Source organism: Acuticoccus sp. MNP-M23 (assembly GCF_031195445.1).
GTDB lineage: Bacteria > Pseudomonadota > Alphaproteobacteria > Rhizobiales > Amorphaceae > Acuticoccus.
Genome location: NZ_CP133480.1, coordinates 456389 through 687074, shown reverse-complemented (window position 1 = coordinate 687074; position 230686 = coordinate 456389). Strand labels below are relative to the sequence as shown.

The following is a 230686-nucleotide window of genomic DNA, read 5'->3' as shown; positions in this document are numbered from 1 at the left end:
CCGCCGGAGCCGGCCAGTGAGGAATCCAGCACCGCAACGCCCGCCTTGATGGCCGCATAGGCGTTGGCGATGCCTGTGTTGCGCGTGTTGTGAAGGTGCAGGCGCAGCGGCACGTCCGGAAAGCGTGTTCGAACGGCGCTGACGCGCGCTTCGATGTCGGTCGGGGCCGCCACCCCAATGGTGTCTGCCAGCGCCAGCTCGTGGGGGCTGTGCGCCATCACGGCGTCCACCACATGGAGCAGCCTGTCGATGGGCACCTCACCCTCGAACGGGCAGCCGAACGCTGCGCCCACGGTCACCGATGTCGCCACGGTTCCGCGTGCCTCGGCTGCAATATTTTCCCAGACGCCGATGGTGTCGGCGGTGCTGGCACCCTGGTTGCGCTGGTTGAAGGTATCGCTCGCCACCACCACGAAATTGACCTCGTCGAGCGGTGTGCGGATGGCCCGCTCGAAGCCGCGCTGGTTGAGGACGAGGCCGATATAGCGCGCTGCCCCACGGGGGAGACGGTCCAGCAGCTCTTCGGCGCCAGCCATCTGCGGGACCCGTTTGGGATTGACGAAGCTCACCGCCTCGATGCGCCGGGCACCCGCCGCGATGGCCTTCTCGATCAACGCGACTTTTGTATCCATCGACAGGATTTTCGGCTGATTTTGAATCCCGTCACGCGGGGAGACCTCCACGATCTCTACGCTTTTGATTTCCTGCTCAACCATGGGTGCGCCTTGGTTTTCCAATTTGGATACATTATCGTCGGTTCAGCACAATATGGCGGAGATGATGCGGCTTGCCAACGTGCCATGCGCACTTGCAGCAGGCCGCTCAAAATTGCCGGTTCACCTTCAGGAGCGAAAATGGCGGTGTCGACGGACGATCGCCCGGTCAACGACCGGCAGGGACCACTCACAGACCTTCGTGTCATCGAAATGGGGCAGCTTCTGGCCGGTCCCTTCTGCGGCCAGCTCCTGGCCGACTTCGGCGCCGAAGTGATCAAGTTCGAGCAGCCGGGTGTGGGCGATCCCCTGCGCGAGTGGGGCCGCGAGAAGCCGCACGGCAAGTCGCTCTGGTGGCCGGTGGTCGCGCGCAACAAGAAGTCGGTGACGCTTAACCTGCGCGAACCCGAGGGGCAGGCGATCGTCAAGGAGCTGGTTGCGCAGAGCGACATCGTGATCGAGAATTTCCGCCCCGGCACCATGGAGCGGTGGAATCTCGGCTACGAAGAGCTGTCCGAGATCAACCCGCGCATCGTGATGGTTCGCGTTACCGGCTTCGGTCAGACCGGGCCTTACGCCAAGCGCGCCGGCTTTGGCGCCATCGGTGAGGCGATGGGGGGCCTTCGCTATGTGGTGGGCGACCCGTCGACGCCGCCCTCGCGCATGGGCATTTCCATCGGCGACGAGCTTGCCGCAATCCATGCAGCGCTTGGTGCGGTGATGGCGATCCATGCCCGCGAGCGTACGGGCCGCGGCCAGGTGGTGGACAGCGCCATCTACGAGGCGGTGCTCAACATGATGGAAAGCCTCATCACCGAATATCACCGGGCCGACTATGTGCGCGAGCGGACCGGCGCGGTGCTGCCCAACATTGCCCCGTCCAACGTCTACCCGACGGCAGACGGCAAGCTGATGCTGATTGCCGCCAACCAGGACAATGTGTTCAAGCGGCTGGCCGCCGCCATGGGCAAGCCGGAACTCGCAACCGACCCGAAATTCGCCACCCACACCGCCAGAGGCGAGGTGCAGGCCGAGCTGGACAACATGGTCTCCGACTGGACGAGCACCCTCAAGCTGGACGATCTGGAAGAGGTGCTGGCCGAAGCCGGCGTGCCCGCAGGCCTCATCTACACAGCACCCGAGATGATGGCCGACCGCCATTTCCAGGCGCGAGAGGCTATCGTGGAAGTGCCGGCGCCGGTGTTCGGCTCGCTGAAAATGCAGAACGTGGCACCGCGCCTGTCCGAAACGCCGGGCCACATCCGCCACGCGGGTCCCGACCTTGGCGAGCACAACGACGCCGTGCTCAAGGACATTCTGGGCATGGCCGACGACAAGCTGGCGGACCTCAAGTCCCGCGGCATCATCTGAGGTCGCGCGCCCGGCTTGCGGCCGGGCGCGCAGCTTCTATCGGCGGGCGCGCTGGCCAAACAGCATCGCCTGCTGGTCCTTGTTGGTGGCAAGCTGCATCTTCTCGCGCTCTTCGCGGCCGACGGCCATGCCGCGCTCCACGGCAGGGCGGGCGGCCATGGCGGCCATCCAGCGCTTCACGTTGGGAAACTCGTCGATGTCCATCTTCTGGTTTTCCCAGCCGGTGGACCAGCCGTATGCGGCCATGTCGGCGATGGAGTAGTCGTCCACAATGAACTCGCGGTTGTCGAGCCTTGTGTCGAGCACGCCGTAGAGGCGGTGCGTTTCGTTGATATAGCGCTCCTTGGCGTAAGGGACGTCCTCCGGAGCGTATTTGTTGAAGTGGTGGTTCTGGCCGAGCATCGGGCCGAAGCCGCCCATCTGCCACATCAGCCACTCATCGACCGCAATGCGGGCGCGCTCATCCTTGCCGTAGAACTTGCCGGTCTTGCGGGCGAGATATTGCAGGATTGCCCCGCTCTCGAAAACGGAGATCTCGCGCCCGTCCGGCCCATCCGGATCAATGATCGCGGGCATCCGGTTGTTGGGGGAGATGGCCAGAAAGTCCGGCTTGAACTGGTCGCCGGCGCCGATGTTGACCATGTGGACCTCATAGGGAAGCCCAAGCTCCTCCAGCATGATCGAAACTTTCCAGCCGTTCGGTGTCGGCCAGTAGTACAGCGCAATGGGGGTGTCGCTCATCGGTCCATGCTCCTTCGGATCTGAAGCGGGAGATAGACCGATGGCGCTCATTCTTCAATCGCGTGCTATGTCACCTTTTTTGCGCGTCACGCCGGTGCAGCCGGTTTCAGTACGCGCAGACCTCGAAAGCCGTGGCGTCGGAGATCCAGCAGGCCCGGTCCGAACTGGAGCGGTAGAACGGGCCGGGCAGGGGGATGTTGCCGTTGCCATAGTCGGAAAAGCCGTCAGCCTCGTCCCGCCCGGTGATGGAGATGGTGTAGGTCGGCCGCAGGGGGGCGGAGACGGTGAAGCTGCCGTCACCGCCAAACTGCTTGAAGTCGCACGCATAGTCGCCTTCGTCGGTGCTGTAGCAGCGCGCCGGCTTGGCCTCGACGGGGACGACCGCGAGGCTGAAGGCGCCGGCGGCGAGTGCAGCCAGAAGCATGGTGTGGCGTGTCATCGGTGCTCCATTCATGTCGGCGCTGTGCTCCAGCGGACTGTTTCGGGGTTTTGAAGACCAGCAGCTTTTTACCGGCAAGACCAGCTGGCAGATCGGCGGATCAGTCGCTCAATCCGGCAAGGGCCATAGCCTTGTCGATGATGGCAGCGGTGGGCGCACTCACCGGAACGAGGGGCTCACGCAGCTCGTTGGCGATCTTGCCGAGGCGCGACAGGGCATATTTCGGCCCGGCCGGGTTGGGCTCCACAAACATCGCGTCGTGCAGCGGCATCAGCACATCCTGCATGGCGAGCGCCGCCTTGTAATCGCCTCGGGTGCAGGCAGCCTGAAAGTCCGCGCACTCTTTGGGCGCCACGTTGGCCGTGACCGAAATGCACCCGATGCCACCGTGGGCGTTGAAGGCAAGCGCCGTGGCATCCTCACCGGAAAGCTGCACGAACTTTTCGCCGCAGGCGGCGCGCTGCCGGCTGACCCGCGCAAGGTTGGCGGTCGCATCCTTGACGCCGACGATGTTGGGGTGGGCGTCGGCCAGCGCCGCCATGGTCTCCACGCTCATGTCCACCACCGAGCGGGGCGGAATGTTGTAGATGATGATGGGCAGGCTGACGGCCTTCGCAACGGCGCTGAAGTGAGCGAACAAGCCCGCCTGGCTCGGCTTGTTGTAGTAGGGGGTGACCACCAGCACGCCGGTGGCGCCGGCCTTTTCGGCGTGTTCGGCCAGCGCGACAGCCTCGCGGGTGGAGTTGGAGCCAGCGCCGGCAATCACCGGGACGCGTCCGGACGTCGTTTCCACGCAGAGCTCCACCACGCGGCGGTGCTCTTCATGGCTGAGCGTGGGGGATTCGCCGGTCGTGCCCACGGGCACGAACCCGTTGGTGCCCGACGCGATCTGCCAGTCGATGAGGTCCGTAAACGCCCGCTCGTCGATCTTGCCGTCGCGAAATGGTGTGACGAGCGCCGTTATTGAGCCTGTGAACAATTTTGGTCCTCCCGCTTTGCTCCGACCTTTAGCGCCACTTTCGGCCTCGTGCCAAAGGGAACCTTCGCGCAAGGGCAGTTTTGTGTCACCGGCGCAACGAGGGGGCGACGGGAAACGAACGCGGTGCTTCACGGCGTGCGCCAAAGTGCCGCCCACTTGCTGCAAACGCCCCGCTGGACGAAGGGCGGACGACTTCGGCAACTTCAGGGTGTAGACTTTCTTCAAGCCTCACTATTTGATTACCGAATTGGCAAGCAAAATGCCCTATCGTTCGATCTTTCAGCGTTTGCGTTCGGAGTTCTTGATGCGTTCACCCACCACGTTCGCCATTGCCGCGGCGATGGCCGCCGGTGCGCTCGGCCCCGAAACCGCAACCGCAGCGCCCTTGCGCCCGCCGGTGGTGTCATCCGGGGTCGTTCTGGTTGATTCTCCGTTGCCGCGCGGCAATCCCGTGCGCGCTGCCGCGCCCGCCCGCTTCGACAACGCCTTTGCCGAAGCGCCCGAAACGGCGCCGGCCGTTGCCGCGCAGATTGCGGCAGGCCACGCGTTGCCGCGCCGCCGCCCGAGCCGGGCCAAGGTGGTGGGCCGCGTGGAAAACGGCGTTGCCGTGCCGGTTGCCAGCGCCTACGCGGCGGCCAACGATGGCCCGGTCGCCTCGCTCTTCAGTGCGCCCGATGCGGTGGTGAGCGGCCTGGTGTCGGCGCCGCCTCCGGTTCCAACGGTCGTGGCGGCTCCCCCTGCGGCCAACGTCGCGCTGTCGGCCCATGGCCAGCGCGACAGCACGGCCTACGCCAAGTTCGGCCGGCGCAGCGGCTCCTTCAAGAATGCGCTCGATGCCTTGCGCGCCGATCGCTACGAAGAAGTATTCGCCCGCCGCAACGCGCTCAGCGATCCGCTCGACGTTCTGACCATCGACTATCTGGTCGTCCGCGCCGGTCCGCCCGAACTCACCTACGCCATGGTCGCCGACTTCATTGCCCGCGGCAAAGGCTGGCCCGACCCGAAAATGATCCAGACCCGTGCCGAGGAGAGCCTCGCAAGGGAGCGGCCGAGCGCGGCGGCGGTCATCAGAGCGCTGAATGGCAAAGCCATTTCCGGCTCCGGGGTGCGCCTTCTGGGCAAGGCCTATCTGGAAACGGGCGACCGTGCCGCAGCAACCCGCGCGGTGCGCGCCGTCTGGCACAATCGTGCGCTGGGTGTGGGCCTGCAGGGGGCCTATGCCGAAGATTTCGGCGCGATCCTCACGGTGGACGACCACCTGTCGCGGATTGATTATCTGATCGGTGAAGGCCGCAGTGCCGAGGCCAAGGGCCTTCGCAGCCGGCTGGGGACGGGGCCGCGCGCCTACATGGATGCGCGCCTCGCCGCGGCGGAGGGCGCGTCCGGCGCCAATGCACTTCTGAAGCGGGTGCCTGCGGCTTACCGCAAGCGGCCCGGCTATTCGCTGGCTGCCGCGGAAGTGATGCGCCGTGCGGACGATCTTGCGGGCGCGGCAAAGCTCCTGTCGCGCGTCTCGCCGCGTACGGTGGTGAATGGCGATGCGTGGTGGATCGAAAGCCGCATCGTCGCGCGTTCGCTGGCCGAAAAGGGGGATTGGCGCTCCGCCTACGCGCTCGCCAGCATCGGCTTTGCCGAGAGCAATGGAGACAAGGCGGACGAGGCGTTCCACGCCGGCTGGTTCGCCCTCACCGGCCTGAAGGACGGGGCCGCCGCGGAACGGCATTTTGCGGCGCTCGAGCAGATTGCGACCACGCCGCTTTCGTTGTCGCGGGCGGCCTACTGGCGGGGCAAGGCGGCTGCGCAGCGCGGCGATAGCAATGGCGCGCGCAAACAGCTCCAGATCGCGTCGCGCTATGGCTTCACCTATTATGGGCAGCTGGCGCGCACCGAGCTTGGCATCAAGGGCACCGGCGTCGGCAAGGCGCCCAAGCCGACCGGCAGCGACATTGCCGCCATGAAAGCCAACCCGCTTGCAGTCGCGACCACGCGGCTTGTGGCGGCAGGTCATGCGCACCGCATCTGGCCGCTCCTGAAAACGCTGGGCGAAACGGTCAAGACGCCGGGGCAGGCAACGCTTGCGGTCAAGCTTGCGCTGGACGCAGGCTACCCGCATCTTGCGCTGATGACCGCCAAGGAAGCGCAGCAGGAGGGCATCGATGTCGGCCAGCTGGCCTACCCGACGCAGCACATCCCCCGCTCTGCCAAAATTCCGGCAGGGCTCGACCGCGCCGTGGTCTACTCTATCGCGAGGCAGGAATCGCAGTTCAATTCGGGCGCGAAAAGCCCCGTGGGTGCCGCGGGCTTGATGCAGGTGATGCCGCGCACCGCAGCCTCCGTGGCAAAGGAGCTGGGCCTCAGGCACAGCCAGTCGAAGCTCACCAGCGATCCGGCCTACAACGCCACGCTCGGCGCCGCCTACCTGAAGAAACGCCTCGGCAATTTCGATGGCTCCTACATTCTCACCTTCGCGGCCTACAATGCCGGCGCCGGACGGGTGAGAGAATGGATCGAGCGCTTCGGCGATCCCCGTGACCGCAGCGTCGATCCGATCACATGGGTCGAGCAGATCCCGTACCCCGAAACGCGCAACTACGTGCAGCGGGTGATGGAGAACGTCCAGGTCTACCGTGAAGCGCTGGGCACGGGACAGCTCGCGATCACGGGCGACCTGAAACGGGGGAGGCAGAGCTGACCCCGCGCGAACTGACCGCCAAGGCCAACGATGGCGTCCTGCTGCATGCAGAGGATCGCGGCCCTCAGTCGGACCCTTGCCCGGTCATCTGCCTGCCGGGCCTGACGCGCAACGCCCGCGACTTCACCGCCATCGCCGATGTTCTGGCCACCACAGGCAGCGCCGGCGAGGCGATGCGCGTTCTCTCGCTGGACTCGCGCGGGCGCGGCAGATCCGGCCGGAGTGCGCCGGAAACCTACACCCTTCCGCAGGAAATGGCGGACCTTCTGGCCGCGATGGATGCATTCAAGATCCCGCGTGCCCGGTTCGTCGGCACCTCGCGCGGGGGGCTGCTCGTCATGCTGCTTGCGATGTTCCACCCGGAACGGATCGACCGCGTGGTGCTCAACGATATCGGCCCGCGGATCGAGCCGGCGGGGCTTGCACGGATTGGCGAGAACGTCGGCACCACCATGCGATTTGCCTCGTTCGAGGCCCTCGGCGAAGCGCTGTCCGCCACCCAGCAGACCCAGTTCCCGCGCCTGAGGGGCGAACAATGGGTCCGGTTCGCGCGCCAGCTCGCCTCGTCCGATGCCGAAACGGGCGACGTGGTGCTCGACTATGACGAAGCGCTGGCAGCCCCTTTCCGCCAGACCAATTCGGCGTCAGAACCGCCCGATTTCTGGCCGGCCTTCGACGCGTTGAAGCAATGCCCGGTGCTCGTCCTGCGCGGCGCGCACTCGGATCTCCTTTCCGCCGCGACCGTTGAGTCCATGCGCCGGTGCCATCGCCGGCTTGGCACGTTCGTCGCCAGTGGCGAGGGGCACGCGCCGCTCCTGTGGGACCGCGCATCCATCGAAACCGTGAAGCGTTTTCTGGCGGCCTGAGCCACCGGAGCCGTCAGGGGGCGTCAGGCCGCCAGGCGGATGGTGGCGCCGCTGTGGTTCAGGCGCAGCGCCGTCCACACGCACTCGCCAGGCGTGCCGGTCTGCTCCATCCGCCCGTGCAACGCCGAAAGATAGAGCTTGATCAGCTTCTGGCCGAGGGAGGGCGGCGCGTTGGCCGATGCGGGAATGATGTCTCCGGTCCGGCTGTCCGTTATGGTGATTGCCATCTGGTCGGCGCTGCGCCGCAGGTCGATCGAAACGAGCCCTGGCGCCTCGGCTCCGGCAAATTTGGTGTCGGCAATGTCAGCCAGAATTTCGGTGAGCAGCATGCCGATGTTGACCGCTTCGTCGGTGGTTGCCGCAAGGTCTTCGCCGCCAACCTCCACATGCCACTTCTGCCGCGCTGCGCCGGACTGGCTCTCTATCGCGCGGCCCAACAGCCGGAAATAGGGCAGGAGCGGAATTGCGCGGCGGTCGGCATCGAGCCGCATCAGCTCGTAGACCCAGGACACCGCTTCGATCCGCAGCGACACCCGCTCCAGAATGCCGGAGGTGTGCGGGTCGCTCACACCGCGTTGCTCCAGCCGGAGCATGGACAAGATGGAGGCGAGATTGTTGCGGGCGCGGTGGTGGACATCCGCAAGCTCCGCCTCGACAGATTTCACCGCAGCCGCCGTGGCGGCCGCGCTTGCATCAGCGTTTTCACTGGCGAGGAGAGACAGGGAGACCACGGTCAGCGCCGACAGGAGGCCGGTCTTGTTGATGCGATGGGCGCGGATCTGAACCTTGCGCTGCCCCTCGTCCGGAAACTCGGCTTCGAGCACATAGCCGTCCACGCTGACGTCCAGTTCGCATACGGCCTTGAGAAGGCCGCTGAGAATAGTGTCGCCTGCCAGTGCCGCATGGTTGGAAAACAACCGATGTCCGACCGCGTCTGCCTGGCTGCAGCCGAAAAGTTCGAGGTAGGATGTGTTGGCGAAGTGAACGGTCAGCGAACTGTCGATGACGACCACAGCGTCGTGCAAGGCTTCTACGATAGCACTATGATCGACCGACAGTTCGGATCCGGCCGGGATGGGTTCCACCTCTCGTCGTCCTCTTTTCAACGCATGGCGCACGGTCGGCGCCGCTTCACGTCATCAACGAAATGTAACGAAAGGACGCGCCTTCTAGTGTCCTTCTGCGAGATACTGGTTATGCGGTGACCGTATCCTTCGCATCCGCGACGTCAGCGGACGGGGGAGCGCCAGCCCGCCAGGCTGCAAAGTCCTCGCGGGCGCGTTCGCAGTAGGCCACCTTGCGGGCTTGCTTGCGGGCACCGCGCCGGCCGCGCTTGGCAGTCTCGTCCAGCTCCGGAAACAGCCCGAAATTGACATTCATCGGCTGATAGGAGCGGGGCTTTCCGGCCTCCGCAGCCTCCTCGGTGAGGTGACCGCCGGTGATGTGGCCCAGAAGAGCGCCGAGCGCCGTTGTGGCAGGCGGCGGGACAAGGGCGGCCCCCGTCATTTCCGCGGCGGCAAAGCGCGCAGCAAGCATTCCGGTGGCTGTTGCCTCCACATAACCCTCGCAGCCCGTCACCTGGCCGGCAAAGCGCAGATTGGGGGATGCCTTCAGCCGCAGCGTCGGGTCAAGCAGGCGCGGGCTCTCGATGTAGGTGTTGCGGTGGAGGCCGCCAAGGCGCGCGAACTCGGCCTTCTCCAGGCCGGGGATCATCCGGAACACGTCGCCTTGCGCGCCGTAACGCAGCTTCGTCTGGAAGCCGACCATATTGTAGAGCGTGCCCAGCGCATTGTCCTGCCGCAGCTGGACGATGGCGTAGGGTTTCACCTGCGGGTCGCGCGGGTTGGTGAGGCCGACGGGCTTCATCGGCCCGTGGCGCAGCGTTTCGCGGCCGCGCTCGGCCATCACCTCAATGGGGAGGCAGCCGTCGAAATAGGGCGTGTCTTCGAAACCCTTGAACGGGACCCGGTCGGACGCGATCAGCGCGTCGATGAAGGCTTCGTACTGGTCGCGCGACATCGGGCAGTTGAGATAGTCGGCGCCGGTGCCGCCGGGTCCGGGCTTGTCGTAGCGGGACTGGAACCACGCCACGTCCATGTCGACGCTCTCGCGGTAGACGATGGGGGCAATGGCATCGAAGAACGCCAGCGCATCGGCGCCGGTGAGGGCGGCAATCTCGGCCGCCAGAGCCTTGCTGGTGAGCGGGCCGGTGGCGACAATCGCCATGGTCTGCGGCAGCTTGGTCACTTCCTCGCGGCTGATGGTGATGTTGGGGTGCTGCGAGAGCCGCTCGGTGACGACTGCGGAAAAGCCGTCGCGGTCCACCGCCAGCGCACCGCCCGCCGGCACCTGGTTGCGGTCGGCCGCTTCCATGATGAGCGAGCCCATGTCCCGCAGCTCCTGATGGATCAGGCCGACGGCGCTGTTTTGCGCATCGTCGGAACGGAACGAGTTGGAGCAGACGAGTTCGGCAAGGCCGTCCGTCTTGTGCGCCTCGGTGGTGCGCACGGGGCGCATCTCGTGCAGGACGACGGTCATGCCGGCTTCGGCCAGCTGGAATGCGGCTTCTGACCCGGCGAGACCGCCGCCAATGATATTGATTTGCGTCATGCGCGACATTTGCACCGCCGGTGCGGCAGGTTCAAGCGGTCGCCTGCCGCGCCCGCAGAATCCGGATGGCCGCACACGCCGCACCGAAGCCGTTGTCGATGTTGACGGTGGTGATGCCGGGCGCACAGGACGCCAGTGCGCTGGAGAGCGCCGCCTTGCCGCCTTCGGCCACGCCGTAGCCATTGCTGGTCGGCACGGCAATGATCGGCGCCGCGATGAGCCCGGCGAGCACGCTGAAGATCGCGCCCTCCATGCCCGCGACGACGATCACCACCGGGGCCCGTTCGATCTCGTCCAGCCGTGCGGTCAAACGCCACAGGCCGGCCACCCCCACATCGATGATCATCTTGTGATTGCGGCCGCTGAACTGAAGCGTGCGGGCCGCTTCCAGCGCCGTGCCCCGGTCTGCGGTGCCGGCGGCCACAATGGCGGCGGCAGGGCCGGACGGCGCCGGCGGCGTGCCGAGGATGGCGGTGCGCGAGAGGGGCTCGTAGTCGAGTCTTTCGCGCAACGGGGCCGCAAGCGCAGCCAGCATCTCGGGGGTGAGGCGGGTGAGGAACATTGCCCGGCCGGCAGCGTCGGCGCAGATGGCTTCAATGTCGGATGGCTCTTTGCCCTCGCACAGGACGGCTTCGGCGGTGCCGGTGCGCGCGGTGCGGTCCCAGTCGAACGTGAAGACCATTCAGGCTGCCCCGGTGAGGAAGGCCGAGCCGCGCTGGTACGGCTTCAGGCCCAGAAAAGGCCGCCCCGCCATGGCGCAGATGTCGGCCGCCGCGCTGTGTGCAGCGGTGGCTGCCGCGGGGGGCGGCGTTGGGGCGACCTCCACCGCAACGCCTGCGGCGGTGACGCGGCAGCGCAGCGCGGCGCCGGCGCCCAGAAGGGGACGGAGCGTGCGCTCGGTCTCGTCGATGAAGGTGAGCGTTTCGGGGGTGACGGTGATGCCGGTCTCGATGCGGCTCGCAAGGCAAGGCTGCGCGGGGAGGGCGGCGATGTCGCCAAGTCCCAGTTCGGCGGCCAGCGCGTAGATCACCGCCTTGCCCGCGCCGGCCTCGACGAAGGGGTGCACGACACTGCGTTCGGCGGCGGCGAGGAGGCCGGGGCGAAAGTCGCCAAGGTCGTCGGTGTTTGCGCCGGATGCGATGGTGGCGTCCGTCACGCTGCGGATCCGGCTGTAAAGGTTGGATTTGCAGAAGTAGCAGCGATTGACCGGGTTGGCGGTGTATTGCGGGTCGGCAAGCTCGCCGGCGTCCACCAGTGCAAGGTCCCAGCCGTGGCGGGTGGCGTGCACTTTCACCCGTGCCGTTGCCTCTTCCGGCACGGCGAAGGAAACCGCGTGGACGACCTTCACCGCCGCGCCGGTGCGGTGGGCAAGGTGGGCGAGCAGCATCGAATCGACGCCGCCGCTGACCGCAATCGCCAGCGCGTCGTGCCGCGCGATCGCGGCGAGAATGGCGGCCTCGGCGCTCACCGGGGGCCCTCCGCCTTGGCTTTCGCGGCGCGGCGTGCGGCAAGTGAAGCGCCTGTGAGGTCGTCGCTCTCGGCCTTGGCGGTGGTGGTGCCGTCCGGGCGGAGGGTGTCCTTGCGGCGGATCTCGCCATCCACGGCGGTGCGCGGCAGGACGAGCCGCGCCTCGTGACGCCAGCGCAGGCCAATGGTGGCGGTCTCATCGAAGCAGGCGTCTGCCACCCGCTCGCGCGCGGCCGGGTCGACGAGAAGCTCGAACAAATGCTCCGGGCGGCCCTTCTTGCCGAGCCGAGGCGTGATGGTGAGGTCGCGCACACCGGGCTCGGCGCGCAGGCGCTCGGCGGCCGTGGCAATTTCCTCGCCCGTCATGTCATCCACCGCAAAGGCGAGAACCGCAACGGTGTCGTCCGCCACGGCGCCGCCCGCCGCAAAGACGAGGACGCGCAGGACATTGGCGATGCCGGGGAGGTCTCGCGTGCCGGCACCGAGGCCGGTGGCGGACAGGGTGCCGCCGCGCCGATCCGCTGGCGCGAGGTGGGCGAGGATCGCGGCGCCCGTGGGGGTGACCCGCTCGCCGGGGACGCCATCATCGCGGAAGGCAAAACCCTTGAGGAGCAGCGTTGTGGCGGGGGCTGGCACCGGGAGCGGGCCGTGCGAGGTCTTGACCTGCCCGCCGCCGAGCGGGAGCGGTGACGCGCTCCACGTGGTGCCGGGGAGGGCGGCGATCAGGCTGCCCGCGGCGACGACGTCGCCAAGCGAATCCCAGTCGGCAATCTCGTGAAAGTGGACGTGCGCCAGCGGCACGGCGTGCACCTCGGCCTCGGACTCGGCGAGGCGGGTAAGGATGGCGACGGCGGCATCGGCCGTACCGTCCGACAGGGCGGCGCCGTTGATCCGGGCGACAAGGTCGGGGAAGTGGGCGATGCGCGGGGTGGCAGCCTCGCCGTTGATCGCGAAGCGGTTGGCGGCGAGGGCGAGGCTCTTGCCGGCGGTGAGTTCGGCGGTGAGGCCGTCCGGCAGGACGGCGGCAAGGTCGGCCATCACGCGGGGGGCGAGATGGGGAAAGGCCGACAGCATGGCGGCAACGAACATGTCGCCTGCGATGCCGCCGACGGGGTCGAGATGGATGTGTCGCGTCATGGGTCGCCCGGCCGTCGCGGCCGGGGGTGGCCGCGCGGGCGGAGTGTGGCCTTTTCCGCCCGCCGGCTCAAGGGATCCGTCAGGCCGCGGCGGGCTGACCGGCGTTGCCGTGGACGAATTCGACCAGCGTGTCGGCCACCATGTGGACCTCGTCGTCTGTGATGTCCGGGCCCATCGGCAAGCTGAGGACTTCGCGCGACAGCATTTCGGCAACGCCGAGCTTCTCGTCGCCCGCCAGCGTGGCGGCGAAGGCGGGGTGCTTGTGGAGCGGCACGCGGTAGAAGAGGCCGGCGCCGATCTGGCGGGCGGCCAGCGCATCGCGGGCGCCGTCGCGGTTTTTCAGGCGCACGGTGTAAAGCGCATAGGCGGAGCGGGAAACGCCATCCGCGGGGGGCAGCGTGCACACGCCGTCCAGCAGCTTGTTGTAAAGTGCGGCAATCTCGGCGCGGCGGTTCAGCTCGGCCTTGAAGACGGAGAGCTTCGCCAGAAGAATTGCCGCCTGCATGGTGTCGAGGCGGCCGGTCATCCCGATGCGCATGGCCTCGTCGCCGTCGCCCTGGCGGCCGTGGGTGCGGATCTGGCGCACGGTTTCGGCCAGCTCGTCGTCGTCGGTGAGGAGGCCGCCGCCGTCACCGAACGCACCCAGCGGCTTGGTCGGGTAGAAGCTGACGCAGGAGATCGGCGCAAGCCCGCCAACCCGCGCATCGCCGATCCGGCCGCCAAAGCTCTGCGCCGCATCGGCGACGATGCGCACGCCGTAGGCGTCAGTCACCTGCTTGATGGCGGCGTAGTCGGCGGGAAGGCCGAAGAGGTCCACCGGCATCACCACCTTGGGGTCGAGGCCGCGGGTACGCGCGCTCTCGATGGCCGGCGCAATGGCGTGCGGGTCCATGTTGTAGGTGGCGGGGTCGACGTCGACGAAAACGGGCGTGGCGCCGACGGACGACACCACCGCGGCGGTCGCCGAGAAGGTGAAGGCGGGGACGATCACCGCATCGCCGGGGCCGACGCCCATGGCCATCAGCGCCATGATCAGCGCATCGCGGCCGGAAGACACGCCGATGCCGTGGGCAACGCCGGAGAAGGCGGCGATCGACTCCTCAAGCTCGGTCACTTCCGGGCCGAGGATGAACTGGCCGTGGTCGAGCACCTTGGCGAGGCGCCGGTCGATGTCGTGGCGGAGGCGGGCCTGCTGGCGCTTCAGGTCGAAGAGCGGGATCGGCTGCTGGGTGGCAACGGGGGCCCGGAGAGCGGAGACTGACATCTTCAACCTTTATGCAGACAACGACAGGCGTTGACGGGACAGGGCGTCGCGAATGCGGATCGCGACGGCGAGGGCCGCCGAAGCGGCTGCGCCATCCACACGCGGCCTGGAGCCGGTGGCGATGGCATTCAGAAATTCGGCAAGTTCGGTGGCGAGGCTGTCCCGCTCCGGGCCGAGTTCGATGGGGGTGACGTCGCTGCCCGTGGTGCGGACGACGGCTTTGGCGACAAGGTCGGCGTGCAGCACGCCGGCGTTGTCGTGAACGTCCAGCGTGCGCTCCACCACAGGGGCAAGGCGGCTGGCGGAAATGTCGGCGACCGCGCCGTTGGCAAAAACGAGGCGGGCGATGGCGGCCTCATGGCCCGTGCCATCCGGCGCGAACGCCTCGACGGACGTGACCGGAGCGCCGGCAAGCGTAAGGCAGAGGTCGATGTCGTGGATCATCAGGTCGAGCACGACGTCGACGGTGGGGGCAACCGGCCGGGGCGGGTTGTGCCTGCGCGCTGCAATGTGGCGAACGGGGCCGGCATTTTTGGCCAGCGCTTCGAAGGCTGCCGAAAAGCGCTCGATGTGCCCGATCTGCAGGACTGCGCCGGAGGCGTCCGCCGCGCGAATCAGTGCGTCGGCCGCAACGCCTGTGTCCGCGATCGGCTTTTCGATGAAGACGTGAACGCCGCGTTCCAGAAGCGGGCCGGCGACGGCAGCGTGGGCCTCGGTCGGCACGGTGACCACCGCTGCATCCAGCGCAAGGTCGCTTACGCTCGCCGCGGCTTCCGCGCCCAGCGGTCCGGCCACGGCGCGTGCGCGCTCGATGTCGCGATCGACGATTGTAAGCGTTTCAATTGCCGGGTTGGCGGACAGGTGACGGGCATGATGACGCCCGAAAGCGCCGACACCTATCACAGCCATGTTGACCTTTTTCATACCGAGGCAAATAGCACGGACGATTGTTCTAATAAGTTAGCAAGCCGCGAAAACCGGCACTTGTGCGCTCAATTGGTGTTGCATCCTGTTACGGTCGCAGACGTTCCGACAGCGCCAGCTTTCGTCCCGGCCTCGCTCCGGGTGGGAAAGGAATGCCAAGCCGAACGCTAAATATGGAAGACGAATTTACGCTGAGATTGCATTCTTGGTCGTGATTTTGAACTAGATGCAATCTTTGAGTGTAAATATATTGTTAGGTGCGCCGTCGCCGTCAGGCGATCAAAGTCGGGCCGCAGGAGATAATGCTGCGCCGATCGAGGTCGCGACGCGGGACTCGTGTACACATGACCGGATGACGTGCGCCTCAAATCGAACTAGCAGAAGAAGCTTCCAGAAACGGTATGCCGGATTCGGCAGTCACGTTGTGTGGATGGAAGAGTGCCGGGCTTTTGGAGTTTCGCGTCCTTGTGATTGTTGCATGTGGTGAATCGCTGGTGGATCTGATGCCCGAGGGGGAGGGCGACGATATTGTGTATCGCCCCGTGCTGGGCGGTTCGCACTACACCGTCGCCGTCGGGATCGCGAAACTGGGCGGCAAAGCGGGCTATCTCTGGGAGCTGTCGCACGACACCCTCGGTCAGCGCTTTTTCGCATCCCTTTGTGGAGCCGGCGTGGACTGCTCTGCCGTGCGCCGGGCGGACCGGGCCACCCCCACAGCCATCGTCGACATGTCGGGCGACGAGCCCCGCTACAATATCGCCGACCCTGACCGGGTGATGCACGACACGGCACTGCCGCCCCTGCCTGCCGGTGCCACGTGTCTGCACGTCGGCTCGGCCGTTCTGGCGCAGGACCCGGTGGGCGGGCATATCGCAGAGGCCGCCCGTTTGGCGCCTCTGGTGAGCCTCGATATCAACGCGCGGGCACCTTCTATTACGGATCGTGCGGCTTATTGTGGAAGATTGCGCAAAATTGCTGCATTTTCAGGCGTCGTTAAGGCTAGCGTGGCCGACATAGAATTGATCGGCGAGGGGGACGCGGAAAAATATATGAAGGCGCGTGTGGATGACGGGGCGGCCATTGCCATCCTGACGATGGCGGAGGGCGGTGCTCTGGCGATGACGGCGCAGCACCGGGTCTGGCGCAAATCCTGCGCGACCGCGGTGCGCGACCCTGTGGGGGCAGGCGATGCCTTCATGGCGGCGCTGCTGTTCCGCCTTCAGCAGACCGGCACCCTCAGCAAGAGCGCCCTTAGCGCCCTCAGCGAAGACTCCCTCGGTGATCTTCTTGATTTTGCACAGCTTGCTGCGGCGTTTACCTGCGGCCACCATGGTGCCGTCATGCCGACGGCGGACGACCTTGCCCGTGCCCGGAGTGTGGCATGACCGGTACGCTGAGAAGTTTCAGAATTATTCCTGTTCTTGCAGCTTGTAGAGCAATCGCCTATGCGTTTTTGGCTTTGCCTGACCTGAGTGTGAAGGAACGGGTAGAGCGTCCGGCAAGAAGCGGGGGGCAGCCCCGCAGTGCCCCCGCCAATTGTCCTGTCGGTCGGACTGAAGGATCTTGCGTATGACCGTGTCCGTTTCGAAGGTGGCCCTGGTGGGCGCGGCCTGCCGTTTGCCGTCTGCGAACGGTCTCGATGAGTTCTGGGATGTCCTGCGCAGTGGCCGCTGTGTCGTCACGCAGATCGACGAAGACCGTTTCGGAACCCAGCAACACCTCCATCCCGACCGGACGGCGCCCGGCCGTGCGGTGACTTTCGCTGCCGGCCAGCTGGCCCGGCCATTCGATTTCGACCCCGGCTATTTCGGCATTTCCCCGCGCGAAGCGGCTGCGATGGACCCGCAGCAGCGCGTCATTCTGGAAGTTTCCGTCGAGGCGCTGGAGAATGCCGGCATCCCACCCTCGTCGCTGGCGGGCGAAAAGGTTGGCGTCTACGTCGGTGCTTCCTCGCTGGACTACGGCACCAACGCCCAGCTCGACATGGCGGTGATCGAACCCCAGTCGATGACCGGCAACACCCTGTCGATCATCGCCAACCGCCTCTCCTACGCGTTCGATCTGCGCGGGCCGTCCTACGTCATCGACACGGCGTGCTCGTCCTCGCTGATCGCGCTCCACCGCGCCATCGAAGACATCCAGAACGGCCGTGTCGAGACCGCGCTCGTGGGCGGCGTCTCGATGCTGTTCCATCCCGTGCCGTTCGCCGGGTTCTCGCGCGCGTCCATGCTGTCGGAAAACGGCCTTTGCCGTGCGTTCGATGCCGGTGCCGACGGCTACGTCCGCTCCGAAGGGGCGGTGACGCTGGTGCTGCGCGCAGATACCGCAGCCCGTGCCAATGGCGACCCCATCCTGGCCCGCTTCGTCGGCTCCGGCACCAACGCGGACGGGCGCACCGCCGGCCTCTCGCTGCCTTCGATGGATGCGCAGGCCGCACTTCTGGAAGAGGTCTACGAGCGCTTCGAGGTGGACCCGAACCAGATGGCGTTCGTCGAAGCCCATGGCACTGGCACCCGCGTCGGCGACCCGATCGAGGCAGAGGCCATCGGCCGGGTGATTGCGACCCGCCGCACCGACCCCCTGCTGATCGGCTCATCCAAGACCAATTTCGGCCATCTGGAGCCGGCGTCCGGCCTCGTCGGCGTCCTGAAGGCGCAGATGGCGCTTGCCAACAATTGTCTGCCCGCCAACCTCCATTTCGACAAGCCCAACCCGGACATCCGGTTCGAGGCGCTGAACCTCAAGGTGGCCAGCGAGGCGACGCCGCTGGCGCGCAACGGCACGCCGCGGGCCGCGGGCATCAACTCCTTCGGCTTCGGCGGCGCCAACGCGCACGTGGTGATGGAAGACGGCGAGCCGGTCGCTCCCTTGCCGCTGACTCACCGCGCGGCCCCCATCGTCATCAGCGCCGCCAGCGAGCCTGCGCTGCGCCAGCTGGCTGCCCGCAGCGCCGATGCGCTGGCCGCGGCCGGTGACACCGCACTTTACGCCAATGCCGCGGCCCACGGTCGCCAGCGGCTTCCGTTCCGCGCCGTCATCGCGCCGGGCACCACCGATGAGGTGGGCGCCGCGCTCACCGCCGTGGCTGCCGGCGAAAAGCATGAGCGCGCCGTTCTGGGCGAAGCGCTGACCGCAGCGCAGGCGCCGGTGTTCGTCTATTCCGGCAACGGCTCGCAGTGGGCCGGCATGGGCCGGACCGCCTACCAGAACGAGACCGATTTCCGCCTGTCGTTCGACCGGGCGGACCGCCTGTTCATGTCGGTGGCCGGCTGGTCTCTCGTGACGATGCTGTTCTCCGAAGATCTTGAGAGCGAGATCGAGCGCACCGAGATCGCGCAGCCGCTCCTTTTCGCGCTGCAGGTGGCGCTCACCGAATCGCTCCAGAAAAAGGGCCTCACCCCGTCGGCTGTCGTTGGCCATTCGGTGGGCGAGGTGGCCGCGGCCTGGGCCGCAGGCGCGCTCAGCCTGGCCGATGCGGTGCGGGTCATCCACGCCCGCTCCACGCACCAGGAGGTCACACGGCACCTTGGCGGCATGGCTGCGCTGCTCCTGCCGCCGGACGAGGCGCGTGCCGCCATCGCGCCATATGCCGGCCTCGAAGTGGCGGCAGAAAATTCCTCGCGGTCTGTCACCATTTCCGGTCCGGTCGGCGCGCTTGCCGAATTTGGCAAGGCAGCGCGCAAGAAGCGCTGGGCGCTGAAGCGGCTCGACCTCGACTATCCGTTCCACTGCGCTCTCGTGGAGCCGATCCGCGATCCGCTGCTCAACTCGCTCGCCAGCATCGAGCCCCAGACATCGACGCTGCCGATGGTCTCCAGCGTCACCGGCGCCCTGGTGGATGGCCGCGACCTCGGGGCCACCTACTGGTGGGATAACGTACGCCAGCCCGTGCTGTTCAGTGCAGCGATCAAGTCGCTCCTGGGTGAACACCGCCTGTTCCTCGAAATTGGTCCGCGCCCGGTGCTGACCGGTTATCTGAACGACGCCGCCCGGACCTCGGACCTCAAGGCAGTGGTCCTGTCGTCGTTCCAGCAAAATGACGCCGCAACCCAGCCGGTGTCCGAAGTCATCCGCGGTGCGCTGGCCAACGGCGCCTCGGTGGACGAGGACATCCTGTTCGGCGCCAAGGCGGCATCGGCGTCGGTTCTGCCGAACTACCCGTGGCAGCACGCCTACTATCGCACGGCCGAATCCAGCGAGCGCGTGCGCCTGCTGGACCGGCGCGCACACGTTCTCCTCGGCGACCGGCACGACCTGGACCAGTCGGTCTGGCTGGTGTCTCACGATGCCAGGCGCCTCCCCTTCCTCGTGGACCACAAGGTGGAGGAAGCCGTCGTCTTCCCCGCCGCGGGTTTCACCGAGATGCTGCTTGCCGCCGGTCGTGCGCTGTACAAGGACGCGGCCCTCGAGGTGCGCGATCTCGACATCTACGCCCCGCTGGTGCTGGACGATGCCACCGAACGCGAGGTGCGAACCCGCGAGATTGCGCCGCATACCTTCCTCATCGAAAGCCGGGTGCGGCTGTCCACCGACCCCTACATGCCGCATGTGAAGGCAACTGTGGGCAAGGCACCGGCCGCGCCGCAGAATCCCCTGCCGTTCGAGGTTCCGGCGGATGCCGCCATCGTTCCCGCGGCTCGGCTTTACGAAATGACGCGGGCGTTCGGCCTGCCGTACGGCCCGGTGTTCCGCCGTGCCAACTCGGTGTCGCTGATCGATGACAGCCGCGCCCATGTGCGCCTCGCATCCGCCGATCCGGCGACGGCCAAGTTCGGCTTCGTCCTCGACCCGACCCTGTTCGACAGCTGCTTCCACGCCCTGTTCGCCTTTCTTGCGGGCAAGATCGAAGGCGGCGACACGGCGGTTCTGCCGATCCGTGTGGGCCGGCTGGTGATGGCACAGAACGCTGCCGCGCCCGTGGAAGCCGACCTTTCGGTGCGGATGCCCACCGAGGGGATTGTCGAGGCCGACTTCACGCTGCGCGATGCCGCGGGCGGGATTGTCGCCGTCATCGAGGCCGTGCGCTTCCAGGCGGTGCCGCTCAACCGCCACGCTGGCGCCGAGACGATTTTTGCCGCCCCCTATATCAAGCGGATCAGCCGTGCGCTGGAGCCTGCGTCGGCGGTGCCGGCGCTGCCCGCCCACCTTCTGGCCGCGGATGGGGCCGAGCCTTCGGAAACCGCGCTGCTCATGGAAGCCGGCGTGCAGGCGGCTGCCGAAGAGGCGCTGGGCGCCCTCCTGTCCGAGCCCGCCCGCCTCAACGACCTTTGCGAAAAAGGCAAGCTGAACCGCACTGCAGTGCCGCTTGTCACCCGGCTTTTGCTGGCGCTGGAAGCGTCCGAGCAGGCCGAGGAAAAGGACGGTCGCTGGCAGGTCACCGGCGCGGGTCTGGCCGTGGCCGACGTGGTCGGGCTTCTTTCGGCCGAGCATCCGGACCGGGTGGCGGAAACCGCACTTCTGGCCGCGCTCCCCACCTTCTTCGAGAATGCCATTCGCAACGGGCTGGACGAGACGCTGCCCGCCGCTGACCCTTTGATGGCGCAGCTTCTGACCGATGCGCCGTTCTCCGCGCCGCTGTTTGGCGCCTTGTCCGAAACGCTGGACGCGCTGTTTGCCGGCAACGACGCCGCGCTCCGCGTCCTGGTGATCGGGGCGGCCAACACCACCTTCCTGCGTGGCCTTGCCAGCAAGATCGACCCCGAGCGCGTCCGCCTCGTCATCACCGACCGCGACCGGACCGACGCCGAGCGCCTCAGCCTCGTGTTCGAACGGGTGACCGGTGTCGAAGTGGCGCCGTTCGGCACGCTTGCTGCGGAGCATCATCCGTTTGACGCGATCGTGGTTGCGCCGGCGCTTGGCGCGCCGCTGCTCGCCGACCTGGTGGAGCTCCTGAAACCGGGCGGAACGGTTCTGGGCGCGGCCTACGGGCCTGCACTATTTACCGACGCGCTGGCAGGCCTCAGCACGGAATGGTGGGCGGGATCTGCTGATCCCGAATCGCCGGTCGGCCGCCTGATCGACGCCGATGAGTGGCGCACCGCCATCGAAGGCATCGGCCTTCAGGTGCGCGGTGTTGGGGCACTCGCCTCCGCCGAATGCGATGCGCTCCTGTGGTCCGCCGGCCGTGAGGCTGCGGCAGAGCGGACGAACTGGCCGGAGCTTCCGTCGCTCCATGCCGTGGGCGAGATTGCCCGCCGCGTCTGCGACGCGCTGTCCGCCATGCAGGAAGAGCAGCCGCCGGTGCTGGATCTGGCCTCCGGACCGGAGGGCGATTGTCTGGTCGCCATCCACGAGAACGACCCGGCCAAACTTGCAAGCCGGCTCACCGAGATCAGCCGTTTCCTCGAAGGTCTGGGCACTGAGGCCCGCAACGTCACCCTTGTGACGTTCGGTGCGCAGGTGCCGGGTGCCAACGAGGTGCGCCCCGTGGCAGCCGCCATTGGCGCCTTCGGCCGCGTTGCCATCAACGAGTTCCCGCACCTTTCGCTGCGGCTGGTGGATGTGGCGCAGAGCTTCGAGCCGAGCGAAGCCGCGGTCCGGTTGCGCGCGGAGCTTGCAGAGCTGAACGCAGAACGCGAGATCGTGCTGACCAGCGACCATCGCGGCGCCGTGCGCTACCGGCCGACCGCGCCGCAGGGCCCTGCCGGTGGCGACATGACCACGCTTGCGATCCCGCACCGTGGCTCCATCGATCATCTGGTCTGGCGCACCGCGAAAAACCCGGCGCTGGGCGCTGGCGACGTTCGCCTGCGCGTGGAAGCGGTCGGTCTCAACTTCCGCGATGTGATGTGGACGCTGGGCCTTCTTCCGCACGAGGCGTTGCAGGACGGCTTTGCCGGCGCGACGCTTGGGATGGAATGCGCCGGCGTGGTCGAAGCCATCGGCGCTGACGTGACCGACCTTGCGGTGGGCGACCCTGTCATCGCCTTCGCACCGGCCTGTTTTGCCTCCCATGTCACCGTCACCGCGTCTGCCGTTGCCCGCCGGCCGGCCGACCTTGGCCCGGCGGCCACAGCCAGCGTCCCGGTCGCGTTCCTGACGGCGTATTACGCGCTGGTGGAGCTCGGCCAGCTGGAGGAGGGCGACACCGTCCTCATCCACGGCGGCGCTGGCGGCGTCGGCCTTGCGGCACTGCAGATCGCCAAGTGGCGCGGCGCAACCGTGTTTGCCACCGCAGGAACCACCGAAAAGCGGGCGCTGCTGACCCGCCTTGGCGCCGACGAAGTGTTCGATTCCCGCGGCCTGACCTTTGCCGACGAGGCGCGTGCCGCCACGGGCGGCGAAGGCGTCGATGTGGTGCTCAATTCGCTGGCCGGCGAGGCGATGGAGCGGTCCGTCGGGGCGCTGAAGCCGTTTGGCCGGTTCCTGGAGCTCGGCAAGCGCGACTTCTACGCCGACACAAAGCTCGGCCTGCGCCCCTTCCGCCGCAACCTCAGCTATTTCGGCATCGACGCCGACCAGCTGATGAAGCACAAGCCGAAGTCCGCCAAGCGCATCCTGAAGACGGTGATCGACCTCTTCGGCACCGGCGAGCTGACCCCGCTGCCCTACCGCATGTTCGCGGCGGACGGCGTGCGCGATGCGTTCCGCCTGATGCAGTCGGCTGGCCATATCGGCAAGATCATTGTCGAGGCGCCCCTGCCGCCCGAACCGCGGCCGGAGCCGCGCGCCGTTGTCGCCCCGGACAAGGCGTATCTGCTGGTGGGCGGTACGTCCGGCTTCGGCTTTGCCACCGCAGAGTGGCTGATTGCGGAAGGTGCCCGGCATCTGGTTCTCGCCAGCCGCTCCGGCGTCAAGGACGAGACGATTGCGGCGGCCATTGAGGCGCACCGCGCGGCCGGTGTCAGCATCACGCTTGCAACGCTGGACGTGACTGACAAGGCCGCGACGGCTGCGCTGGTGGCCGAGATTGCCGCCGAGCGCCCGCTGGGCGGCGTGTTCCAGATGGCCATGGTGCTGGACGACGCGCTGATCACGTCCCTGGACGAAGACCGCTTCGCCACGCCAATCACACCCAAAGTTGCCGGTGTTATCTCGCTGGAGGCGGCCACGCGCGACGTGCCGCACGACCTGTTTGTGGTCTACTCCTCCATCACCGTGCAACTCGGCAATCCGGGGCAGGCCAATTACGTGGCCGCCAATGCCTTCCTGGAAGCCATCGCGCGGCGTCGCCGGGCCGAGGGCAAGCCTGCACTCGCCATCTCCTGGGGCGGCATTGGCGACGTTGGCGTCCTGGCCCGTGATTCCAGCGCCAACGAGCTGTTGCAGCGCAAGCTCGGGCGCCATCTGGTCAGCTCCGCCGAAGGCCTTGCCGGTCTGAAGGCGCTGATCGAAGACGGCGCGATGACCGAAGGCCCTGCGGTCCGTCTCATCGGCAAGGTGGACTGGGCTGCGGCGCGCAAGGATCTGGAGCTGGTGAAAAGCCCCTCGTTCGAGGACCTTGCCGAGGAGCCGACCGAATCAGGCGAAGGCGGCGGCGCGATCAACCTGTCCGAACGCCTCGCCGGCCTCACCGATCAGGAAGCGCTTGGCGAAGTGACGCGCCTCCTCACCGGCGAAATTTCGCGGATCCTCAAGCTGCCCACCGGCGAGATCGACGTGCACAAGCCGCTCACCGCGCTCGGCATGGATTCGCTGATGGGTGTGGAACTGCGCATGGCGGCCGAGCAGCGGCTCGGAATCGACATTCCGCTGATGTCGCTGGCGGCCGGCGCAACGCTGACCGACCTTGCCAAGAAGGTGGTCCAGCGCGGCCGTGGCGACGATGCGGTGATGGACGAGGATTCAGAGGCTGTGGCAAGTCGCCACCTCTCTGAAAACGTCGAAAAGGGCGACACCGACATCGAGGCGCTCGAAGCGGCCGTTCTTCAGAAGACGAGCGGCATGAGGAAGATCATTTCATGACGAAACGCGGTGGCATCGGTGGGTTGAAGGCGGCGGCCAAGGATCAGCTCCTGGCCGCTGGTCGCGCCTCCCGCAAGGCCGGTCTGGAGCGCAAGTTCGACCGGATGGTGCCGAAGGAAACCGAACGGCGGACCGCGTCCACCGCGTTCGATTTCGGCACCCTCGATGAAGTGCGCCAGCTGAAGATCCAGCGCGCTGCCGCCGACATCCTGAAGATCGAAAGCCCGTTCTTCCGCTCCCACGAAGTCCGGGCCGCCGCCCATACGCAGATCGACGGTCGCGAGTACATCAACTTCTCGTCGTACGATTATTGCGGCCTCAACGGCGACCCGCGCGTCACCGAAGCCGCCAAGGCAGCGACCGACACCTTCGGCACCTCCGTCTCGGCGAGCCGCGTCGTGTCCGGCGAGCGCCCGTTCCACCGGGAATTCGAGGCGGCCATCGCCCATTATCTCGGCGTGGAAGATGCCGTGGTGATGGTGTCCGGCCATGCCACCAACGTCACGACCATCGGGCACCTTCTGAAAAAGGACGATCTCGTCCTCACCGATGCCTTCATCCACAACTCCATTGTGGAGGGCGTGCGCCTGTCGGGCGCGACCCGTCTCACCTTCCGCCACAACGATCTGGACCATCTGGAAGAGCTCCTGAGCAAGAGCCGCTCGAGCTTCGACCGGGTGCTGATTGCGGTGGAGGGCCTTTACTCCATGGACGGGGACTCGCCGCCCCTTGCCAAGCTGGTGCGCCTCAAAAACCGCTACGATGCGTGGCTGCTGGTGGATGAAGCCCACGCGCTGGGCGTTGTGGGTGAAACCGGCCGTGGCCTCGCCGAGCGCGACGGGGTGGACCCCAACGCGGTTGAAATCTGGATGGGCACGCTGTCGAAGACGCTGTCGTCCTGCGGCGGCTTCATTGCCGGGTCGTCCTCGCTGGTGGAATATCTGAAGGCGACGGCGCCGGGCTTCGTGTTCTCGGTGGGCCTGCCGCCGGCATCCACCGCAGCTGCCCTGGCTGCGCTCAAGATTCTGGACGAAGAGCCGGAGCGAGTGACCAAACTGGTGGAAAACGGCCAGCATTTCCTGAAGACGGCGAAAGCGGCCGGGCTCGACACCGGCACCAGCGAAGGCCTTGCCGTGGTGCCGATCATCATCGGGGACAGCATTCTGGCCGCCGTCGTGTCGCACCGCCTGTCCGAAGCCGGGCTCAACGTGCAGCCGATCATCTATCCGGCCGTGCCGGAGAAGGCCGCGCGCCTGCGGTTTTTCATCAACTCGACGCACACGTTCGAGGACATCGAGCGCGCGGTCGAGCTCACGGCCACCTGCCTCAAGCTGGCCGCCTCCGAAGGCGAAGGGCTGAAGCTGCTCGCCAACAGTCTGGCACGGTAGGTTTTCAGCACGGCGCGGCCGATGCGGGCCAGCGCGTCCGCCGACTGGGACGGGGCGTCCGCAACAGCGGACGTCTGGCAGGATATCAAGACAAAGAAACGGTGGCGCGTCGCGCGCCGTGATCAGCCCTTGTCGCGCAGCAGGCGTTGCTTGTCGCGCTGCCAGTCGCGCTGCTTGGACGTCTCGCGCTTGTCGTGGTTCTTCTTGCCCTTCGCCAGCGCCACCAGCACCTTCGCCATGCCGCGCGCGTTGAAATAGACGCGCAGCGGCACGATGGTGAGCCCTTCCTTCTGGATCGAGCCGATCATCTTGTTCAGTTCACTGCGGCGCAGCAGCAGCTTGCGCGGGCGGCGCAGCTCGTGGTTGAGCAGCGTCATTGCCTTCTGATACTCGGGAATGTGGAAATTGTAGAGCCACAGCTCGCCGTTGGTATCGCTGGCGTAGGCGTCGGCCACGTTGGACCGGCCATCGCGCAGCGATTTCACTTCCGTGCCCTGAAGCTGGATGCCGGCTTCCACCGTGTCGAGGATCTCGTAGTTGAAGCGCGCTTTGCGGTTCTCTGCGACGACCCGCTCGTTGGGGTCCGGTTTGTTCGGTTTGGCCATCGGGGACTTCTAGGGTCTTTTGTTCGGCATTCCTATATGGGGCGCCGTTCAGTGCTTGAAAGAGAGGGTGGATGTGCCTTCCGCGTCAAACGGCCAGTCGGTTGCATCCGTCAGCGCTTCCACATCGTCCCGCGAGCGGGCCTCGGCCAGCAGCGCCTCACTGACGAAAACATGCTCCAGCTGCAGCGTGTTGGGGATGTAGGCGATGCGGGGGGCCAGCGGGTCTGCCGCGTTGCAGGTCTTAACCGCACCCTGCACGGCCATCTTGTCGGTCGCCATGATCATCGGGATTTTCGAGCCCGTGGTGACGGTCGACGTCAGGTGGTTGGTGTAGAACGCGCGGTAGTCGATCTGGTCGTAAAGGGCCTTGGTGCAGAAGTCCGCAAGGCCAAGGCCCGTGGCGTTGCCGCCCGACCGTTGACTGATGTTCAGCACAACCAGCTTGCCGGTGGTCTGGCGCAGATCAAGATAGGGCGTGCCGGGGCGACCGGTGATGTTGGGATCCATGCCGGAGCCGGAAAAATCCTTTCCCATCTGGCCGACCACCAGAACGTCCAGCGGGTCGAACAGCACGCGCGGCATTTTCGATCGCGCTTCGGCAAGCAGGGCCGGTTCGCGCGCCAGAATGTCCTCGGCGAACACCACTTCGGCCATGGCGATCCGGTCGTAGCCATTCTCGACGGTTGCAAGGCCGAACAGGATCGGCGCGTTGGCGAGCTTCACCTTCGCCATCTCCACCACGTTGTGCGCCATCCGGCCGAAGCCTTCCTGGTGGCAGCTGTCCGCGCCCTTCTGGTTGGCAAGGCCGATTGCCATCATCTTGCAAAGGCCGCTCTCGATGGTGCCCGAGAAGCTGGTGTGCGGCTTGACGCGGTTGATGAAGGCGATGTGGTCGGCCCCCATCGCCTCGGCGTCCATCAGCGCGGCAAGGCCGCTGGGGAGCTGGCCGACGGTGACCGTTTCCATGGATGAGCGGATCGGGCAGCCGGCGCTCTCTTCGGTCACGCCGAGGGAGGCCAGCATTTTCGTCTGCCCTTCCGCGGACGCACCGCCATGGCTGCCCATGGCCGGCACGATGAAGGGTTCTGCGCCCGCCGCCTTCAGCGCCTCGACCGTGAGGCGCACGAGGGTCGGGAGTTCGGCAACGCCGCGGCTCCCGACGCCGAGCGCCACGGTCTCGCCGGGTTTGATGCGGGCGGCAAGGTTGGCCTCGGTGAAGGCGCGGCTAAGGTGGGCTTCGAGGTCGGCGATGTGGGTGTCGTCGAAAATCTGCCGCACCGGCGCCATCGCCGGCACCTTGATGTGCTCAACCAGATCCCGAATGACATCCATGCCCGTTCCTCCCGTTTTGCGGCCAACCTAACAGGTCGATTGCACATTTGGGCAAGGGTTTCAGGCGATGGCGGCAAACAGGCCCGAATGGGCCGCCTCATGGGCAAGGAGCCAGCGCTTGCGTTCGATGCCGCCGCCGAAGCCGGTGAGCGAGCCGTCGGCGCCGATCACGCGGTGGCAGGGCACAGCGATGGCAACGGGGTTGGCGCCGTTGGCCAGCCCGACCGCGCGGCTGGCCTTGGCGGAACCGATGCGCGCGGCAAGTGCGCCGTAGCTCAGCGTTTCGCCGGGCCCGATGGTGCGCAGGGCGGTCCACACCCGCTCCTGGAAGGCGCTCCCGTTGGTGCGCACCGGCAGCGCCTGCAGCGCATCCATCGCGCCGGCAAAATAGGCGTCCAACGCCTTTGCGATGGCGCGGGGGACGGGCGTTTCGGCCACAGTCAGCGCCGCGCCGTGATAGCGCACCAGAAGGCGGTGGAGGCGCTCGTCATAGCCGTCGAAGTCGAGCGCGCAGAGATTGTCCTCGCCGTCGGTGATGACGGTGAGCGGGCCGATGGGGGAGGGGCATGCGGCGCGGCAAAGTTGCATGGCGCGAGCTTGCCGCGGACCCGGCGGCGGGGCAAGGTCTCTCCCATGGCGCCCAGGCACATCAACAGCCGGGCGACCGGAGGAAAAGATGCTCTCTGACGAAAACCGCGAGGCGCTCAAGGGCGTCTCCACCGCGACGCTCTCCACGGCCCTGTTCAAACGTGGCCTCAACAACCAGTTCGTGCAGAATGTGAGGCCGATCGACGCCGGCAAACCCAACATGGTCGGCGAAGCGTTCACGCTGCGCTACATTCCGGCCCGCGAGGACCTGAACCCCATCACGGTCTTTCAGGACCGCGGTCATCCCCAGCGCAAGGCGGTGGAGGACTGCCCGGCGGGCGCAGTGCTGGTGATCGATTCGCGCAAGGACCCCACCGCAGCATCCGCCGGGGCGATCCTCGTTTCGCGGTTGATGGTGCGTGGTGTTGCCGGTGTGGTGACGGACGGCGGGTTTCGCGACAGTCCGGAAATTGCTGATCTTTCGATCCCCGCCTACCACAACCGGCCGTCCGCCCCCACCAACCTCACGAAGCATCAGGCGATCGACATCAACGTGCCCATCGGGTGCGGCGACGCGCCGGTGTTTCCGGGCGATGTGATGGTGGGCGATGGCGAGGGGGTCATCGTGATCCCGGCCCATCTGGTGGACGAGATCACCGCGGAAGCTGTCGAAATGACGTGCTTTGAGGATTTCGTGGCCGAGAAGGTGCTGGAGGGCCGCTCCATCCTCGGCCTCTACCCCGCCACCGAGGAGGCAACGCGCACCGAATTCGCCTCCTGGCGCAAGGGGCGGGGGCGCTAGCGCCGCCGCCCCCAGGTGTTGTGGGCGGGCGTCCAGCGCCCGTCCGCACCCGGCGGGCGCCTGTCAGTCTTCCGGGACGGTGAAGTCGATGATGGCGGCTGCGTCGAACCGGCTGTCGAGTGCGCCATATTGCGCGGTGTAGCCGCCGCGCAGGCGGGCAGCGACAAATGCGTCCGACACCACCCGCGGCAGGTTCGCCCGCATTGCCGCCGCCGCGCCCACCATGGCCAGCTGGTCGGCAAAGGCGCGGGCGAGACCCGGATTGGCGACAGCCTCGCGGCCCAGGATCATGGTGCGGTCGATGAGGTCGGCATTCTGGGTGCCAAGCTCGGTGCCGAGCTCGTCCAGCGCATCGGCAAGAACGCTTTCGTCGCGGGCAATGAGGCTGATCAGGTCGTGCGCGGCATCGTTGCTGGCACCGTCCCAGGTGGCAAACACGCCAAGATCGGGCGCAACGCGTGCCGCGGGGTGGGTCTGCGACAGGGCAGCGGTGCCCATCAGCTCGCGTGCTTCCATGGCAACGGCGCCGGCTGTCTTCAGCACGTAGATCTTGGTGGCGGGCGTGAGAACGCGGGCCACGGCATGGTCGCCATCGCGCTCGAAGGCACGGTCGAACGCCGCGGCGAGGCGCAGGGAAAGCGCGGTCTGCGCGGCGCTGGTGAGGGCAAGGTCCGCCAGCAGGCGCTCGTTCAGCGGATCGGCAATCAGCGCCTGACCGTCGAAGAAGCGGGTGCGCAGATAGTGCGCGGCGCGGCCGACGGCAGTCCGCACGGAGCCTGCCGCAATCACCGCGCTGTCGAGCTGGGTGAGGGTGCGCACGTCGCGCAGGACCTGCAGGCCGCGGCCTGGATCGCCGATGGTGCGGCCGCGCGCTCCCTCGAAGCGGAGGTTGGCCAGCGCCTGCGCTTCCAGCCCGCCAGGGCTGAGCATCTGCTCGATGGCGATTGTGTCGGCGTTTTCGGGTGCATAGCGCGGCACGATGGCGGCGGTGGGGCCATCGGCGGTTTTCACCAGCACCAGCAACAGGTCGGCGCCGGGTGCGCAGACTGCGGCTTTCTCGCCGGTGATCCGGATGCCGTCGCCAGCGGTAAGCTCGCCGCGGCTGCGGATGGCGCCATGCTCTCCGGCGTGGTCCCGCTCCGAGATCGCCAGCGTCAGGATTGCGCCTTCCTTCTCCGACACGGGAATCGGGCGACGATCGTACCGGCGTGAGGCAAGGAGGGGAAAGAGTTCGGCCTCCAGCTCCGGCGCGTAGGCGAGGGAGGCAATGGCCGCATGGGATGCGCACACCGGGGCAAGGTGGCCCCGCTCGCAGGAGGCGGTGAGGTAGAGGGTGGATGCGCGCAGGCGGTGCTGGCGCGTGCCGTCGCCGTCCTCCCACGCAGAGGACAGGAGGCCGGATGTCACACTGCGGTTCATCAGAGCGTGATAGGCGGGGTGCATCTCCACCTGGTCGATGCGGCGGCCTTCGATGTCCTCCCGGCGGAGCTTCGGGCCATTGGTGGTGGCGAGGCGCGCCACCTCCTGCGCATCGACCGAGCCCCAATAGGTGCCAAGGGTGCGCAGCTCTTCCTCGGTCCGGTCGTCGAGGGTAGCATCCATGCAGGCGGTCAGCACGGGATCGGATGCGAAGGCGTTGTGCCCTGCATACTCTGCCGGTCGCATGACGGGCGACGCAGGCGTATCGTCCACGCGGCGAAGAGCCACGCGTCGACCTAACGTCTCATCCATCGTCTTGTGCACAGCGTGGGTTCCCCGACAGAATGCATTGAGCGGGAAGGCATTTAAGTTAGTTCTTAGCGATCAAGCCAGCATGCGGCAACAGCCGACTTTTCCGACGCGCGTTGAAAAGGTTAATTGCATGTGATGCTAAACAATAAATGGAGAACTCATGCCCGATCCGATCAGCTGGGCGGCGGTCTGGCCCTACTTTCTTGCGGTTTTCGTGCTCGCTTACCTGATGGGGGCGGTCCCCTTCGGCCTGCTGATCACCAGAATTGCCGGGTTGGGGGACGTGCGCAAGATCGGTTCCGGCAATATCGGCGCGACAAATGTCTTGCGCACCGGCCGCAAAGATCTTGCCGCTGCCACGCTTTTTCTTGATGGCGCGAAGGGGGCGGTCGCGGTTCTGGTCGCAGCCCGGTTTGGCGGGCCCGACTTTGCGGTGACGGCGGCGCTCGGCGCGTTTCTGGGCCATCTTTACCCGGTCTGGCTGGGCTTTCGCGGCGGCAAGGGTGTGGCCACCTACCTCGGCTGCCTTGTGGCGGCCGTGCCTCTTGCGGGGCTGGCGTTTGCCGCCGTGTGGCTTGCCACTGCGTTCATCTTCCGCTTCTCGTCGCTGGCTGCGCTGGTGGCAGCGCTCGTCACGCCATTCGTGCTGGTGGGGCTCGATGAATACCAGTTTGCCGAGGTTTTTGGCCTCCTGACGGCATTGTTGTGGTTCAAGCACACGCCCAACATCCGGCGCCTGCTGTCGGGCAGCGAGAGCCGGATCGGCAAGAAGTCGTGAACCCCCAGCAGGCCCCGCGCGGTGCGCAGGCGGAAGCGGACTGGCTCCGTCTCATCCGTTCGGAGAATGTCGGCCCTGCCACGTTCTGGGGTCTGCTCAAGCGCCACGGGTCGGCGGCTGCGGCGCTGGAAGCGCTGCCGGAAATTGCGTCGCGCGCAGGCTTGAAGCGGCCCATCGTCCGCGCCACTGCCGATGAGGTGACACGCGAGCGGGCGCGGGCCGAACGGCTCGGCGTCGGATATCTCTTTCTTGGTGCGCCGGGCTACCCGGAGCGGCTGGCGCGCATTCATGCGCCGCCGCCCGTGATTACGGTGCGCGGCGACACGGCGGTGCTGTCGCGCGCGCCGCTCGGCGTTGTGGGGGCGCGCAAGGCGTCCGCGGCGGGATGTACGCTGTCGGCGCGTTTTGCCGAGGCGTTCGGTGCGGCAGGGCGCACGGTGGTTTCGGGCCTGGCGCTGGGCATTGATGCGGCCGCGCACCGGGCTGCGCTGCCGTTCGGCACGGTGGCGGTTGTGGCCGGCGGCGTCGACCGGCCGACACCGGAAGAGCACATCGCGCTGGCAGACGAGATCATCGCGAGCGGCGGGGCGGTGGTGTCCGAAATGCCGCTCGGGTTCAACCCGCGGGCGCGGGACTACCCGCGGCGCAACAGGTTGATTGCGGGCCTCAGCGATGGCGTGGTGGTGATTGAGGCGGCACACAATTCCGGGTCGCTGCACACCGCGCGCTATGCCGCCGACGAGAACCGCGAGCTGTTTGCCGTGCCGGGGTCGCCGCTCGATCCGCGTGCGGCGGGGTGCCTTCAGCTCCTGCAATCGGGGGCGGGCATGGCCGTCACGGCGCGGGACGTGCTGGACGGTGTGGCGCGCTGGGACCCGCCCGAGCCGCGTTTTCCGGGTTTTGCAGATGATGCCGATCAGCCTTTGCCGCCGGCTGCCATGGAGCGGGTCGCGGCCAGCCTGTCGCTGACCCCGGTCACGGCCGACGACCTTATCCGCCAGACGGGACTGTCCGCCGGGGCGGTGATGGCAGCCCTTGTCGAACTCCAGGTGGCCGGGCGCGCCGAGGAAGATGTCGACGGCACCGTTCGCGCCATCTCGCCGGCCTGACCGGCGGGAGATCCGTGCTCAGGCCGCGTTGGCGGGCGCGCGCATCGTCTCGTCGTTCATGGACCGCGGTGCAGCGGACTTGGTCCGCGGCTCGTAGAACGCGCCGATCTCGGGCTCCAGCCGCACGCCTGCCACATTGTCCGGCGGCGGGTAGATTGCGGCAGCGCCACGGCCCAGCGTATCGGGCAGGTTGGCGGGGTTGACCGGGCGGCCAAGATGGTAGCCCTGCGCAAACCCGACCCCAAGGCGCTGAAGCTGGGACAGCTCCTTTGCATTCTCGACGCCCTCGGCCACCATTTTGCTGCCTGTGGCTTGCGCAAATCCCGCCAGCGCTGACATCAGCGACTGTGCAGCCTTGTCGCGGTGGATGTTCCGCGTCAGCGAAATGTCGGCCTTGATGATGTCCGGCTTTAGCTGAAGAATGTGGCTGAGGCTTGCATAGCCACCCCCCGCGTCGTCCACGGCGAGAGCGACGCCCTGCTTGCGCAGCGGCGCCAACGCATCGCGCAAGGCAGGGTAGTCACTCACAGGGCTGTGTTCGGTCAGCTCCAGGATGATCCGGTGCAGCGGCCGCCCCTCCAGCGCATCGGCAAATCCCGGAAGCATCGCCGTGTCCGGCGATACGTTGATCGAGACCGAAACGGCCTCCGGCACGATGTACAGCGTCTCAAGCCCCCTGCGCAGGGCCAGCAATTCGAGTTCGGCGCGCATGCCGGCCAGCTCTGCGTCGGCAAACCACAGGTCGGGCGTGCGATAGGGTCCGTCCTCGAAGCGCGAGAGGACCTCCACCGCAAACGGTCTGGCATGCTGGATGCCCCAGATCGGCTGTAGCGCAACGGTCAGCTTCTCCGGCGCGGCGAGCACTGCGCTGACGCGCGCCCGCGCGTTCCGCACAGCCAGCCCGTCATTCAGGTCCTGGGTGATCTGGTAGGAGGCAAGGTCGCAGAACGCCTTGAGCATTGCGTGGTCGCGGTCGTTCAGGGTTTCATTCGGATGTCTGGAAACGCAGCAGAACGTGCCGTAGAGGCTGCCGTCCTGCAGGTGCAGCGGCGCGGCCACATAGGCGGCGACAGGGAAAGCGTGAGTCACGTCAAGAGACTGCGCAAACGGCACGTCGGCGGTGTTGGGAATGAGGCCGGGCAGGTTCCCGTCCAGCATCGCCCTGCAGTAGCCGTCTCTGGCGGGCCTCGGTTCTCCGATCGTGGGAGCCGGGGCGCCGGGCTCGGCGTTGACGTAGCGCGCGATGGTGTGGTCGTCCCGGACTTCGTTGATGTACGCCACGTCCATGTTGAGATGGTGACGCATCACGTCCAGCGCGCGGTTGACCATGCAGCTGCGATGTTCGTCCGGGCCTGCGGTGACGAACTGCAGAATATCGGCGGTCTTGCCAAAATCACTCTTTTGCATGGGGTTGGCCATGTTTCTTGCTCCTGCGCCTGAGAGCGTGAAACTAAACCAGTGGTCGCGCGGGGGTACGGCCGCACGGTCGATAATGGGTATGCGGCGAACGCCGTGGAACACGGCACGGCGGCCGTGGCGCTACCGGCGTCCCTTGAAAACCGGCGGCCTTTTGGCGAGGAAGGCCGTCACCCCTTCGGCGTAGTCCGGGTGTCGCCCCTGTGCCTGTTGCAAGTCTCGCTCAAGGTCCAGCTGTTTATCCAGCGTATTGGCGGCGCCGGCATCGAATGCACGCTTCATGGCGGCCAGTCCGTCGGTGGGGAGGGCGGCCAGCCGCGCGGCAGTGGCCATGGCCGCCTCCATCAGCCGCTCGTCTTCGTACACGCGGTAGACGAGGCCCCAGCGCTCCGCCGTTTCGGCGTCGATCTTCTCGGCCAGCATTGCCATGGCGCGTGCGCGCACCGTGCCGACAATGCGGGGCAGGGTGAACGTGCCCCCGGCGTCCGGCACCAGACCGAGATTGGCGAACGGCTGAAGAAACACCGATGAGCGCGCGGCAAGCACGATATCGCATGCCAGCGCCACGTTGAGCCCGGCGCCTGCGGCGACCCCGTTCACCGCCACCACCACCGGCACGGGCAAGGCCCGGATGCGGCGAACAAGCGGGTTGTAGAGCCGGTCCACGGTCTCACCGAGATCGGGCGGCGCGGCCCCTTCGCCCAAGGCCCTGTCAGCGAGATCCTGACCGGCGCAAAAGCCACGTCCCGCCCCGGTGAGCACCACGGCGCGGATGCCTTTGTCGCCCTCGGCCAATGCAAGGCCATCGGCGAGCGCCTTGTGCATCGCCTCGTTGAAAGCGTTCAGCCTTTCGGGCCGGTTCAGCGTCAACAGCAGAACGGCGCCGCGGCGTTCGCAAAGAACCGCGTCCATCGGATCATCCCCCGCAATGGCCAGCCTTGGGGCTTGATGTGCCCGCAGGCCGCCGTCAACATGATTTTCCCGGCCGCTGGCACCGTTAGCGCCGGTGTCGCCGCGCCGGCTGTTCATGGTGCCGGAGAGCGCGCGCTAGCAGGAGAACAATCCCGTGAAGATTCTGGTGATGGGGGCGGGCGCCGTCGGCGGCTATTTCGGCGCACGCCTGCAGGCGGCCGGCGAAGACGTGACGCTGGTGGCCCGCGGGGCGCATCTGGAGGCCATCCGTAAAAACGGCATCCGGCTGGAAAGCGGGCTTGGCAATCTCACCCAGCCCATTGCCGCCACCGATACGCCGGCAGACGCGGGGCCGGCCGATATCGTGATGTTTCTCGTCAAGCTCTACGACACGGCGGAGGCGGTTGAGGCCATCCGCCCGGTGGTGGGCGCCGGCACGGTGGTGATCCCGTTCCAGAACGGCATCTCGGCCCGCGGGGCGCTGACCGAGGCGTTCGGCGTGGCGCGGGTCGGCGGCGGCGTTGCCTATATCGGCGCCGAAGTGGAGGCGCCAGGGGTGGTGCGGCACAGCTCCAGCTTTGCACGGGTGGTGTTCGGCCCCTTCGCGGCAACGGCGCGCGCGCCACTTGCTGCACTGTCCGCTGCATTTGGCCGGTCCGGTGCCGAGCATGCCCTGGTGGACGACATCAACCGGCAGATCTGGGAGAAATTCATTTTCCTCTCCGCCTTTTCCGCAATCACCTGTCTGACCCGGCTGCCCATCGGCCCCGTTCTGGCCGACCCGGCATCGCGCGAGTTGTTCCGCGCCGCAATGGCGGAGACCCTTGCCGTTGCCATGCTGCACGAACCCTCGGTGGACCCCGGCATTGTGGAGGCTCGGATGGAGATGCTGTCCGCGCCCGGCAGCGCGGGGATGAAGTCGTCCATGTTGTTTGACCTGGAGCGCGGCCGGCGGTTGGAGGTTGCCGAGTTGTCCGGCAAGGTGGTGGCGCTTGGCGCGGATGCCGGCATTCCAACACCGGTGCACCGGGCCGCCTTTGCCGCCCTCAGCCCGTGGCGCAGCGGCAATCCGCTCGCTGGCTGAGCTTGCGGGCGGCCAGAAGCGGGCGTAGGGCATTTCCCGCGGCCCCCATTGATCCATTTGCACGAAACCTGCTTGTGCCGGACAGACCGCGTCAGGGCTTGCGCCCGCTGTTGCTGAACCGATATTTGACATCAGGCTGGCCCGCCGGGCGCTGTCCTGCGCTGGCAGCAGCGCGGTTTGAGGCGGGCATGGACCATTCTCGGCTTTAGGATGTTCAGCTTGCGCTCAGGCGAAGCAGTGTCCAAGAAACAAAGTGTGGTACACTTTGTGCAGTGCACAGTTCGCGGGCTTGTTGCATCGCGAAGGTTGCGGAGACCAGTATGAGTCAGGCGACGGTCGTCTCCTTTGAGGACGCGATGCGCGACCGCGATGGCGGTGCGAGCGAGCAACGTGTCGTCACCGAAGAGGACCTGCTTGCCCGGCAGACCCGCATCCACATCAACCGCTGCCATGCCGCGCTCGACAAGGTCGACGTCACGATGCAGCTCAAGACCCAGCGCATCAACGTCTTCCACAACCTTTCGGTCGGGTTCCCGAAGGGGCGGAAGATGGTGATGTTCGGGCACGAAGGCTCGGGCCGCGGGACCATCATGGATATTCTCCAGCAGCGTCAGGCGCCCGATCGCGGGAAGGTTCACGTCAAGTCGAACATTTCATGGCCGGTGGGGTCGCTGGCCTTTGCCGACCCGCGGGTGACGCTGCGGGACAACACCTTGTTCATTTCCCACGTCCTCGGCTTGTCCACCGAGGCAACTATTGCCGCCACGCTGAGTTTTCTGGAGCTGGAACCCAAAGCTCTCAAGGAGCCGTTCAAGTCCTTGCAGCTGATCCCCCGGCGGCGCTATGGCTATCTCATCGCGCTCCTGTGCGACTTCGATCTGCTTCTGTTCAATGGCCCCTTCAAGCCGCACACATTGAAGCTTGACGAAGAGAGAGGCGAGGAACTGAAGACGCGTCTTTTATCGAAAGACTATCTCATGTCGATTGATAGCAGGCGCCTGGTTCCTGAGAACGCGAATCTGGCTTACATCCTTTATGAAGGCCGTCTGTACCATTTCGACGATGTGGAGGAAGCCGCAACGATCTTCGAAGCGTTGCCGCCGCCCCAGAATGCCCCAGTCAGCAGTAAAGGCGAATCCGATGACGCGTTCGACGAGGAAGACAACGGGGAAGTTCTCTTTTAGCCCGCGATGACAGACAACAACCTGGTTCCAGTATCCGAAGCGAACGAACGCCGTGCGGCCTTGCGGAAGGCGCGCCTGGAGCGGCGCCGTGCCGTGACCGAGCGGGAGGAAACGCAGCCGGCCGAAAGCGAAGAGGCGGCAGGGTCGTCGCGCGTTGCGACAGCGCGGGCCAACCCCGGCGCGCCGCCTGCTGTGCTGCGGCCCGAGCAGTTCTCGTTGCCCCCCCGCCCGCAGATGCTGAAATCGACCACCCGGTTCGGCCGCTTCGTCAAGATGCTGTTCGTGGTGTTCGTTCTGGTGCCGACGGTTCTGACGATACTCTTTTACGGCTTTGTCGCGGCCGATCAGTACGCCACGGAAAGTGCGTTTTCCGTGCGCGGGGCAAGCGCGACGACCTCGTCCATCGACATTGGCGCCATGTTCGGTGTCGGCGGCACGGGCGGCGATAGCGAAACCGCCGACAGCTACATCCTGCAGGACTATATCGAGTCCCGCGAAATGGTGGAGCATCTGGTCGCCGAAGCCAATTTCCTCGAAATATATTCACGCCCTTCGGCGGACCCCTACTACCGCCTCGACCCGGAAACGACCATCGAGGGGCTGGTCTCCTATTGGCAGACCATGAGCGCGGTGGAATACGACACCGACACCGGGATCATCAGTATGACGATCCGCGCCTTCCGCCCCGCCGATGCCGAGGCGATCACCAAGAAGGTGCTGGAAAAGTCCGAGGATCTGATCAACTTCCTGTCGCTTCGGGCCCGCGAGGACAGCCTGCAAACCGCCCGCAACGAGCTGAAGATCTCGGAAAAGCGTTATTCCGATGCCCGCAAGAAGGTGGCGTCCTATCGCGGCTCCGAGCGGGAAATCGATCCGACGGCGGTCGCCGCATCGCGCCAGAGTCTTGTGGGCTCGCTTGAGGCGGAGCTTTCCTCCACGGAGGCCGAACTGAGCGCGCTGCTGTCGACCATGAGCAAGAACTCGCCGCGCGTCGTCTATGTGCAAAACAAGATCGATTCGCTTCAGCGGCAGATCGCCAAGGAGCGGCTGAGCGTGGCAGTGCGCGATGCCGGCTCCAGCGACGGACCGGACCAGCTCGTCCTCACCGAGCGTCTGTCCAACTACGAAGAGATTGTCGCCGAGCGCGAGTTTGCCGAGCGGGCCTATGTGTCGAGCCTCGCCTCGCTGGAAAGCGCGCGTGTGGATGCGATGAAGCAGCAGCGCTACCTCGCCGTCTTCCTGTCCGGTAGCGCACCGGAAGACGCCACCTATCCCCAGGCGATCCGATGGACAGCCATCGTGTTCGGTTCGCTTTTCCTCATCTGGGGAATGATTGCGCTGGTTGGCGCCGCAATTCGCGACCGGGTGAGTTAACCCTGTTCTTGCGCGTTGCCAGCTGCGCCGGGGGCTGATCCCCGGCTGGCTGGCAACCCGCCGCCGTTGGAACCTTCCCTGAATTCAGGAGTTTGCTGGCCCCGCTGCCGGACCGCGGTGCGTCGCGGCCAGCGCGACCGGCTGCGATTCAGGGTAAATTTATTGGCGGGGGCTGTGAATTTTCGTGTGCCTTTGCTGCAACGGGTTCCATCAGTTCGACCATGACCGGCCGATCGTGGCTCCACCCGCAATCCTCACAGTGGTAAGGATCCCTTGTTGCGGAATGGAAGGTCAGTGCGATGATTTTTAGAGGTGCGGCGGCAGTGCTCGTCTCAATCGCCTTGGCCGGATGTTCGGCGTTGCCCTCAAGCGGCCCGCTGCGCAAAGACATAGACACGCTCGACAACCCGAATTTCAAGAAACCGTCGCACCTTGTCATTGATGTTGATGAGAAGGTCACCAACATCACCGGCCAGTACCAGCCGCCGGGGTTCTCGTCCTTCTTCAAGGTGCAGGACGGCAGCACGGCAATCCGGCTGCAGGTCGGCGACCAGGTCAAGGTCAACATCTTTGAAGCGGGGGCGGACGGTCTGTTCTCCTCCTCCACGGCCAAGGCCACACAGATTGAAGCGGTGATCGACGAGAGCGGCCGCATCTTCGTTCCCTATGTGGGCGCGGTCCGGGCCTCCGGTCTTGCGCCGGCTGCGCTGCGCAGCACCATTGAGGCATCGCTTGCCGACAAGGCGATCCAGCCGCAGGTGCAGGTGCTGGTCGGCCAGAGCCTTGCCAACTCCGCCACCGTGCTCGGCAAGGTGAACGATCCGGGTCCCAAGCCGGTCAGCGTCGCGGGCCTTCGTGTCCTCGATCTGATTGCGGCAGCTGGCGGCACCACCGGCGAGACCTACGAGTCGCAGGTGACACTGCGCCGCGGCAACACGGTCGCCACCGCCAACCTCGAAGACCTGTTCGACGTGCCCAAGGACAACGTCTCGGTTCGTCCGGGTGATACCGTTCTCGTCAGCGACGTGACGCGCACCTTCACCGTCATGGGGGCCACCAACACCAAGGAAGAGTTCAAGTTCGAGGCACGCCGCGTCACCCTGGCCGAGGCGATTGCCCGTGCCGGCGGTCTGGACGACAAGCTGGCCGATGCCATGGGCGTCTACATCTTCCGCTTCGAGCCGGACTTCATCGCCAAGGCGCTGGACGAGCGCGCCGTCACCACAGCCGAAGGCTCGCTGGTGCCGACGATCTACCAGATCAACCTCAAGGACCCGCGCTCCTTCTTCCTGATGAAGCAGTTCGAACTGCGCGACGACGACATCCTCTACGTGGCAAACCACCCGTCTGCCCAGCTCGGCAAGTTCCTGGAGATCGTGTCGCCAATCATCAACACGGCCACCACGGTCGCGACCCTCACCACGCGCTTCAAGTAGGCAGGGCCACCGCGCCTGACGAAAAAGGCCAGCCGGTTCGCCCGGCTGGCCTTTTTCGTTTCATTGGGTACCGTGAGGGCAGGCGGTGCGAAGACCGGCGGTCAGGCGCCGTCGTCGACGAGGCGGCGGACGTTCGCAATCACGGTGTCGAACATCTCAGGCGTCAGGACGCGGGTGTTCACGTTGTAGCGGGAAGGGTGGTAGCTGTCGGCGACGATGACAGAGCCCGGCCGGTGCACCGCGCCATGCCCGAACTTGTAGGCCGACAGTTTCAGCCCCAGCGTGCGCAGCACCGTGTCGTGCGCAATGCGCCCCAGCGCCAGAATGACGCGGGTGCCCGCCACCGCGCTGATGGTCTCGGCGAGAAAGGGGCGGCAGGTGTTGATTTCCGGCCCGGTGGGCTTGTTCTTCGGCGGCACGCAGCGCACCGCATTGGTGACGGCGGCACCGCAAAGCTCCAGCCCGTCGTCAGGCCGGGCGCGGAAGACGCCGCGGGCAAAGCCGTGCGAAATCAATGCGTTGTAAAGAATCTCTCCGGCAAAGTCGCCGGTGAAGGGGCGGCCGGTGCGGTTGGCACCCGAAACGCCGGGCGCGAGCCCCACAACAAGAAGCTGCGGCGCGTCAACTGGCCAGAAGGTGGGAACCGGCGCATTAAAGCCGTCCGGCACGGCCTCCCGCTGGGCGAGGCGATATTCCACCAATCGGGGGCACAGGGGGCAGTCGCGCGGCGGGTCGAGCGCGGTCAGCGCCTTGTGGTCAGCCATCGGCAAGGCGCCGCCGCGGTTCAGGTGGAGACGTGGACGACGCGCTCGGGACGAGCCTGCCGCTCGGACGGGTCGCGGCCGATCATCGCCTGCAGATCGTTCAGCTCGATGAAATTGTCAGCCTGACGGCGCAGATCGTCGGCAATCATCGGCGGCTGCGTCTGCAGGGAAGAGACCACCGAGAATTTTTTCCCCTTGCGCTGAACGGCCTCGGCCAGGCGGCGGAAATCGCCATCGCCGGAGAAGAGGACCACATGGTCAACCTGGTCAGCCAGCTCCATGGCATCAATAACGAGCTCGATGTCCATGTTGCCCTTGACCTTCCGGCGGCCCGACTGGTCGTAGAATTCCTTCAGCGGTTTAGTGACGACCGAATAGCCGTTATAATCAAGCCAGTCGATCAGCGGCCGCAAGGTCGAGAATTCCTGATCTTCCGCGAGGGCAGTGTAATAATAGGCGCGCAGGAGGTATCCCTTCTTGCCGAACTCGGTCAAGAGGCGTTTATAGTCGATATCGAAGCCTAGAGACCGAGCGGCGCTGTATAGATTGGCACCGTCAATGAACAGAGCGATTTTTTCTCGCGGGTCGAACATCCGATATCTTTCGTTTGCGCGCAGGGTCTGGAAATATACCATGCGACTGACATGGACCCTGCTTTGTTGGCTGTCCAGAACTGGAGCCCGCCCGATGGAGCGGGCAAAAGCTACGTTTGCCTATATCTAGGGTACGTGACGCTTGCGCCAACGCTGCCTGATTGATATTTGGAAGGCTTCTTGTCAACTTAATTCGTTGGAGAGCGCAATGGCGCGCGTGACTGTCGAAGATTGCGTCGACAAGGTCGAAAATCGTTTTGAGCTGGTGCTTCTTGCCGGCCACAGGGCACGTCTGATCTCGAGCGGTTCGCCGATCCAGGTCGATCGCGACAAGGATAAGAATCCTGTCGTGGCGTTGCGCGAGATTGCCGACCAACGCATTCATCCCGAGGATCTGAAAGAAGAGCTGATCCACTCCCTGCAAAAGCATACCGAAGTCGACGAGCCCGAGCCCGAGCCCGTTGCCGCCGTGACCTCCGGTGCCCCGTCCGAAGACGGCGCCGACACAAGCTTCAATTCCATGTCGGAGGAAGAGCTCCTGCGTGCCATGGAAACCCTGGTGCCGCCTGAGCGGACAGAGGAAGTCTGAGGGGCCGCTGCCATGCGCAGCGATCCGCCAGAGCAAGACAGCGTCCCGTCTGCGGACGGTGCGCCGACCAGCGGCGGGCGCCTCGGTGAGGCGGCCGCTGCGCTGAAAGTGGCGACCCGGCCGGCCGAAGCGCCGGCAACCCCGGCGGCAGACGCCGGTCGCCCCGGCGATACTGCGCCCGCCAATGCGGACGCTGCCGCCAAGCCTGCGCGGCAGATGATGCGGCAATATGAGCTTGTCGAGCGCGTGGCGAGCTACAATCCCGGCAGCGACGAAGCCCTCCTCAACCGCGCTTACGTCTATTCCATGCGCAAGCACGGCCATCAGACCCGCGCGTCGGGCGATCCGTATTTTTCCCACCCGCTGGAAGTGGCCGCGATCCTGACCGGGATGCGCCTGGACGATGCGAGCATCGCCACCGCGCTGCTGCACGACGTGATTGAAGATACCGACGCCACCCGCGCGGAAATCGACAAGCTGTTCGGCAACGAGATCGGCAAGCTGGTCGACGGCCTCACCAAGATTGCCAAGCTCGACCTTGTGAACGTCGAGGACAAGCAGAGCGAGAACCTGCGCAAACTGTTCCTGGCGGTGGCCGACGATGTGCGCGTGCTTCTCGTCAAGCTGGCCGACCGGCTGCACAATATGCGGACCCTCAAGTGGGTGCCGCCGCACAAGCGGACCCGCATTGCCGAGGAAACGATGGACGTCTACGCGCCGCTTGCCGGGCGCATGGGCATCCAGTGGATGCGCGAGGAGCTGGAGCATCTGGCCTTCGGCGTGCTTTTTGCCGAAGAAGCGGTTGTCATCGAGAAGGAGCTTGCCAAGCGGCGGGAAGCGCTGGGCGCCCGCTTCGGCGACATCGAGGCCGAACTGGCCGGGCGGCTGGCCGAAAACGGGATCGACGCCACGGTCAGCGGGCGCGAGAAGCGGCCCTATTCGATCTATCAGAAGATGCAGCGCAAGCTGGTCAACTTCGAGAGCCTGTCAGACATCTACGGCTTCCGCGTGATCGTGGACACGCCGCTGGCCTGCTACAAGGCGCTGGGGGTCATCCACACCTCGTTCAAGTGCGTGCCCGGTCGCTTCAAGGACTACATCTCGCTGCCCAAGCAGAACGATTACCGCTCGCTGCATACCACCGTCATCGGCCTGCAGGATCAGCGCGTGGAGCTGCAGATCCGAACCCACGAAATGCACCGCTTTGCCGAATATGGTGTCGCGGCGCATGCGCTCAGCAAGGATGGCAGCGCGCGCTCCATGAAGGAACTGGCGCACGATTCGAAGGTCTATGCCTGGCTCCGGCAAACCGTCGAGCAGCTTTCCGACGAGGGCAACAGCCGCGACTTCCTGCACGACACCAAGCTGGAGCTGTTCCAGGACCGCGTCTTCTGCTTCACGCCCAAGGGCAAGCTGATTGCCCTGCCGCCGGGGGCAACACCGATCGACTTTGCCTACCAGGTCCACACCCAGATCGGGAACAGCTGCACGGGCTGCCGCATCAATGGCCACCCCAAGCCGCTGGTAACGCCCCTCGCCAGCGGCGACGAGGTGGAGATCATGCGCAAGGAGGGGGCATCCCCGCCGGCAGCGTGGAGCGTGCTTGCCGTCACCGGCAAGGCGCGCGCTGCCATCCGCAAGGCCAACAAGGATGCGGACCGGCGCAAGTTCGTTCGCCTCGGCTTGGAGCTGGTGGAAAACGAGATGGCCCGGCGCGACCTCAAGGGACCGCTGGACTTTGGCCTTGCGGCAGAACGGCTCGGCTTCGAGAGCGAGGACGCGCTCGCCCACGCGATCGGCAGCGCCGAGCGGCCGGCGAGCGCCGTCTTGTCGGTGCTCGGTTACGAATCGCCGCCCGGCGAGGTGGATGCCGGCCGCCGCCACGGGATTGCCGTCAACGTGCGGGGCGGCCGGAGCGATCTGCCGGTCCAGTTCTCGCCCAAGCACCTCGCAATCCCCGGCGACGGCATCATCGGCATTCTGGATCCAGGCAAGGGTGTCACCGTGTACCCGGTCCATGCCGGCGAGGCGCTTGATGCGTTCGGCGCCGATCCCGCCCGCTGGGTGGAGGTGGGCTGGGACCTGAAAGCCAGCGAAGGCACGCTGTACCCGGTTGACGTGCGGCTGATGGTGGCCAACGAAACCGGGGTTCTTGCCGAGATTGCGATCGTCATTGCCGAGGCCGATTCCAACATCGACGAACTCAACATGATTGCGAAAACGGACGATTTCCGCGAGATGACTATCACGCTTGAAGTTCGGGATCGGGCACACCTTTCGGCTATCCTCGATCGGCTGAACGCTTTGTCAGTTGTCAGCGAGGCATCGCGCGCGCACGCCTGATACCCCATATAAGAGTTGTGTAAGGCGCTTCGGCGCCGGTTGTTTGGAAGGAACGTTGCAATGCTGTTTGGCCGCCGGGGTAGCCCGGGCCTCATTGAGCGGTTCCGCCTCGCGCTGTGGCCGCGGCGCTCGTTTCCCCGGTCCTTCCGCTACTACAAGGCGCGGGTGTTGCGCCTGGAAGCGTCGCCCCATGCCATTGCGGCCGGGGTGGCGGTTGGCGCGTTTGCGTCCTGCACCCCGCTGATAGGGTTTCACTTTCTGCTCGCCTTCTTCTTTGCGTGGATCGTCGGCGGGTCGATGCTGGCGGCCGCCTTCGGCACCGCCGTCGGCAATCCTTTGACGTTTCCGCTGATCTGGGTGTCATCCTTTCAGATCGGCGAACTGATCCTGGGCCGGGCGCCCGGTGCCATGTCGCCGCTGCACATCGAGTGGTCGCTGGGGCTGATCACTTCGTCCTTCGGCACGCTGTGGCCGACGCTCAAACCGATGTTCGTCGGCGGGGCGATTATCGGCCTCATCCTGGCGGTGACGCTCTATGTTCTGGTGCGCTCCGCCGTGGTGGTGTCCCACAGGGTGCGCGCCGAGCGGCTGGCGGCGAGCCGGGAGCGGGCGGCGGCTGCCGCGCTGGCGAAGGCGGCCGACACGATGGCCGAGGATGGCGACGACGACGAGGCGAGGAAAGAGGCATGATTGTCGGGATCGGCTCGGACCTTGCCGATATACGGCGGATCGAATCCACGCTGAACCGTTTTGGCGAGCGGTTCGAGGCACGCGTCTTCACCGAGGTGGAGCGAGCCAAGGCCAGGGGGCGCGCCAACCAGGCGGCGACCTACGCCAAGCGGTTCGCCGCAAAGGAGGCTACCTCCAAGGCGCTGGGCACAGGGATCCGGATGGGGGTGGCATGGCGCGAGATGGGCGTGGTGAACCTCCCCAGCGGGCAGCCCACCATGGAACTGACCGGCGGTGCGCGCGAAAGGCTTGATCGGCTGGTGCCCAGCGGATACGTCGGCGCAATCCATCTGACGATGACGGACGATCACCCCTATGCGCAGGCCTTTGTGGTGATCGAGGCGGTGCCGGCAGAATTTGCGGGCAAGGCTGCGGTGGAGTCTTGACCGCGTTTTATTGCGTGTCGCTCCGGTAGAGTTTATGTCCCGCGGGTCCGCTCAATGCGGCCCGCAAGCGGCGCGTGTTCTGGAGCGCCACGATAAAGGTGATGAATAGCGTGGCGAAGAAAAAGACGGAGAGTGAGGGCGGCCTGTACGATACCGTAAAAGTCATCTTCCAGGCGTTGCTGATTGCATTCGTGATCAGGACCTTCCTGTTCCAGCCGTTCAATATTCCCTCTGCATCCATGGTCGACACGCTGCTGGTTGGCGATTATCTGTTCGTCTCGAAATACGCTTACGGTTATTCGCAATATTCCTTCCCGTTCGGCATTGTGCCAATTCCGGGCCGGGTGCTCGGCTCTTCGCCTGATCGCGGCGATATCGCAGTCTTCAAACTGCCGCGTGACAACAAGACAGACTACATCAAGCGTGTGATGGGCCTGCCCGGCGACCGGATGCAGGTGAAGGAAGGCGTCGTCTACATCAACGACGTTGCAGTCCCGCGTGAGCAGATGACTGACTACGTGGATATCGGCTTCAACGGCCGTGAGATCCGTGCGCGCAGGTTCCGCGAAACATTGCCCAACGGCGTCTCCTACGAAGTGCTGGACACCGAAGACAATGGCCGGTTCGACAACACGGGCGTCTATGTCGTGCCCGAAGGCCACTACTTCATGATGGGTGATAACCGGGATAATTCGGCCGACAGCCGTGCCAAAGACGCTGTGGGATACGTCCCATACGAAAATTTTGTGGGCCGTGCTGAAGTTATCTTCTTCTCTATTCGGGAGGACACTCCCATCTGGCAGTTCTGGAACTGGCCAACGGCGGTGAGATGGGACCGGATATTCGACTCGCTACGCTCATAAGCAGCGCGGCTGCGGGAGCGCGCTCATGAGCGCCGACCCGCTTGCACGCCTGGAATCCGCGCTCGGCCACCGGTTTGCCGACCGCGGATTGCTGGAGCGTGCCGTCATGCACGCCAGCGCCTTTGCCCAAGGGCGCGGCGAAAGCTACCAGCGGCTCGAATTTCTGGGCGACCGTGTGCTCGGCCTCGTGATTGCGGCCATGCTGCACGACCGGTACCCCGAGGCGGAGGAGGGGGAGCTTGCCCGCCGCCTCAATGCGCTGGTCCGCCGCGAAGCGTGCGCCGACCGGGCGCTGTTTCTGGGGATCGACGGTGCGTTGAAGCTTGGCCATGCCGAGGCCCACTCGGGAGGCCGCAAGAAGGCCGCCATCCTGGCCGATGCCTGCGAAGCGGTGCTGGCTGCCGTCTACCTCGATGCGGGGTACGATGCAGCCCAGGCGGTCATCCTCAACGTGTGGGCGCCGCTGATCGAGACCGACGAGCGCCCCGAGCGCGATCCGAAGACCGCGCTACAGGAGCGGGTGCAGGCCAATGGCGGCCCGCCGCCGGACTATGTGCTGCTGGAGCGGCGCGGGCCGGATCACAAGCCCCATTTCGTGATCGAGGTGGTGAACCACAGCGGGCCGCTCGGCCGCGGCGAGGGCGGCTCCAAGCGCGAAGCCGAGCAGAATGCCGCGCGCGCGGCCCTTGCCGGTCTCGGCGCGGCAATCGACGCATGAACCCGCCAGACCCCGACGACCGGCCCGATGCCGCCGCACAACCAGACCAGAAGGAACACTCCGCCATCACCGACGCGCCCGCCTCCGACACGCTGCCCGCAGATGCGGGCGAGCCTGACCGCGACCCCACCGCACCCGGCAACCGTGCCGGTTTTGTTGCGCTGATCGGTGCTCCCAACGCCGGCAAGTCGACACTCGTCAACGCGCTGGTCGGCGCCAAGGTGTCCATCGTCACCCACAAGGTGCAGACCACGCGTGCCATCGTGCGCGGCATCTTCATGGCCGAAGGCTCGCAGGTCATTCTGGTCGATACGCCGGGCATCTTCGATCCGCGCCGCCGGCTCGACCGCGCCATGGTGAAAACCGCATGGTCTTCGGCCTACGACGCCGACCATGTGTGCCTGCTGATCGATGCCCGTCGCGGGATCGACCCTGCCAACGCCGCAATCCTGGAAGAACTGACCCAGGTGCGGATGCCGAAAACGCTGATCCTCACCAAGATCGACCTGGTCGACCCGCCCGCCCTCCTCAAGCTGGCCGAAGACGCCAACAAGGTGACGGCGTTCGGCGACACATTCATGATTTCCGCGCAGGAAGGCAGCGGCGTTGCCGATGTGCGCGAGCATCTGGCCGCCGCCGTCCCGGCCGGTCCTTGGCTTTATCCCGAAGACCAGATCTCCGACATTCCCATGCGCCAGCTGGCCGCCGAGATCACCCGCGAGCAGCTCACCCTGCGCCTGCATGACGAACTGCCATATTCCGCCACCGTCGAGACCGAGACGTGGAAGACCCTGCGCGACGGGTCGGCCCGGATCGAGCAGGCGATCTTCGTGGAGCGCGAGGGGCAGAAGAAGATCGTGATCGGCGAAAAAGGGGCGACCATCCGCGCCATCTCCATGGCCGCCCGCCAGCAGATCGCTTCCATGTCCGGCGCGCCGGTGCATCTTTTCCTGTTCGTGAAGGTGCGGCCCAAATGGACCGACGACCCCGAGCGCTACCGCGAGATGGGCCTCGACTACTCCAAATGACCGGCCCGGCCGCGCGTTTCCGCCGGCCACGGCTCGCCGGAAGGGCCTGAGCCATGGAGTGGCGCGACGAGGCGCTGATCCTGTCCGCCCGCCCGTTCGGCGAAACCTCGAAGATTGTGGAGGTGCTGACCCCGCGTGAGGGGCGGACCGCCGGTATGGTCCGCGGCGCGCGCGGCAAGACCATGCGCGCGCTGCTCCAGCCCGGCAACCGGGTGGACGCGCTGTGGCGCGGCCGGCTCGACGACCAGCTTGGCACCTTCCAGCTGGAGCTTCTGGAGGCGCGTGCCGGGCTGGTGATGGAAAGCGCCTGGGGTGCATTCGGCCTCCAGTCGCTGGCCTCGCTGCTGGCCTTCCTGCCCGAACGCGACCCGCACCCCCGGCTGTTCGCCGCCGCCGATGCGCTGGTCGCAGCCTTTGCGCTTGCCGAGGCGGCGGGCGAATCCGGCGTGCGGTTCGAGATCATTCTCCTGGAAGAATTCGGCTTCGGCCTCGATCTGACCGAGTGCGCCGTGACGGGCACGCGCGAGGACCTGACCCACGTGTCCCCGCGCACGGGCCGCGCGGTGTGCAGGGCGGCCGCTGCCCCCTACGTTGACCGTCTGTTGCCGCTTCCGGCCTTCCTTGCCGGCGACGGTCCGGCAGATGCAGAGAGCGTTGCCGGCGGTTTTCGCCTCACCGGGCACTTTCTGGCGACGCAGATTGCGGGGCTCGCCAACAAGCGGATCCCCCCGCAGCGCGAGCGTTTCGTGAGCGCGGTGGTCAAGGCCATTGCCAAACTGGACGCTGCGCGCTTGTAGCGCCTGTTCGCAGCGGCGCAGCGCGCTATCTCAGGTGCCATCAGGGAGTGCGGTTGATGCGGTGGGTTCTTTACGGCGTTTGCGTGGCGGTTGTGGTTCTGGCCGCTGGCGTGGTGTGGACGGAGCGCAGCATGGCCAGCGTCGAAACGCCGGAATATCAGGTCGAGCGGTCCGACGGTGCCTTTGAGGTGCGCCGCTATCCGGCCCTTCTCGTGGCGCAGACCGCGGTCAGCGGCCCGCGCGATGATGCCGCCAACGCCGGATTTCGCACCCTTGCGTCGTTCATTTTCGGCGGCAATTCGGACAACGAAGAGATTTCGATGACCGCGCCGGTGATCCAGACCCCCGCCCGGCGCCGGTCGGCAGACGGGCCAGCCTGGACGGTGGATTTCGTGATGCCGTCCCGCTTTACCGCAAAGACGCTGCCCCGGCCCAGGGGCGAGGCGGTCGACATTCGCAAGAGGCCGGCGGAGCGGGTGGCGGCGGTCCGCTTTTCGGGCTTTGCCGGGGAGGCAACGCTGCAACGCCAGACCGAGGCGCTCAAGGCGTGGATGGCGGACAATGGCCTGACCGCTGCCGGGCCTGCGCGCTTTGCCTTCTACGATCCGCCGTGGCGGCTTCCGTTCATGCGGCGCAACGAAGTGATGATCCCGCTCGCCCGCTGAGGCGCAAACCGGCGCTGTTACCCACAGGCGCCCTTTGCGGCCACGGCGCCGTGCGCTACACCAACCCACCCTGCCCAGCGAGCCCGACCCCCGCGCCGTGGAGACCTCATGGCCGATCCGATCGACCCAGCCATTCCGCCCGAAGACGACGACGCCATCGACCTCAAGGAAGCGCTCGAAGAGCGCTATCTCGCCTACGCGCTGTCGACCATCATGCACCGCGCGCTGCCGGACGTGCGCGACGGGATGAAGCCTGTGCACCGGCGGCTGCTGTTCGCCATGCGCGCGCTGCGGCTCGACCCCGGCCAGCCGTTCAAGAAATCGGCCCGTGTGGTGGGCGATGTCATCGGTAAGTTCCACCCGCATGGCGACACCGCGGTCTACGAGGCTCTGGTGCGGCTCGCGCAGGATTTTGCGGTCCGCTATCCGCTGGTGGACGGCCAGGGCAATTTCGGCACCGTCGACGGCGACGGCGCAGCGGCCATGCGCTACACCGAGGCGCGCCTCACCGAAGTCGCCAAGCTGCTGCTCGACGGGCTTGACGAGGATGCCGTCGATTTCCGCGAGACCTACGATGGCTCCGAGGTGGAGCCTGTCGTCCTCCCCGGCGGCTTCCCCAACCTTCTTGCCAACGGCTCGTCGGGCATTGCGGTGGGCATGGCCACCAACATTCCGCCGCACAACGCGGCGGAGGTGGCGGAAGCCGCGCTGCATCTCATCAAGCATCCCGAGGCGCGGCTCGGCACCATTCTGGAAATCATCAAGGGGCCCGATTTTCCCACCGGCGGCCTCATCATCGAGAGCCCGGATTCCATTGCGGAAGCCTACCGGACCGGGCGCGGCGGTTTCCGCACACGCGCCATCTGGAACGTGGAGGATCTGGGCCGGGGGACGTGGCAGATCGTCGTCACCGAGATCCCGTATCAGGTGCAGAAGAGCCGGTTGATCGAACGGATCGCGGAGCTGTGGGAGGCCAAGAAGCTGCCGCTGCTGGGCGATGTGCGCGACGAGAGCGCCGAGGACATGCGCATCGTCCTGGAACCGCGCGCAAAAACCGTCGACGCCCAGATCCTGATGGAAAGCCTTTTCCGCCTCACCGAGCTGGAAACCCGCATCTCGCTCAACATGAACGTGTTGATGGGCGGGCAGGTGCCGCGCGTCGTGGGCCTTGTCGAGGTGATCCGCGCGTGGCTGGACCACCTGAAGGAGGTGGCCGTGCGCCGGGCCGACCACCGGCTTTCCAAGGTGGTTCACCGGCTCGAGGTTCTCGACGGCTTTCTGATCGTCTATCTCGACCTCGACAAGGTGATCGCGATCATCCGCAATGCGGACGATGCCAAGGCCGAGCTGATCGCCGAGTTCACGCTGACCGACACGCAGGCCGAGGCCATCCTCAACATGCGCCTGCGTTCGCTCCGCCGGCTGGAAGAGATGGAGATCCGCCGCGAGCATGACCGGCTCACCGCCGAGCGTGCCGAGCTTGAGGAGCTGCTCGCCAGCGAGGAGAAGCAGTGGGCGCGCGTGGCAGGCTCGATCCGCGAGGTGAAGGCCAAGTTCGGCAAGGACACCGACCTTGGTGCCCGGCGCACCCAGTTCGGCGAGGCACCCACCAACCTTCCGGACGTTGTGGCCGAGGCGATGATCGAGCGCGAGCCGGTCACGGTCGTGCTCTCCGCCAAGGGCTGGATCAGGGCGCTGAAGGGTCACGTCAAGGAGCTGGACGGCCTCACCTTCCGCCAGGACGATACCCTGCGGGAATGGCTCCACGCCGAGACCACCGACAAGCTGCTGGTCCTCACCACCGACGGGCGCATCTACACCATGGGCTGCGACAAGCTCCCCGGCGGCCGCGGCCACGGCGAGCCGCTGCGCCTCCTCCTGGAGCTTGGCGCGGAGGTGGAGATTGCGGCGATGTTCCTCTTTGCAGCCGGGGCGCAGTGGCTCTTTGCCACAAAGCTCGGCCGCGGGTTCATTGCCGTGTCGGACGATCTTGTGGCCAACACCAAGCGGGGCCGGCAGGTGATGTCGCCGGCAGAGGGCGACGCGGCGTTCCGCGCGGTGCCCGCCAACGGCGACTATGTCGCGGCGATCGGCGAAAACCGCAAGCTGCTGCTGTTCCCGGTGGAACAGGTGCCGACCCTCTCCAAGGGCCGCGGTGTCCGCCTCCAGCGCTACAAGGACGGCGGCCTGTCCGACATTGTCACCTTCGACGGGGCCGAGGGCCTTGTCTGGTTCGATACTGGCGGGCGCCGGCACGTGCGCACGCTCGACCAGCTTGCCGAATATCGCGGCGAGCGGGCCTCAGCAGGGCGCATGGCGCCTCCGGGGTTCCCCAAATCCAACAGCTTCAAACCCTGACCAGGTCTGCCCATGCCACACGACGCCGCTGATGGCCCCAAAAGCCTGATCGCCCTTTCCATGCACAAGGCGGGGAGTTCGATCGCGTCCGAGATCATCGGCGAGATCGCCGCGGAGAAGGGCTACCGCTCCGACCTGATCGAGCGGAAGGTGCCGGCCTCGCCCCTGACGGAGGATGAGCTTTACATCGCCTATCAGGCGGAAATGGCGGACGAGGGCGTCTATTATGGTGTCGCGCGCGGGCCTTACGTGAAGGACATGCCGCGCCTCTTCGGGCTGAAAACCATCGTTCAGGTGCGCGATCCGCGCGACTGCATGACGTCGGCCTACTACTCGTACCTGCGCAGCCATGTGCCGCCGAAAGACCCGGAGAAGCTGCGCAGGTTCGTGGCGCGGCAGGAGAGGCTCGCCCGCACCACCATCGACGACTTCGTGGTGGCCGACGCCCGCCACTACGTCACGCGGATGTCGATCCTGCGCACGATCCTCGGCTTGCACGACGACGCGCTGCTGGTGACCTACGAGGAAATGGTCGACCTGACGGACGACTGGCTGGACCGGGTGTGCGATTTCGTCGGCCAGCCACGCACCGACGCGCTGATGGCGCGCCTTGCCGGAAAGCTCGACTTTGCGGTTGCCGCAGAAGACGAGACTGCGCACAAGCGGCAGGTTGCGCCGGGCGACCACAAGCGCAAGCTGGCGCCTGAAACCATTGCAAAACTGAACGAGATCCTCGGCGACGAACTGCGCTGGTTCGGCTACGCGCTCTAGGCCGGAGCAGAGGGCTAGCCGACCGAGATGTCGAAGCGGTCGTCAAACGCCACGTGGCCTTCGATGGCGGCCATCTCGTCGAACGGCGCGTCGTAACTCCATGCCGCATCGGCAATGGTTTCGCCGCTGACAATCACGTCATAATAGGTGGCGTCGCCCTTGAAGGGGCAGTGAGTGGTGCGGGTGGTGCGCTTGAGAGTGCCGATCACTTCTTCGCGAGGGATGTAGGCGCGTGCCTTGTAGCCTTCCTCGTGCAGCATTATCGCATGGGTGGTGGCAGCGATCATGATACCGTTCAGAACAACAGTGACCACGGCGGGCCCTCCGTCCAGAACGATGCTGTGTTCGGGCTGCGCTGAAAATCCTGGTGCCGGGTTTGCCATTGGTCCCTCCGTTGGTCGCAACGCTGCAACAACCGGGCCGCACCGCTGCCATGCACATGTTGCAGATCAGCTTCCGCTCCTTATTTGCGATGCGTCATTGCCGCATGCCCGCCTAGAAATGTCTTGGGAGAAATGAATGTTCATTCAGACCGAAGCGACGCCGAATCCGGAAACGCTCAAATTCCTTCCCGGTCAAACGGTCATGCAGAGCGGCGTGCTCGATTTCCGAAGCGTTGATGAGGCGGATGCCTCTCCGCTGGCACGGCGTCTGTTCGCGGTCGAAGGGGTGACCGGCGTTTTCCTGGGGTACGATTTCGTTTCCGTCTCCAAGGACGGCACGCCGTGGGAGCACCTCAAGCCGTCCGTTCTCGGTGCGATCATGGAGCACTACCTGTCGGGCGATGCGGTGGTGGACGACCCCTCGGCGGCCCCGGCGGAGGCCGATGGCGAGGAATTTGCCGAGGAAGACGCGGCGACGGTGGCCATGATCAAGGAAATTCTCGACGAGCGCGTGCGGCCGGCCGTGGCCAGCGATGGCGGCGACATCATTTTCCGCTCCTACCACGATGGTGTGGTGCACCTTTCCATGCGCGGGGCGTGTGCTGGCTGTCCGTCCTCCACCATGACGTTGCAGATGGGCATTCAGAATCTCCTTCGGCACTTCGTGCCTGAAGTGCAGGAGGTTCGTCCCGTCGCGTGACCGGCCCCGTTCTCGCGCTCGACACTGCGCTTGAGCGCTGCCAGGCCGCGGTCCTTGTGGACGGCGTTGTCCGCGGCACGTCCAGCGCCGATGCCAGAGGCGATGCTGAAGCCATCGCCGCCCATTCGGCTGCGGCCCTCGCACAGGCCGGTCTCAAGGCAGGCGACCTTGCGCGCATCGCCGTTACCGTGGGGCCGGGCTCTTTCACCGGGGTGCGCGTAGGCATTGCCTACGCAAAGGGGCTGGCCTTTGCCTGCAGCATTCCGGCGGTTGGGGTTTCCACGCTGGAAGTGCTGGCCCGGCAGGCCGGTTTCCCCGCCCTTGCGGTGATTGACGCGCGGCATGGCGCAATGTTCGGGGCACTCTACACAACCGCATCCGCTCCGCCGCAGTTTGAAGCCCGCGTTGCAGCTTCGACTTGCGTCGAGCTTGCGGCCGCGAAGGGCGCGACAATTGCGGGGCCTGCCTCGGCCATTGCCGTGCTTGGCACCGGCACGCCCCTTCAAACCCTTGATCTGCAACATCTCGCAGCGGCGGCTGCTGGCGACCCGGCGGGCCGGTCGCCCCGTGCGCGTTACCTTGCAGAGGTGGATGCGGCGCCGCAGACCCACAAAGCACTGGCGCGGGCGTGATGGTTGTGGCCAACTGCACCCCTAACCGCAGGGGCACGACGGACATGATCGGCTGGCTAGCGGCGCCGCGCACGATCGATGCGCTGCGCCCATCGGACTATGATACGCTTGAAGAAATCCACGCGGAGTCGTTTCTGGCGCCGTGGTCGGCGGACGAGCAGGCCGCCCTCAACGAAGGGCCCGGCGTGACCACGTTCGTCGCGCGCCGGGGCGCTGCCACGGCAAGCCGCAAGCCCATCGGCTTCATCACCGTGCGTCAGGCGGCCGACGAGGCCGAGGTGCTGACCATGGCGGTCCATCCCCGTCAGCGCGGCGCCGGCGTCGGCAACATGCTGCTGGAGGCCGCGTTGCGCCACCTTTACACCGAACGCGCGGTCGACATCTTCCTCGAGGTGGACCCGTCCAACGCGCCTGCTCTGGCGATCTATCGCCGTGCCGGCTTCGAGCCGGTGGGCGAGCGCAAGGCCTATTATGCCAGCGCGGACGATCAGCCCCGGCACAAGGCGCTGACCATGCGCCTGACGCTGAAGCAGCCCGCGCTGGCGCTGCGCTGATCCATTCATGAGCACGATCCGCGCCATCATTGCCATTGTCGGCATCCTTGTCCTGTCGCTTGTCCTGATCCCGTTGCAGCTCCTCGCCATGCTCTTCCGCCTCAAGGGTGTGCAGCGCCGCCTGCCGCTCTGGTGGCACCGCGTCGCCATCCGCCTCGTTGGCGTTCGCCTGCACATCCACGGCGCCGCGACCGGAGAGCGCCCGCTTCTCCTCATCGCCAACCATGTTTCATGGCTCGACATCATGGTGCTGGGCTCGGTGATGGAGCTTTCGTTCATCTCCAAGGCCGAGGTGGCGTCGTGGCCGGTTTTCGGCTGGTTCGCCAAGCTCCAGCGCTCGGTGTTCGTGGAGCGGGAGCGGCGGTCCAAGACCGGCGCTGTCGCCACGGAGATTGCGGACCGGATGGCGGAGGGCGACGTTCTGGTGCTGTTCGGGGAGGGGACCTCGTCCAACGGGATCCACGTTCTGCCGTTCCGGCCGGCGCTGGTGGGGGGGGCTGCCAAGGCCGCGCAGGCGGCCGGCCATGGCGGCGCGATGATCCAGCCCGTTGCCCTCAACTACACCGAGTTGCACGGCGTGCCGGTCGGCCGGTTCCATAAACCCCGCATTGCATGGTACGGCGATATGGACATGCCCGCCCACCTGTGGTGGGTGCTGAAACACGGGGATATCGACGTGGACGTGGTGTTCGGCGATCCCTTGCCCTTTGTCGAGGGAACGGACCGCAAGCGCACCACAAAGGCTGCCGAGGATGCCGTCCGCCGCATGGTGGGAGAGGCAACCGCAGGCCGACTGGTACGCGAGCCGAAAAAACGCGAGAGAGCATGAAACGCGCCTTCATCAAGAGCTACGGCTGCCAGATGAACGTCTATGACGCGACGCGCATGGCCGACCAGCTGACCGCGTCCGGCTACGAGATGACGGACAAGGCCGACGGTGCCGATCTCATCTTGCTCAACACCTGCCATATCCGCGAGAAGGCGGCCGAAAAGGTCTATTCCGAGCTTGGCCGGCTGAAGGGTGAGGGCGGCCTCATCGGTGTTGCCGGCTGCGTTGCGCAGGCAGAGGGCGAAGAGATCATCCGCCGCCAGCCGCGCGTGGACTTTGTGGTCGGCCCGCAGGCCTATCACCGCCTGCCGGCGCTGATTGCCGCCGCGGAAAAGGGCCAAAGCCCCGTCGAGACCGATCTGTCGGACGACAAGTTCCAGTCACTCGCCGCCCCCCAGCGCCGCGCCGTGACCGCGCGCGGGGTGACGGCGTTCCTCACCGTGCAGGAAGGTTGCGACAAGTTCTGCGCTTTCTGCGTCGTCCCCTACACACGCGGCGCCGAAGTCTCGCGCCCTGTGGCCGACATTGTCGCCGAAGCGCGCCAGCTTGCCGAAGCCGGTGTGCGCGAAATCACGCTGCTTGGCCAGAACGTCAACGCCTTCAACGGTGCGGACGGCGGCGGCCGGGCAAGCCTTGCCGGCCTCCTTGCGCAGCTTGCCGAAATTGACGGGCTGGCGCGCCTTCGCTTCACCACCAGCCACCCCAACGACATGAGCGAAGACCTGATTGCCGCCCACCGCGATGAGGCAAAGCTGATGCCCTACCTGCACCTCCCCGTGCAGGCCGGCTCCGACCGTGTGCTGAAGGCGATGAACCGCAAGCACACCGCCGATGCCTACCGCGAGCTGATCGCGCGCATTCGCAAGGCCCGGCCGGACATTGCCCTGTCGGGCGACTTCATCGTCGGCTTCCCCGGCGAGACCGACGCGGACTTCGAGGCGACGATGGCCCTCGTCGAGGACATCGGCTACGCCAGCGCCTACTCGTTCAAATATTCGCCTCGCCCCGGTACGCCTGCCGCCACCCGGACCGACCAGGTGCCGGAAGCAATCATGTCCGAGCGGCTCCAGCGGCTGCAGGCGCTGCTCACCACCCAGCAGAAGGCGTTCAACCGCGCCTGCGTCGGGCGGACGATGCCGGTGCTGATCGAGAAGCCCGGCAAGCATGCCGGCCAGTGGGTCGGCCGCTCGCCCTACCTCCAGCCCGTGCACATTCCCGAGGGGGCTGGATCGGTTGGCGATATTGTGGAGGTTGCCGTTCACGCTGCGGAAGGTAACAGTCTGTTTGCTGAACCTGCAGGACGGAGAGTAGCCGCTTGAGCCTTGCCGACGCGACCGAAGAGGAAAGCCGGACGCTCGTGTTCGAAGACCCGCGCGTGGCGCAGGAGGTTTTCGGCACCGGCGACAGCCATCTCGCGATGATCGAGGGCCGCTGCGAGGTCGACATGGTGGCCCGCGGCAACCAGGTCACCGTGCGTGGCGATTCCGATGGGGTGGACATGGCGGTGGCGGTGCTCCAGCACCTCTACAAGCGCGCCAAGCGCGGCCACCCGATCGAGAGCGCTGACGTGGATGGTGCCGTCCGCATCTGTCGCACCAACGACCATCAGCTTTCTCTGCCTGCCATCGAGCGGCCGGATTCGGTCGGCAAGATCGCGACGCGCAAGCGGCAGGTGGAAGCCCGCTCGCCAACGCAGAACGCCTACATCCGCGCCATGGAGACCAACGAACTGGTGTTCGGCCTCGGCCCCGCTGGCACCGGCAAGACGTTTCTGGCCGTCGCTTATGCCGCGCAGTGCCTGGAACGCGGTCTGGTGGAGCGGATCATTTTGTCGCGCCCAGCGGTTGAGGCGGGCGAGCGTCTCGGCTTTCTGCCCGGGACGCTGGAAGAGAAGGTCGATCCCTATCTGCGTCCGCTTTACGACGCGCTGCACGAGATGATGCCCGGCGACAAGGTTGCCCGCGCCATGCAGCAGGGGGTGATCGAGGTGGCACCGCTGGCCTTCATGCGCGGCCGGACGCTGAGCAATTGCGTGGCGATTCTGGACGAGGCGCAGAACACGACCGCGATGCAGATGAAGATGTTCCTGACGCGGCTTGGTGAAAACTCGCGCATGATCGTGACCGGCGACCCCTCGCAGGTCGACCTGCCGCCGAACATGCCGTCCGGTCTTGATGAGGCGACCCGCATCCTGAAAAATGTCGAGGGGATCGGCCATGTTCGCTTCCGCGGCGAAGATGTTGTCCGGCACCAGCTTGTGGCGCGGATCGTTGCCGCTTACGATGCTGAAAGTTCCACTGAGGCCGACAGAAAATGACTTTGGCGGACAAGGTTCTGCCGCAGGACCTCTTGCCCGATGAGGACGACATCCTTGTCGGACCGGACAGTTTCTGCGCATCGGTTCGGATCGAGGATTCGCAGTGGCAGCCGGTGAACCCCGATGCCATTGCCGAAATGGTGCTGACCATTCTGGCGGCGTCGCCTTACGCGCGCTCCGGCCTCGTCAATTGTGACATCATCTTCACCAGCTCTGACGCTCTGGCCGAACTCAACGGCAAGTTTCGCGGCAAGCCTCAGCCCACCAACGTCCTCGCCTTCCCGTCCACTGACGATTTTGACGACCAGGACCGCGCCTTTATCGGCGGGATTGCCATCGCTTTCGAGGTGATGGCGCAAGAAGCAGCAGAACGGGCCATTCCCTTGGCCCATCACACCACCCATCTGGTGCTGCACGGCGTGCTTCACCTCCTCGGCTATGACCACGAGGCCGAGGACGAGCGCAATACGATGGAAGGCATTGAGATAGGCATTTTAGACGGGCTCGGAATTCCGGACCCTTATAACGGGAGTTGAGACGGCGCCTTGCGCCGAGGGAACAATGGCTGACAGTGATAGTCCCCGCGCGGCCCTGCAAAATGGCACGGCCGCCGCACCCAAACCCGACGATGAGGGCTGGTTTGACCGCGTCCTTACCGTCTTCGGCCTTCGCAACAACGAGGGCCTTCGCGAGAATCTGGCCCAGGCGCTAGCGGACGAGACCAGCGAAGACGCGGTCTTTTCCGCTGAAGAGCGCCGGCTCCTGCAAAATATCCTGGCGCTGCGCGACGTCCGCATTCTGGACGTGATGATCCCGCGCGCCGACATCGACGCCGTGCCCGAGAACATCTCGGTCGCCGACCTGATGCGCCGCTTCCGCGAAGCCGGTCACTCGCGCCTGCCGGTGTTCGGCGAAACGCTGGACGACCCGGTCGGCTTCGTCCACGCCAAGGATGTGATGATCAAGATCGCCGAAGAGGCGGCCATGGAAGACGGCCTGCGTCTCGGCGCGGTGGACCTTGCGCGCCCGCTCAGCCAGCTCGACATCATCCGCCAGGTGCTGTTCGTCCCGCCCTCCATGCCGGCAATGGACCTGATGGTCCGGATGCAGGCCAACCGCACGCAGATGGCGCTGGTGGTGGACGAATATGGCGGCACTGACGGCCTCGTCACCCTCGAAGACCTGATCGAGACGGTGGTCGGCGATATCGAAGACGAGTACGACTGGCCCGACGAGCCGACCATGGAGCAGGGCGAAGACGGCGCCTGGTTCGCTGATGCGCGCGTCGCCGTGGAAGACTTTGAAGAGGAGGCCGGCGTTGCATTCCCTGACACTGAGTTCCGCGACGAGGTGGATACGCTGGGCGGGCTCGTCTTTGCCATTCTGGGCCGGGTGCCGGTGCGCGGCGAGCTTGTGGCATCCAGCCAGCTTCCGGGTGTGGAGTTCGAGGTGCTGGACGCCGACCCCCGCCGCATCAAGCGCGTCAAGGTCATGATCCGCGATGGCGGCGAAACCGGTAGCACCGAGGACGACCAACAAAACGAGGCTTGAGCGCCTTGCAGAGCGGCTGGCGGGGCGGCGCGTTGTCCGCCTCGGCCTCGCCGCGTTCAGCGGCGTCGGTCTGGCGCTGGCGTTTGCGCCTTACGATCTTCTTCCTGCATTGGCCGCCTACAGCGCACTTCTGGTGTTGCTGGAGGCGGGCGATGCGCGGGTGCGGCGCCGGTCGCTGGAGCGCTTTCTTACCGGCTTTGCATTCGGGTTCGGTTTTCACCTCATGGGGCTGTGGTGGATCGGCGCTGCGTTTCTGGTGGATGCCGACGCCTACGCCTGGCTGATGCCGCTGGCGGTGGTCGGCCTGCCGCTTCTGCTGGCGCCATTCAGCGGCATTGCGGCGATGTGCGTCGGGCTTGCGCCGCGCGGCATGGCGTGGCGGGCTGTGGCACTGGCGCTGGGCGTGGCCGGAACCGAGCTTGCGCGCGGCCTCGTCCTTACCGGCTTTCCGTGGAATGCGGCCGGCATGGGGCTCACCCAATCCATCCTTCTGGCGCAAAGCGCGTCGGCCGTCGGGGTCAACGGGCTTGCCATCCCGGCTGTGCTGATCGGCGCGCTGCCGGTTGTTCTGGCCGAGCGTGAAAGCCGCTGGCTTGCCGTCCCGACCGGGCTGATGCTTGCGGCCATGGCCACTTATGGCGGCTACCGGCTATGGACCGCACCCGAAATTGCGGCCGATGCACCGCTCATCCGCATCGTGCAGCCCGCCGTGCCGCAGGACGAGAAGTGGGCGCCCGAACATCAGGCCGAAATCTGGCAGCGCCTTCTTGAGCTCACCGCTGAGCCGGGCCCCGCGCCCGCAGCCGGGGAGGAGGCCCTGCCGCGGCCTTCGGTGGTGATCTGGCCGGAAACGGCCATTCCGTTTCAGTGGCGGGCGCCGAGTGCGCCGCAGGCCGCTCTTGCCGGCGCACTGGGGCCGGAAACCCAGTTGATCACCGGCGCGGTCGAGCTTGCTGCAACGGCAGATGGCAGAACCGTCGGCTACAATGCGCTTTTCGTGATGTCGCCGGAAGGGCGGCTGGTCGGCCGGTACGACAAGGCACATCTGGTTCCGTTTGGGGAATATCTGCCATTCTCCGCTCTTATGGCGCGGCTCGGCCTGTCGGGTCTTGCGGCCAATGGCGGGGAGTTCGTGGCAGGTGATGGGCCGGTGACACTTCAGGTGGCAGGGTTGCCGCCGTTCCAGCCGCTGATCTGCTACGAGGTGATTTTTCCCCATGGCGCTGGCGAGCCGCCGGCGCGCTGGATTGTCAACCTCACCAACGATTCCTGGTTCGGCAACACGCCGGGGCCGCGGCAGCATCTGCGCCATGCACAGCTGCGGGCCATCGAGCGCGGCCTGCCCGTGGTGCGGGCTGCCAACACCGGCATCAGCGCTGTCATCGATGCGCAAGGGCGCATTGCCGGAAGTTTACGGTTGAAAGCAATCGGCACGCTGACCGAGCGTTTGCCACCGCCGCAACCGTCGCACTATTCTGGGTTGTCTGATCTTCTACTATTTGTAATTTTGTTTCTTGGCGGCGTATCCTTAGGTGTGGTTCGCGTGATCACGGTTGCAAGAAGACGCCCACAGGATGCAGACGGTACTTGAGGCGTGTATATAAAACTTTTAAATTGCAATGACGCAACCATCCGTGGTATCGATCGTTGGTCTCGCGCAACTGTATGCAGATGGGTGGGTCAACACTCACGCCTCTGCGGTGTGAAAGGTAGCGAGTTTTGTCAACGACACAGTGTGAGCCGATGGCTGGCCGAAAACAACCGAATCCGATCGACATCCACGTGGGCAGCCGCTTGAAATTGCGGCGGACCATGATGGGCATGACCCAGGAAAAGCTGGGCGATAGTCTCGGCGTGACGTTTCAGCAGGTGCAGAAATACGAAAAGGGCACCAACCGGATCGGTGCAAGCCGTCTGCAGGAAATTTCTGAAATTCTTGAGGCCCCGGTCTCGTTCTTTTTCGAGGATGCCTCACCTCTTGCTCTGAACAAGGCCGAGCCGCGGGAATCGGCCGGGTTTGCGGACGATGGCGCACCCGGCTTCCTCCTGCCGGGCGAGACGACCGGCGAGGCGCTCGAGCTTGCCAAGGCTTTCAGCCGGATTCGGGACCCGCGCGTGCGCCGCCGCGTCATCGATCTGGTCGAGACGCTGGCCGACGCGCGGGGCTGAGCGCGCGGCAACAGACAGCGTGCCGCCGTTTGCGGCACTCGTCTGCATCCTGCATCGGCGCTGCGGACCCGCCGTCAGCGCGATTGCCGAAGGGGCGGCAGAGCCCCTCGGACAGCCCGCCAGCCGGACATGAATGGCGTTGCAGCACACCGGCGCGCAGGCTAGACAAGCCTCCAGTGCCTGCCCCATTGGTTGACCTTCAGGGTTCTAGATGGTTGAAAATGCGGCACGTGATGTCGTCCTGACATTACGAACACGCCCAATGAAAACCAATCGGCATGCGTACCGTCCGGGTACGTGACCGACTACGAAAGTTGATGATTTGGCTCGACAGTCCTACCTCTTCTCCAGTGAATCGGTGTCCGAAGGACATCCCGACAAAGTTTGCGACCGGATTTCGGACGAGGTGGTCGACGCTTTTCTCGCTGAGATGCCGGAGGCCCGTGTCGCTTGCGAAACGCTGGCAACCACCAACCGCGTTGTGATCGCCGGGGAAACCCGCGGTCCCGCGTCCATCACGCCTGATAAGGTGGAAGAGCTGGCGCGCGCCGCAATTCGCGATATCGGCTACGAGCAGGACGGCTTTCACTGGAAGAACGCCCACGTCGAAGTGCACCTCCACGCTCAGTCCGCCCACATTGCGCAGGGCGTCGACGCCGCCGGCAACAAGGACGAAGGTGCCGGCGACCAGGGGATCATGTTCGGCTACGCCTGCCGCGAGACCGACGCACTGATGCCGGCGCCGATCCACTTCAGCCACGCGATCCTTCGTCGCCTGGCAGAGGTGCGCAAGTCCGGCGTGGAACCCAAGCTCGGCCCCGACGCCAAGAGCCAGGTGACGCTGCGCTACGAAAACGGCATGCCCGTGGCCTGCACGTCCGTCGTGCTGTCCACCCAGCATACCGACGAGACCATGACCTCCGATGATGTGCGCGCCGTAGTCGAGCCTTACATCCGCGAAGTGATGCCGGCCGAGTGGATCACGCCGGAGACCGTCTGGTACGTGAACCCCACCGGCACCTTCGTGATTGGCGGACCCGATGGTGACGCCGGCCTCACGGGCCGCAAGATCATCGTCGACACCTACGGTGGTGCAGCCCCCCACGGCGGCGGCGCCTTCTCCGGCAAGGATCCCACCAAGGTGGACCGTTCGGCAGCCTATGCTGCACGTTACGTCGCCAAGAACGTGGTTGCGGCCGATCTCGCAAACCGCTGCACCCTCCAGCTGGCCTACGCCATCGGCGTGTCGCAGCCGCTGTCGATCTACGTGGACACCCACGGCACGGGCAAGGCACCGGACGATGCCATCGAGGCCGCCATCAGCCGCGTGATCGATCTGTCGCCCCGCGGCATCCGCGAGGCCCTGAAGCTCAACCGCCCGATCTATGCCCGCACCGCGGCCTACGGCCACTTCGGCCGCGAGCCGGACGCGGACGGCGGGTTCTCGTGGGAGCAGACCGACCTTGCACAAGCCATCGCCCGCGAACTCTGAGCAGAGGCGGACGGTCGGCGTGAACGCCATTGACGTGACGATCAGGAGGGCCGTGGCGGATGACGCCGCGGCCCTTCTGGCCATTTCGCAGGCCGCTTTCGAGTGCCACGTCGTCCCGATCGGACGCCGCCCGTCCGTCATGGACGACGACCATGCCGCTCTGATCGCGGCCGGGCAGGCGCTGGCCGCCGTCGATGCGGACGGCAGCGTGTGCGGGTACGCGACGTTCAATCTGGCACAGCCCGAGGCGTGGCTGCGCGCGGTCGCGGTGGCGCCCGGCCGGCAGGGCCGCGGGATCGGCCCGGCGCTGATTGCCGCGGTGGAGGAAAGAGCCCGCGCCGCCGGTGCAACGCATCTGGCGTTGCACACAAACGCAAAGATGGCCGACAACCTCGTCCTTTACCCCAGGCTTGGCTTTGACGAGGTGGATCGCCGGAACGAGGACGGGTTCGAGCGGATCTATTTTCGCAAGACGCTGGCGCCGGCCATGGCGATGAAGGCGCCGGTGGACGCGCTGTACGGGCGCCGCAAGGGGCAGGGCGGCGGTACGGTCGCGGCAGACGATCCGCTGCTCGTGGACCTGTCGGTGCCCTACAGCCGAAAGGCCCTGTTCGGCACGGCTGACGCGCTCTGCGTTGAGGTGGGCTTCGGCGGCGGCGAACATTTCATCGACCATGCCCGCCGGGCGCCTGAAAGCGGGCTGATCGGCATCGAGCCGTTCGAGACCGGACTTGCCCGCGCCATGAAGGCCGCGCGCGATCTGCCGCTCACCAACGTGCGCTTTTATCAGGGCGATGCACGGCGGGTGCTGGAGTGGCTGCCCGCAGGGTCTGCCCAAAGGGTCGACGTTCTTTACCCGGACCCATGGCACAAGCAGCGCCACTGGAAGCGGCGCTTCATTTCCAGCGATGGGCTGGGCCGGCTGGCCCGCACCGTGGCGCCGGGCGGCGAGGTGCGCTTTGCGTCCGACATCGACCACTATGTCCGCTGGACGCGGGCGCATGTGGAGGCCCATCCGGCCTTTGTGCTGGAGCGTGACAGCGCCGACCCGTGGCCCCACTGGCCGGGCACCCGCTACGAAACCAAGGCGTTCCGCGAAGGGCGGACACCGCGTTACCTCACCTTGCGCCGCATCTGAGCGCCGGGGCTTACTGGTATGGGCCGGGCAGGTCCGGCCGGCGCCAGAAGACCTTGCCGGCCGCCGTCGCTTCGGCAATTTCCGCTTCCACCCGAGCCAGACCCTGCGGGCGGGCGAGCAGGCGCTTTGTCCGCGCGCGCCCCCACTGGATGGTGCCGATGATGCGCTGCATCAAAGCTGCAAGGCGCGGGTTCGGCCGGTGCTTGGTGAGAACGCGCACGAAAACCTGGCTGTTGCGGAAAGCGCGCATCTTCAAATACCGCGCGTTCTGGCGTTCGGGCGGGATCAGCTCTTCGGCCTCAGCGGCGGGAGAGTAGGCGAGGCGGAATGCCGGCCGCCTGGCGAACAGGATGAAGACGTCCTGGTCTTCGCCGCCGCTGCGGCCGAAGGCAGGGTCGAACCAGATGCCCTGCCCGAAGGTGCGTGAGCGCCTCACGATCACGTTGCAGGTCCGCACGCCGTCGATGAAGCCGTGCCGGTTGCGGCCCACAGGCGCGCCTTCCGGCAGCGGCAGGTCGCGGGTGAAATGCCGCTCCAGCCCGTCCATCTCGCCGCCGGGTAGAAAGCGCGGCCGGACGAGGCCCAGAACGCCGTCCGCCCCGGTCTGCCGCAGGACGGAGACGATGGTGGCAAGCCAGTCCGGCGGCAAGACGAGGTCGTCGTCCACAAAGGCGATGTTGGTGCCGCGGCTTGCCTCCAGCCCCGTATTGCGGGCGGTGGACAGGTTCGGCCCGACGCTGTGGCGGTAGACAAAGGTGCCGGGCCGCGCCGCATTGGCGCGCTCCACCTCCGCGGCCACCCGCGGATCGCCGGCTTCGGTGACGGCGTTGTCCACCACCACCACCTCGAAAGGGTCGGTGAAGGTCTGCGCCGCCAGCGAATCGAGGCAGCGGCGCAGAAGGTCCAGCCGGTCCAGAGTGCACACGATGACCGAGGTGTTGATGGTCGCCTCTGCCAATGCCGTCTCCGTTCAAGTCAGTCGCAGTGCGCTGCGTGTTGGTCAGTTGACCCCGAAGCTTGCGATCGCCGCCATGTTGACGATGTCGGAATCGCGCGCGCCGAAGGGGACGATCTGGATCGCCTTGTCGAGGCCGACGAGCATTGGCCCCAAGACGGTCGATCCGCCAAGCTCCTGTAGCATCTTGGTGGCGATGGAGGCCGAATCGAGCCCCGGCATAACAAGCACGTTGGCGGGACCCGACAGCCGCGAGAAGGGGTAGGCTGCCATCAGCGCCGGGTTGAGCGCCACGTCGGCGGCCATCTCGCCGTCGAACTCGAAGTCCACCCGGCGTTTGCCGAGAATTGCGACCGCCTCCTGCACATCCGCCGCGCGGGCGCTGGGCGGGTTGCCGAAGTTTGCGGCCGCCAGAAGCGCGATGCGCGGCTCGTAGCCGAGGCGGCGGGCAACGCGTGCCGCTTCCTCCGCGGTATCGGCCAGCTCGGATGGGTTGGGCTGGTCGTGCACCGACGTGTCGGCGACCAGAACCGCCCGCCCGCGTGACAGCACCAGCGAGACGCCGATGATCCGGTGACCGGGCTTGGCCGAAATCACCTGCCGCACCGCGGCAAGGGCCACGGCAGTATTGCGCGTCACGCCCGTCACCATCGCGTCGGCATCGCCCATCGCCACCATGGCCGCGCCAAAATAGTTGCGATCCTGGTTGATGAGGCGCTGCGCGTCGCGGAAGAGCTGACCCTGCCTTTGAAGCTTGGCGTAGAGGAACTGGGTGTAATCCTCATTTCGGCGGGAGAGGCGGGCGTTCTGGATTTCGAGCCCGGCGCGCAGGTCGATGCCGGCGTCGAACGCGGCCTGGCGCACGGTCTCTTCGCGGCCGATCAGGATGGCCGTGCCAAGGTCCTGGTTGACGAACGAGGCGGCGGCGCGGATCACGGCCTCCTCCTCGCCTTCGGCAAACACCACCCGCTTGGGGTTCTGCTTCACCTTGGTGAAGATCCGCGACAGGGAGCCGGCCACGGGATCGCGCCGCGCCGAAAGCTCTTCGGCATAACGCTCCATGTTGACGATGGGCCGCCGCGCGACGCCCGATGCCATTGCAGCCTTGGCGACGGCGGCCGGAATGGTGGAGATCAGCCGCGGGTCGAAAGGCACCGGGATGATGTATTCCTTGCCGAAACGGGGGCGCTGGCCCTGGTAGGCAGCGGCCACGTCGTCCGGCACGTCTTCGCGGGCGAGCGCGGCGAGCGCTTCGGCGGCGGCAACCTTCATCTCTTCGTTGATGGCGGTGGCGCGGACGTCGAGCGCACCGCGGAAGATGTAGGGAAAGCCCAGAACGTTGTTGACCTGGTTGGGATAGTCCGACCGGCCGGTGGCGACGATGGCGTCATCGCGGATCTCGGCGACTTCCTCGGGCGTCACCTCCGGGTCGGGGTTGGCCATGGCGAAGATGATCGGCTCCGGCGCCATGGAGCGCACCATCTCGCGCGTCATTGCGCCCTTGACCGAGAGGCCGAGGAACACGTCGGCACCGTCCAGCGCTTCGGCGAGGGACCGCGCGTCGGTCTGCGCGGCGTGGGCCGACTTCCACTGGTTCATCCCTTCGGTGCGGCCCTGGTAGATCGGCCCCTTGGTGTCGCACAGGATGATGTTGTTGTGCGGCACGCCCATCGCCTTGATGAGTTCGACGCAGGCGATGCCTGCCGAGCCGGCGCCGTTGCAGACGATCTTCATGTCCTGCAGCGAGCGCCCGGTGATGTGCGCCGAGTTGATCAGCCCGGCGGCAGCGATGATCGCGGTGCCGTGCTGGTCGTCGTGGAAGACCGGGATGTCCATCAGCTCGCGAAGCTGCTGCTCGATGAGGAAGCAGTCGGGCGCCTTGATGTCTTCAAGGTTGATGCCGCCGAAGGAGGGGCCGAGATAGCGCACCGCGTTGACGAACTGGTCCACGTCCTCGGTATCGACCTCGATGTCGATGCCGTCGATGTCGGCGAAGCGCTTGAAGAGCACCGCCTTGCCCTCCATCACCGGCTTGGAGGCGAGCGCACCGAGGTTGCCGAGGCCGAGAATGGCGGTGCCGTTGGAGATCACCGCCACCACGTTGCCGCGTGTGGTGTAGTCGAACGCGGCATCCGGGTTCTCGTGGATGGCGTGAACCGGAACCGCCACGCCGGGGGAGTAGGCGAGCGACAGGTCGCGCTGGGTCGCCATCGGCTTTGTGGGCGTGATTTCCAGCTTGCCGGGCCGGCCGCGCCGGTGAAATTCCAGCGCCTCCGCATCGGTGATAGCGGTTCTTCCGCGCCGGTTACGTTCCGCAGCCACGGCGGTCCTCCAAACTAGCTTTTGTCGTTGCTCAACTGGTTACGCTGTTCGCCGCCGCCCCGTCCACATCAAGCTCAACCCGGCCGTCTGTTTCCTTCCTTCCGCGAGCTTGGCATATGGGCGCATGTAATATCGAACGGCGCGGGTCGACAATTTTGTCTCAGCGGGGCGCGTGTTCGGATTTGGCGCTCGCAGATTCTCAAGCGGCGGTAGTCGCCATACGCATGCCGAGGCACTCTCGGAAAGAGTATCGAGGCATAAAACTGGTTGGATGTTGCATGATAAGGTATCTGTCTGTCGCAATGCTGGTCAGTCTTTTGGCGGCCTGTTCTTCCCCGCCCCGTGAAGTGCTGGACGGGGCGGTCGACACACGCACCTTCTCCCTCTCGCTGAACGCGCGCAGCACGGCTGCCTGCCTCGCCGACTGGAAACTTGGTCCCGGTGAGTACGATGTCCTTTCGAACTCCTATAGCCGCGATGCCACGGTGACCCTTGCCGAACGTCTGACCAGGCGAGACAAATTTCGCCCGTATGCGGCGCGGATCCGCGTCTACCGGATCGATATTCGGAGGACGAAAAAAAATATCTTCGGTGGCCATTCGAAGGATGATTATCTGTGCCTGGTCGATACCACTCAGAATGATCTGTTTCTTTCGTCACTCAAAGTGATTGGCACCTCGGTCCAGAAGCTCGATGCGAACACAGCGGCCCTGCAGGCCTGGGCGGCAATGTCCGGCGAAAAGCTGTCGCCGGTCGAATTCATAGGGCTCTAGCCGTCCGCGATGGCAGTCGGCGGCCCGCAGTTTTCCCGGGACGAGCTGTGGAGGATAGGCCGGCGCTGTTGCGCTGGCCGCGGCGGTTCTGAAAGGCTTCGCCCAGCTTGGCTGGGAGAAGACCGTGGACATCGCGATCGCTGAGGACGAGACCGCGGCGCCGGTTGAGGGGATCGCCTCCAGCGCCGCCGCAACGCCGATGATGGCGCAGTACCTCGCCATCAAGGCCGCCAACCCAGAGGGGCTGCTCTTCTACCGGATGGGCGACTTCTACGAGATGTTCTTCGAGGACGCGGAACTCGCGGCGAAGGCACTCAAGATCCACTGCACCACCCGCGGCACCCACGCCGGCAAGCCGATCCCCATGGCGGGCGTTCCTGTTCATGCCGCGCAGGAATATCTCTCGCGGCTGATCTCCCAGAACATTCGCGTCGTCATCGCCGAGCAGACCGAGGATCCCGCCGAGGCGAAGAAACGCGGGGCAAAGTCGGTCGTCAACCGGGCCGTGGTGCGGATCGTGACGCCGGGGACGATCACCGAGGACGAGCTTCTGGAGCCGGGCCGCGCCTCGCTGCTGGTGGCGCTGGCGCCGGGGGCGGAGCGGATCGGCCTTGCGGCCGCCGACGTTGCCACCGGCCGCTTCCAGCTTCTGGACGCGACGCCCGAAACGCTTGCCGCCGAAATTGCCCGGCTTGACCCGGTGGAGGTGCTGGCGCCGGAGAACTTCGCCCTGCCGCATCTCTCCTCCCGCGTCACCGTCACACGGCGGCCGATCTCGCGCGCCAGCGGGGCAGGGGCGCGGCTGGCAGAGGCCTTCGGCGTGGCCGACCTTGCCGCGTTCGGCACCTTCCGCCCGGAGGAGGCGGTGGCTGGCCTTGCGGTGGTGCATTACCTCGCCGAGACGCAGCTTGCCAACGCGCCGCCGCTCGACCCGCCCCGCAAGGACGCGCCGGCCACGGTCATGGCCATCGACGCTGCCACCAGAGCGAGCCTCGAACTCACCCGCCCCGCCCGCGAAGGCGGCCCGACGCTGCTGAAAGCCATCGACCGCACGGTCACCGGCGCAGGCGCCCAGCGCCTTGCCGAGCGCCTCGCCAGTCCCGCAACGGTCGCCGCCACCATCGCCGAGCGGCTCGATGCCGTGCAGGTGTTTGTGGAAGACGCAGCCGCCCGCGCCGCCATCCGCAGCGCTCTGAAAGGCGCCGGCGACCTTTTACGCGCCGTGGGTCGGCTGGGGGCAGGTCGCGGGCAACCGCGCGATGCGCTGGCCGTTGCCCGCACGCTCGACGCCGCCGCCGCAACCCACGCCGCGCTGCCCGACGAGCGGCCCGCCATCCTCGCCGGCGTCGCCATGGCACTGGCGGACACCCCCGGCGACCTCGGCGCGCGGCTGACCGCGCTGCTCGACCCCCGCGCCGCCGCCGCCAATGCGCCGGACGGCTTCATTGCCGCTGGCGTCGATACGGCGCTGGACGAAGCGCGCAGCCTGCGCGACGAAAGCCGCCGCGTGATTGCCGCGCTACAGGCCGAATATCAGGGCGCCACCGGCGTCAAATCGCTGAAGATCAAGCACAACGCGGTGCTGGGCTGGTTCATCGAGGCGCCGGCGGCCCATGGCGACCGGCTGCGCGAGGCGGGCTATGCGCACCGCCAGAGCCTCGCCAACGCCGTCCGCTTTACCACCGACGCGCTGCGCGATCTCGAAACCCGCATTCTCGCCGCCGACGAGACCGCCGCCACCCGCGAGGCGGAGCTGTTCGCCGAGCTTGTGGCCGCCATCGTCGCCGCCCGCCCGTGGCTCGCGGCTGTCTCCGACGCGCTGGCCGAGACCGACGTGGCGGCAGCCCTTGCCGAAACCGCTGTCACCTGCCGCTGGACCCGCCCACGCATCGAGGAAACCCACGCCTTTGTGGTGGAGGGCGGCCGGCACCCGGTGGTGGAAGCCGCGCTCGACGACGCGTCCCGCTTCGTCCCCAACGATTGTTCGCTCGGCCCCGACACGGTGGATGCGCCCGCCCGCGCCGTCATCCTCACCGGCCCCAACATGGGCGGCAAGTCGACTTACCTCCGGCAGAACGCGCTGATCGCGATCCTGGCGCAGGCCGGCGCCTTCGTGCCCGCCGCCAGCGCCACAATCGGCATTGTCGATCGTCTGTTCAGCCGGATCGGCGCGTCGGACGATCTGGCGGCGGGTCGCTCCACCTTCATGGTCGAGATGGTGGAGCTTGCGGCGATCCTCAACCAGGCGGGGCCGGGCGCGCTGGTGATCCTCGACGAGATCGGCCGCGGTACCGCCACCTTCGACGGCCTCTCCATCGCCTGGGCGGCGCTGGAGCGGCTGAACGAGATCGGCTGCCGCACCATCTTCGCGACGCACTATCACGAGCTGACGGCGCTGGCCGACCGCCGCCCCCGCATCGAGACGGCCACCATGCGCGTCAAGGAATGGCGCGGCGATATCGTGTTCCTGCATCAGGTGACGGTGGGGGCGGCGGACCGCTCCTACGGCGTGCAGGTGGCGCGGCTTGCGGGGCTGCCGGTGCCGGTGGTGCGCCGTGCGCGGGACATTCTGGCAAGGCTGGAAGAGAGCGACCGCGGGGCCGCCCGCGCCGCCCTTGCCGCGGACCTTCCGCTGTTCGCAGCCTCCCCCAAGCCGGAGGCGAAGGCGGCGGAGGAAGCTGCAAAATTGCTGGACGAGACCGATCCCGACACCCTATCCCCGAGGGACGCGCTGGAAATCCTGTACGCCCTCAAGGCGGCCAGGGCACGCGACAAAGGGGGAGACGAGTGATGGCTAAAGGGTATTGGGTCGTGCGGATGGATGTCCACGATCCGGAAAAATACGTCAGCGAGTATGCGTCCAAGAACGGGCCTTCGATCAAGGCGTTCGGCGGCAAGTATCTGGTGCGCGGCGGGCAGTATGAGGTGATCGAGGGCACGGCGCGCCAGCGTTCGGTGGTGATCGAGTTCCCGTCCTACCAGGCCGCGCTCGACTGCATGAAGTCGCCCGAATACGCCGCTCTTGCGGAAGTTCGCCAGAAATATGGCAGCGGCGATGTCATCGTCGTTGAGGGCTACGACGCGCCCGAGCCCGGTCAGTGATGCGCGTCGGCGTGGTCGGTGCGGCCGGCCGGATGGGGCGCGTTCTGATCGCCGCCGTCCATGCCCATGAGGGGATGACCCTTGGCGCCGCGACCGAACGCGCCGGCGCTGACGGTGTTGGCGCCGATGCCGGCACGCTCGCCGGCGTCGGTGAACTCGGCGTTGCCGTTGCGGATGACGCCAGCGCCTTTGCAGATTGCGCGGCAGTGCTGGACTTCACCAGCCCTGCCGCCAGCACCGCGCTGGTCTCGCAGCTTGCCGAGATGGGCGTTGCGCATATCGTCGGCACCACGGGCTTTTCCGCGGACGAGGACGCGGCGTTCGCCAGCGCGGCAGACAGGATCGCCGTGGTGAAGTCCGGCAACATGTCGCTCGGCGTGAACCTTCTTGCGGCGTTGGTGCGGCAGGCAGCGCGGGCGCTGCCGGATGCCGACATCGAGGTCCTGGAAATGCACCATCGCCGCAAGGTGGATGCACCGTCCGGCACTGCGCTTCTCCTGGGCAATGCCGCCGCCGAAGGCAGGGACGTTGCGCTTGCCGACCACGCCGTCATGTCCCGCGAGGGGCATACGGGCGCGCGTGAGGCGGGCACAATCGGCTTTGCCACGTTGCGGGGCGGCACGGTGATCGGCGATCACGAGGTGATCCTGGCGCTGGACAAGGAGCGCGTGACGCTCGGCCACCGCGCGGAGGACCGCACGATCTACGCCAGCGGCGCACTCACGGCAGCGCTTTGGACCGAAGGCCGCGGCCCCGGCCTCTACACCATGGCCGACGTTCTGGGGATCGGCTGAGCCGCCGCGGGTCAGCGCGGCTGAAGGGCTGCGCTTTCCGGCACCACGCGCACCGCGCGGAAGAAGGGCACCGGCGGCTTTCCCACCAGAATGCGCAGCTGATAGGCGCGCGGCAGGCGGCCGGCATAAAAACGCTCGATCAGCGGCTGCGGCAGCTTGTGGAACCGCTCCAGCACAAGATGCCGGTCCTGCGGTTCACCGGCGAGGAACAGGAGCCGGTTGAGAAGCCGGTCAAAGCTCGACCGGGCAAAATGCTTCCGGGCGATGGTCTGCACGGCGCTGCGCAGCCGGTCGGTGCTGAGTGGTCCGGCAAGGTCCGCCAGCGCGACCGCGGTGCGGGCCGACGCGGGGAGCGAATAGCCGGTGACCGGATGGAACAGCCCCGCGCGCAGGCCGAGCGGCACCGGGCCGCCTGCGGGGGCCGCGCCCTTCCACATGACCGGAAAATCACCCGACAGCAGCAGCGGCAGCGCGCCGCGCTCCTCGCGGATGGTCTCGGCAATGGTCCAGCCCTGTGCGGCGGCGTAATCGTCGATCCGGGAGCGCAGCGCTGCAGCGTCCACCGCTGCGCCCTCGCTATAATAGGTGTCCTCGATCAGCAGCGTGTCTGCGGTGAAGGGGAGAAGATAGACGAAGCGGTAGCCGTCCACCTGCGGGACGTTCGCGTCCATGATGGTGGGGTGCGTCAGCCCGTGCGGCTCGGTGAGGCGGACCTCGCGACCGAGGAATTTCTGCCAGCGCAGCACCACCCCGTCGAGCCGGCGGGCCCCGCGCGCGTCAATCACCGCGTCGGCTTCGAGGTGGGTACCGTCGGCAAGGGTGACGCCCGTTCCGTCGATGCCGGCAACCTTGGCGCAAAGGCGAACCCGGCTGCCCAGCGCCTCCATTGCGACACTGTGTAGCCGCGCCGAGGTGACGGAGCGGTAGCCTGTGGAAAATGTGCGCGAGAACCGGCGAAAGCGCGTCTCGTAACTGTCCCAGCGATGGGCGATGAACGGCTCGACGAGCGCAGCGGCGCTGGCTTCAAGGTCGGTTGCGTAGAAGCTCCAGGTGTGGTCGCCGCCAAGGCGGTCGCCTGCCTCGATCACCGTCAGCGCAATATCGGGACGTGCCCTGGCGAATGCCATGGCGGTCAGAACGCCCGAAAGGCCGCCCCCTGCGATGATCAGTCGTTCCGTCATCTACCTGCCCGTATGACCTTGTTGCACTATATGGGGCATAAGAGACATGAAGCCCAGAGTGTGCCACCGCGATGCAGCAAATGACCAATATGCCGCTCCCTGATCGAAAGCGCGCCCGCGACCGCCAGACGGTCATCGGGCTCACGCTGGCGGCCGGTGTCATCGTGGCGTGGCTGGTTGCGCATGTTTCGGCAATCTACCTCATCAACTGGCCGGAATTGCCGTGGATTGCGCCGGTGGCGATGGTTGCCGTGCAGACGTGGCTGTTCGTCGGCCTCTTCATCATCGCGCACGACTGCATGCACGGCTCGCTGGCGCCCGGGCGGCCCGCAATCAACCGCACCGTGGGCCGGCTCTGCCTGCTCCTTTACGCCGGTTTCTCCTATGACGGGTTGCTGAAGGATCATCACAAGCACCATCGCCGCCCCGGCACCGAAGACGATCCGGATTATAATCCCCACAATCCGCATGCGTTCTGGCCCTGGTTCGTGCGGTTCATGCGCCACTATTTCGGCTGGCGGCAATTTCTCACCCTCGGGGTGGGGATGGTGCTCTACGTGGTCCTGCTGCGGCCTTCAGTGGTCAATCTCACGGTGTTCTTTGCGCTGCCTTCGATCCTGTCGGCACTGCAGCTGTTCTATTTCGGCACGTACCGGCCGCATCGGCATGAGAACGACATGTTTGCGGACGAGCACCGCACGCGGACAGACAATTTTCCGTGGCTGGTGTCTTTGCTGACCTGCTTCCATTTCGGTTATCATCACGAACATCATCTGGCACCGACCGTGCCATGGTGGCAGCTTCCGGCGGTTCGCAAGGCGCAGGCGGCCGGCAGCGGTGCCCTTGCCCGCGTGAAGGCATAGCGGGCGTAACCTCCAACGCGGCGCGGGAGCGCGAACGATGCTTCTCAACATTCTGATCGTGCTCGCCACTGTCGCGCTGATGGAGGGCGTTGCCTACGCCACCCACCGCTTCGTGATGCACGGACCCCTTGGCTGGGGCTGGCACAAATCCCACCACGAGGAAACCGAGGGCGCACTGGAAAAGAACGATCTGTACGCCGTGGTGTTCTCCATCCTGTCGGGCGCCCTGATCACCTTCGGCATCGCCGGGGTCTGGCCGCTGCGGCAGATCGGCATCGGGCTGATGGTCTACGGCATCCTTTATTTCATCGTGCATGACGGCCTGGTCCATCACCGCTGGCCGTTCCGCTGGGTGCCGCGGACGGGTTACCTCAAGCGGCTGGTCCAGGCGCACAAGATGCACCATGCCGTGGAGGGGCGCGATGGTTGCGTGTCGTTCGGCTTCCTCTATGCCCCCCCGCTTGCGAACCTGAAGGCACGGCTGAAGGCCAACGCCTCGGTCCGCTCCCGGCGGGACCGCGCCACCGCGCCCGACCCTGCCGATCGGTCGCCTGCACTCAAATGATCCCGGCGCTGTGCCGCGCGGTCAGGGCCGCGGCGGGCGCTGCCACAGGCCGGTGCGATCGTAGGCAAGGCCCGGCCGTTCGCCCCGTGCAGCGCCGATGGCGGCTGCGGCAATGATCCGGGCCTTTTCGCCGCCCGTGGTGGTGGCGCGGGTGCTGAGCCCGGCCGGCCCTGCACGCTGGCGGCGAAGGCCGATGGCACGGTAGACGCGCCCGGCGGACGCGATCGCCCATGCGGCGCGGAAAGGGAGGCGCGCAACGCCCACCTCGGCGCTGCGATAGTAGGCGTCACCCGCCCGCACCAGCCGCTCCGCCACCTGCCACACGGCCGCACGATTGTCCGGCGCGGCCACCGCTGCCGGGTCGGCGCCAAGGCCCACCTCGGCCAGCCAGCCGGTCGGCAGGTAGATGCGGCCAGTCTGCGCGTCGGCAACCACGTCGCGGGCGATGTTGGTCATCTGGAAGGCAAGGCCCAGATCGCAGGCGCGGTCCAGCGTGTCGGCATCGGTGCGCGGGACGCCGATCACCAGCGCCATCATCACGCCGACAGAGCCCGCAACGCCGTAACAATAGCGGGCGAGATCGTCGATACCGGCGTATCGGGCGCCAGCCACGTCCAGAGCAAATCCGTCGAGAAGGTCATGGGCGAGGCGCGGGGTGATGCCGTGCGCGCGCGCAACCGCGCCAAAGCCGTCGAACACAGGGTCGCCGATCTGCCGGCCCTCCAGCACGGCATCGGTGCTCTCGCGCAGTGTGACGAGTTTGGCGGCCGGATCGTCGACCTTGCTTTCGCCGTGGCCGAGCACCTGGCCGTCGATTACATCGTCAGCATGGCGGCACCAGGCGTAGAGCCTGGCCACATCGTCTCGCACGGCGGGCGGCAGCAGGCGGGAGGCGGCTGCAAAACTTCTGGAGCCCCTGGCGATGGCCTCGCGGGCGTAGGCGGCATCGCCGGCAGGTTGGGCCATGGTGCCTTATTCCGCGGCCACGGCGGACGGGCGGCCGAAATCTGCCAGTGCGAGCGCTGCGGTTGCCTTGGCCGAGCCCACCACGCCCGGCACACCCGCACCCGGATGCGTGCCGGCGCCGACGAGGTAGAGGTTGGAAATCTTGTCGTCCCGGTTGTGGCAGCGGAAATAGGCCGACTGGGTGAGGATCGGCTCCAGCGAAAAGGCCGACCCCATGTGCGCGTTCAGCTCGGTCTCGAAATCGGCGGGGGTGAAGATGCGGCACGTCACCATGGTTTCACGCAAGCGCGGGATGGCCTTTTCTTCCAGGTAGGCCAGAACGCGATCGCGATATTTCGGGCCTTCCACCGCCCAGTCGATGTCGGCGGCGCCCAGATGCGGCACCGGTGCAAGCACATAGTAGGCAGACTGGCCGGGCGGGGCCAGCGACGGGTCGGTCTTTGAGGGGGCGTGGAGGTAGAGCGAGAAATCCTCCGCCAGCTCGGGGCCCTTGAATATCTCGCCGATCAGCTCACGATAGCGCGGGCCGAACAGGATGACGTGGTGTTCGAGGTCGTTGGGCACCTCGCGGTCGAGGCCGAAATAGATGACGAAGAGGGAGTTGGAATAACGCTTCTTCGCCAGCCTCTTGGCCTCTTTCGCGCCCCGCGCGCTTTCTGACAGGAGCGCCTTGTAGGTGTGCATCACGTCGGCGTTGCTGGCGACGAGATCGGCCTCCAGCGTTTCGCCGGCAAGCTGCACGCCGGTGGCGCGGTTGCCGTCGGTGAGGATCTGCTCCACCGGGGCGCTGAGGCGCACCGTGCCGCCAAGGTCCTCGAACAGGCGCACCATGCCGGCAATCAGCGCGCCGGTGCCGCCCATGGCGAACCACACCCCGCCGCGCCGCTCCAGCGCGTGGATCAGCCCGTAGATGGCGCTGGTCGCGAACGGGTTGCCGCCCACCAGCAGCGTGTGGAACGAGAACGCCTGCCGCAGGTGATCGTCCTCGATGAAGTCCGCCACCCGTGCGTAGAGCGTGCGCCAGGATTGCAGGCGCATCAACTGCGGCGCCACGCGGATCATCGACTTGAAGTCGAGGAACGGGACGGCGCCCAGCTTCTCGTAGCCCTCGTGGTAGAGCGCCTCGGAGTAGGCGAGGAATTTGCGGTAGCCCACCACGTCCTTCGGGTTGCGCGCCTCGATCTGGCGGTCGAGTTCGGCCTGGTCGTTGACGTAGTCGAAGACGTCGCCGTCTTCCCAGCGGAGCTGGTAGAACGGGGTGACGGGGACGAGATCCACATAGTCCTCGATCCGGCGGCCGGAGAGGGTGAACAGCTCGGCAAGGCAGGCAGGATCGGTGATGACGGTGGGGCCGGCATCGAAGGTGAAGCCGTCGTCCTGATAGACGTAGGCTCTGCCGCCGGGCTTGTCGCGCGCTTCCACGAGCGTGGTCTTGATCCCTGCGGACTGTAGGCGAATAGCGAGCGCGAGCCCGCCGAAGCCTGAACCGATTACAACCGCCTTGGTCATCGCACGTCCCTCTTGTCGCCCAACGACATAGCGGGTCGGGCGGGCGGCGCCAATGCGTCAGGTTGTGACCACATGGTCGAGGATCAGGCGCTTTCCGCCAGAACTTCGGCGTCGGCGAGGCTGACGGAGACCAGCTGCGAGACGCCGCGCTCCACCATGGTCACGCCGTAAAGCCGGTCCATCCGCGCCATGGTGATCGGGTTGTGGGTAATCACCAGAAAGCGCGTGTCGGTGGTGCGGCGCATTTCTTCCAGAAGGCCGCAGAAACGCTCGACGTTGGCGTCGTCGAGCGGCGCGTCGATCTCGTCCAGAACGCAGATTGGCGCAGGGTTGGTGAGGAACACCGCGAAGATGAGCGCGGTGGCCGTCAGCGTCTGCTCGCCGCCGGAAAGGAGCGAGAGCACCTGCGGCTTCTTGCCGGGCGGGCGGGCGAGAATGTCAAGCCCCGCGTCCAGCGGGTCGTCGGCCTCGGTAAGCCTGAGCGAGGCTTCGCCGCCGCCGAACAGCGCCGTGAACAGGCGCTGGAACTGGCTGTTCACCTCCTCGAAGGAGGCAAGCAGCCGGCCGCGCGCTTCCTTGTTGAGGGTCTTGATGCCGTCGCGCAGTTTTTCGATGGCGGCAATGAGGTCGTCGCGCTCGGCCATCATGTTGCCCTGCCGTTCGGCAATTTCGGCAAGCTCGTCCTCGGCGCACAGGTTCACGCCGCCGATCCGCTCGCGCTCCACCTTCAATTTGTCGAGCCGGTTTTCCGATTCGCGAAGGTCCGGAAGCGGGGCCGCGGTGTCGATCTGCGCCAGCCGGGCGGCCTGATGCGGCTCCGCGTCCAGCACCTCGCGCAGGTCCGTCTCCACCTGGGAGAGGCGCTCGGCGGCGGCGGTGACGCGCTCTTCGGCGCGCCCGGCAGCTTCACGGGCGGTGCTGAGGCCGTCCAGCGCACGACGGGCTGCGGCAACGGCGTCGCGCTCGCGGGCCTCGCCGCTGGCTCTGGCACCGGCGGTGGCTTGCAGCGTTTCCTCCGCCTTGGCGAGGGCGCTGGTAAGGCGCCTGCGTTCCAGCGCGGTCTCTGACGGGGTCTCGGCCAGATCGTCACGGGCGGCAATGGCTTCGTCGAGGCGGGCGGAGAGGTCCTTGCGGTGCTGGCCGGCGCCGGAGAGGCGGTTTTGCCAGTCCTTCAGCTCGGCGGCGATCCGCTCCAGCCGCCGCATCCGGCCGATGACGGCGCGGCGCTCGGCCTCCATGGCGTTGCCAGCGCGTGCGGCCGCCTCACGCGCGGCGGCCGCACGTGCCTTGGCCGCGTCGCGCGCGGCAATCTCGTTTTCGCCCGAGGGGGGCGCCTCTGCGGTGTGGTGCTCCAGCGCGGCTCTGGTTTCAGCCTCGCGCGCGGTGGCCGTTTCGACGGCGGCTGAGAGGCGGGTTTCCTTGTTGACGGCGTCGCGTGCGGCCGCCTCTGCGGCTGCGGCGGTCTTGCGGGCGGCGGCAAGCTTGGTCCGTGCGGCGCCAACGGCCTGCCGGGCCGTGGTTTCCAGCGCAACGGCGGCCCGCGCGGCATCGCGTGCGGTGTTGGCGGCGGCTTCTGCGGTCTCCTTGCGGGCGCGCAGCTCGGCAAGTTCGCGCTCCAGCACGGCAAGGCGGTTCTTTTGCGAAAGGCGCTCGGCGGCGGCGCTGGGCGCGCCGGCATTGCGGCAGAACCCGTCCCAGCGCCACAACGCACCGTCGCGGCTGACGAGGCGCTGGCCGGCCGTCAGCAAGGGTTGCAGCCTGGGGCCCTCGGCCGGGTCGACCACGGCAATCTGCGCAAGGCGGCGGCGGAGCGGGGCGGGGGCGTCCACCTTGTCCGCCAGCACCTCGCCGCCCGGAAGGCTCGCGTCGGTGCCGTCATTCAGCGTCCAGCGCAGCGGTGCGTCATCGCTGACTGGGGCGGACAAGTCGTCCCCCAGCGCGATGGCAAAGGCGATCTCATAGCCCGGTGCCACCTTGCAGCGCTCCAGCGCGGCATCCGCACCGGCGTTGGAGCCGGCGGTGAGGCGAGCCAGTGCCTTGGCTTCGGCATCGCGGCCGGAAATCTCGGCGCGCAGCCGTTCCACCGCCTCGCGCGTTTCGGCCTCGGCGCTTTTCAGCGGCGGGAGGGCGGCTTCGGCGTCAATCTGCGCCGCAGCGGCTTCGGTTTCGGCGTCCTCTGCGGCGGCCAACGCTTCCGCAGAGGCTTCGGCGGCGCGCATCGCGTCGGAATTGCGGGCCGCGGCGAGCTCACGCGTGAGGCGGGCGACGTCGGCCTCAGCGGTCTGCACGGCGTCGCGGGCCCGCTTCTCGGCAGCGTCGGACGCTGCGCGGGCGGCGAGCACTTCGGCGGCCTTTTCCACAGCATCGAGGGCAGCGCTGTCGGCTTCCTCGGCAGCTTCGGCCAGCGCCATGGCCTGTTCTTCCAGCACCTCGACGCGCTCGTCGCAGCCATCGTTGGCGCGGATGAGCTGGTCTTCCTCGCCCTTCAACCGGGCAACGGCGCTGGCAGCGTCGGCCTCGGCGCCGTCCTGGCGCTTGAGATCGGCGGTGAGGGCGTCGACGCTCTTTTTGAGGGCCGCGAGGCGCGCTTCGGTCTGCCGGTCCTTCTCGTTGAGGGCGGCAAGGTCGGCTGCAAGGCTGGCGCGGGCGGCGGCGGCCTCGGATTCGGCCTCGCGCAGCGCGGGCATCGCGTGGCCCGCGGCGGCTTCGTCGGTGGCGGTGCGGGTTTGCGTGGCCGACGCTTCGGTGAGCGCGGCCTTGGCAGCGGCGAGCGCTTCCGCGGTGGTCTTGGCGCTTTGCCGCGCGTCGATCCACCTGAGGTGATGGACGGCAGCTTCCAGCGTGCGGATTTCGGCCGAAAGTGCCTTGTAGCGTTTGGCGGCGCGGGCCTGCCGCTTCAGCCCCTCCACCTGCCGCTCGACCTCGCCGGCGACGTCATCGACCCGCGAGAGGTTCACTTCGGCCTGGTTGAGCTTCAGCGACGCTTCGTGCTTGCGGGCGCGCAGGCCCGAGATGCCGGCGGCCTCTTCCAGCACGTTGCGCCGGTCGGTCGGCTTGGCGGCGATCAGCTCGGCCACCTGCCCCTGCCGCACCATGGAGGGCGAGCGCGAGCCTGTCGCGGCATCGGCGAACAGGAGCTGGACGTCCTTGGCGCGAACCGTCTTGCCGTTGACCCGGTAGTCCGACCCCAGAGCGCGGGTGATGGTGCGCGAGACCTCAAGATGGTCGGCGTTGTTCAGCTCGGCGGGGGCATTACGGTCGGTATTGTCGAGGAAGAGGGTGACTTCGGCCTTGTCGCGGGTGGAGCGCTTGCCGGACCCGGCGAAGATCACGTCGTCCATGGAAGAGCCGCGGACGGACTTGTAGGACGCTTCGCCCATCGCCCAGCGCAGCGCCTCGACGAGGTTGGACTTGCCGCAGCCGTTGGGGCCGACGACGCCGGTCAGCCCCTTCTCGATGATCACATCGGTCGGTTCGCAGAACGACTTGAAGCCGATGAGGCGGAGCTTGTCGAACTGCATCAGCGCAGTCCGGACCGGGGCGCAGCAAGGCGCACCCCGGCAATTGCGGGACTAGCTGTCCAGCTTCGGGTCGATTGCGTCGCGCAGAGCGCGCATATCGCGGGAGCCTTCAAGTTTCTCACCGTCGACGAAGATCGTGGGCGTGGCGCGCACACCCATCTCCTCGTATCCCTTGTCCTTGACCGCATTAATGCCGTCGAGGAGTTTCTGATCTGTTAAGCATGCCTGGAAGTCGTCGTCTGAGAAGCCTGCCTGACGGGCCAATCCACGGATTTTCGGCAGGGCATCCTCCTGCACCGCCCACTCGCGCTGGTGCTCGAAGTAGAGGTCCACAACGTCGTAATATTTATCGTCGGAACAGCGGGCGAGCATGAAGACCGCGGCGGCCAGCGGGTCGAACGGAAATTCCCGCAGGACGAACTTGACCTTGCCGGTGTCTATATACTCGGTCTTCAGTTCCTTGAACGTGGTGGAGTGAAAGTTGGCGCAGTGCGGGCAGGTCATCGATGCATATTCGACAACGGTGACGGGCGCATCTTCGCTGCCCATCACCATGTCCGGCAGCGGCTCGGCGGCGTTTGCGCCGGAGAAGCTGAGCGGCAGGGAGAGCGCGAAGGCGAGCGCGGCAAAGGCGCGGCGGCTGATCATTTGAAACCCCAATATCTGTTTGAGGTATTATGGGTCTTTTCGGAGCCCCGTGAAACCGCGTGGCACCTTACGAGCCGGTAAGGCAGCGCATCGGGCGGTCAATTCTGCGTCAGAGCGGCAGGCTGTCAGCGGTCCGCGCGGCGGCGCGCAATGCCGGCCCCGAGCCGGGCAAGGGCATCGCGAAGGCCCCTGTCTTCAATGTCGGGCATCGATTCGGAAAGGCGTTGCACAGCGGCGGGGTCGAGCACCGGGCGGGGCGGCGGGGCTGGTTTGCGCGCCCGACGCGTGGCCTGTGTCACCTTGAGGCGGGAAATGGCCGGCCAGCCGATGATGAGGTTGGCCCGCTCGATCACCTGCGGTGCGACATGCTGAAGCATCAACGCGCTGCCGGGGTCGGCGGAAATCACAAGCGTTGCGCCGGTGCTGCTCCCCTGGTCGATCCGGCTGCCGCGCGGCCAGACCACGCGCTCCACCGTGGCGGTGCGCGCCAGCTTCTCGCCGAACAGCTCCACGGGATCGAGCAGCAACGCGGAATTGGCGACCCCGCGCTGGCGGCACGACGGCGTCATCAGACCGGAGACAATCTCGGCCAGAGGCTGCGAATTTTTCTTGTAGTATGCCATGGTCGGACGATCCTCCAGCCGCGCCCCGCGCGCAAGCACGGATGCGCGCCACGGCCGGTGACGGGGCGGGCCTGTGGGGAAAGCGGGCGGCACGGCCGGCACCCCTTGCGTCGGCAGCACGGGCCGGCACAGTCAGCGCCGTGACATCCGCATCGACCCTTTCAGTGCCCGAGCCGGGGCCGGCCACCGCCCGCCGCCTCCTTGTCTGGTACGACCGGCACAAGCGGGCGATGCCCTGGCGCGCCACCAGCGGCCGCACCGAACCTTACAAGGTGTGGCTCTCCGAGGTGATGCTGCAACAGACCACGGTGGCGGCTGTCGGCCCCTATTTCGAGCGGTTCACCGCGCGCTGGCCCACCGTGGAGGCGCTTGCGGGGGCAGATGATGCCGCGGTGATGGAAGCCTGGGCGGGCCTTGGCTACTACGCCAGAGCCCGCAACCTGCTGAAATGCGCGCGGGCGGTGGCCGAGGCGGGCGGGCGTTTTCCCGCCACCGAGGCTGAACTGCGTGCACTTCCGGGCATTGGCGCCTACACCGCCGCCGCGGTTGCGGCCATCGCGTTTGACGAGCCGGCCCCGGTGGTGGACGGCAACGTGGAGCGGGTGGTGGCCCGGCTGGTGGCGCTGGAGCGTCCGCCCAAGGCCGAGATGGCGCGGGTTCGCGGGCTGGTCGAGGCGATGGTACCGGAGGGCCGTCCGGGCGATTTTGCGCAAGCCATGATGGACCTCGGCGCCACCATCTGCACCCCGCGCAATCCGCTGTGCGCGCTCTGCCCCCTCAACGCAGACTGCCGGGCGGCCGCTGCCGGCAACCCGCTCGATTACCCGCGCAAGATGCCGAAGAAGGCGCGCGCTGCGTGGTTCGGCACCGTGTATGCGCCGTTTCGGCCCGACGGGGCGGCGCTGTTCCGCGTGCGCCCGGCGAAGGGCCTGCTCGGCGCCATGCCGGAACTGTTCGGCACGCCCTGGGCGCCTGTCGCGCCTGACCCGGCGCCCCACGCCCCGTTTGCGGCGCCATGGCGGGCGGCCGGCGCCATCAGCCACGGGTTCACCCATGCCGAACTGACGCTGGACGTGATGAAGGCCGAGGTGGCGGCCGGGACAGAGGCCCCCGCCGGAGCCTACTGGCGCTTGCCGGAGGAGGCGGGTCTCCCCACGCTGATGGCGAAGGCCGTCCGCCGCGCCCTTGCGGCAGACGACTGAACGTCCCCCGGTCCGCCATTGCCGGGCGGCATAAGTGCGACGAAAGACGCCGCCGTGACGGCAATCCGCCCTTTCGCGCTGCGTGTGGGACGCGGACGTGGCGTCGACGGCTGATGCGCGAAGGGTGCTGCGGCGACCAGCCGCATCGCGGTGTGCTGCCGAGGCGCCAGTATGGCCGCAAACCTTGGGGGAACGGTGATGACGATCAAGTTTGCTGCAGGGCTTGCCATTGCGCTGGGGGCGACCGGTACGGCCGCAGCCGAACCCGCGCGCTACCAAATCGACCCCGAACATTTCTCCGTCGTCTTCAGCGCCGACCACATCGGTTATGGCGCGGTGTGGGGGATGTTCCTGAAAGGGAGCGGCAGCTTCGTGTTCGACGAGGCCGCGCGGACGGTGGAGGATCTCACGGTCGAGATCGAAACCGGGAGCGTGTTCTCCAACAGCAAGGCGCGCGACGAGCATCTGCGCTCCGCCGAGTTCCTGAGCGCCAAGGCACACCCGCTCGCGACCTTCACGATGACCGAGGCGGCGGCCGAGAGCGAGACAAGCGGCAAGATCACCGGCGATCTGACCCTTCTGGGCGAGACTCACCCGGTCACGCTGGATGTCACGCTCAACAAGGCAGCGCCTTACCCCTGGGGCGACAACTATGTCGTCGGCATCAGCGCGCGGACCACGCTGCCCCGCAGCAATTGGGGGATGACCTACGCGCTGGACGGTAACCTTGTGGGTGATGACGTTCCGATCATCATCGAGCTGGAAGCGATCAGGCAGGATTGAGCTGGAAGCGATCAGGCAGGACTGAGCTGGAAGCGACCAGACGAGAATGAGCTGGACGCGACCAGACAAGAATGAGCCGGAACCGGTCCGCCAGCGCTGACGGACCGGACGGCAAGCGCTAGTCTCCATCCCAAGCGGTCCGCAGCGGCCGTGCCAGCGGGAGACTGTTCATGGAAAGCGTCGCGTTCATCGGGCTTGGCAATATGGGGGCGCCGATGGCGCGGAACCTTGCCGAAGCTGGCCACAAACTCATCGGGTTCGACGTTGCGGCCCCCGCCCGCGAGGCCTTCACCGCAGCCGGTGGCCGGGTTGCAGAGAGCGCCGCCGAGGCCGTATCCGGCGCAAACGTGGTGATAACCATGCTCCCGGCCGGAGACCATGTGCGCGCCGTGATGACCGGCGATGACGGCATTCTTGCCCGCGCCGCGCCGGACGCCCTTTTGATAGACTGCTCCACAATCGACGTTGAAGCCGCGCGCGAGGTGGCCGCGGCAGCTGCGGAAAGCGGGCGTGCCATGTGCGATGCGCCGGTGTCGGGCGGCGTGTCCGGTGCGTCTGCCGGCACGCTGACATTCATGGTGGGCGGCCTGGATGAAGCGTTTGCCCGCGCCGAACCGATCCTCAAGCGCATGGGCCGCAACATCGTCCATGCCGGAGCCGCCGGCGCCGGGCAGGCGGCAAAGATCTGCAACAACATGATCCTCGGCATCTCGATGATTGCGGTGAGCGAGGCGTTCAACCTTGCCGACGCGCTGGGGCTCGAGCGGCAGAAGCTGTTCGATATCGCCAGCACCGCGTCCGGCCAGTGCTGGGCGCTGACCACCTATTGCCCGGTGCCTGGCCCGGTGCCGACCTCGCCGGCAAACCGGGACTACGCGCCCGGCTTCACCGGCGCCATGATGCTGAAGGATCTGCGCCTTGCGGCGGCCGCCGCCGCGCACACCGGCACCCACACCCCGCTCGGCGGGGCGGCGCGCGCGGTCTACGACGATTTTTGCCAGAGCGGCGAGGCGGCGAAGGACTTCTCCGGCATCGTCGCCCATCTTCGCCGGGTCACGGAAAAATTGTGACCGGAATACCACGGCGGCGGCGTTCACCTCCGATTCACCTTACCGCTTAAGACCCGTTTCAGGGTGACCGCGCACCCTTGCCTCTAAACGCGCCCACAAAAAGGGCCGGAAAACACGAGGCATACGATGAACCTGGCAGTGCGGCACGCGGAGGGCCTTGAGCCCCCGGTTAACACCCAAGCGCTCGACGCTTACATCGAAGCGATCCGTCTCATCGAGCGCACCCACAGGCGCTTCCTCGATGTGGTGAAGGATGAGCTGGACCGGCTCGGCGAGGAGGAGGTCAACAACGTCCAGGCGGTGCTTCTGCACAATCTGGGGCGTGAGGTGCTGACGCCGAGCGAGTTGAAGTCGCGCGGCTATTACATGGGCTCCAACGTCTCCTACAACCTCAAGAAGCTGGGCGAGCTCGGCTACCTCACGCAGGAACGCTCCACGCGGGACCGGCGCACGGTGCGCATTACGGTGACGGAGAAGGGCGCGCGGGTTGCCGGCATCGTCGATTCGCTTCTGGCGCGGCACATGCAGTCCCTCGGCCCCATCGGCGGTGTGGAGCAGGACAGCCTCGACGGTGCGGCCCAGATCCTGCGCCGGCTGGACCGTTTCTGGAAGGACCAGGTGCTTTACCGCCTCTGATGCCGCGGCACCTGCGACATGACAATTTGCAATTTGACGGACCGCAGCGTTGTCGGGCTGCGTCCTCCGTGCTAGCGCGACCGTTGTGTGAGTATGGGGAGGCGTGACTTTGATGATCGCTCGTTGGTTGATGAAATTCGGCGGCCGGCACTTCGCGCCTCTGGTGTTTGCTGCGGTCCTGTCGCCGGGGATTGCGCTGGCGCAGGGCAATTCCGCCGAATGGGTCGACAGTTTCGACGCGACCTTGCCCGAGGTTGCAGCCGTCAATTCGCAGCAGCCCACGCTGGCGCCCGAGGCGCTCGGCCGGATGCAGATGGCCATCCAGCGCTATCGCTCCATCGAGGCGACCGGCGGGTGGCCGCTTATCGTGCCCACGTCCCGCACCGCGCTGCAGCTCGGCTCGCGCGATGATGTGGTGGAGGTGTTGCGCCAGCGCCTTGCCATCTCCGGAGACCTGACCCAGCAGGGCGGGCGCAGCAACGTTTACGATTCCTACGTGGCCGCGGCGGTGAAGCGCTTTCAGCTGCGCCACGGCCTGCCGGACAACGGCGCCCTCGACCAGCCCACCATCGACGCGATGAACGTGCCGGCCGGCGTGCGCGTGCGGCAGCTGGAGATGAACCTCACACGCATCTCCGAAAAGTCGGGCGAGCTGTCCAGCCGCTACGTGCTGGTGAACATTCCGGCCGCAGAGATCGAGGCCGTCGAGAACGGGCGCGTTCGTTCGCGCCACACCGCGGTGGTTGGCAAGGTGGACCGGCCCAGCCCGATCCTCACGTCCAAGATCCACGAGATCAACTTCAACCCGTACTGGACCGTCCCGGTTTCGATCATCCGGCGCGACCTGATCCCGAAGATGCAGAAGGACCCGTCCTATCTGGCGGACCAGAAGATCAAGATCTACCGCTGGGGCAACACTGATCGCGAGTACGACTATCGCGAGATCGACTGGAACACCGACGAGGCGACCGAATACATGTTCCGCCAGGAGCCGGGCGAGCTGAACTCGCTTGGCACCGTCAAGCTGAACTTCCACAACCAGCACCAGGTCTACATGCACGACACGCCGCAAACGTCGCTGTTTGGCGACGGGGCGCGGTTCCACTCGTCGGGCTGCGTGCGGGTGCAGAACGTGCGCGAGCTGATCACGTGGCTTCTGCGCGGCAATGGCTGGGACCGCGGCCAGGTGGATGCGGTGATCCGCTCCGGCCAGCGCCAGGACGTGAACGTCGACCAGCCGACGCAGGTGATGTTCGCCTACATCACCGCATGGGTGAATGCGGATGGCGTGGTCCACTTCCGCGACGACATCTACAGCCGCGACGGCATGGGAACGCTGGCGCTGCGCTGAGGCGGGCTCCGGCCTGGGATTACAACTGAGACTGCAAAGGGCGCCGGACACGGCGCCCTTTTTTATTGCCTGGCCACCGGGGCCACACCCCGGCTCAGAAGGCGTCGCGTTCGGCGCGGATCGCGATGGGGAGGCGACTGAAGAGAAGCCAGGCGAGTGTCGGCAACACGAACGCCGCAACGGCAATGCCGCCAACGACATTCGAGTGCATCATCTGGCCGAGGATGACGCCCACAAGCGCCTCTACGGCGACGATCATCGCGCCGATGAAGGCGATGGAGAGTGCGGCGGCCAGCCACGCGCTGCCGATGCGCGGCTGGATGTCGGTGAGACGGGAGGTGTGTGCCTCGCGCGCTGCGAGAGGACGGGTCGCGGCCGGGATAACCGCGTGGGAAGACGCCGAATTAATTGCCATGAGGGCAAGGGCACCAACTGCGTCGAATAAGCGCCCCGCCGATGACGCAGGCTCGTGGCGAGGGCCGTATTGGAGTGCAATCTCTGCTCAATCGCGCCGCCCGGCAAGTACGCCGCAGCCTTCTGCGGAAAATTATTGTTGGCGCTTTGCCCGAGACCGCGATACGGCGCCTTGCTTTCCTTGCGCGCCGTCTGCGGCCGACCTACAAGCCGACCAAACGAGTGGAGGTTTCACCATGAGCTTGCGCGACACCATCGACACCGATGCCTTCTTCGGTGGCGATCTGGCCGGCGCCGACCCTGAGATCGCCAACGCGATTGCGCTGGAACTGGGCCGCCAGCAGAACGAGATCGAGCTGATCGCCAGCGAAAACATCGCCTCGCGCGCCGTCATGGAAGCGCAGGGTTCGGTGATGACCAACAAATACGCGGAGGGCTATCCCGGCCGCCGCTACTATGGCGGCTGCGAGTTCGTCGATATTGCGGAAAAGCTGGCCATCGAGCGCGTCACCAAGCTGTTCGGCTGCGAGTTCGCCAACGTGCAGCCAAACTCCGGCAGCCAGGCGAATCAGGCCGTGCTTCTGGCGTTGTCCAAGCCCGGCGACACGATCCTCGGCATGACGCTGGATGCCGGCGGCCACCTCACGCACGGCGCGCGCCCCAACCTTTCGGGCAAGTGGTTCAACGCCGTCGGTTACGGGCTCGACCTCGAGACCGGGCTGATCGACTACGATCAGGTCGAAAAGCTGGCGCAGGAGCACAAGCCGCGGGTGATCATCGCCGGTGGTTCGGCCTATTCGCGCGTCATCGATTTCGAGCGCTTCCGCCAGATTGCCGACAGCGTCGGCGCGATCTTCCACGTGGACATGGCGCACTTTGCCGGCCTCGTCGCGGGCGGCCAGATCCCGAGCCCGTTCCCCCACGCCCACGTGGTCACGTCCACCACCCACAAGACCCTGCGCGGCCCGCGCGGCGGCATCGTCCTCACCAACGACGCCGACATTGCCAAGAAGATCAACTCGGCCGTGTTCCCCGGCCTGCAGGGCGGCCCGCTGATGCACGTGATTGCCGCCAAGGCAGTCGCATTCGGCGAAGCGCTCTCGCCGGACTTCAAGGTCTACGCCAAGAACGTGATCGCCAACGCCAAGGCGTTTGCCGACACGCTCAAAAGCGAGGGCTTCGACATCGTGTCCGGCGGCACCGACACGCACGTGATGCTGGTGGACCTTCGTCCCAAGCGCATGACCGGCCGTTCGGCTGAAACCATGCTCGGCAAGGCGGCGATCACCTGCAACAAGAACGGCGTGCCGAACGACCCGGAAAAGCCCACCATCACGTCCGGTATCCGCCTTGGCACCCCGGCCTGCACCACGCGCGGCTTCGGCATTGCCGAGTTCCAGGAAGTCGCCCGGCTGATTGCGACGGTGGTGGATGCCGCCAATCAGGCCGGCGAAGTGGACGAGGCGGTTCTGTCTCAGGTGAAGGCCGACGCGCACGCGCTGACGGCGCGCTTCCCGATCTACAGCTGAGCGTGAGCGAGCCCGCAACACGGGGAGGGGCGGCCTGATGCGCTGCCCCTACTGCGCCGAGGAAAACACGCAGGTGAAGGACTCCCGCTCCACCGAGGACGGGGCCGCCATCCGCCGCCGCCGCGTGTGCAGCGTTTGCGGCGGGCGCTTCACCACGTTCGAGCGCGTGCAGCTGCGGGAGCTGACAGTGGTCAAGCGGTCCGGCAAGCGGGAGCCGTTCGACCGCACCAAGCTGGAGCGTGCCATTGCGATCGCCACGCGAAAACGGTCGCTGGACGATGCGGTGCTGGAGCGGATGATCTCCGGCATCGTGCGCCAGCTCGAAAGTTCGGGCGAGGCCGAGGTCGGCGCTGCCGAAATTGGCGGCCACGTGATGGAGGCGCTGCGGGCGCTGGACGATGTCGCCTATGTCCGCTTCGCATCGGTGTATCGCAATTTTTCCGAGGCGAAGGATTTCGAGGCGTTCGTCTCCGATCTCGCCGAGACCGTGAGCGCCCGCCAGTCGGCCGAGCCCGGCGGGACGAATTGATCTGCGTCTTGCGGCGACGTTGCCGAAGGCTCTGCCGGTGACCGACCCCTTTCAGCCGGCAGACCCCAGGGCAACGGACCGGCGCTTCATGGCAGCTGCCATTGCGCTGGCGCGGCAGGGCGTCGGCCGCACCCGCCCCAACCCCAGCGTCGGCGCCGTGCTGGTGCAGCATACGCCCTCCGGTCCCGTGGTGGTTGGCGCTGGCCGGACCGCCGACGGCGGCCGCCCCCATGCCGAGCGGCAGGCGCTCGCCCAGGCTGGTGCCGCAGCACGGGGCGCCACCTGCTACTGCACGCTGGAGCCCTGCTCCCATTTCGGCCGCACGTCGCCCTGCGCCGATGCGCTGATCGAAGCCGGCGTTGCGGCTGTTGTGGTGGCTTGCGTTGACCCCAACCCCGCGGTGGCGGGCGAGGGGCTGGTGCGGTTGCGCAATGCGGGCATTTCCGTGCGGCAGGGTGTGCGCACCGAGGAGGCTGCGACAACGCTTTCGGGCCACATGAGCCGGATGGTGCGCGGCCGGCCCCATGTGGCGCTCAAGCTCGCGCTGTCGGCGGACGGGGCCATCGGCCGCCGCGGGGAGGGTGGCATTGCCATCACCGGACCCGCGTGGGGCAGGCAGACGCACCTCCTGCGCGCCGCGCACGACGCCATTGCGGTTGGCATCGGCACGGTGCTGGCGGACGACCCGTCGCTCACCTGCCGGCTCCCCGGAATGGCCGCCCGCTCACCTGACCGCATCATCCTTGACACGGACGCCAGAACGCCGACGAACGCCCGCCTGTTCGCGGACCGCAAGGTGCCCGTTCTCATCTTCGTTGCGCTGGATGCCGACCCGGCGCGCTGCGAGGCGCTTCAAGCCGCCGGTGCCGTCCTCCTCGCCGTGCCGCGGGCTGGTGCGGGGCTGGATCTCGCAGCCGCGCTCGGAATGTTGAGCGAGCGGGGCATCGGCAGCGTGCTGGTGGAGGGCGGGGCCGGCATTGCCGAGGCGCTGGCGGCGGCAGACCTCATCGACGAAGCCTGGCTTGTCCGCGCACCGCACCTTCTCGGCGGCGATCTGGTGCGCCCCTTCGGCGGCGACCCTGTCGCCGCGCTCTCTGAAAACCTCGTGATCGACGCACGGGATGTTGCCGGAAGCGATTTTCTCACCCACATGAAGCGAACATGTTCACAGGCATCATCACAGACGTAGGGCGCATCGACGCCGTGGAGCCGTTCGGCGACGGCATCCGTGCCGCCATCGTGTCGGCTTACGACCCGGCGTCGATCCCCATCGGCGCCTCCATCGCCTGCTCGGGCTGCTGCCTGACGGTGACGACACTGGCGCCCCACGGCAACGGTGTCCGCTTCACGGTGGATGCATCGGCCGAAACGCTGGACAAGACCACGGTCGGCGCGTGGGCGGTCGGCAGCCGCATCAACCTGGAACGATCGCTGAAAATGGGCGACGAGCTGGGTGGCCATCTGGTCTCCGGCCACGTGGACGGCCGGGCGGAAATCGTCTCGCGCGAGGATGGCGAGGACATGAGCCGCTTCACCTTCCGCCCTCCCGAAGCGCTCCTGCCGCTGATTGCGACCAAGGGTTCGGTGGCGCTGGACGGCACGTCGCTGACCGTCAATGATGCCGGCGACACCTTTTCGGTGGCGATGATCCCGCATACGCTTGCCGTCACCACGTGGCGTGACCGGCAGCCGGGCGATCTCGTCAACATCGAGATTGATACCATCGCCCGCTACGTGGCCCGTCTGGCTGCTATGCGACCGGCTTGAAACTGACGGCTTTTCGCGCCGGGCCTGCCGGGTCTATGGTCCGCGCGATCTCAAGGAACTGTTGATGGCACGCGCCCTCATTATCGAAGCACGCTTTTACGACGACATCGGCGACATGCTGCTCGCCGGTGCCACCGCGGAGCTGAAGCGCCGCAAGTTTGCGCACGAGGTGATTTCGGTCCCCGGCGTACTGGAAATTCCGCCTGCGCTCGCGATGGCGATCGCGTCCTCGCGCCGTCGCGACCTCACGTTCGATGCATTCGTCGTGCTGGGTTGCGTCATCCGCGGCGAGACCGGGCACTATGACATCGTCGCCGGAGAGGGAAACCGCGCCATCATGGATCTTGTGGTCGGCGGGCGCCTTGCGCTCGGAAATGGTATTCTGACCGTCGAGAACCGGGAGCAAGCCATCGTGCGAGCCGATCCGAACCAGAAGGACAAGGGTGGCGACGCTGCTGCGGCCGCCATTGCCCTGTTCGACCTGCGCAACGCGCTCACCTGATGACCGAACCCGCCCCCAAACCCGCCAAGGCCCCGACGCCCAAGCGCAAGCCCCCCGCCAACAAGCGCGCGGTCGCCCGTCTTGCCGCCGTGCAGGCGCTTTACCAGATGGAAGTCACCGGCGCCGGTGCCCGCGACATCGTGAAGGAGTTCGAGCTCTTTCGCCTGCGCCAGGACATTGACGGCGAAACGCTTCGCGCCATCGACCTCAACTGGTTCGACGGCCTCGTGTCCGGTGTCGTCAACCACCAGCGTTCGGTGGATGCCGCCATCGACGAGGCGCTGAAGGAAGGCTGGCCGCTGGCGCGGATCGACCTCACCTTGCGCGCCCTCCTGCGCGCCGGCGTGGTCGAGCTGATGTTCCGCGAGGAAGTGCCCGTCCGCGTGGTGATTTCCGAGTACGTGGAGGTCGCGAAGGCCTTCTTCAGCGAAGACGAACCGCGGATGACCAACGGTGTGCTCGACCGGATCGCGCACCGCGTCCGCGCTGCCGAACTTGCCGCACCGCCGCGGGCTGCGGCCCCCGTTGCCGGCGGCGAACCCTCCGCCTGACGGGCTTGGACGAAGACTCTCTCATCGCCGACATGTTCGCGCCGCTCGCCACCGATGCGGGCGCCGATGCGCTTGGCGATGATGCGGCGACCTTTGCCGGCGGCGACGGTGATATCGTCGTCACCTGCGATGCGCTGGCGGCAGGCGTGCACTTCTTTGCAGACGATCCGCCCGCGGCCATTGCCGCCAAGGCGCTGCGCGTCAACCTTTCCGACCTTGCGGCCAAGGGCGCGGAGCCGTTCGGCTATCTCCTCGCGCTGGCGCTGGGAGAGGGCGCGTCCGACGCGTGGGCGCGAGAATTTGCCGGCGGGCTGGCCGCCGACAATGCGCGCTACGGTGTTTCGCTTCTGGGGGGAGACACGTTGCGCGCCTCGCCAGGAGGCGGGACCACCATTGCCGTCACCGCGTTCGGGCGGGTGCCGTCCGGGGCCGTGGTCCGCCGCCGGGCGGCAAAGCCCGGTGATGCGCTGTTCGTGACCGGCACCATCGGCGACGGTGCGCTGGGGCTTCTGGCGCGGCAGGGCAAGCTTTGCGCGCTTGCCGACCCGCACCGCGCTGCTCTCACAGATTGCTACCTCCACCCGGACCCGCCCGTTGCCGCCTGGCGGGCCGTACGCGATCACGCCCGCGCCGCGATGGACGTGTCCGACGGGTTGGTCGGCGATCTTGCCAAACTCTGCCGCGCCGCTGGCGTCGGCGCGTTGATGGACGCGGACGCCGTGCCGTTCTCCCAGGCCGTTGCCGCTGCCATCGCGCTGGATCCTGCAAACCGTGACACCGCACTCACAGGCGGTGACGACTACCAGATCCTCGCGGCTGTTCCGCCGGAGGCCGCCGACGCCTTTGCCGCGACGGCCACGGCATGCGGTGCCCGCGCAACCCGGATCGGCGCCATCGAGGCAGGCGAGGGCGTGCGCATCATCGCGGGCGGCAATGCAATGGCGCTGAAGGACGGCCGCTTCCAGCATTTTTGATACAGGTGGCGGGCGCTGGGCAAAATGCGCTTTCCGGCGGGCAATCCGAGGCGTATGACCACCAAATGCTGACCATTGATGACCGCCTCGCGCGCCGCAACTCCATCGTCCTCGGCCTCGCGCAGGCGATGGGCGGGGCGCTCACCTCCATCACCATCGCGCTCGGCGGCCTCGTCGGCGTCTATCTCCTGTCGGAGACGAGCGAACTGGCGACCGTGCCGGTGACGACCATGATTGTCGGCACTGCCTGCGGCACCATCCCGGCCGCGCTGCTGCTGGGGCGGATCGGTCGCAAGCGCGGCTTCATGGCGGGGGCCATTCTGGCAGGAATCGGCGGGATGATCGCCTTTGCCGGCATCATGCAGGGGCTGTTCCTGGTCTACTGCGTCGGCACCTTCCTCAACGGCTTCTCCTTTGCGTTTGTGCAGCAATATCGCTTTGCCGCTGCCGAAGGCGCCAGCGACACCTTCCGCCCCAAGGCAATTTCCTATGTGCTGGCCGGCGGCATCCTTGCCGGCGTGATCGGCCCGCAGACGGTGATTGCCACCAAGGACCTGTTTCTGCCCACGGCCTACGCCGGCGCCTACCTCGCGCAGGCTGTCCTGTGCCTGCTGACGATCCTGATCCTCAGCTTTCTCACCACCGTGCCGGACCCCAAGGTGGACGCCGACGCGCCGCGCGGCCGCCCGCTCCACGTGATCCTGCGCCAGCCGCGCGTGGCGCTGGCGGTGCTGTGCGCTGTCGTCTCCTACGCCATCATGAGCCTCGTCATGACCGCGGCACCGCTGGCGATGCTGGACTGCGGCTTCACCACCTCGCAGGCCGCGCTCGGCATCCAGTGGCACGTGATTGCGATGTTCGCACCGAGCTTCTTCACCGGCCAGCTCATCGCGCGGTTTGGCGCAGGCACCGTTACAGCCATCGGCCTCATGCTTCTGGGCGTTGCCGGCACCACCGCGCTTCTGGGCATTGCGCTCGGGAATTTCTACATCGCGCTGATCGCGTTGGGGCTCGGCTGGAATTTCGGCTTCATCGGCAGCACCACCATGCTGACGGCCGCCCAGCGGCCCGAGGAGCGCGCCCGCACGCAGGCCGCGAACGATTTTATCATGTTCGCGGTGGTGGCGTTCGCCTCGCTGTCCTCCGGCGTCCTCTTCAGCAAGGTGGGGTGGGGCAGCATCAACTGGACCGTGCTGCCGATCATTGCATTCCCGCTTGCGCTGCTGGCGCTTGCCGGGGCGCGTTCAAAAGAGCCGGCGCCGGTCGCCTAAATACTGGTCAGCGCAGGGGAAATTTGCCGCAAGGCGGTCCCCTCAGCGATAGATTGCCAGAAAAGTTCGAGCACATGCCAAGCAGTGGGTTTCGCAACGAAAGTTGCGGGCCGGCGAAAACATGCAGCTTGATTTTGCACTTCTCCCCATGTTGGAAATAAGCGGAGCAACAGAAGTTGCCGCTAAAACAATACGCGCGAAAACGCGCTCGGGGAGGAATAATGGACGCTACGCTGATTGTTATCGCCTGCGGTTTCGTCTCTCTGCTGTATGGCGCCTGGGCGATCCGGAGTGTGCTGGCCGCACCGACCGGCAACGCGCGGATGCAGGAAATTGCCGAGGCCATTCAGGAAGGGGCCGCCGCCTACCTGTCCCGCCAATATCTCACCATTGCGGTGGTCGGCGTGGTCATTTTTGCGCTGGTCTATTATCTGCTCGGCATGTTCGTTGCCATCGGCTTTGCCATCGGCGCGATCCTCTCCGGCATTGCAGGCTATATCGGAATGCTGGTGTCCGTCCGCGCCAACGTGCGCACCACGGAGGCAGCGTCCAAGTCGCTCCAGGGCGGGCTCGACATTGCGTTCAAGTCCGGCGCGGTCACCGGGATGCTGGTTGCCGGCCTCGCGCTCCTCGGCGTCGCGGTCTATTTTTATGTGCTGACCGAAACGATGGGAAATTCGCCAACGTCGCGCGTGGTGATCGACGCGCTGGTGGCGCTCGGCTTCGGCGCCTCGCTGATTTCGATCTTCGCGCGTCTGGGTGGCGGCATCTTCACCAAGGGCGCTGACGTTGGCGGCGACCTTGTGGGCAAGGTCGAGGCCGGCATTCCGGAGGATGACCCCCGCAACCCCGCCACCATCGCCGACAATGTGGGCGACAATGTCGGCGATTGCGCGGGCATGGCGGCCGACCTTTTCGAGACCTACGCCGTCACCATTGTGGCGACCATGGTGCTGGCCGCCATCTACTTCGGCGGGACGGCATTCGAAGCCTCAACCATGCTTTATCCGCTCGCCATCTGCGGGGCCTGCGTGGTGACGTCCATCGTCGGCACGTTCTTCGTCAAACTCGGCGCCTCGCAGAACATCATGGGCGCGCTCTACAAGGGCTTTGTGGTGACGGCGGTGCTGTCGCTCATCGTGCTTGCGCCCGTCACCTATCTGGTGTTCGGCAGCTTTACCGAAATCATCACCGTGGGTGGTGCGGTTGTGGCCGAGGGGGCCGAGGCGGCTGCGGCAACGGCCAAACCTGCCGTGAGCTTTACCCCGCTCGATCTTTATCTGTGCGGTGTTGCGGGCCTCGTCATCACCGGCCTCATCATCTGGATCACCGAATATTATACCGGCGTCGGCTACCGGCCGGTGCGTTCCATCAGCCAGGCGTCGGTCACCGGGCATGGCACCAACGTCATCCAGGGGCTCGCAGTCTCGCTGGAGGCGACGGCGCTCCCGGCACTCGTCATCATTGCGGGCATCATCTTCACCTACTCGTTTGCGGGCCTCTTCGGCATCGCCATTGCGGTGACGACGATGCTGGCGCTGGCGGGCATGGTGGTTGCGCTGGACGCCTTCGGCCCGGTCACCGACAACGCCGGCGGCATTGCCGAGATGGCGGACCTTCCAGATGACGTTCGCGCCACCACCGATGCGCTGGACGCTGTCGGCAACACCACCAAGGCCGTCACCAAGGGCTACGCCATCGGCTCGGCAGGCCTTGGCGCCCTGGTGCTGTTTGCGGCCTACACGGAGGATCTGCGCTTCTTCATCGCCAATGCGGACCAGTACCCGTACTTTGCCGGGCTGACGGAGGAGACGCTCAACTTCTCGCTCGCCAACCCTTACGTGGTGGTGGGGCTGTTCTTTGGCGGGCTGTTGCCGTTCCTGTTCGGCGGCATCGCGATGACCGCGGTGGGCCGTGCGGCAGGCGCGGTGGTGGAGGAGGTCCGGCGCCAGTTCCGCGAAAAGCCTGGCATCATGAAAGGGACCGACCGGCCGGACTATGGCCGCGCGGTGGACATGCTGACCAAGGCGGCCATCCGCGAGATGATCATCCCCTCGCTGCTGCCGGTGCTGTCGCCGCTGTTCGTGTTCTTCGTCATCAACGCCATTGCGGGCAAGGGGGAGGCATTTGCCGCCACCGGCGCCATGCTGCTCGGCGTGATCGTGACGGGGCTGTTCGTGGCCATCTCCATGACCGCGGGCGGCGGTGCGTGGGACAACGCGAAAAAGTCGTTCGAGGATGGCTTTGTGGACAAGGACGGGGTGACTCACCTCAAGGGGTCGGAAGCGCACAAGGCCTCGGTGACCGGCGATACGGTCGGCGATCCCTACAAGGACACGGCCGGTCCGGCGGTGAACCCGATGATCAAGATCACCAACATCGTGGCGCTTTTGCTCTTGGCGGTGCTTGCCCACGGCGGGTGACGGCAGACGATTGCAACCTTTTAAAAGGCCCGCGTCTCGCGCGGGCCTTTTTTGTGGGCGCCCCCTCAGCGGCCGGCTCGCCAGCTCTTGCGGGCGAGGAAGGCGGGGAGGAGCACAAGGTCGGCAACCATTGCCGCAATCAGCGTGATGGCGGTGAGGGCGCCAAAATGGCGGTTGACCAGAAAGCCGGACATGGCGAACGGCATGAAGCTCGCCCCCAGCGCCAGCGATGTGGCCACCACCGCAACGCCGACTGAGCGGAAAGCGCGGCGCAGTGCCTCCGGCCCGGGGCCGATCTCGCGCCCGTAGCGCTGGTATTTGGCGAGGAGGTGAACGGTATCGTCCACCACCAGCCCGTAGGTGAGGGCGGCGACCACCGTGGCCGCGAACGAGATTTCGCCCACCAGAAAGCCCCAGATCCCGAAAGCCAGCATCACCGGCAGCACATTGGGCAGGAGGCTGACGAGGCCGAGCCGCCAGTCCCGCAAGGTGAGGAAGAGGATGAGGGAGATGGCAACCAGCGCCACCACAATTCCCACCACCATCGCCCGCGCGCTGCCAAGCGAGAGCTGGGCCGACAGGATGGGCAACCCGGTGACCGTCACGCTGGCGGGGCCGAACAGGGTGGCCGCCTCGGTGCGCAGCGCATCCGCAAATGCAAGAGTCTGCCGGGACGAGACGCCGCGCAGGACCACGCTGGTGCGGACCTCCCGGCCGTCGGCCCCCGCAAGCCGCGGGGCGCCGGCCTCCACCATCTGCGCTGCGGCGCTGGCCAGAATGTTCGGCGAGGGGGGCGCGCCGCGGGCCTCGGTGTCCGTTCTCAGCGCGGCAAGGCTGTCGACCCGCGCGACCTCGGGCCGGGCGCCCAGCCAGCGGTCGACGGCGGCCAGCCGGTCCAGCGCCTCTGGTGTGAACGCAGCGCCCGGCGCACCGGCGTCGACCACAAGGTCGATGATGGTGGTACCGGACAGCTTGGTCTCGAACAGGTCGGTCGCGCGGCGGATTTCGTAGCGTTGATCGAAATAGTGGGAGAATGTGTCGTCCACCTTGATCGACCAGATGCCAGCACCCCCTGCCAGAAAGGCAGCGAAACCGCCAAGGATGACGCTCCGGCGGTGTCTGGCTGCGCCCGCGCCCAGCGCTCCCAGCGCCTGCTCCAGAACGCGGCGGTGGCGGCCAAAGCTCTGCGGCACCAGCGCTAAAAGCGCAGGCAGCAGCGTGAAGGTGAGGGCGAGCACCCCGATGAGACCCACCGCAACAATGTTGCCGAGATCGCGAAATGGCGGTGCTTCGGCAAGGTTGAGGGTGAGGAAGGAGACCAGCGTCGTCACCACCGACAGGACGACGGGCTTGGCGTTCCGGTCGATGGCGAGCGCCAGCGCGTCGATCCTGGTGGCCCCGCTGCGCAGCGCCTCCTGCCACGCCATGGCGACGTGGATGGCGGTGGCCACCACCAGCCCCATCAGCACAACCGGCGCCGTGCTGGAGATGCCGTTGACGGTGATGCCGAGCCAGCCGAGCGTGCCGGTGGACCCGGTGAGGGTGACCATCACCAGCGCAATGACGGTTGCCGCAAGGGTGACCGACCCCAGCGCCAGAACGAGAATTGCCGACAGGACGCCGATCTGCGCGAGGGCGTAATTCTCCACGCCCTCCTGGCTTTCGCGCAGGAACGCATCGTCGATGGGAATGCGGCCGGTCTGGAGGATGTCGGCACCGGGCAGGTTCTTGGCAACTGCATCGCGCAGTGCCGCGTGGGCGGCGGCAATCTGGCGCGATGAGGCGTTGCCGAGAGCGGCGGGCACAATGGCTGCCACCGCCGCAACGCTGCCATCCTGCGGGATGACGGCGGCAATCGCGCCGTCGCCGCGGTTGGCGGCCTCCTTCAGCCGCGCGGCGGCGTTGGCGAGCGTTGCGTCGTCGGCCGCCAGCACCGCGGCAGCCGACAGTCCGGTTTCACCGAGCGGAGAGCGCACCGCCGCGACCTCGGGCCGGGCAAGCGAGCGGACTTCAAGGTCGGCCAGCGTGCGCAGATATCGAGGCGCGAACACGTCGCCACGATCGGGCACGACGAGGGAGACGACTTCCCGCGCCTGGCCGAAGCGTGCCTCCACCGCATCGAAAGCCTGCCGCTCGGGTTTGGCGGGATCGAAGTAGACCAGAACGTCGGGATCGGTGCGAATCCTGTCGCCACCGGCCGCCACCAGCACCGCTGCAATGAGCCATGCCAGAACCACCAGAAGGCGGTAGCGGGTGATCCATCTGGCGAAGGCGCGCGCTGCGGGGGCTGGCGCACCCAGCTTATCGCGCGGGCCGATGCTGCCCTTTGAGGTCTGCTGCATGTCAGCCAGGCACCGCCCGCGGTCTGCGGTGAAATTCCGCGGTCATGGTGTGCCCCTTTACGCGCCGGTTTATCCGCCCGTCACGGCGCGGCCAACCGCCGTGGACCGCACGCCGGTTAAACGCGCGCGACCACAGGCCGTTCCGGTCCGCAGCCCGTATGGACGCTAGAGGGCTGGATTGATGAGGCCGCCCAGAAGCTGCGACACGAACGCAAGGTCCGAACCGCCGGTTGGTGTGCGGCGGGCCAGATAGTCGAACACCTTGCCGTCCTTCATCCCATATTCCGCCATTTCCCTGACCTCGCCGTTGTCGTCGAGGTAGACGACCAGAATGCGGCGGTCCTGGACCGTCGCGCGCTGGTAGGCAAAGGAGCGGGTGGCCGTCTGCGAGATGTAGTAGAACGCCTCGCCGTCGGTCAGGCCGGTGGTGGTGGGGGTGCCGAGGGCCAGAAGAACCTGCTCGCGCGAGGAGCCGACCGGCACCTGTTCGAGTTGATCAGGCGTGATCTTCTGTCCGCGTGTATACGTCTCGCCAACGCCGCAACCAGTGAGGGCGAGGGCGAGAATTGCGGCGCCGGCAATGCGCCGCACCTCGAAACCGCGGTGGCCTCGCCTATCTGAACAGCGTAAGGGTTTTGATGTCATGCTGCGCTTCTTTCGAAAGAAACAAACCAATCCCGCCGTCGATCGCCTCTATCGAGAAGCGGTCGCGCAGGCGCGCCAGCCGGTCTTCTATCAGACCTTCGGCGTTCCGGACACGCTGGATGGCCGTTTCGACATGGTCGTTTTTCACATCTGGCCCCTTATCGACGGGTTAAGGGCGGAGGACGGCACCATGATCGAGGACGGCCAGGAGCTGTTCGACACCTTCGTGGCCGACATGGAGCAGAATTTGCGCAACCTTGGCGTGGGCGACAATTCCTTCCCCAAAAAGATGAAAGCCATAGGCTCGGCATTTTATGGCCGTTTTGAAGCCTATTGCACCGCCAAGGATGCAGATGCGCTGGCGGTGGTTGCCGCGCGCAACATTTTGGGCGATGAGGCGGTGGCCGGCTCGGTGCAGGCGCAAAGCCTCGGCCGATACGGTCAGGCCATGCGCGAGGCGGCAACGAAGACCCTGCCGACCGAACATTATTCCTACCCCGACCCTGTGGCGTTCGCACCGCACAGCCAACCCGGAGATGCCGCGTGAGTGCACGCCTCAGCCGCCCCATCAGCGTGCGGCGCCTCAACAAGGAAGAGCGCGTGTCGGTCGAAGCGACCGAGGAAGAGCGCACCTCCATTGCCGATGCGCTGGACCTCATCGCAATCCACAGCTTCACCGCCGACGTGATCCTGCGCCCCTGGAAGAAAGAGGGCGTGCGGGTGGAAGGCACCGTGACCGCCGACGTGGTGCAGCCCTGCATCGTGACGCTGGACCCGGTGCCATCCACCGTGAACGAGGAATTCAATATCCGCCTTCACCCGGATGCCGCGCCGTCCGCCGAGGTCAACGTGGACCCCGAGGCCGAGGACCCGCCCGAGCTTCTGGAAACCGAAATGGTGGATGTGGGCGCCATCGTGCTGGAGCATTTCGCGCTCGGGCTCGACCCCTATCCCCGTGCACCGGGTGCCGTCTTCGAGAACGAGGCTGACGAGCCGGAGGAAGAGCCTTCCCCGTTCGCCGTTCTCGAAGCGCTGAAGAAACAACCAAACTGAGTGTTTTGACCGCAGGCCAGTTTTGCGTATGGTCCGCGCCGCCGCGCCCCGCGGCCGAACAATTGAACGGACGCGATGAGCGCTGAGACGATCAGGCTGGCCATTGATGCCATGGGGGGGGACGAAGGTCCGTCCATGGTGCTGCCGGGCCTCGACATCGTGTTGAAGCGCTGCCCCGAGCTGCGCTTCGACCTTTTTGGAGATGCCGAAAAACTGGACGGCGTTCTGGCCGCCTATCCGGCGCTGAAGGCCGCTTCGGTGGTCCACCATGCGCCGGTGGCGATCCCCATGGACGCCAAGCCGAGCCAGGCGCTGCGCATGGGGCGCAAGAAAAGCTCCATGTGGCTGGCGCTGGAATCCATGAAGACCGAGGGTGGCGCGAAGGCCATGGTTTCGGCCGGCAACACCGGCGCGCTGATGGCCATGGCGCTGTTTTCCCTGCGCCCCATGAAGGGCGTGGACCGGCCGGCGCTGGCGGCAATCTGGCCGACGGTGCGCGGCGAATCCATCGTCCTCGACGTGGGCGCCTCCATTGGCGTCGGCACGCGCAACCTCATCACCCATGCCATTCTGGGCGCAGCCATGTCTCGTGCGGTGTTCGGCATCGAGACGCCGACGGTGGGCCTCCTCAACATTGGCGTGGAGGAGGTGAAGGGGCTGGAAGAGGTTCGCGAGGCGGGCCAGGTCCTGCGCGGCCTCGATCTTCCATCCCTGCGTTACGAAGGCTTTGTCGAGGGCGACGATATTGGCCGCGGTGCGGTGGATGTGGTTGTCACCGAGGGTTTTTCAGGCAACATCGCTCTCAAGACGGCGGAGGGGACGGCGCGCCAGCTTGCAGCGTACCTGCGCATGTCCATCGGGCGAACGCTGCGGGCACGGCTCGGCTATCTGCTCGCCAAACCGGCTTTCATGCGGTTGCGTGACAAGATGGACCCGCGCAAGATCAACGGCGCCGTGTTCCTTGGGCTCAATGGCCTTGCCATCAAGAGCCATGGCGGTACGGATGCGGAAGGCTTTGCAAGCGCCGTGGAGCTTGCACACGATATGGTACGCAACGATCTGTTGCGCCGGATTGCGGCGGATGTCGCCGCCCTTGAGGAGACACTTGAGCTTGCAGACGCGGGTTGATTTCAATCGGCAGGGAGAAGGCAAGCCTTCTTCCGGGGCCGAAGATGGCGCGTCGCCGGCCAGCGCCGGCCGCCGCCCCATGTCTCGCGTGCGCGGCATAGGCGCTGCGCTGCCGGAGCGCGTTGTCACCAATCACGATCTGGAAGCGATCGTCGACACCACCGACGAGTGGATTGTCGGCCGGACCGGCATTCGCGAACGCCATATTGCGGGTGACGGCGAATTCACCTCCCATCTGGCCGAGCGTGCCGCGCGCAAGGCACTGGCAAGCGCCGGCTGCGAGCCGTGCGAGATCGACCTCATCATTGTGGCGACGGCAACGCCGGACCACACCTTTCCCGCCACAGCGGTTGTGGTGCAGGACCTTCTGGGCATCACCGGCGGGGTCGCGTTCGATGTGGGGGCCGCGTGCTCCGGCTTCGTCTTTGCCATGGCAACGGCAGATGCGCTGATCTCGGTCGGCTCGGCCCGCCGCGCGCTGGTGATCGGCGCCGAAACATTCTCCCGCATTCTCGACTGGGACGACCGCACCACCTGCGTCCTGTTCGGCGACGGGGCCGGCGCCGTGGTGCTGGAATCAACCGCGGACGGTGCGGATGCGGGCGCCTCCAAGCCGCGCGGCGTGATCGCCCACGCCATGCGGTCCGACGGGTCCCACCGCGACAAGCTCTACGTGGACGGCGGCCCGTCGACCACGCAGACCTCGGGTTTCTTGCGGATGCGCGGCCAGGAAGTGTTCCGCTTTGCCGTTCAGGCGACGGTGGATGTGGTCGAAGACGTGTTCACCCGGGCCGGGATGACCGCCGATGACATCGACTGGTTCGTGCCCCACCAGGCCAACAAGCGCATCATCGACGCGAGCGCCAGAAAGCTCGGTATTGCCTCCGAGAAGGTCGTGCTGACGGTGGCAGAGCACGGCAACACTTCGGCAGCCTCGATCCCGCTTGCGCTGGACCGTGCGGTCTCTGATGGACGGATCAAACAAGGCGATATCGTGCTTCTGGAAGCGCTCGGTGGCGGGTTTACTTGGGGTGCAGCCATCGTCCGGTGGTGAATTCGATCGGATGAGACTGGTATTTTGACAATTGACGGCACGTTAACCTTCAAATAACGTTTCACGGTGACGGAATGACGCAACTTCGCGCGCGTTTGGCTTGCCGCCGGGCGCGAACAAAGGCGGGCTGACAATATGGCAGGACGGACGATCACGAGAGCCGAGCTTGCTAACGCCGTTACAAAAAAAGTGAACACGCCACGGGCGGTTTCGGCCGAACTGATCGATCAGATCCTCGAAGAAATCGCCGGTGCGCTCGAAAAGGGCGAGTCGGTGCGCCTGTCTTCGTTCGGCACGTTCGACGTTCGGGCCAAGAATGAGCGCGTCGGCCGCAACCCCAAGACCGGCGAGGAAGTGCCCATCGCCGCGCGCCGGGTGGTGACGTTCCGGCCGAGCGATGTGCTGAAACGCTTCATCAACGCGATTGGCGGTAAATAGGCGCCGCCTAGCGCCGCGCGGACGTCCCGCGGCCCGACCGATTGTGCTTGTGGCGCCATGACCGACGAGACCGAATACTCCGGACAAGATGAGCAGGCGCCTGAGCCGCCCGAGCCGCGTCAGGCCGCTGCCCCGGCGACGGTGGATGCTGCTGCGCTGGCCCGCCGCCTCGACGTGCCATCCACGGTGCTCAGCTTTCTGGAAGGCCAGTTCCCCGAAATTCGCGCGCTGAAAGCCGATGGCCGGCGGCGGTATCGCGCCACTGATGCCGTGTTGCTGGCCGGCCTGGTGGATGCGCTTTACGGCGAGGGACGGGCGTTCCGCGAAGTGCAGCAAGAGTTGCGCTCCGGCGCCGGCCGGCAGCGGCTGGCGGCTCGGGGCGCGGCGCTGATTGGCCGGCCGCCCGAAACGCAGCAGGCGCCGGCCTCTGCAATTCCACCGGATGCGGTGGTGCGCCGAAAGGGGCCCATGCCGCACAGCCCGCCCCAGAGACCCTCCTCCCCCACGGCCGACGCAATCCTGCGCGAGCTGATGGCATGCGTGCGCGTTCTGGAAGCGGCCCGCGCCGAAGACACCTAGCCCCGGGGCAGGGGCCCGAACCATCGGGGCACAGCGCAACGCGCAGAACGGGACTCGACCGGCAGCGGTGGTATCGCTAGAGGTCCGGCAATCAGTTTCGGACCCTCCCCATGCTTGCCGCCTTCGAACGACCCGGCCGCTTTTATCGCGGCAATCTGCACTGCCATTCCACCCTGTCCGACGGTGAGCTGTCACCCGAGGCGGTCTGCCGGTTCTACCGCCAGAACGGATATGATTTCATCTGCCTGAGCGACCATTTTCTGGCCCGCTACGGCTTCCCCATCGCCGACACCATCCCTTTGCGCACCGACGGCTTCACCACCATCCTCGGAGCCGAAATCCATGCGCCGGCCATTGCCAACGGCGAGATCTGGCACATTCTGGCGGTAGGCCTGCCGGCCGATTTCGCACCGACGGGTGCGGACGAAACCGGCCCCGCGCTGGCGGCTCGCGCCCATGCCGCCGGTGCCTTCGTCGCCCTGCCGCATCCCGAGTGGTATGCGTTGACGCCGGCGGATGCCGCGACCATTGCCGATTTCCATGCCATCGAGGTCTTCAACGCCGACTGCGACTTCGAGTGCGCCCGCGGCGAGGGCAGCGCTTTGCTGGACCAGGTGCTTGGCGCCGGGCGGAAGATTGGCGCCATTGCGGTGGACGACGCCCACTTCTACCAGGACGAGGCGCCGGCAGGCTGGGTCCATGTGAAGGTGGAGGACAACGACCCGGACGCGCTTCTGGCAGCGCTCAAGGACGGGGCCTACTACGCGTCGCAGGGGCCAAAAATCGAGCGGATCACGCGCGAGGGCGACACGCTCGCGTTCGAGACGAGTGCGGTGCGCAGCATTCACCTTCTCGGGCCCGGCGCAAAGCAGGTGGGGGTGCGCGGTGTCGCCATCACCCGAGGCCGGCTGCCGCTGGCGAAATTTGCCGGCGCCTGGTGCCGTGCCGTCATTGTGGATGAGGCCGGCCGCAAGGCGTGGACGAACCCGCTGTGGCTCGACTGATCGCCCGATAATTGCCTACGGATTTGGCTGTCTGCGCTGGAATGCCGCCGCGCACGCCTTACATGGAGGGGGAAGCGCAGCGGATGGCGCGGCGGCCCGGAACGCTCATGTGAGGTTCCGCCCGGCCGCTCGGATCGCCGCCGACTGCGCCCATTCGGGAGATCACACGATGAACAGACGTATTGCCTATGCCCTGCTGATGGGCCTTGCCGCACCGTCGCTAGCGATGGCGCAGACCGCAACGGAACCTGCCGCCACGACGACCCCGGCGGCCGAAGCGCCGGCCGCCGCAACCCCGGCACCCGCCGCCACCGCGGAAGCTGATCGCGCCACAATGCCGGACGCCGATGTGCTGGCCGAGGAGCTGAGCGGCAACCTTGATGCGATGGAAGAGGTGGAGATCGGCAAGACGCGCTACGTCACCGAGCAGAGCGAAACCTCGCTGTTCTCCAGCGATATGGTCGGCGCAGCGGTCTACGGGATCGACGCGGAAAAGATCGGCGACATCAACGATCTGATGCTGGCTGGCGATGGCTCCGTGGAAGCGGTGGTGATTGGCGTCGGCGGTTTCCTAGGCCTTGGCGAGAAGGACGTGGCGGTGCCGCTCGACACGCTGGACATCGCGCTTGTGGACGGCGACTACCGGATCACCATTCCGGCCACCGAACGCGACCTGTTCGACGCACCGAGCTTTGCCCGGTCCGACGGCACGTCCAGCGACCGTCTGGGCGAATTCGAGCGCACCTACGAAAAGGCCCGCGCGGAAGCTGAAGCCGCTTACGAGAGCGCCCGCGAGCGGGCCAGCGAGCTTTACGACAACGCCTCCAAGGAGGCCGGTGAGCTCAGCGTGCGCGCACAAGATGAGGCCAACCGCCTGATCGAGCGTGGCCGTGCCGCCGTCAACGAGCTCAAGGCCGACGCCGAAACCTCAGACGGGGCCGAGACGGATGCTACCGTGACCGTGAAGCCGGCCGGCGAGGCCAACGTGACCGTGAAGCAGGCGGATGAGACCCCCGCCACGCCCGCAGCGCAGTAAAACACGCTCTGCCGGATGCGCCTTGAGGCGCATTCGGCAGCTCTGCCCGCAGACAGCGCGGGACGCTCTGCCTTGAAGGCCATCGGCCTGAAATGTGGAGGAATTTGAATGGTCGGAGCAGCAGGATTCGAACCTACGACCCCTTGACCCCCAGTCAAGTGCGCTACCAGGCTGCGCTATGCTCCGACTCTGGGGCCTAGCTAGCGCCTAATCGGCGCGGCTGCAAGCGCTTAAAACAGGGCGATGTGCGGTTCTCCGCAAACTTCGCAAACCTGGCAAGGCTGGATTAACCATCATGGTGCACGGTCGGGAAACCTGCCGATGGAACCTGCGCGATGATGACCAGTCGCTTCACCCTCTACATTCTCCTGACCATGGCCGTCTGCCTGACCGCGGTGACGCTCCGCCTCTCTGCACAACCAGCGCTTCAGGTGGACCTTTACACGGCCCAATCGCCGAGCGCCGCCGTGCACGAAAATGCCGTTGGTGATGCTGCCCGCAACGCCGTGCCATCTTCGGTGCAGGTCTCGCTGCACGAAATTTCGGGCAGGGGCCTCCGGCTGCGGATCCACACGGCCGATGTGGCGACGGCGCGGACGGTGGCTGCTGCGGTCCGCACGCGCCTAGAGGCGGACGGGATCACAACGCGTCTCGCGGTGGAAAGCCGGGCGCGGGGCGGGGCTGCGGTCTACGCCGCCACGCTCGCCGCAGCGGCGCTCATTTCCGGGCTGCTTGTCGTGCTTCTGGCGGCCGCCATCCGCGTCACCGGCTCGGCTATGAGCGAGGGCGGCGTTCGGCGCGTGCCGGCGGCGTCTGCATCCACTTGATCAGCGCGGCGATCGGAACAACCCAGATCAGCCCGGTAAACACGTAGTAGGCCAGCTGCACCCAGCCGCTGGTGCCCGGCAGGAGGCGCACTGCCAGAAGCATCACCGCAAAGCAGTAGACGATCAGGAAAACGACCGTCACCAGCGTGCCGATCAGCTTCTTCAACCGCACATTCATCGAAATCCAGACCCCGGTTTTGGCGGCCCGCGGTGCGGGCGATCACGCGTCCATAGCCCGAATGGCGGCCTTGCGCACACCGCGGCCGGCCGGCGCGACACTTTTTCCGCACCGGCGCCGCTTGGTTCCGGCGACTATTCGGGAGTAGAGCCGTGCTCATGATGGAAAATCGAGCGATTGTCTGGTGGCTGCGCATTGTCGGCCTGTTTGTGGTGGCGACACTGCTGGTGGGGGGCGCAACGCGGATCACGGATTCCGGCCTTTCGATCACCGAGTGGAAGCCGCTGCTCGGCGTGATCCCGCCCTTGTCGGAAAAAGGCTGGGAGGCGGCGCTGGAACTCTACCGGCAGATCCCCGAATATCAGCTCATCAACCGCGGCATGAGCCTTGCCGAATTTCAGGTCATCTACCTGTGGGAATGGGCGCATCGGTTGATCGCGCGCACCATCGGCCTCGTCTTCTTCGTGCCCTTCGTCGTGTTCTGGGTCCGCGGGATGCTGCCGGGCTGGTTCAAGCCCTGGGGCATCCTGCTCCTGGCGCTGGGCGGGCTGCAGGGCGCCGTCGGCTGGTGGATGGTGACATCCGGCCTCACCGAGCGTGTGGACGTCAGCCAGTACCGGCTCGCGGTTCACCTCTCGATCGCCTGCATCATCCTCGCCCTCACCGTCTGGCTGTCGGAGCGGTTGGCCGGGCGGTGCGGCCGCAATATCGTGCCGCGGGCCGTGCGCCTCACCGGCATTGCGCTGCCGTTCGCGATCCTGTGCCAGATTGCGCTGGGCGCGCTGGTTGCCGGCCTCGATGCGGGGCTTGCCAGCGACACCTGGCCGCTGATGGCGGGCGCGTTGGTGCCGGATGGCCTTCTTGCCATCACGCCAGCCTGGCTGAATGCTTTCGAAAACCCGCTCACCGTACAGTTCGACCACCGGATCGTGGGTTATGCGGTTCTGGCGCTGGCCGTGGCCCACGCACTGCTCGCCTTGCGGGCGCCGGCGGGTGCAGCGGCGGGGAGCCCGGCCCGGCAGGCCACGCTGGTGCTGGCGCTGGTGGCGGCGCAGGCGGTCTCGGGGATTTTTGTGGTGTTGCATCAGGTGCCGCCGGTGCTCGCCGGAACGCACCAGGTGACGGCGGCAATCACGCTGTGGGCCGCTGTCGTGCTTGCGGCGCGCCTTGGGAGCGCGCCGCGTGCCGTCGGTGTGGAGGCCGTCCCCGCGCGCTAGTCCTGATAAACGGGCAGCGAGCGGACATTGTCCTCGGTGATGTCGAGGATCAGATTGTCGCCTTCGATCGACAACAGGTTGATGTCGACAACACGCGTCACGTCATCGTCGGTGAGGAACCAGCCGGGGCCGTCGAACTCGATGGCGACGGCGGTTGCGGTGTTCTCGTTGGGGCCGAGCACCTCTTCCACTTCGCCAAGGTCCTCGCCATTGCGATCGACGAGGTCGTAATCGTCGAGCGCATAGATCGGGACATTGAGCGTCGGCAGCACGAATTCGCTGTCGAGTTCCACGAGGCCTTCAGCGTTGACGACGGGCGCCTCACCGACATCGCCGGCATCGACGTCGACGGTCTCGGCCGGGGACACGACCTCGACACCCTCGGGTGCCACGACGTCGACGCCATCCGGTGCCACGACCTCGACGTTGGTCTGCGCCAGCGCAGGGGCGGCAAGCGAGGTCATCAGGGCGCCGATCATGAGCGTACGGGTGGCGTTCATTGCGAAACTCCATTGTTGTTCATTAAAGGAAGAACGGCCCGGGCCCCCTTTGGTTCGGCGCTGTGCAAACGCGGCTTCGGCGCGCGACGCAGACAAGGCTTGAAATGGCCGCGTGTTTCGCGGCATGCGCTGCGCCATGACCGATAGCAGCATCGCCTCCTTCGCCCCGTTCGGCGACCCCCGCCGCAACGTCGTGACCCTCTCTGACGGGCGCGCCTTCGCCTTCGCCGCATTCGGCCCAGCCGGCGGCGTGCAGGTGGTGTTCCTGCCGGGGGCGGGGATGAGCGGCTCGCTCTGCCTTCCCGCCGCGGCGCTCGAGGCGGGCGGGCTTTCGGTCCGCGCCATCGACCGGCCGGGCCTCGGCCAGTCCGCCACCGATCCTGAAAAGTCGCTTGTCAGCGTGGCGGACGATGTTGCCGCGCTTTATGGCGGCGAACGGCCGGTGGCGGTCGGATATTCGCAAGGGGCGCCGTTTGCGCTGGCGCTGGCGGCCGCCGGCGTTGCCCGCGCGGCGCTCCTGGTGGCGCCGCAGGACGAATTGGCGCGCGAGGACGTGCGTGCCGCGCTGCCGCCGGAGATTGCAGGCTTTGCCGGCGCCATGAACGAGACGCCGGATGAGACCGAGGCGTTCCTTGCAGGCGCCGCCGATGCCGATGGCCTCGCCGCAATCATCGCGCGGACCGCGGCCCCGGCCGACCGTGCCCTCTACGAAGCCGAGCCGTTTGCGACGATGCTGCGCACCGCGCTGCGCGAGGGGTTTGCCGGGGGCGGCGCCGGCTATGCCCGCGACACCCGCGCCGCGATGACGCGCTGGCCGTTCGACCTTGGCGCGATGGCGGTGCCGGTCACCGTGATGGCGGGCCGCGGCGATACCAGCCCCGTGCATGCCGCAGAGGGGGGCGCGGGGCTTGCGGCGCGGATCGCCGGCGCCCGCCATGTCGTCATCGAGGACGGCGGCGGGGCCTTGCCATGGACCCATGCCGGCGACATCGTTGCCGAGATCCGCGCCCTCGTGCGCTGACGCGTAGCTGCGTTGCGGAAATAAAGCTGGCTTTCCGGCCCGGTTCGTGGCAACGCGGGCCTATCCAAAATATTGTTGGCAAAAGCTTCATGAATTCCGCACGCCGCGCTCTGCGCAACGTCGCCATTATCGCGCACGTTGACCATGGCAAGACTTCGCTGATCGACGTTCTCCTGCGCCAGTCCGGTTCGTTCCGCGACAACCAGCGGGTCGCTGAGCGCGCGATGGACTCAAATGACCTTGAAAAGGAGCGTGGCATCACGATCCTGGCCAAGGTCACCAGCATCGAATGGGAAAGCGACAAGACCCCGCCGACCCGCATCAACATCGTAGACACGCCCGGCCACGCCGACTTCGGCGGCGAGGTGGAGCGCATCCTCTCCATGGTCGATGGCGCCGTCGTCCTGGTGGACGCCGCTGAAGGGCCGATGCCGCAGACCAAGTTCGTGGTCGGCAAGGCGCTCAAGATGGGGCTGCGCCCGATCGTCGCGATCAACAAGATCGACAAGCCGGAAGAGCGGCACGAGGAAGTGATCGACGAGGTGTTCGAGCTGTTCGACGCCCTCGGCGCCACGGACGAGCAGCTCGACTTTCCTATCCTGTACGGCAGTGCCAAGCAGGGCTGGATGGCCGTCGACCCCAAGGACAAGCCTGAAGACACCTCGCGCGGCACGGCCCCGCTGCTCGACCTCATCGTCGAGCATGTGCCTGAGCCGAAGGTGGAAGAGGGCGAATTCCGCATGCTCGCCACCACGATTTCGGCAGACAACTTCCTGGGCCGCATCCTGACCGGCCGCATCACCTCGGGCGTGGTCAAACCGAACCAGAGTGTGAAGGCGCTTTCCCGCGAGGGCGAGATCGTCGAGATGGGGCGCGTCTCCAAGGTGCTCGCATTCCGCGGCCTTGAAATGACGCCGGTCGAAGAAGGCCGTGCTGGCGACATCGTGGCGCTGTCGGGCCTCCAGAAGGCGACCGTGGCCGACACCATCGTTGCCACATCCGTCACCGAGCCGATCCCGGCCCAGCCGATCGACCCGCCGACGCTGGCGATGACCTTCCGCGTCAACGACTCGCCGCTGGCGGGCAAAGAGGGCGACAAGGTGCAAAGCCGCGTCATCCGCAATCGTCTCCTGCGCGAAGCGGAAGGCAACGTGGCGCTGCGCGTGACCGACACCGATTCCGGCGAAGCGTTCGTGGTCGCCGGCCGCGGCGAACTTCAGCTCGGCATCCTGATCGAGACCATGCGCCGCGAAGGGTTCGAGGTGGGTGTGTCCCGCCCCGAGGTGGTGATGCAGAAGGCCGAGGACGGCTCGCTGATGGAGCCGATCGAGGAAGTCACCATCGACGTGGACGACGAGCATTCCGGCTCCGTCATCCAGAAGCTGTCCGAGCGCAAGGCCGATCTCGTCGAGATGAAGCCGTCCGGCGCCGGCCGCACCCGCGTCGTGCTCCACGCCCCGACCCGCGGCCTGATCGGCTATCAGGGCGAGCTTCTGTCCGACACCCGCGGCACCGGCATCATGAACCGCGTGTTCCACGAATACGTGCCGCACAAGGGCGCGATCCCGACCCGCCACACCGGCGTCCTGATCGCCAATGCGGACGGCGACGCGGTGGCATTCGCCATGTTCAACCTCGAAGACCGCGGGCCGATGTTCATCGAGCCGGGCACGCAGGTCTATCGCGGGATGATCGTGGGCGAGCACACCCGCGGCAACGACCTTGAGGTCAACGTGATCAAGGGCAAGCAGCTCACCAACATGCGCGCATCCGGCAAGGACGACGCGGTGAAGCTGACCCCGCCGATCCGCATGAGCCTCGAGCGCGCGCTGAGCTACATCAACGACTTCGAGCTGGTGGAAGTGACGCCCAAGAACATCCGCCTGCGCAAGATCCACCTCGACCCCAACGACCGCAAGCGCGCCGAGCGCAGCAGCGTTTCGGAAAACGCCGCCTGAGGCGAAGGTCGCCGGAAGGCCCGCTGCGTTGTCGGCGGCCTTCCAATTGGTGCTGCATCTGAAATAAAACGCCGCCCCGGATGCCGGGGCGGCGTTTTTTTTGTGCGTCCTGCCCCGGCGCGAGGCCGGCGCCGCTCAGTTGGCGATGGGGCTCAAGAGTTCGGGTGCCGTGACCAGGGCGCGCACGCCATGGGCGTGATCTTCGTTGAAGACGTTGTCGCCGCACCAGGTGTTGAGGCTGTTGATGTCTACCTTGGCGCACTGGGGCCGCACGCTCCAGGTCACGTTGAGCGGCGAGCACTGGGCCTCGGTGTAGGCGGGGCCGGTGGTCGATCCGGCGAAGACGACGGGGGTGCCCGTCCCCTCGGGCAGGGCTGCGGGCTGCGGCCGCGCGCCGTCGTCGCTGCCCTTGTAGCCGAAGGCGGTAAAGTCGGCCGCATTGGGGTCGTTGACGGCGAGGAAGACCTGCGTCTCGACCCGCAGTGTCGGGTTCACGCACATTTCGGAGGAGCAGGCGCCAAGCCCTTCGCCCGGCTGAACGTCGCAGGAGGTGTAGACCCAGTGCACCTCCAGCGTGTCTCCGGCTGCGATACCCTGACAGGCTGCAGCGCCGTTGCCTTCGACGCTTGCAAGTTCCGCTGCGGTCAGGCTGTCCGATCCCTCGCAACGGAAGCCGGGCTTGCTTGCGTCGGTGGAGGCGGTCTGGAAGCTGGGGCTCTTGTGCTCGGCACTGGCGTGGAAGTGAATGTTGCACAGGTTCATGGCGCTGGCCGCGGGTGCGGACGCGGTCGCGCTGAGGTTCGTCCCTGCCGCGTTGGAAATGTCACGCGGGGTCTGCGGGCCGAAGCCGACGCAAAGATCCTGCGCCAGAGCCGGGCTGGTTGCGGCGAAAATTGCCCCAGCGACAGCCATTGAAAAGAATTTGCCAGCCTGCGCCATATGTTTGTCCTCATTCCAATTCCACGCAAAGCTAGAGCGCATGGAGGTTGTGCGGCAAGGACAATGCGAAATTTTCGCCGTCGATAAGGCGCTCGAGCCGAAGGTCGGCCCGCGCATCAATTGCGCGGGCCGTGTTCGTCAGATCAGGCCGAGAGCGCCTGATCGAGGTCGGCGATGATGTCGGCGACATCCTCGATGCCCACCGAAACGCGCACCACGTCCGGCCCCGCACCGGCGGACTTCTTCGCCTCGTCGGCGAGCTGGCGGTGGGTGGTGGAGGCCGGGTGGATCACCAGGCTGCGCGTGTCGCCGATGTTGGCAAGGTGCGAGAACAGCTTGAGATTGGAAACCAGCGAGATGCCGGCGTCGTAGCCGCCCTTGAGGCCGAAGGTGAACACCGCGCCGGCGCCGTTGGGGCAGTATTTCTTGGCAAGGTTATGGTAGCGGTCGCCGGTGAGGCCGGGGTAGCTGACCCAGGACACCTTGTCGTGCCCGGCGAGAAACTGGGCGACCGCCAGCGCGTTCTCGCAGTGCCGCTGCATCCGAAGCGCCAAGGTCTCGATCCCGGTGAGAACCAGAAACGCGTTCATGGGCGACAGGGCAGGCCCGAGATCGCGCAGGCCAAGGACGCGGCAGGCGATGGCAAACGCAAAGTTGCCGAAGGTTTCGGCCAGAACCATCCCGTCATATTCCGGGCGCGGCTCGGACAGCATGGGATAGCGCTTGTCGCCCGCCCAGTTGAACGTGCCGCCGTCGACGATCACGCCTGCAATGGAGTTGCCGTGGCCGCCGAGGAACTTGGTCGCCGAGTGGACCACAATGTCCGCGCCATGCTCGAACGGGCGGATGAGGTAGGGCGTCGCCATGGTCGAGTCGACGATCAGCGGGACGTTGGCGTCTTTGGCGACCTTTGCAATGGCGTCGAGGTCGGTGATGACGCCGCCGGGGTTGGCGATCGATTCCACGAAGATCGCCTTGGTCTTCGGCGTGATGGCGGCGGCAAAGGAGGAGGGGTCGTCCGCGTCGGCCCACTTCACATTCCAGCCGTAGTTCTTGAAGGCGTGGGTGAACTGGTTGATGGACCCGCCATAAAGCTTGCTGGAGGCGACGAACTCGTCCCCCGGCTGCATCAGCGTGTGCATCACGATCATCTGCGCAGCATGGCCGGACGAGACGGCGAGGGCAGCGGTGCCGCCTTCCAGCGCGGCAACGCGCTCTTCCAGCACCGCGTTGGTGGGGTTGGTGATGCGGGTATAGATGTTGCCGAACGCCTGCAGGCCGAACAGGGATGCTGCGTGATCCACATCGTCGAACACGAAGGACGTCGTCTGGTAGATCGGCGTGGCGCGTGCGCCGGTCGTGGGGTCGGGCTGCGCGCCGGCGTGAATGGCGCGGGTGTTGAAGCCGGGTTGGTCCACCATCTGTCCTGTTCCTCCTGGGGCTATTGTTGCCCGCATTAAGGACAAGGCCGGACAGGCGTCAATGCAGCTGGTCGCCGCCGGCGCTGGCGAAGGCTGCCGGGCTTCAGGCCAACACGGCGTCCACCACGTCGGCTGCGCCTTCGGTTGCGGCGTGGGTCTGCCCCGGTACCGCGGCAAGGCCGGTGTCGGCAAAGAAGCGGGCGAGCTGGGCACGGGCGCCGCCGCCTTCCGTGTCGCGCAGCGCCGCCTTGATGAGATAGGCGCCGCCCGCGGTGAGGCCGAGGGCGCGCAGGAACGGGCTTGCCCCGGCGAGCGTAGCGTCCACGTCCGTGCCGAGCCTTTCGCGCAGCGTATCCGCCGCGGTGGCGACGGCGGCAAGGGCCGTATCGAGGGTCGCGGCGGCACCGGCAAGGTTGAGCGTGTTGTGCCCGCGGGCAGCGTCCGCAATCTCCTGCAGCTCGGCGAGATAGGCGGCAAGGACCGCGCCGTCCTCCATGGCGAGCTTGCGGCGCACCAGGTCGATGGCCTGGATCCCGTTGGTGCCTTCATAGATCGGGAAGATGCGCGCATCGCGGTAATGCTGCGCTGCGCCGGTCTCCTCGATGAACCCCATGCCGCCATGAACCTGCACGCCGAGCGAGGCCACCTCGACGCCGATGTCGGTGGCAAACGCCTTGGCGACGGGGGTCAGAAGGTCGGCCCGGGCGCGGTAGAACGGGTCGGTGCGGCCGCGGTCGATCGCAACGGCGCAGGCGTAGCAGATGGCGCGGGCAGCGCGCGTGGAGGCACGCATGGCAAGGAGCATCCGCTTCACGTCCGGGTGATGGACGATGGATGCAGCGCCCTCCTGGCCCGTGGCGCGGCCCTGCCGGCGTTCGCCCGCATAGGCCAGCGCTTGCTGGAACGCCCGTTCGGCAATGGAGGCGCCCTGGGTGCCCACCTGAACGCGCGCATTGTTCATCATGGTGAACATGGCGGCGAGGCCCTTGTTGGGCGCGCCGACCAGGTAGCCGACCGCCCCGTCGCCATCTGCCCCGTAGGCCATGGTGCAGGTGGGCGAGGCGTTGATGCCGAGCTTGCCCTCGATGCCCACGCAGGCCACGTCGTTGCGCTCGCCCGGCGCGCCATCGGCCCCGACCATGAATTTGGGCACCAGAAAGAGCGAGATGCCGCGGGTGCCGGCGGGGGCATCCGGCAACCGGGCCAGCACCAGGTGGATGATGTTCTCGGCAAGGTCGTGCTCGCCGTAGGTGATGTAGATCTTCTGGCCGAACAGGCGGTAGGAGCCGTCGTCCTGCGGTGTGGCGCGGGTTTTCAGGTCGCCGAGGTCCGACCCGGCGTTGGGCTCCGTGAGGTTCATGGTGCCGGTCCATCTGCCCGCAATCAGGTTCGGGAGGTAGCGCGCCTTGAGCGCGTCACTGCCGTGGGCCTGGATTGCCTCCACCGCGCCGATGGTGAGAAGCGGATTGAGCGCAAAGGCGGCGTTGGCCTGGTTCCAGATGTCGGTGGCGGCAACCTGAAGCGCCATCGGGAGGCCCTGTCCGCCATAGGCCGGGTCGCCGGTGAGCGAGCCCCAGCCGCCTTCGATCCACTGGTCGTAGGCCTCGCGCCAGCCGGGCGGGGTGATGATTTCGCGGCCGTCGCGGCGGGCGTGGGTGCGGTCGCCGATGGCGTTCAGCGGCGCCAGCGCCTCCTCGGCAAAGCGGCCTGCTTCGGTGAGGATGGCCAGCGTGTCGTCCGCGCCAAGGTCGCCGGCGGCGCCTTCGTTGCGGGCCTCGGCTAGCCCGGCCACCTCTTCCAGCGTGAAGACGAGTTCGGCGATGGGGGCTGTGTAGGCCATGGTGTCCGCCAGTTGTTGATTGTGAGCCGGGTTGGGCGCATTGGCGGGTCCGCCGGTCTGGCGGGGCTTGGCCAAGCACGCAACGATCATGACATAACGGTTCGGCTGCAAGGAGCAAGAAAAGCGGTGGGCGACACGGGGCGGACAATTGATGGCGCGGCCACGGGCGCGGTGGACGAGGCGGCAGCCTGCCTTGCGGCGGGCGGGCTGGTCGCGCTGCCGACGGAGACGGTCTACGGCCTCGCCGCCGGCGCTTCGAGCGCGGCGTCCGTGGCGCGCGTCTTTGCCGCGAAGGGCCGGCCGTCCCACAATCCGCTCATCGTGCATGTGGCCGATGTGGACACTGCGCGCGCCATCGGCATTCTCGGGCCGACCGGCGATGCACTGGCTGCCGCATTCTGGCCGGGGCCGCTGACGCTGGTGGCAATGCGGCGGGACGGTGCAGCCATTGCCGAAGGGGCGGCGGCAGGCGGGCCGACGGTGGCCCTGCGCATGCCAGACGCACCCTTCATGCGCGCCGTCATTGCAAAAACGGGGCCGCTGGTCGCGCCCAGCGCCAACCGCTCCGGCCGCGTCAGCGCCACCAGCGCCACCGCGGTGGCCGACGAACTCGGCACGGCGGTGGATCTGATTGTGGACGGCGGGCCATCGCCCATCGGTGTTGAATCCACCGTCGTCGACATCACCGGCGTGCCGCGCATCCTGCGTCCGGGCGCGATTGGCCGCGCCGCGCTGGAGGCGGTGGCCGGGCCGCTTGCCGAACCGCAGGTCGCGGCGGCGGGGCCGCTCCGCTCGCCCGGCCTCCTTGCGTCCCACTACGCGCCGCGGGCAAAATTGCGGCTGGATGTGGAGCCGGCGGACGTTCGCCCCGGCGAAGGCTGGCTGGCGCTGGGGCAGGCGACCAGCGATGCTGGCGAGGCACACACCGTCCGCCTCTCGCCAGGTGGCGATCTCGACGAGGCGGCGCGCGGCCTTTATGCGGGCCTGCGGGCGCTGGACCGCATTGGCGTTGCCACAATTGCGGTCTCGCCGATCCCGGCCGAAGGCATCGGGATTGCGCTGCGCGACCGGCTGGGCCGGGCTGCCGCCCCGCGTCCGCCCGAAACACCCGGCGGCGAGACCGGGCTGGACATCAACGCTGCAACCGATCCCCGAACAGAGGCAGAAGAAACCGGATGACGCTGATCTACACGGACCCGCTGTTCGCACGGCATCAGATGCCGCCGCGCCATCCGGAACAATCCGCCCGCATGGCCGCGGTGCTGGACGCGCTTGCAGCCTCGCGGTTCGACGGACTGGAGCGGCGCACCGCAACGCCCGCATCCTACGAGGCCATCGCCCGCGTCCACCCCTCGTCCTACCTCGACCGGATCACCTCGTGCATTCCGGAAACGGGCATGATCGCGCTCGATCCCGACACCCACATGGGCCCCGAATCCTGGGATGCCGCGCGTCTTGCCAGCGGCGCTGCCATTGCAGCGGTGGATGCGGTGGTGGGGCTTGAAGCGCCCAACGCCTTTGTGGTGGCCCGCCCGCCCGGCCATCACGCCGAGCGGACCACGGCCATGGGCTTTTGCCTCATCAACCATGTTGCCGTTGCAGCGCGCCACGCGCAGGCCGTCCACGGCCTTGGCCGGATCGCGATTGTCGACTTCGACGTTCACCACGGCAACGGCACGCAGGACATCTTCTACGACGATCCCTCGGTGTTCTACGGCTCCACCCACCAGTCGCCCCTTTATCCGGGCACCGGCGCGGCGGGGGAGCGCGGCGCCGGCAACATCCTCAACGTGCCGGTCGATGCGGGTACGGACGGGGCGGCCTACCGCCCGCGCTTCCGCGACACGATCGTCGCCGCGCTGGAAGACTTCCGGCCGGAGCTCATCATCCTGTCGGCCGGGTTCGACGCCCATGCCGACGATCCGCTGGGCGGCATGGGGCTGGTGGAGGACGATTATGTGTGGATCACGCACCAGATGATGGACGTTGCGGCGCAAACGGCCCATGGGCGCCTCGTTTCGGTCCTTGAGGGCGGGTACGATCTCTCTGCCCTCGGCCGAAGTGCTGCGGCCCATGTTGGCGCGCTGGCGGGCGTTTAGGAGGACCAATGGCCAAAGCCAAGGAAAACACCGCAAACCCGGTCGACGACCTCAGCTTCGAGGCTGCGATGGGCGAGCTGGAAGCCATTGTCGACAAGCTGGAGCGGGGCGACGTCCCGCTGGAGGAAAGCATCGCCTTCTACGAGCGCGGCGAAGCCCTGAAAACGCGCTGCGACGCACTCCTGAAGAACGCTGAAATGCGGGTGGAAAAGGTGCGTCTGAAGGCTGACGGCAAGCCGGATGCGGCAACCCCTGTCGAGCCCCTCGACGACATTCCTTTCTAGGGCCAAAATCCCAGCGGGATGGCTGCGCCTTCGCCGTTTCGGGCGGGGCCTGCGCAAGGCTATCCCGGCGCATATCTGCCGGTGCGTTTTCGGCTCGACAGCGCCCTCGGCGACAGGTAACCGGGCGCAGGATTCGAGCCCGGGAGCTGATGGTGATTGCGGCCACAACAAAAGTCTCCCTGGGAGGCGCACTGAAGCCGGTTACGGCGCTGCTCATCGGCACAGCGCTGCTGTATCTCGGCTATGGGTTGCAGACGACGCTGGTGCCTCTGCGCGCCGAGGCCGAAGGCTTCAGCCAGATCACCATCGGCCTTCTGGGCGCGGCCTATTATGGCGGCTTTGTCGTCGGCTGCCTTTTTGCCCCCTACGTCATCATGCGCGCAGGCCACATTCGTGCGTTTGCGGCCATGGTGTCCTGCGTGTCGGCGGCTGCGCTGGTGTTCCCGCTTGCGGTGGGCGAGGTGCAATGGCTGGTGTTTCGCTTCCTCGTCGGCGCCTGCATTTCCATCGTGCTGGTGATTGTGGAGAGCTGGCTCAACGAGAAGTCCAGCGCCGAGACCAGAGGCGCGGTGATGAGCACGTACATCATCATCACCTATGGTGCGATCACCGTCGGGCAGCTCGGCGTCACGACCCAGCCGCTGGATGGATTTGCGCTCTTCTCCCTCTGCTCGATCCTTTTGTCCGTGGCCGCGGTGCCGGTCGCGCTGACCCGGGCCACCCAGCCAGCACCGATCCCCAGCGTGCAGTTTCGACCTGGCCATCTGTGGCATCTTGCGCCGGCCGCCTTCGTCGGCGCCTTCGCCTCGGGGCTGATGATCGGCTCCGTCCTGTCGCTGAGCGCGGTGTTTGCGGTGGGCAGCGGCTTCACCACCGGCGAGGCCGCGGTGCTCGCCTCCGCCGTGGTGCTGGGCGGTGCGTTGGGCCAGTATCCCTTCGGCCGCACGTCAGACTATCTGGACCGGCGCCTTGTGCTCCTCGTCAGCGCCGGGGCGTCCGTCACGCTCGCCATTTTCCTCATGGCAGCGTCGGCCATGTCGTTCACGATGGTTGTGTCGCTCGGCTTCGCCTTCGGTTTCGTGACCTTGCCCAGCTATTCCCTTGCGGCGGCGCATGCTTACGACTGGACGGAGCCGCATGATCTGGTGGAGGTCAGCGCCGGCATGAATCTCCTGTTCGGCGCCGGCTCGACCGTGGGACCGGTCATGGCGTCGGTCGCCATGATCGTGATGGGGCCGAGTGGCCTTTTTCTGGTGGCGGCGATTGCTGCGGGTGGTCTGGGTGTATTCATCGGACTGCGGATCCTTGTGCGCCGCCGTCCGGCCGACGCCATCCGCACCGATTTCGACCTTTACGCCACCGCCGCGCTTGGCGCCGTGGTGCCGGGCGAGATCGAGGAACTGGTCGTGAGCAGTGATGACTCAGATGACGATGATGTCGCTGCTGAACCCGCTACGGTGGACACCGCGCCCGCCGAAGCCGATATGAAGCTCGAGACGGAAAAGGCGGATTGATGCGTATTGTTCGGTTGGTGCTCTGGGCACTGGTGATCATTGTCGGCGCGACGACGGCTGGTGTCTGGGTGGGGAAGACCTACCTGGTGCCCGAGGGGCAGCCTGCGGCCAGCAACAACATTGCCGCGGCATTCTCCCGTTCCCGCTACGAAGACGCTGGCGGCCCGTTCAGCCTGACGGACACCAGCGGCAACACCGTCACCGCCGACGACCTGCGCGGCAAGCCCGTTGCCTTCTTCTTCGGCTTCACCCACTGCCCGGATGTGTGCCCCACGGCGCTGCTTGATGCCGCCACATGGCTCAAGGAACTCGGCGAGGATGCGGAGAAGCTGAACATCGTCTTCGTCAGCGTTGATCCCGAGCAGGACAGGCCGGAGAATCTGGGCGCCTACGTGAAGGCGTTCGACCAGCGTATCATCGGCCTCACCGCCGACACTCCGGAAGAGATCCGCGACGTGGCGGAACGCTACAATGTGAAATTCGAGAAGGTACCGCTCCAGAGTGGCGGCTACACCATGAACCACACGTCCGACACGCTCCTCTTCGATGCGGACGGCAAGTTCGTGGACTACATCCCGTTCCTGTCGCCGCAGATGCGGCAGAACACCGAGGTGCTGGAGGCTCAGGAGGCGCAGACCATGCAGGCCCTGCGCAGCCTGATCAGCGGATGACGGTCGAGGCTTCCCTCGGTATCGCCGCGGGGACGTTCATCCTCGCACTGGGCGGTGCGCTGTGGTTCTTCGCAGGCGATGCGGTGTTCACCGCCATCACTGCGTTCGGCCAGCTCATCTGCGCTTGAGCCAACGGGTGCGCGGTCCCGCCACTGTCCGGCGCTGACGGGGTGCGTCTCGATCAACTCCTCGTCATGCGCGGCCTTGCCCGGACCCGCAGCCAGGCCCGCGAGGCGATCCTGCGCGGCGCCGTGCTGGTGGAGGGCGCCCCGGCCCGCCGTCCCGGCCAGAACGTGGCCGAAAGCGCAGCACTCACCGCTGAAGACGACCCCTATGTCGGCCGCGGCGCCCACAAGCTCGTCCATGCGCTGGATACCTTCGGCCTCGACCCCGCGGGCGCCATCGCGCTCGACACGGGCGCATCCACCGGCGGCTTCACCGAGGTGCTGCTGCGCCGTGGTGCCGCCCACGTGACGGCGCTGGATGTGGGGCACGGCCAGCTTGCGCCGTGCCTTGCCGAAGACCCGCGCGTGACGGTGATGGATGGGGTGAATGCACGCTTGCTCAGCTCGGAAGACCTTGCCCGCAAGCCCGACTTTCTCACCTTCGATGTCAGCTTCATCTCGTTGACGCTGGTCTTGCCGGCCGTGCTTGGCACCGCTGCGCCGGGCGCGCGGATGGTGGCGCTCGTCAAGCCGCAGTTCGAGGTGGGGCGCGCAGAAATCGGCAAGGGCGGGATCGTGCGCAATGCCGATGTGGCGTTCGCCTCTGTCGAACGTGTAGAGGCTGTGGTCACGGCCGCCGGATTTTCAGTGTTGGGGCGCACGGCGTCGCCCATCGAAGGGGGCGACGGCAACCGCGAATGGCTGATAGCAGCACAGGCGACATGAACGAACCCGGCAATGCCAGCGCCCCGGCAGACCAAGCGGTCGTCGGGCTGGACGATGCGGGTGACGGCATTCTGGAACATGGGGGCCGCCCGGTGCCGCTGGCCATCCCCGGCGACCGCGTCCGGCGCGGGGAGGGGACGGCGGTGATCGAGCCGCTGTCGGCGAACCGGGCGGAGCCACCCTGTCCGCTCTTCGGTGTTTGCGGGGGCTGCCGGCTCCAGCATCTGGGCGATGCGCTCTACGCCGAGTGGAAGCGCGGCCGCCTGTTGACGGCGATGGAACGGCAGGGGCTTGCGGCGCCGGTGGCACCGATGGTGCGCTCGCCGCTGGCCAGCCGCCGCCGGCTGACGCTCACGGCGAAAGGCGGGAAGGTGGGCTATTTTGCCCGCGGCACCCACGACATCATCGACGTGCCGGATTGCCCGGCCCTTGCGCCGGCGCTGAATGCGGCGCTGCCGGCTCTGCGCGATATTGCACGCACCGCCGCCGGCCAGCGCGGCGAGGCCCGGCTTGTGGCAACCCTGTGCGCCAACGGCATCGACGTTGCGCTGGCCGCTCCCAAGGCGCCAAAGCCCCAACGCGCGCGCAAGGGGCGCAAACCGCGCGTCCTGCAACCGTTGCGCATCCTGGCCGATGACCCGGCGATCGTGCGGGTTCTGGAGGGCGACGAGATCCTGTTTGCCCGCGAAACCCCGCATGTGCTGTTCGGCGGGGTGCCGGTGGAGCTGCCGCCGGCGGCCTTCCTGCAGGCAACGCTGGAGGGCGAGCGGGCCCTGACGGAGGCTGTGCTTGCCGGCGTTGGCGATGCGCCCCGCGTGTTCGACGCATTTTGCGGCCTTGGCACCTTCACTTTGCCGCTGGCCCGCCGCGCGTCCGTCCTGGCGGTTGATGGCGATCCGCCAGCCATTGCCGCGCTGGATGCGGCGGTGCGCCAGGTGAGCGGCGCCAAGCCGATCACCGTGAAGCGGCGCGACCTGATGCGCGATCCACTCAATCCGGTGGAGCTGAATGCGTTCGATGCGGTGGTGTTCGATCCGCCGCGGGCCGGCGCGAAGGCGCTGGCTGATGCCCTTGCCGCGTCGGACGTGCCGCGCATCGTCGCGGTCTCGTGCGAACCGTCGACGCTTGCCCGCGATTGCGCAATTCTCACCGCAGCGGGCTATAGGATCGAGACGATCACGCCCGTGGATCAATTTGTGGCGACCGCCCATCTGGAGGCCGTCGCCGTCCTGCGGAGGGACTGAATGACCCCGGTCGAACGTCTTGCCCTGCGCGCGCGCTTCAGCGTTGCGCAAGCTGCCCGCGTGGGCTGGTACGCCAGCCAGAGCCTTGCGGCCACCAGGCTCGCCTCGAAAGTCGGCCGCACCCTGCCGCCGGTGCCCAAGCCCACCATCGCGGCACCGGCCGGGGTGCCGCCGCGCGCCGTGCTCCTGCGCGAGGTGCGGGCGCTTCTGGCGCGGGACCTCGCCAACGTGGAGGCGGGCCTCTACCCCATGCCCCACGATGAGCCGGAGGGGATTGCCGGCCTTTTCGAGCAGCGCGCCAGATATCTGCGCGATGTGCCCGAAATCGTCCGCCGCCGGGCCGAAGGCGCACACCAGGAGGTGGACCGCTCAGAAGGCAAGCGACCGCGCTACTACATGCAGAATTTCCATTTCCAGACCGATGGCTGGATGAGCGAAGAGTCCGCGCGCCTGTATGAAACGCAGGTGGAGACGCTGTTTTTCGGCGCCGCGGCGGCCATGCGCCGGCAGGCGCTGGTGCCGGTCGCCGAGCGCGCTGCAGAGGTCGACCAGCGCACCTTGCGACTGCTCGATGTGGCCAGCGGCTCCGGGGCGTTCCTGCGGGACCTCGCCACAGCGTTTCCGCGCCTGCCGGTCATCGCCAGCGATCTGTCGGAGCCTTACGTGGAGCTTGCGCGAGGACGGCTCAATCCGGCGGCCCGTGGTGGCGCCGTGGTGGCGCCGGCAGAGCGTTTGCCGTTTGCCGACGGTTCATTCGATATCCTCACCAACATTTATCTGTTCCACGAACTGCCGCCCAAAGTGCGGCCTCTGGTGGCGGCGGAGTTCGCCCGCGTCCTCAAGCCGGGTGGCCGGGCCGTGGTTGTCGATTCACTGCAAAGCGGCGATACCCCGCTTCTCGACGGGCTGCTCGAGCTGTTTCCACAAATGTTTCATGAGCCCTACTACCGATCTTACTTGACGACAGATTTCGATCAGTTATTTGCTGCTGCGGGACTTGAAGTGGAGGCGAGTTGGTCTGCCTTTGTGTCCAAGGTGTTTGTTCTACGCAGGGTTTAACCTTGCGTATCGCAGAGATTGCTAAGCCGACTGAGTAAATTCGAGCGTGGCGGTTGGCCACGCGAGGGACCAGCATGAAGGCGTTCACCACGCGTGCGCGTAAGCTCGGACTGATCGGTCTGGCATTTATTTGCCTGATAATAGGTCTAATTACCGTCTGGACCCCATTGCCGACTGGCGTCCCCCTGTTGGCGGCTGGGATTGTAATCCTTGTAAGTATCTCGCCCACGGCGCGCCGCCTGGTGCGGAGGGCACGGATGAATTCGTCCCCGTTGGACCGCGGGGTCGCGTTCATCGAGGCACGGGCGCACCGCAGCATGGCGACAATGCTCAAAAGGACCCGCCCGCTCGCCCGGAAGATCGAAGCGAAAGGCGCCATCGCGGCGGCCAACAAGGCGCTGGCCTCGTCGCGGGCCAGAAAAGCGACGCCGCGCCGCAGTCACTGAGCGCCCACAGTGCGGGTCAAATAGGATAAATGTCCGCAGTGCTCTCCGTCAGACGCCGCGGGGGAAGGGGCCTTGACGCCTACGGTCCAGGCATGCCGTATTGAGAGGCAAACTTAATTAGGGAGCGGCACCCTGGCGAACAACGGCGCGAATACTGCGGGCGCAAACGTCAAATTTGACGGCGTGCAGAAGAGCTACGACGGCGAGACGCTCGTCGTGAAAGATCTCAATCTCGACATTGCACCTGGCGAATTTTTGACAATGCTGGGTCCTTCCGGCTCCGGCAAGACGACTTGCCTGATGATGCTTGCCGGCTTCGAACCCCCGACCCACGGGGAAATTTACCTTGATGGCAACGCCATCGGCCAGCTGCCGCCCCACAAGCGCGGCATCGGTATGGTGTTTCAGAACTACGCGCTGTTTCCGCACATGACGGTGGGGGAGAACCTCGCCTATCCGCTCAAGGTGCGCGGCATGGGCAAGGCCGACATCAAGGCGCGGGTCGAGCGTGCTCTCGGCATGGTCGAACTTGGCGGTTTTGGCGGGCGGCGGCCGGCGCAGCTTTCCGGCGGTCAGCAACAGCGGGTGGCCGTGGCGCGGGCGCTGGTCTTCGAGCCCAACCTTGTCTTGATGGATGAGCCGCTGGGTGCGCTCGACAAGCAGCTGCGCGAGCAGATGCAGTACGAAATCAAGCACATCCACGATAATATCGGCGTCACCGTCGTCTACGTCACGCACGACCAGACCGAAGCGCTGACCATGTCCGACCGCGTCGCGGTGTTCAATGACGGGGTTATCCAGCAGCTTTCGCCGCCTGTGGAGCTTTACGAGCACCCCAAAAATTCGTTCGTGGCGCAATTTATAGGCGAAAATAACAAGCTGTCCGGCAAGATTGTCGAAGTAAACAACGGGTCATGCAAGGTAGAGCTTGATCGCGGTGGTGAGGTTCTCGCAACCGCAGTTAATATTGACGGCGTGGGTTCGCGCACTACGTTGTCATTAAGGCCCGAACGAATCTCGATCAACGAGACTGGTGAGGATAACACCCTGTCCGGGCGGATCGAGGAACTTATCTACCTCGGCGATACCATCCGGGCACGCCTCAATGTTGCCGGGAACGACCAGTTCATCGTCAAGGTGCCAAACCATGGCGATGATCGGGATCTGACCGAGGGCGAAGACGTGACGGTCGGCTGGCGTACCAGCGACTGTCATGCACTCGACCCGATCGATACCAACGGGGCGTGAACCACGCCTGATGCGCGGCTGATAAACGACGCCGCGGAACAGCGCGAAATTATGACGATACCGCGCAGCGCTCAACGCCTGCCGGTTTGAAATAACTTAGGAGAATGCAGCTTGATTAAACAGATCGCACTCGGAACCGCAGCCTCTGTAATGGCCATGACTGGCGCAATGGCCCAGGACCCGCTGACGATCGTTTCCTGGGGTGGTGCTTACTCCGGTTCGCAGCGCGCTGCGTACCACGATCCGTACACGGAAAAGTCCGGCACCAAGATCCTGGAAGAAGACAAGTCGAACCAGGCGCTTGCCGGGATCCGGTCCCAGGTCGAGGCGGGTAACGTCTCCTGGGATGTGGTCGACATGCTTCAGTCCGACGCGCAGCGTGCCTGCGACGAGGGTCTCGTCCTCGAAATCCCGTTCGACGAATGGCTTGCGGCTGCGCCCGACGGCACACCCGCCAGCGAGGACTTCATCGAAGGCACCACCGGCGACTGCTTCATTCCGCAGATCCTGTATGCGACCATGTTCGCTTACAACACCGAAGCCTTCCCCGACGGTGGCCCGCAGACCATTGCGGACATCTGGGACATGGAAAAATTCCCCGGCACCCGCTCGCTGGAGAAGATCCCCCAGAAGAACCTCGAATGGGCTCTGATCGCCGATGGCGTTTCGCCTGACGAGGTGTACACGGTGCTCGCCACCGAAGAGGGCCAGGACCGCGCGTTCGCCAAGCTCGACGAGATCAAGGACAACGTGATCTGGTGGGACGCCGGCGCGCAGCCGCCGCAGCTTCTGGCAGACGGTGAAGCCGCCATCGCAACGGCGTACAATGGCCGTATCTTCAACGCCCAGGTGAACGAGGACCAGCCGTTCGAGATCATGTGGGACGGCCAGATGTTCGAGGTTGATGGCTGGGTTGTGCCCGCCGACAACGAAGGTCAGCTGGAGCAGATCAAGGACTACCTGTTCTTCGCGACCGACACCCAGCGTCTTGCGGACCAGGCCAAGTACATCTCCTACGCTCCGGCGCGGACGTCTTCGGTCGATCTGGTTGGAAACTTCTGGAAAGATGAAGACGGCAAGTGGGTCGAGACCGACATCGACATGAAGCCGCACATGCCGACGCAGGCTGACAACTTCAAGAACGCCATCCAGTTCGACACCGAATTCTGGGCTGACTATGGCGACTCGCTTGAAGAGCGCTTCAACGCATGGCTTTCCTCGTAAAGCACTGACAGCGCCCGCCGGATCATCCGGCGGGCGTTTTTTCTGGCCTGACTGAAGACCTGCGGCATTGCTCCCGCCGCCCGTGACCGGGGATCATCCATGACTGCGTTGAGCCGAGCCTCCGCCTGCACCCGCTGCAGCAGAGCCGCCTGCCCATGAGCAGCGCGACCGCCACGCCTTCCGGCCAGCCGCTGACAACTGCGGACGGCAAGCCCCTCAAGCAGGCGCTGCGCGCCGCCAACGGTCGAGCCCGGCGCAATGCCATGCTCCTGGTGCTCCCGTTGTTCGCGTTCCTCCTGATTACCTACACCATTCCCATCGTGCAGATGATGACCCGCTCGGTGCAGAACCCCGAGATTGCGGCCTATCTGCCCAAGACCACCGAAGCCATTGGCGACTGGGACAAGGAGGGCCTGCCCTCCGAAGCCGTTTACAGCGCCATGGTGGAGGACCTGAACGATGGTGGCCGCTCCACCATCGGCCGGGCGGCTGCGCGCCTCAATGCCGAGCTGCCGGGCGCTCGCTCCACCATGATGGGGTCCATGCGCGCTGCCGATGAATTGGCCGCCCCCTTCAAGGAAGGGCTGATTGCCGACGATGACGAATGGGGCAAGCCCGAGATCTGGAAGCTGATCCAGCGCGAATCCCGCACCATCACGCCGGCCTATTATCTTCGTGCGCTGGACTACGAGTACAACACCGACGGTGAGGTCGTGGAACGGCCGGAGAACCTTCAGGTCTACCGCGGGATCTTCTGGCAGACGGCGTGGATGAGCCTTCTCATCACGTCGCTGACCATCATCCTCGGCTATCCCATCGCGTACCTTCTGTCGAACCTCCCGGCCAAGAAGGCCAACCTACTGATGATCCTCGTCCTTCTGCCGTTCTGGACATCGCTGCTGGTGCGGACGTCGGCGTGGATCGTGCTCCTCCAGCAGGAGGGCGTGGTCAACGACCTGCTGGTGCTGTTCAATATCGTCGGCGACGACGGGCGCGTGCGGCTGATCTACAACCGCATCGGCACCATCATCGCGATGACGCACATCCTTCTGCCGTTCATGATCCTGCCGCTCTACTCGGTGATGAAAACCATCCCGCCGAGCCTGACGCGGGCCGCCCGCTCCATGGGCGCTACCCCGTTGCGTGCTCACCTGACCGTGTATTTTCCGCTGACCATTCCGGGGCTTGCGGCCGGCGTTCTGCTCGTCTTCATCCTTGCGATCGGGTACTACATTACCCCGGCGCTTGTCGGCGGCGAATCCGGCGTGTTCATCTCCAACCTCATTGCAGACCGGATGACCGGCTCGCTCTCCCAGCTGCGCCTGGCCCTTGCGCTGGCAACGCTGCTCCTTGTGGGCGTGCTCGTCTTCTACTGGCTGTTCAACAAGCTTGTCGGCGTCGACCGGCTGAAGTTCGGGTAAACGACCATGGCGCTTCCCCAACATGCGAGCCGTCTGGAACGGGTCTGGCACTGGACTTACCTGGTGATCTGCGGGCTGATCTTCTTCTTCCTGATCGCGCCGATCGTGGTGATCATCCCGCTGTCGTTCAACGCCGAGCCCTACTTCACCTTCACCAGGGAAATGCTGACGTTCGACCCGGCCGGCTGGTCGCTGCGCTGGTATGAGGCGCTTCTGGGCAGCGACGAGTGGATGTCGTCCATCGGCAACTCGTTCTTCATCGCCATCACGTCGACCTTGATTGCCACCACCCTTGGCACGCTGGCAGCGCTTGGCCTGTCGCGCCGCGAGATGCCACTGCGTGCGCTGATCACCGCGTTCCTGATCTCGCCTATGATCGTGCCGCTGATCATCACCGCGGCAGCGCTCTTTGCGTTTTATGCCCGCGTGAACCTGTCGCAGACCTACTTCGCCATCATCATGAGCCACGTGGTGCTGGGCGCGCCCTTTGTGGTGATCACGGTGACGGCGGCACTGTCCGGCTTCGACAACCAGCTGATCCGGGCCTCTCAATCCCTCGGTGCAAACCAGACCACCACGTTCTTCAAGGTGATCCTGCCGCTGCTTCTGCCGGGGATTGTGGCGGGTGCGCTGTTTGCCTTCATCACGTCGCTGGATGAGGTGGTGGTGGTGCTGTTCCTGGCGGGTCCGGAGCAGACGCCGATGACGGTGCGGATGTTCTCCGGCCTGCGCGAGGAAATCAGCCCCACCATTCTGGCGCTGGCGTCCATTCTGGTGGCCCTTTCGGTGCTGCTGCTCGCCACCATGGAGATGATCCGCCGCAACACCGAAAAGCAGCGGACCGGCGGCTGAGCACCTGCGCGCCGGGTGCGGCGCGGGCAAGGTTGACCGGGCCGTATCGACGGGCATGATTGGCGCCGGGTGACAGGGCAGCGATGCTGCCGGGAGGTGCTTGTGGCGCTCACACGGCGTTCTGCTCTGGCAGGCTTTGGTTGCGCGGTTGCGGGGGCCGCTCTGGCGCGGCCATCCATTGCGCGTGCGGCCACCCCGTTCACCCGTCCGCCGCTCCCCTTCGCCGAGGATGCGCTCGAGCCGCATCTGTCAGCGCGGACCGTTGCGCTCCACGCCAACGTCTTTCATCAGGGCTACGTGGACCGGCTGAACCTCCTGGTCGAGGGCACCGCCTATGCGGACATGTCGCTGGAAGAGGTGATCCGGGCAGCTGGTGATGCCGGCGACCTTGCCGTCTATGAGATGGCGGCCGAGCACTACAACCACACTTTCTATTTCGCGCAGTTTGCGGGTGGTCCGTCGCCGCCGGGCCCGGTGCTGGAAGAGGCGATCAACCGTGAGTTCGGCGGGCTGGACGGTTTTGCCCACGAACTGGTGATCGCATCGTCCGGCGTGTTCGGCACCGGATGGGTCTGGCTGAGCGCGGAAGGGGAGGGCCTCTACCTCGAAGGCTGGCCCGATGCCGACAGCCCGCACGCCATCGGACGGCAGCTGCTGATGGGCATCGATCTGTGGGAGCACGCCTACATCTTCGACTACGACGCCCGTGTGGAAGATTATGTGCGCGCAGTGGCAAGCCAGCTCGTCAACTGGGCCGCAATCGAGCAGCGCTACATCGACGGTGAATAAAGAGTGCCGGTCGCTTCCGGTGGCACTGAGCCGGCCTGCCCGGATGGCGTATCCCGTAGACCCTAGAGCGGGGAGGAAAGCTGCTTGGCAACGACCGTCACGGCGGAGGCCTTGCCGGAGGATACCGTGAAGGACTGGCGGAATTCGGTGTCGCGGTGTTTGGCAACCACGGCATAGTCGCCTGCCGCAAGGGTCACGTTGGCGTGGGCGCCGACCCGTTCGAACACTTCTTCGCCTTCGCCATTATAGACCGTCCACGCCGTGTCCGCGATGGCTTCGCCGCCGGTATTGCGGACAAGCTTGAGGCTGATTTCGCCAGCCTTATGGCGGAGCGACACGCGGGTCAGCTTCCCCGCTTCGACCAGAACGTCCGCTGTGCGAACCGCGTTGACGTTCCCGTATTTGCTGATGACGTGGTAGTTGCCGGCCGACAGGCGGGCAATGGCCCCGGCGCGGACGTTGCCGACGAGCTGGCGCTCGCCATTGCGAAGCGAATAGACTTCAAACTTTGCGGGATTCTTGCGGTCTACGGTGTCCACGCCGTCCACCTCGGCGTTCAGCTGGAGGCCACCGGCGTTGAGCACGAATGTCTCGCTGGTGGCAGAACCCCTGACGTTGACCACGCGGGAGACCGCAGCGCGGCCGTAGGCGACATGGACGATGTAGCGGCCCGGCTTGACCCGTAGTTCCAGATCGCCGCCGCGGCCCTTGTGGACCAGCGGAAGCTCGCCATTGGCATCCGGAAAGTCGCGGAAGACGCGCCAGACCAGGCCGTCACCGATCGGATCGCCATTGTCGGCAAGTTTGCCGACCACATAAAGCGTCGACTGGGTGGCGCTGGCAGGCTCCAGCGACGGGCCGTTCGCCGGGGCGTAGGCGACAACGGACCCGTCCATCGTATTCCCGCCATTTACCATGCGGGCGATTGCCGACTGCGGGTCGGCCCCGGCGGGCAGAATTGGTTTAGGCTTGGGGATGGGCGTCGCCGCCACGGCGGCGGTCGGCACAACGAAGCACGAAAGGAAAAAGCAGGTTGCCCAGCGGTTCATCGTGTCCCTCGTCATTCCCCACACTGTTGCGAAAAAGACGCACAGCGGGGCCGCACATCATGTGCGCATTCAGATTGCCTGAGCGATCACTGTATTTCAACGATCGCAGCAGTTTGACACCAAAAGTGCTGTTTACAAACGAAGGATCGGGCAATGAGCAATCTGCGTGACTATTTGGCAACGCGTCGGACGGTGCCGTCGGTGCAGCTCACGGAGCCGGCGCCGGATGCGGCAATGCTCGACGCGATGCTGAAAAGCGCAGCGCGCGTCCCCGACCATGGCAAACTGGCACCCTGGCGGTTCATCGTCTTTGCAGGCGATGCGCGTGTGTACGCCGGGGAACAGTTTTGTGCAATCGCACATGCGGATGATAATCCTGCAAGGCGGGAGGCCGAGCTCACTCGCTTCACGCGGGCACCTCTGGTGGTTGCCGTCGTCAGCACGGCAGAAGTCCACGCCAAGATCCCAGAATGGGAACAGATCCTGTCTGCCGGGGCGGTTTGCCTCAACCTGATGCACGCTGCGGCAGCCCATGGTTTCTCGGCGCAGTGGCTGACCGAGTGGATGGCCTACGACGACGCGGCCAAGGCATCCATCGGCATAAAGCCGGCGGAACGGGTGGCCGGGTTCATCCACATCGGCACGCCCGGTATGGCGCCCGCCGACCGTGCCCGTCCCGACATGGAAGCCATCACAACGCGGTTCGTCCCACCCGCCGATCCGGCAAACTGAGGCCACTTAAATGCAATACGACCCTCGCGTGAACGACCACGGGCTGCCGCACGACCCCTTCAAGGCGCTGGTGGCACCCCGTCCGATCGGTTGGATCTCGTCGCTGGATGCCGAGGGGCGGCCCAATCTGGCGCCCTACAGCTTCTTCAATGCGGTGTGCGACCACCCGCATCTCGTTATGTTTTCGTCGTTCGGAGCGAAGGACAGCCTGTCCAATGTGGAGGCAACGGGCGAGTTCGTCTGCAACCTTGCCACCTACGATCTGCGCGAGGCGATGAACCGCTCGTCCGCGCCGCTGGAGCACGGGGAGTCCGAGTTCGCGTTTGCCGGGCTTGAAACCGCGCCGTCCACCTTGGTGAAGCCGCCCCGCGTGGCCGCGACGCCCGTTGCGATGGAGTGCGTTTACGTGGAGACGGTCGCGCTGAAAAACGCGGCCGGGGAGCGGGGGCGTTACACCATGGTGCTTGGCGAGGTGGTGATGATCCACATCGACGAGAGCGTGCTGGTGGACGGGATGGTCGACCTCACCCGCCTTCAGCCCATCGCCCGCTGCGGCTACCGCGACTATGCGGCCACCACCACGCTGTTCCAGATGGAGCGGCCGAAGGGCTGAGCCGCCCAGCCCGTTGTCAGAACGGAAACTCGCGCGGCATGACCAGGAGCGTCGGCATGTCGGGCAGCGTGTTCAGCGAGACGGTCAGCGTCGGTCCGGGATTCATGGCGACGGCCAGGCCGTCGGCGCGGGTCCGGGCGGCAAACTCATTCAGATTGTAGTTGCTGAACCAGTGCATGGGGATGGCGAGCGACGCGCGCAGCCGGCTGATGACGCTCATCATTTCGCCATGCGGCATGGTGCGTCCACCGTCGATGGGGACGAACACGATGTCGAGCCGGCCGATCTCGGCAATCTGGGCGTCGTTCAGCTCCTGATGCAGGTGGCCGAGGTGGCCGATGCACAACCCCGCAATCTCGAACACGAAGATCGAGTTGCCGCTTTCCTCGATGGTGCCGCCCCAGGAGCGGATGTCGCTGGGCACGTTCCGGATCACCACCTCGCCCACATTCAGAAAATGGTTCGCCCGGCCGCCCTCGGGGTTCCAGCCCTTGAGCGCGTGGGGGATGCCGGGGTCGGGATTGGGGGTCCAGTGGCTGGAATGGGCATGGTTCATGGTCACCACGTCCGGCAGTTTGTCGCCCCCGTGGGTGCCTGAATAATCGGTCGCGATGGTGGTGCCGTCGGGCGCGACGATGCGGAAGGTGGAATGGCCGACGTAGCTGATCTCCACCGCATAGGGGTCAGCGGTGCCTGTGGCGGCGCGCCAGATCTTGGCGCCGGGCAGGTTGTTTGCGATGGCCTGACAGTTGGAAACCTGTGCGGCCGCAGGCGCGGCGAACAGCGCAACCGCGAGCCCCGCCAGAGCCAGTGCCTTGAAAGTTGCGTGCATCGAACAGTCCTTCCTCACCGGGTTGAACGGAAAGTTCGGATGCGAGGGTCGGGCCATCCAAGGCGGATCGCAAGTCACGCGGGCGTGACGCAATGGCGCAAGGGGGCGCCTGCACGGGCAGGCGTCGCGGCGCTGTGCCGCTCAGGTGCGCTTGCGCTGGGTGATGCTGCGCTGCGCGGGCTGCAGCTGCGATGCGTCGTGCGCCCGGCGGAAGTAGGGTTTGCTCAGAAGCTCGGAGCGGATGATGAAGTCCGCCGTCGTTTCGGTTGTGGCCACCGCAATCTGGGCGATTGTGGCAATACGCAGCAGGGGCGCGGGGTCCACATCGTGCGGCTGGGCCGTCAGCGGATCGGAAAACAGGATCAGAATGTCGATCTGGTTGTCGGCGACCAGCGCGCCAAGCTCCAGGTCGCCGCCCAGCGTGCCGGCGCGCAGGCACGTCACGTCAAGGTTGGTGGCCTCCATGATGACGCGGCCGGTGTTGCCGGTCGCGGTCAGAACATGGTCGGAGAGGACCGCCTCGTTGGCAAAGGCCCATGCGCCGAGCTGCACCTTGACGGCGTCGTGTGCAGCCAGCCCGATGCGCTTCTGCCCCTCCATCAAGGTTTTTTGCGGAAGGCGTCCAGGGAGACGACCTCGGCCCCCTCGGTGGCCGCGGGCGGCGTGGCGGCTTCGTCGTCATCGTCCGCGTCGCCGGCATCGTCGTCCTGGGCGGGCGGCTGGACGGCTGCTGCGGCCAGCGATGGCACGGCTGTGGGACCCGTCGGCTTCTGCGCCTCGGGCGAATTGTTGGCCGGGTCGAACTGAAGACCGAATTGCACCGACGGGTCGAAGAACCCTTTCACCGATGCGAACGGGACCAGCAGGCGTTCCGGCACACCGCCGAACGACAGCCCCACCTCGAACGTGTGTTCGGTGACCGAGAGATCCCAGAACTGGTGCTGCAGCACCACGGTCATCTCCTCCGGATGCTGCTGGCGCAGCCGGGAGGACATGCGCACGCCGGGCGCAGTCGTGTCGAACGCGATATAGAAGTGATGCTCGCCGGGAAGACCGCCGTCGGCCACCTCGCGCATCACTTTGCGCACGACACCGCGCAGGGCGTCTTGCACCAGAACGTCGTAACGGATGAGGTCGTCAACCACGATCCACCTCCTTCAATGCGGCATAGGTAGCGTGTCCGCCCCATCAATCCAACGGGTCATGATTGCGGTATTGATCGGCACGGGTGTTTTTTTAGCAGTCGCGATCTTTTCGGCCTTTGCAAACCGCGTGACAAGTCGTTTACGCGGCAAGAGCACTGAAATAGCTGGTTTGTCCGGCGTGACGCTGTGCCCGGCGCACGGAACTGGCGGCACTTGCACGCTGTATGGGCCTGCAAAGGTTGTGGTCCGCGATGCTGGAATGAAGTGGAGGCTTCTGTTGCCGGGTGCCTCCGAACCCCGCCTCGCCCGGCTAAGGGAAAGGGCTTAGTCAAGGTTATCGCACTGCGTTACGCAGCGAGACGAGCCTCAGCATAGTTGTCATTTGCAACTACAGGTTTGGTCCGATAACGGTGGTACCATACCGAGCGAAAGAAAAGCCTTTACACCCTCGTCGATCCTATTTCGCCCCCGCCGAAACCGCGTCCCGCACTGTGGGTCGCGGCTTGGGTGGAGGCGCCGGGTACCGCCCCCGGGTCCGAAGAGCTTATTGCGCTAACCATTTATCGCCATAGCCAACCGTCGCTGGCAAAACGGAATATAGGGGAGAGAGCGCGGTTTGAGAAGGGTGGAAACGGCGGGGATATCGTCTGGACAGGCGCAAACGTGGCTTGAAGTTGGCTTGCGGGCAGGCTCAGGTCTGTCCAAACGTCAAGCAGTCCGGTGGACGCGATCGGCCAAACGATCGGATGCACGGGCGAGGAGGCCGCCTTGGACGCCTATCACCAGCTCCTAAAACGGGTCCTCGACGAGGGCGTCCGCCAGGCGGACCGCACCGGCGTCGGCACCCTGTCCGTATTCGGCCATCAGGACAGGTACGACCTGTCGAAGGGCTTGCCGCTCGTCACCACCAAGAAGGTGCACCTGAAATCGGTGGTGGCGGAGCTACTATGGTTCATCGCCGGTGAGACCAACGCCGGCCAGCTGCGTGAGCGCGGTGCCACCATCTGGGACGAGTGGGCGGATGCCGATGGCGCGCTTGGTCCGATCTACGGCCACCAGTGGCGCGCATGGCCCACCGAGAACGGCCCCATCGACCAGCTCGCCCGCGTGGTGGAGGCGATCAAGAGCGATCCGGCTTCCCGCCGCCACATCGTCTCGGCGTGGAATGTCGGCGATCTCGACAAGATGGCGCTGCCGCCCTGCCATCTTCTCTTCCAGTTCCACGTGGCCGCCGGCAAACTGTCCTGCCAGGTCTACCAGCGTTCCGCCGACGTTTTCCTCGGCGTGCCGTTCAACATCGCGTCCTATGCGATCCTCACCCACATGATGGCGCACGCCACAGGGCTGGAACCCGGCACCCTCGTCCACACGCTCGGCGACGCGCATCTTTATCTCAACCACCTCGACCAGGCCCGCCTGCAGCTCACCCGCGAACCGCGCCCGCTGCCGACCCTGTCGCTTGACGGCGCGCCGCGCGATCTCTTTGCCATCAAGGCAGAGCACATCGTCGTCGAGGGTTATGACCCGCATCCGACCATCAAGGCTCCCATTGCCGTCTGATACCAACATCGCGCTGATTGTCGCAGCCGCTGAAAACGGCGTGATCGGGCAAAACGGGCAGATCCCGTGGCGGCTGTCCAGCGACCTCAAGCATTTCAAGGCGCTGACCCTCGGGCACACCGTGGTGATCGGCCGGCGCACGCACGAGTCCATCGGCCGGCCGCTTCCCGGCCGGCGGACCATTGTGGTCACCCGTGCGCCGCTGGAGGGCGTGGAGACGGCGCAAAGCCTGGCCGAAGCCGTGGAGCGGGCGGGCCGCCCGGTGTTTCTGGCGGGCGGCGAGGGGATCTACACCGAAGGGATGGCGCTGGCGGACACCATTCATCTCACCCGCGTTCATGCCGCACCGGAGGGGGACACGCGCTTCCCCGATATCGACGAAGCCGCGTTCGCGCTGGCCGAAGAACGACCGGGCGTTCGCGGTCCGAATGATGACCACAACTTCACCTACATGACCTTTCGGCGCCTGAAGGCCTGTCGCTGATTGAAACATTGCGCTGCGTCGGCCTATATGCGCCTTGCGCGTTTGGCCGCGTTTGCGCTCCGACAGCGGGTGCCTATGTGCACAAACGAGATTGTGCGTAGCGCGATAGATTTCGGACTTTGAGGGGAGCGGGAATGCCCTGGAACAACCAGTCGGGCGGTAAAGGCGGCGGACCATGGGGCGGCGGTGACGGCCCATGGGGCGGCGGCGGCAACAGCAACGGCCCGAACAAGCCCAACCCATGGGGGCAAGGACCCCAGCGTGGTGGCAACGATCAGGGTTCGCCCGATCTTGAGGATCTGCTGCGCCGCAGCCAGGACAAGCTGAAGCGCGTGCTGCCCCGCAAGGGCGGTGGCGGCAACGGCGCGGGCGGCGGCGGTGGTGGCCCGTCGGCTGGTGCCATCGGTGCACGCGGCGTGCTGCTCGCGATCATCGCGGCGGCCGTGGTCTATGGCCTCACCGGCTTCTACCGCGTCGGCCCCGGCGAACTCGGCGTCGAGCTGGTGCTCGGCAAATACCAGAGCACCACGCAGCCGGGCCTGAACTACAACTGGCCGTACCCGTTCGGTGAGGTCTACACGCCGGACGTGCTGCGTATCCGCGAAGTCAACATCGGCTCGACCGGTGAGGGACGCGGCGGGGACGTGCCGCAGGAAAGCCTGATGCTGACCGGCGACGAGAACATCGTCGACGTGGACTTCAAGGTCCAGTGGCGCATTTCCGACCCCGCCAACTATCTCTTCAACGTGGAAGATCCGGCCGGTACCGTGAAGCAGGTCGCCGAGAGCGCGATGCGTGAAGTGGTCGGCCAGAAGAACATTCAGCCGATCCTGACCCAGGAGCGGCAGCAGATCGAGCAGGACGTTCAGGCGCTCATGCAGGAGACGCTGGACAGCTACGGCGCCGGCATCGAAGTCAGCCAGGTGCAGACCCAGAAGGTCGACCCCCCGCAGGCCGTCATCGGCGCGTTCCGTGACGTGCAGACAGCCCGCGCGGACCAGGAGCGCTTTCAGAACGAAGCGGATGCCTACGCCAACGACATCGTTCCGCAGGCCCGCGGTGAAGCCGCCCGGATCGTGGAAAACGCCAGCGCCTACCGCGACCAGGTCGTCGCCGAGGCAACCGGTGAGGCGGACCGTTTCCTCTCGGTCTACGAAGAGTACCGCAAGGCGCCGGAAGTCACCCGGCAGCGGATCTATCTTGAAACCATGGAGCGCGTTCTGGCCGGCACCGACAAGATCATCATCGACCAGAGCGGCAACGGCTCCGGCGTCGTCCCCTACCTTCCGCTTGACCGGCTGAACGAAGCCCGGCCTGCGGCCAACCAGACCCAGGGAGCCCGATAATGCGCGTCGGCCTCATCGCCTTTCTCGTGATCCTGGCGGCCGTCGTGGTCGCCGCGCTCAACTCCTTCTTCATCATCAACCCGACCCAGCAGGCGCTGGTCCTGCAGTTCGGTGAAGTGCGCCAGGCCGTGCGCGATCCGGGCATCAACGCCAAGATCCCGTTCGTGCAGGACGTGCGCTACCTCGACAAGCGGGTGCTGGACCTCAACGTCCCGGCGCAGGAAATCATTGCGGCGGACCAGAAGCGCCTCGTGGTGGACGCGTTCATGCGCTACCAGATCGCCAATCCGGTGCGCTTCTACCAGACGGTGAACAACGTGAACGAAGGTGCGTCGCGCCTGTCCACGTACGCCCAGTCCTCGCTGCGTGCCGTGCTCGCCGATGCGACCTTCCAGGACATCGTTCGCGATGACCGGCCGGAGCTGATGAGCCGCATCCAGCAGGACGTGGCGGCCCGTGCGCGGGACATCGGCGTGGAAGTGGTGGACGTGAAGATCCGGCGCGCCGATCTGCCGGAAGCCAACTCCGAAGCCATTTTCCAGCGGATGCAGACCGAACGCGAGCAGGAAGCCACACAGATCCGCGCGCAGGGCCGTGAAGCCTCGCAGCGTGTCCGTGCGGCGGCCGACCGGACGGCAACGGTGCTGCGCGCCGAAGCCCAGCGGGAGGCCGAGCAGGTCCGTGGTCAGGGTGACGGTCGCAAGAACGCGATCTTCGCCGAGGCCTACACGCAGGACCCGCAATTCTTCGCGTTCTATCGCGCGATGCAGGCCTACGTGGAATCGCTGGCAGCTCAGGACACCCGCCTCGTCCTGTCGCCGGATGCGGACTTCTTCCGCTACTTCAACGATCCGGCGGGCCTTTCCCGCACGGCCCGTGCCGCCGGCGAGCGTGCCGACGGTCTCGCCTCGCGCGAGCAGACCGGCGACGCCAACCTTCCGGCGCCTGACCTGACCGCAACGCAGACGGATGCGCCGATCGTCCGCCCGGCCGATGAGGTGACGAAGGCCACGGCCGCCGAAAGCGTTGCGGAGGCCCAGGCCAACCTCGATGCGGTTGTCGAAGAGGCGAAGGCCGCAGCGCAGGCCGGTCTTGAGGCCGCGCTCGAAGTGGACCTTGGCAATGACGAGCCTGCACCGGCCGGTGAAGGCGCAGCGGCGCCCGAGACCACGGTGACCCCGTCGTCGGAAGCCGCCGCAACCGCGCCGGCAACCGAACCGGCGAACGATGCTGCATCCGATAGCGATGTGGCGCCGCAGGAGGGTGCCGACGCGTCCGGCGCCACCACGCCGGCCGAGGAGAGCACCGCCGAAGCGGTGGCCAACGCAGACCCGGCACCGCTGCCTGCCGCAAACAGTGCTGCCAACGCTGACGTGAATGCCGATACCGGTTCGGGTGCTGCGGCCCCTGCGCCCGCTGCGGCAACCGCAGGCGTCAACGAGACGCAGCGCGGCAACGTGACCATCGTCCGGCCCGAGCAGAAGACCGAATGAATGAAATTTTCTTGGCGGCGGGCCTCGTGCTCGCCGTCGAGGGCACGATTTACGCGCTCTTTCCGAAGACCATGCGCGATCTTATGGCGCGGATGATGGACACGCCGCTCGACACGATGCGTGTGGGCGGCGTCGTTGCGCTTGCCGCCGGCGTTGTTATCGTCTGGCTTGCACGAGGCTGACCCGTATCTGACCTCGGGCTGTCTGCGTGACCTGACTCTGACGCAAATATTTCAAATAGCGGGTATGCTGGCCCGGGTTCGAGCATAGGGGGGTTCAATGACGTCACCCATGAAAAACGTGGCGACCGCGGCTGCTGCGGTTGGCCTGTTGCTCCTGTCGGCGACCGTGCCGGCACCCACGCACGCTCAGGAGGTTGGCCCTCGCTCCGTGGCAGACCTTGCCGAGGGTTTGCTCGATTCGGTGGTCAACATTTCCACCTCGCAGCGCGTGGAAGGGCGGCGCCCCGCAGCCCCGTCCACCGATTCAGAAGAGGGCGAAGACACCCCCTTCCAGGAATTCTTCGACGATTTCTTCGACCGTGACGAAGGCAGCCCCGACCCGCGCCGCGTCCAGTCGCTGGGCTCCGGCTTCGTCATCTCCGCCGATGGCGTCGTGATCACCAACAACCACGTCATCAAGGACGCGGACGAGGTGATCGTGAACTTCGCCGACGGCCGCAAGCTCGAAGCCGAAATCGTCGGCCGCGATCCGAAGACGGACCTGGCGGTCCTGCGCGTCACACCCGAAGATCCGCTGAAACCGCTGGACTTCGCCGCATCCGACGACATGCGCGTCGGCGACTGGGTGATGGCCATCGGCAACCCGTTCGGCCTTGGCGGCACGGTGACGGTGGGCATCATCTCCGCCCGCAACCGCAACCTGCAAAGCGGCCCCTACGACGACTTCCTGCAGACCGATGCCGCCATCAACCGTGGCAACTCGGGCGGTCCGCTGTTCGACATGGACGGCAACGTCGTCGGCATCAACACTGCCATCATTTCCCCCAGCGGCGGCTCCATCGGCATCGGCTTTGCCATCCCCTCCGAGATCGCCACCGCCGTCATCACCCAGCTTCTCGAATATGGCGAGACGCGGCGCGGCTGGCTCGGCGTGCGCATCCAGGAAGTGAGCGACGACATTGCCGACAATCTGGGCATGGACGAACCCACCGGCGCGCTGATCGCGGGCGTGGAGGATGACGGGCCGGCCGCATCAGGCGGCATGCAGGCCGGCGACGTGGTGACGCTGTTCGATGGCAAGGAAGTGGATTCCATGCGTGAGCTGCCGCGCATTGTCGCCAACACCGCCATCGGCAAGCGGGTTGCCGTCACGGTGCTGCGTGAAGGCAAGTCCGTGGAGCTTGCCGTCGATGTCGGCCAGCTGGAGGAAAGCGAAGCCCGCGCTGCCCTTGCGGTCGATGACGAGGCCGAGGAGCCCGCCGCCGACACCGAGGTGGGCCTTACCCTTCTGGGCATGGAGTTGAAGGCATTGTCGGAAACCCAGCGCTCCACATTCGAGATCGAGAAGGATATCGAAGGCGTGGTGGTCACCGCCGTCGAAGCGGACGGCCGGGCAGCCGACAAGCGGATCGTGCCAGGCGACATCATCCTCGAAGTTGGCCAGCGCGAAGTGAAAACGCCGCAGGACATCGAGGCGCGCATTGCCAAGCTCAAGGAGGATGGCCGCAAGACCGCACTCCTGACGCTGTCCAACAACGAGGGCGACCTGCGCTTCACGGCCCTTCGGCTGGAAGACTGATATCCGGCCCGGCGAACCCGATCGCGCTTCGGGCCGTTGGTCCTGAAGACGAGGAGGAACCCCATGACCCGGAAATTCGCGACCATCGCCGCAGCCTGCGCCTTGTGCGTCGGCGCGGCATCCATCGCCCAGGCACAGACGTCGCCGGCCGATACCGGACCCGGTGCAAACCCGGACGATCGGTTCCAGATCGAGCGCGTAGGCGAGGACATCCTGCGGCTCGACCGGACGACCGGCGAGGTCCAGCTCTGCGCCCAGTCCCAGCCGATGTTCACCTGCCGCACGGTGGTGCGGCGTGAAGCGCCCGAAGGCGAGCGGGGCTTCCCGGCATCCGGCGAGATGCTTGCCGAGAACCAGGCGCTGAAAGCCGAGGTCGAAGTGCTCAAGCAGCGCCTCGGCATGATCAAGGCGCTGGTGGATGACGTTGATCCCGTCGCGGTGGACGCGGGGTCGGGCAACACCCGCCGCCGCGACCTGAAAGAGGCGATCGACGTGACCGATTATGCATTCCGCCGCTTCCGCGACCTCGTAAAGTCGCTGAATGAAGACGAGGAGACCGGCCGGTGATTGCCGCCGGCAAGACAATCATCAACGCCGCCGCCAGCGGGCCTTGCTGATGGCGGTCGAGACCCTGTCGGACACGCCCGTTGCGCGCGTTGTCCGCGGCCGGCTGACGGTGCCGACACGCGGCCCCGGCTTTACCGACATCACCCGCGATGTACGCAGCTGGCTGCATGAGATCGGCGCGGGGGCAGGCCTTCTCACGGCGTTCGTGCGGCACACCACGGCGTCGCTCACCATCCAGGAAAATGCCGACGACGACGTGCAGGCCGACCTTCTGGACAGCCTTGCGACGCTCGCGCCGCCAAATGCCGGCTACCGCCACAACGATGAAGGCGCCGACGACATGCCCGGCCACATCAAGGGGATGCTGTGCGACGTCAGCCTTGCCATCCCCTGTGCCGAGGGCGGGATGTCTCTGGGCACCTGGCAGGGGATCTATCTCATCGAGCACCGGGCCCGGGGCCGGGCGCGCGAGGTCGAGCTGGCCTTCGTCGGCTAGAGCCGAGCCGCCTTTGCGCAAAGGAGAGAGGCGCTGGCGCCGTGGCGCCAGCCATTCTTCATCGCGGCGGATTGCTTGCCAGAAAATCACCCATCCGGCCAACGCCTTCCAGAATGCGGTCCTTGGCGGCGGCGTAGGACAGGCGCACATAGCCCTCGCCCAGCGTCCCGAAATCCGGCCCGCCAATCAGCGCAACGCCGGTTTCCGCCAGAAGCGCGTCGGCGAGGGGCTTCGCCTTCCAGCCCGTGGCGCTGATGTTGGGGAACGCGTAGAACGCCCCCTTGGGCACTGCGCATGTCACCCCCGGCAGGGCGCCGAGCGCAGCCGTCACGGCTTTGCGCCGGTCGTCGAAGGCGCTCACCATGTCGTCTGCCGCATCCTGCGGTCCGGTCAGTGCCGCAATGCCTGCATATTGTGCCGGCGCGTTGACGCAGGACCACGCATTCACCGCCAGCTTGCGCGCCTTGTCGAACAACGCATCAGGCCAGAGCGACCAGCCGAGCCGCCAGCCCGTCATCGCGTAGGTCTTCGAAAAGCCGTCCAGCAGGATCAGCCGGTCGCGCAGTTCCGGAAACGAGCCCAGTGAAAGGTGCTCCTGGCCATCATACGTCATCCGGCTGTAGATCTCGTCGGACATCACCGCCACGTTGGGGTGCACTTCGAGGATCCTGGCCAGCGCCCGCACATCGTCTGGGGTGCTGACACCGCCGGTGGGGTTTGCCGGCGAGTTGATGATCACCAGCCGCGTCTTCTCGGTGATCCGCTCCGCAACATCGGCCGGGGAAAAGGCGAAACCGTTTTCCTCGCGGATCGGCAGCGGCACCGGGGTGGCGCCGGTGAACTCGATCATCGAGCGATAGATCGGGAATCCGGGGTCGGGGTAAAGGATCTCGACGCCGGGTTCGCCGAACATGCCGATGGCCATGTACATGGTCACCTTGCCGCCTGGCACGATGAGGATGTTGTCGGGCGAGGTGTCGACGCCGGTGCGCATGGTCATGTCGGCCGCAACCGCTTCGCGCAGCGCCGGAATGCCGGGGGCAGGCGTATAGCCGTGGTGGCCATCGCGCAGCGCCTTCACGGCGGCTTCGACAATGTGCGGCGGGGTCGGGAAATCCGGCTGGCCAATGCCAAGGTTGATGACGTCCATCCCCCCGGCGGCGAGCGCATTGGCTTTTGCAAGCACGGCGAATGCATTTTCCTCGCCGATGCGGTCAAAGCCCGAAATTGTTGTCAGCATCAAGGTCTCCTCCGGTGCGGCGGTTTACCGTACGCGCGAGGCCGCGGCCAGAGGCTTGCGCTACTGCACCTCGGGTTCGTGGGAGGCGATCACCTGCCCGCGCACCCGCTCGCGGTGGAGGATGTAAAGGCCGGCGCCAGCGATGATGGCGGTGCCCACAATGGTCAGCGTGTCCGGCACGTCGCCGAAGATGAGGAAGCCGAACAGGATCATCCACACCATCTGCGTGTAGATGAACGGCGCCAGTGTGGAGGCGCCGGCCGTCCGGTGCGCGACAACGAGCGCGTAGTGCCCCACCGCGCCGAACAGGCCCATCATGAATGCCAGTGTCCAGAGCTTGGGTGTGGTGAGGCTCGAAACGGCGCTGTAGGCGACCGGGGAGAGGACGAAGACGCCCACCAGCGCGGACATCATGAGGAGGCTTTCAGCCGATTCGGTCTTGTTCATCTTGCGGGTCAGGAGCGCGTACATCGCATAGTTGAACACCGAAATGAGCGACAGGATGATGGCCCAGTGCATCACGCCCATGCCGGGCCGGGTGACGATCAGCACACCCACGAAGCCGACGCCGACGGCCGCCCAGCGCCGGATGCCGACCTTTTCGCCGAGGATCGGTCCGGCAAGGGCGGTCACGATCAGCGGCGAACAGAACATGATGGCACTGGCTTCGGCGAGCTGGAGATATTTCAGCGCCCAGAAATTGAAGTAAGTGGCGCCGAGAAGATGAAGTCCGCGCAGAAGCTGCATCCACGGACGACGGGTGCGGAATGCCTCGAAATGAGACCACACGCGCAGGAAGATGCCGAGGAGGATGACGTGGGTGGAATAGCGCAGCCACACGATGTCGATGGAAAGAAGCTGCGCCTCGCCTAGGAATTTGGCGGTGGCATCGAGGCAGGCGAACATTCCCGCCGCGACCATCATCAGAAGGATCGCGCGCAAGGTCCCGCTGTCTGAAAATTGCGGCGCTATCGGCACTCAGGTGGTCGCGTCTTCGGCGGTGTCGTCTTCGTCGTCGTCACTGTCGGGGCCGATGGGGGCGCCGCCGGCCTTGAGCAGGTTCTTTTCCACCTTGCGCAGATATTTGCGGAAGCGCTTGCGGTCCTTCTCGTCGAAGCCTTCGAGCGCCTCTTTCTCAAGCCGCTTGCAGATCTTGTCGATGTCGCCGATCAGCGCCCGGCCGGGTTCGGTGAGATGGACGCGGGACAGGCGGCCGTCGTCGGGCGAGGTCTGCCGCATCACGAAGCCGTAGGCCGCAAGGCGCGTCACCATCTTGGTGACGGTGGGGGGCTGGACGCCAAGCTCCGCGGCAAGCTCGCTCATGGTCATGCCGTCCTGCACCGTCAGCGCCTTGAGGACGCCTTCCTGGCCGGGGTGGAGCCCTATTCCCGAAAGACGCGTTCCAAACCGGGACCGCTGGGCCTTGGCGGCCTGCGTCAGACGATAAATTGTGGTCTTGGAGTATTGGAACGGCATCGGCACCTCACGGAGTGCCCATCGAACGGCGCGATGCGCCGCAGGACAGGTCGAAACCCTTTCGGGTGCATAGGCCCCTGAAACTCAACCCGCAAGGGTTCTAGAGCTTGCCGACCAGCCGCTCGACGTGCTGCGCATAGGCGGTGCGCTGTTCATGCGTCGACGTGTCGATCTTGTAGATCGCGGCGTAGCGCGTCTTGCAGCGCGGATGGCAGATGAAGCGCATCCCGCGCAGGATCGTGCGGCGGCCGGGCTCGCCGATGAATTTGGACTGGAGCCAGCGCGCACCGCAGCTGGTGACGATGGCGAGCGTCCGGATATTGGCGAGCTGGCCGCTGATCGGCGCCTCTTCGGAGGGCATGGAAAAGGTAGCGTGGGGGACGAGCACCCGGTCGAGCCAGCCCTTCAGCATCGCGGGCAGGCCGAACCACCAGGTGGGGTAGACGAAAATCAGCGTATCGCACCATCTGAGGTCCGCCAGCTCTCCGGCCACGGGGCGCTCGTTCTCGCCTTCCGTGTGGTAGCCGGCGCGCTCGGCACGGTCCATCACGGGCTCGAAGCCGTCGCCGTAAAGGTCGCGCACGCGCACCTCGGCGCCGCGGGCATCAAGCGCGGCCAGAGCGCGGTCGCGCAGGTGCGCGGTGAAGCTCTCAGGATTGGGATTGCAGTAGACGAGAAGGACTTTCATCAGGCGGACAATGTCGGGAACAGGTAGGGTTTGCCGTAGTCGTAGGACGGGTTGTCCCAGGCGACCATCTTGCCGGGGTTGAGGAGACCCTTGGGGTCGGCCCGGCGCTTGAAGGCGAGCTGCACTTCGTCGGTCTGCTTCATGCCGCCTTCCTCCAGCGTATAGCGGTGCGGGTTGAAGATCGGGCAGCCCTCGTCCTCGTGGATCCGGATGATCTCCTCCAGCCGCTCTTCGGTGGTGTAGCGCACCAGGGGCAGCCCGAAGCAGCCGACCGCACCGTCGAAGCGGACGAATTCCAGATGCGTGGGCATCTCCTCGCCAAAGCGTTCGGCAAGTTTGATGACCTTGTCGGCGATGGAGGGCTGGGGATAGAGCGATTGCAGGTAGGTGATGGCCGGGTCCACGCGCAGCGCCCGCAAGGTGGTGTGGTTCCAGCCAAGCTCGAATGCGGCGGGGAGGGTGCGCCGGACATCCTCGGCAAGCTGGTCGCTGCGCATGGTGAGGGTGCCGCCCGCGCGGCGGGCCATGTGCGCCACGTCGCTCGCGGCAAAGGGAGCGGCCATGACCATCATCAACGCCTCGCCGTCCCGCACATAGGGCGCATGGCGGCGAAAATACGGCGTGACCCACATGTCGACCACGGAGAGGTTTTTCAGGAGCAGACCGTCGGCCCCGGCAAGCTGCTCGGCGCAGGTGGCGGCGCCGCGCAGGGTAGGGAAGGAGACCAGCATGTCCACCCAGTCGTAGGCGGGGGCAAGCGGCATCTCCACTTCGGTGATGACACCGGTGGTGCCGTAGGCGTGGCTCGCCTTGGCAAGGTCTGCGCCGCTGAGGTCGATCACAGAGGGGGCCGAGCCATCCATTGCCGCAATGCGCAGGCGGATGATGTTGCCGGTATCGCGCAACCCGCCCCAGCGGATGGAGCCGACGCCGCCGGAGCCGCCGGCAACGAAACCGCCGATGGAGGCCGTGTGGTAGGTGGACGGCGAAAGCCGCAGCTCCTGCCCGCTGGCCCGCGTTTCATTGTCGATGTCGGCAAGGATGGCACCGGGTTCGGCCACAACATAGCCCTGGCCGATGTGCTTCACCTTGTTCATGCGCGCCAGATCGAGGACGAGACCGCCGGCCAGCGGCATGGCCTGGCCGTAGTTGCCGGTGCCCGAGCCACGCACGGTCACCGGCACGTTGTTGCGGAAGCAGGCACCGAGGATGAACAGAAGCTCGTCTTCGCTGGTGGGTGCGGCCACGAGGTCGGCCGTCACGTTTTCGAGCTGGCGCTTCAGCACGGGGGAGTACCAGTAGAAGTCCCGGCTTTTCTGCTGGACGATCCGCGGATTGTCCTCCAGCGCGACACCGGCAAGATCGGACTTCAGGGCGTCAAGGTTCATGGCGCTGGGGCCTCAATAGGTGGCCATCGGGGAAAAGCGGGGCGGCCGGGCGATCGTGTCTGCAAGTTCCAGACCGCGCGGCACCCTGTGGAACTCAAGCCGGATTGCCGGCACCCTTGGCAACGGCATCAAGGGCCATCAATGTTTGCAGGAGGTGCCGCATGTCCGGCAGCGGGACCATGTTGGGACCATCCGACGGCGCGTTGTCCGGATCCTGATGGGTCTCGACGAAGACCGCCGCAACACCGACGGCCACCGCTGCGCGGGCAAGCGGCGGCACGAAGCGGCGGTCACCACCCGACGAGCCGCCAAGGCCGCCCGGCTGCTGTACCGAATGCGTGGCGTCGAACACCACGGGCGCGCCCATGGCGGCCATGATCGGCAGGGACCGCATGTCGGACACCAGCGTGTTGTAGCCGAAGGAGGCACCGCGCTCAGTCAGAAGCACGTTGGAATTGCCGCTCTCGGTGATCTTGGAGAGGACGTTCTTCATGTCCCAGGGGGCCAGAAACTGCCCCTTCTTCACGTTGACCACGCGGCCCGTTCTGGCGGCGGCAATCAGAAGGTCGGTCTGGCGGCAGAGGAAGGCGGGGATCTGGAGGATATCGCAGACCTCGGCAACGCTCGCGCACTGTTCGGCGGTGTGGACGTCGGTCAGCACCGGGACGCCGAATTCCTTGCGCACGTCCGCGAACACCGGCAGCGCCTTGTCGAGGCCCATGCCGCGCTTTCCGGACAGCGAGGTGCGGTTCGCCTTGTCGAAGCTGGACTTGTAGACGAAGCCGATGCCGAGCTCGCGGGTCAGCTCGGTGAGCGCGCCGGCCATGTCGAACGCATGGTCGCGGCTTTCCATCTGGCAGGGGCCGGCAATCAGCGTCAGCGGGCCGGTGTTGGAAAAGGTGATGGTGCCGAGGCGGACGGCGGCGTTGGGTCCGGGCATGGCGTCAGCGCACGCCGTAGCGCAGAAGATCGTGCACATGGACAATACCCACGGGGCGCTGGTCCTTGGTGACGAAGAGGCTGGTGATCGCCTTGGCGTTCATCTCCGCCAGAGCCTCGACGGCGAGCATTCCGCCCTCGATGGTCGCGGGGTTCGGCGTCATCACGCCGGCGGTGGTGGCGGTGATCAGGCCGGCGGACATGTGGCGGCGGAGGTCACCGTCGGTGACGATGCCGATCAGCGCGCCGTTCTTCATCACGCCGACGCAGCCGAACGCCTTGGAACTCATCTCGATCAGCGCCTCGCCCATGGGCGCGTCGTGCTCCACCAGCGGCAGGGCGTTCGCCTTGTGCATGATGGAATCGACGCGAGCGAGCTGGGCACCCAGCTTGCCGCCGGGGTGGTAGAGGCCAAAGTCGGTAGCGGAAAATTCGGCGTCGCTCATCAGGCCGATGGCGAGCATGTCGCCCAAGACCAGCTGCTGCATGGTGGAGGTGGTGGGCGCCAGCTGAAGCGGACACGCCTCGCGCACCTTGGGGTAGACCAGCGCAACGCTGGCAACGCGGGCGAGGGTGGATTTGGCGTTGCCGGTGATGGCGATCAGGGGGATTGCGAAGCGCTTGGCGTAGGTGAGGATGTCGCGCAGCTCGGCGGTTTCGCCGGAATTGGACAGGAGCAGGATCACGTCCTGCGGCGTCACCATGCCAAGGTCGCCATGGCTGGCTTCGGCGGCATGAACGAAGTGCGCCGGCGTGCCGGTGGAGGCGAGGGTCGCGGCAATCTTGCGGCCGATGTGGCCGGATTTGCCGAGGCCGCTGACGATCACCCGGCGGCGCGCGGGGCGGGGCGCTTCTGCGGCGGCATCGGTGATCAGCGCAATGGCATCGTCGAAGCGTTTGCCGAGCGTGCCGGCGAGGGCGCGGCGGATGGCGCCGATGGCCTGTTCCTGCGTCGCGGCGGTTTCGTCGAGCAGGGTGGTGAGGTTCGGCCGCACCAGCTCCGTCGTCTTCATGAGATCCATCTCCAACGCAAACGCGGTGCGCGAGCCTGTGCCATGGCGCCGGGGCGGGCAACGCGGCCGGGCGGCGGTTCTACGCAATCCCCGCTCTTCTGCGCGCAAAGCACGCCGCAATCAACGCCCTATTCAAGCCGAGCCGCGCGAGGGGCACAAACGAAAACGCGCGACCCGAAGGCCGCGCGCAATCGTTTGACTGTGGCTGTTGCCGTCCTGCTAGAGCGCTTCGGCACCGGAGATGATCTCGATCAGCTCCTTGGTGATCTGCGCCTGGCGCGTCCGGTTGTACTGCATCGACAGCTTGTCGATCATTTCGCCGGCGTTGCGGGTGGCGTTGTCCATCGCGGTCATCCGCGCGCCCTGCTCGGAGGCTGCATTTTCGAGCAGCGCACGGAAGATCTGCACCGTGATGTTCTTGGGCACCAGAACGTCGAGGATTTCCGCAGGCTCCGGCTCGTATTCGTAAACGGCGGGGCCGGTGGCTGCGTCGTCAGGCGCCTTGTCGTCTTCTTCGGTGCCTTCGACGGTCGCGGCCGGTGCCGCCGGGATCAGCTGAAGCGCGGTCGGCTTCTGGCTGATGACCGACTTGAACTCGGCATAGTACAGCGTCGCGACATCAAAATCGGCGGTTTCGAACAGGCCGACGATCTTCTCGCCCACTTCCTGCGCCTGCGGATAGCCGATGCGGCGCACGTTGCGGAATTCGATCAGACCGATGATCTGGTCGCGATACGCGCGGCGCAGAACATCGTAGCCCTTGCGCCCGACGCACAGGAAGCGAACCGTCTTGCCCTCGGCCTGCAGCTTCAGTGCATCCTGCACCGCCTTGCGGACGATGGACGTGTTGAAGCCACCGCAAAGGCCGCGGTCGGCGGTGCACACCACCAGGAGGTGCACCTTGTCTTCGCCGCGCCCCGTCAGAAGGAGGGGCGCGTCGGGGTCGTTCACCGTGGAGGCAGCGAGGTTGGCCAGAACGTGGGCCATCCGCTCGGCGTAGGGGCGGGACGCCTCGGCGGCGTCCTGCGCACGGCGCAGCTTCGCCGCGGCGACGAGCTGCATCGCCTTGGTGATCTTCTGCGTCGCCTTCACGGAGGCGATGCGGTTCTTGAGATCCTTCAGTGATGCCATGTGATTTGCCAGAAAGCGCGCTTACGCGGCCTTCTTGGGCTCCTCCGTCACGAAGGTCTTGGTGTAGCCTTCCACGGCCGCCGTCAGGCGCTCGCGCAGATCGTTGGTCAGCTGCTTTTCCTTGCCGATGCCATCCAGAATATCGCGGTTCTGGGAGCGCATCAGGCGCAGGAGGCCCGCCTCGTACTCGTTGATCTTGTCGACCGGCACGTTGTCCAGGTAGCCGTTCACGCCGGCGAAGATCACCGCAACCTGCTCGGGCGTGGTGAGCGGGGAGAACTGCGGCTGCTTCAGGAGTTCGGTCAGGCGCGCACCGCGGGCGAGGAGCCGCTGGGTGGTGGCGTCGAGGTCCGAGCCGAACTGCGCGAATGCCGCCATTTCGCGGTACTGCGCAAGCTCGCCCTTAATCGGGCCGGCAACCTGCTTCATCGCCTTGATCTGCGCCGACGAACCCACGCGGGACACGGACAGACCAACGTTCACCGCCGGGCGAACGCCCTGGTAGAAGAGGTCGGTCTCAAGGAAGATCTGACCGTCGGTGATGGAGATGACGTTGGTCGGAATGAACGCCGACACGTCGTTGCCCTGCGTCTCGATGATCGGCAGTGCGGTGAGCGAACCGTTGCCGGCCTCGTCGCCCATCTTAGCCGCACGCTCGAGCAGGCGGGAGTGGAGGTAGAACACGTCGCCGGGGTAGGCTTCGCGGCCGGGAGGACGGCGCAGGAGAAGCGACATCTGGCGGTAGGCGACGGCCTGCTTGGAAAGGTCGTCATAGCCGATCACGGCGTGCATGCCGTTGTCGCGGAAATACTCGCCCATGGCACAGCCGGTGAACGGCGCCAGGAACTGCATCGGCGCGGGGTCGGATGCGGTGGCCGCGATCACGATGGAGTAGGGGAGGGCGCCGGATTCTTCCAGCACCTTCACGAACTGCGCGACGGTGGAGCGCTTCTGACCGATGGCGACGTAGACGCAGTAGAGCTGCTGGCTTGCGTCCTTGGCGTCGTGCGCGGGCTTCTGGTTGAGGAAGGTGTCGAGGATGATCGCGGTCTTGCCGGTCTGGCGGTCGCCGATGATCAGCTCGCGCTGGCCGCGGCCGACCGGGATCAGTGCGTCGATGGCCTTCAGGCCCGTTGCCATCGGCTCATGGACCGATTTGCGCGGGATGATGCCGGGGGCCTTCACGTCGACGCGGCGGCGCTCGGTGGCGTTGATCGGGCCCTTGCCGTCGATCGGGTTGCCGAGGGCGTCGACCACGCGGCCGAGCAGCTCCATGCCGACGGGCGCGTCGACGATGGTGCCGGTCCGCTTGACGGTGTCGCCTTCTTTGATGTCACGGTCATCGCCGAACACCACGACGCCGACATTGTCGGTTTCGAGGTTCAGCGCCATGCCCTGAATGCCGTTGGGAAATTCGACCAGCTCACCCGCCTGGACATTGTCGAGGCCGTAGACGCGGGCGATGCCGTCGCCGATCGACAGCACCTGCCCGACTTCGGAAACTTCGACCTCGTGGCCGAAATTCTTGATCTGGTCTTTCAGGATGGCCGAGATTTCGGCGGCGCGGACGTCCATTTATGCGGCTTCCTTCATGGCGGCGCGCAGACCCTGCAAACGGGTCCGAACGCTGGTGTCGATCATCTGGCTTCCCAAGCGCACGATAAGACCGCCGATGAGGGCCGGGTCCACGTGGGTCTCGAGCTTGATTGTTCCGCCGGCCTTCTCGGCCAGCGCTTCCTTCAACGCGGTCACCTGGCTTTCGCTCAGGGCCTCCGCGGAGGTGATGACGGCGATGGTCTCGCCGCGGTGGTCTGCGAGCAGCTCGCCAAATGCCTTCAGCATGCCCGGCAGGGCGAAGATGCGGCGATTCTTGGCGACGAGCTTGACGAAATTGGCCGTCAGCCCGGTGATCTCGGCCTTGTCCATGATGGCGGACAGGGCCTTGCCCTGAACGTCCGCCGAGAACAGCGGGCTCTTGATGAGGCGGGCGAGGTCTGCACTCTCGTCGAGCATTTTGCGCAATGAATTGACGTCCGTCTCCACGCTCTCGATCGAATTCGCATCGCGTGCGAGTTCGAACAGGGCGGAGCCGTAGCGCAATTCAACGCCTGAAGTGGTCGGTCTGGCCAAAGCGTATCGTCTTTCTGCAAGGGCGGCGCGGCGGCCTCACGTTTCGGGCGGGCGATAGCATAGCGTTTTTGCGGGCGCAACGCTCCCTGCCAGCTCATGGACGTTCGGTTGATCTCTTGAACAGCCTTCCGTCAATCACGGCAAGTCCCGCGAAGATCAAGCCCATACCGCAGATCTGTTCGATTGCCAGCGATTCATTGAGGAGAAGCGTGCCCGCAATGACCGCAAAGACTGGCACCAGCACCGTAACGAGGCTGGCATTGGTGGCCCCGGCACGCCCCAGAATTGTAAAATAAAGAATGTAGGCCAACGCTGTGGACAGGCAGGCATTGGCCACGACCGCCGCCCAGATCAGCGGGCTGTCCACCTGGAACACCGCCGGGCCGTCCATGAAGAGTGCCAACGGCACCATGATGGTGGCCGACGCGCTGGTCTGTCCTGCGGCAATGACAACAGGTCGCACGCCGAACCGCTTGAAGCGGCGGCCGTAGACTGCGGCAAGGGCATAAGAGAGCGCGGCGCCGAGGATCGCGAGTTCGGGCAAGATCTCCTCGCCAAGGGCAAGGATGGCGCCGGGGCCTATCATGACGACAACGCCGGTGAGGCCGAGCGCCATGCCCCCGAGCTTGGCGGGCGTCAGCCTCTCGTCGGTGAGGGCGATGCCGGCAATGAGCCCGGTGAACAGCGGTGTGGTGGCGTTGAGGATGGCGGCGAGCCCGGCGGTGATTTCGGTTTGCCCATAGACGATGAGCGAAAACGGCACCGCATTGTTGACGAAGCCGAGCACGGCGAAGGCGCCCCAGATGCGCGGCGCCCGCGGGATCGCCGCGCCGATCAGTCCCACCGCTATCCACAGGGTGAGTGCGGCGAAGAGGACGCGCAGCGCCACAAGGGAGAGCACCGGGATAGCGGTCAGGATCACTTCGACGAAGACGAACGAGCAACCCCACAGCGCCGACAGGGCCACCAGCATCACCCAGGCCGGGCCGTCCATCCGTGCGGTGAACGCGGGCGCCACTGCGGCAGGAACGGCGCTGGCGGCGGCCGCGGCGGGCTTGTGCGTCATCGTCGGAACTCCAGTGGCAGCGGTCGCCGGTGCCGGTGGCGTACGGGCGCGCCGCTAGGGCGCGAGGGCCTTGAGCGCATCGGCGCAAAGGTCGGGCCTTGCTTCGTGCAGGTAGTGGCCGGCCGACTGAATGCGCACAAGGGTGACGCTGGGTTCGGCGGCAAGAATCACGAGGTCCTGGGCGCTGAGTGCGCTGCCTTCCTCGCGGTTGCCGACAAGGATGGTCACCGGGCATCGTGCCGCGCGAATTGCGGTGATGGGGTCGAACGCATGGTGGAGATCCGGATCCACCATCGCGTCCAGAACGGCGGGGTCGAGTGCGGCAATCTGGCGGGCGCGGCGGGCCACGGCATCCGTGCCGCCTTGTTCCGCAATTGTCTGTGTGCCGTGGCCCGAGGGCCACAGGGCGACCGCGGCTTCCCACTCGGCCAGGGTGCGGTCGCGGCCCTTGCCGGTCATGATCCGCTTGAGGGCACGAAAGCCGCCGGCCCACGGGGTGGTGTCGAGCCGCGGCTGGCGCGATTCGAACAGTGGCGGATCTTCCAGCACCAGACCGCGGAGGCGGCCGGGGTTGTCTTGCGCCACGGCGAGGGCGACGAGGCCGCCGAGCGAGTGGCCGTAAAACAGCGGCCCGTCGCCGGGTGTGCCTGTTGCGGCGGAAGCCTCAGCGGCGTTTGCATCCGGCCAGCGCACGGCGGCGGCGAAATCCTGGAGGCGGTAGCGGGGGGCCCGCGGCGCTTCTCCGTGACCCAGAAGGTCCTGGGGGCGCGGGTTCATCCGGGCAATTGTCGCGGCGAAGGGGGCGAAGTCGTGCCTGTCGCGGGTGACGGCGTGGAGCATGGTGACTGTGGTCATCGGACCGCTTTATTCCGCAATGCGGCGCCGCGGAAGGCCCGTTTGCGCGGTGCACCCATGTGCCGAGCGCCTGCGCGGCGAATGGCGGGGGAACGCGCTTTACAATGGGGAGGCCAGCACTTGCCGGTTCACGGCGTGCGCTGGCCTCCAGGTTGCGTGATCAGGCCGCCCTGTTGCGGATGGCGTCGAAGAAGGATGAGATCTCCGTCTGCATCTTCGTGCCGTTGTCCTTCACGCGCGAGGAAAGACCGCGGACACTTTCGGCCAGCGTGTGGGTCTCGCCAATCTGTTTGGCAACGCCCTTCACATTGTCGGCCACCGAGTTGGTCTGGGTCGACACCGCGCCCACGTTGGATGAAATCTCGTTGATTGCGGCACTTTGCTGCTCCACGGCAGCCGCCACCGTCGACGAGTTGTCGTTGACCGCGTTGATGGACGTGCCGATCCCCTCGATCGCGTGGACCACATCGGTAATTTCCTTGCGAACGTCCGAGATGACCTTGGAAATTTCCTCCGTGGCGCTGCCGGTCTGGTCGGCCAGTTCCTTCACCTGCTGGGCGACCACGGCAAACCCCTTGCCCGCCTCGCCCGCACGGGCCGATTCGATGGTTGCGTTGAGTGCGAGCAGGTTGATCTGCTCGGCGATGTTGTCGATCAGCTCGATCACATCGTTGATCTTCTTCGATTTTTCGAGAAGGCCGGAAACCTGCTTGATGGCTGCCTGCGAGGCCTGGGTCGTTTGTTGCGTGAGCTGTGTGGCGCTTTGCACCTGACGGCTGATCTCGTCCACGGAGATCGACATTTCCTCGATGGCGGCGGCCACGCTCTGCATGTTGACGCCCGAGGAGGTGGCAGCTTCCGCAACGCTGGTGGTCAGCGCGTGCCCCTCGCCAGCACGAAGACCCAGAGACTGCGCTGCTTCCGCCAGTGCAAGCGCAGCCGATTCCACTTCTTCCAGCACGACGGCCGAGGTCGTCTTGAAATCATCCGAAGCCTGCTTCACAGCGGCGGCCTGCTTGATCTGCGCCTCGGATTCGATGCGGTACTTGGCGTCGTTTTCCTGCGCCACGCGGCCCTCGTCCCGCAACGTCTGGAGCGCCTGACCCAGCTCTCCGATCTCGTCCTGGCGGTCGAGGTGCGGCACCTTCACCGACCAGTCGTGGGACCGCAGCGCGAGGGCGACCCTGGTATGGTCGCGCAGCGGGGCGGCAATCTTGCGGCGAACGAAGATGGTAACGAGGAGCGCAAGGATGGTGACGATCACGCCGCCTGCAATGCCGCCGATCAGCAGCATGCGCTGTTCCCACTCAAGACTCGCCGTGTAATTTTCCCGCAGCGCGCGGGCGTCGGCCACCAGCACGTCCATTTCTTCTGCAAGGCTGTCCCAGATCTCGTGGCCGCGCACGTCGTTCTCGCGCAATCGCGCAAGGTCGACGCGGACCGGATCAGCCATGTCGCTGATCTGTAGCAGTGCGATATCGCGGAACCACTCCTCGCGAAGGGCGGAGATGGTGTCGACATGTGCAAGGAAGTCGGCGGCACCGTCGAGGCCGACAATCTGGGTACGCAGACCCTCCAGCTGGTCTTGCGATTCGGAGAAGGATTTGAGGACTTTTTCTTCGTCGATGGTCTCGCCGAGAATCATCTTCTTGAGAAGATCGGCGTGACCCTGGTCCACCGCGTCGCGATATTCCACGGTGGCGATCGCGAGCCGGAAGGTCTGGAGGACCCGCTCGGTGGTCTGCGATTGCAGCATCGTCGTCCAGATCACGATGCCGAATGCGGCAATTGAGACGACCGCGATGGCGCCACAGGCAAGCGTGCCCTTGTTGGCTATGGAGAGGCTCTTCATGATTGGGCACCCCGCCGCTGAAGTTCGGTCAGATTGAGTTCGAAGGTGGCTGCGCCGAGCAGCTCACCGTTGGCCGGATCTTCGATGGTGAGGTTCAGCTGGGCGCGCCAGGTCTTGGTTTCTTCGTGCCACTCTGCCTCGTCGATGAAGATGGAGCCGGGCCCGAGCTCGTATGTTTTCTGGAACTTGGCTTCGTCGCCCTGCCACATGTCGCTGGTGATGCTGCTCTGACCGACATTCAGGCCGTGGTGGTCGGTCAGGATGATTTCCACGTAAAGGCCGACCGAACGCGCCTGGACCCGTTTCACATAGGTCGACAACGGGTTGGACAGGGTTGCCACGATCAGCGGTTTTCGCTCTCGCTCCCGCTCTTGGCGCCACTGGGCGTCAAACGCCAGTATCTGCTCGGGGGTGAGGTCCCCGCGGACTCGGTTGAAGTTCCGCAGCGCGTAGGAGACCACTTCGCGCGACAGCACATCCTGCACTTCCGCAATCACTTGCGCGTTGATCAGTTTCTTGGGGTCGGGCTTGTTCTCAGACGCTTGCGCCTGGAGGGCGATTGCTGCACCGCAAAGCGCTGCAGCCATTGCACGGGCACGCATTTTCGGACCTCCGTATCCGGATTGAGATTCCCACACACGAAAATGCTTCCGTGCGCTTACGCAGCAGCTTTCATCTCACGCCACTGTCGCCTGGGGCTGTCCTCAGCCGGAATGAAGTCCTCAGCCGGAATGCAGTTGCTGCTCAGCGTGCCCCGCGGTCCGTGCTGCCGTCTTGCGCCATCAGCGCGCGCAGGGCGCTGACGTCGCGGCGGAGCGCCTTGATGTCGTCATGCATGGAGCTTTGCTCTTCCATCATCGCATCCCGGCTGGCGGCCGCCTCCGCCTCCACGTCCTGCTGCATGCCGGACACGATGATACCGATGAAGAGGTTCAGCACCGCAAACGACGTGACCATGATGAATGGCACGAAGAAGAGCCAGGCGAGGGGATGGGCTTCCATCACGGGCCGCACGATGCCCATGGACCACGATTCCAGCGTCATGATCTGGAACAGCGAATAGAACGATTCCCCGACGGTGCCGAACCAGTCCGGAAAGGTGGCGCCGTAAAGGGACGTCGCCATCACCGAGAAGACGTAGAAGATCAGCGCCATCAGCACCATGATCGACGCCATGCCGGGGAGCGCCGCAATCAGCCCGCCCACCACCCGCTTCAGCGACGGGACCACCGAGATCAGCCGCAGCACCCGCAGGATGCGCAGGGACCGCAGGACGGAGAATTCCCGCGTGGTCGGCGCGATGGCAATCAGCACAACCAGAAGGTCGAACAGGCTCCACGGGTCGGTGAAGAAGCGCAGCCGGAACACGGCGATGCGCAGGACGATTTCGACCACGAACACGGCAATGATGATCTGATCGAGCGCCGTCAGCAGTGGGCCGGCGGCGGCCATCGCCCGCTCCGAGGTCATCAGCCCCAGGATCGCGGCATTGACCAGAATGAGGGTGATGATCACCCCTTCCCAGACCCGGGACGTCACCATTTTGCGAACACGCTCAAGCACAGGGGCACTCCGGTTGGCTCGGGGCAGAGACTGCGCCCTCATGCTGCGCCGCGGCATGACCCGTCAAGCGCCCTGACGCGGACCTCGATCGTCCTCGACCGGCTTGACAACGCCTGTGCTTCGGCATGATGTGCGCGCCATGCGGGTGTAGTTCAGCGGTAGAACGCAAGCTTCCCAAGCTTGATGTCGTGGGTTCGATCCCCATCGCCCGCTCCACAGCCTTCATCCTCCCAGCCATCGTTCCGGGCCGGCCAACGCTTGCGCCCGTGCAAAAGCGCGCGCTATTGCGTGGCCCCAGCGTTGCGGCGTTGTCAGGCGGGCCGGGCCCGCTGCCCCGCGCGGCGGTGGAGGCTTGATGCGCGTCTTTTATGCTCCCGAGACCGAGGCCCACGCGCCGTCGTTCTTTCTCCTGCGCGGAAAGGTGGCTGCCAACGAGGAGCGGGCCGAGCGGGCGACACGGCTGATCGCCGCGCTGGACCGGATCGGCCTTTCGCACGAAACGCCGCCGGATGCTGGCGTGGCCCCTTTGGCCGCCGTCCACACCCCGCGCTACCTCGCATTTCTGGCCGAGGCGGCCCGGGACTGGCAGGCGATGGCCGGCACCGGCCCGGAAGTTGTGGGCAATGCCCAGCCGCGCCGGCCCGAGGCCAGCTATCCGGACGGTCTTGTCGGCCGAGCAGGGTGGCACATGGCGGACCTTGCGTGCCCCGTCGGCCCGCACACGGGCCATGCCGCGCGCCGGGCCGCCGACTGCGCCGTGGCCGCCGCCGCCGCGCTGTCGGCCGGTGCGCGCGAGACCTACGCGCTGACCCGTCCGCCCGGCCACCACGCCGGCGCCGAAGTGGCCGGCGGCCACTGCTTCCTCAACAACGCCGCCATTGCGGCCGCGGCCCTTGCGCGCGATGGCGCACGGCCCGCCATCCTCGACATTGACGTCCACCACGGCAACGGCACACAGGCGATCTTCTACGGCCGGGCGGATGTGCTCACCGTCTCCATCCACGCCGATCCGCATCATTTCTACCCTTGGTTCGTGGGCCATGGGGCGGAGACTGGCGCCGGAGCCGGGGAGGGCTACAACCGCAACCGGCCGCTGCCGCTCAAAAGCACTGACGATGCATGGCTCGCCGCCCTTGCCGCAGGGCTGGACGACGTGGCGCGCTTTGGCGCCGACACGCTGGTTCTGGCCCTTGGGCTGGACGTGCACGAGAGCGACCCGCTCGGCGGCATGGCCGTCACCACCGAGGGCCTGCGCCGGGCGGGCGAACTCATCGGCCAGCAACCGCTTCCGGTCCTGATCACCCAGGAGGGCGGCTATCTCGCCCCCTCGCTGACCGACAACGCCGCAGCCTTCCTCGGCGCCTTCATGGAAGCCCGATGAGCGCCCCCGGCACCAAGGCAACGCGCGACGTCGTCGACGTGGACTGCACAATCACGCGCATCGCCGTCGACGGCACGCTCTGCGAGCTGCAGCTTGACTGGCCGGATGCCTTCAAGGGCGTCGGTGCCGGGCAGTTCGCCCTTCTGGCGAGCCTTGCACCGGGCGCGCCGATCCTGCCGCGGCCTCTCAGCCTCGTGCCGCGGATGGACGGGGCGCTGGCCATCGCCTTCAACATCAAGGCCGCCGGAACGCAGATGCTCGCCGCCGCGCAACCCGGCGACCGGATCGCCCTGATCGGCCCGCTGGGCAACCGCTTTTCGGCACCGGCTGAACCCATCACCATTGTCGTTGACGCCTACCATGCCGGCACCATGCTGGCGCTTTGCCACGAACGCCGGGCCGCCGGTTACAACGACCGCGTCCTGATGGTGGAGGACGGCCCCAACCCGTCCGACGGGCCGATCCTCGCCGCCTTCAAGGCAACCGGCGCGGCGGTGGACTATGTGCCGCTCGCCTCGCTCAGCAATGCATTGACGAGAGCGGCCCCGGCCTTCATCGCCGCGGGCGCCGGAAACAGCGCCATGTCGGTTTCGCAGGCCTATGCCGCCCGCGCCGAAATTCCGGGGGAGGCGTCGCTTCAGGCCGCAATGGCGTGCGGGCTTGGCGTGTGCAAGGTCTGCATCCACGGCACGCGCGGCGGGCCGCCGCTTCTGGTGTGCGAGGGGCCGATCTTTCCGCTCTCGCAACCGGATTTCGGGGAGGCCGCCTGATGGCCGACCTTTCGCTCACCCTCGGCGGCATTGCGCTCCCCTGTCCGGTCCTGCCGGCATCCGGCACCTTCGGCCTCCAGCACGCCCGCGTCTTCGACATCGACCGGCTGGGCGCGCTGGTGCCCAAGACCATCACGCCGGGCGCGCGCACGGGCCATCCGGCACCCCGGCTTGCGGAGGCGGCGGGCGGCATCCTCAATGCCATCGGCATTCCGTCGGACGGGGTGGAGGCGTTCATCCGCGACGTGCTGCCGCTTTACAAGGCGCACAGGCCGCCGGTGATCGTGTCGGTCTCTGCCGACACCGCGGCCGAGTTCGCGGACATGGCCGCCCGCTTTTCCGGGACCGATGCGGACGGGCTGGAACTCAACCTGTCGTGCCCGAACCTTGAGGCCGGCGGGCGGATCTTTGCCGCCGATCCGCGCGATGCCGAGGCCGTTGTGGCCGGCTGCCGCGCGGTGACCACAAAGCCGCTGTGGTGCAAGCTGACGCCGGCGGCAACCGCGCCGGGCGCAGTGGCCGCCGCCTGCGAGGCAGCCGGCGCCGATGCGCTGATTGCCGGCAACACCATGCCGGCCATGGTGCTGGACAAGAACGGCGCACCGCGTGTTTCCAACCGCACCGGCGGACTTTCCGGCCCGCCGCTGAAGCCGGTGGGGTTGCGCATTGTCGACGATATGGCGGGCCGCGTTGCCATTCCCGTCATCGGCTGCGGCGGCGTGATGACCCTGTCCGACGTGCGCGACTATTTCGCCGCGGGTGCGTCCGCCGTTGCGGTGGGCACGGGCACCCTTGCCCGGCCCTCCACCATGGTTCGGCTGATCGATGGCCTCGCCGCGGAAATCGACGCCCGCGGCACCACGCTTGCCGCCTTCCGGGAGGCGCTGCGGGTCGCCGCAACGGGGCGTTGAGCGCTGCCCCGCGTTCGCAATACCGCTCAGCCGGTCTCTGATGCGATGGCGTGAAAGAAGGTGCCGGTGACGTTGCCGCGCCGGCCGCCGGAGGGGCCGATCAGGTTGCCGATCCCGTCCGAGACTTCGGCCAGCGCTTCATCCGGTCCGGCGGCCACGACCCGCGCATAGTGGAATTCGTGCCCGCGGACCACGCTATCTTTAAGGCCGATGGGCGTATCGCCGAGGAGGCGGGCGCTGCGGTAGCCAAGGTTCATCTTGCGTCTGGCAAAACTCGTTTCGTGCCCCAGCAGGCCAAGCATCGGATGGACCACGCCGCCCGCGTCCTCCAGCGTTGCCCCCAGCGCGATAAAGCCGCCGCACTCGCCGTGCACAGGCCGCTGCGCCGCAAACCGCGCCACCCCCTCGCGAAAATGCGAGGCGGCGGCAAGGGGGCCGGCGTGCAGCTCCGGATAGCCGCCGGGCAGCCAGCAGCAGTCGCAATCGTCGGGCGGGGCCTCGTCTGCCAGGGGTGAGAACGGCACAAGCTCGGCGCCCGCTGCGCGCCATCCCGCCACAACGTGCGGATAGACGAACGAGAATGCCGCATCTTGCGCAAGTGCGATCCGCTGGCCCGGCGGGGGCAGGGCCGGGCCACTCGGCACTGTCGCAAGATCGAGCGGCCGAGCGGCCGCAAGGATGGCATCGAGGTCCAGCGATGCTTCCATCACATCGGCCAGCCCGTCGAGGATCGCTTCTATGCCGGCAAGTTCCGACGCCTGGATCAGCCCCAGATGCCGCTCGGGCAGCGCCATGTCCGGGTTGCGGGGAACACTGCCGAGAACGCGAATACCGGCGCGCGCAATGGCACCGGCCGCCTGACTGCGGTGCCGCTCGCTCCCCACCTTGTTGAGGACGACACCGGCCAGCGCAATCTCCGGATCGAACGTTGCAAACCCGTGTGCCACCGCGGCCGCCGTGCGCGACTGGCCCGAAACATCGAGCACCAGAAGGACCGGCAGGCCGTAGCGGCGCGCAAGGTCGGAGGCGGCGCCGGAGCGGCCGGGCGCCGCGTCGATCCCGTCGAACAGACCCATGGCGCTTTCGATCACAAGAAGATCGGCACCATCTGCGGCGCTGGCGGCCAGCGTGTCGAGGAGGGGCGGCGCCATCGACCACGTGTCGAGGTTGACGCCCATCCGGCCGGTGGCAAACTTGTGAAAGCCGGGGTCAATATAATCCGGCCCGGACTTTGCGGCAGCGACGCGCACGCCCCGGCGCGCCAAAGCGCGCAGGAGGCCGATGGTCACGCTGGTCTTGCCGGAACCCGAGCGCGGGGCGCCCACAATCAACCCACGGGGCACCGTCATCGGCATTCCTTCCGGCTCGTGCGCGCAACACCCGTGACGGGGCGAGCGCCACTCAGTATGTGTGTCAGATGAATAGCGCAGATCCGCCGCACCATGGCGTTCCCGGCGACACGCCGGAGCCCACCGCGCTTCGCCGCGGCTGGACCACCGGCGCCTGCGCGGCGGCCGCTGCCAAGGCGGCTGCGGCGGCCCTCCTCAGCGGCACATTTCCGGACCCGGTCACAATCACGCTTCCCGGCGGGCAGACACCCGCCTTCGCCCTTGCCCGCCATGGGCTGGAAGACGGCGCCGCCTTTGCCGCCATCGTCAAGGATGCAGGCGACGACCCGGACGTGACCCATGGCGCGCTGGTGTGGGTGCGGGTGACGCGCCGGGCGCCAGGCGCGGGGCTTGGCTTTGCCGCTGGAGAGGGCGTTGGCATGGTCACGCTGCCGGGGTTGCCGGTGCCGCCGGGGGAGCCTGCCATCAACCCCCACCCGCGCGCGATGATTGCCGCCGCCATCGGCGATGTCGCCCCCGACCTCGACTTCGGGGTGGAGATCGGCGTGGAGGATGGCCGGGCGCTGGCGCTGAAAACGCTGAACCCGCGGCTTGGCATTGTCGGCGGCCTTTCGATCCTCGGCACCACCGGCATCGTCATTCCGTTTTCGTGCGCGGCGTGGATCCACTCGATCCACCGCGGCATCGATGTGGCCCGCGCCACGGGGCACGACCATGTGGCCGCCAGCACCGGCTCCGTGTCCGAACAGGCGGTGCAGCGGCTCCACGGCCTTGCCGACGCCCAGCTCATCGAGATGGGCGACTTTGTGGGTGGCACGCTGAAATATCTGAAGGCGCATCCGGTGGCGAAGGTGACGCTGGCCGGCGGCCCGGCCAAGATGACCAAGCTTGGCCAGGGGATGCTGGACGTCCACTCCAAGCGCGGCCGTGCCGAGATGGGGCCGCTTGCTGCCATCGCGGCCGGGGCAGGCGGCAGCGCGGCCGTCTGCACCGCCATCGAGACGGCCAACACGGTGGCCGAGGCGTTCCAGCATGCGCAGGCGGCCGGCCTTCCGCTGGGTGACCTTGTGGCCGAGCGCGCCTGGGGCGTTGCGGCGCCTGTGCTGGGCCTTGCCCACCCCGTCTCGCTGGAGGTGGTGCTGTTCGACCGGGCGGGAACCCTCGTCGGCCGCACCCCGATGCGTCCGGTGGACCGAAGCTGAAGCCATCATCTGCGCCGTGCAAGCGCGCAGGTGACCTTCCCGAAGGCGACGCGCGGCCCGAGAAGCACCGCGCCTTCGCCCGCGCCGCAAAGGGCGGCGGCTTCACAAGCGGAGGGCGATCCGGTCGCCGCAATGCTCCGGTCCGACCATGTGGCGAGATCCGCTTCGACGGCCGCGAGCGCCTCGTGGCTGATGGCAAACAGCGGCAGTTTTAGGCGATCGGCGGCGATGAGGGCTGCGCGGTCAGACTTGCCTGCCGGAATCGCAATCTGGATGAGGGTCGAGCGGTTGACGCGGTAGTCGGTCAAGGCCTTGTCGATGGCGTACAGGAACTCGGTGCTGAGGGCGTTCGACGCGAACCCCCACCCCGCAATGATGCTGCCGCTCACGGCGCAACCTTGCCGGCATACACCCACTGGGTGACGGGCATGGCAGGCCGCCAGCCGTGCATCCGGCCGACAGCGCTGGCGCGGGCGATCTCAAGCCGTGTCAGGCTGCCGCCGAGGCGGGCGTGGCAGGCCAGAAGCACCGCCTCGGTTTCCAGCGTGACGGCGTGGACCACCAACCGGCCGCCGGGCCGCAGTGCCGCCAGTGCGGCATCGATAATGGCCGGATTGCTGGCGCCGCCGCCCACAAACACGGCATCTGGCGGCGGCAGGCCGGCCAGTGCCTCCGGTGCCCGGCCTTCCACCAGCCGCAGGGACGGCACGCCGAGCGCCTCGGCATTCTGCACGATCCGCGCAGCCCGCTCCGGCACCGCCTCGATTGCGAAGGCGCCAAGGCTCGCGTCCCGCAGCATCCACTCGATGGCAACGGAGCCTGCGCCAGCGCCAATGTCCCACAGGATCTCGCCCGGCAACGGCGCCAGTGCAGAAATTGCCAGCGCACGGGCTTCGCGCTTGGTGATCTGCCCGTCGTGGGCGAACCAGTCGTCCGGCAGGCCGGGGCTCAGCGGCATTGCGGCGGCACCCGGAGACCCCACAACATCGAGCGCCACCACGTTGAGGGGGTTGAGGCCCGAAAGATCGAAGCTGGCCGCAGTGGTGCGGCGAATGGCTTCGGCAGGGCCGCCGAGCGCTTCCAGCACCGTGAGCGCGCTGTCGCCGAAGCCGTGGCGTGTGGCGAGCGCCGCCATTTCGGCCGGGCCGTTTTCATCCGACGTCAGCGCCAGAATCCGGCGGCCGGGGCTGAGGTGGGGTCGCAGCCGCGCGACGGGCAGGCCATGGAGAGACAGCGCAACGACATTCTGCATCGCCCAGCCCATCCGCTGCGCCGCCATGGCAAAGGCGGACTGGCCGGCGAAAACGCGCATCTCGCAGACCGGCACTTCGCGGGCGAGAAGCGCGCCGACGCCGTGCCAGAACGGGTCGCCGGAGGCGAGCACGCACACAGCCTCACCGCGGCGGGACAGCACCGGCGCAAGGCTGAAGGGCTTTGGCCAGGTCTCCTGCCGTCCGCCGATCAGCGGTGCGGCCAGCGCAAGGTGCCGCGCGCCGCCCACCACCAGATCCGCCGCGGAAATGGCGGCGCGTGCATTTTCGCCGAGGCCGGCAACCCCGTCTTCGCCAATGCCGACTATGGTGAGCCAGGGGCGTGCGGCTTCGCTCATGGCGTCACCTTTGCGGGGGCAAGTGTGCGCGGCGTGTAGATCAGCGGGGGCAGGTCCGGCCGGGGCACAAGGCGGGTCTCTGCGGTGCCGACAATGGGGCAGGTGGCCATGTCCGCCATGTCGGAGATGGCGTCGGCAAGGGGGACGATGGCGATGGCTTCGTCCGGCCGTGTGACCGCGCGGCCGAAGATCACCGGCACGGTCGGCGGCAGTTCTTCGCGCAGGATGTCCAGCGCGCGGCCGAGCTGCCAGGGGCGTGCGCGGCTGACGGGGTTGTAGAACGCCATCGCAAAGCCGGCGCGGGCTGCGGCGCGCAGCCGCATCTCGATCACATCCCATGGCTTGAGATTGTCGGACAGCGAGATGGCGCAGAAGTCGTGACCAAGAGGGGCGCCGACGCGGGCCGCCAGCGCCAGCATGGCGGTGATGCCGGGCACCACAGTCAGAGGCACGGTGCGCCAGGGAGCCGGACCGTGCTCCACGGCCTCGCAGGCGGCCGCGGCCATGGCGAACACGCCCGGGTCGCCGCCGGATACCAGAGCAACCTTCTCCCCCGCAGCCGCAAGGGTCAGTGCCGCGGCGGCGCGGTCGATCTCTTCGCGGTTGTCGGAGGCATGGCGGGTGAGGCCAGCCCGCGCTGCAACCCGCGCCACATAGGGCTTGTAGCCGAACACGTGGGCGACGTCCGCGAGCGCGGCCTCTGCCTCCCCCGTGCGGAATTGCACATCGCCCGGCCCAAGGCCGATCACATAAAGATGCCCTGTCATTGCGCGGTTTCCCCTGCGGCTGCCGCCGCGCGCAAGGCATCAGCCATGGCGGGGTTGGTTGCGCGGATTTCCGGGCCATCGGCCGTGCCCACCAGCTCGGCAATGGGCGCGGCGGGCCGGGCGCAGCCCTTGGCACAACCCGAAATGTGCACCGCCCCCGGAAGCGGCGCGCGCAAGTCTGCGGCAAGACGGGCGGCAATGGCGCGCGTGTTGACGAAAGCAGATGCACATGCCGGCTTCCCCGCGCAAACCTCGATGCCAAGGCGCCGGTCAGCCGCATCGACCACCAGTCCGCTTTCAGCCGCAGTCGCGAGAAACGCCTTTGCTGCAGCGGCAGTGTTGAAGGTGAAGACCAGACGGCGCCCGGCCGCGGGATGCACGGCCAGCGCGCGGCTGCCGGCGGCTGCGAGAGCGGACAGCGCCACGGCGTCGATAGCGCCAAACGGCAGGGCGAGGGCCGCAGCAGCGCCGCAGCGAAGCGGCACGAGACCGACCGGGGCCGTGGTTGCTGCGGTGAGCGGACCGGCGGGTCGCAGCCGTTGGGAAAGCGATGCAAGGTCGGCAGCATCAAGGTCTCGGGCGCGGAACACGGGGCCTCCGGCGGCCACAAGGCGCAGCGTATCGAATGCCGCGGCCACCGCCTCCTCGGCATTGCCGCGGCCGAGGGGGACGGCGTTTGAACGGCGCCCGGCCAGCGCCACCTGCCAGCCATTTTCGGCGGCATCGAGCCGGACATCGGCCAGAAGGCCGGCAAGCGAGAAGCGCCCGCCACCGTCGATCACGACGGCAACCTTGGGGCCGAGGCGGCGGGGCCAGGTTTCGGCGGCGAGCAATGCGCGCAGGCTCGCTGCAAGCGGGGCCGGGTCGGCGGTGAGGGCGGAGTCGTCTTGAGGCGATGCGGTCAGCGGGTTGGTGTCGATGGGGACGCCCTCGCGCGGGCGGATGCCGGCGGCGTCGACGGCATCGCGCAGGCCGTCCAGCGTTTCGGGCCGGACGCCGCGGATCTGCACATTGCCGCGGGCGCTCACCTCCAGCAGCCCGTTGCCGTGGGCACTCGCGGCATCGGCGAGCGCGCCAAGCTCGCCGGGCGTGAAGGCGCCGCCCTCCGGCGTCAGCCGGACGAGCAGCCCGTCGCCTGTTGTCATGGGTGCGGCAAGGCTGGGGCAGGCGCCACGACGCCGCGCCGGAACCGCGGGCGCATCAGCGGGACAGGGGGGAGCGTGCGATTGCCCGATCGTCATTCGTGCCCCCTTTCAAGCGCGCTTGTGGCCGCCTTGTTGTGCCGTGGCGAAGGCGTCGCCGCAATGGCCGGTCGCCGGTGCGGCAGAGGCCTGTGCGGGCTTCCCGCAGCCGGTTGCAGCAATGCGGTGGCGGGTTCGATCGGGGGCCATGTGCGAACGATCGCCAGGGCCTGTCAAGTTGCGACACATGCGCAAAAACAGACAATTGCGCGCTTGCGTTGGAAAACACTTCAATGCGGTATGCGCGCCATGATCCCCGAACTCTCCCAGACATTCGCCTCAGGCACCGGCGCGACCTTGCACTTCGTCATCGGCGGGGCGCGCTCCGGCAAGAGCACCCATGCCGAGCGGCTGATCGAGACATTGCCGCCGCCGTGGCTCTACATTGCCACCGCCGAGGCGTTCGACACCGAAATGGCCGAGCGGATCGCGACCCACCGCGCCCGCCGCGATGCGCGCTGGGAGACCCGCGATGCCCCGCACAACCTTCTGGAGGCGCTGGAGGCGGCCGAGCCCGGCCGCCCGGTGCTGATCGACTGTCTCACCTTGTGGCTCAGCAACCGCCTGCTCGCTGACGCCGACATGGCGGCCGAACGCGCCGCGCTGGTTGCAGCGCTTGCAGCGCCGCGCGGTCCCTGGGTGGCTGTGTCCAACGAGGTGGGCCTTGGCATCGTGCCCGACAATGCGCTCGCCCGACGCTTCCGTGACCAACAGGGCGCGCTCAACCAGGCGGTGGCCGGGGTGGCGGACAGCGTGGTTTTCATGGCGGCCGGCTTGCCGATGAGGCTGAAATGACGAAGGCCGGGGGCGCTCGCGCGCTGATGTTCCAGGGCACCGGGTCGGACGTTGGCAAGTCGCTCATTGTGGCGGGGCTGGCCCGTGCGCTGACCCTGCGCGGGCTGAAGGTGCGACCGTTCAAGCCGCAGAACATGTCCAACAATGCCGCGGTGACGCTGGATGGCGGCGAAATCGGCCGCGCCCAGGCGTTGCAGGCGCGGGCGGCCGGCGTTCAGCCCACCGTCCACATGAACCCGGTGCTCCTGAAACCGCAGAGCGGGATGGGCGCGCAGGTTGTCGTGCAGGGCAAGGTGCTGGGCAGCTGGAAGGCCGCCGATTTCCAGACGTTGAAGCCGAGCCTGATGGCGCCGGTGCTGGAAAGCCTCGACAGTCTGCGCGCCGAGGCGGATATTGTTCTGATCGAGGGGGCGGGCAGCGCGTCCGAGGTGAATCTGCGCCAGAACGATATTGCCAACATGGGCCTTGCCCGCGCCGCCGATGTGCCGGTGGTGCTGATCGGCGACATCGACCGCGGCGGCGTGATTGCGAGCCTCGTCGGCACCCGCACGGTGCTCGATCCGGCGGATGCGGCCATGGTGTGCGGCTTTCTGGTCAACCGCTTCCGCGGTGATCCGGCGCTGTTTGCCGACGGGATGGACCGGATTGCAGCAGACACCGGCTGGCGCGCGTTCGGCCTCGTCCCGCACATCGACGATGCGCGCCGCCTGCCAGCCGAGGATGCGCTGGCGCTGCGCCAGCCGGGCACCGAAAAGGGGGCCGGTACGCTGCTGGTGATTGCGCCAATGCTGCCCTCCATCTCCAACTTCGACGATCTGGACCCGCTGGAGGCCGAGCCCGGCGTAACGGTGCGGCGGCAAAGCCCGGACATCCCCATTCCGGGTGATGCCGATCTTGTGGTCCTGCCCGGCTCCAAGGCGACGATCGCCGATCTTCGGGCGCTGAAGCAGTCCGGCCTCGACATTGATATTGCGGCCCATGTGCGCCGGGGCGGCCATGTTCTGGGGATCTGCGGCGGGTTCCAGATGCTGGGGTGTTGCGTTCGTGACGAGGCGGGTCTGGAGGGCGAGGCCGGGAGTATTCGCGGGCTCGGCCTTCTCGACATCGAGACCAGCCTTGGCGGCGACAAGCGGCTGGTGGCGGTGCGCGGAACCTCGTTCTCGGGGGCGACCCTTTCGGGTTATGAAATGCACATGGGACAGACCACGGGCGCTGCGATGGCGCAGCCGTTTGCGCACATCACGGTCAGCGCCGGTGCGTCTTTTCCGGATGGGGCGGTGGGCCACAACGGGCGCGTCGTCGGCACCTATATCCACGGCCTGTTTTCGGACGATACCCAGCGCGCGGACTGGATCAAGCGGCTCGGTGGCCGGTCCGGTGGACTGGACTATGAGGCTGGGGTGGATGCGGCGCTGGACGCTCTCGCCGCCCACCTCGAAACCCATCTGGACATCGACGCGATGCTGGCGCTGGCGCGCTAGAACGCCAGTACGAGCCCCAGAACCGCCGCCACCAACGCGGCAAGAAGGCCGTTGGCGATGCAAAACAGCGTGAGCGCGTTGCGGATGTCCTGCGGGCCAAGAGCCTGCCTGCCGCCAGAGCCCATCACCGGGGTGTCCGTCATTCGGCCGGCGTAGGCGCGGGGACCGGCAATGGCAATGCCGAGCGCGCCGGCGGTCGCTGCCTCCGGCCAACCGGCGTTGGGTGAGCGGTGGCGGTGCGCATCACGGCCGATGGCGGCGATGGCGCCGCGCGGGCTGGCGGCCGGCATCAGCGCCGCCGCAGCCACGAACAGAAGACCCGAAAGGCGCGAGGCCGGCAGGTTGACCACATCGTCCAGCCGGGCGGACGCCCAGCCGAACGCCTCATGGCGCGGCGTCCGGTGGCCGATCATGCTGTCAGCGGTGTTGATGGCCTTGTAGGCGGCGGCGCCGGGCAGCCCCAGAAGGCACATCCAGAACGCCGGGGCGACCACCCCGTCGGATGCGTTTTCGGCCAGGCTCTCGATGGCGCCGCGGCAGATGCCGGACTGGTCGAGCGATGTCGTGTCGCGTCCGACAATCCGGGAGACGGCGGCGCGCCCGGCGGCAAGCCTTGCCGCTTCATCGCCTTCCAGTTCGAGGGCCTTTGCCACCGCGGCCACATGCTGGTGAAGGCTGCGCTGGGCAAGGAGGCTGCTGGCGGCAATAGCGGTGAGACCGATGCCGAGTGCCAGCGGCGCCGCGAAAAGCAGCGTCTCCACCAGCCAGCCGCCGGCAAGGGCGACCGCCAGAATGACAAGCAGCGCGAGAATGCCGCCCACCCGGCGCATCAGCGGCGCGGCGTCCGCCCGGTTGAGCGCACGGTCCAGCCCGGCGATCAGCGCGCCGATCCACGTCACGGGATGGCCGATGGCGCGGAACAGGCGATCCGGATATCCGGCCAGAGCTTCCAGTGCGAGGGCGGCGAGCGTGATCGCAGCGGTCAGTGCAAGTGAAGTCATTTGCAGATTTATCGCCCGGTCTGTCGTCGCACGTTGGAAGCTGTGGCATGGAGAGGCGAACGCCCGCTGACAGGGACGTCCGGAACGGAAAGGGATTGGCATTTGGCCCACAAGAGCGACATCGAGATAGCACGGGACGCCCAAAAGCGTCCCATCGCCGAAATCGGTGCCATGCTTGGCATCCCGCCCGACGCCCTTCTTCCCTACGGACGCGACAAGGCGAAAATCGACGAGGGCTTCATTGGCTCACTGGCAGACCGGCCTGACGGCAAGCTGATCCTCGTCACCGCCGTCAACCCGACGCCGGCGGGCGAGGGCAAGACCACCACCACGGTGGGCCTCGGGGATGGCCTGCGCCACATCGGCAAGAACGCTGCAATCTGCATCCGCGAGGCGTCGCTGGGCCCCAATTTCGGCCAGAAGGGCGGGGCGGCCGGCGGCGGCTATGCCCAGGTGGTGCCGATGGAGGACATGAACCTCCACTTCACCGGCGATTTCCACGCCATCACCGCCGCGCACAACCTTCTCGCCGCAATGGTGGACAACCACGTCTACTGGGGCAATGCGCTCCAGATCGACGTGCGCCGCATTGTCTGGCGCCGCGTGGTGGACATGAACGACCGGGCCTTGCGGGCGGTCAACGTTTCGCTGGGCGGGGTCGCCAACGGGTTTCCGCGCGAGGGCGGGTTCGACATCACCGTCGCTTCCGAAGTGATGGCGATCCTGTGCCTTGCGGACGACCTCAAGGATCTCGAACGCCGCCTCGGCGACATGATCGTCGCCTACACGCGCGAAAAAACGCCCATCACCTGCCGCGATCTGAAGGCCGACGGCGCAATGACCGTGCTTCTCAAGGATGCGATGCAGCCGAACCTCGTGCAGACGCTGGAGAACAACCCGGCGCTGGTTCACGGCGGCCCGTTTGCCAACATTGCCCATGGCTGCAACTCGGTGGTGGCCACCCGCACGGCGCTGAAGCTTGCGGACTATGTGGTGACGGAAGCCGGCTTCGGTGCGGATCTCGGCGCCGAGAAATTCTTCGACATCAAGTGCCGCAAGGCGGGGCTGAAGCCGGCGGCGGCGGTGCTGGTTGCCACCGTGCGGTCGATGAAGATGAACGGCGGCGTCGCCAAGGCCGACCTTGCCGCAGAGAATGTGGAGGCGGTGACCTTGGGGTGCGCCAACCTTGGCCGCCATATCCGCAACGTGAAGGGCTTCGGCGTGCCGGTGGTGGTGGCGATCAACCATTTTGCCGGGGACTCCGATGCGGAGATCGAAGCCGTGAAGGCGTTTGTCGCCGCGGCGGGCAGCGAAGCGATCATCTGCCGCCACTGGGCAAATGGCAGCGCCGGAAGTGCCGACCTTGCCACCCGCGTTGCCGCGCTGGCCGATGGCGGCACCGCCGATTTCAAGCCCATCTACGATGATGAGCTGCCGCTTCTGGCAAAGATGGAAACCGTTGCGCGGACGATTTATGGCGCGGACGGCGTGGAGGCTTCGTCCGCGGTGAAGGACCAGCTGGCCGCATGGGAGGCGGCGGGCTACGGCCATTTCCCGGTGTGCATGGCAAAGACGCAGTATTCGTTTTCTGCCGACCCCGCGAAGCTTGGCGCGCCGACCGGGTTCACCGTGCCGATCCGCGAGGTGCGGCTTTCGGCGGGCGCCGGTTTTGTGGTGGCGATCTGCGGTGACCTGATGACCATGCCGGGCCTGCCGCGCGTGCCGGCCGCCGAACGCATCAGGCTTGACGACAACGGACGGATCGAGGGGCTTTTCTAGAACATGACGGACGGCGTGGCGGACATCATCGACGGCAAGGCATTTGCCGCTTCAATTCGGGCAAGGGTCGGTGAACATGTGGCAAGGCTGAAGGCCGAACACGGGCTGACCCCCGGCCTTGCGGTGGTGCTGGTGGGGGACAATCCCGCCTCTGAAGTTTATGTGCGCAACAAGGGCAAGCAGACCGCCGAGGCCGGCATGGCCTCGTTCGAGCATCGCCTGCCGGCCGATACGTCGCAGGAGACGCTGCTGGCGCTGGTGGCAGAGCTGAATGCGGACCCTGCCGTGCATGGCATTCTCGTCCAGCTCCCCCTGCCGGCGCACATCGAGGAAGGCGCGGTGCTGGGCGCGATCCTGCCCGAAAAGGATGTGGACGGGTTTCACCCCGTCAACGTCGGCCGGCTGGCGACGGGGCAGACGGCTCTGGTGCCCTGCACGCCGCTTGGTTGCCTGATGATGCTCAGGGATCGGCACGGCGCGCTGTCCGGCCTCGATGCGGTGGTGGTCGGCCGCTCCAACATTGTGGGCAAGCCCATGGCGCAGCTCCTGCTGCGCGACAGCGCGACCGTGACGGTGGTCCACTCGCGAACCCGCGAGATTGAGGCGATCTGCCGCCGCGCCGATATTCTGGTGGCCGCCGTTGGCCGCCCGCAGATGATTGGCGCGGACTGGGTGAAGCCGGGCGCCACGGTGATCGACGTCGGCATCAACCGGGTTGATGCGCCCGAAAAGGGGCCGGGCAAGACGCGGCTCGTGGGGGACGTGGATTTTGCCGCAGTGAGCCGGGTGGCCGGGGCTATCACCCCGGTGCCGGGCGGGGTCGGCCCGATGACCATCGCCTGCCTGCTGGCCAACACGCTGACGGCCGCATGCCGGGCGGAAGGCCTTCCGGAACCGGAGGGCCTTGCCGCCTGACCGCACGCCTTATGGTGCAGCTTCCGGGCGGGGCCTAGCGGTCCCGCCGTCCGCGCACCAGCAGCGCAGCGCCGGCGGCACAAAGGCAAAGCCCTACGCCAGCGACCAGAACGATGATGTGATCGTGACCGCTGCTTTGCGCAATGTGGCCGGGGTGAGCGCTGGCCGGCCCTGCCAGAAGCGCCATCGCGGCCGCTGGGACGAGAGCCGCGGTGGCGGCGAGAGTGGTGCGCATGGAGGGATCCTTCAAGAATGCGTGATGCAGTGGCGATGCAAAAACTTCACCATCTGCGGCACCTGCGCAATCCCTGCCAGCACAACAAGCCGTGCGTTGCCTCGCAGCGGGCCTCCAAGTGTGGCTGACAGCGCGCGTTCAGAAACCGGCCAATAGTGAAGGCGGTGTAACGCCGCTTGCCTTCGAGGTTCGGTGACGTAACTCTTTTGTCATGGAACCGAAGGCGGACCGGCGGCGATCCTCGCAGGTCATCAACCGGGCGCTAGGGCATGGGCCCGTCCGGAAATGGAGTTCTGATGCTGAAAACTATTTCTCTGGCAGCAGCACTTGCGCTGACTGCAACGGCTGCGCTGGCCGAAACGCCAACGATCACCGACATTACGGGCACCTGGACCGGCACCGGCTTTGTTCAGAAGAACGAAAAGTCCAAGCCGATGAACGTCAAGTGCGAGGTGGAAGGCGCGCAGTCCGGCGATGAAGTCTCGTTCGACGGCTATTGCCGCGCGATGATTATCGTCAAGCGGGCCATCGGTGCGCAGCTCGTTCGGAGCGGCGACACCTATACCGGCACCTACACCGGGTCGGACGCGGGCGTCGCCAAGCTGGACGGCGGGGAGCCCAAGCCCGGCCTTCTCGACCTCGAGATGCAGTTTCCGCGCGATGTGAACGGCGATGCGGTTGCCCGCATGGTGATCGAGACGCCTTCGGAAGATTCCTTCACCATCCGCACCACTGACATGATGGAATCCGGCGTTGAGGTGGTGACGTCCGAAGTCACCTTCGAGCGCGAAGCCAGCGTCGCCGAGAACTGATCCGGCGCTCAGCCCGTGCAGGCGTCCCCCGCCGGGCTGATCGTTGCGCGTTCATGCGCGGTTTCCGCCTGAACGCGCAGCATCGTCCCGTCCGGCAGGTCGGGCAGGCTGCCTAGGTGGACAACCGGTGGGGCGGTGTCACCAATTTCCCGCGCGGTGAGGCAGCCGACCACCAGAATGGCATCCACCTGACGCAGAAGCAGCGCTGCCGGGGCTGCGCCGTTGGCGATCAGTTCCAGCAGCACCGCCGCGGAAGAGGATGAGCCGACCAGCTCGTCGATGGCGACCACCTGTCCGGCAAGGCTGCGCCCGCAATCGGCATGGCGCGCATTGATGATCCGCCCGGTCGCCGGATCGACACCACCCCAGAAGCTCAGCGGGCCGCGCACGGTGAGAAGCGGCGCACACGCGATGCCCGGAAACACCGCCCGCCCGAAAAGCGTCACCGCCGCACCCCGCTGACCGCAACATCGACGCATGTCGCAAGGCTGGCATAGACCACCGCATGGCCGATGTTGCCGGGCGCGTAGTGCGCGAACTTGCCCGAATTGGTCATCAGCACGCCATCACCGGAAAGGATTGGCGTGGCGACAATGCAGGTGTCGGCAATCATCGTCACCCCGGCAGCCTCCAGCGCATGGCGTTCGGCTTGTGTCAGCGCAGCCAGAACGTGGCGACCGGTGTTGGCGTAAAATGGCAGGCGCACGGTCTGCCCGGCAAGGCGTTCGGCCAGATCCCGGCATTCGGCCAGCGAAAGATGCGGCGAGCCGACGCCGATTGCCGTCACCGGGGCATCATCGGGCGCAGTGGAAAGGAGCGCAAAGCCATCCGCCACGTCCTGCGGCGTCAGTACCATGCGGGGCGCGGTCTCGTCGGCAATGGCGGCAAGGGTCGGGGCTTCGGGGGTCACGCCGATAATGTGGAAGAGGGCGGTGGCGCCGAACGCGGCCGCTGCGGCGCCGAACGCCTTCATCCGGTCTTCGGTGGCAAAGCCTTCGAGGCCGGTGAGCGCCACCACGGCATCGCCTGCGCGCTGGCCGACAAGGGCGCCCAGCACGGGCCAGGCGGCGTCGTCGTCGCGGGTGGCAGCGGGCAGGGCGCCGGTGTCCACCACCAGCTGCGCGCGCCGGTTCTCCGGCAGGTGGAGACCGGTGAGCGGGGCGCGGCCGCAAATGGCAGCGGCAATGTCCAGAAAATCGCCGTAGCGGTTGGTGCGCGCGCCGAGGACGGAGTTGCAGAACACCACCGCATTGCTCTCGCCCCACGCAACGTCGGTGCCTGCCGCCGGGCGGTGGCCGGCCTGGTAGGGCGCGCAGGTCCACGTCGCGCGGCAGCCCAGCCCCTCGTAGGCGCGCATCAGCCGAAGGGCCGACTTGCGCGCGGCGCCGGTCATCCGCACCGAGGCGGGGTTGAGGAGGTCCAGCGAGCCGATGTTGAGCGTTGCCGGCACCTTCACCCGCGCGCCGCAATCCACCAGATGCTGGGCAAAGCGGGTGCCGCTGTCGCCATGGTAAAGGCATCCGTCGATGTGGGCCGACGCAATGGGGATGAGCTGCGGTGCGCCCAGAATGGTGGCGACTTCCGCCACGATCCGCATGGCGCTCGCTATGCCGGGCCCCTCGGCACCGTCCAGCATCGCCTGTTCCGTTTTGGTGAGGGAAACGGCCACGGCGCTAGCTAGCGCTGGTAGATGTAGCCGCGCGAGATCTTTTCCTTGATCTCGTCCATCGCCCGCGCAGAGGCGCCGTTGGTCCAGAGGTCGATGGCACCCTCGACCTTCACGCCGGCAGCTTCCAGGTCGGCGATCTTCTTCGGGTTGCCGGTGATCAGCTGGGCGGATGTGACCCCGAGCGCGTTCAGCACGCCGGCTGCTGCGCCATAGCCGCGCTCGTCCACGTCGAAGCCCATGGCGACGTTCGCCTCGTCGGACGAGTAGCGGCGCGGGCCGCGCTTGCCGTCCGAATAGCCGTACTGGAGGGCAAGGCAGTCCAGCTTGCTGCGCAGCCCGATGCCGCGGCCTTCCTGACGCAGATAGATGAAAATGCCTTCCTGCTTGGCTTCCATCTCGTCCATGGCCAGACGCAGCTGATCGCCGCAATCGCACATGGAGGATCCGAACGCGTCGCCGAGGATGCATTCGGAGTGGACGCGCGTCAGCACGCGTTCCCGCTTGCGAAAAACGTCGAGCACGGCTGCGTGAAGGTCGGTCTCGGCCAGCCAGTCCCGCCCGCCGTACAGCATGGCAAGATGCGGATGGTCACCCAGCGTATGGCCGCTCTCTTCGAACCCGAGGCAGATCCACAATCGGCGTTGAATTTCGACGGGTGTCAGAGAAATGAAGGCCAGGCCTTCGGCATTCATCGCAGCTTTGAGATCCATAAATCCAAGTCCTCGGCCGGACGACCGGCTTACAAAAGTGCTCCGGGCGTAGCCTGCCACGCAAAAGCGGTGACCAGTTGACGCGTTTGCACCCTGCTGTCGATATGCCGCTGTGCCACCACGGACGATACGTCGCGCTCTTGATTAGAGTCGAATCATCGACGGAGCCAACGGATGAGTGGCACGAGCAGAAAGGCCGACAGCATTCCAGCCAGTGCATATAGGCGTGCCCGAGGGCAGCTCCAACACACGGCCGTGTTACCAGCGGGGGTGCATGGGTTCTATCGGCAATTCACCGGCCGGGCTTTCCGGCGGCGGGGCATCGTGCATGTTTGATTTCCACGCAATGCCCACGCTGCTTGCGCTCAAGGCGGCCGCAGCCGCGGGATCGCCGCTGGTGGTTGGCCAGCTGGGCCAGTCGCTGGACGGGCGGATCGCCACCGCGTCGGGCCATTCTCACTATGTGAACGGGCCGGAAGCCATCGCCTTCCTGCACCATCTTCGCGCCCATGTGGATGCCGTGGTGGTGGGGGCCGGCACCGCCCTTGCCGACGATCCGCAGCTTACCGTTCGCTGCTGCGCAGGTCCCAGCCCGGCGCGAATCCTGATTGATGGCAAGCGCCGCTCCGGGCCGGGGTTGCGGATGTTACGCAGCGCCGATGGTGCGGGGCGGCTGGTGTTCGGCGCACGGCTGCCGGACGATCCGCCGGACGTGGAGCACGTTGTGCCGTCCGCCAATGCGCCGCTTGCGCCCGAGGCCATTCTGGCCGTGCTGGCCGAGCGCGGCTGGCACCGGGTGCTGATTGAAGGCGGCGCGCACACCGTCAGCGCCTTTCTGGCGGCGGGCGCGTTGTCTCGCCTGTGCGTGGCGGTGGCGCCCCTCATCATCGGCGGCGGACCGGGCGGCATCGCGCTGCCGCCGGTGGACCGGCTCGACAGCGCGCTGCGTCCCGAAACGAAGACGTTCATGCTTCCCGCCGGGGACGTCATCTTCGACTGTACGCTGTGAAGCGGGCAGCGCTCGCCATTGCCCTGGCACTGGCTGCCCCCGCGGCGGCGGCCGAGGCGTGTTTCGCCCCGCTGGCGCCCGGTATCGTGTCCGGCGCGGATGGCTACCTTTCGGTCACGCTGGAGGATGGGCGGGAGGTGCGGATCGGCGGCATCGTCCCGGCCACAACCACGAGCGTGGGCGAGGACCTGCCTTCGCTCGATCTCGCCGCGCTGGCTGGCCGCCGCGTTGCGGTGAGGGCCATGGCGGATGCACCGCAGGCGGACCGATACGGGCGGATAATTGGCGATATTGTCTTAGAAGACACAGGGCCCGGCCTTCTTGACGGGTGGCTTCGCGAGGGTCTTGCGCTTGTTGATCCCACTGGTATGTCGGAGGCGTGTCTCGAAGTCCTCTTCACGGCGGAGCGCGCAGCAGAAATGGAGCAGCGCGGGTTCTGGGCGCGGCCGGATGGGGTTCGCTCCGCAGCCAATCCCGCGCTTTCCAGTGAGGCCGGCGCCTTTGCGCTGGTGTCCGGTTTGGTGAAGAGCGTCGGCGAGACGCGGAGCACGGTATATCTGAATTTCGGCGAAGACTACGACAGCGATTTTACCGTACTTGTCCGGCGCAGCGACGCCAGGGGTTGGGACAGCGAACTTGCCGACCTGGCGGGAACGCAAATCCGTGTAAGGGGTGTTTTGGAGGCGTGGAACGGCGGCTTGATCCGGCTCGAGCATCCAAGGCAGGTCGAGCGGCTGCGCGCCGATCGCGCCCTGCGCGGCCTGCGCTCGCCATGAAGGCAAAATGGACGGCAACCGTCCTTGCTGCGCTGCTTGTGGCGTCTTGCGGCGGGTCGATCAGCGAATCGCCGGTCATCACCGCGGCCATGCCGCGGCCCGGCCCTGCCGTCATCGCCGCACCCGTGCGCCCGCCGCGCTCCAAGGAGCACGAAAAGCTCATCGCCAGCTACGGCGGCGTCTACAACAATCCCAAGATCGAGCGCGAGGTCGCCTCGCTGGTGGGCCGTCTGGTCGCGGCATCGGCGAATCCGAATCAGTCGATCCAGGTGACCATCCTCAACGCGCCGGCGGTCAATGCCTTCGCGCTGCCCTCCGGCGACCTCTACATCACGCGCGGCCTCATCACCCTTGCCAACGACGAGAGCGAGCTTGCGGCTGTGATCGCCCACGAGCTGGCCCACGTCACGGCAGACCACGCGCGTCAGCGCCAGCGGCAGGCCCGCGCCGTCGCGCTGGCCCGAAGGGTCAGCGATGTGGTGGACGACCCCGAAATCCGGCTCGAAACCCGCGAGACGGCGGACGTGAGCCTTGCCTCCTTCAGCCAGCGGCAGGAGTTTCAGGCCGACGAGATTGGCGTGCAGACACTGGCAAAGGCCGGGTTCGACCCGTTTGCCGCCGCACGCTTCCTGGGCGCCATGGCCCGCTACGGCGAGCTGCCGGCCATGAACGCGGCCAGCGCCACGCGGCCGAGCTTCCTGTCGTCCCACCCGTCGACGCCGGCGAGAGTGGACAACGCACGCCGCGCAGCCCGCGCGTTTGCGGCGCCCGGCATCGGCCTCACCGAGCGCGAGGGCTACCTTGAGAGCCTGGACGGGGCGCTGTTCGGCGACGACCCGCGCGAGGGCTATGTGCGCGGGCGGGAGTTCGCGCACTCCGAACTCGGCATCGCGTTCACCGTGCCGCAGGGCTATGTGCTGAAGAACACGTCCGCCGCGGTGCTCGCCACCGACGGGCAGCACACCGCCATCCGGTTCGACGCGGTGTCGGTGCCTTCGGGCGAAAACCTTGGCGACTATCTGCGCTCCGGCTGGGTGAAGGGGCTGATCACCGACTCCGTGCGGCCGAGCACGCTGGGCGGGATGCCTGTGGCCATCGCCTCTGCGCTGGTGGACGGCTGGTCGTTCCGCATTGCGGTGGTGCGCGGGCCGGAGCGGGTCTACCGCTTCATCTTCGCCTCGTCGGAGCCGGCTTCGGCCTACGAGGATGCGTTCCGTCGCACGCTGGCTTCGTTCCGCGTGCTGACCCCGTCGCAGCGGGCGGCCATGCGCCCGCTCACCTTGCAGGTGGTGCCGGCCCAGCCGGGCGATACGGTGGTGGGCCTTTCGGCCCGGATGCGCGGCGTCGACCACGAGATGAAGCGCCCCCTGTTCGAGACGCTGAACGGGATCGACGCGGAAAATCCGCTGAAGCCGGGCCAGCTCGTCAAGATCGTCGTCGACTGACCCGGCCGCCGGCTCTCCTCAGCCGACGATGATCACCTGCCCGGTGATCGCCCCCTCGACGCTCTTGGCATAGGCGCGCCCGACCCGCCCGGACGCCACCGGCTCGTGGCCCGGGAACCATGCACCGTAGCGCGGCACGGAAACATCGAGCACGCCGGGGCTGACGACGTTGATCCGCAGGCCGCGCGGCATTTCTACGGCAGAGCCGACCACAAAGCCGCCGAGCGCGCCATTGGCCGTTGCCGCGCCAACGCCGGCCAGCACGAGGTTGATCTGCCCCATCACCTTCTGGCGAAGGCCCTGCCCTTGACAGCAGATACGGAAAAGACGGATGCCAAACTCTAGGATGCGGGAGATACAGTAGGTTGCGCGCTATAATTATCACCATAGCGTGGGTAGTTATTTTAGGATCATGGTGCTCTGCGCATTCGAATGAGTTCGGCCCCCAACAAGCCATTACTTCGAGCGCAGATATCGCGCTTCGGTACATTTCAAATAAATGCGGCGCTGAACCTGAAGTATCAACAAGCAAGTACGAGTATCATGTAGACCCTAATTTTTACAGCATAGAACACTATATAAAAATAAATGGTCGATTCGCCGGAATATTAAATACTTTTGTCTATCCGTCAATATTGTTTGGATTAATAGACAATGTCGACATAGTCGGCGACGGAACACGCTGCACTGGGAGGAAATAATGGGTAGCGCATTTTACGAAATTGATGGTGAGCAATATTATGAAGTCGATTTTCTAACGCGGGAGGGACTTTATAGTAGGTACTCTGCAGGCGGCGGCTCGATAGCGATCAACATTGACAACCTTAGTGAAAATCTTTCGGTTGATGAACTTCCAGGGCTGTACACGCGGCTATCCGCAGAAAATTTTTCTGATGGAAATTACAGCGTTAGCTACAACCTCGGTGTGCTCCTCAAGGGGCCCGAAGTGGACGTCGCCGGCCGTGGAGACCACGGCGTCCACCCTGCCGGCCCGCGCGTACATCGCGTCGATGGAGGCACGGTCGGACATGTCCACCTGAATGTCGCCGCTGGAGCGGCCGACGCGGATGAGATCGTGACGGGCGCCCAGCTCCTCGCAGGCCGCCCTGCCGATGTCTCCCGACGCGCCGACGACAATGATCTTCATGGTGCAGCCTTCCGTGATGTGGCGCGGCCGGCAGGACCGCGGCGGTGGACGCAAAAAAAGCCGGTTCTTGGAACCGGCTTTTTCTCTTCGAAACGGGGTCAGGCCCGCCCGGCGTATTGGTGCAGCGTCAGCTGTTGCTGTTGCGCTTGGCGAGCGTTTTCAGGCGCAGGGCGTTGAGGCGGATGAAGCCCACGGCGTCCTTCTGGTCGTAGGCGCCGGCGTCGTCCTCGAAGGTGACGATGGCTTCGTCGTAGAGCGACCTGCCGCTGGAGCGGGCCATCACGATCACGTTGCCCTTGTAGAGCTTCAGGCGGACGGTGCCCTCCACGTCCTTCTGGGAGTGGTCGATGGCGGCCTGCAGCATCTCGCGCTCCGGCGAGAACCAGAAGCCGTTGTAGAGAAGCTCCGCGTAGCGCGGCATCAGCTCGTCCTTCAGGTGCATGGCACCGCGGTCGAGCGTGATCGATTCCATCGCGCGGTGGGCGGCGTGGTAGATCGTGCCGCCCGGCGTCTCGTAGATGCCGCGGGACTTCATGCCGACATAGCGGTTCTCGACGAGGTCGAGCCGGCCGATGCCATTGTCGCGGCCGAGCGCGTTCAGCTCGGTGAGGAGCGTTGCAGCGCTCATCGCCTTGCCGTTCAGCGACACGCCGTCGCCTTCCTTGAAACCGATCTCGATTTCGGTCGCCTTGTCCGGCGCCTCTTCGGGCGAAAGGGTGCGCATGAAGACGATCGAGGGCGGCGGCACGGCCGGGTCTTCCAGCACTTTGCCTTCCGAGGAGGAGTGCAGGAGGTTGGCGTCGACCGAGAAGGGGGCCTCGCCCTCCTTGTCCTTCGCCACCGGGATCTGGTTGAGGCGCGCGAACTCGATGAGGTCGGTCCGGGACTTGAAGTCCCAGTCCCGCCACGGCGCGATCACCTTGATCTTCGGGTCGAGCGCCGCATAGCCGAGCTCGAAGCGGACCTGGTCGTTGCCCTTGCCGGTGGCGCCGTGGGCGACGGCGTCGGCCCCGGTGTCGTGCGCGATCTCGATCTGGCGCTTGGCAATCAGCGGCCGCGCGATGGACGTGCCCAGAAGGTAGACGCCTTCGTAAAGCGCGTTGGCGCGCATCATCGGGAAAACATAGTCCTTCACGAACGTCTCGCGCAGGTCCTCCACGAAGATCTCGCGGCAGCCGAGCATTTCGGCCTTCGCCCGTGCAGGCTCCAGCTCCTCGCCCTGGCCAAGGTCGGCGGTGAAGGTGACGACTTCAGCGCCATATTTTTGCTGAAGCCATTTCAGGATGATGGAGGTGTCGAGGCCGCCCGAGTAGGCGAGCACGATCTTCTTGGGCGCGTCGTTCATGATTGTCCGGTCCGGGGATGAGGCGTTTGCGGTTTAGAACGCCGCAGACACTTCTTCAAGGGAGCGGCGCGCGGGGAGTGGCCCGCAGCCGAACCCCATGCTCCAACCGCCGCCGCGCGCTGCGGTGGAAATCACCTCGCGCGCTTTCTTGATTGGCGAAGATAAATCCATACAATGGAATTATTCCAATTCAAGGAACGGCACAGTGCTTTCGATACTCGGCAACCGGCGGCGTTTCAGCGATCTCTCCAGCCAGGAGGTGCTGGCGCTCGCGATCTCTTCGGAGGAGGACGACGCCCAGATCTATCGCTGGTATGCGTCCACCCTGCGCGCTGAATACCCGGCGACCGCCGAGGCGCTGGACGCCATGGCGGCAGAGGAGGATACCCACCGCCAACGCCTGATCGAGCTGCATCAGAGGCGCTTTGGCGATGCGATCCCGCTGATCCGGCGCGAACACGTCGCCGGCTTCTATGCGCGCCGTCCGGTGTGGCTGGTGGAAAAACTGGGCGTTGAACGGGTGCGCGCCGAGGCCGTCCGGATGGAATCCGACGCGCACAATTTCTATACCCGCGCCGCGCAGGCAACGTCAGACGCGTCGACGCGAAAACTCCTTGGCGACCTTGCCGCGGCGGAAGCCGGCCACGAAGCCGCGTGGGACAGCATCGAGGCACAGGCGTTGCCGGAATCGGCGCGCTCGGCAGAGGACGAGGCGGCCCACCGCAAGTTCGTTTTGACCTATGTGCAGCCGGGCCTTGCCGGGCTGATGGACGGTTCGGTGTCGACCCTTGCGCCGATCTTCGCCGCTGCCTTTGCCACCGGCGACACCTGGCAGACGTTTCTGGTGGGCCTTGCTGCGTCCGTGGGCGCCGGCATCTCCATGGGGTTCACGGAAGCCGCGTCCGACGACGGGGTGATTTCCGGCCGCGGCTCGCCGCTGACCCGCGGCGTCGTCACCGGCCTGATGACCACGCTGGGCGGCCTTGGTCACGCACTGCCCTACCTCATTCCCGATTTCTGGGTGGCGACATCCATCGCGATCATCGTGGTCTTCATCGAACTCTGGGTGATCGCCTGGATCCAGAAGCGGTTCATGGATACGCCGTTCTGGCGGGCGACGCTGCAGGTGGTGGTCGGCGGCGCGCTGGTGCTGGCTGCAGGCATCCTGATCGGCGTGGCGTAGGGGGGAGCTGCAATGCGGTGCACCCTGAACACAACGCGGTGCAGCCTTTGCGCGGAATGATTGCGCCGCATGGCCTTGCCGTGGCAGATGTCTGCCGCTGGAGGCCTCAATGATTTCATTTCCCGTTGCGACCCGCGAGGAGATCGCGGCAATCACTGCCCGTGCGTTGCTCGAGATCGGCGCGGTGCACCTGTCGCCGTCGGAGCCCTTCACCTATACTAGCGGCCTCAAGAGCCCCGTTTACGTCGATTGCCGCAAGATTATCGGCTTTCCGCGGGTGCGCTCGCGGCTGATCGATCTGTCGCTCACCATGATGGCCGACATTGCCGGCCTTGAAGCGTTCGACGCCGTGGCCGGCGGCGAGACGGCCGGCATCCCCTTCGCCGCGTGGATTGCAGACCGTCTGGCCGTGCCGATGCAATATGTGCGCAAGAAGCCCAAGGGCTTCGGCCGCCTGGCCCAGATTGAAGGCGAGCTGACGGCCGGGCAGCGGGTTCTCCTGGTTGAGGATCTGGCCACCGACGGCGGCAGCAAGGTCCGCTTTGTCGAGGCTTTGCGCGAGGCGGGGGCGACCGTATCGCACTGCTTCGTGGTGTTTCACCACGATGTGTTTCCGGGAAGCCGCGACCGGCTGGCCGAGCACGGCATCGAGATCCACGCCCTGGCCCGCTGGGCCGATGTTCTGGCTGCCGCGCGCGCCACGGAAAGCCTCCCCACCGGAGAGCTTGACGAAGTGGACGAATTCCTGCGCGCGCCGCTGGCGTGGAGCGCAGCGCGCGGCGGCATAGAGGCACTGCCGGAGCGCTGATGTCACGCGCCGGCGCTGGCCCGGCGTTCAGGCCGGGGCGTCGGCCTTGACGGCAAGCGCGTGCACCGGGCCGGCAAGTTCCTCGGCAAGGGCGTCGTTGACCATCCGGTGCCGCTCCAGCCGGCTGGTGCCGCGAAAGGCATCCGCGGTCAAAATGACGCGAAAGTGGGTTTCCCCTTCCGGCCGTGCGCCCGCGTGGCCCGCGTGAAGGTGCGATTCGTCGATCACCTCAAGTGCCAGCGGTGTGAATTGTGCATTCAACTGCGCAATGATCCTGTCCCTGACGGTTCCCATTGTCGGATACTTTCCCCTAGACTCTGACGGTGCGGTCCGTGATTGGACGGCAAGGCTGTGATACGCAGATGCGAGCGGGCGGCAAGGGCATCGGCTCTCTTCATGTGCGGACCGGCCGGCGATTGAGGGTGTGGCGTGAACCGGCAGTGCGGCGGACTGACAGTGCGAGGCGGACGAGCAAAGCGCGCTTTCCTGCGCTGGCGGGAACGCGGCGCCCGGTCTGCGTTGCGGATCCTGTGCATCGTTGCGGTCTGTCTTGTCCCGCTGTCTGCCGTGCGGGCCGAGATCGGCGCCTACCTGCTGTTCGACATGGCGGACGGCAAGGTGCTCGCCAAGCATCGCGCGTCGACGCCGTGGTATCCGGCGTCCCTTACCAAGCTGATGACGGCCTATGTCACCTTCAAGGCCATCGAGGCCGATACGTTGGCAATGACATCCCCGGTCCGCATCTCGCCGCAGGCCAGCCAGCAGCCGCCAAGCCGCATGGGCTTCAAGGTGGGCACGGTGATCACCGTGGAAACGGCGCTGCGGATCATCCTCACGAAATCGGCCAACGACGTGTCGGTGGCACTGGCCGAGGCCGTGAGTGGCAGCTCGGGCCGCTTCATCGATGCCATGAACAAGACCGCCGCCGAGATCGGGATGGCATCGTCTTCGTTCGACAATCCCCATGGCCTCCCCAACACGCGGCAGATCATCACCGCCCGCGACATGGCTGTTTTGATGATGGCACTGCAGAACGATTTTCCGCAGTACGCTGACTATTTCGAGATGGGCGGCGTGCAGCTTGGCAAGAAGCGCATGCGCAACCACAACAATCTGATGCGCAAGTTCCGCGGCACGGATGGGATGAAGACGGGCTTCATCTGTGCGTCCGGTTTCAACCTTGCCGCAACCGTCACCCGCGACGGCTTGCGGCTTGGCGCAGTTGTGCTGGGGGGCACCACGTCGCGCGAAAGAGACGAGCGGACGGCGGAGCTGCTGGCCAAGGGCTTCGAGGCGGTGGCGAACGGCGGGGCGATCAACCTCAACGGTTTCGGCAACATGGATGCGCCGATGGCTTTTGCTCCGGTGACCGGCACCCGCCCTGATCTTGGCACGGTGGAGGCGCTCCCCGCCGCCAGCGAACCGGTCGTCGATATCAGGAGCACCGTCTGCGGCGCGCGGCGTCCGGCGACCCGCTACGACAAGGGGGTTCACGCGGGTCTCGATGCCTTCATGGCGCAGCGCGAGGCGGTGCTAGCCTGGCAAAAAAACCGCAACGCGCGGGACGATGCGATCCGCAAGGCACTGGAAACACCGCGCGTTCCACCGGCGGGCGATGCGCCCTCCGACGCAAAGCCCGAGGCGACCGAAGCGGCTGACGCCGTGATTGCGCCGGAAGATGCCGCACCGCGCGCGCTTGCCGGCAACGGTCTGGTCCCTGCAGCGTGGACGAGCCCGTCCCCGGTCACCTTTCCTCTGGCGCGGCCGGTCCGTGCCGAACCGGCCGCCGCCCGCTCCGAGCTTGCGCCGGATGATTGGGTGCCGTCCCGCGCTGTCCCGCCGGCCAACCCGCTTGACGACAAATTGCGCGGACCCCTGCCGCCGCGCCCCGATGCCCAGCCGCTCTCCTATCTGCAACCCGTGCGCGCAATGCCAATGGTCAAGATTGCCCTCGGCGGTGCCGACGAAAGTCGCCCGAACCCGCTGTCCGGCACCGTTATCGGCGGCGGCCTCGCGCCCCGTCCGCGGCCGAAGCCCGTGATCCCTGTGGATGTCGGGTCGGTATCCTTCACACCGATCGAGCCGTCAATCACTGAAACGGCGATCGAAGTGCGCGAAGCTGCGAGCGCGCCGAACTAAATTTCGCGCAATGGTTGTATATTGAAGCCGTCGCTGGTAGTCTCTCAACGGTGTTTGGAGAAAATCGCAATGGTCGCACAATCATTGGCTGCGGATGGCGCGCTTTCACTGTGCTGGCCTGCTGCACTGACACGGCCGCCAGCACGCAAGGTGGCGTCCCGGCGGAGCGCCTTCCGATTCGGCATCGAGGCCGAGCGCTCGATCCGCCAGTTTCTGCGTGCGGGTGATTATACCATCCTCGGCACACGCGTTCTCGCCGGACGGGCCGAGCTCGATCTTGTGGTCAGCCGTGGCGACACCGTGGCGTTTGTGGAAGTCAAAGCCCGCCGGCATGGTTGGGGCGGCCTGGAATCCGTCGATACGCGCAAAATACGCCGGATAACGCGCGCCGCAAACGCATGGCTTTCTGAAAACGAACGCTACGCCGGCTGCAACATCCGCTTCGATATCGCGCTGGTCTGGGCCGGTGGCCGTGTGGACTATATGGAAAACGCGTTCGAGCCTTTGCCGGAAGATGATTTCGTTTTCTGATCCCCTTCGCCTGATCAGCTGCGTGGCCAGCGGCACCATGATGAGGCGTCCGCCGCCGTACTACGCTGCCTATGCGCACGAGCGAGACGGGAAAGTCCGGCTGGTCTTGGAAGGCACGCTTGCATCGGTGCCATGTACTGCATGCGACCCAGCGCCCATGACCCTCGCGTCGTGGCAGAAAAGCCCCTATGTAGAAGGCTCAAGAAGGGGGGAAGCAAACCTATGGTCACTGTCGTCGACAGGGTAAACGTACAGCCGCGGCACCCGGAGAAGGCGAGCCGCGCCGAAAGCCCTGTGGTACGCAAGCCGGACTGGATTCGCGTCAAGGCGCCCACGTCGCCGGTCTGGCGCGAAACGCGGGACCTCGTGCGGGAAAAGGGTCTGGTTACGGTTTGCGAGGAAGCCGGCTGCCCCAATATCGGCGAGTGCTGGTCCAAGCGCCACGCGACCTTCATGATCATGGGTGACACCTGCACCCGCGCCTGCGCCTTCTGCAACGTGCGCACTGGCCGCCCGCAACCGCTCGACACCGCGGAGCCCGGCAAGGTCGCCGAAGCTGTGGCGACCCTCGGCCTCGAGCACGTGGTCGTCACCTCGGTCGACCGTGACGATCTGGACGATGGCGGCGCCAACCACATGGCCGCTACCATCCGCGCGATCCGCGAAAATTCCCCCGGCACCACCATTGAAGTGCTGACGCCGGACTTTTTGCGCAAGCCCGGCGCCATGGAGCGCGTTGTCGAGGCGCGGCCGGACGTGTTCAACCACAACCTCGAAACGGTGCCCTCGCTCTACCTCAACGTCCGCCCGGGTGCGCGCTATTTCCATTCGCTCCGCCTGCTCGATCAGGTGAAGATGCTGGACCCCACCATCTTCACCAAATCCGGCATCATGATCGGGCTCGGCGAGACGCGGAACGAAGTGTTGCAGCTGATGGACGACCTGCGGTCCGCCGACGTGGATTTCCTGACAATCGGCCAGTATCTCCAGCCGACGCGCAAGCACTATGCGGTCGCCGAATATGTGCCGCCCAAATCGTTCTCGGCCTATCAGACCATCGCCTATGCCAAAGGTTTTCTGATGGTTTCGGCCTCGCCGCTGACACGATCGTCCTATCATGCCGGCGACGATTTCGCGAAGTTGAAGGCGGCCCGCCAGGAGCGGTTCGCGCAAAAGGGCACGGCGGCGACGGTCAATGCCCCAGTTTGAGACGACCCGGCGCGTGAAGCACAACGCCGCCAACATGTTCGACCTGGTTGCCGACGTGAAAGCCTATCCGCGGTTCGTGCCGCTGTGTCGCTCGCTCACCGTGCGGCGGCGGGACACGCTGCCTGACGGGCGCGAGGTTCTGGTCGCGGAAATGACGGTCGCCTATAAGTTCGTGCGCGAAACCTTCACATCCCGCGTCGTTCTCGACCGGGCGAGCGACATCATCGACGTGGAATATCTGGACGGGCCGTTCCAGGAGCTGAAGAACCGCTGGACGTTCACGCCGGTCGATGACAGCTCGTGCGACGTCAACTTCGACATTCGCTACGAGTTCAAGAGCCGGACGCTGGCGACCGTCATGGGCTCGGTGTTCGACCGGGCCTTCCGCCGCTTTGCCTCGGCCTTCGAAGAGCGGGCCGACAAGGTCTACGGCACCACCTGAGCATCGGTCCCGCAGCCCGCGCCTTCATGGGCCGCGGCCGAAAAATACCGTCAGCTGGCGAAGCCGACGCGCTGGCGCGCTGCGGGCGGCGGCGTTTGTGCCGCCGAAGTGCGCTGCAACCAGTCACGCAGGTCTTCGTGCTGGCGGGCACCGTAGCCGGCGCTGGCGACAATGGCACGCAGCGCGTGGGCATTGCGGCTTTCGAACGTGGTGGCTGTGGCACTCACGTTCCATTGCGGGACGGTGAGGGTGCTGACATCCATGGTGGTGGCCCCAAGCACCTGGAGGCGGCTGCGGCGATGGACGCTGGCCTGCACAAGCTCGGGCACAGCCAGCGAGTCGACAAAGGACTGGGCGTCCGTTCCGTAAATCTCAAGGCTGCGAAGGCGACGGGGCAGCGCCCGCTCGATCACGTTCAGCGCCATCCAGTCGAGCGGGAAGGCGGCGTCCAGCATCAATGTTTCGGTGCGGAAATCGTCATGGGTGCCGTGTGCCGTCAGGAACACGTTGCGCGCCTGCGAGAGGCACAGGCTGTGTTCGCGGCCGATGAGATAGTGCCGCTCCCAGATTTCCCGTTCGCGCACAACGCGCCAGCCCGTGAGGGGCCGTGGCGCGTGACCGTCGATCACGCGAAAACAAAGCGAAGGATTGTTCATCGGGACGCTCCATTCGGACCGCCCTGATTATCGCGTAACAAGGTTAAGTTTTGCTTGATGTGCCGGTTGCGACGGGCCGGGCCGGATCGCCGCCCCACTCGGTCCACGACCCGTCATAGACCCGTGACGGCACGCCGATCTCGCTGAGTGCCAGCGACAGGATGGCCGCCGTCACGCCCGAACCGCAGCTGGTGATGACAGGACGCTGGGGGTCGATCTCTGCCGCGTCGATGGCTGTTTTCAGCGCATCGCCCTTCTTGAGCGTGCCGTCTTCGGCAACAAGGCTGGCGTAAGGGAGGTTTCTGGCACCCGGCATGTGGCCGGCGCGCAGGCCTGGCCGCGGCTCGGGCACCGCACCTTCAAAGCGCGGCGCACCGCGCGCATCCAGAACATTGCCGCCTTTGTCCAGCGTGCGGGCGACGGTGTCGGCATCGGCGTAAAGGTTGGGGTCGAACCGCGCCGTGAAGCTAGCAGGGCCTGCCGGGGCCGCAGCGCCGGTTTCGACCGGAAAGCCTTCCGCGCGCCAGCGCGCGAAGCCGCCGTCCAGAATTTTCGCGTCATGCCCCATCACGCGGAACATCCACCATGCGCGAGGGGCGGAGAAGACCGGCCCGGCTTCGTACACCACCACTTCGGTGCCGTTGTCGATGCCGAGCGCGCCGACCGCGGCGGCAAAGCGCTCCGGTGAGGGCAGCGTGTGCGGGAGCGGGCTTTCGGTGTCGGCGATGGTGTCGATATCGAAGCGCCTGGCGCCCGGAATGTGGCCGTCCGTAAATTCCGCGGCGGGGTCGCGCCCGGTGTCCGGCATGTGCCAGGACGCGTCGAGGACAACGACGCGGCCGAGCCGCGCGGCAAGCCAGGCCGGATCGACGAGGCTCATGCCAGCGCGATCCGGACGCGGCGGTTCTGCCGGCCCTTTTTCTCGATCTTCTTCACGTCGATCCTGCCAATTTCAGAGGTCGCGGCGACGTGGGTGCCGCCGCAGGGCTGTAGGTCGATATCGCCTATGCGGACAAGGCGGACCTTGCCGGAGCCGCGAGGCGGCTTGACGGCCATCGTCTTCACAAGGTCGGGCTTCGCATCGAGTTCGGCGTCGGTGATCCACTCGGTCGACACCTTGTGGTCAGCGTCGATCAGGGCCTGAACCGCAGCGGCAATCGCGTCCTTGTCGAGCGTTGCGTCGGGAATGTCGAAGTCGAGCCGGCTGTCGGTCGCGCCGATCTGCCCGCCGGTCACGGGATAGGGGAGCGCCACGGACAACAGATGCAGCGCGGTATGCATGCGCATGATGTTGTAGCGGCGTGGCCAGTCCAGATGCTGGGTGACGGCAGTGCCGGGGGCAAGGACGGTGTCCACGCTGAGGGCGATGGCGCTCCGGTCTTCGGTATAGCGCGCGTCTGTGACGGCGATGGTGGTGCCGTCTTCGGTCTCCAGGTGGCCGATGTCGCCGGGCTGTCCGCCGCCTGCGGGGTAGAACACCGAGCGGTCGAGGATCAGCGTGCCGTCGCCGGTGCCGGCAACCGTCGCGCTGGCGGTGGTGAGATAGGGGTCGTCGCGAAACAGCGGTTGGGTCATGCCCCATTGATAACGCAACGCGGTGCCCGCGGGCTAGAGCCAGTTGCTAAAGCTGGACGGCCACCGGCGGCAGGCGGAACAGCGGCACGATCCCGGCGGAGACGCGGCCGTCCTCCACCATCAGCGTGAGGCGGCGGGCGGGGCGGTCGCCGATGGTGGTTTTCGGCGCGAACATCAGAAGGTTGCCGAGGAGCGTCGTGATGGTGTCCTGCACATCGGGCGCGAAGACCGTGACGTAGGGCACCCCTTTATCGTAGCCGGCGAGGGCAACGTCGAGCTTGCCGTTCAGATGGCCGTCCTGGCCGAGGGACAGTTCGCCGCTGGCAGCGACCTGCATCGGCCCGCTGCCGAGCATGGCTTCGTCCAGCCGGAAGGTGAGACCGTCTGCTGCGGCCAGTTGGGCGACGGCATTCGGATCGCCGGCGAGGAGTGCAGCGCCGCCGCGCAGTGTCCCGCGCACGGAGAGCGAGGTGGTGTCGACGCCGGGTGCAGGGTCGAGGCCGGTGACACGCAGCGCAAGGTCCAGATCGCGCGAACTGGCCGGGTTCTGGCGGGCGTTGACGAACAGCTCGGACAGCTTGATCGGCGGCAGGCTGCCGGCGGTGAGGGTGCCGCCCTTGACCTCGGCGTCGAAGCGGGTGACGGCGGCGCTCGACAGGTCAATCCGGGCGCTGGCGTGGGCAAGCTCCCAGTCTGCCGCGATTTTGCCCGTGCTTTCGCTCTCGTAGACCGCGGGGCCTCTGGCTTCCATGATGATACGATTGGGGCGGTAGACGAGAGCGGTGGCGACCAGACCGCCCAGCGTGACGGAGCCCTGTTCGGTGCCGAGGCGGGAGCCGTCGTGGCACCGCATCTCGATCTGGAACGGGTAGCCGCCGATGGTGCGGTTGAGGCAGTGAACGATCGCACCGTCGGCGATGGCGGCGTGCTGAAGCCGGTCCGCCTGCCGTTCCAGAACGGTGGCCGCGCAGAACCACAGGATCGACCAGGCGACGATGATGACCAGAACGATCAGCATCAGCACCTTGTACCGCAGGGTTCGCGATGGTGTCGCCGTCACGCCGACCATGACCTCACTCCGTTACTCCCGACAATTCTCTCAGGTGCCGGTTGGCTTGACATGGGTGCCGCAACGCCACAAGCCATCGCAGCCGCGACGGAATTGCACTGATGCACTCCGCCGCATCGGATTTCCAAGGCACTCGGGCCTGTTTCCCACCGGAAGGGGGTCCATTCGCCACACAGTGCGACAGGTGTGCATGTCACTCTTCGTTTTTGGCTATGGTTCGCTGATGTGGCGACCGGGTTTTCCCTATACGTCTCGGCAGCTTGCAACCGTCCGCGGACGTCATCGCCGCCTTTGTGTCTACTCATGGGTGCACCGGGGCACGCAGGAGCGGCCCGGCCTCGTGCTGGGGCTGGATCGCGGCGGTGCGTGTCGTGGTGTGGTGTTCGAGGTGGCCGAGGCCGACCGCGATGGGGTCGTCTCCTATCTGAGGGAACGCGAGCAGGTCACCTTCGTGTACCAGGAGCGGCAGATGCCGGCGCGGCTGGAAGACGGTTCCACGGTTGAGGCGCTGACGTATGTGGTGGACCGGGCGCATCCGCAATATGCCGGTGCACTGTCGGTGGAGGAGACACTGGCGGTGGTGCGCGGCGCTGTCGGCCAGTCCGGCAAGAATGAGGACTATGTCCTGTCGACGGCCGATCACCTGGACAGTGCGGGCGTTGCCGATCCGCGCCTTTCGGTGATCGCGGGTCATCTGCGCGCCGGGCAAGCGGCGCAACCCTAGGCCCTGCCCTGATTGGGTCCGGAGCCTAACGCGGTCCGGCAAGCGCCTCTGCGACCAGCCGGTCGGTCTCGCGTTCGATGGCAACTTCCATCCGTGCCTTGATTTCCGCGCGCGGCAGGCCCGGCGGAATGGGGGGCAGGAACGAGACGGTGATGGTACCCGGATAGCGCACGATCTGCTTGTGCGGCCACAGAACCCCCGAGTTGAGCGCCACCGGCACCATGGGCACGCGAAGCTGGTCGTAAAGGAACACGGCCCCGGGCTTGTAGGCCGGCGGGGCGCCGACGGGGCGCCGCGTGCCTTCGGGAAAGATCACGATCTGGAAGCCCTTGGCGACGGCGGCTTTGGCGTCCACCGCAAGCTGCTTGAGGGCAGCGGTGCCGGCGCCACGGTCCACCGGGATCATCCCGTAATAACGCGCGTACCAGCCATAAAGCGGGATCGACAGCAGCTCTTTTTTCAAGATGACGACGCCGCGCGGCAGCATCGGCACCAGCGCCAGCGTTTCCCACGCGGCCTGATGCTTTGAGGCGATGAGGGCCGGACCATCGGGGAGGTTGTCCAGCCCCAGCACGGCAATCTTCTGGCCGCAGATGATGCGCAGGAGCAGCATGTCGCCTTGCGTCCAGACCTGCAGCAGCAGCCGGGTCCGCCGCGCTGGAAACAGCATGACCCACGCGAACAGGATCGACATCACGATGAAAAAGAGGGTGGCGACCACCGAGTAGATCACCGAACGCACCAGGGCGACTGCATGGGCAATGCCGCTGCGCTCGGGGAGCTTTTGCTGGTCGGCGGGCGGGGGGGAGACGGTGTTTTGCATCAGACGCTCAGACGGTCGAGGTGGTGACGCACGGCAGCGCGCGCCGTGCCGATGACGAGGAGCGCCACGACCAGCCCCAGAACGAACAGCCCTGCAAAGCCGAACGGGCCGATGCCGGGCGCACCGAACAGCGCGCGGCTCTGGTCCGACGTGGCACCGGAGCTCAGCATCGACCACGCTTCCAGCGCGCCGAACAGGATAAGCGCGGCGGCAAGGCCGATGCCGGCACCCCGCACGCCAATGCGCAGGAAACGCCCGCGGAAGGCGCGCTGGATGAAGCGGTCGTCCGCCCCGAGCATGGAGAGGACCTCCACCGTGCCGGCGTTGGTGGCAATGGCCGCGCGGGTGGCGAACACGATGGAGAGAACAGTGGCAACCAGCATCAGCACCAGCGCGCCGATGGCGCCGGCAGACACGGTGGCCGCCATCCCCTCCAGCCGGGCGCTCCAGTCGCGGTGATCGTCGAGCGAGGTGCCGGGCACGGCGGCAAGGGCGCTGCGGAGCGCATCGCCATCGAGCGGACCGGTGCGGTTGGCGGTGACGAGGCGCGGGATCGGCAGCAGCGAGAAGTCCGCGTCAGAGCCGAGCCAGGGCGACAGCAGCGCCTCGGCCTCGCCGGCGGACAGCGCATCCACATCGTCCAGTCCGGGGGTGGTGCGCAGGATCTGTGCGGCGCGCTCCACGCGGCGCTCCACCGGATCGCCGTCCAGCGGCAAAATGGTGACGCTGATGTCCTGGCGCACCTCGCCCGCCCAGACCTCCGCAGCCTCTTCGATCAGTACGGCTGCGCCGAACAGCAGCGCGCACACGAAGGTCATGATGGCGATGACGGCGGTCAGCCCGCGGCCGGCCACCGAACGCGGGTCGACGATGGGACCATTCTCGACAATCGCGTGTTCGTCCGGCGCGTCCACCACGTCCTTCGGCTGGTGCCGGGGACGGGGCGCGCTGCCGGGGGTGCGCGGTCTCGCCTCGCCGGTACGCTCGCGGGGGGCGCCGGTAGAGCGCTGCTTGGGGTGGATGGCGCCGGGGATCGGCGCATCGGGGTCGAAATCGGATTCGGCGTCAGGCGTTTCGAGGTCGTCGAAGCCCTGCACGTCCATCGTCTGCGGCGTGGGTGAGACGGGGCGCTGGGCAGGGCGCGGCGGCAGGCGGGCCGGCTCTGCGTCGCGGCCCTTTGGGGGGACGGGCTCGGCTTCGGCCGGGAGGGCGCTGCGCCGCGCACGCAGGGTGCTCTTGATGCTGCGGCGGCGCTGGGGCTCTGGCGCCGGTTCGGCGGGCGAAGGGGTGGCGGCCGCTGCGCTTTCGTCTGCGGTGCGGGTGGCAAGCCGCCTTGGCCGCGATGGGTTGCCGGGTGCCGGGCTTTGCTGGGGCGCCATGTCCCGCGGCCTGGATGCCGGGTCGCTGCTTCGCGCCACGGGCACGGGCCGCGTCGGGCGTTCCGCGGTTCGCGCCGGTGGTGCGGCGTCCGGCAACGGGCGGCGTGTTGGCGTGCGGGGCGGGGTGGTGGCCTCGGGCGGATCGGCGCGGTCGCGCGATGCGGCAGGGCGCGGCAAGGCGGCGCGTGGCCCGGTGGGGGTGGTGCGCGGCCGCGGCGGCGCGTCTGCCGCGCTGGCGGGGCGGCGGACGTCCCGCGAGCCGGCTTCGGCAGGGCGGCCGGGCTCGGCGGGGCGGCGCGGGCGGTCCCGCGGGTCCTGGCCGCCGTCCATCAGTGCGAGGTCTCCAGCCGGCCGTCGAACAGGATGAGACGGCGCGCGTCGATCTGGTCCATCAGGTTGATGTCGTGAGTCGCGATCACCACCGATGTGCCGAGTTTGTTCAGCTCCATGAAAAGCCGCATCAGACGTTTTGCCATGGGCGGGTCGACGTTGCCGGTGGGCTCATCGGCCAAAAGCACGTCCGGCTGGGTGACGAGCGCGCGGGCAATGGCCGCACGCTGCTTCTCGCCGCCCGACAGGACCGGCGGAAAGGCATGCTGCCGGTCCGACAGGCCGACCCATTTCAAAAGCTCGGTCACGTCGGTCCGGTAGGAATCGACGTTCTTGCCTTCGATCCGCAGCGGCAGAGCCACATTGTCGAAGGTGGACAGATGGTCCAGCAGACGAAAATCCTGAAACACGACGCCGATGCGGCGGCGCATGGACGGAAGCTCGTTGCGCCGCAACAGGCTCACATCGGCACCAAAAAGGCTCATGAACCCGCGGGACGGTCGCAGGGAAAGCGACAGGAGGCGCATCAGCGTCGTCTTGCCCGCGCCGGAGGGGCCGGTCAGAAACTGGAAGGAGCGGGCCGGAATATCGAACGAAAGATCCTTCAGGATCTCCGGTCCGTTGCCGTAGCGCAGCCCAACATTGTCCAGCGCGATCATCAGCCCCCGCGTCCCGTGCGCCCACCCGAAGTGGCCGGACGCCTGCCATCTTTATCACGGCATTGTGCTGCCGTCGCGGGGGACGCGCCATTCGTCAGCCCGCGGAATGACGATTGAGCGACTTTTCCCCGGTGCGTCCCTCAGGGCAGGAGCCGCTCCAGATAGTTCCGCTCCAGGCGCGGGAGTTCCAGATCGCCGAGGCGGCGGCGAAGCTCCTGCAGGATGCGGCGGGCGCGCTGGGTGTCGATCTCGTCGGGAATGCCGACGCGGCTTGTGTCAGCGTAGCCGCCCTCGGTGCGGGCGCGGCCGAGCGGGTCGCGGCCCGGGCCACTGTCGGGGCTTCCCATCTGCTCACCCTCGCCCTGACCCTGGCCTTCGGCTTCGGCCAGTTGCTGGGCCATGCCCTGGGCGCCCTCGCGCAGCGCCTGAAGCGCCTCGCCCTGATCGCCCACCGCATTGCCGCTTTCGCCCTCGCCGAGCGCCTCGCCGGCATCGCCCATGGAGCGCTCCGCATCGCCGAGCCGCTCGCCGGGCTCGAAGCCCTGCTCTTCCAGCTGGCGCATCATCTCGTCCAGCTGCTCACGCAGGGCCTGCTGCTGCTCCTGCAACCGCTGCATTGCCTCCGCACGCTCGGACGGGCTCATGCCGGCCATCGGGTCCTGCCCGCCCTGGCCGCCACGCTGGCCCTGCTGGCCGGGCTGGCCCTGCTGACCGCCGAACTGGTCCATCCGGCCCTGACCCTGGCCGAACTGGCCCTGACCCTGCTGCCCCTGACCACGCTGGCCCTGCTGTCCGGGCTGACCCTCCTGGCCTTCGCCAAGGCCATAGGTCTCGTCCATCAGCTCCTGCTGGCGCTGGATCATCCGGCCCAGCTCGTCCAGCGTGCGTCCGTTCTGGCCCATGGGGTCGCCGCCCTGGCCCTGACCGCGCTGGGCCATCTGCAGGTTCTGCATCATCTGCTGCAGCTCGGCGAGGAGAGCCTCCGCCTCTTCCGTGCGCCCTTCGCGGGCCAGCTGCTCGATCCGCTCCAGCATCTTGTCGAGGTCATTCTGGGTGATGGTCTGCGAGTTCTCGCCCATGGCCTGCTGGGGAGACTGCTGGGCCTGCTCGGCCAGTGCCTGCATGTAGCGCTGCATCGCCTCGCGCAATTCCTGGGTCAGCCGCGCGATCTCTTCGGGCGGTGCGCCGTCCTCGATGGCCTGACGCAGGCGCTCCTGTGCGGCGGCCAGTGCGCGTTCGGCCTCGCTCATGCCGTTGTCTTCCAGCATCAGCGCCAGCGCCCAGAGCTGGTCCAGCATTTCGCGCATCTCATCGTCCGTCCGGGCGGCGACCATGTCGGTGTAGGCCGCGCGCACCGCGAGGAAGGCACCCGGCCCGCCAAGAGCGTCGGGCACCAGAAGCATCAGGTCCATCGCCTCGATCACGTCGATCTGCCGGTTGGCATCCAGCGCCAGGATCTGCCGCTGCTCCACCAGAGCCTTGGCCACCGGGTTGATGAACACGCGCGACGGCAGGCGGAACATGCGCGGCGCGCTGGACGCGGTCTGCCCGACGCCATCGGTCGCCTTGATGCGCAGCGTCACCTCCATCCCGGCGAAGGGATGCTCCGACAGGTCCTGTACCGTGCGGGCCGCCCCGCGCATGCCGGGACCGGCCGGCAGCACGAGGGGGAATTGCGGGTTGTCCACCAGCGGACGGCGGCCTTCGCCGGCCTGAAGCGGCATCAGCAAAGCTTCGGCGGAGGCGATGCCGTAATCGTCATCCAGCGCATAGCGCAGCTCGAAGCCGCCGCGCTGATTCTCGGCCGGGTCCTCGGTCAGCACCGCGGAGGGGGGTCGGTCGCCCTCGGCAACGAAACGCCAGCCGTCGACGGTGGTGTCGTCACGCTGCACCTCGACCGCCATCGGCCCGTCGATGGGCAGGGTGGACTGATAGGCGGCAACTTCGGCGCCGTCGTCCGACAGGCGGGGCATGGTCTCGGTGGTGGCACCGTCCTCGCGCGCGACATGAAGGTCGAGCGGCTGCCCGCCCTGGGTGCGGACAGTCAGGATGGAGCCGGCCGGCACCTTGATGCCGTCGCCGGTTTCCACCCGCGTGGCGGATGACAGGAACAGCGGTGCGCGGCCCGTGTAGGATGGCGGCGTGACCCACGCGTCCAGCCGGAATTGCGGACCGGCGGCGGCGGTGGACGGCTCGTCGAAATTGAATGGCGTGATCAGCCGCTCCGCCAGCGCCCCGGCGCCCACCACAACGCCCACGAAGAGGGCAATGCCCACAACCGCACGGACCGCAAAAGGGTCGTGCGGCACGATATCGGGCCGCGGCACCGCAAAGCGCAGGGCGGAAAGCCGCGCCATCGCGCGGCGGCGGTGAACGCGCCAGAGGCTCTCGGTCACTTCGTCGCCGCCGGGGGCAAGGTTGTCCTCGTAGGTGCCGAGCGGGCGGTGCGGCAGGTCCGCATCGCTTTCAAGCCGGCGCAGCGCGTCCTCGCGCCCCGGCATCCGCAAGCGGCGCAGGCGCCAGCCCGACGCGACGAACAACACCGCAAACACCGCCAGGGCGGCGCCCTTCAGCAGCGCGGGCGCGCCAATCCACAGGCCCATCCACGCGGTGGCGAGAAACAGCGCCAGAACCCCGACCATGGGGGCAACGGCCGGCCACAGCCGCTCCCACACGATCGCAGCGCGCGCGCTCGTGATCAGACGCGAGAGGCGCGTGTTCATCGGTGCCGGCATGGGATCGTTCCCTTCAGTGTACCGTCGGAGTGCGGGCGGTGGGACAGAGATTACGCACCTTTGCCGTGGCGGCAATATGGCGGGCTGTCCCAGCCCTTGCATCGGCGCTCACGTCGCCGTGTTCGAGGCTCTGGCAGAGGCGCTCCGGCGGCGTTGCGGCGATTGCCGCATTTGCTCTGGTGTGGTTGATAGACGCGCCGCATCAAGATTGTAAGGACTGCGTGAAATGCCCATCGTGAACCGCTTCCACGACTTTGCCGAAGAGATTGCCGGTTGGCGTCGTGACTTTCACGAAAACCCCGAACTTTTGTACGACGTGCACCGCACAGCGGCGCAAGTGGCGGAAAAGCTGCGCGAATTCGGCGTGGACTCCGTCGAGACGGGCGTCGGGCAGACGGGTGTTGTCGCGGTCATCAAGGGGCAGGGCGACAGCGACAGCGTGATCGGTCTGCGCGCCGACATGGATGCGCTCCCCATCATCGAGAAGACCGGCAAGCCCTGGTCGTCCAAGGTGCCCGGCAAGATGCACGCCTGCGGCCACGACGGGCACACCGCCATGCTCCTCGGCGCGGCGAAATATCTCAGCGAAACGCGCAACTTCGACGGCACGGTGGTGGTGATCTTCCAGCCGGCCGAAGAAGGCGGCGCCGGCGCGCAGGCGATGATCGACGACGGTCTCATCTCGCGCTACGGCATCCAGCGCGTTTTCGGCATGCACAATTTCCCCGGCCACCCGGTCGGCACCTTCGCGATCCGTCCCGGCCCGCTGATGGCCGCAGCCGACCGGCTGACCATCACCATCGAGGGCAAGGGCGGCCACGCGGCGCGGCCCCATCTGGCGCACGACCCCATTGTTGCGGGCGCTGCGATCATCACCGCCATCCAGTCCATCGTGTCGCGCAATGCCGATCCGCTGGGCTCCGCCGTGATTTCGGTGACCATGTTCAACGCCGGCACAACCGACAACGTGATTCCGCAGACCGCCGAGCTGCGCGGCACGGTGCGCACGCTCAATCCAGAGATTCGCGATCTGGTCGAACAGCGTCTGCACGAAGTGGTCGATCAGGTGGGCTCTGCCTACGGCGTGACGGCCAAGCTCCTTTACCGCCGGGACTATCCGGTGACGCAGAACGACGAGGCCGAGGCCGAGTTTGCCGGTGACATTGCCGCCAAGGTGGTGGGCGAGCGCAACGTCGACCGCAACGTGGTGCCGACCATGGGCGGGGAGGACTTCTCGTTCATGCTGAACACGGTGCCGGGCGCGTTCATCTTCGCCGGCGTGGGCGAGCATGTCGCCAACCTCCACAACGAGATGTACGACTTCAACGATGAGCTGATCCCCGTCGGCTGCTCCTACTGGGCAACCCTCGTCGAGACGGCGTTGCCGCGGAGCGCATGATGCAGCGCGTCAAATTCCGCCAGATGGCCGAGGGCGACCGGGAAGACTACATCTTCCTGGAAGCCCATGAGCGGTCTTCGGCTGCGGCTGTGGGCGACCGGCTGCTGGACGCGCTGTCGGAGCTCGATACCTCCCAGTCCGCCTATCAGGTGACGCGGTACGAGCACTCCGTGCAGTCGGCGACGCGGGCATGGCTGGACGGCGCGGACCTTGACTGGGTCGTCGCCGCGCTGCTGCATGATGTGGGCGACCTTTATGCGCCCTACAACCATGACGAATATGCCGCCGCCATCCTGCGCCCTTACCTGCGCGAGCAGTGCACGTGGGTGGTGGCGCACCACGGCCTGTTCCAGCGCTACTACTACGCGCACCATTTCGGCGGCGACCGCGACGTGCGGCGCCGGCACAAGGACAACCCGTATTTCGAAGATGCGGTGCAGTTCTGCGAGCGGTGGGACCAGGCGTCGTTCGACCCCAACTATCACAGCCTGCCGCTGGACCATTTCCGCCCGATGGTGGCCGAGATCTTCGCGCGCGAGCCCTACCAGCCGCAGGTGATTGCCTCCGGCGTGCGCAAGCCGCTGGCCGATCCCCTGACCGCAGAGGCGCGCGCAGCGGAAGGCGCCCCGGTCTGAACCGGACGCGCCGACCGCGGCCGCAACCGCGCGCAATCAGGTGATGGCGTCGATTTCCTCGGGCGTGAGGCCGCCGGGAACGATGGTGATCGGCACGGGGTAGGTGCCGGCCTGTCCGCTGGCGATGGCGCTGACCAGCGGGCCCGGCCCTTCGGCGCCGGCGGCTGCGGCAAGCACCAGCACGGCGATGGAATGATCGTCGCCGATGACTTCGCGGATGCCGTCGGTCCGGTTGCCGAACACGATGCGGCGCTCGGGCTCTTCGGCGCCATGCTTGGAAAGCTTGGCGAACGAGCGATCGAGCATCTCGTTGGCCTCTTCCTCGGCCTCCTCGCGCATCAGATTCTCGACATTCAGCCAGTGCTGAAATTCGGTGGGCGGGGCGACGACCAGAGCCAGCACGGTGGCCCCGGTCCGCTTGGCACGCCGGGCGGCATACAAGAGCGCATGCTCACATTCCGGCGTATCGTCGATCACGACGAGAAACTTGCGCTTCCCGCGCGCGGAATTGGTATCTTCGCTAGTTATTGCTCGGGATCCTATAGTCGATTTCAAACAGGCTCGGGTCGACCGGCACGCCTGTCTTGACGTTGTAGATGGAAACGCTGGTCTCCTGACCCTTGCTGTCGACGACGTTCCACTGTTTCAGCTCATTGGTCGCCGCGTCAAACATCATCGTGATGGAGCCGTCGCCGAAGGCGGTGCTCTCTTCGACGGTGACCGACACTATGTCCGGCTGAACGTCCACCCGGGTCACCTTGGCGTCGGACGTGAGGTCGATGGAGGTGTCGAGCAAGAAGCGCAGCGGGGTGCGGCCCAGCGGCCAGATGTCCTGCTTGTAGCGCTTGCGGTCCTTGACGGCGACGGACTTGCCGTCGGCGATGATGTCGAGGTTGGACGGCTTGTCGTAAAAGAAGCGGATCCGGCCCGGACGCTGGATGGCGAAGCGGCCCGAGGTGATCGACCCATCCGGGCCGAATTGCGAGAACTCGCCCCGCATCGTCTTGATGCCGTTGAAGTACCGGTTGATCTCGGCGAGCGTTTCTCCGGTGGCGGCAAAGGCCGCCCCGGCGGAGAGCGTCGTGAGGGCAATTGATGCCAAGGCGGCTATCGCGAACTTTCGCATGTAATGCAGTCCCATATGGTTTGGCCGGTGGGCCGGCTTCAATCCCTTCGCCTGAATGTGCGTCATCGCCCCAAAGGTCTCAAGGTGCGCTGCCAAATGGCTCACCGCCGGGCACAGGCTGCGGCAGGGAACAAAGCCCCCAACAGGTGTAAACGCCGCGCCGGGCCTGTGTGTTCCGGCGATCCGCGGGGACAGCTGCGATGCGCCAAACAAAAACGCCGCCGCTTGGGACCAAGCGGCGGCGCAAGAATTCGCGAGCGGTGGGGGAGGGGTCAGGCCACCTCGCCCTCCGCGGGGACCAGAATATCGCGCTTGCCAGCGTTGTTGGCGGGGCTGACCACGCCTTCATTTTCCATCCGCTCGATCAGGGTTGCCGCGCGGTTGTAGCCAATCGAGAGGCGGCGCTGGACGTAGGAGGTGGAGGCCTTCCGGTCGCGCAGGACAAGAGCGACCGCGCGGTCGTAAAGGTCATCGGATTCGGAGAGCGCATCGAGGCCGCTGGAGCCGCTGTTTTCCCCCTCGTCGTCGTCGTCCTCCAGCACCTCGTTCATGTACTCCGGCTGACCCTGGAGCTTGAGGTGGCCGACGATGTCTTCCACCTCCTCGTCCGCCACGAACGGGCCGTGGACGCGCTGGATGCGCCCGCCGCCGGCCATGAACAGCATGTCGCCCATGCCGAGCAGCTGTTCGGCGCCCATTTCGCCGAGGATCGTGCGGCTGTCGATCTTGGACGTGACCTGGAAGGACACGCGGGTGGGGAAGTTGGCCTTGATGGTGCCGGTGATGACATCCACCGAAGGCCGCTGCGTTGCCATGATGATGTGGATGCCGGCGGCACGGGCCATCTGCGCCAGACGCTGGATCGCGCCTTCGATTTCCTTGCCGGCGACCAGCATCAGGTCCGCCATCTCGTCGACGATGACGACGATGTACGGCATCTGCTCCATCGACAGGACTTCTTCCTCGAAGATCGCCTCGCCGGTGCGCTTGTCGAACCCGGTCTGGACGATGCGCGACAGCGGGGCGCCTTCCTTGCCGGCCTCTTTCAGGCGGGCGTTGAAGCCGTCGATGTTTCTGACGCCGAGCTTGGCCATCTTGCGGTAGCGGTCTTCCATCTCGCGCACGGCCCACTTCAGCGCCGCGACGGCCTTCTTGGGGTCGGTCACCACCTCGGTCAGAAGGTGGGGGATGCCCTCGTAGATGGAAAGCTCCAGCATCTTCGGGTCGATGAGGATGAGGCGGCAGGTCTCCGGCTTGTGGAAGTAGAGCAGCGACAGGATCATCGTGTTGACCGAAACCGACTTGCCCGAGCCGGTGGTGCCTGCGACCAGAAGGTGCGGCATGCGGGCAAGGTCGGCAATGACGGCTTCGCCGCCGATGGTCTTGCCAAGGCACATGGGGAGCTTGGCCTTGGTCTTCTCGAAGTCGCGGCTGGCGAGAAGCTCGCGCAGGAACACCGTCACGCGCTTGCGGTTGGGAAGCTCGATGCCGATGGCGTTCTTGCCGGGGATCACCGCAACGCGGGCGGAGATCGCGCTCATGGAGCGGGCAATATCGTCGGCAAGGCCGATGACGCGGGACGATTTGATGCCCGGCGCCGGCTCCAGTTCGTAAAGGGTGACGACCGGGCCGGGGCGGACCTGGATGATCGAGCCGCGAACGCCGAAATCTTCCAGCACGCCTTCCAGGACGCGGGCGTTGGCTTCCAGCGCATCCTCGGTGAGCTCGGTGTCGGTGTTGTCGCTGGGCGGGGCGGCCAGCAGCGCCAGCGGCGGGAACTCGTATTCGCCGTTGGGCAGGAGGCTCGGCTGGGCTTCGCGCACCACGCGGCGGCCGGGCGCCATGGCACCGGCAGCCGGGGTAACGCGGCCGGAGGGGCCATCGTCCTCGGAAACGGGGAAGCGCTTGGGCACCTGCTGCTGCGCGCGCTGGGGCACGGGGGCCGGGGCACGGGCCGGGCGATGGGGTGCAACGGGGACGTTCTGGCGCGGCGTGTCGTGACGGGCGACTTCGGCGGCGAAGGGATCGTCGTCATAATCGTCATAGTCGTCGAAATCGGCTGTGCCGGCTGCCGTGGTCTCGGGGGTTTCGTCTTCGTATGCGGCGTCGTCGTAGATCTCGGCCTCGGGCACCGGGGTGTCTGTTTCTGCCTCGTCCTGCACGTCGTCGTAGGCTTCGATCTCGTTGCCGGCCTCGTCGGTTTCGAGAGCGCGCACGCGGGCGGCCGGGCCGCGAAGCGGGGCCGTGAACTGGCGGCTGCCGCGATCGGCTTCGGCAAAGGGGGCGGCGGCTGCAACGCGGCGGCGCTGCGGCGCAGGCGGTTCCGGCGCCGCTTCGTACTGGTCCGGCGCTTCTGCCGCGTACGCCGGCGCAAGCTGCGGTTCCACCTTTTGCGGGCGCGGACGGGCAACGCGCTGGCGCACCGGCTGCGGGGCAGGCTCTACGAAAGCGCCGTCGGCCTCGTCATAATACTCGCCGAAGGGCTCGGCGGCCTCGAACAGGTCTTCCTCGCCGGCAGTCGTGCGGGTCCGGTAGACGGCCGCGCCTTCGCCCTCGTCGTCGTAGGTGGCGGTCAGTGCGGTGCGCAGGCGGGGCGCCTCGGCGTGCTGGGCGCGGGGCTTCCTGCGCATCTTGGCGCGCACGGTGAGCGTGGCGTGGGCCAAAGCACCGCGGAAGGCACTGAGGCGGGGCGTGTCGGCCTCGAAGGCGTCGGTGTCGTCGAGGCCATATTCGTCTTCGGCCGGTTGATGGCGGCGGATCTGGAAGCCCGGCGACGTTGTCCGCGGCGCGGCCCGCACCGGCTGCACGGCCCGCAGCAGCGCAAACAGCGCGGCCAGCCCCAGGACGCCGCCGAACAGCCCGTGCACCGTGCCCGACGTGATGCCGAACCAGTTGACCAGGATTGCGCCCCACATTTCACCGATCACGCCGCCAAGCCCCATGGGCAGCGGCCAGGAGGAGGTGACCGGAAAGGCATTGAAGAAGCCGGGTGCGAGGAGCACGGCTGCAAGGCCGGGCAGAAGCCGGCTTGCGCGCAGGCCCAGCGGACGGCCGTTCAGAAGGCGCAGGCCCCACAGCGGCAACGGTGCCAGGAGAAGCGGCGCCGCGAGCCCCAGCATCTGCATGATGGGATCGGCGAGCGACGCGCCGGGTATGCCCATCAGGTTGTCGACAGGCGCGGATGTGGCGTGGGTGAGGCTCGGGTCGCTCACGGTCCACGTTGCCAGGGCCAGCCCCAGAAAGGCTGTCAGCGCGAGGAGCAGCCCCCCTGCAATGGCCGCGATGGCTCGCCGTGCAAACAGCACGGAAGGGTCATCGAAGAAATGTTCCAAGGTCCTTAGACGCAACACACTCACAGCACACGAGCTCCTGATCGACACGCCGGAGCCGTGCGCGAGCCATCAATGCGGAAGTCGCGTTTGACGACGGAGCCGGCTCAAGCCTCTGACACCCCCGGCACGCGGCCCTCGTCTGGGACGAGCGAGCGCGCCGAAGCAATGCGGGACAGCGCCTCGCGGGTCACAGACGCGTCCGCGACGAGCGCAAGACGCACGAAGCCCCGTCCCGGGTTTTTTCGCCCGGATGGCGTTAAGGCGAGGTAACTACCGGGCACGACACGCACCCCGGATTCACGCCAGAGCGCGCGTGTGACATCAATGTCGTCCCCATCGACGGGCACCCAGAGGAAGAAACCGCCCGGCGGGACTGGCAGACCCAGGGTTTCCGGCACCAGCGCATATTTCTCGTCGTAGAGTCGGCGATTTTCCACCACATGCGCTTCGTCGGCATAGGTTGCAGCTGCCACGGCCTGAAGTGGCGCCGGCACCTGCGGGCTGACAAGGTTGCGGTAGTCCTTGAAGGCCGCAATCACATCGCGCGAGCCGGCCACAAAGCCGACGCGCAGCCCCGCAAGGTTGGAGCGTTTGGACAGGGAGTTGAAGACGATCAGCCGGTCAAGCGCGCCGGGGCGGGTGCGGGCGGCCTCCAGCGCGCCGACGGGCGGGCCGACATTCTCGCGGTAGATTTCCGAATAGCACTCGTCGGCAAAGACGAAGAAGTCGTGCCGTTCGGCCACGTCGAACAGCGCGTGCCATTCTTCCATGGTCGCGCTGGCGCCCTGCGGGTTGGAGGGGGAGGCGAAATAGTAGCCCACCGTGCGGTCGAGCACCTCCGGCGCAACGGCATCGAAGTTGGGCAGAACGCTGTTGCCGGACGCTGCCATCGGAATGGCTTCGGCCCGGATGGCGTGCGCGGCGGCCGGGTAGGTCTGGTATGCCGGGTTGGCGAACAGGATGACCGGATTGGCCTTGTCCTTCAGGTCGCGGGCAAGGCCGGCTGCGAAGTAGAGGCCCTCGCGGCTGCCGGACACGGGCAGAATATCGCCGTGCTCGACGAGAAAGCCTTCGAGGTTGAAGCGCTGGTCGATCCATTTGTGCACCGCGTTGCGGAAGGCGGCGGTGCCGGAAATGGTCGGGTAGCCCATGAAGTCGCCGGCATGTTCGGCAAGCACATCGGCGACGAAGGCCGGTGGGGCGTGGCGCGGGCTCCCTACGGTGAGATCCACGGGATCGGCACCGGGGTCGATGCCCTCCAGCAGCGCGCGAAGGCGCTCGAACGGTGATTTTTTCTCGAACATGACCCGCGTACTTTTTCGGCTGCGACGCACTTTTTGAAGCGCAAGGTGGCGGCGGCCGCTTTTGACCGCCGGTCTGATTACGACCTTCGTGCCCGTTCTGCCAACAATTTCACGCGGTGCCGCCGCGGGGCGCCATCATGGTGTCTGCATCCGCGCGGCTGCCATCCGACAGGCCGTGCGCCACAACGGCGTTGCGGCCGTTCCCCTTGGCTTCGTAGAGCGCAAGGTCTGCAAGGCGGACGAAATCGGCAAGGGTTTGCGAAATTTCCGGCACACCGCTGAAGCAACCGGCGCTGAGCGTGATGGAGATCGTCTCGCCAACCCGCCCCGAAGGCGTGGACGCGATGGCCTCGCGCATGGTCTCCAGCCGCATCCTGAAATCGCTGGCCGAGCCGCCCATCTCGAAAATCACGAACTCCTCGCCGCCATAGCGGGCCACATGGTCGCCGCCGCGGGAGAAGTACCGCGTGATGGTCACGGCAATCTGCTGCAGGCACAGGTCGCCGAACGGATGGCCGAACTTGTCGTTGATCGCCTTGAAATGGTCAACGTCGAGCATGGCGATGGAAAAGAGCCAGCCGTTGCGCCGGGCAAGCATGAAGGCCTCGTTGGCGCGCTCGTCGAAATGCATCCGGTTGAAGACGCCGGTGAGCCCATCACGAATGCTGACTTCCTGGAGCTTTCGGTTTGCTTCGTTCAGCGCCGAATTGAGCCGATAAAGCTGTCTGTTCCAGAACACGAACAGGGCAACCACAAACGTGGCGGCAACGCCGAGCTGGATCATTCGCGTGTAATTCACCGACTGCTCGATGCGCACCAGCATCTGCCGGTTGAGAATCCCGCTCACCTCGTTGTCGTCGAGGTTGGCAAGCAGCTTGTTGATGACTGCGCCCAGCATCGGCTCGTCGGCGCGGGTGGCCATGGCGGCCCGCCAGTCCTCGGCGATCCGGCCGGCGATCTTCACGTCGCTGGCTTCCATTTCGGAGATGAGAAAGCCGAAGCTGCCGAGCGTCCCCAGCATTGCGTCGAGCGTGCCGTCGCGAACGCGGTGGATCCCCTCCGCCTCGTCCTCGATGGGAATGAGCGTCACGTTCGGGTAGCGGCGCTGGAGCAACTCGGTGGGGCTGCGCTCCGGCACGTAGCCGACGCGCCGCCCGTCGAACGCATGGAGGCTTTCGACAAACGGGGTTTGCAGCGGTGTCGCGACCGCCATGGGCAGCACCATGTAGGGGTCGGTCGTATCCCAGTCGACGTTGTCCGTGCCGCGGTCGGACGTGAAGGGGAGAATGTCGCACTCGGCGCTCTCGTCCGGCACGTAGTTTTCGCCAAACAGCCGCACCGGCTGCACCTGCCACGAGAAACCGCCGGTTTCCGCAAGACGCGCCATGATGTCGGCCGAAACGCCAATGAAGGCGCCGTCCTCGTCCACTGCACTATAGGGCGGAACCAGCGGGTCGAAGCAGACCTTTATGACGCTCTTGTTGCGCAGATACTCGCGTTCGGCCGTAGTCAGGTTGGCACGGGGGGCAACGATGCCGGCAATGGCCGGGCCGAGCCAGCGCCGCTCCAGTTCGTTCCAGCTGCTGAGCGGCATTGCGTTCATCGCCCGGTCGAGAATGCTCTTGACGAAGGGGTATTTCGGCGAGACGCCGAAGCGCAGATTTTCGCGTTCGACGCCTTCCATCAGGAACTCGCCGCCAATCTCGATGTTGATGAGGCCCATCCGGCGGATGATCGCGTTGCCGTTGCTGAGCGCCATGATGGCAGCGTCGATCTCGCCCGCCGACAGGGCGGCGAGGATCTGTTCCTGCGTGTTGAAAGACACCACATCGCCGAGCCGCGCGGTCAGCGCGTCGGCATAATAAATGTCCTTGCCGATGCCGACGAGCTTGCCCGCGAGAGACTGGATGCCCCGGTATGGACCGAACCCCGAACGGACGAACACGGCATTCGGAATGCGGTGATATTCCTGCGAGAACAGCGTGTACTCTTCTCTCTCCTCCGTGAAGGAGATGTTGGAGATGATGTCGATCTCGCCATTCTGAAATGCGGTGAGAAGGTTCGACCAGTTGTCGAACACGGGCTTCATCGTCAGGCCGGTGCGTGCCGAAAGCTCGTGCGCCAGCTGGACTGCAAGCCCTTGCCCGCGGCCGTCCTCCAGAAAGCTGAACGGCTCGTAGTCGCTGATGAAGCCGATGGAGAGGAGGGGTGCATTTGCGATGAACCCCTGCTCCTCGGGCAGCAGCCGCAGTGGCTGCACCACGGCTGCGCGTCCGTCGCGGTAGCTCAGCCAGCGCTCGGTGATGGCGGCCAGCTCCTCGGTGGGAATTGCGCTCAGCGCCTTTTGCAGGATCGAATGCAGGAGCGCGGGATCGCCGGATGGCGTCCTGATGGTGGCGAAGCGGAAGTCCTCCAGCGAGATGCTGGCCACCGGGAGCGAGCCTGCAACGTCGATGTTGGTGAAGCCGTTCTCGCGGGCGAAGAAATTGCCGGTGAGCTTGGGCGCAAGGGCGGTGTCGATCCAGCCGAACGCCAGTGCCGCCATCAGCTCGCGATACGTGTCGTAGGGGATGGGCTCGATCCCGGCCTCGGTCAGGACGTCTGCATAGTAGATGTCCTTGATGATGCCGATGCGTTTGGTTGCAAGCGCGCCAAGATCGTCCAGCTGATCCAGCGGATTGTCGATGTTGTGAAAGAGAACCGTCCGGCGCAGGTGGTAAGCGTCCGTGAAGTCGATGAAGGACGAGCGCTCCGGGGTCTTCGATATGTCGGCGATGATATCGAGGTCGCCGCTGCGAAAACGTCCGTAAACCTCCGGCCATGCACCGAGGCGAATGTCGATCTCGAGGCCGGAGCGGGCCTCGATCCGGCGGATGACGTCGATGGTCCAGCCCATGATCTGGCCGTTGCGGAAGAAGGAATAAGGCTCGTTGTCCGCGACCACGCCGATGGTGAGAGAGGGATTGGCCGCCATCCAGGCCTCCTCCGTCTCCGTGAAGTCTGGAAGGCCAGCGCGGGCCTGGTTGACGGATGCCGGGCTCAGGGCGGCTCCAACAAGCAACGCGCAGCATAGGAAAAATAACCGCGCGATCATGCGAGGGCTGAAATCTGTGCTCCGGTTCAACGCGTCGGCCTTCCTGTCCCGCGGCGGGCGATCATGCTCTGCCACCGTGTCCCTTGTTAGAGCAGCTTGCCATCTGAGTCGCTAACGAGCCGGCAATCTTTCCTCTCCGGCTAATAAATGGGCATCGGGTGATCCGATCCGCCAAATTTCGTCCGATAAAATCAGGTCGAACGAGTCAAGTTATTCGATGCCTTGTTCGCCACTCGGACTCTCTCAGTCCGGCGATGCCGAGACAAGCCATCCAGGCTCAAAAGCCAAGCAAATTCATTTGTATGCGATTTTACCAGCGCGGCCGGAACGTCGCCACCCGCTGATCAAACGGGCGCTGGTGGCGCCTTTTTTAAACGATCTTTGAAATTATGTGCAATGAAATTTAATGCAAAGATAAATAGCCAAAATCAAATGTGTCGACTTTGTGGCCTCATTGTGGCGCATCTCTTCGATTACAAAATTCTGAATTAATCCAAATAAAACAGACAGATCCGGCTCAGTTTTTTTCGAAATATGCATATGCAGATAATTTGTATAAAAGCGAAGTTTCGATGCTCAAATGCAGCAAGATATTTCTGGAAAAATGCTTGAAATGAACTTTTTCCTCGTCTAACGGTGCAGTGTAATTCCGTAGAAGTAGTGGAAGAGAAGCAAAAATATCGATACTGAGCCAATAGGCTGCACAGAATCTCATAACGATAAGAATATCATCACTCTGCACAAAAGCAGTGGGTGAAGTCGTGTGCCTGCGTGCCTGTATCGTAATTTTCGCTCTCCCGAAGCTACCGATTAGAAATCAAGCGAGGGGGCGACATGGCCGTAATCTTCGGTTCCAATGGCGACGACAATCTCAACGGCACACCTGAAGGCGATCTTGTTCTGGCCAACCAGGGTTCGGACACGATCACCACCGGCGCGGGTAACGACACCATCATGGTGACGGCCGGGCAGGGGTCCGGAAGCGGTTCCGCCGATACGATCGACGGCGGCGAAGGCGCTGACAGTCTCATCCTCAGCGGCGCAATCGCGGATTTTGATGTCATCTTCGACGGCGACACGGTGCAGGTGCTGGGCAAGCCGGGCACCGATGCCGAGGGCTTCAACGAGACACTGACCTCCATCGAGACGATCGCCTTCGACGATGGCGCCATGCGCATCGTGGACGCCGACGGCGGCGAAGGCGCCTTCACGACCATCCAGTCGGCCGTGGACGCGTCAGAAGCGGGTGACATTGTGGTGGTGAAGGCCGGCACATATGCCGAGACCGTCACCGTCGAGACCTCGCTCACGCTGATCGGCGATCCGGCCGGCACGATCATCGATTCGCCCGGTAACGGCTACGGCATCGGTCTGTCAGGCGACATCGACGATGCGTCCGGCGGCACCGGCTCGGTCACCATTGACGGCTTCGAGTTCACCGGCAACAGCACCGGCGTGAAGTCGTTCAGCGGCCTGAACCTCGACACCCTGATCGTCACCAACTCGAACTTCCACGACAACACCACGGCCGGCCTCGCCGTGAACCAGGACCGTGTCGCCAACATCACGATCTCGGAATCCGAGTTCGAGGACAACGGCGTCGGCAACCGCAACAGCGGCTCGATTGTCCTGTTCGAATATACCGGCAACGTCACGATCGAGAACACGACCATCAACTCGACGAGCGAAGCGGCGGATGGCCCCGGCTACGCGCTTCAGATCGCGGGCTTCGAGCAGTCGACCTACGACGTGACGTCGCCGATCGGCAACGTCACCATGACGAACGTCGACATCACCGGCGAATACGTGAAGCCGGCAATGCTGATCCAGGGTTACACGGACCTTTCAGGCTTCAGCGCCACGGACGTCACGCTGACCGGCGAAACCAGCTACCAGAACGGCGATTTCGCTGCGATGCTCTTCGTCGACCCGGTGGGGTCTTCCGGCACCGATACTGCCGGGGCGACCGGCTACCCCGGAAACCTGCTGCAGACCGGTTCTTCCAGCACCTTCGACCTGTCCGGCATCACGGTGAACGGCACCGGCTCGGCCTCGATCAATGTCGTCGTCCGCGGCCTCGACGGTGACGATGTGATCACCGGCACCGACGCCAACGACGCACTCAACATGCCGGCTGAAGGGAACACGGACTTCGGCGGCAATGACACGGTCAGCGGCGGCGGTGGCAACGATGTGCTTGTCGGCGGGATCGGCGACGACTCCCTCGACGGCGGCACGGGCTACGATATCGTCTACACCTACGGCAACCGCGACGACTACACGATCACCGACAACGGCGACGGCACCTACGTCGTCACCGACAACGACAGCGTTGACGGCGGCGACGAAGGCACCGATCAGCTCTCGAACGTCGAAGCGATCGGCTTCAGTGGTGACGAAGTCATCGTCGAGCTCGGCAAGATCATCACGCTGCGCGATGGTGACGGCAACTTCCTCGGCAGCTTCGACAACCTCGAGGCGGCCGTCGCCGCGGCAGCCTCTGGTGACAGCCTCGTTCTTGGCGAAGGCGAAATTGCGCTGGAAGACCCGGACAACGCCGACGGGCAGGTGATGATCGACAAGGATCTCACCATCACCGGGGCGGGTGCGGAACTCTCCACGCTGCTCGCGCAGGCGAACACTGGCGGTGGGTCCAGCGGCACGCCGGGTGCGGCCGCGATCCTCGTCGCCGAGGGCGCCAATGTCGACTTCTCCGATCTCGGCATCGACGGCAACGGCAACAAGGTCCACACCGGCCTGATGTTCAAGGGCTCCGGTTCGGTCGACAGCGCCGACTTCAGCAATATCGAGTACGGCAAATACGTGGGCATTGCGGTCGGCATCTACGGCGCCGCATCGGACGTCGACATCACCAACTCCAATTTCTCCGACATTGCCCGCATCGGCGCCCACTACAAGGGCGAAGGCGTCACCGGCGACTTCACCGGCAACACCTACACCGGCAAGGGCGCCGGCGATCACATCGACTACGCCGTGGAAGCCGGCGCAGGCGCGCAAATCGTCATTGAAGGCAACACCATCAGCGACAACATCGGCGTTGCAGCCTCCGATGGCTCCAACTCCGCGGGCGTCCTTGTCACCACCTACTTCGGCGACGGCACCAGCGCGACGATCACCGACAACACCTTCGACAACAACACTCTGGGCGTCGGGGTCGGTTATGACGAGAACGACACCAGCGAGGTGAGCTTCACCGGCACCAACACCTTCACCGGCGGCGAAGATGCCGTGGCGGTTACGGGTAACGCGGTCGTCAACAACATCGACACCATCTCCGGTGACGGCTCGACGGTGTCCTGGAACGGCGGCGCCGGCGTCAACGTCGTCGAAGGCGCGGGTCTTGACGACGACCTGGGCGGCGGTGCCGGCAGCGACTCCATTACCGGCAACGGCGGTGACGACACCATCGATGGCGGCGAAGGGATCGATACGGCTGTCTTCTCCGGCGACATGGCTGACTACAGCATCGATCTCGAGACCGGCGAGGTGACCGACAACAACAGCAGCGACGGTGACGACGGCACCGACACCACCACCGGTATCGAGCGCTTCCAGTTTGCCGATGCCTCGACCCTGGTGGTCGGTTCGGATGGCTATCCGACGATCCAGTCGGCTGTGGACGCCGCTTCGGCAGGTGACACCATTGTTGTCCTGGCAGGCAACTACGGCGGCACGGTGAGCATCGACAAGCAGCTCACCATCCTCGGCGCCGACGCGGGCATCGCTTTCAATGGCTCTCGGGGGACCGGATCCACGCTCACCGGCGGGTTCCACTTCCAGTCCGGTTCCGCCGGAACGGTGATCGACGGTTTCAATCTCGTTGCAGGCGCGGCGATCCTCGGATCTCTCACCACGGCCTATGTCCAGGCCGACGACGTGACGATCCTGAACTCCGTTTTCGATCGCGGCCAGGAGGCATCGTTCGACAGCTCGCGTGGCATCGAGACGGCGATTGGTTCGGGCAGCGGCCTGACGGTCCAGGGCAGCAGCTTTGTCCAGTTCCACACCGGCGTCTATGTCAATCCGGGTGCGGAAGGGGTCACGGTCACGGGCAACGGGTTCGCCGTCAACAAGGTCGGCCTCTCGAACGACGATCCTGACGACTTCACCCTGTCTGACAACCTCTTCAACTCCAACGAGTTCGAGCAGGTCGGGATTGGCGTTGCTGACGAGACGGAGGATCTCAGCGCGCAGATCGCCGAGACCAACAGCTTCGCCAATACGGGTTCCACGCCGATCGTCAGCATCTATCCGCTGTCCGGCGAGACGCAGACGATCACCGGTACCGCGTTCGCCGACACCTTCAACGGCGACCAGACGTCCACCGACGCTGACCAGCAGTTCAATGGTCTGGGTGGTGACGACATCATCAACGCAGGCGGTGGCAACGACACGCTGATCGGCGGCACCGGTGCCGACGCCATGACCGGTGGGACCGGCGACGACTTCTACGAGGTCGACAACGCCGGCGACACCGTGTTCGAGTTCGACGGTGAAGGCACTGATACCGTCGATGTCTCGCTCGCAAGCTACACCCTCGGCGCCAACGTCGAGAATGGCATCATCACGTACGATGAAACCTACTCGCTCAGCGGCAACAACCTCGCCAACGACCTCGTCGGCGGTGACAATGGTGGTACGCTGAAAGGCTTCGGCGGGATGGATACGATGACCGGCGGCGACGGCGAGGATACGCTGGACGGTGGCGGTGGTGTCGACTGGCTTGACGGTGCCGAGGGCGATGACCGCTACCTCATCAACGATCAGCGCGATAACATCGAAGACACCGGGACGTCGACGGGTGACGCTATCGTCACCAGGACGACCAACGTCGACCTCCGGGACTACATCGGCGTAGAGAAGATCGTCATGCAAAAAGGTGAGGATCTTTCTCTGAGCGGCGACGACGGCGACAACGTTCTTCGCGGCAACAATGGTGATAATCTGATCATCGGGCGTGACGGCCGAGATGTCATGACCGGTGGCAACGGCGATGATGTCTTCGATTTCAACAACGTTTCGGAAAGCTCACTTTCCGAGACAGATTTGATCCGTGATTTTGAAGTCGCAACGGTCGAGGGCATCGGTGACGTGATCGACCTTTTCGGGATCGATGCGAAGTCCACTGCGCTGTTCAACAACGCATTCACCTTCATCGGAACCGACGCGTTCTCCATGAAAGAGGGTGAACTGCGCTACACCAACGACGGCGGCTCGACCTATATCGAAGGTGACGTGAACGGTAACGGTGAGGCTGATCTCTACATCCGCCTGCTTGGCGAATTGACGCTCTCGGACGCCGACTTCGTCCTCTGACACCAGACCCGTCACGGCGGGGGCACAGCCCCTGCCTCGACAACGCAACACAACAAACGCCGCGCGAGTTGTTCGCGCGGCGTTTTTCGTTTCAGTTCGGGGAGGCGGCGGCGCTGTGTGCCACCGGCCTGCCGGGGCCTATTGGGCCATATGCCCCTCGTGGCTGCCGTGGTTTTCCGCCGGCGCCTGAGCCCCCATCGGGGCGACCTGCATCATCAGTGAAACCGTGCTGGCATTCTCGAACTCCAGCGTCAGCGGCACCATCTCGCCATTCTGCGGTGCTTCGGACAGCCCCATCAGCATCAGGTGATAGCCGCCCGGAGCCAGCTTCACCGTCGCGCCCGGGGCGATCTGGAGACCGCCTGCGACCTCCTTCATGGTCATCATCCCGTCCTTCATCGCCATTTCGTGCACTTCGAAGCGTTTGGCGAAGGGGGCGCTGCCGCCGATCAGCGTGTCGGCCTCATTGCCCATGTTGGTGATGGTGACATAACCGCCGGCAACGTTGGCGCCGGGGGGCGGCTGGCGCATCCACGGCGTTGCAAGCGTCAGGTTTCCTGCGGTGACCGGGCCGTGGGCGTGGTCCTCTGCCGGCGTTTGCGGGTTGGCATGTGCGCTGTGGGCGTGGCCGGTTTCGGTCTTTGCAGCAGCGACGATCAGTGCGGGAGCCGGGTGTTCAAGCGCATGTGCGTCGGTGCCGGGGGCTGCGATCTCGGTCCAGGCCGCTTCTCCGTCCGGGCAGGTCTGCACCACCTTGAAGGGGAGGCTGGTGCCCGGTTCAAGATCGGTGACCCGGCCGCGGAAGACGAACTCGTCATAATAGCCGCTTGGCAACGCGCCACCGCTCCAGCGCAGCGTGGTGACGCCCGAGGCACGTTCGCTGCCCCACAGCATGTAGGTCTTCGCGTAATCGCTGGTGCCGGTTTCGAGGGTCCAGCCGGCCTTGGGCATCGGCTTCACGTCGATGAAGCCTTCCGGCATGGTGACGGTGACGGCGTTGGTCGGCTGCTCGCCGCAGCCATGCGGCACGCGCATCACGGCCTTGTAGGTGCTGTCGGCGGGGGCTTCGGCCACCTCAAGGGTGACGTGGGCCAAGGCGGGCGCAGTGCTGAGAAGGGCAAGCGCAGCCGTCCCGGCGAGGGCGCGGGTGATGATCGTCATTTGATATGCTTCCTGAATTGAATGGGCAAAAGACCGGCAGCCGCGCGAGGGCGGGCCGGTCTCGTCATGCTGTCATTCAGATTGCAGGCGGTGCCCTGATCTGCCGTGCGCCGGGCTGGCGGGCGGGGAGGAGGCGGGTTGCCAGCGGCAGCGGGGCTGCCTGCGGACTGCCTGTGCAAAGAGCAGGGAGCGCAACCGGACCGGGCGAAAGCGCGACGGCTGCCGAAAAACAGCAGCTCTGGAAGGCATGGTGATGCGAACCGTCCGCGCCGCCCGTATCCTGGCCGGTCGCTGCGCCGTGGCAGAAGGCGTTCGCCTCCGCGCTGCCGGCAAAGCTGGCGACCGGAATGAGAAGGTTCGCGATGAGGAGCGCAGTGCACAGGGAAACGAACGGCCGGCGCAGGCTCCGCAGCGCCCGTGCAACCGTCATCGTCCTGCTCTGGCTGATAAACCGCTCTCGCATCACGGACGTTCTATAAGCCCGAACCGCGCGCGCCGTCCATATGCGCGGTGGAGGGCCGGTGGCTAGCCGCAAGTTTGTTGCAGCGCCGGGTTGCAGGATCGCCCGGGTATCTTGCCGTAGAGGTCAGCCGGCCCCGCAACCATCAATCCGGTCAGTGATTTCGGCAGGACGAGCGCTGGAACGATGCGGCGTTCAGCGCGTCCGTTCCGGTCATGAAGCCGCTTTGCATCGGCTTGAGGTTCGGTTGGGTTTCGCGGGATTGTCCTGCCTGTTGCTGAGCGCCCATTGATAGCCGTCGATATTTATCGCGGCAGCCTTCGTTCGCGTTCAGATTTGAGGAATGCCGCCGTCGGAGCCGGTAATTGAGGCGATACAAAGGACCCGGTTTGCCGGTCCGCATTGCCTCGGATGCATCGATATTCGGACGAAAACCGGCCTGAGAGGCGCAATGAAGCCAATGGCCGGGCGTAGTGAGATCGATTAAATTGGAGATGCCGGCCTCACTCAAAACCTATATATAAGGTTGTATGAGCCATCCTTCGTTTTGTGAGGTGGCTTCGGGAGAAGGAGCGGGGGCGCGTTCACGTTTGCCGCTGCAGACGACACCTTACGGAGAAAACAAATGCCTTCGATAAAGAGTGGGATAGCGGAACTGAGTTCGTCCTCGCACAACCTCGGCGCGCTAAAGGTGCTATAGAAGCAAACTTCGATTTCTGTGCGCTGCATGAGAATTTTCGCTGCATCTGAGAGATTGGAATAGCCCGTTGCAGAACGAAGCAGACACAGTTGTCGACCTGCTGGTTGTCGGTGCGGGGTGGGCTGGCCTTTACGCCGCAAAATATGCGCGGTCAGCCGGCCTCAGCGTGACGATTTTGGAAGCTCGTGACGACCTTGGCGGTGTCTGGAACTATAGCGACGATCCTGAAACCATCACCGTCATGAAGACCACGGTGTCGTCCTCGTCCCGGCACGTCACCGAAGCGTCCGATCTGGCCATGGATGACGCGGCCGGCAACTTCTTCCGCCATGAGGATGCACTGCTCTACCTCAGGCGTTACGCCGACAGATTTGGCCTCACACCGTTGATCGTGACCGGCGCACGCGTGGCAGGCACCTTCAAGGCGGGCGGCGTCTGGCAGGTGCGCACCGTCGATGGGCGCCTGTTCAGAGCCGAACGCCTTGCCGTTTGCACCGGCGTTCATCAAGCGCGCCGGCCGATCACGGGCCCCGCCAGCACCTTCGCCGGCACCTGCCTCCACGCTGGCGACGTCAAGGACGTGGCCGCGCTGGCGCTGACGGACGGCGATCATGTGGTGGTTTATGGTGGCGGGGAAACGGCGGCCGACATTGTTCAGGATGTTGCGACCACAACAGAGGCGCAGATCACTTGGGCCATTCGCGGGGGGCAGCATTTTTTCCGCAAGGCGCCGCTGCGACGCGGCCGTCCGCCCGGTCACTATGATCGCGACGACATGGCGCTGGATGAATATTCCTCCGCGCTGATCGGGCTGGTCTCGCCGCCCGAAGCCGGCAAAAAGGGCATGCGCCACCGCTGCAATGTGGCAACGTCCGGCAGCCCGTTCGCCTACCAGGGGCACGGCATTGCCGAATGGTGCAACGATCTCCCCTGGTTCCGGCAGTTCTTCAACAAGAACGCGCACGCGCTGGAGCATGTGTGGAACGGCCGCGTCACGCCCGCCCGCGCCATCGAGGACTGTGACGGGACAACGCCTGTGTTTGAGGGCGGGGCGCGGGCGCGGGCCACGCACCTCATCTGCTGCTTCGGTTACGAGGGCGATGTCTCGTTTCTGCCGGACGAGGTGCGCGCCGTGCCGACCGACCGGCTCCATCGCCTCGTCTTTCACCCGGACGATCCGTCACTTTCGTTCTTCGGGTTTGCGCGGCCGACGATCCTGTCGCTCCCCTACATGATCGAGCTGCAGTGCCTTTATGCGGCCAGGGTGTGGTCCGGCGAACTTGGCTTGCCGGGCCGGCAGGCCCTGCGCCAAGAGGCGGACGCAGATGCGGCCGCGCTGGGTGAATATTTCGGCTACGAGCGGTCGAACAGGAACATCGTCTGTCCGTTCTGGTACACGCAGCGCATGTTGCGCATTATCGGCGAGGAAAAGAGCGAGGCGCGGGTTCTTTTCAAGCGCTTTCACCCGCTGCGCAACTGGGGTGATTTCTCGCGGATCATTCGCATGCCGCTTTCGCCGCTTCTGTTGCGTCTCTTGCTTGCGGGCAGCGGGCCGGACGAACGGGCGCGGATTGGGCAGTATCTTTCGCCCATGCCCTTCGGGTTCCGCCGCCAGCCCCGGGTATCACTCCTGCGGTATGTTCTGGCGTTCACGGTGGCGATCGGCTTGCCGCGGGTCATCGGGCTGGATGCCATCTTCGACCGGATCGCAAAGCGGCGCATGGCACGGCATGGACGGGCGATTGCGTTGAGGCGATCTCCTGCGCGGGCCACGGCGCCTGCTGTTCCCTCGGCCGGTTACCAGACATTTCGGACAGACGTCGGACGGCCATCTGGCGCTCCCTCCGTTGCGGCGCCAGCCCGAAGCGGAGCACAAAGGCAAGGTCTCTGATCCAACGCACTCGCCACCACAAGGCCATATGGCACATCCGAGCCCGACACCGCCAAGCGGCGACACCGCCGACCTTGCCCTGCAACTGCAGGCTCACGGCGCCTTCGCGCATCTGTCGCCGGAGGCTTTGGCCTCCATCGCCGCCGTGGCAAGGCCGATCACGTTCCAGGCCGGCGAGACGATCGTGCGCGAAGGGGACACTTCGCGCGATCTGTTCCTGATCGCCACGGGCGTGGCTGTCGCAGTGCGCGCCGACACGGCAGGGGGCGAGGTCGTCCTCAACAGGGTCGAGGCGGGCGACTGTATCGGCGAACTCACCTTTCTGGGCGGTGGCGCGCGCTCCGCTTCGGTGCGGGCGCAAACGTCATGCACGGCAATCATGGTCCCGGTGTACGCGCTGGAGGCGTTGCCCGATCACCTCACGGTGCTACGCGAACTCACAGGCGCGCTTGCCAGCGTGGTGGTGCGCCGGACCCGCTCCCTCAGCGACACCATGCTGGCGACGCTGCAGGAGCAGCTCGCCATCAAGGCGCTACAGAACCAGTTCGGCTATTTCCTGGTTCTCACGATCTCGCTGTTCGTCGTCTCGTCGACACTTCTTTATCTGGTGGCCGAAGACTATGTGAGCGACGTCTACGACCCGGGCTTCACCTGGCAGACCGTCGCTTTTCTGGCGGTGCCCTGCCTCACCATGATCTGGCTGATGAAGATCCCGGCGCGCGACCTCGGTCTGCACCGGGGCGGGCTATGGCGCTCGCTCGGCCAGTCGGCCCTCATCTGTGCCGCGCTCACGGTGCCGGTTGCCATCTATGTGGCGGTGTTTGGTGGCCTGGCGCCGGCCGATGGCAGCGGTGCGGACATCAGCGCGCTGTTTTTGCTGCAATATTTCATTCACTGCATCATCCAGGAGATCGGCGCACGGGGCCTCCTGCAGAACCTCTTCCAGAAATTTCTGTCGGACCGTGCCGGTCACAAGTCCGTGGCGCTGAGCAGTGTGATCTTCGCCTCGCTGCACATGACATTCGGCATCGATGCGGTGCTGGTCACGCTCGTTGCCAGCTTCGGGTTCGGTTACATGTACCTCTGGCAGAAAAACCTTGCGGGTGTGATCCTGCTTCACTTCTGGCGGCCGCAGCGGTCGCCTTTTGACCAGCCGGGGCCGTCATGGCCGGCGCCCGCGCGTCCTGATCGTCAACGCCTACGTCGACCCGTGGCGCTCCGCGACGCCGACGAAACTCTTCATCCCCCGCGCGATGGCGCCTTATTTTCTGGCCGGGCTGTTCGATGCTGGCCGGGTCGATGTGAAGGTTCACGACGAAGTCCACCACGGGGCGCTTCTGTCGCCAAAGGCCTATTCGTGGGCGGACGTGGTGATCTTCACCGGACTGACGGCAGCGTTCGACCGGGCGCGTCAGCTTGCCGCCTACTGCCGCAACGCCCGGCCCGATGTGGTGACGGTGATCGGCGGCCCCATTGCGCGGGCGCTGCCCAGGCTGTGCCGAAGCGTGTTCGATCATGTGTGCCTGGGCGATGTGGAGGAAATCGGCGGCACGCTGCATGATATTCTCGGCAGTGGTGTTCTCATCGATACCCCGGTGCCCCGCTACGACCTTGCGGCGGGCACGCGTGTGGTTGGCCATGTGGAGACGACGACCAACTGCAATTTTGCCTGCAGCTTCTGTTCCCTGACCGGCGAGGCGAGACCCTACCGCACCCGCGATGCGGCCGACATCACGCGCCAGATCGAGGCGATGGGCCGGGTGCGCATCCTGACGCTGCTCGACAACAATTTTTACGGCAACAACCGCGCAAGCTTTGAGGCCCGCACCGAGCTCCTCGGCGAACACTGGCGGCGCGGCGCGTTCCGGGGCTGGATTGCACTTGTGACGGGCGATTTCTTCAAGCGCGAGGAAAACATCGCGTTCGTCGCCAGGCACGGCTGCATCGGGTTGTTTTCAGGCGTGGAATCGCTGGATCCGGAGATTCTGAAAAGCTTCAACAAACGCCAGAGCCTGTTGTCGGATCCGGCGAGCCTATCGCGAGCGTGCGCACGCCACGGCATTGTCTTCGACTACGGCCTTATCTTCGATTTCGCCCAGCAGACGATGGCCGACGTGTCCGGGCAGATGGATCACCTGCTCGCCGATCCGGAGATCCCGCTGCCGGGGTTGTTATCCCTCACCATTCCGATCCTCGGCACGCCCTACTTCGATGCGGCCGCCAAGGAGGGCCGGATGATGCCAGGGCTGCGGCTGGCCGATCTGGACGGTCAGAAGCTCGTGGAATGGCCGAGGGAGCCTCTGGAGAGCGTCGTCCCCTTTGTGGCCGATCTTCTGAAGTTGAGGGGTCGCAAGCGGGCGTTGGTGCAGCAGGCGCTGGCCCATGCGCTCCGCCGCCGACGCGACTACAGCCTCGATCAGACGCTGTTCAACGCCATCCGGCCGCTCACGCGCTACGCCGGGATCGCACGCGTCGGCACCCCGCGTCAGATGTTGCACGGCTTCAGGGAAAAGCCGCTGACCTATTGCGCGATGACCGATCCGCTGCCCGCCAGCTACCGCCCGCATGTGCCGATGGCAGCGCGGTTCGAGGCCGACTTTCAGCCGCTCCTGGTGACGGATGACACCGGAGCGTTGACCGAAGCAATCACCGACCGGCTTCATCCGGCACCGGGATAATGGCGGCGACCTGCCGAGCGTTGATGAAGCCAACGTGGCCTCACTTTCACGACGAGCCTTGAGGCGATTATCAGTAAAGTCTGAAAATGCTCCTTGAATTGCGCCGAAAAAGTGGAGAGTTCCCCTGAGGTGAAAGGCAAACTCGATGACGAAGCAGCAACGATTTACGAAGAAATTCGAGGACGAGGCGTTGCGAGTGGTCTCGATCAGCGGGCGCACAAAGCGGGACGTGGCCGCTGACCTGAGCATCGGGGTCTCGACGCTGGCGTGCTGGATCGGCCGCCGTTGTGACAGGCTGCGGGGGCTGTCTGGGCAGGCGTCGGAGGCAGGCATGGCTACCGGGTTGAAGCGTCTCCGGCGGCAGGGCGAGATCTTTCGGCAGGAGCGGAATATCCTGAAGCGCGCCACTTGGCTTCAGCGCAGTCGTGCGTCTGAAGCAAGAATACGATCTCGGCTGCTTTGGCGCCGCTGGTTTCCCGAAAAACCTTGTCGCCGACCGTGACCGCAAGCTGCTACGCGAGTCTTTGGCAGGATTTCGGCGGGGATGGGCTGGCAAAACTGGAACAGGCTGGAGCGTACGCTTGGCGCAGGGCGTCACACGAAGACCCACTGTGTAGCACATGGGCCTCAGTAAGTCCGCAGGAACGCTGATGATCAGGCTAGCCGTGGCCTTTCGAGCACGATGGTGCCTAGGGGCGGGCTGAGCCGGACCGGTCGATTTCGTCAGCGTTTCTGCGGGTTTCCGATGCCCGGGCAGAGTTATCGTGTAGCACCCATGCGTAGCGCCATCACGCGATCTTGAGAGAGGGCTGCCATAAGCGATCGTCACAAGATGCAGGCAGTTCGCGCACCCACGATCGACGCGCTCGGCGCAGGTTTGCTCACTGATTTGCAAATTGCGCCAGAGCGAGCCTGCTAGGCTCCACCACCCGTTTCCCTATGCGAAAAAAGGTTAAATAATTCAAATCATTAAGAACTATAGAGCAGCGAGTGCGTACCCAGCTGGATGAGTATTCAGGGGCAGTGCTGTGGCGGTGCATCGTTGACAGTGCATCCGATGCCATGCCTAAAAGCCGAGTAAGATGCGACAAGTGGGGGGCAATGGAGGACCTGATATACGAGGCGGCCGTTTTTCCTGAGAAGTGGCCAAGAGTTCTGGATCAACTTTCAACCAAAGTCTCGGCTGAAGGCGGTGTACTGGCCAATATCAGCGATCCGACGTGTCCCTGGTCCTCAAGTGATGGCGTCAGAAACCTCTACGATCGCTTCTTTGCAGGCGGATTGGCCTATAACAATGCACGAACGAAGGCATTGCGTGCCAACCGCCACAATGGCTTCATCAGCGACGCTCTATATCTGGGCGAAAAATGGATGTCGCAGCAGGAAATATACCATGATTTCTTGTGGAGACATGGATTTGGTTACTCAGCGGGAACGACGATAAGAATTCCAAGCGGGGATATCATTGCATTCTCGATTGAAAAGAAACGTCAGCTCGGCCCTGTCCCGCAAGAAGATCTCGACATCCTCGATCGTTATCGGCCGCATCTGGCCCGTGCCGCGCTTGTTTCAAGTCAGCTTCAGTTCGCCCGTCTGGAGGCTGCACTGCAGGCTTTGCAGATCGCGAACCTTCCGACCGCAGTGATCGGTGATAACGGCCGAGTTGTTGACTGCAACGCATCCTTTCTCGGCCTTTCTCCGCAGATTGTAGTGCAGGCCCGAGACAGTCTTCGTTTTCGCGATGAAACGGCGAACATTTATTACCGAAGCGTTGTTGAGCGGCACAGGGCGTGGAACCGCAGGCGGTCTGCGCAAGGTCATTCCTTTCCCATCCCGGCCGGAGCGGGCGCCTCGCCAGCGATCGTCCACATCGTTCCCATCGCAGGTTCGGCGCGGGAAATATTTCTTCGCACCGCGTTCTTTGTCATCGTGACGCCCGTTGAATGGAACCGGGCTTCGGCTGCTGAAATGATACAGGGCATCTTCGATCTGACGCCAGCAGAGGCCAAGGTTGGAGCAAGCCTTGCGCGCGGCGAAAGCGTGCAGAGCACGGCGGTCGACTTCGGTGTGAGTGTCGAGACCGTTCGCTCGCACGTGAAGTCTCTGCTCGCCAAGTCGGGAATGGAGCGCCAGACCGATTTTGTCGCGACCATGGCGTCAGTTCCGCCGATCAAACCCTCTTAACCTGCCTACATAAATCCTCGCCTCTTCCCCAATGTGGGTGACGCCAAGCCGCTTGTTCGCGTGTTGACTTGGATTGTCGCCCAGTCGGGCGAGAACATGAGGGGCCACAATGCGTTACACGATTCTGGGATTGGCTTTGGCAGTTGGATTGGCGGGATGCCAGAGTGTTTTGAAGAGCGAGCCTGCAGCAGGGACACTGGCCACCGGTGAAAAGGTGCTTGTCGATGACGGCAGTTGCCCGACCGGCTTGGTGAAAGAAGTCACGGGTTCTGTGCCGGGTGTGCCTCGTCAACGGGAATGCGTCCCGGCGCCGTCCTGAGATGTACAGACCCGGACGTTGATGGTGCAGTCTTCTCGCAGGAAAGAAATGATCCGCTATGAGATAGGCTCTGGGTCATACACTCGTTAACGGTATCGTTCGCATTCGCTGATTCCATCGCCGGCATCGGGCGGCGATGGAGCAGTTGCGGCGATGGCAAGGTTTGATCTGACGGACACGGAATGTGCGGTGATCGAGCCGCTGTTTCCGGCCGATGTGCGGGGCAGGCCTCGGGTGGACGCCGCAAGGTCCTTGCGGGGGTCTTCTGGCGGCTCATGACCGGTGCTCCATGGGCAGACCTACCGGGCCGCTATGGCTCTCATACCATCTGGTGCAATCACTTCATGCAATGGCGAAAACGCGGCATCAGGGATCGTATTTTTCAAAGCCATATCCCGGGCTTGCGACGGTGACTTGCCGATGATCGATTCCTCGTCGGTCCGCGTCCACCAGCACGCGGCCAACGGCAGATAAGGGGCCGGAAGGCTTTGGGTACGAGAAGTCCGAACGAGCAGCTTCATTCTTCTACAACCCCGTGAGTGGGACAGAGCGAAGTGAGGTGCTCCCGTGAATGCAAGCAGCCACGGCACCCAGCGCCGCGCGGCTGTGGTCTTCGCTTTTTCGCGATCAGGGGGCTGCCGAAAAAACGCGTCGCGAAGGATCGCCCGTGCCTCTTCATCGGTGAAGCCCTTCGGTCTGGTGCGATCCTTACGCAGCGCGCGGCCGGCCTTCACGTTGACGCTTTCAGCAGGGTTCTGGGGGAGCATGTCGTTCGAGACTGCCCATCCTAACACGGACTTCGGCGCGGCGAGGTCGTTGTCCTTCACCGTTTTGATCGAGATGCCCGCTGCAAGCCGGTGGTCTTTGAACCCGATGACATCGGCCGTGACCCGGGCGGCATCATCGTGACCGAGGAATGCCTTGAGGTGCCCGAAGGACGTGCGCCATGCGCTTCGGGTGCTTCTGGAACCACCGGCCGCCTGTGCTTCCCGCCATCGTGCCTCGATCAAGGTGATGAAGCTGATGGTGGTCTTCTTCGGTGCTTCCGGCCTGGGAGCTGCTTCAGGAATTGCCGGGAAACGCTCGGCATCCGGGTCAGGCCGAAAGTCGCCTTGGGCATGGCGGGTGACTTGCCGGGTCGCTTGCGTGAATGCCCGGCCGATCTCTCTGATCGGCATCTGCCTGGACGCCGCATCGACGACCAGACCATGGCGGGCGAGAACTTCGTCTGCGGCCGTGCCGAGCCACTGTTCCAGCGAGGCGCTGACATTGCGGTGTTGCAAGAGCGGAAGACCATTCGGCCCGGAAGTCGGCCTGCTTCGGACCAGCGATCCGGCTTCGGCCTTCTCGTTCAAGGACGTGAATGCCTCCCACACCTCCACCGGGCCCGGATCGTCGCCGAAGCCTTCTACGAGATCGCGATAAGCCTCTCCGGCGAGCGACACCGCGTGGCGCAACGTGAGGCGCTGCTCTTCACCTGAGCGAAGGGTCTCCCACACTGTGTTGAGGTGGTCGAGTGCAGCAGCCTGCCGCCGCTTGGCTTCAGCCGGATCGCGGGTGTCCAGCGAGAAGCCGACTTCCAAAGCCTTCGGGCCGACAGTTTTGTGCAGGACCTTGTCGCCAACGGTAATAGCGACCTGTTGGCCCCTCGCTTTGGAGAGGACATCAGCCGGAATGCGCTGTCGGAGATTGAAGACGCTGGAGCGCGAGCGCCTCGTAGGCGATGGCATGTGAAGACCCACTGTGTAGCACCCGTGTGTCGCACATGGGCCTCAGTAAGTCCGCAGAAACGCTGATCTTTAGGCGAGCCGTGGCCTTTCGGGCACGATGGTGCCCAGGGGCGGGTTCGAACCACCGACACTGCGATTTTCAGTCGCATGCTCTACCAACTGAGCTACCTGGGCGCGGTGCTTTCGGGCACCGGAGGCCGGGTTATAGAAAGCTTCCCCGGCGCTGTCTAGGCCCGTGTTTCGCTGAAATCAGGATCAATTACAAGAGCCGCCTGCCGGGGCGTCGTCAGGCGGAAGGGGCGGCGGCGGTGGCTTCCAGCGGAGCGCCTGGCGTGGCGTCCAAGGCTGGCTGCGGGGCGGACTGCCGTTCGGCCGCGAGTTTTTCCACAGCTGCGCGCAGCAAGGGGTTCTCCGCAAGAACGGCGCGGAAGGCGCGACCGTCCAGAACGAGAAGTTCGCCGTATCCCAGCATGGTGACGTCGGCGGAGCGGCGCGCACCGGAAAAGGCGGCAAGCTCGCCCACAACCGACCCGCGGCCGAGCCGGATCAGCGCCTTGCCGGTATCCACCTCCACCGCGCCCGAAGCGATGAAGTAGACCGTGTCGCCCCGCTCGCCGCGCCGGATGATGGATTCGCCCGGCACCACCACGCGGGTGCGCAGGTAGGCCGCTATGGCCTTGCGTGACTGGGCGGGCAGTTCGGCAAACAGGGCCATTTGCGCCACCAGCGCTTCCTTGTCCACGCGCAGGTCCAGCCGCAGCGCGCCTTCGAGGCGGCGGTTGGAGCGCCGCAGCTCACGGTCCAGCGCCGACAGCAGCTCGGCGCCGATCAGGCCTTCCTGGCGAAGCATCCGGTATTCGCGGTGCTCGCGCTGGAGGGCGACGCGCTCCAGAAAGCGCTGCTCAAGCGCGGCAGCATAATGCGGATATTGCAGCGACAGGGCGTCCAGCGCGCTCTCCAGGCGGCTGCGCCGACGGGTGAGGATGCGGTGGCACACATCCGCGATGCGGGTGCCGAGCACGGGCGCGATCCGTTCGGTGGCAAAATCGCTGACCTCGCGGATGACGAGGCGGCGCACCATCAGTGTCTCGAAGCGGTGGGCGAGGGCAGCGGACATCGGCCGCCGCGTGCCCAGAAGCCGTTGGAGAACGAGCGCTGCGCGAAAGGCCCAGCCGAAGCGGAGGGCCCGGTTGGCCGAGCGCAGATAACCAAGCCGTCCCCCCGCGCGCGCTGCCTCACCCATGCGAAGCGCCTCGCGGTTGAGGAGCGCTGCGACCTTGGGCGACACGATGGTCGCCTCGCCATGGCGGCTGAGCGCGGAGCGTTCGGCCTGTGCCAGCACCACCAGCGCCAGTTCCAGCCGCGCCTTGGCGGCCGCTGGCACCTGCACGGCCTCCTGGTTGAAGCCTGTGGCGCGCAAGAGGGCGCTTGCCGCCACGTCGGCGCCAATGCCGTAGGCAGCGGCAGTGCTTTCCACCTCTGCGCGGGCAGCGTCTGCGGCCAGGGCTCTGGCACCGGCGCCAAGATCCCGGTCGAACGCGGAGAGCTTGTGCAGGCCGAGCCAGCGCGTCAGAGGGCGCAAGGTGAGCCCGTTGACGAGGATCGTGAACAGGACGAACGCCGTCGACAGCACCGCGATGAACTGCTTGGTCTCCTCGCCGATGGCGTTGTGCTCGGTGACCGACAGCGCCAGCAACAAGGTCAGCGCCCCGCGCAAGCCCCCCCACCACAGGAGGACGCGGGCGCGGTGGCTGATGGTCTGCGCCAGGGCAGCCCGCGGCACCAGTGGCAGGAAGCCCCAGAGGACCACCGCGCGCGCCGCAAATGCTGCCGCGATGAGAATCACTGTTGCCAGCGCCATCTTCAGGGTGATGCCGGCCAGAAGGCGGGGCACCAGAAAGGCGCCGAGAACGAAGATGAGCGAGTTGGACCAGAAGGAGAGCTGTTCCCAGATGTCGCGGACATGGCGCCAGGCGGCGGGGGCGCGCCCGTCGCGCGAGCGGGCGGCCGTGACCAGTCCGGCGGCGACCACGGCCATCGCGCCCGAGATGCCGAGCGCAGTCTCGCACAACACATAGGCGATGTAGGGAAGGGCCACGGTCACGCTGACGAGGGCCGCGCTGTGGTGGCGGGTGAGCGCCATCAGGCCTGCTGCGGCAAAGCCGATGGCAGCGCCGGCGAAAAGACCGCCGAGCCCGTTGACCAGAAACACCACGAAGCCGGCGCCGAAGGTGACGCCGCTGCCCGACTGGACGGCGTTGAGAAGGATGGTGAACAGCGCGATGGCCGCGGCGTCGTTGAAGAGGCTTTCGCCCTCCACAATGCGCGTGAGGCGGCCGGGCGCGCCCACATCGCGGAAGATGGAGAGAACGGCCAGCGGATCGGTGGTGGAGACGATGGCGCCGACCAGAAGGCAGACCAGAAGCGGCTCGGCGCCCAGCGGCGCCAGCGCAAACCCGACGGCAAACGTGGACAGGCACACGGCCACCACCGCGAGAAGGATGATCGGCGCGGCATCGTCCAGCATTCGCCGGGTGTCGATCTTCAGGGCCGCATCGAAGAGGAGCGGCGGGAGGAGGATCAGCGTCAGCGCGTCCGCGGAGACCGGCAGGTCGGCAAACAGGGCGGCAAGCGGGGCGAACACGGTCATCTGGCCGAACGCGACGATGCTGCCCAGAAGGATGCCGAGCGCGGCAAGTACAATGGATTGCGGCAGGGAAAGACGCTGCGCGCCAGCCTCCACCAGCGCGATGAACACCAGCAGGACGGAAACTGCAGCAAGGATAATGGGCAGCGACGTCATCGAGCGACCAAAATACACGAGCGGGTCACCGATGCCATGCCGCTGGCCGCCCTACACGTTCATTGCCATTGCGGGCCGGTGTGCCGGCCGCGGGGCGAACCACAGACCGGCCGCGGCATCGCCCGGTTGCCGCCGCGGCTTTTTCTTAGCTTAAAAGAATGCCCGGGGCGAACGGGATGGCGCATTTTACGCAAGTTCGCCCCAGGTGCCAGTTTTCTGGCCGCAGACTGGCAGCCCAAGGCGCGGCCCGAAAATCCCTTGCGCTGCGTAAGCCTTCAGCCGGCCCGGCGCGCGACGGACGTGCCGAGCCTAATCAGGGGCCGCGCCCTAGCCGAGGTGCTCCTTGAAGAAGGCGATGGTCCGCTCTTCGGCAAGTTTGGCGGCGTCCTCGTCGTAGCGGGGGGTGGTGTCGTTGTGGAAGCCGTGGTTCACGCCCTCGTACATTTCCATCCTGTAGTTGGTGCCCGCAGCGTCCAGCGCCTCCTTGAAGGCGGGCCAGCCAGCGTTGATGCGTTCGTCGAGTTCGGCATACTGGATCAGCAGCGGCGCCTCGATCTCCGACACGCTGTCAGGCGCAGGCTGGCGGCCGTAAAACGGCACGCCGGCGCCAAGTTCCGGGTAGGCCACGGCAATGGCGTTGACCACGCCGCCACCGTAGCAGAAGCCCACAGCGCCCACCTTGGTGGTGTCGTCGTGCCCGTTCAGAAACCCGAATGCGGCGAAGAAATCGTTCATCAACTTGGTGGTGTCGAGCTGGCGCTGCATTTCGCGCCCTTCGTCGTCCGTGCCGGGATAGCCGCCGAGCGGGGTCAGCCCGTCGGGCGCCATCGCGATGAAGCCGGCCTTGGCAAAGCGGCGCGTCACGTCGCGGATGTAGGGGTTGAGCCCGCGGTTTTCGTGGATGACGAGGACGGCGGGGAGCGGCGTTTCAAGGCCAGCCGGTCTGACCATGTAGGCGTTGATCTCACCGTGCCCGTTGGGCGAGTTGTAGGTGATCTCTTCGGTTGTGATCGACGGGTCGTCTTCGGCGACCTGCTGGGCGAGCGCGTAGTTGGGCGACAGCTGGTTGAGGAGCGCCGCCGCGGTCAGTCCGCCGACCGCAAACTTGGCGGCCTTGTCCATGAACTCACGCTTGGTGAGCTTGCCGTGGGCGTAATAGTCGTAAAGGTCGAGGAGTTCCTGCGGGAAATCCTTCGCCGTGCGTCGGTGTTCCGGGTTGATGGCCTGCATCTGGCATTCCTCCTGTGGTGGTCGCCGAAGGGCGTTGCACGGGATGATGCCCGATTGCTGCGCCTTTGCTACGGGCGGCGGCGAGATGACGCGGCCAATTCTCGTGGAATGCGGCAAATATTCAGAAAGAGATTTCCTTGAAGCGCCGTGTCTGCTCGGTCAGCGCCAGCTCCGTCGGCAGGCGTTCCATCGACGACGCGCCGTAGAAGCCATGACAATTTTTCGTGTTGCGCAGGACGAAGTTGGCATCGTCCGGCATGGCGACGGGTCCGCCGTGGACGAGGACGATGGCATCCGGGTTCACGGCAAGCGCGGCGCCGGCCCAGCGGTCCACCACCGCGGGGCAATCGTCCAGCGTGAGGGCGGTGTGGGCGCCGATGGAGCCGCCGGTGGTGAGCCCGAGGTGAACGACGATAATGTCCGCCCCGGCCTTCGCCATCGCCTCAGCATCGGCTTCGCCGAACACATAGGGCGTGGTGAGAAGGTCCTTGCCGGCGGCCTTCTCGATCATCTCCACCTCCAGCGCAAATGACATGCCGGTCTCTTCAAGGTTGGCGCGGAAGGTCCCGTCGATCAGCCCCACGGTGGGAAAGTTCTGGACCCCGGAGAAGCCGGCGCGCTTCACCTCGTCCAGAAAATTATCCATGTTGCGGAACGGATCGGTGCCGTTGACGCCGGCCAGCACCGGTGTGTTCTTCACCACCGGCAGGACTTCGGCCGCCATTTCCATGACGATCTGGTTGGCATCGCCATAGGGCATCAAGCCCGCGAGCGAGCCCCGCCCGGCCATGCGGAAGCGGCCGGAATTGTAGATGACGATGAGGTCGATCCCGCCGGCTTCCTCGCACTTGGCCGAAAGGCCGGTGCCCGCGCCGCCGCCGATGATGGGCACCCGGCGTGCCTTCATGTCCTGAAATTTTGCAATCAGCGTGTCACGGGCAATCATTCTGCGTTCCTTCGGATAGGGAAAAGGTCCGGACGCACAATGCGTGACGCCGATCACAGCGCGTGCCACCGGTCCCGGCTAACGTCCACCCACCAAAAGGGAAGGACGCGGACATGACGGGCATTTCTTCGCGCAACGATTTCAGCATTCTCGTGCCGGCCGCTTCGTTGTTGGTCGGCCTTTCCAAGGCGCCACCCGCAGGCCGCAAGGCCGGAACATGCGGCGAGCATGTCGATGTCCGCGGTTGATGACGGCGCGACCCGGCCCGCGGTGCGGTGGCCGGGCGATACGCCGACCCTGTCCGAACGAGATTTGATCGGGCTGATTGCCCGCGTTCTGGCAATCGGCATTCTGGTAGTGGCGTTGT

The 230686-nt window shown here is 66.1% G+C and carries 208 protein-coding genes, 3 tRNA genes, 1 other RNA gene and 3 pseudogenes (2 of these 215 cut by a window edge); 123 read left to right on the top strand and 92 right to left on the bottom strand.

Annotated elements, in window-relative coordinates; all coding sequences use genetic code 11:
- Window positions 1–716: the 5' portion of a hydroxymethylglutaryl-CoA lyase gene (locus tag RDV64_RS03215; protein ID WP_309197847.1), read on the bottom strand. The gene continues 211 nt to the left of window position 1, outside the view; the window shows 716 of its 927 coding nt (coding positions 1–716); its start codon is at window positions 714–716; its stop codon lies beyond the left edge, outside the window.
- Window positions 717–854: 138 nt separating this feature from the next.
- On the opposite strand from RDV64_RS03215, the gene RDV64_RS03210 reads away from it, so the two are divergent.
- Window positions 855–2084, top strand: coding sequence for a CaiB/BaiF CoA-transferase family protein (locus RDV64_RS03210; RefSeq protein ID WP_309197846.1), 1230 nt, complete (start codon window positions 855–857; stop codon window positions 2082–2084).
- Between the two features lie 36 nt (window positions 2085–2120).
- Here RDV64_RS03210 and RDV64_RS03205 read toward each other — a convergent pair whose 3' ends face one another.
- From RDV64_RS03205 to dapA, 3 genes are all read right to left on the bottom strand, one after another.
- Window positions 2121–2825, bottom strand: coding sequence for a glutathione S-transferase N-terminal domain-containing protein (locus RDV64_RS03205; RefSeq protein WP_309197845.1), 705 nt, complete (start codon window positions 2823–2825; stop codon window positions 2121–2123).
- Window positions 2826–2931: 106 nt separating this feature from the next.
- Window positions 2932–3264 carry a hypothetical protein gene (locus RDV64_RS03200; protein ID WP_309197844.1) on the bottom strand — a complete coding sequence of 111 codons (333 nt, stop codon included), beginning with the start codon at window positions 3262–3264 and terminating at the stop codon, window positions 2932–2934.
- Between the two features lie 100 nt (window positions 3265–3364).
- Window positions 3365–4243: a 4-hydroxy-tetrahydrodipicolinate synthase gene (dapA, locus tag RDV64_RS03195; RefSeq protein ID WP_309197843.1), complete on the bottom strand. Its 879-nt coding sequence runs from the start codon at window positions 4241–4243 to the stop codon at window positions 3365–3367.
- A 304-nt stretch (window positions 4244–4547) separates the two neighbouring features.
- On the opposite strand from dapA, the gene RDV64_RS03190 reads away from it, so the two are divergent.
- Window positions 4548–6935, top strand: coding sequence for a lytic transglycosylase domain-containing protein (locus RDV64_RS03190; protein WP_309197842.1), 2388 nt, complete (start codon window positions 4548–4550; stop codon window positions 6933–6935).
- On the top strand, window positions 6932–7801 hold the full coding sequence (locus RDV64_RS03185) for an alpha/beta hydrolase (RefSeq protein ID WP_309199420.1): 870 nt from the start codon (window positions 6932–6934) through the stop codon (window positions 7799–7801). The genes RDV64_RS03190 and RDV64_RS03185 overlap by 4 nt, the downstream gene beginning before the upstream one ends.
- A 23-nt stretch (window positions 7802–7824) precedes the next feature.
- Here the strand turns inward: RDV64_RS03185 and RDV64_RS03180 are convergent, their stop codons facing one another.
- The 7 genes from RDV64_RS03180 to RDV64_RS03150 all read right to left on the bottom strand — a co-directional run bounded on the left by RDV64_RS03180 (window position 7825) and on the right by RDV64_RS03150 (window position 15203).
- A complete protein-coding gene (locus RDV64_RS03180) occupies window positions 7825–8886 on the bottom strand; it encodes a histidine kinase dimerization/phosphoacceptor domain -containing protein (protein WP_309197841.1) in 1062 nt (353 codons plus the stop codon).
- A gap of 109 nt (window positions 8887–8995) precedes the next feature.
- Window positions 8996–10420, bottom strand: coding sequence for a methylenetetrahydrofolate--tRNA-(uracil(54)-C(5))-methyltransferase (FADH(2)-oxidizing) TrmFO (gene trmFO, locus RDV64_RS03175; protein WP_309197840.1), 1425 nt, complete (start codon window positions 10418–10420; stop codon window positions 8996–8998).
- A gap of 22 nt (window positions 10421–10442) precedes the next feature.
- Window positions 10443–11093: a nickel pincer cofactor biosynthesis protein LarB gene (larB, locus tag RDV64_RS03170; protein WP_309197839.1), complete on the bottom strand. Its 651-nt coding sequence runs from the start codon at window positions 11091–11093 to the stop codon at window positions 10443–10445.
- Window positions 11094–11879 (bottom strand): adenine nucleotide alpha hydrolase, encoded by a 786-nt coding sequence (locus tag RDV64_RS03165; RefSeq protein ID WP_309197838.1) that lies wholly within the window; start codon window positions 11877–11879, stop codon window positions 11094–11096. It abuts the gene before it with no gap.
- Complete coding sequence (locus RDV64_RS03160; RefSeq protein WP_309197837.1) at window positions 11876–13015, bottom strand: LarC family nickel insertion protein; 1140 nt, start codon at window positions 13013–13015, stop codon at window positions 11876–11878. Before RDV64_RS03160 ends, RDV64_RS03165 begins: the two co-directional genes overlap by 4 nt.
- A 79-nt stretch (window positions 13016–13094) precedes the next feature.
- Window positions 13095–14279 carry a DegT/DnrJ/EryC1/StrS family aminotransferase gene (locus RDV64_RS03155; RefSeq protein ID WP_309197836.1) on the bottom strand — a complete coding sequence of 395 codons (1185 nt, stop codon included), beginning with the start codon at window positions 14277–14279 and terminating at the stop codon, window positions 13095–13097.
- Between the two features lie 9 nt (window positions 14280–14288).
- Window positions 14289–15203, bottom strand: coding sequence for a Gfo/Idh/MocA family oxidoreductase (locus tag RDV64_RS03150; protein WP_309197835.1), 915 nt, complete (start codon window positions 15201–15203; stop codon window positions 14289–14291).
- A 503-nt stretch (window positions 15204–15706) separates the two neighbouring features.
- On the opposite strand from RDV64_RS03150, the gene RDV64_RS03145 reads away from it, so the two are divergent.
- From RDV64_RS03145 to RDV64_RS03135, 3 genes are all read left to right on the top strand, one after another.
- Window positions 15707–16588, top strand: a complete 882-nt coding sequence (locus tag RDV64_RS03145; protein ID WP_309199419.1) for a PfkB family carbohydrate kinase — start codon at window positions 15707–15709, stop codon at window positions 16586–16588.
- A 184-nt stretch (window positions 16589–16772) separates the two neighbouring features.
- Window positions 16773–24107 carry an SDR family NAD(P)-dependent oxidoreductase gene (locus RDV64_RS03140; protein ID WP_309197834.1) on the top strand — a complete coding sequence of 2445 codons (7335 nt, stop codon included), beginning with the start codon at window positions 16773–16775 and terminating at the stop codon, window positions 24105–24107.
- Window positions 24104–25495, top strand: a complete 1392-nt coding sequence (locus tag RDV64_RS03135; RefSeq protein ID WP_309197833.1) for an aminotransferase class I/II-fold pyridoxal phosphate-dependent enzyme — start codon at window positions 24104–24106, stop codon at window positions 25493–25495. The genes RDV64_RS03140 and RDV64_RS03135 overlap by 4 nt, the downstream gene beginning before the upstream one ends.
- Before the next feature lie 122 nt (window positions 25496–25617).
- Here the strand turns inward: RDV64_RS03135 and smpB are convergent, their stop codons facing one another.
- The 3 genes from smpB to RDV64_RS03120 are packed head-to-tail and all read right to left on the bottom strand — an operon-like array spanning window position 25618 to window position 28020.
- Window positions 25618–26100: an SsrA-binding protein SmpB gene (smpB, locus tag RDV64_RS03130; RefSeq protein WP_309197832.1), complete on the bottom strand. Its 483-nt coding sequence runs from the start codon at window positions 26098–26100 to the stop codon at window positions 25618–25620.
- A 48-nt stretch (window positions 26101–26148) separates the two neighbouring features.
- Complete coding sequence (locus RDV64_RS03125; protein WP_309197831.1) at window positions 26149–27432, bottom strand: hypothetical protein; 1284 nt, start codon at window positions 27430–27432, stop codon at window positions 26149–26151.
- Window positions 27433–27492: 60 nt separating this feature from the next.
- Window positions 27493–28020: a methylated-DNA--[protein]-cysteine S-methyltransferase gene (locus RDV64_RS03120; protein WP_309197830.1), complete on the bottom strand. Its 528-nt coding sequence runs from the start codon at window positions 28018–28020 to the stop codon at window positions 27493–27495.
- Window positions 28021–28108: 88 nt separating this feature from the next.
- Here RDV64_RS03120 and RDV64_RS03115 point away from each other — a divergent pair, with 88 nt between their 5' ends.
- Window positions 28109–28822 carry a ribonuclease activity regulator RraA gene (locus RDV64_RS03115; protein WP_309197829.1) on the top strand — a complete coding sequence of 238 codons (714 nt, stop codon included), beginning with the start codon at window positions 28109–28111 and terminating at the stop codon, window positions 28820–28822.
- A gap of 63 nt (window positions 28823–28885) precedes the next feature.
- Here RDV64_RS03115 and RDV64_RS03110 read toward each other — a convergent pair whose 3' ends face one another.
- Window positions 28886–30529, bottom strand: coding sequence for an acyl-CoA dehydrogenase family protein (locus RDV64_RS03110; protein ID WP_309197828.1), 1644 nt, complete (start codon window positions 30527–30529; stop codon window positions 28886–28888).
- A gap of 184 nt (window positions 30530–30713) precedes the next feature.
- Here RDV64_RS03110 and plsY point away from each other — a divergent pair, with 184 nt between their 5' ends.
- Window positions 30714–31331 (top strand): glycerol-3-phosphate 1-O-acyltransferase PlsY, encoded by a 618-nt coding sequence (gene plsY, locus RDV64_RS03105; protein ID WP_309197827.1) that lies wholly within the window; start codon window positions 30714–30716, stop codon window positions 31329–31331.
- The gene (gene dprA, locus RDV64_RS03100; protein ID WP_309197826.1) at window positions 31328–32440 is read left to right on the top strand and encodes a DNA-processing protein DprA; all 1113 of its coding nucleotides are present in this window, start codon (window positions 31328–31330) and stop codon (window positions 32438–32440) included. Before plsY ends, dprA begins: the two co-directional genes overlap by 4 nt.
- An 18-nt stretch (window positions 32441–32458) precedes the next feature.
- On the opposite strand, the gene RDV64_RS03095 is transcribed toward dprA, so the two are convergent.
- A complete protein-coding gene (locus RDV64_RS03095; protein ID WP_309197825.1) occupies window positions 32459–33859 on the bottom strand; it encodes an EAL domain-containing protein in 1401 nt (466 codons plus the stop codon).
- Between the two features lie 120 nt (window positions 33860–33979).
- On the bottom strand, window positions 33980–34768 hold the full coding sequence (gene paaG / locus RDV64_RS03090; protein WP_309197824.1) for a 2-(1,2-epoxy-1,2-dihydrophenyl)acetyl-CoA isomerase PaaG: 789 nt from the start codon (window positions 34766–34768) through the stop codon (window positions 33980–33982).
- Window positions 34769–34922: 154 nt separating this feature from the next.
- Between paaG and RDV64_RS03085 the strand changes: the two genes are divergently transcribed.
- The 4 genes from RDV64_RS03085 to RDV64_RS03070 all read left to right on the top strand — a co-directional run bounded on the left by RDV64_RS03085 (window position 34923) and on the right by RDV64_RS03070 (window position 39846).
- A complete protein-coding gene (locus RDV64_RS03085) occupies window positions 34923–35852 on the top strand; it encodes a ketopantoate reductase family protein (RefSeq protein WP_309197823.1) in 930 nt (309 codons plus the stop codon).
- 320 nt (window positions 35853–36172) lie between these two features.
- A complete protein-coding gene (locus tag RDV64_RS03080; RefSeq protein ID WP_309197822.1) occupies window positions 36173–37036 on the top strand; it encodes an ATP-binding cassette domain-containing protein in 864 nt (287 codons plus the stop codon).
- A gap of 93 nt (window positions 37037–37129) precedes the next feature.
- The gene (locus RDV64_RS03075) at window positions 37130–38410 is read left to right on the top strand and encodes a hypothetical protein (protein ID WP_309197821.1); all 1281 of its coding nucleotides are present in this window, start codon (window positions 37130–37132) and stop codon (window positions 38408–38410) included.
- Window positions 38411–38769: 359 nt separating this feature from the next.
- Window positions 38770–39846: a polysaccharide biosynthesis/export family protein gene (locus RDV64_RS03070; protein ID WP_309197820.1), complete on the top strand. Its 1077-nt coding sequence runs from the start codon at window positions 38770–38772 to the stop codon at window positions 39844–39846.
- A gap of 101 nt (window positions 39847–39947) precedes the next feature.
- Here RDV64_RS03070 and RDV64_RS03065 read toward each other — a convergent pair whose 3' ends face one another.
- Together RDV64_RS03065 and RDV64_RS03060 are read right to left on the bottom strand one after the other, a co-directional pair.
- Window positions 39948–40610, bottom strand: a complete 663-nt coding sequence (locus RDV64_RS03065) for a uracil-DNA glycosylase (RefSeq protein ID WP_309197819.1) — start codon at window positions 40608–40610, stop codon at window positions 39948–39950.
- A gap of 20 nt (window positions 40611–40630) precedes the next feature.
- Window positions 40631–41203, bottom strand: a complete 573-nt coding sequence (locus RDV64_RS03060; RefSeq protein ID WP_309197818.1) for an NYN domain-containing protein — start codon at window positions 41201–41203, stop codon at window positions 40631–40633.
- A 208-nt stretch (window positions 41204–41411) separates the two neighbouring features.
- Between RDV64_RS03060 and rpoZ the strand changes: the two genes are divergently transcribed.
- From rpoZ to RDV64_RS03005, 11 genes are all read left to right on the top strand, one after another.
- On the top strand, window positions 41412–41792 hold the full coding sequence (gene rpoZ / locus RDV64_RS03055; protein ID WP_309197817.1) for a DNA-directed RNA polymerase subunit omega: 381 nt from the start codon (window positions 41412–41414) through the stop codon (window positions 41790–41792).
- Between the two features lie 12 nt (window positions 41793–41804).
- A complete protein-coding gene (locus RDV64_RS03050; RefSeq protein WP_309197816.1) occupies window positions 41805–44135 on the top strand; it encodes a bifunctional (p)ppGpp synthetase/guanosine-3',5'-bis(diphosphate) 3'-pyrophosphohydrolase in 2331 nt (776 codons plus the stop codon).
- Between the two features lie 60 nt (window positions 44136–44195).
- Window positions 44196–44825, top strand: a complete 630-nt coding sequence (locus RDV64_RS03045) for a DUF2062 domain-containing protein (protein ID WP_309197814.1) — start codon at window positions 44196–44198, stop codon at window positions 44823–44825.
- Window positions 44822–45250 (top strand): holo-ACP synthase, encoded by a 429-nt coding sequence (acpS, locus tag RDV64_RS03040; protein ID WP_309197813.1) that lies wholly within the window; start codon window positions 44822–44824, stop codon window positions 45248–45250. The genes RDV64_RS03045 and acpS overlap by 4 nt, the downstream gene beginning before the upstream one ends.
- A 101-nt stretch (window positions 45251–45351) precedes the next feature.
- Window positions 45352–46113, top strand: a complete 762-nt coding sequence (gene lepB / locus RDV64_RS03035; RefSeq protein WP_309197812.1) for a signal peptidase I — start codon at window positions 45352–45354, stop codon at window positions 46111–46113.
- A gap of 25 nt (window positions 46114–46138) precedes the next feature.
- Window positions 46139–46831, top strand: coding sequence for a ribonuclease III (gene rnc / locus RDV64_RS03030; protein WP_309197811.1), 693 nt, complete (start codon window positions 46139–46141; stop codon window positions 46829–46831).
- Window positions 46828–47859, top strand: a complete 1032-nt coding sequence (gene era / locus RDV64_RS03025; protein WP_309197810.1) for a GTPase Era — start codon at window positions 46828–46830, stop codon at window positions 47857–47859. The genes rnc and era overlap by 4 nt, the downstream gene beginning before the upstream one ends.
- Window positions 47860–47912: 53 nt before the next feature.
- The gene (gene recO, locus RDV64_RS03020; RefSeq protein WP_309197809.1) at window positions 47913–48656 is read left to right on the top strand and encodes a DNA repair protein RecO; all 744 of its coding nucleotides are present in this window, start codon (window positions 47913–47915) and stop codon (window positions 48654–48656) included.
- Between the two features lie 56 nt (window positions 48657–48712).
- Complete coding sequence (locus RDV64_RS03015; RefSeq protein ID WP_309197808.1) at window positions 48713–49321, top strand: heme-binding protein; 609 nt, start codon at window positions 48713–48715, stop codon at window positions 49319–49321.
- A gap of 108 nt (window positions 49322–49429) precedes the next feature.
- Window positions 49430–51679 (top strand): DNA topoisomerase IV subunit A, encoded by a 2250-nt coding sequence (gene parC / locus RDV64_RS03010; protein WP_309197807.1) that lies wholly within the window; start codon window positions 49430–49432, stop codon window positions 51677–51679.
- Between the two features lie 12 nt (window positions 51680–51691).
- On the top strand, window positions 51692–52450 hold the full coding sequence (locus RDV64_RS03005) for a sulfotransferase domain-containing protein (protein WP_309197806.1): 759 nt from the start codon (window positions 51692–51694) through the stop codon (window positions 52448–52450).
- A gap of 14 nt (window positions 52451–52464) precedes the next feature.
- Here the strand turns inward: RDV64_RS03005 and RDV64_RS03000 are convergent, their stop codons facing one another.
- Complete coding sequence (locus RDV64_RS03000) at window positions 52465–52764, bottom strand: DUF427 domain-containing protein (RefSeq protein ID WP_309197805.1); 300 nt, start codon at window positions 52762–52764, stop codon at window positions 52465–52467.
- Between the two features lie 205 nt (window positions 52765–52969).
- On the opposite strand from RDV64_RS03000, the gene RDV64_RS02995 reads away from it, so the two are divergent.
- The 12 genes from RDV64_RS02995 (at window position 52970) to RDV64_RS02940 (ending at window position 64215) form a co-directional block, all read left to right on the top strand.
- A complete protein-coding gene (locus RDV64_RS02995; RefSeq protein WP_309197804.1) occupies window positions 52970–53533 on the top strand; it encodes a NifU family protein in 564 nt (187 codons plus the stop codon).
- Window positions 53530–54165, top strand: a complete 636-nt coding sequence (gene tsaB, locus RDV64_RS02990) for a tRNA (adenosine(37)-N6)-threonylcarbamoyltransferase complex dimerization subunit type 1 TsaB (RefSeq protein WP_309197803.1) — start codon at window positions 53530–53532, stop codon at window positions 54163–54165. The genes RDV64_RS02995 and tsaB overlap by 4 nt, the downstream gene beginning before the upstream one ends.
- Window positions 54166–54209: 44 nt before the next feature.
- Window positions 54210–54719 (top strand): GNAT family N-acetyltransferase, encoded by a 510-nt coding sequence (locus RDV64_RS02985; protein ID WP_309197802.1) that lies wholly within the window; start codon window positions 54210–54212, stop codon window positions 54717–54719.
- Between the two features lie 7 nt (window positions 54720–54726).
- The gene (locus RDV64_RS02980) at window positions 54727–55548 is read left to right on the top strand and encodes a lysophospholipid acyltransferase family protein (RefSeq protein WP_309197801.1); all 822 of its coding nucleotides are present in this window, start codon (window positions 54727–54729) and stop codon (window positions 55546–55548) included.
- Complete coding sequence (gene miaB, locus RDV64_RS02975) at window positions 55545–56867, top strand: tRNA (N6-isopentenyl adenosine(37)-C2)-methylthiotransferase MiaB (protein ID WP_309197800.1); 1323 nt, start codon at window positions 55545–55547, stop codon at window positions 56865–56867. Before RDV64_RS02980 ends, miaB begins: the two co-directional genes overlap by 4 nt.
- The gene (locus tag RDV64_RS02970) at window positions 56864–57865 is read left to right on the top strand and encodes a PhoH family protein (RefSeq protein WP_309197799.1); all 1002 of its coding nucleotides are present in this window, start codon (window positions 56864–56866) and stop codon (window positions 57863–57865) included. Before miaB ends, RDV64_RS02970 begins: the two co-directional genes overlap by 4 nt.
- Complete coding sequence (gene ybeY / locus RDV64_RS02965; protein ID WP_309197798.1) at window positions 57862–58401, top strand: rRNA maturation RNase YbeY; 540 nt, start codon at window positions 57862–57864, stop codon at window positions 58399–58401. The genes RDV64_RS02970 and ybeY overlap by 4 nt, the downstream gene beginning before the upstream one ends.
- A 25-nt stretch (window positions 58402–58426) precedes the next feature.
- On the top strand, window positions 58427–59416 hold the full coding sequence (locus RDV64_RS02960; protein ID WP_309197797.1) for a hemolysin family protein: 990 nt from the start codon (window positions 58427–58429) through the stop codon (window positions 59414–59416).
- Window positions 59367–61007 (top strand): apolipoprotein N-acyltransferase, encoded by a 1641-nt coding sequence (lnt, locus tag RDV64_RS02955; protein ID WP_309197796.1) that lies wholly within the window; start codon window positions 59367–59369, stop codon window positions 61005–61007. The genes RDV64_RS02960 and lnt overlap by 50 nt, the downstream gene beginning before the upstream one ends.
- Before the next feature lie 152 nt (window positions 61008–61159).
- A complete protein-coding gene (locus tag RDV64_RS02950) occupies window positions 61160–61585 on the top strand; it encodes a helix-turn-helix transcriptional regulator (protein WP_309197795.1) in 426 nt (141 codons plus the stop codon).
- 322 nt (window positions 61586–61907) lie between these two features.
- Window positions 61908–63077 carry a methionine adenosyltransferase gene (gene metK, locus RDV64_RS02945; RefSeq protein WP_309197794.1) on the top strand — a complete coding sequence of 390 codons (1170 nt, stop codon included), beginning with the start codon at window positions 61908–61910 and terminating at the stop codon, window positions 63075–63077.
- Between the two features lie 19 nt (window positions 63078–63096).
- A complete protein-coding gene (locus RDV64_RS02940; RefSeq protein ID WP_309197793.1) occupies window positions 63097–64215 on the top strand; it encodes a GNAT family N-acetyltransferase in 1119 nt (372 codons plus the stop codon).
- Between the two features lie 10 nt (window positions 64216–64225).
- On the opposite strand, the gene RDV64_RS02935 is transcribed toward RDV64_RS02940, so the two are convergent.
- A complete protein-coding gene (locus RDV64_RS02935) occupies window positions 64226–65173 on the bottom strand; it encodes a glycosyltransferase family 2 protein (RefSeq protein WP_309197792.1) in 948 nt (315 codons plus the stop codon).
- 42 nt (window positions 65174–65215) lie between these two features.
- Window positions 65216–67492 (bottom strand): NADP-dependent malic enzyme, encoded by a 2277-nt coding sequence (locus RDV64_RS02930; RefSeq protein WP_309197791.1) that lies wholly within the window; start codon window positions 67490–67492, stop codon window positions 65216–65218.
- A 302-nt stretch (window positions 67493–67794) separates the two neighbouring features.
- On the opposite strand from RDV64_RS02930, the gene RDV64_RS02925 reads away from it, so the two are divergent.
- From RDV64_RS02925 to dapB, 4 genes are all read left to right on the top strand, one after another.
- Window positions 67795–68265 (top strand): hypothetical protein, encoded by a 471-nt coding sequence (locus tag RDV64_RS02925; protein WP_309197790.1) that lies wholly within the window; start codon window positions 67795–67797, stop codon window positions 68263–68265.
- 124 nt (window positions 68266–68389) lie between these two features.
- On the top strand, window positions 68390–71056 hold the full coding sequence (gene mutS / locus RDV64_RS02920) for a DNA mismatch repair protein MutS (RefSeq protein ID WP_309197789.1): 2667 nt from the start codon (window positions 68390–68392) through the stop codon (window positions 71054–71056).
- Window positions 71056–71367, top strand: a complete 312-nt coding sequence (locus tag RDV64_RS02915) for a DUF1330 domain-containing protein (protein WP_309197788.1) — start codon at window positions 71056–71058, stop codon at window positions 71365–71367. The genes mutS and RDV64_RS02915 overlap by 1 nt, the downstream gene beginning before the upstream one ends.
- A complete protein-coding gene (dapB, locus tag RDV64_RS02910; protein WP_309199418.1) occupies window positions 71367–72161 on the top strand; it encodes a 4-hydroxy-tetrahydrodipicolinate reductase in 795 nt (264 codons plus the stop codon). The genes RDV64_RS02915 and dapB overlap by 1 nt, the downstream gene beginning before the upstream one ends.
- Before the next feature lie 11 nt (window positions 72162–72172).
- Here the strand turns inward: dapB and crtY are convergent, their stop codons facing one another.
- The gene (gene crtY, locus RDV64_RS02905; RefSeq protein ID WP_309197787.1) at window positions 72173–73342 is read right to left on the bottom strand and encodes a lycopene beta-cyclase CrtY; all 1170 of its coding nucleotides are present in this window, start codon (window positions 73340–73342) and stop codon (window positions 72173–72175) included.
- An 80-nt stretch (window positions 73343–73422) separates the two neighbouring features.
- Here crtY and RDV64_RS02900 point away from each other — a divergent pair, with 80 nt between their 5' ends.
- Window positions 73423–74205: a fatty acid desaturase gene (locus tag RDV64_RS02900; RefSeq protein WP_309197786.1), complete on the top strand. Its 783-nt coding sequence runs from the start codon at window positions 73423–73425 to the stop codon at window positions 74203–74205.
- Between the two features lie 37 nt (window positions 74206–74242).
- Window positions 74243–74770 carry a sterol desaturase family protein gene (locus RDV64_RS02895; RefSeq protein WP_309197785.1) on the top strand — a complete coding sequence of 176 codons (528 nt, stop codon included), beginning with the start codon at window positions 74243–74245 and terminating at the stop codon, window positions 74768–74770.
- Between the two features lie 21 nt (window positions 74771–74791).
- Here the strand turns inward: RDV64_RS02895 and RDV64_RS02890 are convergent, their stop codons facing one another.
- The 5 genes from RDV64_RS02890 to RDV64_RS02870 all read right to left on the bottom strand — a co-directional run bounded on the left by RDV64_RS02890 (window position 74792) and on the right by RDV64_RS02870 (window position 82037).
- Window positions 74792–75736 (bottom strand): phytoene/squalene synthase family protein, encoded by a 945-nt coding sequence (locus tag RDV64_RS02890; protein WP_309197784.1) that lies wholly within the window; start codon window positions 75734–75736, stop codon window positions 74792–74794.
- 6 nt (window positions 75737–75742) lie between these two features.
- Window positions 75743–77245 (bottom strand): phytoene desaturase, encoded by a 1503-nt coding sequence (locus RDV64_RS02885; protein ID WP_309197783.1) that lies wholly within the window; start codon window positions 77243–77245, stop codon window positions 75743–75745.
- 83 nt (window positions 77246–77328) lie between these two features.
- Complete coding sequence (locus RDV64_RS02880; RefSeq protein WP_309197782.1) at window positions 77329–80766, bottom strand: AAA family ATPase; 3438 nt, start codon at window positions 80764–80766, stop codon at window positions 77329–77331.
- A 51-nt stretch (window positions 80767–80817) separates the two neighbouring features.
- The gene (locus RDV64_RS02875; protein WP_309197781.1) at window positions 80818–81414 is read right to left on the bottom strand and encodes a DsbA family protein; all 597 of its coding nucleotides are present in this window, start codon (window positions 81412–81414) and stop codon (window positions 80818–80820) included.
- Window positions 81415–81539: 125 nt separating this feature from the next.
- Window positions 81540–82037, bottom strand: coding sequence for a DciA family protein (locus tag RDV64_RS02870; RefSeq protein WP_309197780.1), 498 nt, complete (start codon window positions 82035–82037; stop codon window positions 81540–81542).
- 41 nt (window positions 82038–82078) lie between these two features.
- Between RDV64_RS02870 and mutY the strand changes: the two genes are divergently transcribed.
- The 5 genes from mutY to RDV64_RS02845 all read left to right on the top strand — a co-directional run bounded on the left by mutY (window position 82079) and on the right by RDV64_RS02845 (window position 87079).
- Entirely contained in the window at window positions 82079–83239 is a 1161-nt protein-coding gene (gene mutY / locus RDV64_RS02865; RefSeq protein ID WP_309197779.1) for an A/G-specific adenine glycosylase, read from the top strand.
- Window positions 83240–83437: 198 nt separating this feature from the next.
- Window positions 83438–84022, top strand: a complete 585-nt coding sequence (locus tag RDV64_RS02860; protein ID WP_309197778.1) for a YceI family protein — start codon at window positions 83438–83440, stop codon at window positions 84020–84022.
- 170 nt (window positions 84023–84192) lie between these two features.
- The gene (gene mmsB / locus RDV64_RS02855) at window positions 84193–85092 is read left to right on the top strand and encodes a 3-hydroxyisobutyrate dehydrogenase (RefSeq protein WP_309197777.1); all 900 of its coding nucleotides are present in this window, start codon (window positions 84193–84195) and stop codon (window positions 85090–85092) included.
- A gap of 126 nt (window positions 85093–85218) precedes the next feature.
- Complete coding sequence (locus RDV64_RS02850) at window positions 85219–85728, top strand: winged helix DNA-binding protein (RefSeq protein ID WP_309197776.1); 510 nt, start codon at window positions 85219–85221, stop codon at window positions 85726–85728.
- A 112-nt stretch (window positions 85729–85840) separates the two neighbouring features.
- Entirely contained in the window at window positions 85841–87079 is a 1239-nt protein-coding gene (locus tag RDV64_RS02845) for a L,D-transpeptidase family protein (RefSeq protein ID WP_309199416.1), read from the top strand.
- Window positions 87080–87173: 94 nt separating this feature from the next.
- Here the strand turns inward: RDV64_RS02845 and RDV64_RS02840 are convergent, their stop codons facing one another.
- Window positions 87174–87494, bottom strand: a complete 321-nt coding sequence (locus RDV64_RS02840; protein WP_309197775.1) for a hypothetical protein — start codon at window positions 87492–87494, stop codon at window positions 87174–87176.
- 235 nt (window positions 87495–87729) lie between these two features.
- Here RDV64_RS02840 and glyA point away from each other — a divergent pair, with 235 nt between their 5' ends.
- The 9 genes from glyA (at window position 87730) to RDV64_RS02795 (ending at window position 97039) form a co-directional block, all read left to right on the top strand.
- Window positions 87730–89022 carry a serine hydroxymethyltransferase gene (gene glyA / locus RDV64_RS02835; protein WP_309197774.1) on the top strand — a complete coding sequence of 431 codons (1293 nt, stop codon included), beginning with the start codon at window positions 87730–87732 and terminating at the stop codon, window positions 89020–89022.
- 37 nt (window positions 89023–89059) lie between these two features.
- A complete protein-coding gene (nrdR, locus tag RDV64_RS02830; protein ID WP_309197773.1) occupies window positions 89060–89551 on the top strand; it encodes a transcriptional regulator NrdR in 492 nt (163 codons plus the stop codon).
- A 37-nt stretch (window positions 89552–89588) separates the two neighbouring features.
- Window positions 89589–90740, top strand: coding sequence for a bifunctional diaminohydroxyphosphoribosylaminopyrimidine deaminase/5-amino-6-(5-phosphoribosylamino)uracil reductase RibD (ribD, locus tag RDV64_RS02825; RefSeq protein ID WP_309197772.1), 1152 nt, complete (start codon window positions 89589–89591; stop codon window positions 90738–90740).
- Window positions 90713–91318: a riboflavin synthase gene (locus RDV64_RS02820; protein WP_309197771.1), complete on the top strand. Its 606-nt coding sequence runs from the start codon at window positions 90713–90715 to the stop codon at window positions 91316–91318. The genes ribD and RDV64_RS02820 overlap by 28 nt, the downstream gene beginning before the upstream one ends.
- 64 nt (window positions 91319–91382) lie before the next feature.
- A complete protein-coding gene (gene ribH, locus RDV64_RS02815) occupies window positions 91383–91820 on the top strand; it encodes a 6,7-dimethyl-8-ribityllumazine synthase (RefSeq protein ID WP_309197770.1) in 438 nt (145 codons plus the stop codon).
- Entirely contained in the window at window positions 91820–92371 is a 552-nt protein-coding gene (nusB, locus tag RDV64_RS02810; RefSeq protein WP_309197769.1) for a transcription antitermination factor NusB, read from the top strand. The genes ribH and nusB overlap by 1 nt, the downstream gene beginning before the upstream one ends.
- Window positions 92368–93345, top strand: a complete 978-nt coding sequence (gene thiL, locus RDV64_RS02805; protein ID WP_375143809.1) for a thiamine-phosphate kinase — start codon at window positions 92368–92370, stop codon at window positions 93343–93345. Before nusB ends, thiL begins: the two co-directional genes overlap by 4 nt.
- A 65-nt stretch (window positions 93346–93410) precedes the next feature.
- Complete coding sequence (locus RDV64_RS02800; protein ID WP_309197767.1) at window positions 93411–94616, top strand: MFS transporter; 1206 nt, start codon at window positions 93411–93413, stop codon at window positions 94614–94616.
- Between the two features lie 221 nt (window positions 94617–94837).
- Window positions 94838–97039 (top strand): sodium-translocating pyrophosphatase, encoded by a 2202-nt coding sequence (locus tag RDV64_RS02795; protein ID WP_309197766.1) that lies wholly within the window; start codon window positions 94838–94840, stop codon window positions 97037–97039.
- Between the two features lie 65 nt (window positions 97040–97104).
- On the opposite strand, the gene RDV64_RS02790 is transcribed toward RDV64_RS02795, so the two are convergent.
- A complete protein-coding gene (locus tag RDV64_RS02790) occupies window positions 97105–99381 on the bottom strand; it encodes an efflux RND transporter permease subunit (RefSeq protein WP_309197765.1) in 2277 nt (758 codons plus the stop codon).
- A gap of 165 nt (window positions 99382–99546) precedes the next feature.
- The gene (bamE, locus tag RDV64_RS02785; RefSeq protein ID WP_309197764.1) at window positions 99547–99972 is read right to left on the bottom strand and encodes an outer membrane protein assembly factor BamE; all 426 of its coding nucleotides are present in this window, start codon (window positions 99970–99972) and stop codon (window positions 99547–99549) included.
- Window positions 99973–100024: 52 nt separating this feature from the next.
- On the opposite strand from bamE, the gene RDV64_RS02780 reads away from it, so the two are divergent.
- The 8 genes and pseudogenes from RDV64_RS02780 (at window position 100025) to RDV64_RS02745 (ending at window position 106318) form a co-directional block, all read left to right on the top strand.
- Entirely contained in the window at window positions 100025–100573 is a 549-nt protein-coding gene (locus RDV64_RS02780) for a ubiquinol-cytochrome C chaperone family protein (protein WP_309197763.1), read from the top strand.
- Window positions 100570–101079 carry a DUF177 domain-containing protein gene (locus RDV64_RS02775; RefSeq protein WP_309197762.1) on the top strand — a complete coding sequence of 170 codons (510 nt, stop codon included), beginning with the start codon at window positions 100570–100572 and terminating at the stop codon, window positions 101077–101079. Before RDV64_RS02780 ends, RDV64_RS02775 begins: the two co-directional genes overlap by 4 nt.
- A gap of 75 nt (window positions 101080–101154) precedes the next feature.
- The gene (plsX, locus tag RDV64_RS02770; RefSeq protein ID WP_309197761.1) at window positions 101155–102207 is read left to right on the top strand and encodes a phosphate acyltransferase PlsX; all 1053 of its coding nucleotides are present in this window, start codon (window positions 101155–101157) and stop codon (window positions 102205–102207) included.
- 79 nt (window positions 102208–102286) lie between these two features.
- The gene (locus tag RDV64_RS02765; protein WP_309197760.1) at window positions 102287–103261 is read left to right on the top strand and encodes a beta-ketoacyl-ACP synthase III; all 975 of its coding nucleotides are present in this window, start codon (window positions 102287–102289) and stop codon (window positions 103259–103261) included.
- A 123-nt stretch (window positions 103262–103384) separates the two neighbouring features.
- Window positions 103385–103699, top strand: a pseudogene (locus RDV64_RS02760) (integration host factor subunit alpha); the annotation flags it as partial.
- A gap of 57 nt (window positions 103700–103756) precedes the next feature.
- The gene (locus RDV64_RS02755; RefSeq protein ID WP_309197759.1) at window positions 103757–104278 is read left to right on the top strand and encodes a hypothetical protein; all 522 of its coding nucleotides are present in this window, start codon (window positions 103757–103759) and stop codon (window positions 104276–104278) included.
- A gap of 110 nt (window positions 104279–104388) precedes the next feature.
- Entirely contained in the window at window positions 104389–105282 is an 894-nt protein-coding gene (locus RDV64_RS02750; RefSeq protein ID WP_309197758.1) for a CehA/McbA family metallohydrolase, read from the top strand.
- A gap of 169 nt (window positions 105283–105451) precedes the next feature.
- A complete protein-coding gene (locus RDV64_RS02745) occupies window positions 105452–106318 on the top strand; it encodes a PRC-barrel domain-containing protein (RefSeq protein WP_309197757.1) in 867 nt (288 codons plus the stop codon).
- Window positions 106319–106427: 109 nt separating this feature from the next.
- Here the strand turns inward: RDV64_RS02745 and RDV64_RS02740 are convergent.
- Window positions 106428–106504: transfer RNA gene (locus tag RDV64_RS02740), tRNA-Pro, on the bottom strand.
- A 149-nt stretch (window positions 106505–106653) separates the two neighbouring features.
- On the opposite strand from RDV64_RS02740, the gene RDV64_RS02735 reads away from it, so the two are divergent.
- On the top strand, window positions 106654–107145 hold the full coding sequence (locus RDV64_RS02735) for a hypothetical protein (protein ID WP_309197756.1): 492 nt from the start codon (window positions 106654–106656) through the stop codon (window positions 107143–107145).
- Here RDV64_RS02735 and RDV64_RS02730 read toward each other — a convergent pair.
- Window positions 107093–107311 (bottom strand): DUF2842 domain-containing protein, encoded by a 219-nt coding sequence (locus RDV64_RS02730; protein ID WP_309197755.1) that lies wholly within the window; start codon window positions 107309–107311, stop codon window positions 107093–107095. The two genes, RDV64_RS02735 and RDV64_RS02730, sit on opposite strands and share 53 nt — an antisense overlap.
- Before the next feature lie 170 nt (window positions 107312–107481).
- On the opposite strand from RDV64_RS02730, the gene RDV64_RS02725 reads away from it, so the two are divergent.
- Complete coding sequence (locus tag RDV64_RS02725; RefSeq protein WP_309197754.1) at window positions 107482–108540, top strand: COX15/CtaA family protein; 1059 nt, start codon at window positions 107482–107484, stop codon at window positions 108538–108540.
- On the opposite strand, the gene RDV64_RS02720 is transcribed toward RDV64_RS02725, so the two are convergent.
- Window positions 108537–109040, bottom strand: coding sequence for a PRC-barrel domain-containing protein (locus RDV64_RS02720; RefSeq protein ID WP_309197753.1), 504 nt, complete (start codon window positions 109038–109040; stop codon window positions 108537–108539). The genes RDV64_RS02725 and RDV64_RS02720 overlap by 4 nt on opposite strands.
- A gap of 136 nt (window positions 109041–109176) precedes the next feature.
- On the opposite strand from RDV64_RS02720, the gene RDV64_RS02715 reads away from it, so the two are divergent.
- Window positions 109177–110061 (top strand): alpha/beta hydrolase, encoded by an 885-nt coding sequence (locus tag RDV64_RS02715; RefSeq protein WP_309197752.1) that lies wholly within the window; start codon window positions 109177–109179, stop codon window positions 110059–110061.
- A gap of 89 nt (window positions 110062–110150) precedes the next feature.
- Window positions 110151–112019, top strand: coding sequence for a translational GTPase TypA (gene typA / locus RDV64_RS02710; RefSeq protein ID WP_309197751.1), 1869 nt, complete (start codon window positions 110151–110153; stop codon window positions 112017–112019).
- Between the two features lie 135 nt (window positions 112020–112154).
- Here typA and RDV64_RS02705 read toward each other — a convergent pair whose 3' ends face one another.
- From RDV64_RS02705 to RDV64_RS02695, 3 genes are all read right to left on the bottom strand, one after another.
- Entirely contained in the window at window positions 112155–112931 is a 777-nt protein-coding gene (locus RDV64_RS02705; protein WP_309197750.1) for a delta-class carbonic anhydrase, read from the bottom strand.
- Window positions 112932–113101: 170 nt separating this feature from the next.
- Window positions 113102–114379, bottom strand: a complete 1278-nt coding sequence (locus RDV64_RS02700; protein ID WP_309197749.1) for an O-acetylhomoserine aminocarboxypropyltransferase — start codon at window positions 114377–114379, stop codon at window positions 113102–113104.
- A 103-nt stretch (window positions 114380–114482) separates the two neighbouring features.
- Window positions 114483–116219, bottom strand: coding sequence for an acyl-CoA dehydrogenase (locus tag RDV64_RS02695; protein ID WP_309197748.1), 1737 nt, complete (start codon window positions 116217–116219; stop codon window positions 114483–114485).
- Window positions 116220–116345: 126 nt separating this feature from the next.
- Here RDV64_RS02695 and RDV64_RS02690 point away from each other — a divergent pair, with 126 nt between their 5' ends.
- From RDV64_RS02690 to RDV64_RS02620, 15 genes are all read left to right on the top strand, one after another.
- The gene (locus tag RDV64_RS02690; RefSeq protein WP_309197747.1) at window positions 116346–117398 is read left to right on the top strand and encodes an L-threonylcarbamoyladenylate synthase; all 1053 of its coding nucleotides are present in this window, start codon (window positions 116346–116348) and stop codon (window positions 117396–117398) included.
- On the top strand, window positions 117395–118318 hold the full coding sequence (locus RDV64_RS02685; RefSeq protein ID WP_309197746.1) for a histone deacetylase family protein: 924 nt from the start codon (window positions 117395–117397) through the stop codon (window positions 118316–118318). The genes RDV64_RS02690 and RDV64_RS02685 overlap by 4 nt, the downstream gene beginning before the upstream one ends.
- Window positions 118319–118326: 8 nt before the next feature.
- Entirely contained in the window at window positions 118327–118602 is a 276-nt protein-coding gene (locus RDV64_RS02680; protein WP_309197745.1) for an exodeoxyribonuclease VII small subunit, read from the top strand.
- Window positions 118603–118751: 149 nt separating this feature from the next.
- Window positions 118752–120116 carry an MFS transporter gene (locus RDV64_RS02675; protein ID WP_309197744.1) on the top strand — a complete coding sequence of 455 codons (1365 nt, stop codon included), beginning with the start codon at window positions 118752–118754 and terminating at the stop codon, window positions 120114–120116.
- Window positions 120116–120787 carry an SCO family protein gene (locus RDV64_RS02670; protein WP_309197743.1) on the top strand — a complete coding sequence of 224 codons (672 nt, stop codon included), beginning with the start codon at window positions 120116–120118 and terminating at the stop codon, window positions 120785–120787. The genes RDV64_RS02675 and RDV64_RS02670 overlap by 1 nt, the downstream gene beginning before the upstream one ends.
- Complete coding sequence (locus RDV64_RS02665) at window positions 120784–120915, top strand: hypothetical protein (protein ID WP_309197742.1); 132 nt, start codon at window positions 120784–120786, stop codon at window positions 120913–120915. The genes RDV64_RS02670 and RDV64_RS02665 overlap by 4 nt, the downstream gene beginning before the upstream one ends.
- 42 nt (window positions 120916–120957) lie before the next feature.
- Window positions 120958–121677, top strand: a complete 720-nt coding sequence (locus RDV64_RS02660; RefSeq protein ID WP_309197741.1) for a TlyA family RNA methyltransferase — start codon at window positions 120958–120960, stop codon at window positions 121675–121677.
- Window positions 121650–122921, top strand: coding sequence for a hypothetical protein (locus RDV64_RS02655; protein WP_309197740.1), 1272 nt, complete (start codon window positions 121650–121652; stop codon window positions 122919–122921). The genes RDV64_RS02660 and RDV64_RS02655 overlap by 28 nt, the downstream gene beginning before the upstream one ends.
- Complete coding sequence (locus RDV64_RS02650; RefSeq protein ID WP_309197739.1) at window positions 122922–123980, top strand: class I SAM-dependent methyltransferase; 1059 nt, start codon at window positions 122922–122924, stop codon at window positions 123978–123980.
- A gap of 74 nt (window positions 123981–124054) precedes the next feature.
- A complete protein-coding gene (locus tag RDV64_RS02645; RefSeq protein WP_309197738.1) occupies window positions 124055–124426 on the top strand; it encodes a hypothetical protein in 372 nt (123 codons plus the stop codon).
- Window positions 124427–124609: 183 nt separating this feature from the next.
- The gene (locus tag RDV64_RS02640) at window positions 124610–125674 is read left to right on the top strand and encodes an ABC transporter ATP-binding protein (protein WP_375143787.1); all 1065 of its coding nucleotides are present in this window, start codon (window positions 124610–124612) and stop codon (window positions 125672–125674) included.
- 150 nt (window positions 125675–125824) lie between these two features.
- Window positions 125825–126898: an extracellular solute-binding protein gene (locus RDV64_RS02635; RefSeq protein ID WP_309197737.1), complete on the top strand. Its 1074-nt coding sequence runs from the start codon at window positions 125825–125827 to the stop codon at window positions 126896–126898.
- 155 nt (window positions 126899–127053) lie between these two features.
- On the top strand, window positions 127054–128319 hold the full coding sequence (locus RDV64_RS02630; protein ID WP_309197736.1) for an ABC transporter permease: 1266 nt from the start codon (window positions 127054–127056) through the stop codon (window positions 128317–128319).
- 6 nt (window positions 128320–128325) lie between these two features.
- Window positions 128326–129171, top strand: coding sequence for an ABC transporter permease (locus tag RDV64_RS02625; protein WP_309197735.1), 846 nt, complete (start codon window positions 128326–128328; stop codon window positions 129169–129171).
- A 102-nt stretch (window positions 129172–129273) separates the two neighbouring features.
- Window positions 129274–129960, top strand: coding sequence for a Fe-Mn family superoxide dismutase (locus tag RDV64_RS02620; RefSeq protein ID WP_309197734.1), 687 nt, complete (start codon window positions 129274–129276; stop codon window positions 129958–129960).
- 62 nt (window positions 129961–130022) lie between these two features.
- Here RDV64_RS02620 and RDV64_RS02615 read toward each other — a convergent pair whose 3' ends face one another.
- Window positions 130023–130856, bottom strand: coding sequence for a hypothetical protein (locus tag RDV64_RS02615; protein WP_309197733.1), 834 nt, complete (start codon window positions 130854–130856; stop codon window positions 130023–130025).
- 306 nt (window positions 130857–131162) lie between these two features.
- Between RDV64_RS02615 and RDV64_RS02610 the strand changes: the two genes are divergently transcribed.
- The gene (locus RDV64_RS02610; protein ID WP_309197732.1) at window positions 131163–131741 is read left to right on the top strand and encodes a nitroreductase; all 579 of its coding nucleotides are present in this window, start codon (window positions 131163–131165) and stop codon (window positions 131739–131741) included.
- 10 nt (window positions 131742–131751) lie between these two features.
- On the top strand, window positions 131752–132354 hold the full coding sequence (locus RDV64_RS02605) for a flavin reductase family protein (RefSeq protein ID WP_309197730.1): 603 nt from the start codon (window positions 131752–131754) through the stop codon (window positions 132352–132354).
- Window positions 132355–132370: 16 nt separating this feature from the next.
- Here the strand turns inward: RDV64_RS02605 and RDV64_RS02600 are convergent, their stop codons facing one another.
- The 4 genes from RDV64_RS02600 to ssrA form a co-directional block, all read right to left on the bottom strand.
- Window positions 132371–133186, bottom strand: coding sequence for an MBL fold metallo-hydrolase (locus RDV64_RS02600; protein WP_309197729.1), 816 nt, complete (start codon window positions 133184–133186; stop codon window positions 132371–132373).
- A 141-nt stretch (window positions 133187–133327) separates the two neighbouring features.
- Window positions 133328–133786, bottom strand: coding sequence for a methylglyoxal synthase (locus tag RDV64_RS02595; RefSeq protein WP_309197728.1), 459 nt, complete (start codon window positions 133784–133786; stop codon window positions 133328–133330).
- Window positions 133786–134331 carry a ClpXP protease specificity-enhancing factor SspB gene (locus RDV64_RS02590; RefSeq protein ID WP_309197727.1) on the bottom strand — a complete coding sequence of 182 codons (546 nt, stop codon included), beginning with the start codon at window positions 134329–134331 and terminating at the stop codon, window positions 133786–133788. The genes RDV64_RS02595 and RDV64_RS02590 overlap by 1 nt, the downstream gene beginning before the upstream one ends.
- A gap of 263 nt (window positions 134332–134594) precedes the next feature.
- Window positions 134595–134958: a transfer-messenger RNA gene (ssrA, locus tag RDV64_RS02585) on the bottom strand.
- A 141-nt stretch (window positions 134959–135099) separates the two neighbouring features.
- Between ssrA and RDV64_RS02580 the strand changes: the two genes are divergently transcribed.
- From RDV64_RS02580 to RDV64_RS02545, 8 genes are all read left to right on the top strand, one after another.
- A complete protein-coding gene (locus RDV64_RS02580) occupies window positions 135100–135891 on the top strand; it encodes a thymidylate synthase (RefSeq protein WP_309197726.1) in 792 nt (263 codons plus the stop codon).
- Window positions 135881–136375: a dihydrofolate reductase gene (locus RDV64_RS02575; RefSeq protein WP_309197725.1), complete on the top strand. Its 495-nt coding sequence runs from the start codon at window positions 135881–135883 to the stop codon at window positions 136373–136375. The genes RDV64_RS02580 and RDV64_RS02575 overlap by 11 nt, the downstream gene beginning before the upstream one ends.
- Before the next feature lie 134 nt (window positions 136376–136509).
- Window positions 136510–137721 (top strand): FtsH protease activity modulator HflK, encoded by a 1212-nt coding sequence (hflK, locus tag RDV64_RS02570; protein ID WP_309197724.1) that lies wholly within the window; start codon window positions 136510–136512, stop codon window positions 137719–137721.
- Window positions 137721–139214 carry a protease modulator HflC gene (locus RDV64_RS02565; protein ID WP_309197723.1) on the top strand — a complete coding sequence of 498 codons (1494 nt, stop codon included), beginning with the start codon at window positions 137721–137723 and terminating at the stop codon, window positions 139212–139214. Before hflK ends, RDV64_RS02565 begins: the two co-directional genes overlap by 1 nt.
- On the top strand, window positions 139211–139396 hold the full coding sequence (locus RDV64_RS02560) for a DUF2065 domain-containing protein (protein ID WP_309197722.1): 186 nt from the start codon (window positions 139211–139213) through the stop codon (window positions 139394–139396). The genes RDV64_RS02565 and RDV64_RS02560 overlap by 4 nt, the downstream gene beginning before the upstream one ends.
- A gap of 97 nt (window positions 139397–139493) precedes the next feature.
- The gene (locus tag RDV64_RS02555; protein WP_309197721.1) at window positions 139494–140975 is read left to right on the top strand and encodes a Do family serine endopeptidase; all 1482 of its coding nucleotides are present in this window, start codon (window positions 139494–139496) and stop codon (window positions 140973–140975) included.
- A gap of 63 nt (window positions 140976–141038) precedes the next feature.
- Window positions 141039–141542 (top strand): hypothetical protein, encoded by a 504-nt coding sequence (locus tag RDV64_RS02550; protein ID WP_309197720.1) that lies wholly within the window; start codon window positions 141039–141041, stop codon window positions 141540–141542.
- 49 nt (window positions 141543–141591) lie between these two features.
- Complete coding sequence (locus RDV64_RS02545) at window positions 141592–142038, top strand: secondary thiamine-phosphate synthase enzyme YjbQ (protein WP_309197719.1); 447 nt, start codon at window positions 141592–141594, stop codon at window positions 142036–142038.
- A 58-nt stretch (window positions 142039–142096) separates the two neighbouring features.
- Here RDV64_RS02545 and RDV64_RS02540 read toward each other — a convergent pair whose 3' ends face one another.
- The 15 genes from RDV64_RS02540 to RDV64_RS02470 form a co-directional block, all read right to left on the bottom strand.
- Window positions 142097–143278 carry a pyridoxal phosphate-dependent aminotransferase gene (locus RDV64_RS02540; protein WP_309197718.1) on the bottom strand — a complete coding sequence of 394 codons (1182 nt, stop codon included), beginning with the start codon at window positions 143276–143278 and terminating at the stop codon, window positions 142097–142099.
- Window positions 143279–143338: 60 nt separating this feature from the next.
- Complete coding sequence (locus tag RDV64_RS02535) at window positions 143339–144220, bottom strand: DMT family transporter (RefSeq protein WP_309197717.1); 882 nt, start codon at window positions 144218–144220, stop codon at window positions 143339–143341.
- Between the two features lie 36 nt (window positions 144221–144256).
- Window positions 144257–144754: a MarR family transcriptional regulator gene (locus RDV64_RS02530; RefSeq protein ID WP_309197716.1), complete on the bottom strand. Its 498-nt coding sequence runs from the start codon at window positions 144752–144754 to the stop codon at window positions 144257–144259.
- Between the two features lie 100 nt (window positions 144755–144854).
- Window positions 144855–145442 (bottom strand): NAD(P)H-dependent oxidoreductase, encoded by a 588-nt coding sequence (locus tag RDV64_RS02525; protein WP_309197715.1) that lies wholly within the window; start codon window positions 145440–145442, stop codon window positions 144855–144857.
- Entirely contained in the window at window positions 145442–146830 is a 1389-nt protein-coding gene (locus RDV64_RS02520) for an FAD-binding oxidoreductase (RefSeq protein ID WP_309197714.1), read from the bottom strand. The genes RDV64_RS02525 and RDV64_RS02520 overlap by 1 nt, the downstream gene beginning before the upstream one ends.
- A gap of 94 nt (window positions 146831–146924) precedes the next feature.
- A complete protein-coding gene (gene kdsA, locus RDV64_RS02515; RefSeq protein ID WP_309197713.1) occupies window positions 146925–147770 on the bottom strand; it encodes a 3-deoxy-8-phosphooctulonate synthase in 846 nt (281 codons plus the stop codon).
- Window positions 147771–147774: 4 nt separating this feature from the next.
- On the bottom strand, window positions 147775–148782 hold the full coding sequence (locus RDV64_RS02510) for a KpsF/GutQ family sugar-phosphate isomerase (protein ID WP_309197712.1): 1008 nt from the start codon (window positions 148780–148782) through the stop codon (window positions 147775–147777).
- Between the two features lie 219 nt (window positions 148783–149001).
- Window positions 149002–149913: a F0F1 ATP synthase subunit gamma gene (locus tag RDV64_RS02505; protein WP_309197710.1), complete on the bottom strand. Its 912-nt coding sequence runs from the start codon at window positions 149911–149913 to the stop codon at window positions 149002–149004.
- A gap of 21 nt (window positions 149914–149934) precedes the next feature.
- Window positions 149935–151488: a F0F1 ATP synthase subunit alpha gene (atpA, locus tag RDV64_RS02500; protein WP_309197709.1), complete on the bottom strand. Its 1554-nt coding sequence runs from the start codon at window positions 151486–151488 to the stop codon at window positions 149935–149937.
- Window positions 151489–152043: a F0F1 ATP synthase subunit delta gene (locus RDV64_RS02495; protein ID WP_309197708.1), complete on the bottom strand. Its 555-nt coding sequence runs from the start codon at window positions 152041–152043 to the stop codon at window positions 151489–151491.
- A 94-nt stretch (window positions 152044–152137) separates the two neighbouring features.
- Window positions 152138–153109: a DMT family transporter gene (locus RDV64_RS02490; RefSeq protein WP_309197707.1), complete on the bottom strand. Its 972-nt coding sequence runs from the start codon at window positions 153107–153109 to the stop codon at window positions 152138–152140.
- A gap of 54 nt (window positions 153110–153163) precedes the next feature.
- Window positions 153164–153964 carry an alpha/beta hydrolase gene (locus RDV64_RS02485; protein WP_309197706.1) on the bottom strand — a complete coding sequence of 267 codons (801 nt, stop codon included), beginning with the start codon at window positions 153962–153964 and terminating at the stop codon, window positions 153164–153166.
- A 160-nt stretch (window positions 153965–154124) separates the two neighbouring features.
- On the bottom strand, window positions 154125–155816 hold the full coding sequence (locus tag RDV64_RS02480) for a methyl-accepting chemotaxis protein (protein WP_309197705.1): 1692 nt from the start codon (window positions 155814–155816) through the stop codon (window positions 154125–154127).
- Complete coding sequence (locus tag RDV64_RS02475; protein ID WP_309197704.1) at window positions 155813–156418, bottom strand: hypothetical protein; 606 nt, start codon at window positions 156416–156418, stop codon at window positions 155813–155815. The genes RDV64_RS02480 and RDV64_RS02475 overlap by 4 nt, the downstream gene beginning before the upstream one ends.
- Window positions 156419–156560: 142 nt before the next feature.
- Window positions 156561–157358: an ion transporter gene (locus tag RDV64_RS02470; RefSeq protein ID WP_309197703.1), complete on the bottom strand. Its 798-nt coding sequence runs from the start codon at window positions 157356–157358 to the stop codon at window positions 156561–156563.
- A gap of 162 nt (window positions 157359–157520) precedes the next feature.
- Between RDV64_RS02470 and RDV64_RS02465 the strand changes: the two genes are divergently transcribed.
- The 4 genes from RDV64_RS02465 (at window position 157521) to RDV64_RS02450 (ending at window position 160441) form a co-directional block, all read left to right on the top strand.
- Window positions 157521–157595: transfer RNA gene (locus RDV64_RS02465), tRNA-Gly, on the top strand.
- A gap of 139 nt (window positions 157596–157734) precedes the next feature.
- Window positions 157735–158760, top strand: coding sequence for a histone deacetylase family protein (locus tag RDV64_RS02460; RefSeq protein WP_309197702.1), 1026 nt, complete (start codon window positions 157735–157737; stop codon window positions 158758–158760).
- Entirely contained in the window at window positions 158757–159530 is a 774-nt protein-coding gene (locus RDV64_RS02455; RefSeq protein WP_309197701.1) for a hypothetical protein, read from the top strand. Before RDV64_RS02460 ends, RDV64_RS02455 begins: the two co-directional genes overlap by 4 nt.
- Complete coding sequence (locus tag RDV64_RS02450; protein ID WP_309197700.1) at window positions 159530–160441, top strand: dihydroorotate dehydrogenase; 912 nt, start codon at window positions 159530–159532, stop codon at window positions 160439–160441. The genes RDV64_RS02455 and RDV64_RS02450 overlap by 1 nt, the downstream gene beginning before the upstream one ends.
- Window positions 160442–160467: 26 nt before the next feature.
- Here RDV64_RS02450 and RDV64_RS02445 read toward each other — a convergent pair whose 3' ends face one another.
- Window positions 160468–161790 carry a cobyrinate a,c-diamide synthase gene (locus RDV64_RS02445; protein WP_309197699.1) on the bottom strand — a complete coding sequence of 441 codons (1323 nt, stop codon included), beginning with the start codon at window positions 161788–161790 and terminating at the stop codon, window positions 160468–160470.
- Window positions 161791–161858: 68 nt separating this feature from the next.
- On the opposite strand from RDV64_RS02445, the gene RDV64_RS02440 reads away from it, so the two are divergent.
- Window positions 161859–162992, top strand: a complete 1134-nt coding sequence (locus tag RDV64_RS02440) for a cobalt-precorrin-5B (C(1))-methyltransferase (protein ID WP_309197698.1) — start codon at window positions 161859–161861, stop codon at window positions 162990–162992.
- Window positions 162993–162997: 5 nt separating this feature from the next.
- Here RDV64_RS02440 and RDV64_RS02435 read toward each other — a convergent pair whose 3' ends face one another.
- The 4 genes from RDV64_RS02435 to cobG are packed head-to-tail and all read right to left on the bottom strand — an operon-like array spanning window position 162998 to window position 166609.
- Complete coding sequence (locus RDV64_RS02435; RefSeq protein ID WP_309197697.1) at window positions 162998–163381, bottom strand: cobalamin biosynthesis protein; 384 nt, start codon at window positions 163379–163381, stop codon at window positions 162998–163000.
- Window positions 163378–164601, bottom strand: coding sequence for a precorrin-6y C5,15-methyltransferase (decarboxylating) subunit CbiE (cbiE, locus tag RDV64_RS02430; protein ID WP_309197696.1), 1224 nt, complete (start codon window positions 164599–164601; stop codon window positions 163378–163380). Before cbiE ends, RDV64_RS02435 begins: the two co-directional genes overlap by 4 nt.
- Window positions 164598–165368 carry a precorrin-3B C(17)-methyltransferase gene (locus RDV64_RS02425; protein WP_309197695.1) on the bottom strand — a complete coding sequence of 257 codons (771 nt, stop codon included), beginning with the start codon at window positions 165366–165368 and terminating at the stop codon, window positions 164598–164600. Before RDV64_RS02425 ends, cbiE begins: the two co-directional genes overlap by 4 nt.
- On the bottom strand, window positions 165365–166609 hold the full coding sequence (gene cobG / locus RDV64_RS02420) for a precorrin-3B synthase (RefSeq protein WP_309197694.1): 1245 nt from the start codon (window positions 166607–166609) through the stop codon (window positions 165365–165367). The genes RDV64_RS02425 and cobG overlap by 4 nt, the downstream gene beginning before the upstream one ends.
- A gap of 249 nt (window positions 166610–166858) precedes the next feature.
- Here cobG and cobU point away from each other — a divergent pair, with 249 nt between their 5' ends.
- The gene (gene cobU / locus RDV64_RS02415) at window positions 166859–167404 is read left to right on the top strand and encodes a bifunctional adenosylcobinamide kinase/adenosylcobinamide-phosphate guanylyltransferase (protein ID WP_309199414.1); all 546 of its coding nucleotides are present in this window, start codon (window positions 166859–166861) and stop codon (window positions 167402–167404) included.
- Window positions 167401–168885 (top strand): cobyric acid synthase, encoded by a 1485-nt coding sequence (locus tag RDV64_RS02410; protein WP_309197693.1) that lies wholly within the window; start codon window positions 167401–167403, stop codon window positions 168883–168885. The genes cobU and RDV64_RS02410 overlap by 4 nt, the downstream gene beginning before the upstream one ends.
- Here RDV64_RS02410 and cbiB read toward each other — a convergent pair.
- Entirely contained in the window at window positions 168882–169886 is a 1005-nt protein-coding gene (cbiB, locus tag RDV64_RS02405; RefSeq protein ID WP_309197692.1) for an adenosylcobinamide-phosphate synthase CbiB, read from the bottom strand. The two genes, RDV64_RS02410 and cbiB, sit on opposite strands and share 4 nt — an antisense overlap.
- Before the next feature lie 102 nt (window positions 169887–169988).
- On the opposite strand from cbiB, the gene RDV64_RS02400 reads away from it, so the two are divergent.
- Window positions 169989–171665, top strand: coding sequence for a formate--tetrahydrofolate ligase (locus RDV64_RS02400; protein ID WP_309197691.1), 1677 nt, complete (start codon window positions 169989–169991; stop codon window positions 171663–171665).
- 3 nt (window positions 171666–171668) lie between these two features.
- Window positions 171669–172580, top strand: coding sequence for a bifunctional methylenetetrahydrofolate dehydrogenase/methenyltetrahydrofolate cyclohydrolase FolD (gene folD, locus RDV64_RS02395; protein WP_309197690.1), 912 nt, complete (start codon window positions 171669–171671; stop codon window positions 172578–172580).
- A 34-nt stretch (window positions 172581–172614) separates the two neighbouring features.
- Here the strand turns inward: folD and RDV64_RS02390 are convergent, their stop codons facing one another.
- Window positions 172615–172815, bottom strand: coding sequence for a DUF6732 family protein (locus RDV64_RS02390; RefSeq protein ID WP_309197689.1), 201 nt, complete (start codon window positions 172813–172815; stop codon window positions 172615–172617).
- Between the two features lie 296 nt (window positions 172816–173111).
- Here RDV64_RS02390 and RDV64_RS02385 point away from each other — a divergent pair, with 296 nt between their 5' ends.
- Window positions 173112–173627: a hypothetical protein gene (locus RDV64_RS02385; RefSeq protein WP_309197688.1), complete on the top strand. Its 516-nt coding sequence runs from the start codon at window positions 173112–173114 to the stop codon at window positions 173625–173627.
- A gap of 8 nt (window positions 173628–173635) precedes the next feature.
- On the opposite strand, the gene RDV64_RS02380 is transcribed toward RDV64_RS02385, so the two are convergent.
- The 3 genes from RDV64_RS02380 to RDV64_RS02370 are packed head-to-tail and all read right to left on the bottom strand — an operon-like array spanning window position 173636 to window position 176006.
- A complete protein-coding gene (locus tag RDV64_RS02380; RefSeq protein WP_309197687.1) occupies window positions 173636–174073 on the bottom strand; it encodes an aconitase X swivel domain-containing protein in 438 nt (145 codons plus the stop codon).
- Window positions 174070–175296: an aconitase X catalytic domain-containing protein gene (locus tag RDV64_RS02375; protein ID WP_309197686.1), complete on the bottom strand. Its 1227-nt coding sequence runs from the start codon at window positions 175294–175296 to the stop codon at window positions 174070–174072. The genes RDV64_RS02380 and RDV64_RS02375 overlap by 4 nt, the downstream gene beginning before the upstream one ends.
- 8 nt (window positions 175297–175304) lie before the next feature.
- A complete protein-coding gene (locus RDV64_RS02370) occupies window positions 175305–176006 on the bottom strand; it encodes a hypothetical protein (RefSeq protein WP_309197685.1) in 702 nt (233 codons plus the stop codon).
- A 328-nt stretch (window positions 176007–176334) separates the two neighbouring features.
- Between RDV64_RS02370 and RDV64_RS02365 the strand changes: the two genes are divergently transcribed.
- Genes RDV64_RS02365 through RDV64_RS02355 form a run of 3 tightly spaced genes read left to right on the top strand, consistent with a single transcriptional unit; the run spans window position 176335 to window position 179236 of the window.
- Complete coding sequence (locus RDV64_RS02365; RefSeq protein ID WP_309197684.1) at window positions 176335–177015, top strand: RibD family protein; 681 nt, start codon at window positions 176335–176337, stop codon at window positions 177013–177015.
- On the top strand, window positions 177012–177791 hold the full coding sequence (locus RDV64_RS02360) for a hypothetical protein (protein WP_309197683.1): 780 nt from the start codon (window positions 177012–177014) through the stop codon (window positions 177789–177791). The genes RDV64_RS02365 and RDV64_RS02360 overlap by 4 nt, the downstream gene beginning before the upstream one ends.
- A complete protein-coding gene (locus RDV64_RS02355) occupies window positions 177788–179236 on the top strand; it encodes a M48 family metalloprotease (RefSeq protein ID WP_309197682.1) in 1449 nt (482 codons plus the stop codon). Before RDV64_RS02360 ends, RDV64_RS02355 begins: the two co-directional genes overlap by 4 nt.
- An 18-nt stretch (window positions 179237–179254) precedes the next feature.
- Here the strand turns inward: RDV64_RS02355 and RDV64_RS02350 are convergent, their stop codons facing one another.
- The 3 genes from RDV64_RS02350 to RDV64_RS02340 form a co-directional block, all read right to left on the bottom strand.
- Window positions 179255–179518: a hypothetical protein gene (locus RDV64_RS02350; protein ID WP_309197681.1), complete on the bottom strand. Its 264-nt coding sequence runs from the start codon at window positions 179516–179518 to the stop codon at window positions 179255–179257.
- A gap of 589 nt (window positions 179519–180107) precedes the next feature.
- Complete coding sequence (locus RDV64_RS02345) at window positions 180108–180383, bottom strand: NAD-dependent epimerase/dehydratase family protein (RefSeq protein WP_309197680.1); 276 nt, start codon at window positions 180381–180383, stop codon at window positions 180108–180110.
- A gap of 127 nt (window positions 180384–180510) precedes the next feature.
- Window positions 180511–181728 (bottom strand): argininosuccinate synthase, encoded by a 1218-nt coding sequence (locus RDV64_RS02340; protein ID WP_309197679.1) that lies wholly within the window; start codon window positions 181726–181728, stop codon window positions 180511–180513.
- Window positions 181729–181933: 205 nt separating this feature from the next.
- Between RDV64_RS02340 and mbfA the strand changes: the two genes are divergently transcribed.
- On the top strand, window positions 181934–182911 hold the full coding sequence (mbfA, locus tag RDV64_RS02335; RefSeq protein ID WP_309197678.1) for an iron exporter MbfA: 978 nt from the start codon (window positions 181934–181936) through the stop codon (window positions 182909–182911).
- Window positions 182912–183020: 109 nt separating this feature from the next.
- Window positions 183021–183719 (top strand): orotate phosphoribosyltransferase, encoded by a 699-nt coding sequence (locus RDV64_RS02330; protein WP_309197677.1) that lies wholly within the window; start codon window positions 183021–183023, stop codon window positions 183717–183719.
- A 27-nt stretch (window positions 183720–183746) separates the two neighbouring features.
- Here RDV64_RS02330 and RDV64_RS02325 read toward each other — a convergent pair whose 3' ends face one another.
- Complete coding sequence (locus RDV64_RS02325) at window positions 183747–184013, bottom strand: BolA family protein (RefSeq protein WP_309197676.1); 267 nt, start codon at window positions 184011–184013, stop codon at window positions 183747–183749.
- A gap of 162 nt (window positions 184014–184175) precedes the next feature.
- Between RDV64_RS02325 and RDV64_RS02320 the strand changes: the two genes are divergently transcribed.
- The 4 genes from RDV64_RS02320 to RDV64_RS02305 all read left to right on the top strand — a co-directional run bounded on the left by RDV64_RS02320 (window position 184176) and on the right by RDV64_RS02305 (window position 188040).
- On the top strand, window positions 184176–185858 hold the full coding sequence (locus RDV64_RS02320; RefSeq protein WP_309197675.1) for a serine hydrolase: 1683 nt from the start codon (window positions 184176–184178) through the stop codon (window positions 185856–185858).
- Between the two features lie 21 nt (window positions 185859–185879).
- Entirely contained in the window at window positions 185880–186389 is a 510-nt protein-coding gene (locus RDV64_RS02315) for a YraN family protein (protein ID WP_309197674.1), read from the top strand.
- A gap of 222 nt (window positions 186390–186611) precedes the next feature.
- Window positions 186612–187598 (top strand): lipoyl synthase, encoded by a 987-nt coding sequence (gene lipA / locus RDV64_RS02310; protein WP_309197673.1) that lies wholly within the window; start codon window positions 186612–186614, stop codon window positions 187596–187598.
- Window positions 187585–188040 (top strand): type II toxin-antitoxin system RatA family toxin, encoded by a 456-nt coding sequence (locus RDV64_RS02305; protein WP_309197672.1) that lies wholly within the window; start codon window positions 187585–187587, stop codon window positions 188038–188040. Before lipA ends, RDV64_RS02305 begins: the two co-directional genes overlap by 14 nt.
- A 50-nt stretch (window positions 188041–188090) precedes the next feature.
- Here RDV64_RS02305 and RDV64_RS02300 read toward each other — a convergent pair whose 3' ends face one another.
- From RDV64_RS02300 to RDV64_RS02285, 4 genes are read right to left on the bottom strand one after another with little or no spacing between them, the layout of a single operon-like run.
- A complete protein-coding gene (locus RDV64_RS02300; protein ID WP_309197671.1) occupies window positions 188091–188696 on the bottom strand; it encodes a hypothetical protein in 606 nt (201 codons plus the stop codon).
- Window positions 188697–188739: 43 nt separating this feature from the next.
- Window positions 188740–189576, bottom strand: coding sequence for a 3-mercaptopyruvate sulfurtransferase (gene sseA, locus RDV64_RS02295; protein ID WP_309197670.1), 837 nt, complete (start codon window positions 189574–189576; stop codon window positions 188740–188742).
- The gene (locus tag RDV64_RS02290) at window positions 189573–190271 is read right to left on the bottom strand and encodes an alanyl-tRNA editing protein (RefSeq protein WP_309197669.1); all 699 of its coding nucleotides are present in this window, start codon (window positions 190269–190271) and stop codon (window positions 189573–189575) included. Before RDV64_RS02290 ends, sseA begins: the two co-directional genes overlap by 4 nt.
- 46 nt (window positions 190272–190317) lie before the next feature.
- Window positions 190318–191340, bottom strand: coding sequence for a DUF2125 domain-containing protein (locus RDV64_RS02285; RefSeq protein WP_309197668.1), 1023 nt, complete (start codon window positions 191338–191340; stop codon window positions 190318–190320).
- Window positions 191341–191530: 190 nt separating this feature from the next.
- Here RDV64_RS02285 and RDV64_RS02280 point away from each other — a divergent pair, with 190 nt between their 5' ends.
- Entirely contained in the window at window positions 191531–192064 is a 534-nt protein-coding gene (locus tag RDV64_RS02280; RefSeq protein WP_309197667.1) for a gamma-glutamylcyclotransferase, read from the top strand.
- 25 nt (window positions 192065–192089) lie between these two features.
- On the opposite strand, the gene RDV64_RS02275 is transcribed toward RDV64_RS02280, so the two are convergent.
- The 4 genes from RDV64_RS02275 to RDV64_RS02260 form a co-directional block, all read right to left on the bottom strand.
- Window positions 192090–192887 (bottom strand): lysophospholipid acyltransferase family protein, encoded by a 798-nt coding sequence (locus RDV64_RS02275; RefSeq protein ID WP_309197666.1) that lies wholly within the window; start codon window positions 192885–192887, stop codon window positions 192090–192092.
- Window positions 192887–194596, bottom strand: a complete 1710-nt coding sequence (locus tag RDV64_RS02270) for an FtsX-like permease family protein (protein WP_309197665.1) — start codon at window positions 194594–194596, stop codon at window positions 192887–192889. The genes RDV64_RS02275 and RDV64_RS02270 overlap by 1 nt, the downstream gene beginning before the upstream one ends.
- A complete protein-coding gene (gene ftsE, locus RDV64_RS02265; RefSeq protein ID WP_309197664.1) occupies window positions 194596–195255 on the bottom strand; it encodes a cell division ATP-binding protein FtsE in 660 nt (219 codons plus the stop codon). The genes RDV64_RS02270 and ftsE overlap by 1 nt, the downstream gene beginning before the upstream one ends.
- 140 nt (window positions 195256–195395) lie before the next feature.
- Window positions 195396–197990, bottom strand: a complete 2595-nt coding sequence (locus RDV64_RS02260) for a TIGR02302 family protein (protein WP_309197663.1) — start codon at window positions 197988–197990, stop codon at window positions 195396–195398.
- Window positions 197991–198216: 226 nt separating this feature from the next.
- Here RDV64_RS02260 and RDV64_RS02255 point away from each other — a divergent pair, with 226 nt between their 5' ends.
- Window positions 198217–199389, top strand: a complete 1173-nt coding sequence (locus RDV64_RS02255) for a M20 aminoacylase family protein (protein WP_309197662.1) — start codon at window positions 198217–198219, stop codon at window positions 199387–199389.
- Entirely contained in the window at window positions 199389–200024 is a 636-nt protein-coding gene (locus RDV64_RS02250) for an HD domain-containing protein (protein WP_309197661.1), read from the top strand. The genes RDV64_RS02255 and RDV64_RS02250 overlap by 1 nt, the downstream gene beginning before the upstream one ends.
- 36 nt (window positions 200025–200060) lie before the next feature.
- On the opposite strand, the gene RDV64_RS02245 is transcribed toward RDV64_RS02250, so the two are convergent.
- The 5 genes from RDV64_RS02245 to RDV64_RS02225 form a co-directional block, all read right to left on the bottom strand.
- A complete protein-coding gene (locus RDV64_RS02245) occupies window positions 200061–200579 on the bottom strand; it encodes a universal stress protein (RefSeq protein WP_309197660.1) in 519 nt (172 codons plus the stop codon).
- Window positions 200545–201126 carry an outer-membrane lipoprotein carrier protein LolA gene (locus RDV64_RS02240; RefSeq protein WP_309197659.1) on the bottom strand — a complete coding sequence of 194 codons (582 nt, stop codon included), beginning with the start codon at window positions 201124–201126 and terminating at the stop codon, window positions 200545–200547. Before RDV64_RS02240 ends, RDV64_RS02245 begins: the two co-directional genes overlap by 35 nt.
- Window positions 201127–201422: 296 nt before the next feature.
- Window positions 201423–204482 (bottom strand): DNA translocase FtsK 4TM domain-containing protein, encoded by a 3060-nt coding sequence (locus RDV64_RS02235; RefSeq protein WP_309197658.1) that lies wholly within the window; start codon window positions 204480–204482, stop codon window positions 201423–201425.
- Between the two features lie 104 nt (window positions 204483–204586).
- A complete protein-coding gene (locus RDV64_RS02230) occupies window positions 204587–205786 on the bottom strand; it encodes an aminotransferase class I/II-fold pyridoxal phosphate-dependent enzyme (RefSeq protein ID WP_309197657.1) in 1200 nt (399 codons plus the stop codon).
- A gap of 109 nt (window positions 205787–205895) precedes the next feature.
- Window positions 205896–208760, bottom strand: coding sequence for a transporter substrate-binding domain-containing protein (locus tag RDV64_RS02225; RefSeq protein ID WP_309197656.1), 2865 nt, complete (start codon window positions 208758–208760; stop codon window positions 205896–205898).
- Window positions 208761–209714: 954 nt separating this feature from the next.
- Here RDV64_RS02225 and RDV64_RS02220 point away from each other — a divergent pair.
- Window positions 209715–214217 (top strand): hypothetical protein, encoded by a 4503-nt coding sequence (locus RDV64_RS02220; RefSeq protein WP_309197655.1) that lies wholly within the window; start codon window positions 209715–209717, stop codon window positions 214215–214217.
- A 138-nt stretch (window positions 214218–214355) separates the two neighbouring features.
- Here the strand turns inward: RDV64_RS02220 and RDV64_RS02215 are convergent, their stop codons facing one another.
- From RDV64_RS02215 to RDV64_RS02205, 3 genes are all read right to left on the bottom strand, one after another.
- The gene (locus RDV64_RS02215) at window positions 214356–215378 is read right to left on the bottom strand and encodes a DUF1775 domain-containing protein (RefSeq protein WP_309197654.1); all 1023 of its coding nucleotides are present in this window, start codon (window positions 215376–215378) and stop codon (window positions 214356–214358) included.
- Window positions 215379–215454: 76 nt separating this feature from the next.
- The gene (locus tag RDV64_RS02210; RefSeq protein ID WP_309197653.1) at window positions 215455–215808 is read right to left on the bottom strand and encodes a DUF2946 family protein; all 354 of its coding nucleotides are present in this window, start codon (window positions 215806–215808) and stop codon (window positions 215455–215457) included.
- A 184-nt stretch (window positions 215809–215992) separates the two neighbouring features.
- Window positions 215993–216349, bottom strand: coding sequence for a hypothetical protein (locus RDV64_RS02205; RefSeq protein ID WP_309197652.1), 357 nt, complete (start codon window positions 216347–216349; stop codon window positions 215993–215995).
- Window positions 216350–216605: 256 nt separating this feature from the next.
- Between RDV64_RS02205 and RDV64_RS02200 the strand changes: the two genes are divergently transcribed.
- The 6 genes and pseudogenes from RDV64_RS02200 to RDV64_RS02175 all read left to right on the top strand — a co-directional run.
- Window positions 216606–218429 carry an NAD(P)-binding domain-containing protein gene (locus RDV64_RS02200; protein ID WP_309197651.1) on the top strand — a complete coding sequence of 608 codons (1824 nt, stop codon included), beginning with the start codon at window positions 216606–216608 and terminating at the stop codon, window positions 218427–218429.
- Window positions 218386–219990 (top strand): cyclic nucleotide-binding domain-containing protein, encoded by a 1605-nt coding sequence (locus tag RDV64_RS02195; protein WP_309197650.1) that lies wholly within the window; start codon window positions 218386–218388, stop codon window positions 219988–219990. The genes RDV64_RS02200 and RDV64_RS02195 overlap by 44 nt, the downstream gene beginning before the upstream one ends.
- A complete protein-coding gene (locus RDV64_RS02190) occupies window positions 219935–221107 on the top strand; it encodes a radical SAM protein (RefSeq protein WP_309197649.1) in 1173 nt (390 codons plus the stop codon). Before RDV64_RS02195 ends, RDV64_RS02190 begins: the two co-directional genes overlap by 56 nt.
- Before the next feature lie 1101 nt (window positions 221108–222208).
- Window positions 222209–223291 carry a hypothetical protein gene (locus tag RDV64_RS02185; protein WP_309197648.1) on the top strand — a complete coding sequence of 361 codons (1083 nt, stop codon included), beginning with the start codon at window positions 222209–222211 and terminating at the stop codon, window positions 223289–223291.
- A 109-nt stretch (window positions 223292–223400) separates the two neighbouring features.
- Window positions 223401–223610 carry a DUF6719 family protein gene (locus RDV64_RS02180; RefSeq protein WP_309197647.1) on the top strand — a complete coding sequence of 70 codons (210 nt, stop codon included), beginning with the start codon at window positions 223401–223403 and terminating at the stop codon, window positions 223608–223610.
- 153 nt (window positions 223611–223763) lie between these two features.
- Window positions 223764–224072 (top strand): annotated as a pseudogene (locus RDV64_RS02175) (transposase); the annotation flags it as partial.
- Between the two features lie 1031 nt (window positions 224073–225103).
- On the opposite strand, the pseudogene RDV64_RS02170 reads toward RDV64_RS02175, so the two are convergent.
- The 5 genes and pseudogenes from RDV64_RS02170 to RDV64_RS02150 all read right to left on the bottom strand — a co-directional run.
- Window positions 225104–225340, bottom strand: a pseudogene (locus tag RDV64_RS02170) (DUF6538 domain-containing protein); the annotation flags it as partial.
- A 98-nt stretch (window positions 225341–225438) separates the two neighbouring features.
- Window positions 225439–225514, bottom strand: a tRNA-Phe gene (locus RDV64_RS02165).
- 112 nt (window positions 225515–225626) lie between these two features.
- Window positions 225627–228143, bottom strand: a complete 2517-nt coding sequence (locus RDV64_RS02160) for a cation:proton antiporter (protein WP_309197646.1) — start codon at window positions 228141–228143, stop codon at window positions 225627–225629.
- A gap of 327 nt (window positions 228144–228470) precedes the next feature.
- Window positions 228471–229373, bottom strand: a complete 903-nt coding sequence (gene yghX / locus RDV64_RS02155; protein ID WP_309197645.1) for a YghX family hydrolase — start codon at window positions 229371–229373, stop codon at window positions 228471–228473.
- Window positions 229374–229494: 121 nt separating this feature from the next.
- Window positions 229495–230319, bottom strand: a complete 825-nt coding sequence (locus tag RDV64_RS02150) for a phosphoenolpyruvate hydrolase family protein (RefSeq protein WP_309197644.1) — start codon at window positions 230317–230319, stop codon at window positions 229495–229497.
- Between the two features lie 234 nt (window positions 230320–230553).
- Between RDV64_RS02150 and RDV64_RS02145 the strand changes: the two genes are divergently transcribed.
- Window positions 230554–230686: the 5' portion of a hypothetical protein gene (locus RDV64_RS02145; protein WP_309197643.1), read on the top strand. It continues 68 nt past the right edge of the window; the window shows 133 of its 201 coding nt (coding positions 1–133); its start codon is at window positions 230554–230556; the stop codon falls past the right edge of the window.

Coding starts and splice junctions, on each gene's coding strand:
- RDV64_RS03210 (WP_309197846.1), top strand. CDS start 855: ATGGCGGTGTCGACGGACGATCGCCCGGTCAACGACCGGCAGGGACCA.
- RDV64_RS03205 (WP_309197845.1), bottom strand. CDS start 2,825: ATGAGCGACACCCCCATTGCGCTGTACTACTGGCCGACACCGAACGGC.
- RDV64_RS03200 (WP_309197844.1), bottom strand. CDS start 3,264: ATGACACGCCACACCATGCTTCTGGCTGCACTCGCCGCCGGCGCCTTC.
- RDV64_RS03190 (WP_309197842.1), top strand. CDS start 4,548: ATGCGTTCACCCACCACGTTCGCCATTGCCGCGGCGATGGCCGCCGGT.
- trmFO (WP_309197840.1), bottom strand. CDS start 10,420: ATGTCGCGCATGACGCAAATCAATATCATTGGCGGCGGTCTCGCCGGG.
- larB (WP_309197839.1), bottom strand. CDS start 11,093: ATGGTCTTCACGTTCGACTGGGACCGCACCGCGCGCACCGGCACCGCC.
- RDV64_RS03160 (WP_309197837.1), bottom strand. CDS start 13,015: ATGACGCGACACATCCATCTCGACCCCGTCGGCGGCATCGCAGGCGAC.
- RDV64_RS03155 (WP_309197836.1), bottom strand. CDS start 14,279: ATGTCAGTCTCCGCTCTCCGGGCCCCCGTTGCCACCCAGCAGCCGATC.
- RDV64_RS03150 (WP_309197835.1), bottom strand. CDS start 15,203: ATGAAAAAGGTCAACATGGCTGTGATAGGTGTCGGCGCTTTCGGGCGT.
- RDV64_RS03145 (WP_309199419.1), top strand. CDS start 15,707: ATGCCCGAGGGGGAGGGCGACGATATTGTGTATCGCCCCGTGCTGGGC.
- RDV64_RS03140 (WP_309197834.1), top strand. CDS start 16,773: ATGACCGTGTCCGTTTCGAAGGTGGCCCTGGTGGGCGCGGCCTGCCGT.
- RDV64_RS03135 (WP_309197833.1), top strand. CDS start 24,104: ATGACGAAACGCGGTGGCATCGGTGGGTTGAAGGCGGCGGCCAAGGAT.
- smpB (WP_309197832.1), bottom strand. CDS start 26,100: ATGGCCAAACCGAACAAACCGGACCCCAACGAGCGGGTCGTCGCAGAG.
- RDV64_RS03125 (WP_309197831.1), bottom strand. CDS start 27,432: ATGGATGTCATTCGGGATCTGGTTGAGCACATCAAGGTGCCGGCGATG.
- RDV64_RS03120 (WP_309197830.1), bottom strand. CDS start 28,020: ATGCAACTTTGCCGCGCCGCATGCCCCTCCCCCATCGGCCCGCTCACC.
- RDV64_RS03115 (WP_309197829.1), top strand. CDS start 28,109: ATGCTCTCTGACGAAAACCGCGAGGCGCTCAAGGGCGTCTCCACCGCG.
- plsY (WP_309197827.1), top strand. CDS start 30,714: ATGCCCGATCCGATCAGCTGGGCGGCGGTCTGGCCCTACTTTCTTGCG.
- RDV64_RS03095 (WP_309197825.1), bottom strand. CDS start 33,859: ATGGCCAACCCCATGCAAAAGAGTGATTTTGGCAAGACCGCCGATATT.
- paaG (WP_309197824.1), bottom strand. CDS start 34,768: ATGGACGCGGTTCTTTGCGAACGCCGCGGCGCCGTTCTGCTGTTGACG.
- RDV64_RS03080 (WP_309197822.1), top strand. CDS start 36,173: ATGAGTCAGGCGACGGTCGTCTCCTTTGAGGACGCGATGCGCGACCGC.
- RDV64_RS03065 (WP_309197819.1), bottom strand. CDS start 40,610: ATGGCTGACCACAAGGCGCTGACCGCGCTCGACCCGCCGCGCGACTGC.
- RDV64_RS03060 (WP_309197818.1), bottom strand. CDS start 41,203: ATGTTCGACCCGCGAGAAAAAATCGCTCTGTTCATTGACGGTGCCAAT.
- rpoZ (WP_309197817.1), top strand. CDS start 41,412: ATGGCGCGCGTGACTGTCGAAGATTGCGTCGACAAGGTCGAAAATCGT.
- RDV64_RS03050 (WP_309197816.1), top strand. CDS start 41,805: ATGCGCAGCGATCCGCCAGAGCAAGACAGCGTCCCGTCTGCGGACGGT.
- RDV64_RS03045 (WP_309197814.1), top strand. CDS start 44,196: ATGCTGTTTGGCCGCCGGGGTAGCCCGGGCCTCATTGAGCGGTTCCGC.
- acpS (WP_309197813.1), top strand. CDS start 44,822: ATGATTGTCGGGATCGGCTCGGACCTTGCCGATATACGGCGGATCGAA.
- lepB (WP_309197812.1), top strand. CDS start 45,352: ATGAATAGCGTGGCGAAGAAAAAGACGGAGAGTGAGGGCGGCCTGTAC.
- rnc (WP_309197811.1), top strand. CDS start 46,139: ATGAGCGCCGACCCGCTTGCACGCCTGGAATCCGCGCTCGGCCACCGG.
- era (WP_309197810.1), top strand. CDS start 46,828: ATGAACCCGCCAGACCCCGACGACCGGCCCGATGCCGCCGCACAACCA.
- recO (WP_309197809.1), top strand. CDS start 47,913: ATGGAGTGGCGCGACGAGGCGCTGATCCTGTCCGCCCGCCCGTTCGGC.
- RDV64_RS03015 (WP_309197808.1), top strand. CDS start 48,713: ATGCGGTGGGTTCTTTACGGCGTTTGCGTGGCGGTTGTGGTTCTGGCC.
- parC (WP_309197807.1), top strand. CDS start 49,430: ATGGCCGATCCGATCGACCCAGCCATTCCGCCCGAAGACGACGACGCC.
- RDV64_RS03005 (WP_309197806.1), top strand. CDS start 51,692: ATGCCACACGACGCCGCTGATGGCCCCAAAAGCCTGATCGCCCTTTCC.
- RDV64_RS02995 (WP_309197804.1), top strand. CDS start 52,970: ATGTTCATTCAGACCGAAGCGACGCCGAATCCGGAAACGCTCAAATTC.
- RDV64_RS02985 (WP_309197802.1), top strand. CDS start 54,210: ATGATCGGCTGGCTAGCGGCGCCGCGCACGATCGATGCGCTGCGCCCA.
- RDV64_RS02980 (WP_309197801.1), top strand. CDS start 54,727: ATGAGCACGATCCGCGCCATCATTGCCATTGTCGGCATCCTTGTCCTG.
- miaB (WP_309197800.1), top strand. CDS start 55,545: ATGAAACGCGCCTTCATCAAGAGCTACGGCTGCCAGATGAACGTCTAT.
- ybeY (WP_309197798.1), top strand. CDS start 57,862: ATGACTTTGGCGGACAAGGTTCTGCCGCAGGACCTCTTGCCCGATGAG.
- RDV64_RS02960 (WP_309197797.1), top strand. CDS start 58,427: ATGGCTGACAGTGATAGTCCCCGCGCGGCCCTGCAAAATGGCACGGCC.
- lnt (WP_309197796.1), top strand. CDS start 59,367: ATGGCGGCGAAACCGGTAGCACCGAGGACGACCAACAAAACGAGGCTT.
- RDV64_RS02950 (WP_309197795.1), top strand. CDS start 61,160: ATGGCTGGCCGAAAACAACCGAATCCGATCGACATCCACGTGGGCAGC.
- RDV64_RS02925 (WP_309197790.1), top strand. CDS start 67,795: ATGCTGGTCAGTCTTTTGGCGGCCTGTTCTTCCCCGCCCCGTGAAGTG.
- RDV64_RS02915 (WP_309197788.1), top strand. CDS start 71,056: ATGGCTAAAGGGTATTGGGTCGTGCGGATGGATGTCCACGATCCGGAA.
- dapB (WP_309199418.1), top strand. CDS start 71,367: ATGCGCGTCGGCGTGGTCGGTGCGGCCGGCCGGATGGGGCGCGTTCTG.
- crtY (WP_309197787.1), bottom strand. CDS start 73,342: ATGACGGAACGACTGATCATCGCAGGGGGCGGCCTTTCGGGCGTTCTG.
- RDV64_RS02900 (WP_309197786.1), top strand. CDS start 73,423: ATGACCAATATGCCGCTCCCTGATCGAAAGCGCGCCCGCGACCGCCAG.
- RDV64_RS02895 (WP_309197785.1), top strand. CDS start 74,243: ATGCTTCTCAACATTCTGATCGTGCTCGCCACTGTCGCGCTGATGGAG.
- RDV64_RS02890 (WP_309197784.1), bottom strand. CDS start 75,736: ATGGCCCAACCTGCCGGCGATGCCGCCTACGCCCGCGAGGCCATCGCC.
- RDV64_RS02885 (WP_309197783.1), bottom strand. CDS start 77,245: ATGACCAAGGCGGTTGTAATCGGTTCAGGCTTCGGCGGGCTCGCGCTC.
- RDV64_RS02880 (WP_309197782.1), bottom strand. CDS start 80,766: ATGCAGTTCGACAAGCTCCGCCTCATCGGCTTCAAGTCGTTCTGCGAA.
- RDV64_RS02875 (WP_309197781.1), bottom strand. CDS start 81,414: ATGATCAGCCGCCGCGCCTTTGCCGCGCTCGCCTTCGCGCTCTCCCTG.
- RDV64_RS02870 (WP_309197780.1), bottom strand. CDS start 82,037: ATGGCATACTACAAGAAAAATTCGCAGCCTCTGGCCGAGATTGTCTCC.
- mutY (WP_309197779.1), top strand. CDS start 82,079: ATGCGCGCCACGGCCGGTGACGGGGCGGGCCTGTGGGGAAAGCGGGCG.
- RDV64_RS02860 (WP_309197778.1), top strand. CDS start 83,438: ATGACGATCAAGTTTGCTGCAGGGCTTGCCATTGCGCTGGGGGCGACC.
- mmsB (WP_309197777.1), top strand. CDS start 84,193: ATGGAAAGCGTCGCGTTCATCGGGCTTGGCAATATGGGGGCGCCGATG.
- RDV64_RS02850 (WP_309197776.1), top strand. CDS start 85,219: ATGAACCTGGCAGTGCGGCACGCGGAGGGCCTTGAGCCCCCGGTTAAC.
- RDV64_RS02845 (WP_309199416.1), top strand. CDS start 85,841: ATGATCGCTCGTTGGTTGATGAAATTCGGCGGCCGGCACTTCGCGCCT.
- RDV64_RS02840 (WP_309197775.1), bottom strand. CDS start 87,494: ATGGCAATTAATTCGGCGTCTTCCCACGCGGTTATCCCGGCCGCGACC.
- glyA (WP_309197774.1), top strand. CDS start 87,730: ATGAGCTTGCGCGACACCATCGACACCGATGCCTTCTTCGGTGGCGAT.
- nrdR (WP_309197773.1), top strand. CDS start 89,060: ATGCGCTGCCCCTACTGCGCCGAGGAAAACACGCAGGTGAAGGACTCC.
- RDV64_RS02820 (WP_309197771.1), top strand. CDS start 90,713: ATGTTCACAGGCATCATCACAGACGTAGGGCGCATCGACGCCGTGGAG.
- ribH (WP_309197770.1), top strand. CDS start 91,383: ATGGCACGCGCCCTCATTATCGAAGCACGCTTTTACGACGACATCGGC.
- nusB (WP_309197769.1), top strand. CDS start 91,820: ATGACCGAACCCGCCCCCAAACCCGCCAAGGCCCCGACGCCCAAGCGC.
- RDV64_RS02800 (WP_309197767.1), top strand. CDS start 93,411: ATGCTGACCATTGATGACCGCCTCGCGCGCCGCAACTCCATCGTCCTC.
- RDV64_RS02795 (WP_309197766.1), top strand. CDS start 94,838: ATGGACGCTACGCTGATTGTTATCGCCTGCGGTTTCGTCTCTCTGCTG.
- RDV64_RS02790 (WP_309197765.1), bottom strand. CDS start 99,381: ATGCAGCAGACCTCAAAGGGCAGCATCGGCCCGCGCGATAAGCTGGGT.
- RDV64_RS02780 (WP_309197763.1), top strand. CDS start 100,025: ATGCTGCGCTTCTTTCGAAAGAAACAAACCAATCCCGCCGTCGATCGC.
- plsX (WP_309197761.1), top strand. CDS start 101,155: ATGAGCGCTGAGACGATCAGGCTGGCCATTGATGCCATGGGGGGGGAC.
- RDV64_RS02765 (WP_309197760.1), top strand. CDS start 102,287: ATGTCTCGCGTGCGCGGCATAGGCGCTGCGCTGCCGGAGCGCGTTGTC.
- RDV64_RS02755 (WP_309197759.1), top strand. CDS start 103,757: ATGACCGACGAGACCGAATACTCCGGACAAGATGAGCAGGCGCCTGAG.
- RDV64_RS02750 (WP_309197758.1), top strand. CDS start 104,389: ATGCTTGCCGCCTTCGAACGACCCGGCCGCTTTTATCGCGGCAATCTG.
- RDV64_RS02745 (WP_309197757.1), top strand. CDS start 105,452: ATGAACAGACGTATTGCCTATGCCCTGCTGATGGGCCTTGCCGCACCG.
- RDV64_RS02735 (WP_309197756.1), top strand. CDS start 106,654: ATGATGACCAGTCGCTTCACCCTCTACATTCTCCTGACCATGGCCGTC.
- RDV64_RS02725 (WP_309197754.1), top strand. CDS start 107,482: ATGATGGAAAATCGAGCGATTGTCTGGTGGCTGCGCATTGTCGGCCTG.
- RDV64_RS02720 (WP_309197753.1), bottom strand. CDS start 109,040: ATGAACGCCACCCGTACGCTCATGATCGGCGCCCTGATGACCTCGCTT.
- RDV64_RS02715 (WP_309197752.1), top strand. CDS start 109,177: ATGACCGATAGCAGCATCGCCTCCTTCGCCCCGTTCGGCGACCCCCGC.
- typA (WP_309197751.1), top strand. CDS start 110,151: ATGAATTCCGCACGCCGCGCTCTGCGCAACGTCGCCATTATCGCGCAC.
- RDV64_RS02705 (WP_309197750.1), bottom strand. CDS start 112,931: ATGGCTGTCGCTGGGGCAATTTTCGCCGCAACCAGCCCGGCTCTGGCG.
- RDV64_RS02700 (WP_309197749.1), bottom strand. CDS start 114,379: ATGGTGGACCAACCCGGCTTCAACACCCGCGCCATTCACGCCGGCGCG.
- RDV64_RS02695 (WP_309197748.1), bottom strand. CDS start 116,219: ATGGCCTACACAGCCCCCATCGCCGAACTCGTCTTCACGCTGGAAGAG.
- RDV64_RS02685 (WP_309197746.1), top strand. CDS start 117,395: ATGACGCTGATCTACACGGACCCGCTGTTCGCACGGCATCAGATGCCG.
- RDV64_RS02680 (WP_309197745.1), top strand. CDS start 118,327: ATGGCCAAAGCCAAGGAAAACACCGCAAACCCGGTCGACGACCTCAGC.
- RDV64_RS02675 (WP_309197744.1), top strand. CDS start 118,752: ATGGTGATTGCGGCCACAACAAAAGTCTCCCTGGGAGGCGCACTGAAG.
- RDV64_RS02670 (WP_309197743.1), top strand. CDS start 120,116: ATGCGTATTGTTCGGTTGGTGCTCTGGGCACTGGTGATCATTGTCGGC.
- RDV64_RS02665 (WP_309197742.1), top strand. CDS start 120,784: ATGACGGTCGAGGCTTCCCTCGGTATCGCCGCGGGGACGTTCATCCTC.
- RDV64_RS02655 (WP_309197740.1), top strand. CDS start 121,650: ATGGCTGATAGCAGCACAGGCGACATGAACGAACCCGGCAATGCCAGC.
- RDV64_RS02650 (WP_309197739.1), top strand. CDS start 122,922: ATGACCCCGGTCGAACGTCTTGCCCTGCGCGCGCGCTTCAGCGTTGCG.
- RDV64_RS02645 (WP_309197738.1), top strand. CDS start 124,055: ATGAAGGCGTTCACCACGCGTGCGCGTAAGCTCGGACTGATCGGTCTG.
- RDV64_RS02635 (WP_309197737.1), top strand. CDS start 125,825: ATGGCCATGACTGGCGCAATGGCCCAGGACCCGCTGACGATCGTTTCC.
- RDV64_RS02630 (WP_309197736.1), top strand. CDS start 127,054: ATGAGCAGCGCGACCGCCACGCCTTCCGGCCAGCCGCTGACAACTGCG.
- RDV64_RS02625 (WP_309197735.1), top strand. CDS start 128,326: ATGGCGCTTCCCCAACATGCGAGCCGTCTGGAACGGGTCTGGCACTGG.
- RDV64_RS02615 (WP_309197733.1), bottom strand. CDS start 130,856: ATGGACGGGTCCGTTGTCGCCTACGCCCCGGCGAACGGCCCGTCGCTG.
- RDV64_RS02610 (WP_309197732.1), top strand. CDS start 131,163: ATGAGCAATCTGCGTGACTATTTGGCAACGCGTCGGACGGTGCCGTCG.
- RDV64_RS02605 (WP_309197730.1), top strand. CDS start 131,752: ATGCAATACGACCCTCGCGTGAACGACCACGGGCTGCCGCACGACCCC.
- RDV64_RS02600 (WP_309197729.1), bottom strand. CDS start 133,186: ATGCACGCAACTTTCAAGGCACTGGCTCTGGCGGGGCTCGCGGTTGCG.
- RDV64_RS02595 (WP_309197728.1), bottom strand. CDS start 133,786: ATGGAGGGGCAGAAGCGCATCGGGCTGGCTGCACACGACGCCGTCAAG.
- hflK (WP_309197724.1), top strand. CDS start 136,510: ATGCCCTGGAACAACCAGTCGGGCGGTAAAGGCGGCGGACCATGGGGC.
- RDV64_RS02565 (WP_309197723.1), top strand. CDS start 137,721: ATGCGCGTCGGCCTCATCGCCTTTCTCGTGATCCTGGCGGCCGTCGTG.
- RDV64_RS02560 (WP_309197722.1), top strand. CDS start 139,211: ATGAATGAAATTTTCTTGGCGGCGGGCCTCGTGCTCGCCGTCGAGGGC.
- RDV64_RS02555 (WP_309197721.1), top strand. CDS start 139,494: ATGACGTCACCCATGAAAAACGTGGCGACCGCGGCTGCTGCGGTTGGC.
- RDV64_RS02550 (WP_309197720.1), top strand. CDS start 141,039: ATGACCCGGAAATTCGCGACCATCGCCGCAGCCTGCGCCTTGTGCGTC.
- RDV64_RS02545 (WP_309197719.1), top strand. CDS start 141,592: ATGGCGGTCGAGACCCTGTCGGACACGCCCGTTGCGCGCGTTGTCCGC.
- RDV64_RS02540 (WP_309197718.1), bottom strand. CDS start 143,278: ATGCTGACAACAATTTCGGGCTTTGACCGCATCGGCGAGGAAAATGCA.
- RDV64_RS02530 (WP_309197716.1), bottom strand. CDS start 144,754: ATGCCGTTCCAATACTCCAAGACCACAATTTATCGTCTGACGCAGGCC.
- RDV64_RS02525 (WP_309197715.1), bottom strand. CDS start 145,442: ATGAAAGTCCTTCTCGTCTACTGCAATCCCAATCCTGAGAGCTTCACC.
- RDV64_RS02520 (WP_309197714.1), bottom strand. CDS start 146,830: ATGAACCTTGACGCCCTGAAGTCCGATCTTGCCGGTGTCGCGCTGGAG.
- kdsA (WP_309197713.1), bottom strand. CDS start 147,770: ATGCCCGGACCCAACGCCGCCGTCCGCCTCGGCACCATCACCTTTTCC.
- RDV64_RS02510 (WP_309197712.1), bottom strand. CDS start 148,782: ATGAAGACGACGGAGCTGGTGCGGCCGAACCTCACCACCCTGCTCGAC.
- RDV64_RS02505 (WP_309197710.1), bottom strand. CDS start 149,913: ATGGCATCACTGAAGGATCTCAAGAACCGCATCGCCTCCGTGAAGGCG.
- atpA (WP_309197709.1), bottom strand. CDS start 151,488: ATGGACGTCCGCGCCGCCGAAATCTCGGCCATCCTGAAAGACCAGATC.
- RDV64_RS02490 (WP_309197707.1), bottom strand. CDS start 153,109: ATGACGCACAAGCCCGCCGCGGCCGCCGCCAGCGCCGTTCCTGCCGCA.
- RDV64_RS02485 (WP_309197706.1), bottom strand. CDS start 153,964: ATGACCACAGTCACCATGCTCCACGCCGTCACCCGCGACAGGCACGAC.
- RDV64_RS02480 (WP_309197705.1), bottom strand. CDS start 155,816: ATGAAGAGCCTCTCCATAGCCAACAAGGGCACGCTTGCCTGTGGCGCC.
- RDV64_RS02475 (WP_309197704.1), bottom strand. CDS start 156,418: ATGCGTGCCCGTGCAATGGCTGCAGCGCTTTGCGGTGCAGCAATCGCC.
- RDV64_RS02470 (WP_309197703.1), bottom strand. CDS start 157,358: ATGGTGACGTCCCGGGTCTGGGAAGGGGTGATCATCACCCTCATTCTG.
- RDV64_RS02460 (WP_309197702.1), top strand. CDS start 157,735: ATGCGCGTCTTTTATGCTCCCGAGACCGAGGCCCACGCGCCGTCGTTC.
- RDV64_RS02455 (WP_309197701.1), top strand. CDS start 158,757: ATGAGCGCCCCCGGCACCAAGGCAACGCGCGACGTCGTCGACGTGGAC.
- RDV64_RS02450 (WP_309197700.1), top strand. CDS start 159,530: ATGGCCGACCTTTCGCTCACCCTCGGCGGCATTGCGCTCCCCTGTCCG.
- RDV64_RS02445 (WP_309197699.1), bottom strand. CDS start 161,790: ATGACGGTGCCCCGTGGGTTGATTGTGGGCGCCCCGCGCTCGGGTTCC.
- RDV64_RS02440 (WP_309197698.1), top strand. CDS start 161,859: ATGAATAGCGCAGATCCGCCGCACCATGGCGTTCCCGGCGACACGCCG.
- cbiE (WP_309197696.1), bottom strand. CDS start 164,601: ATGAGCGAAGCCGCACGCCCCTGGCTCACCATAGTCGGCATTGGCGAA.
- RDV64_RS02425 (WP_309197695.1), bottom strand. CDS start 165,368: ATGACAGGGCATCTTTATGTGATCGGCCTTGGGCCGGGCGATGTGCAA.
- cobG (WP_309197694.1), bottom strand. CDS start 166,609: ATGACGATCGGGCAATCGCACGCTCCCCCCTGTCCCGCTGATGCGCCC.
- cobU (WP_309199414.1), top strand. CDS start 166,859: ATGATCCCCGAACTCTCCCAGACATTCGCCTCAGGCACCGGCGCGACC.
- RDV64_RS02410 (WP_309197693.1), top strand. CDS start 167,401: ATGACGAAGGCCGGGGGCGCTCGCGCGCTGATGTTCCAGGGCACCGGG.
- cbiB (WP_309197692.1), bottom strand. CDS start 169,886: ATGACTTCACTTGCACTGACCGCTGCGATCACGCTCGCCGCCCTCGCA.
- folD (WP_309197690.1), top strand. CDS start 171,669: ATGACGGACGGCGTGGCGGACATCATCGACGGCAAGGCATTTGCCGCT.
- RDV64_RS02390 (WP_309197689.1), bottom strand. CDS start 172,815: ATGCGCACCACTCTCGCCGCCACCGCGGCTCTCGTCCCAGCGGCCGCG.
- RDV64_RS02385 (WP_309197688.1), top strand. CDS start 173,112: ATGCTGAAAACTATTTCTCTGGCAGCAGCACTTGCGCTGACTGCAACG.
- RDV64_RS02370 (WP_309197685.1), bottom strand. CDS start 176,006: ATGGATCTCAAAGCTGCGATGAATGCCGAAGGCCTGGCCTTCATTTCT.
- RDV64_RS02365 (WP_309197684.1), top strand. CDS start 176,335: ATGTTTGATTTCCACGCAATGCCCACGCTGCTTGCGCTCAAGGCGGCC.
- RDV64_RS02355 (WP_309197682.1), top strand. CDS start 177,788: ATGAAGGCAAAATGGACGGCAACCGTCCTTGCTGCGCTGCTTGTGGCG.
- RDV64_RS02350 (WP_309197681.1), bottom strand. CDS start 179,518: ATGGGGCAGATCAACCTCGTGCTGGCCGGCGTTGGCGCGGCAACGGCC.
- RDV64_RS02345 (WP_309197680.1), bottom strand. CDS start 180,383: ATGAAGATCATTGTCGTCGGCGCGTCGGGAGACATCGGCAGGGCGGCC.
- RDV64_RS02340 (WP_309197679.1), bottom strand. CDS start 181,728: ATGAACGACGCGCCCAAGAAGATCGTGCTCGCCTACTCGGGCGGCCTC.
- RDV64_RS02330 (WP_309197677.1), top strand. CDS start 183,021: ATGATTTCATTTCCCGTTGCGACCCGCGAGGAGATCGCGGCAATCACT.
- RDV64_RS02325 (WP_309197676.1), bottom strand. CDS start 184,013: ATGGGAACCGTCAGGGACAGGATCATTGCGCAGTTGAATGCACAATTC.
- lipA (WP_309197673.1), top strand. CDS start 186,612: ATGGTCACTGTCGTCGACAGGGTAAACGTACAGCCGCGGCACCCGGAG.
- RDV64_RS02305 (WP_309197672.1), top strand. CDS start 187,585: ATGCCCCAGTTTGAGACGACCCGGCGCGTGAAGCACAACGCCGCCAAC.
- RDV64_RS02300 (WP_309197671.1), bottom strand. CDS start 188,696: ATGAACAATCCTTCGCTTTGTTTTCGCGTGATCGACGGTCACGCGCCA.
- sseA (WP_309197670.1), bottom strand. CDS start 189,576: ATGAGCCTCGTCGATCCGGCCTGGCTTGCCGCGCGGCTCGGCCGCGTC.
- RDV64_RS02290 (WP_309197669.1), bottom strand. CDS start 190,271: ATGACCCAACCGCTGTTTCGCGACGACCCCTATCTCACCACCGCCAGC.
- RDV64_RS02285 (WP_309197668.1), bottom strand. CDS start 191,340: ATGGTCGGCGTGACGGCGACACCATCGCGAACCCTGCGGTACAAGGTG.
- RDV64_RS02280 (WP_309197667.1), top strand. CDS start 191,531: ATGTCACTCTTCGTTTTTGGCTATGGTTCGCTGATGTGGCGACCGGGT.
- RDV64_RS02275 (WP_309197666.1), bottom strand. CDS start 192,887: ATGCAAAACACCGTCTCCCCCCCGCCCGCCGACCAGCAAAAGCTCCCC.
- RDV64_RS02270 (WP_309197665.1), bottom strand. CDS start 194,596: ATGGACGGCGGCCAGGACCCGCGGGACCGCCCGCGCCGCCCCGCCGAG.
- ftsE (WP_309197664.1), bottom strand. CDS start 195,255: ATGATCGCGCTGGACAATGTTGGGCTGCGCTACGGCAACGGACCGGAG.
- RDV64_RS02260 (WP_309197663.1), bottom strand. CDS start 197,990: ATGCCGGCACCGATGAACACGCGCCTCTCGCGTCTGATCACGAGCGCG.
- RDV64_RS02255 (WP_309197662.1), top strand. CDS start 198,217: ATGCCCATCGTGAACCGCTTCCACGACTTTGCCGAAGAGATTGCCGGT.
- RDV64_RS02250 (WP_309197661.1), top strand. CDS start 199,389: ATGCAGCGCGTCAAATTCCGCCAGATGGCCGAGGGCGACCGGGAAGAC.
- RDV64_RS02230 (WP_309197657.1), bottom strand. CDS start 205,786: ATGTTCGAGAAAAAATCACCGTTCGAGCGCCTTCGCGCGCTGCTGGAG.
- RDV64_RS02225 (WP_309197656.1), bottom strand. CDS start 208,760: ATGGCGGCCAATCCCTCTCTCACCATCGGCGTGGTCGCGGACAACGAG.
- RDV64_RS02220 (WP_309197655.1), top strand. CDS start 209,715: ATGGCCGTAATCTTCGGTTCCAATGGCGACGACAATCTCAACGGCACA.
- RDV64_RS02215 (WP_309197654.1), bottom strand. CDS start 215,378: ATGACGATCATCACCCGCGCCCTCGCCGGGACGGCTGCGCTTGCCCTT.
- RDV64_RS02210 (WP_309197653.1), bottom strand. CDS start 215,808: ATGACGGTTGCACGGGCGCTGCGGAGCCTGCGCCGGCCGTTCGTTTCC.
- RDV64_RS02185 (WP_309197648.1), top strand. CDS start 222,209: ATGGAGGACCTGATATACGAGGCGGCCGTTTTTCCTGAGAAGTGGCCA.
- RDV64_RS02180 (WP_309197647.1), top strand. CDS start 223,401: ATGCGTTACACGATTCTGGGATTGGCTTTGGCAGTTGGATTGGCGGGA.
- RDV64_RS02160 (WP_309197646.1), bottom strand. CDS start 228,143: ATGACGTCGCTGCCCATTATCCTTGCTGCAGTTTCCGTCCTGCTGGTG.
- yghX (WP_309197645.1), bottom strand. CDS start 229,373: ATGCAGGCCATCAACCCGGAACACCGACGCACGGCGAAGGATTTCCCG.
- RDV64_RS02150 (WP_309197644.1), bottom strand. CDS start 230,319: ATGATTGCCCGTGACACGCTGATTGCAAAATTTCAGGACATGAAGGCA.